Raw genomic sequence first — 228,055 nt, 5'->3', positions numbered from 1 at the left:
GCCACAAGGTGCAATTATGAATCAGACATTTAAGGGAAAGTTCGCCGTTATCACTGGTGGCGGAAGCGGTATTGGTCTGGCTATAGCGAAAGATCTGAGCGACGAAGGCGCAGATGTCATTATCACTGGCCGGAATGCACAAACCCTTCAGGAGGCGGTAAAGGCGCTGGGGAAAAATGTAAAAGGTATTGTGGCTGACGTCAGCAGCAAGGTTAGTATTGATGCGCTTTATGAACAGGTTAAAACGGAATTCGGCCACATTGATATTCTTGTCGCTAATGCCGGCGGTGGGGTCCATGCTCCGCTTGGTGAAATCACTGAAAAACAGATCCACGATCAGTTTGCCACAAATGTTAAAGGTGTTGTGTTGACTGTTCAGCAGGCTATGCCCCTGCTTGGAAAGGGTTCGAGCGTGATTATCATTGGTTCGACGGCGTCAGCAGACCCGGGACCCACCATGAGTATTTATGGTGCGACCAAAGCCGCAGTCAGAAACATGGTGAGAAGCTGGATTACAGAGCTGCACGGGACGGGTATACGCATAAACATTGTCAGCCCGGGTCCTGTGAATACAGCGTCTCTCAGAGCCGCATTTGGCGATAATGCCGAAGAGGGGATCGCCTTCCTCACCGCTAAAAGTCCGTTGGGACGTATCGGAGAGCCGGAAGAAATAGCCTCTGTAGTTTCATTCCTGGCCAGTGATGCCTCAAGTTATGTGAATGGTATAGAGCTGTTCGCAGACGGGGGTGCCTCTCAGACCTGACAGATGACAGGTACGTTCATTTAATACAAAATTACTCTCGCTCTCCCGTTTGTGTTGGCCCAGAACGCAGATGTCCGCTTATGGCACACAGCAGACAAACACGTGACGCTGAAGGTCTGCTGAGAGCGAACAGCGGACGTTGACGTTCTTTATAAAAATTCGGTTTGTGTTGTTTTGCATTAGTTTAGAGACGAAAAATATTGCGTCGGTGATTTACCCAGCGCTTTTCTGAACATCGTAATAAACGCGCTGACCGAATCATATCCCAGCGTTCCGGCTACACGCTGCACGGACTGACCTTCAGCCAGATGGCTCAGGGCAATCATCAAATGCAGTTGTTGACGCCAGCGACCAAAGCTCATTCCTGTCGCCTCTTTTATCAGCCTGGCCAGCGATCGTTCGCTGGTGACCAGATGTGCAGCCCACTGCTTTAACGTTCGCCGATCATCAGGCTCATTAAAAAGTGCCTCCGCCATATTCCGGATTTTAGGATGATCGGATACGGGAAGATGGAGCGCTTCAACCGGCACATCCGGAATATGCTCCAGCAGCACCGCTGCGAGCCTGGCAGTTTTACTGTCAGGAGAATAAGCCTGTCCCTGCTCTGCCAGATACAGAACAAGCTCGCGGACCAGAGAAGTCATCGCCAGGGTACAGCAGATTTCCGGCATCGCTGCCGCGCCGGGTTCGATGAACAAAAAGCAGGTATCTGCATTCTTCGTGACCCGGCAACTGTGGGGAATTTTACCCGGAACCCAGACAGCATGTCCCGGTGGAACAAGCCACAGCGCATCCTCAACCTCACAGCTCACTGCACCGCGCAAAGAGATAATAAGTTGTCCCTTACGGTGAGAGTGCGGACTCTGACCTGCATACTCGCCTGACGATGATACATGCAGCGCGATAGCAGCCTGACTGAAAGCATCGGCATTAAACTCATCCGGTGAGGTCACCGGTTTTTTATTAACTGGCATGATTTAGTTATATGTTGTCAGATTATCTATATTCTGTAACTCATGCGTCCTTTAAAGTCTTTCTTTTTACCAGAGAAAGCAAAATTTATGTCCCACACTACGAACAAGTGGTCTTCAATCATACTTGTGACCGGCATCCTTTTTATAGCTATCAACCTGCGTGTTCCTTTTACCGCTATCGCACCCGTTTTAGAGTCTATTCGCCATGATTTTGGGCTAAGTATTACTGCCGTTGGGTTGCTTAACTCGCTGCCTTTGCTGGCCTTTGCCGCCTTTTCACCGCTGAGCGCATCCATCTCACACAAGTACGGTCTTGAACGCACCCTTTTTGGTGCCTTGGCCGTGATTTCAGCGGGCATCCTGCTTCGCTCCGCAGGCAGTGTCTGGGCGCTTTATGGCGGAACCATATTGATAGGTATCGGGATTGCCCTCGGCAATGTCCTGCTGCCTGGCCTTATCAAACGTGACTTTTCTGGCAACGTGGCTTCCGTGACGGGGGCATATTCCATCACCATGGGCGCGGCTGGTGCTATTGGTTCAGCCATTGTCATTCCTCTGACGCAGGGCTGGGGCTGGAACATCGCGTTAGCCATGCTGGTTATTGCACCGCTGCTTGCGTTGCTTTTATGGTTGCCCCAGTTAAAGATGAAGCATCAGTTGCCAGGAGAGGGTGAGAAAAAAGCGGCGACCGTCGCGGTCTGGCGCTCGCCTCTGGCATGGCAGGTCACCTTGTTTATGGGCCTGAATGCGATGCCGTTTTATGTTGCTGTCGGCTGGCTACCCGCCATTCTAACGGACAGTGGACTCTCCTCAGCCCAGGCCGGTGAAGTACACGGCATTCTTCAGCTGACCACAGCTATTCCCGGCCTGATTCTGGCGGCCACGCTGCATCGCCTCAACGATCAGAAAGCAGCCGCTGCCGGCGTCAGCCTGTTAACCGCTGCGTCCTTTATCGGCATCCTATACCTGCCAAATCTGGCGATGTTGTGGGCTGCTCTTCTCGGCTTCGGCTCGGGTGCCAGTATGATGCTGGGCCTGACCTTCATCGGGCTACGTACCAAAAATGCCGGTGACGCCGCCGCGCTGTCAGGCATGGCGCAGAGCGTCGGTTATCTGATGGCGGCGATGGGTCCGCTGTTGCTGGGCAAAGTACAGGAGTTGTCCGGAGGCTGGACATTGCCATTACTGATGACCGCAGCAATCGCGGTCGCTGGTGCCTGCACAGGAATGGCTGCCGGACGAAATGCACACCTGGAACCGGCACAGCAGCCGGGCTGAATTTGCTGACACTGCAGGAGAGCGCTCTGTTCTCCTGCTGTGGATACTCTCCATTATCGTTCCGATAAATATTCCTGCTACTTAAGGCGACCTTTTACAGAGAAGACCGTTTTTGACCTGCGCCATCGTTAAAAAGCCCGGCGACCCAGTCAGCAAAAGCACGCACTGCGGGAGAGAGAAAACGCTGATGCGGATAGAGCATCGTCACCGGCACTGAAGGTGGCTGCCAGTCCGCCAGAACCTCGACCAGCTTGCCTTGCTGCAGATTCTCCGAAATCACATTCTCAGCAAGCTGCGCCAGCCCAAAACCCTCAAGACACAGTCTGATATAGAGTCCCGTTTCGTTAACGGCTGCGTCTCCTTCTACCGGAACGGAAAGCATCTCAGTGCCACGCGTAAAACGCAGTTCATTGGTCCGTCTTCCCGAACCGGAGAAATAATGGATCGCACGATGCTGCGACAACGCTTCCGGCATCTCAGGGATACCGTACTCCCTGAGATAGTCCGGCGAGGCACAGGTCACCCAGCGAAACCGGCCAAGGGGACGGGCAACCAGCGTGGAGTCGGTTAATTCCCCGGTTCTGATGACGCAATCCACACCCTCCTGAACAAGATCAACCTGCCGGTCGCTGACGCCAATCATCAGATAAATATCCGGATAGAGCCGGTAAAAATCTTTCAGATTCGGCATGACGATAAAATGGGCGATCCCACCGGGCATATCTATCCGCAGTCGCCCCTGGGGCCGCCTGACGGAATCGGTCAGGCTGGATTCCGTGTGTTCAATCAGTGAAAGGATTTCCCGGCACTGCCCAAGATACTGCAGGCCTTCAGGAGTGAGTCTGACCCGCCTCGTCGTCCGGTTAAGCAGACGCACCTGCAGGTATCTCTCCAGATTTTTAATCGTGCTGGTGACGGTGGAAGCTGGCAGTGACAGTGTCTCTGCCGCGCGCACAAAGCTTCCGGCTTCAGCAACTCTTATAAAGACCTGCATAGCCTGAATCCGATCCATCGTCCTGCTCCTGGGTAAAAGTGAGTCTGATTATTCGCGAATTATGAATTATGAAAACGTTTTAAGCATCTTTTTTAGGCTAATGACGTGGCGTATCGTTTCCCCATTAATCAGGAAAGAGGCAGGTTTAATGACCGACTACATCCGAAATATTGTTAACAATCAGAATGTCACTTCACGGGCTACGTTGATTCGTGGCGCGACGATACTGAGCATGGACGGGAACGTCGGTAACATTGAGCGCGGCGATATTCTCATCAACGGCTCAACGATTACCGCCGTGGGCCAGAACCTTGATGTGCAGGGTGCGCATGTCATTGATGCCACCAACATGATCGCCATGCCGGGAATGGTCGATTCTCATCGTCACGCATGGGAAGGACAGCTGCGCCGCATTAACCCAAACGCCACCTGCCTGGACGACTACAGCAACGCCACGCACTTCTCCTTCGCTAAATATTACCGTCCTGCCGATATCTATGTTGGCAACCTGCTGACGGCGCTGGGCGCTATTGACGCGGGCATCACCATGATGATCGATAACTCGCACAACAGCCGAACCGCAGCGCATTCCGATGCCGCCGTGGAGGCCCTGCTTGATACCGGCATTCGTGCCATTCATGCTTCCGGCGCACCGGTAGCTGGCGAATGGGATAAAGCCCACTGGCCGGGAAACTGGCAGCGTCTGCAGGATAAGTATTTCACCGACAACCCTGAAAGCCTGGTCTCTCTCGCCGTCATGGCCCAGCTGGAGCCGGAGTTGTGGGCCGAGGCCCGCAGGCTGGGACTGTCGATTGTCACTGAGTTCTTTGGCGCTGAGATGGGGTCTGAACTTGAGTCGCTGCATCAGCAAGGGCTGCTGGGTCCGGACAATATTTTCAATCACTGCACGGCGCTGCCCGACCGGGGATGGAAAATTCTACGGGAGGCCGGTGTCCGGGTGAATGTCTGCCCGCGCTCAGATTCGCACTATGGCATCGAAAGCGGGATGTTCGCCATTGAGGCCGCGCAGCGTCATGGCATCAACCCTGGCCTGAGCGTAGACAATGAAACGTCGTACAGCACCGATATGTTTATGGAGATGCGCGTCGCCTTTTACCTGCAGCGCGTGATGGGCATGCATCAGCAGCAGTGCTGCGATTCTGAACATGCGCTGAAAACGCTTCCGGCGGCGCAACTCCTTAAAGCCGCGACTCTTGATGGCGCTGCCTGTGCAGGGCTGCAGGACAAAGTGGGCAGCCTGACGCCAGGCAAACAAGCCGACCTGGTGCTGATTAGCGTCAGTGATCTCAATCTTTACCCGTCCGGCAATGCCTTTGGCACGGTGGTTCATGCCGCCGAGCGCAGCAACATCGACACCGTCATGATCGGCGGACGCATCGTTAAACAGAACGGTAAGGTGCTGGGCGTAGACAGCGCGCGACTACGTGCGGCGATTGATGAGTCGCGTGAGCACCTTTTTGCAGCCTCTGGCTACCAGCCTGACATTTTTGCTGACACCTTCCTGCCGCTGGTGCAGGCCGACTGACCAGGGTGAAAAGCATGGGCATGATCTATTACGTAATCGCTTTTGCCGCAGGTCTGGGGATCACCCTGCAGACGACCCTGAACAGCCAGCTGGCAAAGGGACTGGGCGGCGACCCGGTCACTGCGGCGCTGTTTTCATTTACGGCGGGCGCGTTCAGTCTGGGGATTTACGCGCTGCTGCGGGGTGGGTTGATGACATCGCTAGCGGCGATCCCGTCGCAACCCCTCTGGAGTCTGGCGGGCGGAATGATAGGCGCATGTGCCCTGTTCAGCTATGTCGTGCTTGCGCCGAAAATCGGGTTTTCAGCTCTGCTCGGGCTGGCGATTGTCGGACAGTTACTTTCCTCGCAGATGATTGACCATTTTGGCTTGCTGGGCGCTGTGCGGCGTCCGGTTTCGTTACTCAGGCTGGGGGGAATGGTTGTCATGCTGATCGGACTTGCCGTCATGCTTTTCGGCGATCGGCTCTCTGCACGTTTTCTGCAGTAACTGCGTTATCCACTTTTGCCCTCGTGCAGTACGACCTTTTATATCGGGGTTCTACGCCGGAACCGCCGAAATTTCCGCTACCCCAGTTTCAGCCCGGCAACCAGCGCATCTAGGTCAATAATTTCATTGCTGTTCTGGAAGGTATAATGCCCGTTCAACAAAATGTGCTGCCAGGCCACCGGCGATATCCGGGTCAGAGCCTCAACGCCTTTGTCGTTACCTTCGGCTTCTATTCGCTCCAGTAATCGCGACAGGATCGCGGAGTTGTAATAAACGATCGCGTTGGAGATCAACCGCCCGCACTGATTGCTGATTTCCGTTTCAATATCATTTTTCCCGGTTAACTCCTTCTTCCCGCCGACTTTGGCGACGGCGGCACGTAGCTGGTGATAAGATTCAACCCGGTTCTGGGAACGACGGATATTGCGTTCCAGTTGCGGATCGCGCAGATACTTCAGCGTGTAAATGCTACGAACCAGCCGATCATATTCAAATACCGCCTGTCTTGTCGGGTTGGTTGTTGTGTACGTACATAATTTGCGGATCAGCGTTCCCTGCGTCATTTCTTTCAGCCCCAGCGTAGCGACGATGCGATCGAGATTGCTTTTTTCACGAGCGATAAGGTTCAGGTCAATCTGTCCGGCAGGCTGAATCAGGCATTTTTTATATGCTGATGGATCTCTGGTGCAGTACAACTCCTGCAGTTGCTTGTTCAGGTCAGTAAAATGAGGTTCAAAGCGAAGGCCAAACCAGTGCAGGAGCGCAAAATTGGCTTTGTTGATACTGTGCATGTCACCGGTGATGGCCGTGGGTTTCACACCTGAGGTGTTGCGGTACCAGATATCAAAGACATGGTGACCCTCGTAGTCGTTTGTACCAATCAGGTATCCGTTGATAGGAATATGGTTGCACAACAGCGTGTAGGCCACCATGCCTTTACCGCGACCAAAGTATTTACGTGAATACCTGGCTTTAACTGTCGGCCTTTCAACGCCAAATTTCTGCCCGTCAACGGCACCATAAAGAGTATCCGGATCAAATGAATAGTGCGGGAAAATCGGCAGTGCCTCTATGGCATCAGTAATACAGTCATTGGCCGTGAGCAGCGACGCCAGCCGAAGGTACTGTTCGTATGTGGTTTCCAGCACATGAAACGGAATATCGCTGGTTCGCGCCATTACATGATTGCCATGGTTCATCGCCTGGGCAACGATGACCGCCATCAGGCTATCTGTATCGGCTTCTTTTTTGGCGTAACGGGGTTGCAGTGGCTTCATAGCGGGAAAAAACCGGCACTGTTCGTTAACAAAGCGGAAGACGTCGGTCACATCGCAGAATGGCAATTGCTCATAAAAACGCGTTTCCAGTGCCTTATGACGGCTGGGCACGGATTTATGCCAAGTCAGTTTCTGTGTTTCTTTATCGTATTCCAGGTGTTTCAGCTTCCCTTGCTTCAGCTCGCGGTTGAACACTTTCCATTGCCGGTGCAGTTCAGACGCCAACGCCTTTAGCTGCACCTTAATGGTTTTTTGCAGAAAGGGGATGTTCATTTCAGCCAGCACAGCGGCCTGTTCCCCTTCTGGTACCAGTTCATCAGAAAGATGACGGTGCCGGAGACTGTCATTGAGGTGGAATTCACCCGACTGAAAACGCTTTCTTATCTGACGATAGAGCCAGAACTCATAGCGCCCGGCATTCAGACCTGCGGGCTCGCCATCCTCGCCGAATTCAAGCAAAAATGGGCGTAGCCGTTTGGGTAACGTTTCCAGTGGGCATTCCGCCAGTGGTCTCTGCGAGAGCGTCTGCTTTTTGCTGAACACCATTCTGAGCCAGCTTAGCGCCTCATCCCACGGGCTGTTCTGAACCACGCTGGTGAGGTCGAGTGACAGATATAATGGCCGCAGGTGACGTCGGATTAATGCCGTCATACCGTCCACGGCCTGCCACTGCAAAGCCAGTTCACTGATGGGTTTTACACTCATGCGTTGTGCGGTAGTTTTCAGCGTCTCACGCGGCATGATTTTCCAGGCACGACGGCGGACTTCGCCAAAGGTGGTGGGGTCCGGAACGCTGTCGTCAACATAAAGCGACAGCAGACGTCCGATTTTAGACGTTTCCCGTCGGTGTTTTTCCTGCACATCAGCCATAAGTTGTTTAGCCACACTGCGGCTTTCATTCTCAAGCTGTTTCATATGGAAAAACATCGCATCCACCAGGTTATCGCTGAACTGGCGATAACGAACCCAGGCATAGCACAGCAGGTAAAGACGGGCCTGCTCCGGCTTCAGGTTGCGGAGATCGTAAACGGTATAAAAATTTGCCAGGCTGGCGTAATACAACAGGTTTTGTTGAGAAATATTCAGTACCGGTAAGATGTCGCAGGATTTACGGTGCAGAGGTTCGAGAATAGCTCGTTTCTCGCGTTCGTGGACCATCTGACGCCAGCCAAAATCACGGGCATCCTGTCTGAGTACCGCGAGCTGGGAAAGGGTATCATCACGTTCAATAAGCTTGTCCAGGCCGGCAATGGTGGCATCATCAATCTTTTCCGTCAGAATACGCCCCAGCCGCTGCCTTTCGTCAGAAAGAACCCGGCTCACCAGCTCCTGCAGCGTGGTGTAACCAGGACGGATGATTTTATGCTCGTTGAGCCAGATAATCAGTTCGGTAGCGACAAAACCAGGTGTCACATCACGATGTACAATGTGAGCTGCCTGCTGTTCAAGTGGTAAATAAAGCGTCGAGGACCACGGCTGCCAGCCATACAGTGCGCAGATCTTTCCTCGCTGAGCATAGCGCTCGTGTTTAGAGATAGGTTTATCCGGAAGCGACTCTCCGTGGAAATAACGACTCAGAACAAAACTGCAGTCGTCCTTAACATCATTCCACCCGAAGCGGAAAAACAGATGTTTGGCCTTAAAATAAGCGATCTGCAGAATGCAGTAGATTTGAGCATGAAGTTCCTGACGACTACAGGCCAGTGCAAGTTCAGATGCATCCAGAGCCAGAAACTCCAGCCTCTGAGCGTCATCGAAATCAGGGAGGCCATAAAGTGCCTCCTGTTCGGCATCGTTTAAAACCGATAGTCGTTCACTTTGGCCTGCCGCTTTACCACGAGTTGTCATCCTGACCCCGAAAAATCATGTCCGTAAGAGGATCGTTCAACGGACAGTAAAAATTAATTTTTGTACCCCAGGAAAAATCACTGCTGACGTTGTCTCATATAACTGGTACGGTATCAATCTCTTTCATGGCCCCTTAAACGTACACATTTATGACTGAAATACGGATCGGCTATGCCCGATGCTCTACTGATAAGCAAGATTTAACCGCCCAGCAGGAGGCGCTGGTAAAACTCGGCGTCTCCCCAGACAGAATTTACATGGATAAAGGGCTGACCGGTTCAAATCGGCAGAGGCCCGGACTGGATCAGGCCCTGGCTGCTGTCCGCAACGGAGATACCTTAGTGGTACCGAAGCTTGATCGGCTGGCCCGTTCGGTTCCTGATGCGCGTCAGATCGCCGATGCCCTACTGGCCAGAGGAGTGAAGTTGGCGCTGGGAACCAGCCTCTATGATCCGGCAGACCCGATGGGGAAAATGTTCTTCAACGTGCTGGCTACCTTTGCCGAGTTTGAAGGGGACCTGATACGTCTTCGTACCCGGGAAGGAATGGCCATTGCCCGGGCGAAAGGAAAACTGCGGGGGAAACAACCCAAGCTGTCTGATAAACAACAAAAAGAGCTGTGCCGAATGCATGAAACCGGGCAATATTCGATCAGCGACCTGGCTGAATTATTTTCGGTGTCACGACCGACAGTTTACCGAACACTGGCCCGCCATAAGGACAGCTAAAGGCTCCCATTTATCTGTAAAGTCAAAATGTTCGGAGATTCAAACATGGAGCCACAAACTGGAAAATAGGAAAAAATTATCTATACTCGGTGGAGTATAGCCATCTCAACAACCAGATCCAGATAAGGAACGAGACGATGTAATTGACATCACATGGAGGGGAATCAATTCAATTAATCGTTTAATGGTCTTGAGGTGACTATGTTTTTGATATTGTTACGCTCAATGCGTAAGTATCTTTGGTTAAGGATACTCGTGTTGGCGCTAATTTGCAGTTCCGTAGGTTCTGGATTGACGTTCATTATGGTTTTTGGCGAGCTAGCCAGATTGAACGCGGCGCCGTCTTCCTTTGCCTTGGCGTTTATTTTGTCAACATCTCCGGGTTTTTTCGGGAGTATTGCAGGAAAATATCTGCTTGCACGTATTGAAGCAAAATATTGCTTCATGATCGCTGAATGCATTGGCGCACTGGGTTTGATTATTCCCTGGTACGGATTGGTTCATGGTTCTGTGACCATCCTGCAGCTTGCTGGCGTTGCCTCGTCGGTATCTGCGGGGATCACCATTCCTGCCATTAATCATTATACCAAAGCTAAGCTTGCTCCAGAAGATATTGGTGCCGGTGCGGTTATCGACACGCTGGTGTTTGCTTGCCAGGTTTTATTTGGCATAGGTGTTGGCGTATTCCTTTATGGTACCGTTCAGAGCAATACCTATTTGTTAGCAAATCTGCTCAGCTACATCATAGCCATTACATTTATATTTTCACTGCCAAAGCTGGCGAATTATGCAGAACAGAATGTTTACGCACAAGGGTTGCCTAAAAGGTTGTCATCAAAACAACGTGCTAGCCTCTATTTATTGCCGGCACTGGCAATGACTGGAGCTCCGGCCATGTCGCTCCTGCCCACATTGGTCCACAGCAATAATGACCAAAAAGAAACACTACTGTTTTTATTGTTCGCCCGCAGTCTGGGACAACTTCTTGGGCCATTTTTGGTCAAGGAAGAGCGTTACAAGAATCAGTCATCACTGTTTATTATTGCGTGCATGACGGCGTTTATTGTGTGCTATTTGTTCGTTCCGCTGACACCCTTCTTGAGTGTGTCATTACTACTGGTTTTTTCTGCCCATGTATTTTCCAATATTATCTATAGCCTTGGCTGGTACAGTTTGCTGACGAACTTTGACAACGATCAGGTAGCAGCCGCCTCTGCCAGCAGCTACAGAAAACAAATTATTATCGGTGCAGTGATCAGTATCTCGGCGGGCATACTGGCTGATAAAGTAGGCAGTCCGCTGGCACTTGTCATTTGTTCTATGACAGGGTTATTGCTGTCTTCTCTGCTGATTTTGCATGTAAAACGTCAGTCTTGATGACATTAAAACGGCCGGTATTGATTACCGGCCGTAGCTTCAGCTTTTATGAAAAAAACCAGCAACGGAACAACGCATATTGTCCCCGGCACTGGCATCAACCTTCTTGATGCAGTGTGAATAATTTGGTTTTATGATCACAAGTCGATTGGGTTTTGGATAAATAAATGTCCCGACCCCAGAGTCATTGATACTGCGTTCACGGATGGTCCATCCAAATTCCGGTCCGACTGCCCCCCCGGTTATCCCTGACATGCGTAAAACCTCTTCAGAAGCATTGTAGGTTTGTTCGGACAGTCCTGCACTGGAGTTAACAGGTGTGTTGATGACGCAAAGCTCCCCACCCCAATTAGGTTTCCATTCGGGGTGCGCATAAAATATGTATGCCCCTTTATATTGGGCATCGTCTTCATGCCAGCCCAGCCCGCTACCTGCTGGATACAGGAACGTTGTGAGTGAAAATGCATTCCAGTCTTCCCCAAGAAAATTACGCAGGCGTGATGTTATTATGCTGATTTTTTTACTTAAAATATGAATGCCAGCCGTAATGACATTATCATCCAGGGTGGTTTTTTCTGTCAGCAATGAGTAAAAATAACTGACACTAACCAAAGGCTCGCCATCGGTCATCCTCCATGATTTTGACCACCCCTGAGAATGAACGAGATAGTAACTCTCAAATTGCATATATAACTGAAGGGCGAAGAGTTCATCGTTACTCAAAAAATCGTCAAAAATCAGATAGCCTTCCCCTTCGACTATATTACTCATAATGATTTCTCCGAATTGAAATATTTATCCGTCTCATTTTCAAACTTCCATTCTTCGATGAGTGATTTCCATGGAGGTAAGAAGGTGTCCCTGACGTGATATAACCGTGCGGCCAGATTAAATCGCATCATTTTTGCAGTACTTACTGCTTCATTTATCCATATCAATTCTTCTGGTCGATATGTCTCAGAAAGGTGCTGAGCCACTTTACGTCGATATTTAACAATTTCACCATAGACGTAACAGGCATTGAACGCTTGAGTATAACTGAAAGTCCGGTCTTGTCGCTGCGGGAAATTAATCAGCGCCGCTCCATGGCTTCCATGGCAATATTGCTGGTCATGAAATGCGTTGAACGCGTGTACCTGATGATGGAGTGCTTCGTGATAAAGATTTTCGACAAATCCAAGTATCCCGAACTCTCTTGGAAGCTGATGGTACGGTGGAACAAAGAAGAGGGTGGCATCGGAAATAAAGGTAATATGTGGAAGCTCGTAAAATGATGCATTTCCATTATTGGCGGTTGTATTTTTAGGAGTTAACCATACCAAAGTGGAAATGAAATCAGTGATGAATTCCATTTCACTCTCATATAACGATAGAAATCTATTTATGCCGTCATTGAGGAATGCCAATCTATTTTCACATACCGGAATACTGCCGACATCTGAGATCCCCATCAGCAATGCCATTGCCTCTCCAGCCTCAGCATGCACCCAGTTAAATGACCCGTTACCTATATCAACCTTTGAGACCTGCTTTCGGAGTAGAGTAAAATGATATTTCTCGTGAGTGGCGTGATCGCGAACTTGTGCGCAAATTGAAGGCCACTTTTCGCTGATGTCTCTGTGGAATGCAGATCCCTCGCTGCATGAGTAGTAATCATTCAGCATATCATTTCCGCTATAGGAAAGTATTGACATTTAGCCCTCCTGCTAAGAAATATTAATTTCTTTCAAAAACTCGAAGTTTACCCTCTCCTTGGTGGGTAAAGAGCCTGGGATGTAAAGCGTGTGGCGGTAAGTGACTTTTGAAAGTAATGCCTCTATATCAGAAATATCACCTTGTAACTTATCCGAAGATTGTCCTTTTTCGGTTGATGCACTCAACAAGAATATAGTGGTATTAGCGGGGTAATGTTTTAATAATTTCGACTTCAAATAGGTGACTTTATTTGATGTCTGCGGTGATGAGTAATCCGTATTGGAATTACCAATAGAGCAGACATGATAGATAAAGTAATTGATACAGGGTTCCATTGCGTAATCATAGATGATCAGCCGATTTACATCGAGTACACTGACACCTTCTTCCAATGGGTCAATGCCAATATCATTAATCATCGCGTCGAAGCTCGAAATACCAGGATAACAATGAAAAGAAAAACTCCCATCCTGAGATGATTTTTGCAGTAATTGAACGATCGTCACGCCGACTCTCGGGTGACCAGGAACAATAAGGCCGACATGTTCACACTCAGAAAGCGCATTTGTCATGTATTGGATAATACTGGCATAATTGTCAACATCGACTCCGCCATCTTCATACAAATGCGATAGGTCCTCATGATATATTTCATGATGGTAAAGATATTCGTTCAGACCAGCAATGTCTCCGATCCAGAAAACTCTATCGGCATTCTGAATGACGGAAAAACCTTCTGTGGTGATTTGATTGACACCCAGCATGCCACTGCCAATGACAGAGATTGTGCTCATGAAAAATCCTTTTAAAAAATGCCTCAATACAAGATTGAGGCATGGAATATTTAACTAGAAGCCACCGATAACCTTAGCCAGGTTCATAGGGGCTGCCGCCTGCAAACGCGGGTGCAAGGCTTTGGTGGAATCAAACCCTCCGATGACCTTGGCCAGATTCATTGGCGCAGCTGCCTGTAAACGCGGATGCAACGCCTTGGTAGAATCAAAACCACCGATCACTTTAGCCAGGTTCATAGGAGCGGCCGCTTGCAAACGTGGGTGCAGTGACTTGGCCGAGTCAAATCCGCCAATGACCTTGGCCAAATTCATCGGTGCTGCTGCCTGTAAACGCGGGTGCATTTTGATGTTAACTTTTTCCATGAATATATCCTTATTTTCTATTTAGTTAATGAGATTATTGATCCACATCTAACTTCTCAGAACTACTGGTATTTCAACTAGTAAAAGTGAACTCTTTGCTGATCCATCACGCCTATGCGTTAGCAATCGTACAAACGGCATAGCATAGACAATTTACATTTATAGTATGTTTTTCCATCATTGCAACAACAATTCATAAACAAGATTTACATATTTAGACGAAGCTGATGATTAGAATCTAGAGCGGGGTTACTCAAAAAAGTCTAATTAATTATGCTGATAGCCTTAAATACCCATGGCTATAGAGTGATGAGATTTTACATTTTCCATTTAGTTAAAAACCAATTTCTTTCCTGCTTTCTTGAGCAATTATCTCCTTCGTGACAAAATTTTGGCGGGTTCCCGCTTAGAACCCCAGATCTGATACGTCTGCGCACTCGCGAAGGTATGGCCATTGCCCGGACGAAAGGAAAACTGCGGGGAAAACAACCCAAGCTATCTGATAAACAACAAAAAGAACTGTGCAGGATGCGTGAAACCGGGCAGTACTCGATCAACGATCTGGCTGAGTTATTCGCAGTATCTAGGCCAACAGTTTACCGGACCCTTTCTCGTCATAAGCAGGATTAGTGATGCGTATACCCGAAAATACAATTTTATCGACCCTGCGAAACGGTGGGTGCATTAAAAGCTTTTACCGGCGAGCGGCGCGGAGTCCCCGACAGGAGAAATCAGTGCTGGCCGACGGCTATATACTTGAATCACCCGATGAACAGGGTGAGATCATACTGAGTCATGCCGATTTCTTGTCAGTGAAAGAGAAACTGGCAGAAACAGAAACTTGGGAGCAGGTCGTGGGTAACATACTTTTCGGTGGAAGCAGCTGGATGCTTTGCTCCGATGTGGACGATTAATTGCTGAATTAGCATGCGGGAATTTTTGGCGGATTTCCTCTTAGAACCTCTGAAGATCACGGGCCGGAAATTTCGGCGGTTCCGGCGTAGAACCCCAATCAAATTATTTCTACTTTCTCCCCACCACTGAAAAGCGCCGCCGCCCCCCGGCCGCCGGCCGGGGAACAGTGTCGCTATTAATGATGGATGTTGTAACTAGCTACTTAATCGCTATCGGAAGTATTGCTGAATGTTCCGAATACACGCCCGTAAGCGGCCCTAACGGCCCGCTAACGCGGAGATACGCCACAGCTGCGGCTTCGCCTTGCTGTGACCACTCCGACGGCGCACACAGATATATACGTCGCGTTTAGCGGAACTGGTCTTACAGGGCGAGGGATGGGATAGGTGATACCTATCAGACCTGGGCGGCTGCGCCGCGTCACCGGCGACCCTCACCTGATGGCGTTCTCTTGCCCCGCAGCTGTCGCCTTCATGCGCTGACGCGCATAAATCCCCAGCGATAAATGTTATTTGACGGGCATAATCACTTAGCTTACAGTTGTGTTGATATACAACACAGGAGAGCCTTATTATGGCGAGAACAACCAGTGTTACCCTCGGGGAGCAACTTGAGGTTTTTATTAACCGACTGGTCAACAGCGGTCGTTATGGCTCAACAAGCGAAGTTATGCGTTCAGCATTACGGCTGTTGGAGCAACAAGAAACCCATGATGAGGTTGTAAGGCAAGCTGTTACTGCTGGGTTGGATAGTGGGGTAAGCCCTTTATCATTAAAGGATATTGCAGCCCAGAGGAAGCAAAAACTTCGTGTATAAACTCACAAAACTAGCGGTTGAGGATTTTTCCACCATTTATGATTATACCTTCCAGCGTTTTGGAGAAAGGCAAGCTGATGCTTACACCGAAACACTGGAGGCGTTTTTGAATTCAGTCGCAGATATGCCAAGTTTGGGGAGATATTACCCTACTATCCCTGATGTCAGGCGGATCGAATTTCAAAAACACTCTATTTTCTATAAAATAGAGCACACGGATATTCTGGTAATACGGATCCTTCATCAACAAATGAATCATATACAGCATTTAATTTGAGGCACCGTGTTGGTGTGAGGCTGGGGCTTAAAGACGGTTGAGGCAGCAACGCTGCCGTGCTCGCACCGCAGGGGCGCTACGTTCATGGTTAGGAAACTCAATCGACCCTTTTTGAGTTTCCTAACCATGAACGGTGGCAATGAGGATCAACATGTGGTGCGACCTATCGCGAGGTAATGCGTAAAAATGCCAACTTTGCTGAGTTTTTAAACCAAAACCCATTTTTCAGGCGCACTAATCCAGAGCTGGGCTCTGAAGCCATCGTTTTTTCGCCATCCGCTGCAGCCGGTCAGAGAGCATTTTTGTAGCGTGTTCACCCGCCATAGCGCCGGCAAAACGCAATCGGCCTTTGCACAAGATACACTGGTACGGATCGGTGCCCAGGAAGCCCTTCATAAGTACTGCGAACCCGGGCCGTTTCGGTTTTTCCCGTACCGTCATCGCCAGCGCGTCGTAGACCTTCGGCAGCAGCGAGCCGCGCTTGCGGTTGGCCAGAAAGCCGTAGTAGCGCACCATTTTAAAGTGTCGGGCCGGGATATGGCTGACGTAACGCTGCAGCATCTCCTCCTGGCTGATTTTCTGGCGTTTGTGTTGCTGCGTGCGGTGATCGTAATACTGATGGACCACGGCACCGCCGCGGTAGTGGCGCAGCTGAGAAGCGGCCACCGGCGGGCGCTTCAGGTACCGGCCGAGGTATTTCACGCTGCGCCAGGCACCGCGCGTCTTTTTGGCAAAATGCACTTTCCAGGCGCGGCGATATTGCGCATGCAGATAACGGTGCCACCGATCTTCATTACGGATATGACCGAGGCCCGGCAGGCCTCCAGGGTTGATTTGGGCGTAGTTGTCGCGCAGCAGGTAAACCACGGCGTTGCGCCAGATTTGCTCTACCTCTTTCTTTTTGAAGAACAGCTGCCGCCAGGTGCCGTGTTTGATGTCGAGGCCGCCGCGGGTGACGGAGACGTGGATATGCGGGTGCTGATTGAGCTGCCGGCCGTAGGTATGGAGCGCACAGAAGATACCGACTTCGATCCCCTGTTGGCGCGCCCAGCGGAGCATGGCGCGGGTGGCGCAGCGAAACAGATCATTGAGCAGGAGCCAGTTGTTATTGAAGAACGGCCACAGCAGGTGCGGCATGGTGAAGGTGATGTGTTGCCAGTCGCAGTCGGGCAGAATGTGCTGCTGTTCGGCGATCCACTGCTCGGTGGCCTTGAGGCCACAACTGCTGCAGGCCTTGGACTTGCAGCTCTGGCAGAAAAAGCGGGCATGGGTGCAATCCGGTGAGGCACAGCAGTAGCGGCGAACACCCATGGCACAAGTGCCGCAGGCGAGCATGCGCTCGACGGCGAGTTTGGTCCAGTCGCTAAGGGTGTCACCGTGTTTGTCGAGATAGCGGCTCCAGCCGTCGTCATGCTGGAACAGCAGCTTTGCGGGTCGCGGAATATACATGGTGCAGAGTCTACAGGGCGTTATCGGGCAGGAAAAGTGCGTCGGCACCAGCCGGCTCACGCCACAGGCGTGCTCATTTTATGCGGGTGTCAACGCGGCGGTGGGGTATGCGCCACCGTGCGAGCTGCCGGGCCGTCAGGTGGCATCGGCGTTGATGTGAAGCTGGGGCTTAAAGACGGTTGAGGCTGCAAAGCAGCCGTGCTCGCCCCGCAGGGGCGCTACGTTCGCCATGGTGACGGATAGCCTTGCGAAAGAAGCGTAGGGCCGCTGCCGTATCCCGTTTGGCGGTCAGCAGAAAATCGATGGTCTGTCCCGCGCTGTCAACGGCGCGGTATAGGTATTTCCACTGCCCTTTGACGTTGATGTAGGTTTCGTCCATGCGCCAGCGGCGCCCCACGGCACATTTATGTCGGCGAAATGCCTTATCCAGTAACGGCACCAGGCGGATGACCCAGCGATGCAGCGTGGAATGGTCAACGATGATACCACGCTCCGCCATCATTTCTTCCAGATTACGCAGACTCAGGGCATAAGCGAGGTACCAGCGAACACACTGGTCGATAATATCAACGGGATAATGCAGCCGCTGGAAGGCTTTTCGGATCAAAGGCATGGGCAAGTATCATCATAAAAAACAGCATGTTATCCGACACAACCTTAATGCTACAGAGCCGTTTTGAGCAGCGATCCGGCGTAGCGCGAACCGAACACCTTCACGGCCAGCGTGTGGGTGTGCAGCGCCAGCGCCATGGTCGGGTTCTCGACCAACTGTCACCAACGCCCCCATAACGAAATGAACGCCTGATGGTCAATGGACCTACGGCGCAACAGCACCACGTTAGTTGCTGAATAAATCATTCCACTGCTGTTCAACAAAGGTAATGAAGTCCCTGAACAGCAGGGAATAATTACTTCGGTAGCGCCAGACCAGATAGGAGGGCAGCGCAGGAAGAGACCAGTCCGGCAGCACAGTCTGGAGGCGTCCGTCTTCAAGGTGCTGCCTGACAGTCCACGCAGGTACAGCCAGGCAGATCCCTCTACCTTGCGTGGCCATCTGAACGAGGCTGCTAACATTATTGGACGTAAAAACCGGGCGGGTTTCAGCGACATGAACATTGTCGCCGTCCTTTCCCGTGAACGTTAACGGCCCGGCCAGCGACGGATGCTGCAGTTTGAGTATACTGCAGTTTACCAGTTCGTCCGGATGAACGATCTGACGGCAGGACAGATAGTCCGGGGACGCATAAATCCCGAGAGGGACCGGGTTGATTTTTTTATGCACTAGGTCGGAACTGTCTATGTAGCCGCTTTTTATTACCAGGTCGTCAAACTCCTGCGAGTTGCTGGAAAAGCTGCTTCCCTCCCGTGACTGAAGATTGATGACCGCCATCGGATGACTGTCCGTGTAGGCCATTATCCAGCCGGGAATGATGCAGTCACTCAGCACGGTCGGAGCGGAAAGCCTCAACGTTCCCTGTATCTGACCGGAAGATGCCTGCAGTTTCGCGACCAAATCCCGATAAGCCCGGTACATCTCCAGGGCTTTCTCGTAGGTTGCCTCCCCGGCCGGGGTCATCTCAAAATTCCTAGCATTCCGGCTGATCAGCTGGGTGTTTAAGGTGTTTTCCAGTTTTGACACCGACTTGCTGACAGCCGACACGCTACGGTTCAGATACTGTGCGGCGGCTGAAAAGCTCTGGCACTCCACTACCCGGATATAAATCAGCCAGTCGCTAATCAGATGGTTCGTTCTGTCAATCACACTTCGGTCCTCTTGGCATGCTCCCGTAAGGAGCCGGACCGGCGACCGCTGGGTGCTGTTTTTTTGAACGTACAAATATACTCGCCATGAAAGAGAAACACATAAATGGAAATAAAACGAAACAGTAATTTGTTAAAAGTTATCTTAAGCGCAGTCCGGTTCGGCTTTGCTGTTACGGCGCGGGGAGAGATCACACATACTAACGTAGTTTTCTTAATATTTATGTTACTTGTGTAATTATATGTAATACTTTATCAGTGTTTAGGTCTAACACAATCGGAGAATAGATGAAAAAATACCACATCGCAGTATTGCTAACCATGATGGTGAGTGGTTGCGCACAGCAGGCGTTCACCCTGAAAAATGAACCTGCCGGAATGCCGGACAGAACTGTAACCCATCACTTCTTCGTTTCCGGTATCGGCCAGAAGAAAACCATCGATGCTGCCGCTGTATGCGGGGGAGCCGACAAGGTGGTTCGTACTGAATCTCAGGTTACTTTTGTTAATGGACTGCTCGATGTTATTACCTTTGGTATTTATACGCCGCGTGAAGCCCGCGTCTACTGTTCCCGTTAACGTGTATGAAAAAATTAACCGCAATAGAAACTGTACCGCAACTCGCTATTCCCGTGTTGTTTGGTTGCTCAACCTACCTGAGTCAGCTTGAAAAAATAGGTCCGGGATAGTGATTTCCTTATTTGTTTTTAGCGCCTAAGAGGCACCGTCCCGGCAACGGATTAATAACCTTATTGCAACGTAGGGCATTTATGAAACGCAAATCTTTACTTACAGGTCTTATTCTCGCAACCCCTCTGATACTGAACGGATGTCACTCCTATCAAAATGTGAGCTTAAAGCAGCATCCCCTTGGCGAAAGTTATTATTATCTCACCGAACCACCGCTATATGTCGGGGATAAAATAAAATATCAACTGAAAACGGGCGAGAAAGGAGAACTGACGGTGGCCAGCGTCAGTCCGCAGAGTATAAACGGCACCAATAACATCACCCTTCCCCTGAACCAGTTGAGTTCACTGGAGAAATCGGAAATATCTAAAACAAAGACAGGGGCTGCGGTTGCCGGTGGTACTACTGTAGTGGTTGTTGCTGTTGCCGTGATTATTTCATTTGCTATCGCAGGTGGACTGGTAGCGGCTGCGGCTGGATGAGCGATCCTACCCACGTAATGTGGACACAGCCCTATGAAGTGGTCAACAAAAACTGGCCACCGTGTTAGAGTTTTTCCAGTATCGGTTTTCCGATTCGTTTGGTGGCAACCCACTGTTATATTCGTGCGGTCTTAGTGCGCTGTAATATCCAACGATATAGTCCGTTATTGCGTGGGCTGCATCGCTGAAGCTTACATAACCCGTCACTGGCACCCACTCGTTCTTCAGACTCCTGAAGAAGCGCTCCATTGGGATGTTGACATAGGAGCGTCAATGCGGTGGCCGAATCGTTCTTCAGTTCGCTGAAAAAAGAACGCATCAGAAAGAGAATATACAAAACCCGGGATCTGGCCTGGGCCGATATCTTCGATTACATTGAAGTCTTCTATAACCGGTCCCGGCGCCACAGTCACCTCGGCGGCGTCAGTCCGGAGGTCTTCGAACAGGCCTCGTCGTGAGGACAGAATTTGTCTACTGTCGTGGGGTCAGTCCAATAAACACCGGCGTTAGGGAAATGTTCTCATCTGAATTGGAGTATTTAAGTTGGCTAAAGTTAATCTACTGCTTGCCGGTGCATTACTGGCGTTATTGCTTCCCGCTGTCGCTGTGGCGGCGGATTACCGCGCGGGCGAACAATATACTCGCCTAGATAAACCGGTGGCCTCTGCTCCTGCGGTGGTGGAGTTTTTCTCTTTCTATTGCGGTCCCTGCTATCAGTTTGCCGATACCTACCATGTGGGCAGCACCATCAGCCAAGCATTGCCTGCGGGCACTAAACTGACCAAATACCACGTTGGCCTGATGGGAAAACTGGGTAATGAGCTGACCGAAGCCTGGTCGGTGGCGATGGTGATGGGCATTGAGGACAAAATAGAAAGCATGCTGTTCGACGAGCTGCAGAAGAAGCGCGCCATCAACAGTGACGAAGATATCCAGCGGGTGTTTGCAGCTGCCGGTGTGGATGCTGTTACCTATGAAAATGCGCGTCACAGCCTGCTGGTGAAGGGCATGATTGCCGAACAGAATGAGGCAGTCAAGGCGCTGGACGTGCGTGCAACGCCTTCATTTTATGTATCCGGCAAGTACAAAATCGACAATGCCGGTATGGCGAGCCAAAGCGTTGACGGTTATGCCAAAGAGTATGCCGCCGTGGTCCACTATCTGTTGACCACCCAACCTTAAGATTGGACTGGACTGACCGCGGGCGGCGATTACTGGTATGTGTACATGTCAAAAAAGACCGCGGGCGGCAAAAATACTGTGAAATACCTAGGTCGTTATCTGAAAAAGCCGCCGATAGCGGGCTCCCGGCTGGCGCACTATGCCGGCGGTGCCACGTTGAACTTCCGCTACCACGACCAAAATACCGGTGAACACTACGCGTCAAACCGGTAGAATGGACTATCTCACTCATATACGGGAATGACAGTGCTAACACTTTTTATCACCGTTGGAGGCATTCATCTGCTGGCCTCTATGATGCCCGGTCCCGATTTTCTCTATGTTTCATCAACATCGGCAGCCCGCAACCGGCAAGCCGCACTTGCGGCCGTGTTTGGGATAACAGCGGGTGTTGCCATCTGGGCGTTTATTGCGCTAACCGGCCTTACAGTACTACTGCACAGGATGGCTTGGCTGCAGCAGATCATCCAGATTTCTGGCGGGGCTTTTCTGTGCTGGACAGGGTTGCAGATGATGAGGCAAGCAGCCAGACAGGAGGCTACATCTGGAGCAGGGCCGAGCGATAGTTACTTCCGAGGGAGGCACGTTTTCTTCCGGGGGCTGCTGACTAATTTGTCGAACCCAAAAGTCTTTGTGTATTTTGGTTCCGTATTTTCTTTATTTACTGGTGATGATATTCCTTATCAAGCTCGCTGGATCCTGCTGGTAATGATGGTACTCATCTCCTTCTTCTGGTTTTTCCTGGTAGCAACCGTGTTTTCGCTCCCGCGCGTGAAGTTGGGCTACCGGAAATGGACCAGTAAGATAAATAAAATGGCTGGCGTTATGTTTACCGCTTTTGGGCTGCACCTCATTTTCTCTCACTAGGGGTAGATGAAGTGGCACTGTTTAACTATATTGAGTGCGATTACAATCGCTGGCGTTACCACAGTGACTGTGGTGGTCTCAGCCCAAAACAATTTGAAAACCAGAACCTCGCTTAGTGTAGTGGTTTACTGAATTTGGCCACCTGAACAGAGGTGATATGCTCACCTCAGAACAACACAGGTGCTCCAATGAAAAGAAGAAATTTCAGTCCTGAATTCAAACGCGAATCCGCTCAGCTGGTTGTCGACCAAAATTACACCGTCTCTGACGCAGCTAAGGCTATGGATGTTGGTCTTTCCACGATGACAAAATGGGTCAAACAACTGCGTGATGAGCGTCAGGGGGCTCCGTCGCATTAACGACAGTATGTCAGCAAAAATCGCGCTGCCGTTTTTTTAGGCAGCCAACAGATAAAATTGTTCTGCTGGTGACAATCCATCACTTTGCGGATGTTGATATTGCCCTTTACGTATCATGTTGAGCAGCTCTATGCCAATCAGCAGCGTCTGTGCTCGGCGAAACGATTTGAATCCCAGCATCTGTCGTATCCGACGTTTGATATGACGGTGATCTTGCTCAATCAGGTTGTTCAGATACTTGCTTTGCCTGACGGTGATGCTTTCCTCCTCGGGGTTGTCGGCATTGAACGTGGTCAGGGCGGCGGTATTGGCGCCGCTTTTATCGATCGTCACCACTTCAGGTTCGCCATGGTGACGGATAGCCTTGCGAAAGAAGCGTAGGGCCGCTGCCGTATCCCGTTTGGCGGTCAGCAGAAAATCGATGGTCTGTCCCGCGCTGTCAACGGCGCGGTATAGGTATTTCCACTGCCCTTTGACGTTGATGTAGGTTTCGTCCATGCGCCAGCGGCGCCCCACGGCACATTTATGTCGGCGAAATGCCTTATCCAGTAACGGCACCAGGCGGATGACCCAGCGATGCAGCGTGGAATGGTCAACGATGATACCACGCTCCGCCATCATTTCTTCCAGATTACGCAGACTCAGGGCATAAGCGAGGTACCAGCGAACACACTGGTCGATAATATCAACGGGATAATGCAGTTGCTGGAAGGCTTTTCGGATCAAAGGTATGGGCAGGTACCATCATAAAAAACAGCATGTTATCCGGCACAACCTTAGTGCGACAGAGCCCCTCCGTTCAGGGGAGTCATTATCATGCCGGAATTCTGTTTCTGAATGGAGCAGGATTTTTGGTCAGGGTCATACCGAGGTGGGGAAGTCCAGAAAAATACTTTTTTCTTTCCTTTTTGGAAAGGCAAGTTTTCCAAAATAACGGATGTTTTATTTTTATGTTTATGTACACTTGCTAAGCTCTATTTTGAGATTGTTTCTTAATATAGTGATGACTATAAGTGGGTTTTTAGTATAGCATTTAAATTAACGGGTGATATTTTAAAAGTTAAAATTACCTTTCAGTTGATTGTATTAATTAATAAAAACATTTTTTACTGGGAAAAGATTAATTATGATTTCAAGTTCTAACTCAATGCAGAAAAAACTAATCACCATTTCAATAATGGCCGTGCTGGGCCTGGGGTCCGGTTTCGTCAATGCAGCATCAACCGGTACGATTACTTTTAATGGTAAAGTAACGGATACAACCTGTAATGTAAATGTCGACGGTCAGGGATCGAATGCCACAATAGTATTGCCGACGGTATCAACCTCTGAGCTGGGAAGTGCAGGGAAGACTTCGGGACGTACCAATTTCAATATGAACCTGACCGATTGTACTGTGAGTGAACATGGGGCAAACACCGTTTCGGCTTTCTTTCAGACAGGCGCAACTGTCGATAATAATACCGGGCGTCTGAAGCAAACTAAAAGCGATGGTGCCTCTAACGTTTCTCTGCAATTACGCGATGGTACTAATGGTAATGCCATTTTTGCTGGTAACCAGAATCAGGCGACAAGAAATGCCTTTTCTGAAATTAAGACTGGCGAAAATGTAGTGTTACCTTACTCTGTTGAATATTATGCAGAAAATCAAGCGACTGCTGGCGCTGTAAGTTCCAGTGTTGTATACAACCTGCAGTACAAATAAATTACAATGGTCTGGCATGATTGTGTCAGACCATATTGAATGGCGAAAAATTAAACTGGCTATTTGTTTTATGCGAAAAATATTTTTGTGTATGTTATTGCTGTGCACATCTCAGGTTATGGCCAATGTTGTTATTACCGGAACACGTGTAATTTATCCGGCTGACGAGAAAGAAATCACTGTAAAACTGAACAATAAAGGTAATGGACCTGTCCTCATTCAGACATGGATTGATAGCGGGAATGTTAATGCCACTCCTGATGATATTCGCGTTCCTTTTTTGATAACGCCTCCAATGAACCGTGTGGATCCACATAAAGGCCAGACGTTGCGCATTTCTTATACAGGGATGCCTCGTCTTCCGGATGACCGGGAAAGTGTATTCTGGCTGAATGTTCTGGAAATCCCTCCCACTAAAATGAATGGCGCTGGTGATAATAAATTACAAGTAGCATTCCGGTCACGAATTAAGTTATTTTACCGGCCAGCGTCTCTGAAAGATGATATGACCTCTGCAGCAGAAGGTATACAATGGCAGGTAAGTGGAGGAAAACTGGTCGCGGTTAATTCATCCCCTTATTTTATTACGTTGCTCGGCGTACAATCTGCACACGGTAAAACAGAGTCACCAGAAGAAATGCTCATCCCATTTGGTCGACTCACGTTTAAAAACAAGAAGGGACACTTCACTGCCGGAGAGAAAATGATTTATCAGTATATCAATGACTGGGGAGCCGTTAAAAAAATCGAAAGATAAACCAAAAAAATAATTTGTGAAATGAATAATGAAAACTCCCTCCTCTTTTAGATGTAACATACTTACTGTATTGCTTTTTCCAGCTTTAACAGTTGTTCCAGGTTATGTATTTGCGACAGATGGCGATTTTCATGTATCTGATGCCAAAGAGTCTTCACCAGAAGCAGTGACATTTGACCCCATATTTTTAAGTCCGGGTGCAGCGAAAAAAACAGACCTAAAACGCTTTGAAAAAAAGGCTTCTGCTCTGCCTGGAAATTACAAAGTGCAGATTTTCATCAACGACCTGAGCATGGGATATACCAATGTTACGTTCAAAGAAGATGAACACGATAACATCACTCTGTACATGACGCCGGCATCCTTGCGTAAAATCAATCTGAATGAAAAACAGTTACCGGCCAGTTCAGTCGCTGATATGAGACAGACTGGTGACAGTTGTCTGGATGTGAAAAAACTGCTTCCCGAAGTTGATATTAATTATGATTCGGGCACTCAAAACCTGTACCTGACCATACCACAGGCTTATCTGCGTAACAGCAACGACGGTTATGTCAGCCAGGAATACTGGGATGAGGGCGTATCCGCTTTCATGCTGGGATATCAGAGTAATTATTACACCATGTCTTCGCACGGTAAACGTTATGATTCGGCTCATGTGGGGCTGAATGCCGGACTTAATCTGGGAGCATGGAAACTGCGGCATAACGGTAATTACAACTGGATGCAGGAGAGCGGCAGTTCATACCAACGGACCAATGCTTATGTACAGCGCGATCTGCCGCTTATCCGGGGACGTTTTCTTGCTGGTGAAAATAACACCAGTGGTAGCGTCTTCGACACTCTGGCATTTCGTGGTGTGGAACTGCGTGATGAAGAGCGTATGCTGCCGCAGTCAGAACGCGGTTATGCGCCGGAAGTCCGGGGTATAGCCCATACGAATGCTAAAGTGACCATCCGTCAAAACGGACAGATTATCCGGGAAACCACTGTACCACCCGGTCCATTTATAATCGATGACCTTTACCCTAACGGCTATGGTGGTGAGCTGGAGGTGACGGTAACGGAAGCTGACGGTTCAGTTCAACGCTTCAGCGTGCCTTATGCCTCTGTGGCTCAGTTGCTGCGTCCGGGAACCCATCATTACGATGTGGTGGTCGGTGAATCCAGTGACAGCCGCGCCGCAAGGCGGCGTGGGCTTTACCAGCTGACTTATCAGCGGGGGCTGACCAATACATTTACCGGCTATGGCGGATTCCAGAGCAGCAACGCTGACTATTATTCCATCCTGCTGGGAACCGGGATTAATACCCCCTTTGGAGCACTGGCTGTTGATGCCAGCCACTCCCGTACGCATTTTAATGGCCCGGTATCAGGGGACAACAATCTGTCCGGACAGAGCTACCGGGTGAGTTACAGTAAGTTTGTGCCGCAAACCAGAAGTAATGTTTCCATTGCGGCCTACCGTTATTCGACCTCAGGTTATCTGGATTACCGTACTGCAATACTGATGCAGGACGAAGTTGAAAATGGAAGAAGTGTACAAAATATCTACCGGCCCAAAAACCGGTTCACCACCACGCTGAATCAGGGACTTACTGATGGGTATGGTCAGTTATACATGACGGGGTATACGCAGGATTACTGGAATAAAAGCTCACATTCAGACCTGCAATACCAGCTCGGTTACAGCAACAATTTCCATTCGGTCGCTTTCGGATTTAATGCCGGACGCACCCGTAACGGAAGCAGTAAGAAAGAGACTACGTTCATGTTCAACCTGAGCATGCCTCTGGGCGGTGTGGGGATGGCCAATACGCCTAACCTGACGGCAGGATTAAGCCGTGACGGTCAGGGGAATTATGGTCAGCAACTGGGCCTTTCCGGTACAGGGGGTAAAGAACATCAGTTCAGCTATGGCGCTACCGCCACCCGATATGGAAACGGTACAGGTAACAGCGGTACCCTGAATGGTCAGTACAGAACACCATACAGTAATCTCAGTGCGTCAGTCAGTAAGGGGAAAAATTACAACAGTGCTTCAGCTGGTGCCAGCGGAACCCTGTTAGCCTGGTCAGATGGTCTGGTCTTGACACCATATACCAGCGACACATTTGCGCTGGTCGAAGCGGAGGGTGCCAGCGGTGCTACGGTCGGGAATTACACAGGGGTGAAAATTGACAACTTTGGTCATGCCGCAGTGCCATATCTGAACCCCTATGAAATGAATGAAGTGGCACTGGATCCAAAAGGAATTTCACCGAATGTTGAACTGGAAAATACCAGCCAGCGTGTGGCGCCTCATGCAGGCTCCGTAGTGAAACTGACTTTTGCGACACGGAAAGGCTATCCATTGCTCCTGAGTCTTGACAACCGGGACCTGGTGATTCCGTTTGGGGCGGAAGTGCTGGATACCAGCGGCAGTAATGTTGGTATTGTCGGCCAGGGAGGGGAGATCTATGCACGAGTGGATAAAGAACAAGACATTCTGCATGTTCATTGGGGGCAGAGCAGCAATGAACAATGTACCATTCCTTATTCACTCAGTCAGTTACAAACTGAAAGTAATAAACTGATTTCGGTGAGAGCAACCTGTACCTTTAATAAATAAGTGTAAATATGACTAACTGGATAAAAAAATCTGTAATTCAGGGAATGGTCCTGATTACGACACTGATGGGATATTCAACGCTGCTCAGGGCTGACGTTGCTTGCTTTGTTAATAATCCTTTTAGTATTTCTGTTCCATTGCACGCCAGTATTTATGCCGGTAGTGACTTACCCGTTGGTACGGTGCTTTACCGTACACATTTAGAAACGAATTATGGCCCTGATTTCGGTTGTGATTCAGGATCAGAACCATGGGAGATTAAAGCCACCAGTATTGCCGCAACGGAACCATCGGGTCCACCCTTCAGTGTGACCGGTATGCCGTTTAATGGAGATATCTACCCGACAAATGTTGATGGAGTGGGTATCGCATTACTTGTAGGGAATAATACATTTACTGCATCCAGGCCGTTTAACATTACTCAGGGTGCGAAAAATGGCTCAATACATATGAACAGCGGACTACGCTATGACATTGCATTGATAAAAACGGGTAATGTCACATCTGGTTCGCAGATACAGGGAAGCGCATTACCCATAATAAAATTCAGAGGAGTAGAAACCCCCGGTTATACCGGGTTGCCGATGGATTTACAAACACTGTCGTTTACCGGAAGCGTTACTGTCACAACGTCGACCTGTGAAACACAGGATACGACTGTACCATTAGGCGAATATGAGTTGCGCGGTACGTTTAAAGGTAAAGGGTCTGTAACACCGTGGAAAGACGCATCCATTATGTTGACTAATTGCCCTCGTTTTATTGGCTACTATGGGCTGCATGGTGGTCAATCATCTCTGAACGAAGCCCCCCCTTCAGGGGGAGGAACACCTAATAAGCTGCTGGTCACGCTGACCGCAAATACCGGTGTCATTAATGCGGAACAGGGATTGATCAAAATAAACGAATCGTCTCCATCCTCCGCATCCGGTATCGGCATTCAGCTGGGGTTTGGCGACACCAGTTCCGCTGTACCATGGAATTTAGCCGGGGCGCAGGAAATCACGCCACCGGCAGACGGTTCACAGACAATCAGAATCCCTCTGGCTGCACGATACTATCAGGTTGAAAATGTTGTTATACCGGGAAAAGCGGATGGACAGGTAATGTTTACCATTAACTATAACTGACCGGTAGCTCCGGGGAGACACCAAAACAGTCCAGAGTTCTGTCCACATTCACGGATAAATGTTACCAACGGTGCAAAACTGATCCACCCCAACGGTTGAAAACTGGTCTAGGGGTTAATCTGCTCCTATGTCGTGTCGTGGTTATGGCTGCTTGTCTCCCTGACCGCTGGCCTGTGGCTATTTCCCGGCACCCCTGTGGTTCACGCGCCTGAGAGACACGGTGCGTGGCGGCGATTTTTATGTGGCAGATATGCCATGGAGGATGTCATCACGACTGGGTTATTCGTGGGGGGCGGGGCGATATGGAGCAGAATTGCGGGATTGCCGGTCATGAGCCTGCCGTTGGGTGGGGTTGTCGTCATGATGGGACGTGCCGTCTTGTTCGCCGCATTCAATACCGGGTGACACAATGCGTGCTGGTTCCGGTATTGCCTCTGGCTGGGCATGATACTGGCCAGTGGGGGCTTGGCCTGTTCCATCTCGGCATTCACATGTTACATGAACCATAAGGGAATGCATTGTTGAGCCTATTATCGAAGAACATCCTGGCACGCGCGGCCGTGCCCCCACAGGGCAACGGCACACCGGCATCATTGACCTCAACCTTGCCATGGTGTTGGGATGTGACACTCGTTTCCCCTTGCGCATATACCCGCAAGGGATGGGAAATGCTGCTCTCTGAGCCCGCCATGGCAGGCACCCTGTCCGGCGTCACTGTTGCCGGCTCAGTCGAGGCCCTGCCCCCCCACGCGTCACGCGCCGGGTGCTCCTTGCCCCGCTCTCTCGCTCGCAGTCTGATTGTGCACTTGCCGCCCTTTCCCCCGGCTGCCCTGTTGTTATTGCTTCAACTGGGGGGAGGGAAGGCGTGCCTAGCGCATTATCACCAACTGATTGTGTGCAGTCCATTTTCCAGCGACGTGACTCGCACCGCCCTGATGGGAACGGGGATACCGGGGATTGTCCGTATCACACCGGGACGGCAGCCGTTGACCGCCCTGTACCGTGCGGCCGTGATGCCCTCGCCCGAGACCTTTTTTTCGCGCTCATGGCAAGCGGAACGACTCCCCCTGTTACCCGACGGCCGGCTGACGCCAACAGAGCTGCGGGTTCTGCAACAATCACTGCGCGAAGTGTCCGTTCATTGGCAGGCAAAGCTGAACTACGTCAGCACAAAGACCATTTACACCCACAGGCGCAAAGCGCTCGCGAAGTTTGGGTGTCGGGGAGTGACGGATTTGCTGAACATGTTTTCAGGGTAACCGTGGCGGCAGCGAGCATTTGATGCCGCCCGGGAGGGTTCTGTCGCATTAACGGCAGCGGGTTGTCAAAAAGTGCATTGCCTGTTTTTCAGGCACCCAACAGGTAAAACTGATCTGCCGGAGATAATCCCTCCCCGTCCGGATGCTGATATTGCCCTTTGCGTATCATGTGGACCAGCTCGATGCCAGCCAGGAGCGCCTGTGCCCGACGAAACGATTTGAATCCCAGCATCAGTTTTATCCGGCGTTTGATGTTACGGTGATCCTGCTCTACAACGTTATTCAGGTATTTACCCTGCCTGATGGCGATGGTTTCTTCATCCGGTTTACCGGCATTGAGTATGGCCAGTGCCGCGGTGTTGGCGCCACTTTTATCGATGGTGACGACTTCCGGTGTACCGTGATGGCAAATGGCCTTGCGGAAGAAGCGCAGGGCTGCTGTGGCATCCCGCTTCGCCGTCAGCAGAAAGTCGATTGACCTGCCTTCGGTATCGACCGCACGGTACAGATATTTCCACTGCCCCCTGACTTTTATGTAGGTTTCATCCATTCGCCATCGACATCCCACCGAACTTTTATGCCGGCGGAAGGTCTTATCCAGCAGCGGCACCAGACGAATTACCCAGCGGTGAAGCGTGGAATGGTCAATGGTGATACCGTGCTCAGCCATCATCTCCTCCAGATTACGCAGGCTCAGGGAGTAAGCCAGATACCAGCGGACGCACTGAGCAATAATATCGGTGGGATAATGAAGGCGTTTAAAGGATTTTTGGATCAGGGACATGGTCAGGCAACATTGCAAAAAAAACAGTATGTTACCTGACCGCGCCTTAATGCGACAGAACCAAAATTGCGACAACCTATTGGTCTCTGCGGCCTTGAAGCCTGATTGTCGCTGATGCTCGGGAGAATTCAGCAATACATTCAGTTCTGCTTCACTGAAGACTTTGATGGTGGCATTGGCCGTCTTAATACGCGGTATGTCGCCGGCGCAATCGAGCGGGCAGAGATAGGTGATCTGGACGTACTCCTTCATCAACGCAGCATGACAGAGCGTTGTCGCCTTCATCCTGTCGGTAGCCGCAAGTGGGTCACCGGCAGGAAAAAACAGGGCACACCCAGTTTTTTTAATCCCCGGATCAGATGCCATTCCATAAAGAGCGTGACGTGGGCATAGGAACATCTATTAACCGTTTGCCTAAATTCCCGGAACGCATGGGAGTCCGAGATCTCTTTATCTGTCATGCCCGCCGGTAGCTGCCACAAGTGGTCGAAGGCATCAATAAATTCATCCGGTACTGCCTCAGTCATTGCTGTTATCTCCCTTCATCGTGGTGTTCTGGATTATAGCTAGCAAAACTCTATAAATATCAAGGGTTTTCCCTGCCGGCAGTGCCAGGTTGCGCTATCATTATGCCGCCGCCGGGGTATCCGATCAATCCAAATGGCCGATGTACCTGGCCGACTCGCCCCATACGGCGTGTAGTGAATTTTTCTAGGATGAAGAGTTCATCGATCGTTCGGACTTTGAGACCAACTGCATGGCTGAAATCACCACAGAACGGCCATTGAAGGTGTTTGATCTGACCCGGTTAGGGCCTCATCTGAGGCAGCCTGTCGGCGATTTGATGGCGCCCAAGGCGACCTATCCGTTGACGCAGGAACTGGCAACGGAGATGGCACAGCATGCAGATGGCGTTGAGTATTTGTCCAGACACACCGGTAAGCCGTGCCTGGCTCTTTGGTCAGACAAGGTAGACGGGGATGGCATCCTGCCGACAGCATCAGTGACACCGCTGAGTCAGTATGAGCACCGGGGGAGAACCGCAAGGCAGATCCTGAGAGCTGATTGCAATATCCGGATCGCCGGATAAATAAGGAAAAGCAGTGCCAGGGGTGACTGGCACCGCTTTTGTTACACCGCGTTCTGCGTGCCGAAGTTTGCGGCCAGAATACGCAGGTGCGCCATTTCTTCATCGGTGGCGCCACGGCGCAAAATATCGAGCGCGCTGATTTTCTCACCGCTGCCTGGCATTTCAACCTGACGGGTAAAGAAGTTGCATTTACGCAGGTTGCTCACGTTATGGGTGATGCATGCCAATAATTCCGGAACGCCTTTAAGCATGCCGTTTTCACTGTTCTTTTCATCAACCGAGAACTGAAATACCGGATAGAGCTTTTCAACACCCCAGTCTAGAACAATCAGCTTGTTCTGCTTGCTATATTTGTGGACGGTCGGCACCGACACACCCAGTATATTTTTCACGGCCGTTGATTTATGAACGCCGCCGTATTTCTCCAGACTTTTTAAGAATGCCAGCCGGGCTTCGGCATAATATTCCTGCTCCTCTTTTTCCTCGCTGACGTTATTAATCAGCGACTGAGTGAGGGCCATGATTTTAACTTCCGACCAGAACTCATCGTCGGACAGGGTTAATAAGGACAGTAATTTGTTTTCATCCACGGCATCGAGTGCAGCAACAAATTTTTTGCCGACGTTATCTATGCGCGATTGGATCAACGCTTTTTCAACGTGCTCAGGGTTGAGCCGGGGAGCACGGGCCGGTTTGGTCATGTTCAGTGTAGTCATGATAGCCTCGTCTCTGTGTGTTTAAGATTTCATAACATCCATTTTAATGAAAATCTGAAACGCGCGCAACTTTTATACATCCGTCTGGATGTGACACAACGCCCTTCCGTTTTCTGCTATTTCCGGCAACGCCCCCGCCCTGCCCATCAGGCACAAGATGAAGTGGTTTTTGGCAGTAATAGGTACTGCATGTTGTGTTTTAGACCCGAACCCCCTGCCCCGCGGTGCGGGGCGGTGTCGATTATTTGCTTCCGAGTTTGGGGATAATTCCAGAAGTCGGAAGAAAAACGGATGGGCTGACCGATCACCGGCACGAATTATTTCCCTTTTGGATTTCTCATATTGGGCCTCTTCTATCTTTTGTATCTGATTCGGCTTAACGCGAGGAAAGCCGATCCCCCACAAACTTATCCCCAGTTTCTGTGGATAACGCATATATGGTATATTGGGTGCGGTTTTTAAGGGGGCCGCTTGGAAAACGGAAAATATCCTACGTTAAGCCTGTTTTTTAAGCAGGAATGACAGGCAGCAATGAGCGAGGAGCGGACGTTCGCAGTTGTTCTCATTACTGATGAAGGCATTACTTAAATCGCGGTGTGTAAATCAACGGGGGATTAAGTCATATGGCCTGAGATGCTTCACGGTATTGACGAGAGTGTCGTTCTAGCAAGCTCTATCGCCGTCAGCCCAGCGCTTGATATCACTTATATTTGGCGACCTGATTCCCACACTCAAGATGTTCTTGGTTGTGTATAGGCTGACCTGGGCTTTGTCCCCATCATTTCTTTCTATTTCAATTAGCGTGTTGTTAATCAACAGTCCCTGCGCAAGGAGCTTTTGATTGATCTCACCTTCATTGCGCTCACCGTCAAACTCGCTTAATACGATGACCGGATTTCCTGAATATGCCTCATATTCCAGGCACTGCCTTGCCATGTGCCTTAAGGTTCGATAGGTGTCGGAGGGCTTCGTCTTGCTCGTGAAGCTGCCGTCATAAGATGATTGACCGCTTTTTAATTCGCTGATGGTTATGGCGCACCCGCTGATTGAGATAGAAAATAATAGTGTAGACAGCGTCAAATATTTCAATTTCAACTCCATTGTTCTTACAGAGAGAGGCCCTCCGCTGCGCTGGTATCAAAATCATGTTTTCTTTCAGGCGGACTTGTAGTTTGGAAAGTCAACAGTAACCATGAGCCCACCTTCTGCAGACGTACTTAGGCATACGCTGCTGTTGTGTTGCTGCGCAACCGCTTTGACTATTGCAAGTCCCAATCCACTCCCGCTTTGTATCTGATTGGGATCGCGAAAAAACCTATCGAACACGCGCTCCCTCAATTCAAATAGAATGCCGGGCCCTGCATCTGAAACACGTAGCTGAGTAGATTTATCAATAGATCGTACATCTACCTCAACCCGTCCGCCCTCAGGGCTGTACTTCACGGCATTTTCAATTAAATTATCAATCAGCGACATCAGGCGTTCCCTGACGCCTGTGATCCAGACTTCATCATCAGAGTAGAATTCGAGCTCAACCCTGCGCTCAGCCGCTAGCGGTGCCAGTGCAGCCATTCGCTCTTGTATGAGCGTTGTCAGCGGCACAGGCTCCATAACAGTGTCAATGCGCACTTCGCTGTGCATCATCAGCAGCAACTGATTGACAAGACGCGCTGCACGGCTATTGCTGCGAATAATCCCTGCAAGCAACTCCTGTTGATTATTGCTGCTTACATAGGACTGCAAAGCCTCCACATTGATTCGCATCGCAGCCAGTGGGGTACGCAGTTCGTGAGCGGCATCTGCAATGAAAACCCGTTCCCTATCAGAACTCTCTTGCACCCTGGCAAGAAATAGATTAGTAGCGTCCACCATTTGGCGAAGCTCCATGTGCTTTGGCACTTCTTTTAAGGGAGAGAGATCTTCTGAAGTTCGTAAGGAAATTTCATTTATCACCTTGTTCCAGGGTCGCATTGCAATACGGATTGACAGCCACGCGGGAAACAAAAGAAAAGGAATGCACACCAGCAGCGGCAATATGTAGTATCCACGCGAGTTCAGGTATATAAAAAAGTTCCAGCCTCCGGCAGGCGTGACAAGTGTTACCTCCGCATCGGACCTCCCGGACTTGAGAGTACGGCTAGTCCAGGTGCGACCTTCACTCTGAATGCTCTGAATTTTCCCATACAGGGTGTTTGTCACCCCTGCCGGAGCGCCATCAGATGAATAAATTATCTCTTTATTCTTCCGAACGATTAGGCTGATTGACAGTTTCGGATCTTCACCTCCGCCATAACCTTCCCGCAACGCTGTGCTGAACTTTTCCAGCACAGCGTTGCGATCCTGCGGGCGATCATCCATACGATCAACCAATGTAAGAATGGTTTCGTAGGTATTGCTGCCCGTTAGCATCGGGGGGCTACGCAAGTTCTCCCACAAAATGTAGGTCAGAAAAAGACACCAAAGCAGTGTAAGCAGTAACATCTGGGCGATCATAATTCGCCGTACGAGCGTTGGAGTTCTCAGGTGGCGCCAAAAATTTCGCATCAACCGGCCCCTTTCTGAATCGGTACGGTATCAATGACATACCCTATGCCCCTCACCGTTCGTACATAACCGTCGCCGATTTTGCGACGTAAATTACCCATATGCACATCGAGTGCATTGCTCATATTTTCTTTTGCGCCGAATATCCTTTCCTCCAGAAACCTTCGTGTAAGCACGCGATCAGTGCGCATCATTAAAGTTTCAAGCAGCGCATATTCACTTGCCGTCAACTCAACATTCCGCGCGCTCACTGTCACGCGACGAGTCGGCACGTGGAGAGATAACCCACGAATTTCTATCACCTCATTCTTAAAACCGTAACTGCGTCGCGCAAGTGCTCTTACCCTGGCCAACAACTCGGCGAGAACAAAAGGTTTGACGAGATAGTCGTCAGCACCGGCATCCAGCCCGCACAGGCGATCCTGCAGAGTGCCTCGCGCGGTCAGAATGATGACGGGGATCCCCTTGAGCTGCTGGCGCAAGTACGCCATCAGGCTCATGCCATCGCCGTCGGGCAGTCCGAGGTCGAGCAACACAAGTTCCGGCACGCAGGCATCGAGTTGATGCAGCGCATCCACTTTGCGGCGAACCCATATTACATCTAATCCTTGATCTGCAAGGGCAATACGTACGCCGTTGCCGAGATCCAGGTCGTCTTCGATGAGGAGAATTTTCACAATAGTTACGTTATCAACAGTGAATGAAGAACGTCTGAAGAAAAAAACGGTATCAGGAAATTTATCAGGTTTGTGTCACCGGTACGTGCTTAAGTATTTCTTCATTTTTAGCTCATGAGAACTTTAGGGTGCGTATTCAAACTGAGCGTTCTGGCGTTTAAAACCCGCTTGCATCGTAATCGTTTGAATCCATAAGGACTTCTTTAATGAGCAACTTCGAACTGCGTCATAAGTTCCCCTATTCACTCTCAGGACGCACCCTGAAAAAAATGCTGCCGGGCGCGCTGCTGGCGTTACTGGCCACCCCAACACTTGCGGCAGAACCACAACAGGGTAACGCCTTAACGTTGGGAGGAGGCGTGGATGTTACGCCACTTTATTCTGGTTCGGATGAAAACCGCGTCACGACAGCCCTGTTACTTGATTACTCGATGCATAATGGGTTCTTCGTGAGTACCACGCGGGGTATCGGTTACGGCAACAGCACCGGCAAGCTGGATTACAGTACTGCGCTGAGCTATCGCGCAGGCCGTAAGGATCATGACGTGGACAGCGACTCACTGAGCGATGGCAGTGACGACTTGCGGGGTATGGGCGATGTCAAAGGCTCGGCTATCGGGGCATTGGGTCTGGGGTATAAGGTCACCGACTGGCTTCATTTGCAATTGCAGGCTGAGGTGCCGTTTTCTCAACGGGACAATGGCGCGGCCGTGCATTTCGGTATTATCAGCCCGCTTTATAACTCATCGGAAAATACCGTGACGATGGCGCTGACCAGCAGTTGGGGAACAGGCAACTATATGCAAACTTACTACGGGGTAAGTTCATCACAGTCAGCCGCATCGGGGTTTAGTCAATATGATGCCGGTTCCGGGATTTATGCCTATTCAATGAATATGGACTGGACGCACAAGTTCAACCAAGACTGGAGTGTAGTGGCCGCTACAGGCTTTACGCAGTTGGCTGGTGATGCACGTAACAGCCCGATTGTGCAACGAAAAGCATCGCCCAATGGAAGCTTGAAAGTGACATATAGCTTCTGAACGTTGTTCGATTGCACTGTCAATAAATACACACTCGATCTGCCCCGATACAGATGATGGGGTGGTACTCACAAAGGACGTAAGGATAAGGCGTTGATCCCACCCCTACTGGATGCAAGCGAGATTCTTATCAAAGAGGAATCGGGGTAAACCTTATCCTAACTCAGGGAAATGATATCCGGACGCCGCCTATCCTGCAGGTAATCAAGGAAGAAGGCGTCAGGGCTGTAGTTTATATCGGTTACGGCGAAGGTGCCGTCATTCCGGGCCTCAGGGGATGCTGTTTAAACCGATGAGGTTCTGCCTCGATGTTCTTAGTTATGAACTATAAGGTGGCTTTCAATCGCGGGCGGGCAGAGCTGAGGGGGCTAAAGCGGTTAACCATTACTTCCTGCTGCCTTTCTGTCGGTTATTTCTACAACACGAAGCTTCATTTCACTCAAAGAAAGCTCACACATTGTTGTTTCCCCTAATTACAGTAACTGGCAAAAATAACGTGCTTATTTCTCATGGAGAAAACCCATTGAGAAGCTGAAATGGCATAGTTAATGTTTTTTATGCCAAATTTTTCCAAGTCTTCCGGAGGGTATGAAAACCATTTCTCCGGAAATCTTTCTTCATAGTCATCTTTTAATTGCGGACAAAATGACACCCTGATGTTCACACCAATTCTTCTATAGAATGCAATGTCATCATTTTTTAATTTTTTAAGTTCCTGAAGCATAAAAAAATCATCTTTAGAAATATTTCCTGATACTGTAACTTCTCTCTCAGGTCCGTTGACACCACCATGCCACAGAAGATATGAATTATTACCTAGATATTTATTCTTCCCGGCCGGGAAAATATAGTTAGCACAGGCAGAAGCGCAAACACTGCGTACATCAACACCGAGGCCATTTTTGTAGATGTAGTCACCTATTTCCATAGCATTTTTAGCATCACCACCAATGCTATTTATAGATATTTTTTTGATGTCATGATTTATGGTTAGATTCAAAACAGCAACGTAAGAAGTGTCTGTAATTTTTCCATTATAATAAAGGACATCCCCCCTGCTATATATTTCAGGAGGATCTAAAAGAACCTTCACGTCCGGGAGATCGATCTCCTCATATGCTCCACATGGTGCCGGGGTTAATCAATGTCTGCTTCTGGCACACAGCAGACAAACACTTGACGCTGAAGATCTGCTGACAACGACTAGCGGATAACAAATAGAGCGGAAAAGGAGGAGGAAATCTCGCTGTTTTTTTCAGGCCAGCCACCTGGTTCAGCTGGCCTTCATTGAAACTTTCTTACAGGGGAAGTGGTCAGGTCAGAGCGACCCTCACCTTTAGTCCAATAACGAGCGTGGCAAAAAACATTATGCAACCAGCGGTGATGAAAACACCTGTTACGCCGCTGATACCAAAGAGTAATCCTCCCAACGCAGCACCCGCCGCAATTGAGGACTGAACTGCTGCGACTACCATGCCGCCAGCGGTTTCAGCCTGATCGGGAACGGAACGCGCTACCCAATTTGACCACGCAACGGGTACGCCACCAAATGCCATCCCCCACAACGCGACGAACAACACCAATCCTTTTTCCTCTAGTGGCAGCAAAATCATGCTTAATGCCGCGAAACCGACAAGCGCTGGCATGAGTATCAGTGTGAGACGCAGGCTTCTCTCCATCAGCCACCCGGTTAGCAGCGTACCGATAAAATTAGCGATGCCAAATCCAAGCAGTATCAAAGACAAACGATCCACATCAAGTTGGGCAATATTTTCGAGAGCCGGACGAATATAGGTAAACAGCGCATACTGACCGGTATGGGCAATCACACACCCCGTCATACCCATCGCAATGCCTGGGCGACGGAGTAAATCCATGACAGAGGCTGTTATCATCATTCTACGCGGAGCCATTCCAGGAAGGGTAAACAGCTGAAAAATCAGTGTCAGCACGCCTACTGCGGTTGCAGCGATAAAAGCACTACGCCAGCCATAAAGCCCACCCAAATAGCTCCCCAGCGGGATCGAAACCACGGTACCGACAGCAATACCGCTAAAAATAATGGAGAGAGCGCGCGGGACGCTTTTAGCAGGGACCAGCCGCATAGCGACGGCAGCAGCCATACTCCAGAAGCCTCCCAGCGCGATGCCCAGCAAAATGCGCATGACTAACAGAACAGCCAGACTGGATGAAAGTGCGACCAGCAGGTTGGAGGCAATCATCAGCACGGTAAAACCAAGCAAAACATTTCGGCGATCATAATTACGCGTCAGGCGGGGAACCATCAGACCAGCAAACAGGGCCACCACAGCCGTTACCGTCACAGCCTGACCAGCTAGAGCTTCGGTCACACCGAGATCGGCAGCCATGGGGGTCAACAGGCTGGCAGGAAGATATTCTGCAGTCAGCAAGCCAAACACACCCATAGTCAGTGAAATAACGGCCATCCATGCGGATTCTTTGGGTTCCGAACTATTCAAACTCGCGGATACAGCTTCAGTTGCTTCATTTCTCATAACACACTCTACCTGGAGAAAAATTATAACGCCTAGTCTAGAGTTGAGTCGCTGGACGATCTATGATGCTACATCCTGATTTTTTACCCGAAACTCCGATTATGCATGTGAACAGACATTTTGCCCTTACATCCGAGCTCATCAGTGAATTGCTGCTGGAAATGCGCCTGCGTGGCGTGCAGTATCGCCGTTTACAGACTGGCTCTGAGTTTGGCGTGGGTTTTAGCAACAGACCGGGACATGCCTATTTTCATTACATCGCTGTAGGTACTGCTCTGCTTCGCACACACGATGGTACATTGCACGAACTGAAAGCTGGCAGCATGGTATTCATGCCGCAGGGTGAGGATCACCAGCTTGTATCGGATGTCAGCTGTTCATTTCAACATATCGACACGTTAGGCTCTGCTCCTTTAGGCGAGGCCGTCAGCGGAATCAATACTTGCCCGAGTTCGCATCCGACACCCAGCACGGTTCTGTTTTATGGCTGTATGGAGTTCGATCTCGGTGGAATGCAGGGTCTTGGTAAACTGATGCCGCAAGCCATAGTGGTTGAGGCAAATGAACAGATCTATCCGGGGCTGGTTCCCATTCTGGGCGCGATGAAATTTGAAATCTGTTCCGGACGCGCTGGCTTCGCGGGCATTCTGGCCCGCCTCGCAGAAGTGGCGGCTGCCATGATTGTGCGTGGATGGATCGAAAACGGCAGCGAGAACGCAGCTGGCCTGATCGCTGCGTTACGTGATCCACGACTCGCCCGTGCAATTCTGGCCATTCATCGCGATACGGGTCGGGAGTGGTCTGTTGCTGAACTTGCTGCACAGTCACATGTGTCACGTTCTGTTTTTGCTGAACGCTTCAAATCAATCATCGGCATACCTCCCCTGCGCTATGCAAGGGAGGTGCGAATGCGCATCGCAGGTCACTGGATTATTCACGATAAGATCTCAATTGACACCGTTGCTCTTCGCCTCGGCTATGCCTCACAGGCAGCGTTTAGCAGAGCTTTTAAGCGCATCAATGGATATCCGCCGGGCGCTATGCGTCAGCGACCAGCAAGAGGCGTTAATACAGTAAATGAGTGAATGTTCCTTTAGCATTTGCTGGATTCACTGTAGGAGGCCGCTCTCAACATTAAAAACTGAGCGGAAACGGCTTTTCACCACTCAAGGTATCGCAATTTCTTTTATGTCCGCTATTGGCACGGAGCGGACAGAAAGCAAAGCCATAAGGTCCGCTGTGAGCGAGGAGCGGACGTTGCTGTAGCCCTCCTCACCAAACTTTTAGGTTGCTTGTACAGTTTTTGATTTGGTTGACTTCAGAAAATTTCTCGCAAGAAACAAATATAAGTGATCTAGAGGAACATCTATTGATTAACTGTAATTATAAATCTTAGAGTGACAAGTCATTCCAGAGACATCTAAACTAAGGAAAGAAAGATGTAATCTTCCTAATCATTAAGGGGGCTCTTTAATAAAGGTGTAAACCGCGAGGTTCATAGCAAGCCTATAGCTTTTGGTTCTAAGCCTAACGATGATACCCAGCAAGAGAAAATCATATCGGCACAGATTATTGGAAGAGCAGTGATTGTTACAACCAGATTATCAAAGCGATACCACTACCTATAGATGAATAAATGCTATTTACATACTATCATGATGCAGACATCCGCAGTACTGATATGTCCGAGGTAAGGGTGCTCGGAAATCAAGATAATTTCTTCTTATGTTAATAATTATGTTTATGGATAATATTTAGATTGCCAACCATTTATGACTGGCAATCTAATGTTAATTAGGAATAATCCGTTATTCATCAAGTCGTTTTTAATTACTTGCGGTTATTTTTAAAGAAAGCTGGTATCGTTTTTATTATATTCCTAGTCAATTCTGACTCTGATTTTGCTCTTTCAAGTTCAACAGTAGTTTGCCCTTTATCGAGAATAAAGTTACGCTCTGTTTTGGATAATGACTCAATTGAAGTTCTTAAGCCATCTGGGTTATTAGTAATAAATGAAAACTCCACTGCAGCAAGTTTCGACTCGACATTAGTCAGTTCATTTTGGAAGTATTTTATTTCAGCCAAGCCATTTTTATAAAGCCTCAGGAAGAAATATGCAAACACCTCTACGAAAACGACTAACATTACTCTTGGGATAATCGGGAGAATTATGTTTTTTATGAATTTATAATTTGATTCATTTCCTTCTGAAGCAAGTTGCTTGAGCAATTCAGAAGAATCAACAATCGAAACCGTCGTCCATAGCAAATATAGTCCGCCAGCGGTAATACTCATCCCAATTAATAGATTAATATTGGAGCGAAGACGCAAATCTGCTATTTCTCTCCTGAGTCTACGGGTAATGTCATATGACCGTTCAGTTAGTCTTTCAAATCCCAGGCTATCTTTAATGCTGTTCCGTAAATTTTCCGCTTCAGTTGCGAAAATCGTTTTGATGGCATCTTGACTTGTTTGCTCTACGGCACCATCTATTATTAATCTTTTTTCCTCTTCAGTAAGGGTGTTTTTTGACTCATATGATTCAACTTTTTCCCTTAACTCTTTCAGTTGCTCTGTAGTTAACTTTCTTTGGGACTCTAATTCTTTTAACAATAACTCCAGAGGATGATTTTCATATTTTTCTTCACCTCCTCCAGATTGCAAATAAATAAGTGATAATGAAAAGGCTGAAGCAAGAAGCAAGGCAATAGATAGAGATGTTCTTGACAACCCTATATTAAGAGTCTCGATTAAAAAATCAGAAAATGGGTTAAAAATAAATGACAACAATGAAAATAACCCAAAGAAAAGCCCCATCAAAAGCAACGTTTTTTTCTTTGTTAATGTTCTAAGTACTATTTCCATCATAAAAAATCTTCCGAAAGGTTGAGTAATGTAATTGTATTTAGTTTTGGGTTGAAAGTGTAAACATTAAATTCTTAATATGAATATTTAAAATTTCATCTTATAGCAATCATACTGTTGTTTCTTCTGAGTAATCTGCATTAGGGTTTAATAGCCCTACGAACCACCTCTACGAAAGGTAATATTATATCGTAGTATAATATTATATGCCATGATGTTTTTTTATTATTGCTATCATTGTGTAAAATTGAAGAATGCTCTGGTTTGAATTGATAAAATCAACGTCCGCTCCTGGCACGCAGCGGACACTGCTGCCTGAACTGAAGGTTCGCTGTGAGCGAGAAACGGACATTGCTAACAGCGTTCTATGTGAACCAGCGAGGCACAGGTCACGAAATGTTTAAAAATCCACCAGATCTGGCATAATGAAAATACAATGTAATTCATGCAAGGATGACATACATGTTGAATCTTATCGTGGTTGGTAATCCCGATTATCACAGTTTTTTCTCTGACAATAACGGTGAAGCGTCTTTTCCTGTTTCCCGGCTTTTTGAATCCACCCCTGACTCACTCAGAAATAAACTGCTCCCCCTGACCAGCAAAACCTATCAGTTTCTTCAGGAACTGCCGGTCATCTTTATGACAGAGCCGGAGCTTGAAGTTGATGAGGAAGACAATACAGGCGGTTATTACAGCAATATCCGCATTGGAAGAATAAGTAACATCAGAGCAACAACTATAAACCGGGAAAAAGTTCTGGCTTTTAACTATGAGTTAACCGATATCATCGGCAAAGAGTTCTTAACCAGTGAAAAAGAATACATCAGGAAGCTGGAGCTGGGCAGCTTCGGGCTGAACAGAAATTTCTGGGCAGTCAAGGATATAGACGTTAAAGAGTTTTTCGATATATTAGGTATCAGTGTATTAGCCCCTAAAGCTTCCGCTGCGGTTAAAACCGAAGCACCTGACAATAATGAAGACCTTGAGGTAATTTCGGATATCAATCAATATCTGGAAATCATACTGAATCATCCTCAGGATAATAATGAAGAGGTGTTTTACCGGGGTCACTCCGACATCAGCTATCAGTTAGAACCTTCGCTATTCCGTAAAAATACGCAAGGTAACTATCGCTACCGACATCACGAATCGGATATGATTACCGAGCTGCTGACAGTTCAACCCGCTGAGTTTAGAGATGACCGCTATATGCTGGATAAGCTTGTACGCATGCAACATTATGGCTTACCCACGCGCCTGCTTGACGTCTCAACTAACCCGCTTATCGCACTCTATTTCGCGTGTTCCAAAATCAAACGAGATGAAGATGGAAATGAAATTGATGGCAACGTCATTATATTAACGGCACCCAAAAGTGAAATTAAGTTTTTCGACTCCGATACCGTAAGTTGTATAGCCAATCTTTCCCGGCTTCCATCACGTATCAAAAGCAACCTGAATACCAGCTTGGCGACTCAGGAATTTAATGCCACCGAAGAGTGCGGGCATTTGCTTCATCTGATCCGTGATGAGAAGTCCTATTTCAAAAACATTATCGATCCGGCACATCTGAGTAAAATCGTTCTGGTTAAAGGGAGGCTCAGCAACGCCCGCATTTCGTCTCAGTCTGGAGCGTTCCTCTTATTTGGCGAAAACGTGGACCTGCCAGAAACGGGGCTAAGTACGCTGAACGTCAGAAAACTGGTGATTAGAAACAAGGAACGCCTGATGCAGCAGCTCAGCCGCTTCGGCATCAACGAAAGTACGGTTTATCCGGGTATAGAGAAAGCTGCAACGGAAATCGCCAAACTCTACGATGGTCGGAGCTGATAACAAATAGGCATACGGTGCTACTGTATGCCTTCCCAGTGCTACCTGTCGCGTATTTCTTTCGGGAAAAGACGTACTCCCGTTTAGAACGGAATATCATTGTTCTTAACGGCATCATCAGAGAGGAGTGCACCTCCGGGCAGAGGTATATTACTTACAATATACAAATTAAGAATATCTTCCCGGTCCATAAACATTATCTGGCTTCTTTTGCTGGCATCAAGTTTCCCGCCCAGCCAGTTCCTCGCCTGTTTAGTAATTTCTCCGCCGGCAACAATAAAGGCATGATCTACCAGCACCTTTCTGTTTGTTTCCGGGTCAAATATTTCATGTCCAAGCATCATCAGTACCTGGTTGTGGATTTCTGCCACGTTTGAATTCGTAGCTTTGCTGACGCCGGACGCATCAAGCTTGCCTTTTTTTGCCTGAATACCGAAATAAAGAATATGCTGAGTTGGCAGTGTGAATTTCATCCAGATGTCTTTCCCGTATTCCAGCGCTTTATCTTTATGTCCCGCTGCTGTTATCCGGTGAAAACCGAGTTGCCGGAATAAAGGGAGGAGTACCTCTTCTATCAGCTCATCTTCAGAGCAAGTATCGAGAAACACGGTCAGTAATGTTCTTCGTTTTATTTCGTGAGGCGTTAATGGCCGGTGAGGGTTATTACTTACTGAAACTGTTTTGGTGCCAATATGGCGTATATACAAAAGGTTATCGTCACCATAGAATGCCTCATAGCCTTCTCGCATCAATGGCTTGTTCAGTTCTTCAAGCGCTTTTGATCTTCCGGGATCGTCATCCATGGCATCTTCTTTTAACATTAAATTCCTGAGTACATGAACAAACCTTTCCGGTAAAGTATGGGCCTTTGACTTTGGCTCATTAAGAAGTTCTTCAAGCCTCTGGGCCGTCCATGCCCACCGCGTTGAGCCGTCATGAATAACCTCCATGTCGCAGTCCTGGAAAAATTCAGTGATGCGACTGCTTGAGCGATACAGGAATGCCGTATTATCTCCGATGAGACATTCCGCGAGAGCCCTAAGATTTCTGTCCTTAAATTTCATGTGTAATAATTCCCCCTGTTCAGTATATAGAATTAATTGCACCGTTTGTTCGGGTAACTGTTAACGCTTCACTACTCATTACCACTAATTCATTAAAGAAACGCCCGAGGCAGTTATTGGGCGGGTATCACTGGCGGAACCTTCATATAGCAAGTGTATCCGTCATCATAATGGTGTTAAAACGTCTCGGCTACGGGATTAACGCACTCGCGTGAAGCAGACTTGATCCGGCGCGCTTTTTTCATTTCCTGAGGGCAGAAAAATCAAGTGACCCTTTCCCCGTTGAACAACACTGATGGTTGTTAACTACTTCCGCTTTTGGCACAAAGCCCCTTCCCCCAAGCGGAACCATATCCGCTCTGCCACATTCAACGGGTCGCCGTCTAATCCCCCGACGCTTCAGCCCGGCCCCTCGCTTCCTGCTGCCAGCAACGGCACCAGCACGTCGCTGATCGGCGTGGGGATCCCCTGCTCGCGGCCATAACGCTGTATCACGCCGTTGCGGATATCCCACTCCAGCGGGCGGTTGGCCTGTCGGTCAGCCAGTATTGAGGTGCCCAAATCCGCAGGGGCGCGATGAAAACGCTCCACGATCTCCTGCGGAACGTTATCGCTCAGTGATGCGCCGTGCGCACGCGCAACGGCCAGACACTCGCGCAGATAGGCCAGCGCCAGTTCGGTGATATCCTCCCGGGCGAACATCCCGGCACGGCGATTAGCCAGCACCATCAGGCCCGCGACCGCGTTCTGCAACAGCTTGCGCCATGCGACGGAGACAAAATCGGCGGACAGTTCAACCGCACAGCCTGTGCCGCCGAGCACATCCGCAAATCGTTGCGCCTGCGGCACATCGGGCAGCGTAAGACGCGGTTTTTCACGCAGCCATACGGAGGCATCCGGCTCGCGCTGCGCCGGGAACCACACGACCGAAGGCAGCACCCGGGCGCCGTTGACGTAGGGCGTCAACTGGCTGGCCTGCTCGACGCCGTTTTGCAACGCGCAGACGACGGTATGTTCGTCGCACAGCGCGGCCAGCCAGCCTGCACAGTCAGCAACCTGGGTGGTTTTCACCGCGACAAACACCAGATCGAACGGATGGCGGATCGCCGCCGGATCGCTCAATACCGGCCCGGGCACCACGACTTCCCCCTCATCGTGACGCAAAATTAACTGCGGATGCGCGCTACGCCCGCAAAGGACCGGCGTTCGGCCAGCCTTATGCAGTAACGCGGCGATGGTGGTGCCGATAGCACCCGGCCCGAGAAGGGCAAGCGTGGGATGGTCAGACATATGGCGTTCTCCTGATTTGATTAACCTATCATCAGCGTGCCGGCGACAATGAGAGCGTATATCAGCAGCCAGCAACGAAACTTGATGATATGAGACCTCACGGGCAGAGGAAGTAATAGGCGACCAGGGAAGGAATGTTGCCCTCGGTAAAACCATTCGTTCGATGCCGACGTCTGTACCGTAACACCATTGGACAGCCAGACGATACGCGGACCTTAACGCATGGCGCTCACGAACTCGATTACTCCATTTCAATAGTGTATAAGATAATGAATAACCTATTGTTCCTGTAATAGTTTATCCGATATAAACACCTGATTAAGGACATGTTATGCCTGGAATTACCCTGACGCTGTCTGGCTCAAAGAATCAAACATTAACCAAAGAATGTGTACTTTTAGCGACTCGGATCACATGCGATGTTTTAAACAAAAACAGCTTCGAAACCATGGTCATTGTGAGACATGTCGATGATGAGGACTGGTTCATTGATGGCAAAAGTCTGGCTGAGTGGGGTAAAAATTCGTTCAGGCTTGAAGTGACCGTAGTGGATGAAACCTGCAGTAAAGACCAGAAAGCGGCATACCAAAAAGCAATTTACAACGCGATGGAGCAGGCAATCGGTAACTTACACCCCCAGTCGAACGTTCATATCATCGACTGTAAAGCGGCTTCATATGGGTACACGGGGATCACGCAAGAGTATCGATACCAGCATAAAGACGAATTTTACAAAAAATAACGCTATTTATCGTGGCCTCTCCCGCAGTAACACGCAATTGAGGGAAAACCTATCCGGGCTGAAAAGATTTAAGCCGGAGGTAATCTGACAGATACCAGCAGAACCGGTGACTGTCAGATTAGATCGACGTTGATACAGATAAATACTATTTTTTGCCGTGCATCGACTCACCCAGCCAAGGTTTAGCCTGCAGGTCTAAGCGGGCTTTCTCAATTTGCCGGGCAGAAACCGGTGCCGCCGCATTGCCCCAGCTGTTGCGAATATAGGTCATGACGTCAGCAATATTACTGTCTGAAAGCTTCTGCGAAAATGCAGGCATACCGGCAGCCGTCGGATTAGCATGCGTTAATGGCCCGTCAGTACCGTTGAGCACCACATTCACCAGGCTTGATGGATCAGGTGAATTGACCTGAGGATTACCAGACAGTGAGGGAATCATATTACGCACGCCAGAGCCGTTCGAGACATGGCACGCGCTGCATTGAGATTCATACACTTTTTTACCCGTCATCATGGCTGTATTGTCGCTGGATAACGGCGTTGGCGCCGGGGCCTCTGATGCGGGCAGCGCTTTTAAATATTGCGCAATGGCTTTCAAATCATCATCTGTCATGTACTGCGTTGAATTCTCAATCGCTTCGGTCATTGGGCCTGATGACGCCGTAATCTTGTTAGTGCCTGAACGCAGATAAGACACGATATCTTCTTCACTCCATTTCCCAAGGCCGGAATGAGGATTGGCGGTCAGATCCGGCGCATACCAACCTTGTAACGCTCCCCCCTGCAAGTAGGCTGAAGTATCTCCACCCAACAGGTTTTTGGCTGTGTGGCATGATGCACAATGCCCCGGACCATCAACAAGATAAGCACCGCGATTAAACTGCTCACTGGCTGTTGCCTTGGGCTCAAACACACGATCTTTAAAGAACAGCAAATTCCAGCCAGCCAGTGTCCAACGCTGGTTGAACGGGAAAGGTAACTGGTTTTCCACCACTTTATTTTTAACCGGCGGAATGGTTTTAATATACGCCCACAGGTCCGCTAAATCCTGGTCCGTCAGCTTGGCATAGGCATTGTATGGCATTGCGGCATACAAATACCCGTGTGAGCCAATACCGTGACGAACTGCACGGTCAAACTGTTCCTGAGTCCAGCCACCAATACCGGTTTCAGGATCAGAAGTGATGTTCGATGACAAAATTGCGCCAAACGGCGTATTAAGCCGATAACCACCAGCAAAAGGTTTCCCCCCTTCAGCCGTATGGCAGGCGGTACAATCCGACAGTCGCGAAACATACTCACCGCGTTTGATTTGTTCCTGCAGGGCAGGACCTGAAGAAATCTGTACCGTTTGAGGATAGCTTTTGTGCAGCCCGTACTGCACCCATGCGGTATAGCCAACCGCCCCCAGTACCGCCACTGACACGATCCCATAGGAGACACGTCGCATTTTCTTACCCATGATATTCTCCTTATCGCACCAGTGAACCCGGATTTTTCAGATAGTCATTAACGATGGCGTGAGCGGTCCATAGCGTGAGTGCACTGAGCGTAATCGTTGGGTTATACCCGCCGTTATTTGGGTAAGAAGACGCTCCCAGAACAAACAGGTTGTGCGCATCCCAATGCTGCTGGTAGCGGTTAAGTACGGACGTGGCCGGATCAAGCCCCATGACTGCACCACCAATGGTGTGCGAGCTGTCATAGGCACGGAAAGGAGAATTATGCTTATCGGGGAAGGCTTCCGTCTCCCACGATGTGGCGCCAGATACTTTGCAGATATCCTCTATGCGATCGCGAATGAAACGCGCCATCAGTCTATCGTTCTGGTTGTAGTCAAAGGTCAGACGCAGTAACGGCTGGCCATTCTCATCTTTATAGTTGGGATCAAGCGACAGATAGGAATCCCGGTGCGAGTAAGACGTGCCTTGCCCTTGAATTTTGGCATAGTTTTGGTAGCTCTTCTGGAACGTTTTTTTCCATGCGGAGCCCCACATTTTACTGCCTGGCGGCAGGCGATCCGTCATGCTCAAAGGTGTTCCCTGATCTGACAGCGCCTGAATCCCCGCCCCGCCAAGGAAACCTAAGCCGGAGTGATCAAAATTATCGCCGTTGAAGTCATCAATCTGCGTTGACAAGGCCCCGGTGGAAATGAACGGGTTCATATGTTCATTTTCATAATACAGGTAACCCATCGACATGGTCTGATAGTTGTAAGCGCGGCCTAGCGTCCCCTCCCCTGTTACAGGGTCGTAGGCTTTACCAATTTTGGACAATAACAACAAACGGACGTTGTCTAACTGATATGCCGACAGGCAGACAATATCGGCAGGCTGGAAACCGGTATTACCGTCAGAATCACGGAAAGTCACCCCGGTGACTGTTTTGCCATCTTCCGCTTTATCGATATAAAGCGCGGTACATTCAGTCAGCAGTGTGAAGTTAGTCCGGTCCATAAGCGCAGGAATAACACACACATTAGGTGAAGATTTAGACCAGTTACCACATCCGTAGAAGCCGCAGTAGCCGCAATACGTACATGGGGCGAGATTCACACCCAACGGGTTAGTGTAAGGTGCGCCAATGGTTCCGGCCGGGATAGGGAATGGATGGAACCCCATCTTTTCAGTGATCTGATGAAACTTGTCGTTCCAGTGAGAGCGGATCAGAGGGGGTGTGGGATATTCACTGCTGCGGCTGCCTTCAAATGGGTTACCGCCGCTCTGCGTGACCCCATTAATGACGCCGGCTTTACCCGAGATGCCCGCGATTTTTTCGACACGGTCATAGAATGGCTCCAGCTCGGCGTAGCTCACGCCCCAGTCCTGAACGATGAGACCATCGGCAAGTTTCATATTATGGTAGCGATCGCGCAGGCGAGTAGCCATTTCAAAGTCAGAAGGGTTAAAACGCCAGGCATTGGCGGCCCAGTGCTTACCCGCTCCCCCAACGCTATACCCCATCTGGAAGGCATTCCAGTCACGCGCCGGCAGTGCTTTCTGGCTGCTGTCATTACGGAAGGTTAATGTTTCAACGCGAGGTGGCTTCAATATTTCACGTCGTACTCCGTAGCGCAGTTCATCAGCTGCAATAGCAGGAGAGAAATTGGTTTGCGTCTGCTCCCACGGGCCGCGTTCAATTGCGACAACATTTAATCCTGCCCGGGTCAGCTCTTCAGCCATAAGCGAGCCGGCCCATCCGAGGCCAATAATGACCGCATCGGCCTTAGGTCTGGTGTAATTCATAATCTGCCTTGTCTATTTACGCTTTCAGGAGTTGAATGATGCTGATAGGTTCGATATTTAGCTTCTGTCCTTTTAAAGGCGCATAATCACGATAGTCGTAACGTGCCCCCGGGAACCCAATCATTCTCCACCCGACCATATTGCGATTGCCGCCATAAATAGGATCGGCTAGGAACCCTTCCTGAACATTGGCCAGGAACTGTCCGAATAATACTTCCGAATTGAATGTCGGGTATGTAAACTCACCGGACTCCATCTTCTCTAAATAAGCATCCTGCATATCATGAGAGAGTTCGGTGAAAGATTTATTAAATAAGCGCGTACAGTGTGTATCCAGTTCCTGAAGACCTTTACGGTAGATTTCCGCCGGAGAATAAGGGCTTTGGTTGCCCTGAGACTCGGTACCGTTTTCAAATGGGCCCTGATTATATTTCCATTTGGCTTTGCCATAATCTCCCGCAAGCTGATTGTCGATAAAGACAACACACCCTGCCTGAGATGCGCTTACGCTTAACTCATCCGCGGGGATTAGTCGGTCAAAGATAGCGGTAACCAATGCATACTCACGCGCATTAAAAAATAAACGCTGCGTAGGATCTGCGGGGGTCGGCAATGGGGTCTCTTTCGCACGCCAAATTTTACCGCCATTCAGAACATTTTTTCTTTCCGCGGCACCTGCGGGGGTAAATATGGAGGCGGCCGTTCCTGTTCCAGCCAGAATTAACCCTGCCTTAATAAAACTTCTACGCTTCATACCATGCTCCAGACGAGAAGAATCACTGACCACATAAATAAACTCCCTGATAAAAACTCAGAAGAGCATATCTGATAGACAGTAGTAATTATTTTTTAGAAGTGAACTTTATAAATGTTATTTTTGCAGCCGGCGCTCCTCGTTTATGCGCCATGTTTTACATGGCGCATCGTTGATTTATTATTTCTGCTTTTTAATATGTGAACGCCGTAAACGCAGCTCACCAAATTGCCATTCACCATCGGGATCTGACTGCTGATCGATCAGGCGATTAATTGCTTCGGCAACCTGAAGGTCTGCCCGCTGATTCCAACTGGTCAGCTCCCACGTGCTGGAATGGGCTTCATCGATATCATCAAACCCTACAACGCCAATCTGAAGGTCTGCATCAAAGTCTCTTATTGCCTGTATCGCGCCAAATGCAAGCACATCGTTCTCGCAAAACAATGCATCAAGGCGGTCATGCTCCGTTGATTCTTTGAGATAGTTCATCATGCAGCGATAGGCGAAGTCTCTATCGTAACGTCCAGCGACTAAAACAACGTCTACTTTTTTACCTTCTAACGCTAGTGATGCCTCGTAGCCTTCCAGTCTCAGCAAATGATTGGATGACGTATCGGGCCCCTTCATATAACCAAAGCGTTGATAGCCTTCTTTGAGCAAGACCTGTCCTAATGTCTGGCCCGCTTTAAAACCATCAATGTTGACAACTTCGACTTCCGCACTGTCCGTATTTCTAAAGACGTGAATTGCGCGAATATGGTGCAACGATTCAGCGACCACCAGCAATTCATCACTCACGATGGTGGCAAGATAGATCAGACCATCAACATGAAGCTGCCCTGCCATTTGCAATACAGACTGATAATTTTCTGGCGACTCTATGTTTAAGAGCAGAGTCATATAACCACGCTCGTTCAGGCGCTGCGTGACCTCTTTGAGCATCCGCAGCGTATGAGGATTGCTGAACTCATCAGCCACTACCCCAATGATCTTTGTGCGTCGCTGTTTCAAACTGCGTGCCAGTAAATTGGGCCGGAACCCTAGCTGCGAGGCAGCGGCAAGAACGGCCTCTCGCGATTCAGCTGAAATCGATGCGTTATCTTTAAAAGCGCGCAACACTGTCCATTTTGAAACGCCTGCCAACTTTGCAACGTCATCTGCTGTCGATTGCTGAAACTTTCTGTCTGGATTGCCTTTTTTTTCTTTCATGCTGATTCACATTGATTACGGACGCATCATACGGCACAGCATAAATTAATCAGGCTTACACGCCAAATCCCTGGCGGACGCTGAGAACTCTTTGTCAATCAACACCGCCCTTATTGGTGTTGATGTGAGGATTATATTTTTCGTTGCTACCGTTGGCAACGGTGCATTGCCAACGGTAGCAAGAGGTGCAAACACGCCGCCTGCCGCACCTCTCGTAAAAATATTTTTAAATCAATTAGTTAATTAATTACTCATGAATGTTAATACTTAGCGGTGCAATTGTTAACAATTGTAATCCAAGCGTTGATTAGGGGTTGTCCGGCGTTGGTAGCCCGTGACCCACTTTCTATTGATTAACGCAAGCAAGTGGTTGCAACGGGCACTTGCCGACCAGGCTGCCTTCGGGCCGGGATTCCGTATCTATGACTCCAGCCAGCCCCCGTTACCGACGGGCCTGCACCTGTTGATCGAGCGAGTTAAAGAGTTTCTCCCTCGCTCTTTAACGGCTTGCGGCCATTGATGAAAAAAATTCACAACTCCATTCGATAACGGCTACTGGTTCCGCCGCGGCCGCTGCCCTAACCTTACTGCCAATAACGTATTGGGCTGGCAGCCAATTGCCGGGATACCTGCGCCAGACGTCTATCAATTGAACGCCAAGGAGATGTTGCGATGAAAAAAGTGATAGCGGCTGCCGCGATATCGCTGGTTCTCGCAGATTTTGCGCATGCCGATGAAAAAAGAGGTGAAACCATGTTGAAGATTACCCCATCAAGCCTTTCCGTCGCCGATATACACGCCGTTTCCCCGGCCTTGGCCCACTTCGGCAATGAAGTTATGGCCGATGACCTCTGGCAGCGTACCGAGCTTTCGCCACGCGATCGCAGCATCGTCACCGTCGCCATGCTGATTGCCAGAAACCAGCCCGCCGAGCTCAGGCACTATGTCGGGGTCGCGCTCGACAGCGGCGTGACGGCGGCGGAAGTCTCGGAAATTATCACCCATCTTGCTTTCTATTCCGGCTGGCCGAATGCGATGTCGGCAATTGCGGTGACAAAAGAGATCTTCCAGGCGCGCGGGGTCAGCGCGGCGACGCTGCCCGAAGCCTCTCCAGCGCTTTTGCCGCTCAATCAGGAGGCTGAACAGCAGCGTTCAGCAACCGTGGAAAAAAATGTCGGCCCCGTCTCCCCCGGGCTGGTCAAATTTACCGCCGTTCCGCTCTTTCTGGACCTGTGGCAGCGCCCTGCACTCAAACCCCGGGACCGAAGCCTGGTGACGGTCAGTGCGTTAATCGCATCGGGCCAGAGCGCGCAAATTGGTTACCACCTTAACCGGGCAATGGACAATGGCCTGACGGCTGAAGAAGCCGGTGAAATCGTCACTCAGGCCGCCTTCTATGCCGGATGGCCGAATGCATTTTCTGCCGCGCCGGTTGTGGGTGACGTGCTGCGCGGCCGCGTATCGAACTAAGCAATCGGTAATTTAAGGAGAAGCGATGAGGACGGCTATACGTACCCTTTTTCTCCTGATGCTGGTTTTTGTAGCAAATGTGAACGCCGGGGAGAAGACGGTGAAGATTCAATTTAATTATCACGGCAAGACGGTGATTGGCTCGCTTGAGGATAACCCGGCGTCCCGGGAGTTTTTGGCGATGCTGCCGCTCACGGTCAAGATGGAAGACTATGGCGCAGTTGAAAAAGTCGCATGGCTGCCGGACAAGCTCAATAAGGCAAATACGCTGCCGGCAATCAAACCGGCTACCGGTGATATTGCGTACTACATCCCCTGGGGAAATTTAGCGATATTTCGCCAGGACTTTCGTCATTCACCAGGTTTGATAAAACTCGGGCGCATCGACGAAGGGCTGGCAGCATTACAGCAATCAGGCTCGGCAGAAGTCCGCATAACGCGGGTTGAAAACCAGTAGCGACGGTACGACATCATGCAGGCGGCCGGCATCCCCCTGCATACGTCAACGGGGCGCAGTCAAGCATCAGGCCGCGCCCTTTCATCGCGTTGCGCAGCCAGCCGCTCCCCGCCTCCCCCAGAACATGAAGATGGCTCATGTTGTTATGAAATTAAGTCGCTTTCACTCCTCCCATGGCTCTGGCATAAATTATGCAATGTTAACGAATTGACAACATGAAGACGGATAAACGAGAAACCGGCATTCCCCGGAACCTCCGAGAATCCATCCAGTTTTCACGTCAGAACCCAGGATGCAAGATCACGATGACTCAAGATTTTACATTTACGATTAAGCGCAGCCAGTTTGATGAAAACTATAACCCTGCCGAAAGCACGCGTATCACCACCAACTTTGCCAACCTGGCCAGAGGGCAAAACCGCCAGGAAAACCTGCGCAATACGCTCACGATGATGAACAATCGCTTCAATAACCTGGCCTATTGGGATAACCCGAAAAGCGATCGTTATGCTGTCGAGCTGGACATTATTTCCGTTGAGATGCGCATAGAGGGGAGCGGTGCGGCTTTCCCCGTGATTGAAATATTGCAAACCCATATCGTCGACAAGAAAACCGACGAACGTATTGAAGGTATCGTCGGCAATAATTTCTCTTCCTACGTGCGTGATTATGACTTCAGCGTGTTGCTGTTGGATCACAACAAAAACAAAGCAGACTTCAACATTCCGGAGAATTTTGGCGTATTGCACGGCAACATCTTCAAATACTTCGTTAACTCACGCGAATATCAGGAAAGCTTTAAAAAACAACCGGTGATCTGTTTAAGCATCTCAAACAAAGACACCTATCACCGGACGGGCAACCAGCACCCGGTATTGGGCATCGAGTACCGGCAGGATCGCTCTTCGCTGACCGACCAATATTTCAAAAAAATGGGCCTGCAGGTGCGCTATTTCATGCCGCCAAACAGCGTTGCGCCGTTGGCATTTTATTTCTCCGGCGACTTACTGCGTGATTACTCTGACCTGGAGTTAATCGGCACCATCAGCACGATGGAGACGTTCCAAAAGATTTACCGCCCGGAGATTTACAATGCGAACTCTGCCGCCGGTCTGTGCTACCAGCCCAGCCTGAATAATCAGGACCATTCGCTGACGAAAATTGTTTATGACCGGGAAGAACGCAGCCGGCTGGCTATCGAGCAGGGAAAATTTACCGAAGAGCACTTTATCAAACCATACCAGAATATTCTTGAGCAATGGTCTGCTAACTACGCGCTTTGATTAACCAAAAAATAGAAGGCTATCTGATTATGAAAACATTGCTCCCGACTTCCACCGCCGGCAGCCTGCCTAAACCTTCCTGGCTGGCGCAGCCTGAGACGCTGTGGTCTCCCTGGAAGTTGCAAAATGAAGAGTTAATCACGGGCAAACAGGATGCGCTGCGCCTGTCTCTGGACGATCAGCTGCGGGCAGGGATTGATATTGTCAGTGACGGTGAGCAAACGCGTCAGCACTTTGTCACCACGTTTATTGAACACCTGAGCGGCGTTGATTTTGAACAGCGTCAGGTGGTTAAAATCCGTAATCGTTATGATGCGAGCGTGCCGACCGTGGTTAGCGCCGTGGAACGCCAGAAACCCGTGTTTGTTGAAGACGCCAAATTCTTACGTCAGCTCACCAAACAGCCGATTAAATGGGCCCTGCCCGGCCCGATGACGATGATCGATACGCTGTATGACAACCACTATAAAAGCCGTGAAAAGCTGGCCTGGGAATTTGCCAAAATCCTCAATCAGGAAGCCAAGGAGTTAGAAGCCGCCGGCGTCGATATCATCCAGTTTGACGAGCCTGCGTTTAACGTTTTCTTTGATGAGGTGAACGACTGGGGCATCGCCGCGCTGGAAAGAGCCATTGAAGGCCTGAAATGTGAAACGGCGGTGCATATCTGCTACGGATACGGCATCAAAGCCAATACCGATTGGAAGAAGACGCTGGGTTCCGAGTGGCGACAGTATGAAGAAGCGTTTCCTAAGCTGCAAAAATCCAATATCGACATCATCTCGCTGGAGTGCCACAACTCGCGCGTTCCGATGGATCTGCTGGAACTGATTCGCGGCAAAAAAGTGATGGTCGGCGCCATTGACGTGGCGACCAACGTTATCGAAACGCCCGAGGAAGTGGCCGATACCCTGCGTAAAGCGCTGCAGTTCGTCGATGCCGACAAACTCTATCCGTCAACCAACTGCGGCATGGCACCGCTGGCCCGTCAGGTCGCCAGCGGCAAGCTGCGCGCGTTAAGCGCCGGCGCGGAAATCATCCGCCGCGAGCTGTAAGCCGGCGCGCGTTGCCAGGCGTTTGCAGGCGCACCCCATATCAGGCGATCGGCAGCGATCGCCTGATTTTTTCTGCCCGCCATGTCGTTTAGGGTACCGGCTGCCGGCACATCCTTATCATCATGCCCCCCAGGGAACAACAGAGAAGTACTGATAACAATTGCAACGACAATCATAAGAAGCACTTGACCATTTAACGTCCATCCCCCGCCAATCCCCCGGTTCGTAACCTGATGCATAGAGCATCCGACGCCGCTCATTATGCAGCGAGTCGCCGATCGCCATGCCCCGGCCAAAGTGCAGTACGGCGATGGCTTATACACCATGCCAGCCGCCAGCGTATGGCATCAGTCAGGTCAAAACTAGCCATACCGGCTAGGCTTTACTATAGTTAAAATAATCTTAACATTTGTGTGATTTTCCTTCCCTTATTGAAGGCCTTTGAGATGCGGATTGGAGTAAACAAAAGCGGGATAAGCAGAAATACCAATAATCAAGTTGATGACACCATTAGCACCATTAAGAAGATTGCGTTCAATTTACGTACTATTTAAATATTAATATGGGGGTTTCATGCTACACGTGAAGATTTTCGAAAAAAATGAAGTTTATGGAAATAATGTTGTCAACTTACTCAGCGATCTGCACGAAAAAATATTCTCCCCTCCCGGTAACATCACGTCAGATGACATCATCTCGGCGTATATCCACCCTGCCGCGACCATCAGCAAAATTGCCATTTATTATGATGATAGGATCCCCGTTGGCTTTATGTGCATGCAGCGATACGAAATAGAAATAGATAAAAAAAAGTTAAACGTTTTTCGCAGTCAGGTCGGGTTATTGAAAGATTACAGAAACAAAAACATCGTTAAATTAACCTACTTAAGATTTGTGATTTCAGAGATGTTACGCACCCCAAGAAAATCACTCTTCTTTGAACTATGCATCCACCCCTCCAGCTATTGTTCAATACTCAAGAAAGGTTGCAACAGAAATAAAGCATGGCCAACAAAGGAAAATGCGCACCAAAATAGACCGATGAAGGATCTGTGTGAGACATTACTCAATAAGTTTGATCTGGAGATAAAAAAAGAAAATGGCGTCTTGATTCATAACGATGGACTAGGGCCAACCCGTGTCGAAAAAAAACCGAAAGGGGATATAAGTAGTGACGCTAAATTTTTTATAGAGACAAACCCCGGCTATGTCAACGGCGATGGACTAGCCATCATTTTAAGCCTTTCAGTGAAAGATATTCTGGTTAACATCTTCCACCAGACGTTGAGTAAAATAAATCGTAAATTGATTATCAGACCGGCTCATGGTCAAGAGGAATCCCCTCAAGAGAAACCTAATGAAATATAATGTTCACTGCCGCTTTTGCGATAGGCAGAAATGCATAACAGGAAAGCACGCCACCGGACTCCATGGCGTTTGATAGCCAGGACGCTGCAATCTGGCGAGCTGGTCAGCGTATTGCCAGACTACCGGTTACCTAACCGCTTCCTTTATGCCGTCTATCCCGATGCGCGCTTTATCCCACGGAGGGTCAGAAACATCAGCCGCGCGATCGAGCAATTGCTGCCAGGAATTCTGCCATCGCCGCCGTCACCGCCCGTGCCGCTTCAGTCGGCGGATGATGACCCGTGTCGGCCAGGATGAGCAGACGGGCTTCAGGGATCAGGCCTGCCATCTCCTGGCTCAGCCCAACAGGGGTGGCCATGTCCTGTTCGCCACAGATGACCAGCGTCGGGGCCGTGATGCCTGGCAGTAGTGCTGTGATATCACCGCGCTCAAAAACCGCGGCGTCCAATGCAAGCGCTAATCCTGCGCGGCTGTGAGACTGCATAATACGGCGCTCTCGGACGGCCTCTGCCTGATTATTCTGCAGCCAGCGTTCGCTGTTGATATAACCCTGAAGGCGTTTAAATAAATCTTCACGCTCAGCGTCTGAACCGGTGAGCAGAATTGCACGCTGTTCGCGCCAGTTTTGCAGACGTTCAGGGTATTCCGCTCTGGCGCTGGTGCCAATCAGCACCAAACCGGACACCCGCTGCGGATAGTGTGCGGCGAGTCTGATGGCGGCCATTCCCCCCTGACTCTGTCCAATAACGGTCACTTTGCCCAGTGACAGTTCCTGGATCATTAACGCCAAATCCCTGCTCAGGTCATCAAGTGTCCAGCCGGCGGGATTGTACTCGCTCTGACCGTGTCCCGGCATGTCCAAAACAATACAGCGGTGCGACTTACTCAAGGCCTCAAACTGCGCAGAGAAAATTTCATGATTGGCGAACAGCCCGTGGGCAAAAAGCAGCGTCGGCCCTTCCCCGATATCGCGGTAACGATACAGCGTGCCATTAATTCTCACCTGCTGAAGTTGCCATTCATCGTCGGCGTCAAAGGCCCTGCCAAGCAGCGCGGAATCTTCAAACATTTGATAACGGGTTATTTTCGACGCTGATACCTTAAAATGAATGATCATATCGCTGCCTACCGCATTGCCCGTACTCAGCACGATATGACGAAAGCGGCCCAGTACCAGAACGCTGTCATGATGGGCAATCATTTCGCTGATGGAGAAATCCAGCGGCCTGAAGTGCTGCGGGAAAGATTGCAGCCAGCGTCTGACCTGTTCCACGCCCTGTAACAATCCGACGGTGGATACTTCCGGCACGCCGTCAATATGCCACACGACATTGTCATCAAGCAGGCTGACAATGTCCTCCACCTTTCCTGCGGCAAATGCCGCCAGATAAGCCTCGACGGTCTTTCTTGCGCTCAGCCCCTGCATATCATGGGTATGGGTTGCTTCCATCTGTTTATTCCTCGTAAAAAAGAATGAATACCTTGCTGAAAGTTTATTTTTTCCATATTTTGAAAACTACAGATAAAATCAGCCAATTATTTTCCAAAAATAGAAAATGGTATGCGTGGAATAAATATGGACTGGAACGATTTACGCTTCTTTTTAGCTGTCGCGCGCACAAACAGCCTCACCAAAACGGCTATTAAGCTGAACGTCAGTCAGTCGACGGTGTCACGCAGGATTAGCACACTTGAAAGCAGTCTACAGACCTGCCTGTTCCTCCATCATCAGACCGGATACTTTCTTACCGATGCCGGCCAGGAGGTGCTCAGATATGCTGAAGAGGTGGAAGGCAAGGTGATAACGCTGGAGAAAAAAATCTCCGGGCGGGACCTGACACCGACAGGAACCGTACGGCTGGCAACGGCAGTAACGCTGGCAAACCACCTGATTATTCCGGCGTTGCCACGCTTCCGGGCCCGCTATCCCGGCATCACTCTGGAGCTTATCACCGGTGTAAATACCGTATCGGTGGTGCGCAATGATGCCGATATTGCCCTGCGGCTGGTCCGTCCCGAACAGAACACCTTAAAGATACGCAAGGCGGGTACGGTGGCCTCTGCGGTGTACGGTGCCGAGGCCTATGTTCGTGAGCATCCTGCGCCCGTCGATAACCCAACGGCAGACCGCAGTTTTATCACCTGGGACAGGTCATTCAGCCATCTCCTCGCCGCCAGATGGCTCAATGAACACTTCCCTGACCGGGCGTCGTCATTAGCCTTGACCAGTCTGGTCACCCAGATTGCCGCAGTAAAAGCGGGGCTGGGGCTGGCGGTGTTGCCCTGTTTCATTGCCTCGCAAAACAACGACCTGGTGGAAGTCATCCCCACACAACAGGTGTTTTCTGAGGAGCTGTGGCTGGTCAGTCATACCGACCTGGTCGCATCTTCACGGATCAGAGTAGTGGCCGACTTTTTAATGGAGATTATTAACGAAGCTCATCTGGCATAAGCTGGCCGGGTTAGTGCAAGCCGCTGCCGGCGCATCGCGGCCATAACCCCGCCTTCATCCGCGCTGAGCAAACAGCCGACGTTCTGTGTTAAGTAAAGATTCACTGTGCCATCCGGACTCTCTGTGTGAACTGCCCGCTGACGCCCACGGCCGGTAGACGTAATATTCTCCTGCCGTCCCGTTTTGGGATATATTGTGACTATTATTTCTTGCTAACAGGTAACATCGGCAATGGCTTTTATCCCCAAAAACTACGCGCGGCTGGAAAGCGGCTACCGTGAAAAAGCACTCAAAATATATCCGTGGGTATGCGGGCGCTGCTCACGGGAGTTTGTTTATTCAAACCTGCGTGAATTAACGGTTCACCATATCGATCACGACCACACCAATAACCCGGAAGACGGCAGCAACTGGGAGCTGCTGTGCCTGTACTGCCACGATCACGAACACTCGAAGTACACGGAAGCCGACCAGTACGGCACCACCGTTGTGGCGGGGGAAGACGCGCAGAAAGATGTCGGCGCGGCCACCTACAACCCGTTTGCCGAGCTACAGGCAATGATAAACAAGAAGAAATAAGAGCGGGTCTGTCAGTTGCTGACTCGGGCTGCCCCATCAGGCGGTTATGGGCGAGGAGCGGACGCTGCGATTTAAAGACATCAGGCGAAGCGCGGATTCGCCAACCGGCGGGAAATCCGCTATTATCCGCTGCCACTCTCCCCCCGGGCAGCCTGATGTCTACGATTATCGATACCTTTATTGCCCCGCCGTGCCATGAGCAGATAGACATCCTCTATCAGGACGATCACCTGGCGATAATTAATAAACCCGCCGGGCTGCTCAGCCTCTCCGGCAAAAATCCGCAAAATCTCGATTCGGTGCATCATCGGCTGGTACAGCTATTCCCCGGCTGTACGCTGGTTCACCGCCTGGATTTCGGCACCTCCGGGCTGATGGTGATTGCCCGCAATAAGGCAATCAATGCCGCCCTCTGCCGGCAGTTCAGCCAGCGCACGGTAACCAAGGTGTACGGCGCTCTGCTCTGCGGGCATCTGGACAACAACGAAGGGGTGATAGACGCAGCGATAGCCAAAGACCCGGCGCTGTTCCCGCTGATGTCGATTTGCTCAACCCACGGCAAACCCGCCAGATCCCGCTATCGGGTCATCGAACGTTTTGAACATACGGTGGAGGATGGGCGGTTACTGCCGGTGACGCGGGTACAGCTGATCCCGGAGAGCGGGCGTACTCATCAGTTACGCATTCACTGCCAGCTGCTGGGCCACCCGATTCTCGGCTGTGACCTGTACGGCGGCCTGCTGCCGCCGGGCGCCGAACAAACCCAGCGACTGATGCTGCACGCCAGCGAGCTGCGCTTTGTTCATCCCGTCAGCGAAGAAGCGTTCAACATCCGGCATGATTGTCCGTTCTGACGATGACGACGGCGTATGAAAAGCCCGTCAGGACTCTTCATACGCCGCAGCGGCAAACCTTGTTTACCACATCAGTTCGTCAGGTACTTTAAAGTCGGCATACGGATCGTCTTCGTCCTGCTCTTCCTCACTCAGCGCGCTGTTTAACACAATGCTGTTTGCGTCACGCTGGGCAATTTTATCGGCGACGCTGGCGGGGATAATGGCGTATTCGCTCTCGCCGCTGCTATCAACAGCCAGACGGGCGATGGCAAGACGACCGCTGATCAACTGGGTTTGCGTGGTCTTATCCACATACACTTTCTTAATCAGATTGCCATCGGTGAAGTTAAAACCGATATCGCCCTTTGCCGGCACGATGCGGTTCATCTCAATCAGCTGCTTCACCTGCGCCTTGTACTCTTTGGCTAACGCCGCCTGCTTTTGCTGCTCGCTGAGCTGCTTATCGCGCTCCAGCTGCGCTTTTTTATTCTCTTCCACCGCCTCTCTGGCCTCACGCGCCTGAACCCGTGATTTTTTCGCCGTACGCTGGACTTTGGCCGCCTTTTTGCTGGTCACCAGCCCTGCCTTCAGCAGCTGCTCTTGTAAGGTGAGTTTTGCCATCTTCGTTTCTGAACCCGTTGAGAAATTTGTGGGGATTATAGCGGCATTGGTGGAGGGGGGGCTAGGGTTGTGTGGGGAAGATGAAGGGAGTGAGATGGGGCGGGTGTGAGCTGAGTGCAATGTCCGCGCCCGACATAAAGCTAAGTGGTGGCTATAGTGAGGAGCGGACGTACTAGATTAAGAACGTTCATCGCCATTGTTTTTGTCGATCCAATATTGCCGATGATTTATCAGATGAGTGATTAACGGCCAGTCTTTTTTATCTTTTGGTAACCTTAGATATCGTCCATCTAACCCTGAATATTCTGTCCCAGCTAACTGTTCTGATATCCTTATTTTCAATTCGGTATCAATCCAGAGCAAACCACGGTCAAATAAAGTATGAATATCTGCTTTCAGTAACAAACCATGCTGGGCGCGGGTATGCCAAGCACCGGCATAAGGGGTGATATGAGCAGCCTCAAGTAAGACCTGGATCGAACAACCTGTTACCGCACACCTGCCCTCATAAGCTTCAATAAGTTTTCGTCTAAATACGGGTTGTCCTTCTCGAACAATCACTTCACGCAGAGCCTTTAGACGGATGTCACCCTCATCCTCAGGGAGTTCCGTGAATAATTCATCTCTCGCTTCAAGAACTAACCGATCACATGTTCTTGGGACAGTAATCTGAACTGGCGTTCTGCCATCGTCACCAATATCCCATATACCGTGCAGTTCCTGGAAATACAGTTCATACCGTGTATTTCGTAGGTTTCCAGTACGAAACAACACGTCGTATGGATTACCTAGGTCAGTACGAGAGCTTTTACGGCTACCAAGATACCGATATCGGGAATTACTATTAACAGTTAATGCATCTAGTTGAATTCGAATCTCTGTCTCTTTCAGAGGGGCATTGCTGTTACGGATCCACTTAACAATATTTGCCGCAGAGGCGGAACCTAGTTGTGTCACTGCATACCATACACGGAGATATTGTGGATAGTGCATTTCTTCAGGGATGATACCTGGCACACTAGCAACATATGTTGAGAAATTATGATGGCGCATCCATTCTCCCCATTGGCGAGAATGTGTACTAATACCCATACGATGTGGCTCGCGTTTGCCAATTTCGTCATTAAACTCCAGTCGGGAGGGGGCTCGGCCCAGTTTCTCATAGAGTTCATCACAACACTCCCATACTGCTCGTACCAACGGACCTTGTGGATATCCATCTTTGCTCAGACTCATAAGTATTCTCCGTCAACGAACATATCTTGAGATGAGTGATATCCAACTCTGACACATAATCAGCCACAATTCATCAGGCTTCTATGAGTGAGGAGCGGACGATTTGGCTACAATTGATATGCCTGAAAACACTAGTACTAAAGTGTCATTAAGATCCTTATTAGGTAGTCACCATTACTCAAACCGCTGTTCACCTTTACGATCTTCCTGTTGTTCCCGATTCCTTTGACGCTCAATCATAAGCATCAATCTCTCGTGTATTTTTTTTGCAGCGTTTGAAATGTCATCCCGCTCGTGTTCAATGAGTTCACCGAAAGCGTCAGTCCGGGACTGTAATATGTTTGCAAGGCTACCACTCCAGCTTGTGGGGCTCATTAATTTTGCAAAAGACTCAAGAACCAAGGAAGGTTCAGGTGCCGCCTCCAGGAATTTGACAGCATTTTCATGTAAGACCGTCCCGCTTGTGTCAGGAATTCTTACCCAGAGTTCTAACCCCTGCGGCACAAATACCCACATCCTCGGATCGTTACTGCTGGAGCACCAGCCAATCAAGGTTTCGATGTCAACGCCTGAAAGTAGCGGAGTATCCCCAATGCTTCCATGCATAAAGAACAACCGCATACACCTTTGGTCTTCAGAATCTTCAAAAAGACGGGAGAGAAACGCTTCAGGTATAAGTGCCACTGTTGTTTCTATGGTTTTACGATAATCATTCATATAGCCGTGGTGTTTATCAATCGCTGAGAAGATTGCGTCCAGCCAGTTTTCTACCAGCCCATCATGACTGTCAAACTGCAATGCCGCCGCGACTACAGATGCCATAGAAGCATCAACGAAACCGCCCCGATCATCAGTCTCTTTCTGTAAAACCTGAATGGCTGCCCTGAGACCGATTTGACGGAGTTCTGGGCCAGGCATGTCCTCTGTCGCTTTGTTGCCATGTAACCTCATCCCTAGCCCATCCAGAATCGCCTCAGCGCCGTTTTCTATGGCTAACAGTCGTTCTGCCAGTTCAAGCACTCGAGTTACTGGCAAATGCAAGCATTTCTTTTGCCAAAAAATGGCGTCAAACATAACTATACGAGTATCCGGTTTATTCAGAACCGACATGCATCTATTGAGATCGGTTTCTGTAAAATCTCGCTGGGGATGCAAATTAACCAGAACTCGAGAGAGTGAAGGATGCACGGCGCAGTGATCCAGAAATTCATGGGCTAGTGCTTCATTAGTACGATCCACGCCTTCGATAAAGCCTAGAAACAAAGAAAAATCTTTATTTTCAGTAGAGTCCTGCTCCAGTTCTTTTATAAGTAATTGCCAGATTTCACGAGGACTCGCGGTTCCCTCAGCGAGCCCCTTCCCAAATGCGCTCCGGTAAGGTATCCATTCAGAAGAGAACAGATTGGGTCTCAGATCAGAAAGACAAAGTGTTGAAGTGGCAAACTCACGCCCCAGTTGCTCTGCTCTGGCCATCACCCGCTCTTTTGCTTCAGTGTATCGCGCCTGGTCACTTCGGTTAAATTCGTCATCAAGTACCCAGTTATAGTGGCCTTTACTCAGGGCATAAAGCAGGATAGCGGAAAGCAAATCATTCGGTCTGAGCTCCCTTTCCAGAGCATCAAGAGTTTCAAGCAACACGGACGATATCTGAGGCTCCTTTCGCATAAAGTACAGTTTTGCTCGAATCGCCTTCCAGCCCTCCCCCCAGGGAAGACGGGCATGCAGTGTACGTGCGGCATCAACCAGGACGGAACCTATCCTCTTATCACTCCACAGGCCACTGAGTGCATTTGCCAGAATTGTCCGTGCACCGTTGGCAAGATGTATATCATCGGCGTTCCCAACGCGAACGGCAATCTCAATGAACGAGCATCTCCACTCCATCAACGCGTCATAGTCTGGTTCTGCACCGTAATCCCTCGGGCGGGCACCAAACTCACATATACTCGAACTTGTCCACATCGAACCGCTAAGTCCGGCAGAAAGCATTTTCAGCCCTAGTGTGCGACGCTGTGACAAACTTGAAGTAAGACACTCCTCCAGAAGCGCAATTCGCTGCTCCAGAGAGGCATGTGTACCTGACAGGTAGGGCTGACAGAACAATGTGAGTCTGTCCCGTGCATCCTTCTGACCAGGTTTATCCGTTTCATGATCCGCGATTTGCAGCAGAAGGCTGGCGCACTTGTCAAAGTATGAAGACTCCCAAGCCAGTGCCTGCAAAAGATCGAGGATAGTGCTCCAAGGCGGATCGTAATGTCTATTCTGGCCTTTAAAATCTGTAGCCCTGAGCTCCTCGTCAATCCGGTTAAGCAGAACGTCAGGCACCACCGGCGCAATGTACTCCAACATCCGAGCCGGCAAGTCATCTAATTCCAGCAGGTTACCCAGCATAGCTTCCGGCTGGAGCCATGCGGCCGCAATCTCCTTTGCCACCGGATGATCGTGTAAAAGGCCCAGCCGGTGAGCAAACGACATAAGGATGCGATCCCGTCCCGGCACTTCAAAGGTAGACCTGAGAAACGCAACCGGAAAGCTACCCAGCGCGGAGGCGGCCAGTTTGTTCGCTATAGCATGGGGTAAGATGGCTCGCCAGTGCGACCTCGCCTGAAGAATGTGGCGATCGGTCAGCTTCTTGAGCGTACGGTACAGCTGGTTATGCGAATAGCCCGCGAGCGTGCCAAGGATCTCCAGTTCACTGTCGCCTGTTTCAGAACAGTCACTCGAAAACGAATAGACCAGCGAAAGTATCTCGGCCTGCTCCCGTAATCCCTCGTCTCGCTTATGACGTTGTTCAAAAAGTCTGTCGAAAAGCTGTGCATCAGACAGAACAGCTAGCGACTCTCCCTCATCCACTCTCTCAGCGATAGCCAGCGAGACTCTGGCATTTCCGTCAGCGAATTCAGCGATCCGGCGGGCGTTCAACGGTCCAATACCGGGGAAACGGCACAACAGAAGTTTTTCCGCGACTTCCGGTCCTACCGCCTCGATGTGGATCACCTCCGTGGTCTGAGGTTTGTCCTCCCGAATATCATACTCAACGGTAATTAGCTTGATCCTGCTTCCCACCGAAGTAACTCTCGCCGCGAGGGATGCATGCAGTTCAGACGGGCAGTTATCAAGAACCATAATTGCGCTGCGCTGATCAGCGATGAGGCGCTCCAGCATGGCTGTAGCCGAAGGGTTCGGGTCATCACCGGTATCAGCATAGACCGCTAGAGTACGGTCCAGGGCATCGGCTCCTACTGATTCATCAAACAAGGCTTGAACAATCCTCGTTTTACCGACGCCCGATAAACCAGTAATACGCACAGCTTTCCGAGTGGTCTGGATAAGCTGGCGTATCGGCCCGATAGCATCCTTAATACTCAGGGGGTGACCTTTTTCTGACGGAAGTGAGATCGTAATACCGGACGCGGTAATCAGGGTATCTTCCGCCCCCTCTGGAGGGCGGCTCCATGCACCATATGGCTGCCAGCCGGAATATCCCCGCCCCAGTATTCTGTTTACCCACAGCATTACTGACGGATGCTGTCGTATCCACTGAGCCAACTTTGCGCGATCATAGAAAGCCAGATGAAGAGTTGGGTGAGAGGGATCATTCCTGACGACCTCATGCATCGCCTTGACGCGTTCGGCAAGCATAGAAGGGGAACAATCCTCATCCAGACTGACAATGATATAGCTTCCCCCCTTTGCGGCCTGGCCGGATATCATGGGAGAAAGGACGCCTGAAGGAGCCATCTCTCGCAAAATATCTGCCCTGCGCATCTTGTGTTTCTTGGCCTGGAAAACGGTATCTGGTCGCTCAATATACCCGCTGTTCAGTTGTTCGAACGGTACCTGCACGTGGATATCAATTCCACCATCTGGTGCATTGATCGATCCCGACCAGCGCACCCAGGCTGAACTGTAACCGCTGGCCGCCACTTCGGCTTCAGCAAGGCGAGCAATTAACTCTTCCAAAAGAGTATCTGAGAGTCTGAGTAATTCATCTTTATCGATATCGAAGATCGCCACGGCATAGTCCTGACAGAAAACTGAAATTTTTCATAACCGATGACCAGAATATTAAGCAATTTAAAGCAAATTTTCCTGTAACCAGTTCCTATTGCTCCATACACTAGCAGATTAGCAATGTCCGCTTATGGCATAGAGCCGCTGTTGCACCTCTGACAACCTTAAACTTCAATAGACTCAGAGATCTAACGCATCAGCAACTTCCATGCCCAGATAACGGACTGTGCTTTCCTGTTTCTTATTGTCCAACAGAAGTTGGATTACCCGGAGATTCTTGGTTTTGTCAACAACACAGACAATGACCTCTTTACGATCTTATATCAGTGTCGCTGACAGTATTCGCGCCTCCGGTAACTAATTGTATTACTTTAGACAATGCGTTTCCCATTCTTTTATAGCAAACGTGTCCATCATGCCTGATATATAGTCAACCACCGCTCGCTTTTTCTTGGCCTCAAATTCATCAGTTTCCTCCTTGGGTAAGGAAAACTTAAGTTCGGGGGAGAGGAATTTATAATTATTATCTTTGTTGTAGAATACATATAAATCTTTGATTATCACATTTCCTCTGAACTCATAGGTGAGTATATTGCGTTTTCGCATAATGACTCTAAAAAGAAGTTTTTTTAGACCTTCAGATAACTCTTTCAGTTTTCCGAATCCAAGCTCATAAAAGCCATTCTTGTTCTTTACTACAGAAATGTCTGTAACTAGGTGATTAACAATGTTGGAGGTCAACTCCTTGCGGAAAATCATTGCAAACTCTTCTGAGGTCTTGAGTGAAATTGCCTGAAAAGCTGTTTCTTTCGACTTACTGACAATTTTCCTGAACTGGTCCAACGCGCCCTGGAATTTTTCAGAAATCAGAAACTCATACTCAATGTCTTCTATCGTGACCATGTTTCTGCTCAGAGCATCTTCTAGGTCATGTGCTGCATAAGCAATTTCATCCGCAAGATCCATTATTTGTGCATCAATAGTTTTCTCTCCAGGTTTCAGATCAAGCTGGCTTTTAGCAAGCAGATGAGTGTAAAAATTAAAGTCGTCATCATAAATGAATTTGTCAGCAATGGAACGGGTATTTGGATACTTAATAACCGAAAGCAAGCTCCGGTGAGTCAGATTCAACCCGCTGCAGTCTGCATATTTTTTTTCAAGCCTCCTCAGGATGCGTAGCGCCTGTGCGTTTCCTTCGTAACCGCCAATATCCTTAGAAAGCTCGTTAAGCAGTTTTTCACCTGAATGACCGAATGGGGGATTGCCGATATCATGCGCTAGGGCTGCCAGCTCAACCACCACGGGATGAACCAATTCGAGGTCTGATGCGATACTCCTGGCGATTTGCGCTACCTCAAGACTGTGCGTTAATCTATTTCTGTTGAATTTTTCAGGATCGACTTCAAAGAGCTGCATCTTTCCCTGTAATCTGCGAAATGATGATGAATACAGAATGCGCGCGTAATCCCGCTGATAGTCATCTCGATTTCTTGCTTCAAAATTGGTGCCTAAGTGTTCCCTGGTATTTTTCAGGGCGTTGATCAACTTTTTCTCTTGCTCTCGTGCAAATTCTTTTAATTCATTGTCGTACATATTTCATCCTTGGTAAGGAAGTTATAAAGCTAGAATACCGAAATAATAAGCCAAGTGGCTATGCTCTATAAAGTGATTATTAATTAATGAGTACTGCCCATTACCGCAACTTCAAATTGCGCAACTTGGCCCACTTTCTATTGATCAACATATGATCACTCTATACAACTTCCGCTGTGGCACCAAACCGACTTTCGAATCAGATTTCATACCAACAGAGGCGCCTATCAGATACACCCAATCACCCATACAACCACCGCCCCGCCCTAGCAGACTCCATCATCATGGCAATAGTCAGCGCTTCAGGCTCTTGGTATTTTCTTTTCTTACTTCGGGGGCAGAGCCAGCCAAGCACGGCGGAGGTTACGCCGATCTCCTGCGGCCAATAGCGCATAAAGTTAAACCCTGAACTGTCAACATTGAACAACTCAAAATACTCTTCCATGATTTCCAGGCCATCCTCCCAGATCCAGGGATACTTGCCCGTCGACAGGCTGGTGTCTGACGTCAGCGGTTTCTTCTTACTGAAAGGCGTGCGCAGGTTCCACTTCGCATCGTACCAATCAAAAACTTGCTGGCCGATATCGGCGTTGTCCGGTTTTTTGTCCATCATCTGTCATCCTTAACCTGCCACCGCCCTGTTCCACCGGCAGCAATTACGGCCCCCGTAAACGGAGGCCTTCCCTCACGACTGCCGGCTGGACAGCAGCAGCTTGCACGCCAGCGCGGCGAACACTCCGCTCAGCAGATAGTTCGGCCAGCGCGCGTTGATACAGCGGCCTGCGAAACGGTTCTTCATGCCGCTGACCAGCATAATCACGCCGCCGTTGACCGCCAGCCCCACCAGATTCAGCACCGTCGCCAGCACCAGCATCTGCACCACCACCGAGCCGGCCTGCGGGTTGATAAACTGCGGGAACAGCGCCAGCACAAACAGCGCCATCTTGGGGTTAAGAATATTGGTCCACAGCCCCTGACGGAAGATGCGTCCGACCGCCACCGGCGCCAGACCGGCGGAAGCCTGCAGACTGCCGCCCGAACGCAGCGTTTTCCACGCCAGATACAGCAGATAGGCGGCCCCCATCACGCGCACCGCGTCATAGGCCAGCGGCATGACGACAAACAGCTGCGACAGCCCCAGCGCCGCCGCCAGAGCGTGGCAATAGGTGCCAAGCTGAATCCCCGCCAGTGAGGCGAAGCCGGCGCGTCGCCCCTGGCTGATGCTGCGCGAGGCGATAAGCAGCATATCCGGCCCGGGGGTGACGGTCAGCGCCAGACTGGCGGCGGAAAACAGCGCTAAGGTAGAGATGTCGATCATGATGTTCCCAATAAGGTTAGCCAAATGAGCAAGTTATTAATCTACCTCAGCGACGGCGTTTTTCCAGTTTCGGCGTGCGCAATACCGCATTTTTCAGCCGCAGGCTGCGGCCGACGGCGTTCGCCCAGCAGGTTCATCCCGGCGGCGGCCAGCAGAATCAGCGCCGCGCCGGCCAGCTGCGCCAGCGACAGCTGGTGCGCAAAGGCCCAGCGGTCCACCAGCATGGCGGCGACCGGGTAGATAAACGACAGCGAACCGGTCAGGTGGGTCGGCAGCTTCTGGATGGCGCCGTACAACAGCACAAACATCAGCCCGGTGTGCACCACGCCCAGCGCCAGCAGCATGCTCCACTGCCCGGCGCTGGCGTCGGCGTGGAAGTCCACCAGCGGCAGCAGCATCAGCGCGCCGACGCTGACCTGAATCAACACGATCAACTGCGGCGGCGTACCGGTCAGGCGCTTGGCTGCCAGCGCCGTCAGCGCATAGAAAAACGCCGCCCCCAGCGCCAGCAAAATCCCCCACAGATACTGGCCGCCCGCGCCCGCCTGCTGCGGCTGCGCCAGCACCACCAGCATCATGCCGGCAAAGGCCAGCGCCAGCCACAGCAGCTTGCGCGCCGTCAGCCTTTCCCCCAGAAACAGCGCCCCCAGCCCCACCAACATAAACGGCTGGGTGTTATACACCGCCGTCGCGATGGAGATCGACGCATAGCGGTAGGCGCTGAACAGCAGCAGCCAGTTCACCACCAGCGCCATGCCGCCGGCAACGGCAATCAGCAGCGTCGCCCGCCGCAGCCCCGGCGCACGCAGCTGTCCGAGCAGGCCGCACACCAGCAACAGCGCCAGCGCGCCGATGGCGCAGCGCCAGAACACCACGTTAATCACCGGCTGGCCGGACATCAGCACAAACCAGCCAATCGAACCGGAAATCAGCATCGCTGCCACCATCTCCAGCGAACCGCGTTTTATCTCTGCCTTCATCGTCTGTATCCCCTGCGTCAGTGATTGCATTAGCTTGCAACCTTTTGCCGCTGCGCTCCATAGCCAAAATCAGGCAGATATGCTTAACTTCCTTTTTATTAAAGGCTGAATACATTACTTACCTAACAAGGTTGCTATGGATATTATCGATCACCAAATTCTGGCGCTGCTGGCGGAGGATGCGCGCATGTCGCTGAAAACGCTGAGCGCCAAAGTGGGGCTGTCTTCGCCGAGCACCTCAGAACGGTTGCGGCGGTTGGAGGAGAGCGGCGTGATTCAGGGCTACACCCTGAACGTGAATCTGCAGGCGCTGGGCTACAGTTTTCAGTCGCTGGTGCGCCTCAAGCCGCTGCCGGGCATGCTGAAGAAGGTGGAACAGATGATTGCCGCCATCCCGGAGGTGGTGGAGTGCGACAAGGTAACCGGTGAGGACTGCTTTATCGTGCGGCTGGCGACGCGCTCGCTGGAGCAGCTCGACCAGATCCTGGATCGGCTGGCCGAGCAGGCGCAGAGCAATACCTCGATTGTAAAAACCACGCCGGTGAAGCGCCGCCTGCCGCCGCTGGCCGTTTAACGGCGGCGACGGCGGGTGAACGGATTGCCCTTCTTTTTCTCTTTTTTGGCCGCGTCGGCGGCCGATTTCAGCGCCGCCAGATGCGCCTTGTCGGCCTCCGGCACCGCCCGCTGTTCAATGGGGAACACCAGCAGCGCCGCCAGCAGGCGTGAGCCGTAGTTTTTCGTCAGCAGGCGGCGGTCGTAAATCATGATTTCTCCATGGCACTGATTGCTGCGGATCAGCCGGCCGACCTGCTGGATCAGGTTAAACGAGGCGCTGGGCAGGCTCTGCACTTCAAACGGATAGCGCTTCAGGGTTTTCAGCCACTCGCCTTCGGTGAGGATCACCGGGCTGTCGATCGGCGGGAAGGCGATTTTGTGAATATGCACCTGCGTCAGCAGTTCGCCCTTCAGATCCAGCCCTTCGGCGAAAGACTGCAACCCCACCAGCACGCTGGCCACGCCCTTCTCCACCCGCTTGCGGTGCTCTTCCACCAGCCGGTAGCGCGGCTGATCGCCCTGCACCAGCAGCATCAGCCGTAAATCGGTGACGTAGCTAAGGAAGGTCTGCATCGCCCGGTTGCTGCTGAACAGAATCAGCATCCCTTTGTGCTGCCCGCCGGCCACTTCGGCGCGGAAGCAGCGCGCCATCTCTTCCAGATGCTGCGCTTCATTAGCCATCGACGGTTCAAACTGCATGGCGGGAATCACGATTTTGCCCTGCTCGACGTGGTTGAACGGCGAGGAGAGCACCTCAAAGCGGTCGCCGGCCTTTTCGTTCAGGCCGCTCATCTCCTGCAGACGGGCGAAGCTGTTGAGCGAGCGCAGCGTCGCCGAGGTCACCACCACGTGCGGCACGTTGCGCCACAGCAGCTTCTCCAACTGGTCGCTGACGCGGATGCCGACGCAGTGCAGATACAGATGGGTAACGTTATCGCGCACCTCGCGCGTGACCCATTTGGAGATCGGCGCGTTGGAGGATTTATCCATCGCCGCCAGCTTCCACAGCTTGCTCATCGCTTCCAGATAACCCAATGTGCGGCTCATCTGCAGAATCGTGCGGTGCAGGCGCACAATATCGTGCTTGCCGGTCTGTTCGCTCAGGTCATTGAGGATAAACTCCGCCAGCCCGCGCAGCCCGTCGGTCAGTTTGAACAGCCGCGCGCAGCTCTCCACCATCTCCGGCGGCAGCGCGCCCATCTCAAAGCGGTGCTCCGCCGCCGCGCCGTCTCCCGGTAGGTAAGCGCTTACCTGATGCTCAAAGCCCTGCATCAGCTCGCGCAGCTCCTCGCAGTGGTTTTTCAGCCGTTCGATGTTCGCCAGCCCCGGCGGGTTCTTCGGCCGGTACTGGGTCATGCACAGCTCCACCTGCCGCACGATCATATCCAGCTGCAGGTTGGCGGACAGCGCGGTGATTTCCCCTTCCATCTCCAGCGCGTCGCGCGCCACCTCCGGCAGGTGGTGGCCCTCGTCCAGCACCAGCAGCAGCTCTTTGGGATTAGGCAGTACCGATTCGCTCTCCAGCGCCGCCATCACCAGCGCGTGGTTGGCGACCACCACGTCGGCGCTCTCAATCTCTTTGCGCGCCAGGTAAAACGGGCACTCGCGAATATAGTGGCAGTTACGCCCCAGACAGTTGGCCTTGTCGGTGCTCAGCTTGCTCCACAGCGTGTCGTCAATCGACAGCGAATAGTGGTCGCGCAGGCCGTCCCACTCGTGGCGGGCCAGGGATTTGGACAGTTTCTGGCACAACGCCTGCTCTTCGCCGTTGGAGGGCGCCAGCTCATCCTCGTCGAGATACAGCATCAGATCGCCCTGCTCGGCGACGTCGGTGCCCATCGCCGCCAGGTTGCGCGGGCAGACGTAGCGCCGGCGGCCGAACGCGCCGGTAAACTTTAAGTCCGGGATGATTTTCTTCAGCAGCGGCAGGTCTTTACTGTAAATCTGGTCCTGCAGCGCCACGTTGGCGGTGCTGACCACCAGCGGTTTGCCTTCGTCGCGCCCGACGGCGATGCCGGGAATCAGGTACGACAGCGTCTTGCCGACGCCGGTCGGCGCTTCAATCGCCAGATGGCGCGAATAATCGCCCGCCAGCGTCTTGGCGACTTCGGCAATCATCTGCCGTTGCGGTGCGCGGGAAATAAAGTCCGGTATTTGCTGCTGCAGGGCTTTGTACCACTTGCCGATCTGATCTTTTACTGCGGAGGTGAGCGCCATTCAACTCTTATCTAAACGAAATGATGGCGCTATTGTCCCACAGACGACGCGCGCCGTCAGCACGGCGAAGCAACGCATCGTCCGCTTTGCGCTGCGCCGCGCATTATTCCAGCGGCGCAACATGGTCGAAATGCGCCTGGAACAGCGCATTCAGCAGCGGCAACTGCTCCACCCGACCGGCGATGGCGGTCAGCTGCGGGCAGTGCTGCAGGAACCAGCGGCGGCCGGGCCGCCAGTTGCACATCACGGCGATGTACAAATCCAGCGCGCTGAAGGTGCGGCCGAGAAACCACGGCCCGGCGTCGCTGGCGGCTGCGGCGCACTGCAGCCACAGCTGTTCGCGGCGCGGGGCGATCGCCTCCTCCAGCCGCTCCGGGTGGCGGGTCTTCGGCAGCCAGGTCTCCGGGTGGTCGCCATAGGTGAAGGTCGGGTAAATCGCGCTGTTGATAAACATCAGCCAGCGTAAAAAACGCGGCAGCGTCGCCGCGCCCGCCTCCGGCGCCAGTTCCGCATGGGGCGCGCGCGCATGCAGCAGCAGCACGATCGCCGCACTCTCGGTCATCACTTCATTATTGGGCAGAATCAGGGTGGGCACTTCCCCCAGCGGATTGAGCCGCAGCAGACGCTCGCGCTCCGGGCTGTCCGCCGCGTAGTCCACCTCTTCATAGCCCCAGGGAAAGCCGGTCAGCTCCAGCGCGGCGGCGACGATGGTCGAACCGCAGCCGCGGCCGCCGAGCAAGGTGTATGTATCACGCATAACTCCTCCGTAACGGCAGGGATCAGGGCGCATCCGCTGCGCTTACGCAGGCCGATTAGGCTGTTTCGCGCGCGCCGTCACTGCAGAGAGAACATGCGGCCGCGCTAGGTTTAACTGTAGACCAGCCGCCCCCGCCTTTCCCGTTCGGTTTTTCATCACTCAGCACAAATATAAATATTTTGTCATAAATGCATCACACAACCTTGGTAAAAAATCTGCGCTGCAATCATTCCGGCAGCCGACTAAATAACAGTCATAAATACTGGTGATAGCCTTTTCATTCAAAAAAAGCAGGGACAATTATGAAACGTCATCTTCTCGCCGTTATTATTCCGGCGCTTTTCATTGCACCTTCGACTTACGCAGCAGAAATTTATAATAAAGACGGCAATAAACTGGATCTGTACGGCAAAGTAAAAGGATTGCACTATTTTTCCGACGACGCCGACAGCGACGGGGATAAATCTTACGTCCGTTTTGGCTTTAAAGGCTCGACGCAAATTAATGACCAACTGACAGGTTACGGCCAGTGGGAATACCACGTCGCCGTCAACCACGCCGAATCTGAAGGCAGCAAGGATACCAAAACCCGCCTCGGCTTCGCCGGCCTGAAGTTCGGCGATTACGGCTCCGTCGACTACGGCCGTAACTACGGCATTATCTACGACGTCGGCGCCTGGACCGATATGCTGCCGGAGTTCGGCGACGATGCCTATATCAAGACCGACAACTTTATGAACGGCCGCACCAACGGCGTCGCCACCTACCGTAACAACGACTTCTTCGGTTTGGTGGACGGGCTGAAATTCGCCGTCCAGTACCAGGGCAAAAATGAGAACGACGACCGTGCGGCCAGCAAGGCCAACGGCGACGGCTGGGGCCTGTCATCCAGCTACGAAGTAACTGACGGCCTGAGCGTCGGCGCCGCCTACGCCTCTTCCAACCGCACCAGCGCGCAAAAGCTGGGTGATTACGGTAAAGGCGATAAAGCGGATATTTGGGCGGCCGGCGTCAAATATGACAACAATAATCTTTACCTGGCGGCCACCTATTCAGAAAGCCGTAATATCGTGCCAATTTCCGGCACCGCGACCATTAACCAGAACAGCACGTCGATAAAAGGCTTCGCCAATAAGGCGCAGGGCTTTGAAGTGGTGGCGCAATATCAATTCGACTTCGGCCTGCGCCCGTCCATTGGCTATGTCCAGTCGAAAGGCAAAGATATTGAAAATATCGGCGATGCCGATCTGGTGAAATATATCGACGTCGGCGCCTATTATTATTTCAATAAAAACATGTCCACCTATGTGGATTATAAAATCAACCAGCTCGACAGCGACAATAAACTGGGCCTGTCAGACGACGACGTGGTCGCCGTCGGCCTGGTGTATCAGTTCTAAACGCACGTAACCACCACTGCGTCTCTTGTGGCTGCGGCCAGTTGATTTCCAGCGTTACTTTGCCGGGCCGGCTGCGCCCGGCTTTTTTATTTTCCGGCCGCCGGCTCTCTTTCATCCGTACACTCATCCGCCTCCGGATTGGCAACGGCCTCGTCCGCTGTCACACCGGGATAGGCACAGCGCCAGGCGTAATAGATCGCCGTCAGCGGCGCAATGGCAAACAGCAGGAACAGCCAGCGAGCGGCGGCGCTGACGCCTTCAACGCCGCCCGACGCGTTCAGACCGGCCAGATTGGCGATCATGCCGGCCAATGCCGCGCCAAACGCCGTGGCAAACAGCTGCACCGTGGTGATCGCCGCGCCGGCAATATCTTTGTCCGACGCCGGCGCGGTTTGCAGGATACGCGTTAGCAGATGCGGCCAGCCGATGCCGATGCCAAACCCCAGCAGCGTTAACAACGCGATCAGCGGTGCCAGCGCCGCCCAGCCACCGCCGGAAGGCGTCGGCATAAACAGCATCAGCCCCAGCAACCCCAACAGCACCAACAGCGGCCCGCTGACGATCGCCCGGCGGATGCCTGCGCCTCGCCAGCCGGAACTGACGATCTCCGACAGCGTCCAGCCGGCCGCGATCGTCGCCGTAATATAACCGGAACTCAGCGGCGACTGCCCGTGCAGGATCTGCAGAAAATACGGGACAAAAATATCGCTGGTCATGCCGATCACCAATAACGACACGGTAAGGTACAGCGACGCCTGCGTTGAACCGCGCCGCAGCGCGCCATGCGGCAACAGCCGGGCTCGGGCGTGTTTTTCACGCCGTAGCAGCCATACCATCAGCAACAGCGCCAACCCCATACCGCCGCCGTTGAGCCACAGGCTGTCCGCCAGGCTGCCGGCGGAAACGATCAGCACCGACGCCGCCAGCAGTCCCAGCTGCGCCAGCGGCAGCGGCGTCGCCGCCAGTTGCGCTTTGCCTTTGGGCAGAATCATGAAGGTGAACGCCGTATACGCCCCCATGATCGGCAACAACATGCCAAACGCCCAGCGCCAGGCGTGCAGCTCGGCAAAAATCCCGCCGATCGCCGGGCCGATCAGCGTGGCAATTCCCCACATGGCGGAAATCAGCGCCATAGCGCGCGGCCACAATGACGGCGGAAACACCAGATTGATCATCGCGTAGGACAGCGCAAACAGCATCCCGCCGCCAAACCCCTGCACCGTCCGGCCGATCAACATCACCGGCATCGACGGCGCCAGCGCGCACAGCAGCGCGCCAAACATGAAAAACAGCGATGCCGTCAGGTAGGCGTGACGTGCGCCATACCCGCTGAGCAGGCGCGCCGACAGGGTGGAACCGATAATCGACGCCACAACAAACAGCGTGGTGTTCCAGGCATACAGATTCAGCCCGCCGATATCCTGCACCACCGACGGTAAAATGGTGGTCGCTACCAGAATGTTAATCGCATGGAGCGCCACCCCCAATGACAACGCAGTCGCACTCGCTGCATTTTTGCCGGAGAACAAGTCTCGCCAGCCACTTTTAGCACCAGTTATCACGTTCAGCGTCCTGTTTTCAGAGTATAGGCATTGAGTTGAGGGTGAGATTGCGTTAAATTTAACAAGCGTTATCTTGGAATAATTAAGGGCAAGGCGGAGAAATATGTCAAGAATAAGCTTGGAAAATGGCGAGTGCACCGCACAATCTGTCAGCGACCGTTTACTGAAGCTATTGAAAACCCGCGGCCCGCAACAGGCCACCGAGGCCGGCAAAGTGCTGGGCACCACCGGTGAAGCGGCGCGTCAACAGTTTGTTAAGCTGGCTAAAGAAGGCCTGGTGGAGGCACGTGCCGAAACCCGCGGCGTCGGCCGCCCGGTGCAGCTGTGGCACCTGACCCCCGCCGGCAACGCCCAGTTCCCGGACTCGCACCCTGAACTGACGGTGCAACTGCTGCGCACCGTGCGCGACAAGCTCGGGGAGCAGGCGCTTGACGTACTGATAGAAAGCCGCGAGCAAGAGACGCGCATCAACTATAAACAGGCGATGATCGGCGCCGTCACCCTGCAGGAGCGCGTCGCGCGTCTGGCGAAGGTGCGCTGCCACGAAGGCTATATGGCCGAATGGTGCACGCTGGAAGACGGCAGCTATCAGCTGGTGGAAAACCACTGCCCGATTTGCGCCGCCGCCAGCGTATGTCAAGGTTTTTGCCGCGCCGAACTCAGTATTTTCCGTGAGGTGCTGCAGGCGCAGGTGGAGCGTATCGAGCACGTCCTGGCTGGCTCTCGCCGCTGCGCCTACCGTATTTCTGATTTATAACGCACCCTGTGCGGGAAAATTAGGAGACCGAGCAATTGTTCCATCACGTCTACTTATACTACGTTGAGCGCTGCCCCGCCGCCGCGCGCATCAACCAGGAGACGTAATGACCACTCAGCACCTGCCCCCGCTTAGCTCCCGCTCCCCCTCTTTGCACCAACGGTTTTCCGCACCATGAAGCTGCATGCCGGGTTCTGGCTGATCACGCTGTGCTTTGGCGCCTATTGGGGGCTGGCGCTGTTCGCGCGCGACCGGGCGGCGCTGGTGCTGGCGATTGGCGCCGTGGCCGCGCTGGCGCTGACCCCGCAGGTGCGGCGCAAATGGGCAGTGCTGGCGGCGCTGGCGGGCATTGCGATGGATGCATTCTGGTGTTACAGCGGCGTGTTGCAGTTTAGCGGCAGCACCGGCGTGCCCGTCTGGATGATGGCGCTGTGGCTCGCCTTCGGCTGCTGGTGGTGCTGGCTGACGCAGCTTATCCGCGCCTCCGCCTGGCCGACCGCCCTATTCGGTGCGGTCGCCGGGCCGCTCAGCTATCTGCTCAGTTGGAAGTTAAAGGCGTTCACGCCGCTGATCGCCCCGGACCTGCTGCTGCTGGCGCTCTCCGTCGGCTGGGCCGTCTACCTGCCCGCCGTCAGTTGGGCGCTCACGCGGCGCCGCAACGCCGCATAAACGCCCGGCACGCCCGATCCCGCCTGTCCGCGCTAACGTTGCGGACTTTTAACATTTCACTAAAGCCGCCGCAGGGACTATAATCTCCCGCTGTTTTAAGTAACCTGCGAAAACCGCCCCATGCTGAAAAAAGCGTTCGTCATCATTATCGCCCTGTGTGCCCTGGGTTCCCTCGGCGGCGTATTCCTCGCCGGCCTGAATATCTACACTCGCTCCACCACGCCGCAGCCGGAAGCCAGCAGCGAAAGCGCCGCTCCGTCCGTTACGCCGGCGCCGGTCGCGCAAGATCGTTAAACGTCAGGCCGCCTACAGCGTCGTGACGCCGGCAGCGGCGGCCTGCCGTTCCAGTTCGGCAATCACCTGATAGTCCGCCCGCGGCACCAGGCTGAAATCACCAATCAGCAGGCTATCGCTGGCCGGATCGCTGACCATCTCATTGGCCGCCGCACGCAGGATTTCCACCTGCCCCTGCGATGTGCCTGCGGCGGTGATCAGCGGCAGTCCCGGCACCGAGGCGGTGCGGCCGATGATTTTCACCCCGTGCAGCGCCTCCGGCTGCGCCCGGCGCAGCAGTTCCAGGCTGACGCTGTCGATGGCGGCAATATCCGCCTCGCCGCGCTGGATCATCTTCAGCGACTGATAGTGCGCACCGGAAGCCAGCGCCTTGCCGAAGAAACGCCCGTCCTGCGCCAGCGGCGCGATCAGCGCCCGCAGGCTGTTATAGCCGGACTGTGAGTCGGTGCTGTTATACGCCGCCGTGCGGCCGCGAAAGTCGGCCAACCGTTCGCCGGGATCGTCCTCCCGCACCACCAGCCAACTGCTGTAATTAGGGCCGTTGCAGCCCTCGACCCGATAGTGATAGGTGCCGATCACCTGCACCTGCGGCAGATACGCCACCAGCGGGTAGCCGCAGGTCTGGCTGAGCAGCAAGTCCGGCTGCCGCCAGTGCCGCGCCAAATCCTGCGGCCACGTCAGCGTCTCCGGCGCTTCCAGCCCGTAGGCCTGCAGCCTGGCGCGCAGCGCACGCCAGAACGGTTCCACCTGTTGATGCGTCACGCCGTACATCGGTAAAGATACTTGCATCGCCACTCCCCCATCCCGTCTATCCTGATGGTCTGCACGGCGGCAGAACAGCCAACGCCGCGTCAGCCATGACGGATATGCCTTACCCAACGTTCAAACACCCTATCAACAATGATAGCCAGTAACGCCACAACCAGCGCGCCCTGAATCACATAGGCGGTATTAAACCCGCTCAGGCCGATAATAATCGGCGATCCGAGGGTTTTGGTGCCGACCGTCGAGGCGATGGCGGCGGTGCCGATATTAATGATCACCGAGGTGCGGATGCCGGCGAGGATCACCGGCGCGGCCAGCGGCAGCTCGACGCGCCACAGCACCTGCCAGGGACTCATGCCGACGCCGGTCGCTACTTCCCGCGCGGCGGGCGGCACCGCGCCGATGCCGGCCAGCGTGCCCTGCAGAATCGGCAACAGTCCGTACAGCACCAGCGCAATAATCGCCGGCTGCTCGCTGAAGCCCATCACCGGCACCGCCACCGCCAGCACCGCCACCGGCGGGAAAGTCTGCCCCACCGCTACCGCCGTTTCCACCAGCGAACGAAATTCCTGCCCGGCCGGTCGGGTGACCGCCACCCCGGCCGATACGCCGATCAGCACCGCAATCAGGCTGGAAATCCCCACCAGCGTCAGGTGAGCCAGCAACAGCGCAATAAAGCTGTCCTGCTGATAGACCGGCCGCTGCAGGTCGGGAAACCAGTAGGCGAACAGGCCGTGCAGCTGGTTCATGCCGAACACCAGCGCCAGCAGCAGCGCCGTCGCCCACGGCAGCGGGTCGCGCAGCCAGCGCCGCAGACGCCCGCTCATGACAGGGCCTGCTGCGGGGCAAGAAGATCGTGAAAATGCAGCACGCCGCGCGCCGCCCCCTGCTCGTCCACCACCGGCAGGCAGTCGCTGCCGCGGGCGACAAACACCGACAGCGCCTCGCGCAGGCTCATCGCCGTGCTGATCGGTTCGCCGTCGGCCTGCCCGGGACGCACCCGCTCGCCGACGTAGCCCAGCGCCAGCAGTTTGATGCCGCGATCGCTGCGGCCGAAAAAGTCGCGCACAAAATCATTGGCCGGACGGGTCAGCATCTCCAGCGGCGTGCCCTGCTGCACCACCCGGCCGGCGTCCATCAGCACCACCCGGTCCGCCAGCGCCAGCGCCTCGTCGATATCGTGCGTCACCAGCACAATGGTGCGGCCGGAAAGCTGATGAATGCGCGCCACCTCCGCCTGCAGCGCGGCGCGGGTCACCGGGTCGAGCGCGCCGAACGGCTCATCCATCAGCAGCACTTCGGGGTCGGCCGCCAGCGCCCGGGCGACGCCGACCCGCTGCTGCTGCCCGCCGGACAGCTGGTGCGGATAGCGGCGGCGGAACAGCGCCGGATCAAGATGCAGCAGCTCCATCAGCTCCGTGACCCGATCGCGGATGCGCGCCCGCGGCCACTTCAGCAGCTGCGGCACGGTGGCGATGTTCTCCTCCACCGTCCAGTGGGGGAACAGCCCGATGGACTGAATGGCATAGCCCATACGGCGTCGCAGATCCTGCGGTTTGAATTTGTGGATCTCTTCACCGGCGAAGTAGATCTTGCCTTTATCGTGCTCAATCAGGCGGTTGATCATTTTCAGGGTGGTGGATTTACCGGAGCCGGAGGTGCCGATCAGCACGGTAAATTCCCCGACGGCGATATTCAGCGACAAATCATCCACCGCGGCTTTGCCCTGAAACAGTTTGCTTACCTGGTCAAAGTTAATCATCGGCGGGTTGCTTCCAACATTGAAATTATCAGTTTAAACAGCGAGTCGACCACGACCGCCATCACGATCACCGGGATCACCCCGAGCAGCACCAGATCCAGCGCGCTGCTCAGCAACCCCTGAAACACGATGGCGCCGAAGCCGCCGGCACCAATCAGCGCGGCCACCACCGCCATGCCCACCGTCTGCACCGCCAGAATACGCACCCCGGTCAGCAGCAGCGGCAACGCCAGCGGCAGCTGCACGCGCGCAAAGATCTGGCCGCGCGTCATGCCCATGCCGCGGGCGGACTCAATCACGCTGGCCGGCACGCTCTGCAGCCCGGCGGTCACGCTGCGCACCAGCGGCAGCAGCGCATACATCACCAGCGCGACGATCGCCGGCGCCAGCCCGATACCGCTGACGCCGTGGCGCGCCAGCCACGGGAACGCCGCCGCCAGCCCGGCCAGCGGCGCGATCAGCAGGCCGAACAGCGCGATCGACGGCACCGTCTGGATAATGTTGAGCGTGGAGAACACCGGCGTCTGCCAGCGCGACGAGCGGAAACAGAGCACGCCGAGCGGCACGCCAATCGCCAGCGTCGGCAGCACGGTCAGCAGCAGAATGCTCAGGTGCTGCCACAGCGCGGCGTCGAACACTTCGCGCCGGTTGTGGTACTCCTTCAGCAGCGAAAGCGCATCCAACTGCTGGCTGAACAGCAGCCACAGCGCCGGCGCCAGCGTCAGGGTATTGCCGACAATGCGCCACAGCAGTGAGGCGGTGATGCGCTCCATAGCATTCGCCGCCATCAGCAGGCACAGCGCCAGCGTCAGCCAGCAGCCGCCGCTCCAGGAGGTGCGCGCCAGCGCCGAGCCGTTCTGCGCCAGCTGACGTGCGGCATCGCCGCTCAGCCAAAGGCTTAGCGTCAGCAGCGCCGAGGCGGCCAGCACCGTCAGCAACGCATAAACGCGCCGCGGCGGCAGCAGACTGAGCGCCGCCAGCGCCAGCAGCGGCGCCAGCAGCCACAGCGCGCGACCGTGCAGCAGGGAGAGCAGTGAAATAGTTTGCCCGGACAGCAGGCGGTTAGGCGCATAGCTGAGGAAAGGCAGGCCAAACGCCGCGAGAAGTAACAGCAGAAACAGCGTCAACAGCACGCGGTTTTTTAGAACGGTAGTCAAAGAAACGCTCCGGCATCCTGGTGTATCCGCGTCGCCGGGGAGAAAGGAGCGCCTCCCCGGCGCGTTCGTTCATCGCGCGTTGTCAGCCTTTGACAAAGCCTTTCGCCTTCAGGTAGTTCGCCGCCACCTGTTTGGCGTCCTGCCCTTCCACCGCAATCTGCGCGTTCAGCTGCTGCAGCGTCGGGCCGTCCAGCGAGGCGAACACCGGTTTTAGCAGCGTGGCGATAGCGGCATGCTGTACCAGCGCGCTTTCGCGGATCACCGGCGCCGGCGCATAGATCGGCTGCACACCCTGCGGATCCGCCAGCGTCTGCAGGCCCAGCGCCGCCACCGGGCCGTCGGTGCCGTAGGCCATGGCGGCATTCACGCCGGAGGTTTGCTCCGCCGCCGCCTTAATGGTGACCGCGGTATCGCCGCCGGCCAGCGACAGCAACTGGTCCTGCTTCAGCGTAAAGCCGTAGGCTTTCTGGAACGCCGGCAGCGCGTCCGGCCGCTCGATAAACTCTGCCGAGGCCGCCAGCTTGAACGTGCCGCCGCCGTTAATCCACTTGCCCAGATCCGCCAGCGTTTTCAGCTGGTTGGCCGCCGCCACGTCCTGACGCACCGCAATGGTCCAGGTGTTGTTGGCCGGCGCCGGGTCCAGCCACACCAGTTTGTTTTTGTCGTAATCAAGCTGTTTCACTTTGGCGAAGCCGGCCTGCGCATTTTTCCACGCCGGATCTTTTTCATCCGCGAAGAAGAAGGCGCCGTTGCCGGTATATTCCGGGTAAATATCAATTTCGCCGGCGGTAATTGCGCCGCGCAGCACCTTGGTGGTGCCCAGCTGCAGTTTGTTGGTGGTTTTGATGCCGTTGGCTTCCAGCACCTGCACGATAATATTGCCCAGCAGCGAACCTTCGGTGTCGATTTTAGAGCCGACGCGTACCGAATCCGCCGCCTGTGCGCCGCCGGCCAGTGTGAACAGGCTCAGCGCCAACGCCAGAAAGCGTCCGCGCGGGGAGAGAAATGCCATGGTGTCGTCCTCTTGTCTGTTTTATAAAAACCGCTCTACCCGTCATACTTCAAGCCGCTGGTGCGTTGGCTGTGCTCAGTCACCCGAATCACTGACCAAAGTCAGCTCATCGGGATTCCTTCCCTTGCCGCCTTCCTGCAACTCGAATTATTTTGGGTATAAAACGCGCTTCCAGCGCGCGCTCAAGATTGCCGCCGTAGCGCCGGCGGCGTTCTGGTTCCCCTTACCGCCGGCGCCCGCCAGAAACGGATGCACGCCGACGTCGAGCGGCGTAACGGCATGCTGTTTGAACCAGCTGCCGTACCCCGGCACCACAAATCCCTGACTGCGCCGCCGGTAGGCGTCGCGCTCAGCCAGATAGACCTTGCGCAGGCCGTACCACGGCAGCCCGGGTAAATCGTGATGTACTAAATGATAGTTCAGATTGAGAAAAAGCAGCCGCCAGGGCCAGGCGGCCTCATTCAGCACCGAGCGCGCCGCCGCATCGCGTTCGGCTCGGTGTTCGTAAAATGAGCGGATTTTACCGATCGCCAGCGCCGGGTAGCTGACCAGCAGCAGATAAAACCACGGCGCAATGCCCTGCCGCTGCAGCCAGTACAGCAGCCACGCCAGCAGCGCGCCATGCAGCAGCCACATCGCCAGCGTGCGGCCGTCCCCCGCCGCCATGCGCCGCAGCGCGCCGGCCGTCAGCAGGCCGATATCCCACAGCGGCGACAGCAGCATCCGCCCCGGCAGGCAGTTGCGCAGCGCCGCCAGCCGCGGCAACAGCCGGGGAAAACGCCGCCACTGCGCCCGGGTGAAATAGTAGCTTTCCGGGTCGCGCCGCGGATCGGTGAGGTGCGGGTTGCGGTGATGGCGCAGATGCGTGTCGCGGTACAGCCCATAGGGATACCACACCGCAAGCGGCAGCAGGCCGAACAGCTGATTCAGCCATGGCCGGCGCGTGGGGTGGCCGTGAATCAGCTCATGCTGCAGCGACAGATAGCCGGTGGTGAACAGGATCAGCAGCGGCGTCGCCAGCCACGGCCCCAGCACGCGCCAGTACGCCGCCGTCAGAAACCAGCCGCCGTACACCGCCACGATGACGCCCCAGGTGGGCAGCTCCAGCCGCCACCACCACTGCCGGCGCAGCCGCTGAATCCAGCGGCGCTGACGGGCGTGCAGATAGTGACGGTGACCGGCGGATTTAGGCATGCTGACGACTCGCAGTGAAAAATTTCACCCAGTATCAGCGAGGCGGATCGGCGCGCCAAATAACGAAACCGGCAAAGCTAAGTGAAAAAACGGCGCTGCGGCAAGGGCTATACTTAACGCTGCGCGTCAATACGAGCGGAGGTTCCATGACCGGAAAACGCCGCGCCGCCGTGACCACTTCGCCGGGCGGCGCCTTACGCTTTGCTCCCCTGCGCCTGCGGCCGCCGCGGGCTGACGAGGTCGTGGTGCGTCTGGCCGGTTGCGGCATCTGCCATACCGATCTCAGTTGCCGCAGCGGCGTCGCCGCCGGTTCAATTCTCGGCCACGAGGGCGCCGGCATCGTCGAACGCGTCGGTAACGCGGTGCGTGCGGTGCAACCCGGCGATGCGGTGGTGCTCTCCTACCACTCCTGCGGCCGCTGCGCCGCCTGCCTCCGCCGCCATCCGGCCGGCTGCGAACACTTCTGGCGGCTTAACTTCGACTTCCAGCGGCTGGACGGCAGCAGCGGTTATCTGCCGCCGCTGCACGGCCACTTCTTCGGCCAGTCCGCCTTCGCCACCCACGCGCTGGCAAACGAGCGCAACCTGGTGCGGGTCGCAGGCGATCTGCCGCTGGCCACCCTGGCGCCGCTCGGCTGCGGGCTGCAGACCGGCGCCGGGACGGTGATCAATTCGCTGAACCTGCAGGCCGGCGAGCGGCTGCTGATCCTCGGCGTCGGCCCCGTCGGTCTGGCGGCGGTGATGGCGGCAAAACTACGCGGCGCCGCCGCCATCGTCGCGCTGGACCATCAGCGCCAGCGTCTGGCCTGCGCCGGCGAACTGGGGGCTACGCAAACGCTGAGCGACGTGCGGCAGATTGCGCAGCTGCCTGCGCTGGATGCGGTGATCGACACCACCGGCGAACACGGCGTCATACAGGCGGCATGGCAGCGGCTGCGCCGTGGCGGCACGCTGGCGCTGCTGACCGGCGGCGGCGTGGTGAAATTTTCTCACGATCGGCGGATTATCAGCGTGATTCAGGGTGATGCCGTGCCGCAACAGTTTATCCCTTATCTGATCGCGCAGTGGCGCAGCGGCCATTTTCCCTTTGACCGGCTGCTGCGCTTCTACCCGTTCGGGGCCATCAATCAGGCTCTGGACGCCGCCCAAACGGGCGAGGCGATCAAAGCGGTGATTCGCTTTGACTAATCCCTGCGGAGTCAACGGTTAAATATTATTTAACATGATGATTTTTCAACATCTTCCGGTTGTATGCTTATAACCAGAAAGCATTGGTTTTCCCCGCGTGCGCGCCGCTAAGCTCGATGCTTTGCCTATCAGAAAATTATTATTATGACGACAGATATAGCGGCCCCCTCTGCCGCACCTTCTTCTGCAGGGAACGCCGACAGCGCCGGCGCAGCAAGCGTCACCATCCGCAATGCCGCCGACGTCTCGCGGCTGGTCAACAGCGGCGCGGCCAAACGCAGCGATGCGCGCATCGTGGTCGCCATCGCGCTGGGCGGCGTGTTTCTCGACGCGTACGATCTGGGCGCGCTGGCGTTCGGCATCAAGGACGTGGCGCGCGAGTTCAGCCTGTCCCCCACCGGCACCGGGCTGGTGGCCTCGGCCATTACCTTCGGCGCAATTATCGGCGCCTTTATCGGCGGCTACCTGACCGATAAAATCGGCCGCTACCGGGTATTTATGGCCGATATGTTTTTCTTTGTGGTGGCGGCGCTGGCCTGCGCCTTTGCGCCGAATGAGTGGGTGCTCGGCGGCGCGCGTTTCGTGATGGGGCTGGGAGTCGGCATCGATCTGCCGGTCGCCATGGCGTTTCTGGCCGAATTCTCCCGCCTGTCCGGCCGCGGCAACAAGGCGGCGCGCATCGCCATGTGGTGCCCGACCTGGTATGCGGCGATCAGTATTTCCTACCTGTTGGTGCTGCTGCTATATGCGGTGCTGCCGGACGGCCACACCGACTGGTTGTGGCGGCTGATCCTCGGCTTCGGCGCGGTGCCCGCCCTGCTGATTATCGCCATCCGCAGCCGCTATATGAGCGAGTCGCCGGTGTGGGCCGCCAATCAGGGCGATCTGCAGGGCGCCGCCGCCATCCTGCGCCGCTCCTACAATATCCATGCCCAGGTGGCCGAAGAGGCCGAGCGCACGCCGGCGGCGCCGGCCAGACGCGCGGCCTGGCGCAACTACGGCGAACTGCTGAAAGGGGTGTACCTGCGGCGCACCGTGCTGGCGACCACCATCGCCATCGCCTCTTCCTTTGCCTATAACGCCGTCGCCTTCGGCCTGCCGGTGATCCTCTCCACCTTTTTGGCGCAGTCGATGCTCAGCACCATTCTGGTGTCGCTGGCGCTGAACCTGCTGTTCGCCTTCGCCGGCGGCCTGCTGGCGGTGCGTCTGGTGCCGACCTTCGGCGCCTGGAAAATGACGGTGCTGGGCTACGCCTGCCAGCTGGCGGCGCTGCTTGGGCTGGCGCTGGTCGGCCTGCCGGACGACGGCGGCGAAGCGGCCTTCTCCATCGGCATGCTGGCGCTGTTCCTGCTCGGCCAGGGCTTCGGTCCCGGTTCGCACAGCATGACCTTCGCCTCGCTGAGCTACCCCACCTCGCTGCGCGGCGTCGGCGTCGGTTTTAACCAGACGCTGATGCGCGCCAGCTCCACGCTGTCGCTGTTCCTGTTTCCGGTGCTGTCCGCCGCGCTGGGCACCGGCGTGTTCTGGGTGATTGCCCTGGCGCCGCTGGTCGGGCTGGTTGCCCTGCTGGCCATCCGCTGGGAGCCGGCCGGCTATGACGTCGACGCCGAGGATTTCCGCCCGGTTTAAGCCCTCCACACAGCGTGCATTACCCGTTTGTCTGACGGGGCAGGCTGCCGGCCTGATAACGCGGCAGCCTGCCAAGCTGATAACAAAATAAGTTAACAAGTTATTAAGCTATCAAGTTGTTCAGTTAGCAATTTAACCGATCCTGCACCTCCACCCAGCTGCGCTGCCCGGCGGATTCGGCGATGGCGTCCAGCACGCAGGAGACCTTCCAGCCCTCCTCAAAATCCGGCCACATGCGATCGCCGGCGGCGATGCCGTTGACCAAATCGCGCACCTCGACGGTTTTCTGATCGTTAAAGCCGATACCGTGACCGGCGCTGATGCAGAAGGCCGCGTAGTCCGGGTGTTTCGGCCCCACCAGCAGGGTTTTAAACCCCTGCCGCTCCGCCGGTTCGTCGTGGCGGTACAGCTTCAGCTCCGCCATCCGCTCCTGGGTATAGCTGAGCGTGCCTTTGGTGCCGGTCACCACATAGGTCAGCCCCATTTTGCGGCCGCAGGCGATACGTGAAGTTTCAATGGTGCCCATCGCCCCATTGGCGAAGCGCACCAGCGCGCTGGCCTGATCCTCGTTCTCCACCGTGCACAGCCTTGATGGGTCGTTCGGATCCGGACGCTGTTTGATCACCGTCTGCATATCACCGGACACCGCGCTGATATCGCCCACCAGATAGTGCGCCATATTGACGATATGCGCCGCCAGATCCCCCAGCGCCCCCAATCCGGCGCTGGCCTTGCGGCAGTGCCAGTCAATCGGCGTGCGCGGATCCGCCAGATAATCCTCATTATGGGTGCCGTAAAAATGCACCACTTCGCCAATCTCGCCGTTGGCGATGATTTCACGCGCCAGCTGGCTGGTGGGGTTCTTCATATAGTTAAAGCCCACCAGGGTTTTCACCCCGCGCTGGCGCGCCGCCAGCACCATTTCCGCCGCGTCGCGGGCGTCCAGCGCCAGCGGTTTCTCTGAATAGACGTGTTTGCCGTGGCGAATCGCCTCCAGCGCCATCTCCTTGTGCAGAAAGTTCGGCGCGCAGATATCCACCACGTCAATTGCCGGGTCGGCCACCAGCTGCCGCCAGTCGTCGGTGGCGCGTGCAAAGCCGAACTCCGCGGCGCGCTGACGCGCCAGCTCCGGCGTCACTTCCGCCAGCATCTCCAGCACCAGCTCCCCTTTCAGCGGGAATACCGTGCCCGCCTGCGCATAGGCAATGGCATGGCAGCGGCCGATATAGCCGGTGCCGATCAATCCGATACGAACCTGTTTCATCCTCTCTTCCTCCCGCCTGACCTGCCGAACGACTCGGCGATCCCTTCTTGTGAAATAAAAAATCTAAAGAAGATTTATATGGAATTAATATTCCAACAACAAGCGGCCGGGGTAATAAAACTGATATTCGTGACGCCGTTCATGGTTCCCGTATGAACGGCTGAAACGGCGATCGCGCCGATGCGGAAGCGCATCAAATTAACGGCAAAAACGGTACATCTGTTTCACGTTATCCGCAGCGCCAGGGCATGCGCCGTCACGCCGCTTCTGTTAGGATAAAACCGCGCGTGCGGACGCGCGTCGTCCGCACAACCGTCACGATCCACAGAGATAAGATGAATGTCGCCGAAGATTTTAATCAGCGCCTGCCTGGCCGGTTTCAAAGTACGCTATAACGGTTCCGATAAGCCGCTGCTGGACGCCACGCTGGCGCGCTGGCAGCGCGAGGGACGCCTGGTGGTGTGTTGTCCGGAGCTGGCGGCGGGCTTCTCCACCCCGCGTCCGGCGGCGGAAATCAGCCCCGATGCCGACGGCGCCGCGGTGCTCGCCCAGCGGGCGCAGGTGCGTGAAACCACCGGTGCCGACGTTACCGCCCCCTACCTGCTGGGCGCGCAGCTGGCGCTGGAGACCGCACGCCGCCACGATTGCCGCTTTGCGCTGCTGACCGACGGCAGCCCCTCCTGCGGCAGCCAGCTGATCTACGACGGCAGCTTCAGCGGCCAAAGCAAACCCGGCAGCGGGGTTACCGCCGCCCTGCTGCGGCAACAGGGCATTGAGGTGTTTTCCGACCGGCAGATCGCAGCGCTGGTCGCCCGCGTCAGCGAGTACGAGCGGCAAGCAGCGCCGCCAGCCGCTGACGCAGATGGGCAATCCCCTGCGGGTGGTGAATAAATTCCTCTATCGGCATCATGCGCCAATACTGGCCTTCATCGCCAAAGCGCACGGCGGCGATCTGCCGCGCGCTGAGATCGCCCAGCATAAACCAGGTGGCCGCGTCCCCCGGTTGCCGTCCGGAATAACGACGCTGCTCGCGCACCTGGGCGGCGGCGATCGTCAGGCCGAACTCCTCGTAGGTTTCCCGCTGCACGCACTGCAGCGGCGTCTCCGCCCCTTCGCGCCCGCCGCCGGGCAGATCCCACTGGCCGGGCCACGGTATATCGTCACGGCAGTCGCGCCGGTAGACCAGCACCTGTCCCTGATGCAGCAGCGCGATCTTTGCACCGCCAAAATCCTGCTCCGCCATCATCTTTCCTCCGCCTCAATAGCCGCCCAGCTTTACGTCATCGTGTTCTTCATACGACGGTTGTCCTGACCTTATCACCCGCAGGCCGGACTATTTCGTCAGCAATCTTCCCCGCGCGACGGTTTTTTGAAATTCAGCGCACTGGCTATGATCCTGCTGCGTGCAGTTTGCGACATGTTTCAGGCCGCGGCTGATGCAAAGGATTCAGAATGGTGCATCAGGGCGATCTGGGCGTCCTTCCCTTTGCCTACCTGAACCTACCCCTGACCCAATTGACCACACTCACCAGAATAGCCGCTACAACCAGCATAAGCGCCGCCAGCACCCAGAGGAATGAGGGATCGGCCTCACCGTCAGCAAAGCCTAACCCTGTAATATTCAATACATGATTGGTGGCTTGTGACAGGTAATCCAGTAGGCCACCCAGCGGAAACAATACAATGAAGAATGCCGCGACAAGACAGGCAAGCCAAATGCATAGATTAATCAATGTCGCATGACGCATAATCAGCCCTTCCCATCACTTCAACCCTGCCATAAGACATGAGTCCGCGCCCACCGGGAACCTGGATCTTCTTTCGCTGAAGTAGTGATTTCCTAACAAGTTGAAAGTCTGGGATGTTATAGAAAGTTATGCAACCGTGTGACTCTCCGCTGCCATCAGGTCGTAAGGGATGAAGCCTAAACGCTCCACGTTCTGAACCGTAAACAAACACAGAATCACTCATGGTACTGGCGCTATAGAGGCCAAACCATTCATCATGATTGGTGCCGTTCTTGAAATCCTTAATAAAGTCTGTAGCCGATTACGGAGGCTTCCCGATGGGCGATCGACTATCCAATAAGTGCCAACCGGCAGCGCTGCATTCTTCTTATAGGCGCATTGCGCTATGTTGGTGACTGGCTCTACACCACTGAATACCGGGAACACGCCTACTCCGTAAACGTGGAGTTTTAAACGCCGTCTGTCGGCGGACACATCGTTATAATCCATTCTGCAAATTTGCATTAATTTAACTCTCCATGTCGTTAAAACCCCTCATATTAATGGTTAAAGATCACTCAAGACAATCAGACCGATCCTGTTTGTGAATGTCCATTAATTGGGGTGACAAGGGTAGCCTGGACGAGCGCGCCATAATGCAAGCGGGGCAATTTAGGGTATAGTAAAAATCGGTTTTCATGACGGACGAACAATCACAATGAACTCTCCTTTTCTGGTTACCCCACAATGGCTTGAACAACATCTCCACGATGCCGATCTGGTGCTGGTCGACGTGCGCATGTCGCCGCCGGGCCTGACGCCGAAAAAAGATATGCGCGCCGAATTTGAGCGCGGGCATCTGCCGGGCGCGGTCTATTTCGATATCGACGACGTCGCCGACAAAAGCAGCACGCTGCCGCATATGCTGCCGGACGCCGAGGCCTTCAGCCGCGCGGCAGGCGAGCTGGGCATCAGCGAAAACAGCACGCTGGTGTTCTATGATGAAGGCAACCAGTTTTCCGCCCCGCGCGGCTGGTGGACCTTCCGCAACTTCGGCGCCAAACGGGTTTACGTGCTGGACGAGGGGATGAGCGGCTGGACGGCGCGTGGCAATGCGCTGGAAAGCGGCCCCGTTGCCCGGCAGACCACGGTGTTTAACGCCAGCTTCAACCCGGCGGCGGTGGTCGCCATGGCGCAGGTGGAGCAGGCGCTCGGCAGCGACAGCCAGATCCTCGACGCGCGCGCCGCCGCGCGTTTTTACGGCGACGCGCCGGAACCGCGCCCGGGCCTGCACCGCGGCCATATTCCCGGCAGCATCAATATTCCCTACGGCGACCTGCTGGACAACGGCCGCTTTAAATCGCTGGCGGCGCTGCGGGAAACCTTCAGCGCCAAAGGCGTCGATATTAACGGCCCGATCATCGTCAGCTGCGGCTCCGGCGTTACCGCGGCGGTACTGGCGTTCGGCCTGCTGTCGCTGGACGCGCCGCAGGTCAGGCTGTATGACGGCGCCTGGAGCGAATGGGGCCTGCTGGACGGCAAGCAGCCGATAGCCACCAGGTAACCCCGCCGCGCCCGCCGCCGGACGTTTCCATCGCGGCGGCGGGTCGTTTAAATCGCCACCAGCGCCCTGGCGCCCTCCTGCTCCATATCGGCGCCCGCGCCGCGCTGCACAATGCTGCCGCGCGCCATCACCAGATAGCTGTCTGCCAGTTCGGCGGCAAAATCATAAAACTGCTCCACCAGCAGGATCGCCATCTCCCCCTGCGCCGCCAGCTGTTTGATGACCGCGCCGATCTCTTTAATCACCGACGGCTGAATGCCTTCGGTGGGCTCATCCAGGATCAGCAGGCTCGGCCGGCAGGCCAGCGCCCGGCCGATCGCCAGCTGTTGCTGCTGGCCGCCGGACAGATCGCCGCCGCGCCGGTGCTTCATCTGCGCCAGTACCGGAAACAGCTGATAAATGCTGTCCGGCACGCGTTTCGCCTCTGCGGCGGCAAAGCGCGACAGCCCCATCAGCAGGTTCTCCTCCACCGTCAGCCGTGGGAAAATCTCGCGCCCCTGCGGCACATAGGCGATGCCGGCCTGCACCCGCTGATGGGTTTTGCGCCCATTGATGCGCTGTCCCTGCCAGCAGATGTCGCCGCTTTTCGCCGGCAGCAGTCCCATCAGGCATTTCAGCAGGGTGGTTTTACCCACGCCGTTTCGCCCCAGCAGGCAGGTCACTTCGCCAATCCGCGCCTCAAAAGAGACGCCGCGCAGAATATGGCTGCCGCCGTAATATTGGTTCAGCTCGTTCACTTGCAGCATCACGCTTTCCTCTTTATTCGCTTCAGCGGCCCAGATAGACCTCAATCACCCGTTCGTCAGCCTGCACCTGCGCCAGCGAACCCTCCGCCAGCACCTGCCCCTGATGCAGCACCGTCACGCGATCGGCGATGGCTTCGACAAATCCCATATCGTGCTCCACCACCATCAGCGAATGGCTGCCCGCCAGGGATTTGAACAGTTCGGCGGTGTATTCGGTTTCCGCATCAGTCATGCCGGCCGCCGGCTCATCCAGCAGCAGCAGATGCGGCTCCTGCACCAGCAGCATGCCGATTTCCAAAAACTGCTTCTGGCCGTGCGACAGCAGTCCGGCCGGCCGGTGACGCTGGCTGGTCAGCCGCAGCGTCTGCAGCATCTGCTCGATGCGGTCGCGCTGCTCGCCGCTCAGTCTGGCGCGCAGGCAGGCCCACACCGACTTAGGGTTCTTCTGCGCGATCTCCAGGTTCTCAAACACCGTCAGCGCTTCAAACACCGTCGGTTTTTGAAACTTACGGCCAATGCCGGCCTGCGCGATCCGGATCGGATCCATCGCCGTCAGATCGCGCGTCTGATCGTAAAACACCCGCCCGTTGTCCGGCCGCGTTTTGCCGGTGATCACATCCATCAGCGTGGTTTTGCCCGCGCCGTTCGGCCCGATCACGCAGCGCAGTTCGCCGACGCCGATCTGCAGCGACAGATCGCGCAGCGCATGGAAGCCGTCGAAGCTGACGTTGATGCTCTCCAGCTGCAGCACCGGGTCGGTCTGCCCGCGGCGCTTATCGGCCGGCAGCGGATGGGTAAACAGCTCATCGGTCATTTGCATGGCGTTCATGATGATTTCCTCCGGCGCAGCAGGCCAATCACGCCCTGCGGCAGAAACAGCGTCACCACGATAAACATCAGCCCGAGGAACAGCTGCCAGTATTCCGGCATCGCCACGGTGAACCAGCTCTTGGCGCCGTTGACGATGCCCGCGCCGAGCAGCGGCCCGACCAACGTGCCGCGTCCGCCCAGCGCCACCCAGATGGCGGCCTCGATCGAGTTGGTGGGCGACATCTCGCCGGGATTGATAATGCCCACCTGCGGCACATACAGCGCACCGGCCAGCCCGCACAGCACCGCCGACAGCGTCCAGACAAACAGCTTGAAGCCGCGCGGCTGATAGCCGCAGAACGTCAGGCGGTTCTCCGCGTCGCGCACCGCCGTCAGCACGCGGCCGAATTTACTGCGCGCCAGCGCAAACCCCAATCCCAGGCTGACAATCAGCAGCAGCACCGTCGCCAGAAACAGTGCCACGCGGGTGCCGGTCGCCGTAATCGGCGCCCCCAGCAGCGTGGTGAAGCCGGTAAAGCCGTTATTACCGCCAAAGCCGGTTTCGTTACGGAAAAACAGCAGCATGCCGGCGTAGGTCAGCGCCTGCGTCATGATGGAGAAGTACACCCCTTTGATTTTTGAGCGGAAGGCGAAGTAGCCGAACACCAGCGCCAGCACGCCCGGCGCCAGCACGATCAGGCACAATGCCCAGGCAAAATATTGCGTGCCGCTCCAGAACCACGGCAGTTCGCTCCACGACAGAAACGACATAAACGCCGGCAGGCCGTCGCCGGCCGCTTGACGCATCAGGTACATGCCCATCGCATAGCCGCCGAGGGCAAAGAACAGGCCGTGGCCGAGCGACAGCAGCCCGGCGTAGCCCCACACCAGATCCAGCGCCACTGCCACCACGGCGTAACACAGAATTTTTCCCGTCAGCGTCAGGGTGTAGGTGGAGATCGCCAGCGGATGCGTGGCCGGCAACAGCGCCAGAAACGGCATGATTAACAGCGCCAGCACCAGCAGCGTGCCGAGGGTCAGCGCCGTACGCGGCGCTTTCTGCACGCCGCTGAGGGTTAATGGTTGGCTCATCAGTCAATCACCCTGCCCTTCAGGGCGAACAGCCCTTGAGGACGTTTCTGAATAAACAGGATAATCAGCGCCAGAATCAGGATTTTACCCAGCACGGCGCCAATCTGCGGTTCAAGAATTTTATTGACGATGCCGAGGCCGAACGCCGCCGCCACCGTACCGGCCAGCTGTCCGACGCCGCCCAGCACCACCACCAGAAACGAGTCGATGATATAGCCCTGCCCCAGTTCCGGCCCGACGTTGCCCAGCTGCGACAGCGCCACGCCGCCCAGCCCGGCGATGCCGGATCCTAAACCAAACGCCAGCATATCCACCCGCCCGGTCGGCACGCCGCAGCTGGCGGCCATCGCACGGTTTTGCGTCACCGCACGCACGTTCATCCCCAGACGGGTTTTGTTCAGCAGCAGCCAGGTGAGCAGCAGCACCAGCGCCACAAAGACGATCACCGCGATGCGGTTCCACGGCAGCACCAGATTCGGCAGCAGTTGGATACCGCCCGACAGCCAGGCCGGGTTGGCGACCTCGACGTTCTGCGCGCCGAACAGCAGCCGCACCAGCTGGATCAGCACCAGGCTGATGCCCCAGGTCGCCAGCAGCGTTTCCAACGGCCGGCCGTAGAGGTGGCGGATCACCGTGCGCTCAAGCAGCATGCCGATACCGGCGGTCACGGCGAACGCCGCCGGCAGCGCCGCCAGCGGATAGAACGCCAGCCACTGCGGCGCCAGCTGCTGGAACGCCCCCTGCACCAGATAGGCCGCGTAGGCGCCGAGCATCAGCATCTCGCCGTGGGCCATATTGATTACCCCGAGCAGGCCGTAGGTGATCGCCAGCCCGAGCGCCGCCAGCAGCAGGATCGACCCCAGCGACAGGCCGGTAAACGCCTGGCCGAGCAGATCGCCGATCATCAGCCGCTGTTTGACGCTGGCCAGGCTCTGCTGTGCGGCGGCGCGCACCGCGGCGTCCGGCTCACCGTCCGCTTCGCTCAGCGCCTGCAGCCGCGCCTGGGTCTGCGGATCGCCCGATTCGCCCAGCAGCTGCACCGCCTGCAGACGCACCTGCGGATCGGCATCGCTCAGCTGCAGATTGGCCAGCGCGATGCGCAGCGCCTCGCGCACCGCCTCATCCTGCTCCTGCGTCAACCGTTGCCGCAGCAGCGGCCGCTGGGCGCGCTGTGCGTCACGCTGCAGCGTCTGCGCCGCCTGCAGCCGCGCCGCCTTATCGCCGCTCACCAGCTGCTGCGCCGCCAGCGCGTTGGCGGTCAGAATGCGCAGCCGGTTATTCAGCCGCACTTTTTTCGGCGTTCCCTGCGGCGCGGCGTCCCCTTCCAGCGGCGTCCAGGCGCCGTTCTGGCGGGTAAATACGCGCCCGGCGGCGTCCACCGCCAGGTTCTCCTGTTTCAGCGCCCGCAACAGCGGCAGGCGTGCGGCATCGGGCGCGCTCGCCCAGCCCTGCAGTAATTTGGCCTGCTGGCTGCGGCCGGCGGCGGCGAAATCGCCGGCCGATCCTGCCTGCGCCCACAGCGGCAGGCAGCACAGCAGCCAGAGTAGTGGCCGCAGTCGGGATAAAAATAAAGATTGCATCGGGCTGCCCCTCTGTCGGGGCCGGAACGTCCGGCCCCTGTCGTTTGTTGGTGCGTCAGCGGGCGCGACAAGCCGCACGCCGGCGACGCGGCACGCTTAATTGCCCCTTTTCACCGGCCGGTCAGACTTTTTATCATTACCGGCGATATACGGGCTCCACGGCTGCGCGCGCAGCGGCTGCTCGCTCTGCCACACCACGTTGAACTGACCGTTGTCTTCAATTTCGCCAATCATCACCGGCTTGTGCAGGTGGTGGTTGACGGCGTCCATCGTCAGCGTCACGCCCGACGGCGCGGCAAAGCTCTGGCCGGCCATCGCGGCGCGCACCTTATCGACGTCGGTGGTGCCGGCTTTTTCCACCGCCTGCGCCCACATATGGATGCCGACATAGGTCGCTTCCATCGGATCGTTGGTGACCGCATTGGCGCTGTTCGGCAGGTTGTGCGCCTTGGCATAGGCGCGCCACTCGGCGACAAACTTCTGGTTGGTCGGATTATCCAGCGACTGGAAGTAGTTCCACGCCGCCAGATTGCCGACCAGCGGCTTGGTATCGATGCCGCGCAGCTCCTCCTCCCCGACCGAGAAGGCGATCACCGGCACGTCGGTGGCCTTGATGCCCTGATTGGCCAGCTCTTTATAGAAAGGCACGTTGGAGTCGCCGTTGATGGTGGAGATCACCGCCGTATTGCCGCCGGCGGCGAATTTCTTGATGTTGGCGACGATGGTCTGATAATCGCTGTAGCCGAACGGCGTATAGACCTCGGCGATATCCTTATCCTGTACGCCTTTCGTATGTAAAAAGGCGCGCAGGATCTTGTTGGTGGTGCGCGGGTAAACGTAGTCGGTGCCCAGCAGGAAGAAGCGCTTGGCGCCGCCGCCGTCTTCACTCATCAGGTATTCCACCGCCGGAATGGCCTGCTGATTCGGCGCCGCGCCGGTATAGAACACGTTCGGCGACATCTCCTCCCCTTCATACTGCACCGGATAGAACAGCAGGCCGTTCAGTTCCTCGAACACCGGCAGCACCGATTTGCGCGATACCGAGGTCCAACAGCCAAACACCACCGCCGCCTTATCCTGAGTCAGCAGCTGGCGCGCCTTCTCGGCGAACAGCGGCCAGTTGGAGGCCGGGTCGACCACCACCGGCTCCAGCTTTTTCCCCAGCACCCCGCCCTTGGCGTTGATGTCGTCAATGGTCATCAGCGCCACGTCCTTCAGCGGCGTTTCCGAAATGGCCATGGTGCCGGACAGCGAGTGCAGAATGCCGACCTTGATGGTGTCGGCGGCCTGTGCGCTCCACGCCAGCCCGATGCCGAGCAGGCTGACGGACAGGGCGCAGGCTTTGATAAAATGACGATGTGGCATAATTCGACTCCTGGTGAAAGTGATCAAGACGCTGGCCCCTGCTGTAAACGCGCCTGATGCAGGCGGTGCAGGGTTATTTTTCGGACTTCGGCCTTACTGACGGCAATGTGATCGCTAAGCAGCGTTTGCGCCTCCTCGGTGTGACGTTGCGAAATGGCCCGCAGAATCGCGGCGTGTTCCTGATAGGTCGCATCGACCCGTTGATCCTGGGTAAAGTCCAGCCGGCGGATGATGCGGATTTTTTCGGTGACGTCGCGGTGAATACGCGCCATCTCGCCGTTGCCGGCGGCGGCCACCAGCGCCATATGAAACTGTTCGTCGTGCCGCGAGACGCTTTTGCCGTCCTCCAGGCGCGGCGCGTCGATCCAAAAACGCGTCAGCTCCGCCAGCGCCGGCGGCGTCTCACCCGTCGGGCGGGCGCACAGACGCTTCAGCGCCTCCCGCTCCAGTACGATGCGCAGGTCGTACAGCTGTTCGAAATAGTCAAAATCAAACGGCCGCACCTGCCAGCCGCTGCGGAAATGCACGTCGACGTAGCCTTCCCGCTCCAGCCGGAACAGCGCCTGACGCACCGGCGTGCGGCTGGCCGCCATCCGCCCGGCAATCTCGCTCTCGCTGAAGCGGTCGCCCGGCAGCAGGCGAAAATCGAAAATGTCATCCTTCAACTGCTGGTAGATGCGCTCCGCCAGCCCCTCCGGCCGCGCCTTATGGCGGTTATTGGTCAGTTGCATCATGGTCTCCTCATCCGGCACGTTCCAGCCACAGCAGGGCGTCGCCCGGCCCGACCGGCCGCCCCGGCTGACAGCCGATGCGCTTGATCACCCCGGCGCGCGGCGCGGTGACCGCCAGCTCCATTTTCATCGCCTCCACCACGATCAGCGGCTGGCCGGCGGCCACCGTCTGGCCCGGCTCGACCAACACCTTCCAGACGTTGCCGTTCAGGTCGGCGCTGACCAGATCGCCGTCCACCTCTTCTTCATCCGCCGCCGGCAGAAGCTGCGCTTCCGGCTCGCTTTCCTGTGTCTGCCAGCGCGCCACCTCGCCGGTGAACGCCTGTTGCTGCCGCTGGCGGAACGCGTCGATCTCGCCGGCGTTATCCGCCAGGAAGCGGCGGTACTCGGCAAAGTCGAACTCGCTGTGCTCTATGCGGATCGTCATGCGGCCGGCGCGGAACGCTTCGCGCTGCGCCTCCAGCTCCGGCTCGCTGACCGGGTAGAAACGCACCTGATCGAAAAAGCGCAGCAGCCACGGTTCGCCGGCGCTGAACTGCGGATTGGTCAGGAACTTGTTCCAGATCGGCAGCGTACGTCCGACCAGCTGATAGCCCCCCGGCGAATCCATGCCGTAGATGCACATATACATGCCGCCGATGCCGACGGTGCCTTCGGCGGTGTGGGTGCGCGCCGGGTTGTATTTCGAACTCAGCAGGCGATGGCGCGGGTCCAGCGGCACCGCGCAGGGCGCGCCGAGATACACATCGCCCAGGCCGAGAATCAGGTAGCTGGCGTCAAACAGGATGTCGCGCACCTGTTCACGGCGGCTCAGCCCGTTGATGCGCTGAATAAAATCGACGTTATTCGGCAGCCATGGCGCCTCGGCGCGCACGGTTTGCCGGTAGCGCTCCACCGCGTCCAGCGTCGCGCTGTCCTCAAAGGCCATCGGCAGATGGACGATGCGCGTCGGCACCTTCAGATTGCTGACGTCTTCCAGCGAGCGCTCGCGCGTCAGCAGCCGCGACAGTAGCTCCTGCTGAGCGATGATGCGGCTGTCATAACGAATCTGCAGCGAACGCACGCCGGGCGCCAGCTCCTCAACGCCGGCTATCGGCTGCGCCTGCAGCGACTGCATCAGCAGATGGATACGCAGACGCGACGCCAGATCCAGCACGTTGTCGCCGTACTCCATCAGCAGGTAGCCGTCCCCCGCCTGGCGATAGGTCACCGCCGGCAGGCCGTTATCCGCCTCAAGGCGTGCCAGCACAGCGGCCGACACCGTCCCCGTCGGCGCCAGCGACGGCGGCGGCAACGAGATGGCTTTTACCGCCGCCAGCGCCTCAATGCTGCCGAGCTGCGCCTGTTCCAGCGACTGCGCCTGCTTGAAGCTGATGGGGTGAAAGCGGATGCGGTCGCCCGGCTTCACCTGCCCCACTTTCCACAACTCCGCGCGGGCGATGGTCACCGGACAGACAAAGCCGCCGAGGCTCGGCCCGTCGCGGGTCAGGATCACCGGAAAATCGCCGGTAAAGTTGATCGCGCCGATGGCGTATTCACAGTCGTGCACGTTGGACGGGTGCAGGCCGGCCTCGCCGCCGTCCTGCCGCGCCCACGCCGGCTTCGGCCCGGACAGGCGCACGCCCAGCCGGTTGGAGTTGTAATGCACCTGCCATTCGCTGGCGAAGAAGGCGTCGATGGATTCCTCGGTGAAGAAGTCCGGCGCGCCGTGCGGGCCGTACAGCACGCCGATATGCCAGACCTCGCCGTACTGCGGGATCAGGCTGGCGTCCAGCGCCTGCGGCGCGGCGATCGGCGCCGGCGTGGTGCTGGCGGGCAGCTGAGGCCGGGCAACGGACAGCATATCGGCCACCCGCAGCGTACGGCCGGCGTGGCCGCCGAACTGGCCAAGCGCGAAGGTGGAGCGGCTGCCCAGATAGAGCGGCACGTCAATGCCGTTGCGCACCGCCAGGTAAGTGCGGCAGCCGCGGCTGGCGCGGCCGAGCGTCAGTACCTGCCCGGCGCGCACCGCCACCGGCCGCCAGTACTCCAGCGCTACGTCGTCCAGCGTCGCCGGGCAGTCGGCGCCGGTCAGCGCAATGGTGGCGTCGCAATGGAAGCGCAGCGTCGGCCCCTGCAGGGTAAACTCCAGCCCGGCGGCGCTCGGATGGTTGCCGACGATGCGGTTCGCCAGACGGAAAGCGAAATCATCCATCGGCCCGGATGGCGGCACGCCGATATCCCAGTAGCCAAGGCGGCCGGGGTAGTCCTGCACGCTGCTGTAAGTGCCGGGCTGCAGCACCTCGATGCAGTGAGGCTGATAGACGAATTCGTCCAGCAGGCCGGTCCAAACCTCGCCGGCGCGGAAAGCGTCGGTCGCCACCACCTGGCGCAGATAGTCCAGGTTGGTGGCGATGCCGTGCAGCCGCGTGGCATCCAGCGCCTGCTGCATCTTCGCCAGCGCCGCGGCCCGATCCTCGCCGTAGACGATCAGTTTGGCGATCAGCGGGTCATAAAACGCGGAAACTTCACTGCCGCTGCTGACCCAGCCGTCGACGCGCGTCTCCGGCGGAAACGCCACCTCGGTCAGTACGCCGGGGCTGGGCTGGAAGTTCTTCAGCGGATCTTCCGCATAAATGCGCGCCTCGATCGCCGCCCCGCGCGGTGCGCGCAGCAGCGCCGTCCAGTCCGGCTCATCGCCCGCCGCCACCTGCAGCATGCACTCAATCAGATCCAGGCCGGTCACCATCTCCGTCACCGGATGCTCCACCTGCAGGCGGGTGTTCACCTCCAGGAAATAGAACTCATCGCGCCCGGCGTCATAGATAAACTCCACCGTCCCGGCGCTGCGATAGCTGACCGATTCCCCCAGCGCCACCGCCGCCTGATGCAGCGCCTGACGGGTCGCCGCCGGCAGATGCGGCGCGGGCGTCTCCTCCACCACCTTCTGGTTGCGGCGCTGCAGCGAGCAGTCGCGCTCGCCCAGCGCCGCCACCCGTCCCTGGCCGTCGCCGAAAATCTGTACCTCGACGTGGCGCGCCCGGTCGACAAAGCGCTCAAGAAACGCGCCGGCATCGCGGAAAAACTGTTCGCCCATGCGTTTGACGCCGTCATAGGCCTCGCGCAGCGCCGCTTCGTTATCGCAGCGCGTCAGGCCGATGCCGCCGCCGCCGGCGGTGCTTTTCAGCATTACCGGATAGCCGATGCGCGCCGCCGCGCTGACCGCCTCTTCCACATTCGCCAGCAGGCCGGTGCCCGGCGTCATCGGCACCCCGGCCGCCGCCGCCAGTTCACGCGCCCGGTGCTTAAGGCCGAACTCGCGGATTTGCTGCGCCGTCGGGCCGATAAACGCCACGCCGGCCGCGGCGCAGGCATCGGCAAATTCGGCGCTTTCCGACAGGAAGCCGTAGCCGGGGTAGATCGCCTGCGCGCCGGTCTGCGCCGCCGCCGCCAGAATTTTGTCAATGCGCAGATAGCTGTCGGCGGCCTTGTCGCCCCCCAGCGCCACGGCGTGATCCGCTGCGCTCACGTGCGGCGCATTGCGGTCGGCATCGGAGTAAACCGCCACGCTGGTCACGCCCAGACGTTTCAAGGTGCGGATCGCACGGCAGGCGATTTCGCCGCGGTTGGCAATCAATACGGTGGTAAACATGCTCAAGCCTCCTTCTCTGCGCCGGCGCGATATGCGCGCCAGCCGCCAAATGCGGTAATATCCGTCGCCCCTGCCAGCGCCCATGGCTCGCAGATAAAGCCTTTCACCCGTCGCCCGTCCGCCAGCAGCAGCGTGCCGATGCCCAGCGGCGGCGGCACTTCGGCAACAAACTCGCCAAAGCGCGCCAGCGGGATGTCCCACAGCTCCACCTCAATTGCCGCGCCGTCCTCCGTTTTCACCAGACCCGGCTTCGGCGGCTGCGTATCGGCCAGCGCATACAGCCGGTAACACGGCGCGGTGGTGGTCTGCTCCGCCAGCACCGCCTGCCGCTGCGTCAGCTGCGCGTTGAGCGGCATACCGCGAAGGTGCGCGCCCACCACGGCGACGCGCACATGCTGCGCCGCAGGCGCCAGCGGCGGCTGTGCCGGCAGCGCACGCCCGGTAGCGCCGAGCGACAGCCCCAGTTGCTGCTGCCAGCGCTGGCCGAATGCCGCCAGCGCGCGATCGTGCCAGGCCGGCGCGATCAGCGTGATGCCGGCGGGCAGGCCATCGGCGCGCAGCGCCCCCGGCAGCGCCAGCGCGCTGAGATCGGCCAGATTGGTGAAGTTGGTGTAGGTGCCGAACTGCGAATTGAACAACACCGGCTCCTGCGCCATTTCCGCCAGCGTGCGGATCGTCGGTGAGGTCGGCACCACCAGCGCGTCGAACTGCGCCAGCAGCCGGTTGATCTCACGCGCCAGCTCGGCGCGCAGGTATTCGGCACGATAGGCATCGCAGGCGCTGTAATCCAGGCCGTTGCCGACAATATCGCGCACCACCGGGTCCATCGCCTCGGGGTCATCGCTGAGCATGCCCGCCACCGCCACGGTGCGCTCGGCCACCCACGGCCCTTCGTACAGCTGCTGCGCCAATTGACGGAACGGGGTGAAATCGATCGTTTCCAACTGCGCGCCGCCCTCCCGCAGCTGCGTCAGCGCCGCCTGAAACGCCTGCTCTGCCTGCGGGTCGCCGCAGAACGACGGCGCATCCGGCACGGCAAAGCGCGGCGCGGCCGGCAGATCCGCCGGCGCCGTCTGTGGATTCACGCGGGAATAGGCGTCGTCGGCATCATAGCCGCCGGCCAGTTCAGCGACGCAGGCAGCGTCGGCCACCGTCAGCGCAAAGATGGAGACGCAGTCATTAAGGCGACAGGCCGGCACCACGCCGCGGTTCGACAGCCAGCCTTTGGTTGGTTTTAAACCGACGATATGATTAAACCCGGCCGGTACGCGGCCGGAGCCGGCGGTGTCAGTGCCGAGCGCAAACGGCGTCAGCCCGCGCGCCACCACCGACGCCGAGCCGGAACTGGAGCCGCCGCTGACATACTGCGGATTGAAGCTGTTCACCACCGCGCCATACGGCGAACGGGTGCCGACCAGACCGGTGGCGAACTGATCGAGGTTGGTTTTGCCGATAACGACAGCGCCGGCGGCGCGCAGCCTGGCGACGACGGCGGCATCCTCATCGGCCTGATAGGTAAATGCCGGGCAGGCCGCCGACGTTGGCCAGCCGCCGACATCAATGTTGTCTTTAACCGCAAACGGCACGCCGAACAGCGGCAGGCGGCTGAGGTCCCCGGCTACCGCCGCCAGGCGCTGCGCCAGTTGCTGATACTGCGCCTCACACTGCCGCGCGTCGGGCAGGTAAATCCAGGCGTTGTCGTTACGGTCAAGGCTGGCGACAAGTTGAGAAAGCGTGGCGGCGACGCAGGCGATACGCTCCGCCGCTGGCTGAGTCTGGTAGTAGCGCTGCCACTCGCTGAGGGTAAATCCGTGTTGCTTAACAGGCTGGGTCATCGGCTGAATTCCATCTAGTACACAAGATTGAATCCAGCAGAGCAACGCCCGTGCCAGTTTTTTATTTATTTGATTTTAAATGATTAATTAAAAACAATGCGCGGCGAGTGCAAAAAACGCGCACCAACGGCGCGCAGGTGCTGAACAAAAAAGGTGCAGAAAAACGCTGATAAGGAGAGAGGAATCGCTGACGGATATAGGGCAGTTAACCGCGCCATCGTGCCTGGAGGAAACAAGATCAAAAAAGCCCGCATTGCTGCGGGCCTGCTTCTACTAATCTGGTTTATCGTCAGGCAACTTTACGTTGCCGACGGGGGCCTTGAACTTCACGGACCGGTGCCTTTGCGCGCTCCAACAAGACCGGGGCAGCTTTAGTGAGAAGCTCGATAGATGCACCAATGCGCGCATAAGTTTCGACCGTATCGAACTTTGCATCTTTAGCATATGACATGTGACATCTCCTTAGGGAATTACCCCTTTTATATAACCAAGCGGCCAACGATATCTTGTCAATCAACCGTGGCACGATAGTAATTATTTACACACAAAAAATCTACTGTTTTATAGGACGCCCCGTTGTGCAAAACCGCACTAAACTCGCATATCTACCGGCTACCGCCCCCAAATTTCCGGGGTAGTTATCACATCCCTTAATGCTTCAATCGTGCATACCATACGGTAAGAACATTCAGGGTCATCAGTAAATCCAAACTTCGAATAGAAACCACGTAAATCAGCGTCTGGCTCTACAATAACGATATGCGTTCCCTTAACCGCGTCAGTGAAGATGAAGGCCCCCATAAAGGTAAATAAGGCCATCCGCTTATAAAGAGGATGAGTTTCATCATCTCTGACAAAATTTTCAATCATATAGATTTCGAAAAATCCCGTGTCTATGTGGAATGCACATAGGGCAATACCTGCGGGGTAACCCTCTTGCTCCGCTAATATTTTGAAACAAAGCTCGATGCTGTTTGAGCTCCCTGTATACTGGCTTATCCCCCACTCCCAATTTAACTCACCAAACATTCCTGATGAGAGCAGGCGGTAATCCGTTTCCCTGAGCGGGCCAACGGCTAATCCCAACCCCATTCTATCGATTAACAACTGTAGCGCATTGCGGGTTTGCTCGCCAACTTCCTGTAATGACAGCATTAAAAAAACTCCTTAAAGCGTACAACTTTTTATTCTACCCCCGTAAATAGCCAAGTATCCTCCGAAAATAAAACACAATAATATATCGACACTTATTGCATGCCATGGATTCACTCCCAGAGGATTGCGAGAAAAATCCGAAAAAAAACACATAAAACAATAAAATATATTAAAATCATAAATAGCCAAACCATACACCCTAAAAATCCACGCGGACATTAATACACCGTAGTGAATCAAAAATTAAATTTCATTATTTGTTCTTAGGTAAGAAAAATTAACAATCACACCATCAATACTTAACAGAATAATACGAAAATCACCACCGAACACCAGTTAGTTTTTTCATTCAGTTGTTAGCCTGTTATAGTAACACCCCCTCTAGAAAAGCATCAGGAAATCATCACCCCACAGGACAAGGTATATAAATAAGGATATTAATTATGGCAAAGCATACAATTATCATTACCCGCACCTGGCAAACAGATAACTCAACGATAAGCAACTATGAGATCACCGGCAGCTCTATTAAAGGATACTTCTTAGAAAGACCCGGGCCTGATACTCAAGAATCATACCAAAGGAAAAGAATTCCCGAGGGGAATTATTCGATAAAATGGCATTACAGCAGTATTCCTACGGTCAGCCCCTATAATCCTGTCCCGCTGCTGTTTAATGCGACCGCCCCTGAATCCCGCAATATCTTAATTCACAACGGCAACTTCCCCCGCGATACCGACGGATGCCTGCTGATTGGCTCATCCAGGGGAGTTGATTTTGTCGGCAACAGCGTCAAAAAGTTAAAAGAGCTGCAAAACTTTATCACCAGCAAAGGAATCAGTAATTTCAGCCTGACGATCAAATCTTGCTATTCTGGCTGCACCACTTCGGAGGGATTATGATTAAAAAACTGATGCTCGCCCTGCTGCTGTCCCTCGGCGTGCAGCCGGCGCTGGCCGAAGCGCAGACGTTCAACGGCGTGCTGCAGGCCTACTGGCTGCCTATCTGGCATGAAGACGTCAATCAGCCGCAGCTGACATACCGTTTCTTCCCGGATGAGTCGTCGGCCGCCAAGGGAAAAGTCATCAACCTGCGCCAGCCCGCTCTCGATCTCAAACGGCTGCAGCAGGATCACCCGGAGTTTATCGCCCGGCGGCAGGGGCACGTGGAGTATTACGGTACGCTGAAGGTTAGCGAGTCAACCGCATATAACGAGTGCGGCCTGGACTTTTATGAGGCGCAAAAGGCCGCGTTTACGCCCAAAGCGCCGCAGCCTTTCGATATTGAACAACTGGAAAAGCAAAGCGGCTGTCAATCCTACCCCTGGCTGCTCAGCTATCAGCTAAAAGCGGACGACGGCGGCGCCGTGCTCAGAGCCGCGCCCGATAGCAGCGCCGAGGCCGTCGCCCAACTCTCCGGCGACCGGCCACTGGTGCAAATCAGGCAGGTCAACGCCGACTGGGTGCAGGTCGCACTCTATGATGCCGCCAACCAGCCGCCGATGGGCAAGACGCGCGGCTATATTGAACTGCGCCATCTGCAGCCGCTCAACTAGCGCGCCGCAAAAAAAAAAGCGCCTCCCTCAGGAGGCGCCGAGATACCGTATTCCGCGCGCGTTACTCGCCGCGCACCCGCTGCGCCAGCCCTTTCAGGAAGTAACGCAGCATCTGATCGCCGCACGGACGATAGTTCTTGGTGCCCGGCTTGCGGAACAGCGCGCTCAGCTCCGGCTTGGAGATGCGGAAATCCACCGCGGTGAAAATCTGGAACAGGTCGACGTCCTTCAGTTCAAACGCCACGCGCAGCTTCTTCAACACCAGGTTATTGGTGATCGGCAGCTCCAGCGGCGGTGCCGGAAATTTATCGTCTTTGCCGCGCTTGAAGAACACCAGGCCGTTGAGGAAATGCCCCATCACCTCATCCGGACACTTCTGGAAGCCCGGTTCGCCTTCCTTGATGATGTAAGCGCCCATCGCTGCGGCGTCAACGTCGAAACCGTCCAGTTTGGCGATGTCCGCCATTTTTACGTCGTTGATTTTCAGCATGTAACGCACGCTGCGCAGGACGTCATTGTTAATCATGGCATTGCCTTTAACGGGTAATCGGATGACGTGCGGCGGGTAAAACGACTGCCGCACGTCAGAATAAGTGCGGCAGTATAGGGACAGGCGCGTGGTTTCTCAATCGATTTGGCGTTTCGCCTGGTACAGCGGGATATCTTCGCCGATGATATATTTGTTGCGCAGCAGCGAGGAGATTTTATCCATCGTCATCACCACCACCACCAGCACCAGGGTGATAAACATCACCACATCCCAGTTCCACAGCCGCATATTTTCCGCATACACCAGGCCGATGCCGCCGGCGCCGACGAAGCCGAGCACCGCCGCCGAACGGGTGTTGGACTCAATCTGATACAGGCTCAGCGCCAGAAAAGTCGGGAAGGATTGGGTAAAAATGCCGAAACGGTGCTTCTGAAGGCCGTTGGCCCCCACCGCCGTCAGGCCGCGCCCCGGCGATTTCTCCACCGCCTCGTGCCCTTCGGCATACAGTTTGCCCAGCAGCCCGACGTCCTGCATCACGATAGCCAACACCCCGGCCAGCGGCCCCATGCCCACCGCGCGCACGAAGATCAGCCCCCAGATCGCCATATCAATGCCGCGTAATACGTCCAGCAAACGGCGCACCACGGCGGCGACCGGCCGCAGCAGCGGCGTGGCCATCACGTTGCGCGCGGCAAAGAACGACAGCGGCAGCGCAATCAGCGATGCGGTGAGCGTGCCGGCGAACACAATGCCGAGGGTGATAAAGATCTGCTGGAAGTAGTAGCCGAACGGCCAGTTAAGAAAATCGTGCCAGACGAACATGCGCATAAAGTAGCGGCCGAGCTGCTGGCAGCCGGTGAGAAACTGCGGCCAGGAGATGCCGAAGAAGTGGAAAAACAGCAGGTAGTACAGCACAAACCCCGCGCCGACCAGCGCCAGAGTGCGCAGATAGCGCCGCTGCTGGCTGAAGATCTCCCGGTGCTGCTGACGCAGCGTGTGCAGCCGTTCCGTGCTTACGGTTTGCTCGAACATTATTTTCCGCCCTCCACCACGCGTTGACGCAGTTTGCCGGAGCTGTAATCCAGCAGCGACACCACCACGATAATCAGCAGCAGCGTCATGCTGACCTGATCGTAACGGTCCAGTTTAATATTGGTCATCAGCTCCTGGCCGATGCCGCCCGCCCCCACCAGCCCGAGGATAGTCGACTGACGGAAGTTGATCTCCAGCCGCATAAAGCTGTAGGACATAAACACCGGCTTCACCTGCGGCCATAGGCCGAAGCGCATGCGCTGCAGCGGAGTGGCGCCGCAGGCGGCCAGGCCGCGCACCGGCTTCGACGACGCGGTTTCCAGCGCCTCATAGAACAGCTTGGTCAGGCTGCCGATGGTGTGCAACGCCAGCGCCAGAAAGCCGGGAATCGCCCCGATGCCGAACGCCATCACAAACATCACCGCCCAGGCCAGCTCCGGCATGGTGCGCAGGAAGGCCACCAACGTGCGGATGGCGAAGCGCAGCCACCCCGGGCTGTGGGTGTTATTCGCCGCCAGAAAGGCCAGCGCCCCCGCCACCAGCACCGAGCACAGGGTCGCCGCCAGCGCCAACTGCAGGGTTTCCCACAGCAGCGGCAGCTGGATATGCAGCCGGTAACCCCAGTACGCCAGCGATCCTTCGGTATGCCCATCGGCAAACAGCAGCCGCCAGTGCAGCACCGGCACGGTTTCCGCCAGATAATCGAAGAAGTTGGGCAATGACACCCAGACGGTATGCAGATTGAACTCGGCCAGCGTACCGGCACCGAGGTACAGCCCCACCAGCAGCAGCGACCAAAGCAGCGTTTCACGCTTCTGCTTGCTGCGGATCCGCTGATAGTAATGCGCAAAATCGGTATTCAACGTGGATGTCCATCCGTCGTAAAAAAATGGCTGTCCGTACTCCGGCGCGTGCAAGACGCCGGAGTACGGAAGAGAATCAGCGCTCGCCCTTCGCCAGCGCGCGTTTGAGGTCGATCACCGGCTGGTACTCCGCCAGCGTGGTGTCTTCGATATGCTGCTTGCCGCCCATCGCCTTCACAAAGCAGGCGTGATCTTCTTTATCCAGCTTCTTGATGGCGGCGACCAGTTTGGTTTTGAACTCCGCCGGCAGCGCGCTGCGCACCAGGATCGGGCCGTTCGGGATCAGCGGCGACTGCCAGATAATGCGGATCTTTTTCATCAGATCCGGCTGGTCCATGCGGATCAGGCGGGTAAAGGCGCCGCTGGTGTAGCCGCTGTTGTAGTCGCCGATCATCGAGGTCCAGGTCACCGCGCCGTCAAACTGACCGTTCACCACGCCGAGAATGTCCTGTTCATGGCCGCCGGAGAAGGTCACGCTGGAGAAGTAACCGTTGTATTGGTTATCCGCGTTGCCGCCGAACTGCTTTTTAAAGTCGTGATCCGGCATCAAAAAGCCGGAGGTGGAATCCGGATCGGCAAAGCCGAAGGATTTCCCTTTCAGATCCGCCAGCTTTTGATACGGACTGTCGGCCTTGACGATCACTACCGAGTGATAGCCGCGCGAGTTGTCGACGTCATCAACCGCGATCCCCACCAGATCCACCGCCTGCGGATCCTTGAGGTATACCGAGGCGAACGACGCCGGCGACATGCTCAGCACCATATCGATCTTGCCGCCGAGCAGCCCCTGGATCACGCCGGAATAGTCGGAGGAGTTGCGCAGTTTGGTGTCTACGCCCAATTCCTTATCAAAAAACTGCTTCACGCACTGGTTGTCGCCAATCTGCTGGGTGGCATTCTGCCCGCCGAGAATGCCCATATTCAGCTCTTTGGGCGCATCCGCCGCCGCCGCGCCGAAGGCCATCAGCACGCCGCTTGCCAGCGCGCTCAGCATCGCTATTTTTTTCATCATCTCATAACCCTGTGTGTGTAAAAGTAACGGTAAAAATGCACAAGCCGCTCTCCGGCGATCAATGGATCTGGCTGACTTCCTCGCCATACAGTTGCTGCAGAATCTGTTCGTCGAGCTGCGACGGGTGGCCGTCAAAAATGATTTTGCCCTGCGCAATGCCGATCACCCGCCCGCAGTACTCTTTCACCAGTTCAACCGAGTGCAGGTTGACCATCACCGCGATGCCGTCTTCGCTTACTTTGCGCAGCGCATCCATAATGCGCCGGGTGTTTTTCGGATCCAGCGACGCCACCGGCTCATCGGCCAGCAGAATCTGCGGGTTCTGCATCAGCGCGCGGCAGATCGCCACGCGCTGCATCTGGCCGCCGGACAGGTTTTCCGCCCGCTGCAGGGCGTGCGGCAGCATATTGAGCCACTGCAGCAGTTCAATGGCGCGCGCCCGGTCGGCGTCGTCGAAAACTTTGAAGAAGGATTTCAGCGTCGAGGTGTGGCTGAGCCGCCCCAGCAAGACGTTAGTGATCACATCCAGCCGCGGCACCAGGCAAAAATCCTGGAAAATCATGCCGCAGCGGGCGCGCCAGCTGCGCATCTGACGCGCCGACAGCTGGGCGATGTCCTGCGCCACGCCCTGCGGATCGATATGCAGCATCTCGCCGCAGCTGGAAGGAATGGTGCCGTTCAGGGTGTGCAGCAGGGTCGATTTCCCTGCGCCGGAGCGGCCGATCACCGCCACAAACTCGCCGGCGTGCAGAGAAAAATTGATATCGTCCAGCACCCGCTGCTGCGCCTTATAGGCTTTGCCCAATCCTTTCACTTCCAGAACTTTGCGCCGCGTACGGGTCTGCACGGGCGGGAATTCGCTCGGTGCCAGTTTTAACAGTGCCTGAGCCATATGCCGTATCTCATTAGGTTGGCGATTCGTGATGGGCACCTATTTAGGGATAAATTTATGACATTGGGATGATGGTTTTATGGCGGGGAGGTGACGACGGCGTGATGTATCGCCCGGATAGCCGGGCGAAAAGCAGCATTACTTGTGGAAGTGAATCACTCCTTTGATCAGCGTGCGGTTGTTGATCACGTCACGCTCATAGCATTCGGCCAGGGTGTCGAAGGCAAAATGGTGCGACAGCATCATCTCGGCGCGAATTTTACCCGCCGCCATCAGCCGCCCCACTTTGGCGAAATCTTCATGCGTCGCGTTGCGGCTACCCATCAGGGTGGTCTCTTTTTTATGGAACTCCGGGTCGTCGATACTGAACTCCCCTTTGAACAGCCCGACGAACACAATGCTGCCGCCGTGGCGGATCAGGTTGACGCAGTTGTTCATCGCCAGCCGGTTGCCGGTGGCGTCAATCACTTTGGCCGCCAGCATGCCGGAAAACTGCGCGCGCAGCGCAGCGTCAAAGCCGGCGTCCGCCGGATCGAGCGTCGCAACCCCCAGCACCTGCGCCACATGGGCGCGGCGTTCCGCGCTGGTATCGGCCACCACCACCTGCGCGCCGTCGGCGTGGGCAATCGCCGCCACCCCCAGCCCGATCGGCCCGGCGCCCACCACCAGCAGCTGCTCGCCCGGCGCCACCGCCGCGCGCCGCACCGCATGGGCGCTGATGGCGAACGGTTCAATCAGCGCGGCGCTTTCGGGCGCCAGATCGTCGACCGCCAGCAGGTTGCTGACCGGCACGCTGAGGTATTCGCAAAAACCGCCGTCCTGGTGCACGCCGATCACCGAAATATTTTCACAGCAGTTGCCGCGGCCGCTCTGACAGGCGCCGCAGCTGCCGCAGGACAGATAAGGCATCACCGCCACCCACTGCCCGACCCGCCAGTTTGCAACGTCCGCGCCCAGGCCGACGATATGGCCGCAAATTTCATGGCCCAGCACGCGCGGATAGGCGAAAAACGGCTGATTCCCCGCCCACGCGTGAATGTCGGTGCCGCAGATGCCGACGGTGTGTATCTGTAAAAGCGCTTCGCCCGCCGCCGGTTCCGGCACCGGGCGCTGTTGATAAACCAGTTGCTTCGGCTGCTGACAAATCAATGTATTCATTGTGGCCATGATGACTCCTCCCGTGATCTGGCGTTTGTTATTCAATAAAAAACGCCCACGCCAGGACTTCAGCATAAGGAAGTGTGACTCAGCCCAAAATAAACCGCTTTAAATTGGTTTTAAATGCCGGAAAAAACCGCCGAGAGACGTGATGAGCAGAACACAAAACCTGCGGCAGATGGTGATCAATCAGATGATTGACGGCATGACACGGGGCCATCTGACCTCGCCGCTGCCCTCTCAGGCCGCGCTGGCCGAGATGTACAACATCAGCCGCACCACGGTGCGCCACGCGCTGGCCCACTTTCAACAAACCGGCGTACTAGCGCCGCAGGCCGACGGCTATGTCATCGCCCGTCTGCCGCAGCAGGAGGAGTGTTTCGACTGCCGCGAGCAGTCGCCGGAGGCGCAGAACGAACGCTTTGAACGGGCGTTTTTCCAGCTGATTAACCAGCAACAGCTGCGCGCCGGCGACAGTTTCAGCGAGCTGCAGCTGGCGCGCCAGATGAACGTCAGCCCGGCGGTGGTGCGGGAATTTCTGTTGCGCCTGAGCCGCTACCAACTAGTCGACAACGTCAAACGCGGGCAGTGGTGCCTGAAAACCTTCGACCAGCATTACGCCGAACAGCTGTTCGAACTGCGCCAGATACTGGAAACCCATGCGCTGTCGCGCTTTCTCAACCTGCCGGCTGACGATGCGCGCTGGCTGCAGGCCAGAGAGCTGCTGCGCCGCCACCGTGAGCTGCGTGACGATATCAGCCTGCACTACCGGCAGTTCTCCGCGCTGGACAGCGACTTCCACCGCCTGATCCTCTCCGCCGCCAATAACCCGTTCTTCAACCAGTCGCTGGAGGTGATCTCGGTCATCTTCCATTTCCACTATCAGTGGGACGCCAGCGACCTCAAGCAGCGTAATATCATCGCCATTGAGGAGCATATGGCGATTCTCAGCGCGCTGATTTGCCGCAACGACCAGCAGGCCACCCATGCGCTGCACCGCCACCTCGACAGCGCCAAACAATCGATGATCCGCTCCCTCGCCCACACCGTCTCCTGACGCCCGCTCGGTAATAAAAAACCGATAAAAAACCGTAAAAGCCTATCTGCCGCACGGAACCCGATCTCCCCGGATTCGGACGCGAAATGCGCCATTTAGGCTGATTAGCGGTCAGACCAAGCATTCCCTGCATCCCGGGCCCCCCAACGATAAATATTATTAACGTGGAATTCTGGAGACAATGATGGAAAAAACTCATACCGCTACCCGCCCGACGGCCACAGAGCCGGATGCGGCCGATTCGATCGTTCCCATGCCTCCCGACGGCGCGCTGGTGCGTTCCGCGCGCATCAAGAAAATTCAGACCACCGCAATGCTGCTGCTGTTTTTAGCCGCGATCATTAACTTTCTCGACCGCAGTTCGCTGTCGGTCGCCAACTCCACCATCCGCGAAGAGATGGGGCTGAGCGGTACGGAAATCGGCCTGCTGCTGTCGGCCTTTTCGCTGGCCTACGGCCTCGCCCAACTGCCCTGCGGCCCGCTGCTGGACCGCAAGGGGCCGCGCATTATGCTGGGCCTCGGCATGTTCATCTGGTCGCTGTTCCAGACGCTGTCCGGCATGATCCAGAACTTTACCCAGTTTATCTGGGTGCGCATCGGGCTGGGCATCGGCGAAGCGCCGATGAACCCCTGCGGCGTCAAGGTGATCAATGACTGGTTCAACATCAAACAGCGCGGTATGCCGATGGGCATTTTCAACGCCGCCTCCACCGTCGGCCTGGCGATCAGCCCGCCGATCCTCACCGCCATGATGCTGGTGTTCGGCTGGCGCGGCATGTTTATCACCATCGGCCTGCTGGGCATCGCCCTGTCCATCGGCTGGTACATGCTGTACCGCAACCGCCAGGACATCGACCTCAGCGCGCAGGAGCAGAGCTACCTCAACGCCGGCAGCGTCAGCGCACGCCGGGAGCCGATGAGCTTTAAAGAGTGGCGCTCGCTGTTCAGAAACCGCACCATGTGGGGCATGATGATCGGCTTCAGCGGCATCAACTACACCGCCTGGCTGTATCTCGCCTGGCTGCCCGGCTACCTGCAGACCACCTACCACCTGGATTTGAAAAGCACCGGGCTGCTGGCCGCCATTCCGTTTCTGTTCGGCGCCGCCGGCATGCTGTCCAACGGTTTTGTGACCGACTTTTTAGTCAGACGCGGCATGGAGCCGGTCAAAAGCCGCAAGCTGTGCATCGTCTCCGGGATGCTGCTGTCCGCCGCCTTTACCTCGGTGGTGGCGCAGGCCACCACCACCACCAGCGCGGTGACGCTGATCGGCATGGCGCTGTTTTGCATCCACTTTGCCGGCACCTCCTGCTGGGGGCTGATCCACGTATCGGTCACCTCGCGCATGACCGCCTCGGTAGGCAGTATCCAGAACTTCGCCAGCTTTATCTTCGCCTCGTTCGCACCGGTGGTGACCGGCTGGATCCTCGATACCACCCACTCGTTCAGCCTGGCGCTGACCCTGTGCTCCTGCTTTACCCTGATCGGCGCGCTCTCCTACCTGCTGGTGGTGAAACAGCCGATCACCGACGCGCAGTAATACTCCCCGCCGGCGGCGCGCCTCTGCGCCGCCCTTTTCCCCGGTAGGAAAACGTTACATTGCCGGCGTTGCGTTCCCGCCGCGCTGCGCTAGGGTTAAGCGGTCAACTCACAACAGGAGCGCATGATGAAAATCGGATTTGCCGGGCTGGGCGGTATGGGCCGCGCCATGGCCCATAATCTGCTGCAGGCCGGTTACCCGCTGACGGTGTGGAACCGTTCACCGCAGGCGGCGCAGCCGCTGGTCGACGCCGGCGCACGGCTGGCGGCGCAGCCCGCCGATCTGGCCGAGGTTGATATCTTGATCACCATGCTGGCCAACGACACGGCGCTGGAACAGGTGGTGGTGGAAAGCGGCCTGCTGGCGCAGATGCGCCCCGGCGCGGCGCACGTCAATATGGCGACCATCTCCGTGGCGCTGGCGCAGCGGCTGGCAGAACTGCATCAGCAGCACAATATCGGCTATCTGGCAGCGCCGGTGCTCGGCCGTCCCGACGTTGCCGCCGCCGGCCGGCTGAATATTCTGGCCGCCGGTGACCCGGCCCTGCTGGCGCGGGTGCAGCCGCTGTTCGACGTGCTGGGGCAGCGCACCTGGCCTTTCGGCGAGCGGCCGGAACAGGCCAATATCGTCAAAATCGCCGCCAACTTCACGCTGGCAAGCGCCATTGAGGCGATGGCGGAAGGCAGCGCGCTGGTGCGCAATCACGGCGTATCCGGCGCGGACTATCTGCAGATGCTGACCGGCACCCTGTTTTCCGCCCCGGCCTATCAGGGCTACGGCGCGCTGATCGCCGAGGAGAACTATCAGCCAGCGGGATTTAAACTGACGCTGGGGATGAAAGACGTGGGGCTGGCGCTGGAGGCCGGCGGCAACAGCCATACGCCGATGCCGTTCGCCAGCGTGCTGAAAGATAATTTTCTGGATGCCATCGCCCACGGTGAGGGGGAACTGGACTGGTCGGCGCTGGCCAATGTGGCGGCGCGACGCGGCGGCCTGTGAGGTAAAACGGAGCGCCGTCGGCGCTCCGCTTCATTTCAGAACTGAATCTCCGCCGCGGGCAGCGCGCGGATCGGCACGCCGAAGCTTTTCATACCCGACAGCGCTGCATTGTGGTGATTGCGGATCCAGGCGCCGCTGGCGTGCGCTTTATCATGGCTGGTGTGTGCATCCGCCGCCAGCACCACCGGATAGCCGTGGCCGGCCGCGCGGCGCGTGGTGCTGTCCACGCAGTACTCCGTGGAGTAGCCGCAAATCACCAGCTGCGTTACGCCGTGCTGCTCCAGCAACGCCTGCAGATTGGTGCGCAGGAAAGAATCCGGGGTGGTTTTCTCCACCCGCAGATCGGTGTCTGCCACCTGCAGACGCGGCTCAATCTGCCAGCCGTCGCTGCCATGCGCCAGTTCCCGATCGGCAGTCTGATGCTGGACAAAGATCACCGGCACGCCGGACTGACGCGCCCGCGCGCTCAGTTGGTTAATCCGCTCAATCACCGCATCGGCATCCGCCGGCGGCGGCACAAACAGTCCCTTCTGCACATCAATAATCAATAATGCTGGCTTCATTAGCGCTCTCTTAATCCGTGGGTTAACCTGCTCACGCCAGCGGCTGGCGCGGCCGGAAGATGTGATCGACGCCCTGCTCGCGCAGCCGGCTGACCAGCTCATGGCCGCCGTTCGGCGTTGCCTGCGCCAGCTCGCGCTCGCCGGCAAACACCGGGCTGGCCCACAGCAGATTGACCGGGTCGCCCTGCTGCTGCGGCAGCGTCAGATACTGCTGGTGCGGATAAAACGACGACGACAGCAGGTAGCCTTCATAGCCCTGCGGCGCCACTTCCGACGCCAGCGTATGCCCTTCGCCGAACCAGGTAATCTGCGCCCAAGGCACGTGCGCCACGCCGGCCAGCGCGCTGGCCATCTGCACCGCGTTCTCTTCGGTCATATACTGGCCGTCGATGGCGATCCCCAGCTCGATACGCCGGTACAGGGAAGCGTCGTCATTAAACAGGATCTCCATCCACGGCATCGGCCGGATGCTGACGCCCATGGTGAGGAAATAGTAGATGCCGTCGCGCTCGTGCTGGGAGATCGCCATCGGTGGCCACTTGCCCTGATCGATGGCGTAATACTTCACCGACGGGCCGAAATGCTGCTCATAGCGCGCCATATACTCGCTTTGCATGGTCGGCCACGGGTTGCCCTCTTCACGTTGCCAGCGCCGCCAGAACTGGCGGGTGGCCTCGGCCTGCGCATATTGCGTGTTGGTGGAGGCGGAACCCAGCGGGTAGGCCAGCGGGCTTTCTTTAATGCAGCTGGCCGAATAGCAGACCGAATGGTCGATATACAGGCTCCAGCCGGGGATCACCGCCAGCAGCTGGCCGTAATACCACAGCGCCGCGCCGTCGTCGCTCTCGTTCCAGATAACCTGCAGGCCGTCCGGCTGCAGCGGCGCTTCACCTTCCAGGTTGCGGCAAAACTCAGCGGCCAGCATCGGCGGCTGCCCCATCTCCAGCGCGGCGCGGTCTTCCTGCTGCGGCGCGGCCTCCAGATTGCGCAGCCAGCAGGCGCGCACCTGAAAACGCTCGCTGAAGGCGTCAGCGGGATAAATATAAAAATAGGCAGCCCGGTGATCTTGCTGAACCACCGCCATCAGCGTCTGGTTATCATTACTGACTTCAGCAAGTACATATGACTCGTTCATATCACCTCAATAGGGGTCACGGCGCGGCAATCGCCTGCCGCGCACTGTCCAAAATCGTCAAAGCTGATGCTTCAACCATCAAGGATACAAAAGGATTTTTGCTTTTCGCCAGTGTAAAACGCATTTCATCGCACAATCACGCGTAAAAGTCTCAAAAATTCAGCGATTACGCGAATTTTTCCGTAAATTTTTTCTGCGGCGTCGCCGGGAGATTTTCGTTGCGGGCTATTTCAGCGTACATTTAGGCCAGTTTACCCCAGGAGGCAGGGATGATAACGATCAGAGAACGTATTCCGGCGGACAATCCGCAATTGGTGGCGATCTGGCAGCGTTCGGTACGCGCCACCCATCACTTTATCGGTGAAAAACAGATGGCGGAGTTCAAGCCGCTGGTCGAGCACTATCTGCCGCTGCTCGGCGTCTGGGTGGCGGAGAGCGCCGGGCGGCCCAACGGCTTTATCGCGCTGGATGATAATAAGGTGGAGATGCTGTTTATCGATGCCGGACAGCGCGGCCAGGGCGTCGGCAGCGCACTGCTGAACCATGCGCAGGCGCGCCACGACGGATTGGTGCTGGATGTGAACGAGCAAAACCCGCAGGCGGTAGGCTTCTACCAGCGCTACGGCTTTGTGGTGACAGGACGCTCACCGCTGGACGGCCAGGGCAACCCCTACCCGCTGCTGCATATGGCGCTTTCCCCGCGCTGACTGCGCGGGGCAGGCTCAGACCGGGTTGCCCACCTGGCTCAGGCGCGGCCAGAGCATCATCAGCGTATCTACCAGGCGCAGCAGCTCGGCGCGGCTCGCCCCTTCACGCGCCTGCACCGACATGCCTTCAATGGTGCACATCACATATTTCGCCAGCAGCGCGGTGTCGGTTTTCGCCAGCAGTTCCCCCTGCTGCACCTTGCGGTCGAAACAGGCCTTCAGGCTGGCTTCCTGCGCATGATGCTTACGCAGCAGCATCTGGGCGACATCGTCCGACGACGAGGAGAGCGCAGCGGAGGCGCACACCATAAAGCAGCCGGACGGCGTTTCCGGATCGGTAAACACTTCCGCGGAGGAGCGCACATAGGCATCGATGATTTCGGCGATCGGCTGCGGCTGTTCAAGCAGTTGGTTGGTGCAGGTGGTGTATTTGCTCAGGTAGCGTTCCACCGCCGCGCGGAACATCCCCTCTTTATTGCCGAACTCTGCATACAGCGTCGGCGCTTTGGCGCCGGTGACCTCGACCAGATCGGCCAATGACGTGGCGTCATAACCGTGACGCCAGAACAGCTCCAGTGCGCGGTCAAGTGCCAGGTCGCGATCAAACTGTTTCGGTCTGCCGCGGGTTTTCTTTGCAGCAACCTCTTCTTTGATAGTCATAATCCCTCTCATCTTGCGCGCCGCGTCTGCGCCGCCAAATTAAATTAACGCTCATTATAAAAAAATATTGCGACGGCGTCGAGAAGCGACTAACATTTAGTTATCGAACGTTATCTAATACCGCAGCCAATGCCAACGTTGTTATTGGTACACCTTCATAAAAACATAATCAATTGAAATAAATAAAATAACTCACCGTGATAGCAGCTCCCGCCCTTTTAACACCGGCGGGATGGTCGTGCTGTCGCAGCCTGCCGTTGTGATAAAACACCGCGCTGGCGGTAACGGCTGATGGCCCTGAACGGCAATTTCACTGCCGCATGCCGTGGAATGTCAGTTCTCCAACGCCAACAGACGCCATCAACACCAGGGAAAAATAATTTTATAACAATACATTACCAGCCATTCACGCTGAATGGCGCCGGCCGCCGCAAGCTCGGCCGACACCATTTAATTAATGAACATTAAAAAAATGCTTGCAAAGTGACCTGGGTCACACTAACATTAAATTATCGATCGTTAATTAATTTAACGCTCCGCGAAACAACAACCATATTCAACTTGTGATAGGAAAGAAGATTATGAAAAGCCTGAAAATGACCATCGCCGCCGTAGCCCTTGCCACCGTATCATTCGGCAGCTTTGCCGCAGAACTGGTAGACAGCCAGCCGGCCAATATGCAGAAAGTCGGCGTGGTTAACGCCAGCGGCGCAACCAACCTGACCAGCCTGGAAAACAAACTGGCGGCAGAAGCCGATAAAGCCGGGGCAAAATCCTTCCAGATCACCTCGACAACCGGTAACAACAAAATGCACGGCACCGCGATTATCTATAACTAATCGTTTGAGTCTGAGATGCAAAGAGGCGGCGTAAGCCGCCTTTTGCGTTGCTGCGCCAGGCTGGCGCAGGGAAAGAGCCCCTTACAGCGGCTTCAACATATAGATGGAACAGCCGTGATGACCGGTCGCGCCGCGCCGTTCGCTGAGCAGCGTAAAGCCCAGCGACTGATAAAGCCCCAGCGCTTCTTTAAGCTGTTCGGTAGTTTCCAGATAGCAGTAACGGTAACCGGCGGCCCGCGCCGCGCGCATCGCCTGCACCACCATGTAACGCGCCATCCCCAAGCCACGGATTTCGGGTTTGAAAAACAGCTTTTGCAGTTCACAGTAATCCGCTTCGCCGCCAAGCAGAGGCGCAATGCCGGCGCCGCCCACGATTTCCCCCTGCCGTTCCACCACCCAGTAATGACCGCCGCTGCGTTGATACACCTCAGTCAGCCGCTCCAGATCCGGATCGTGCAGACTGACGCCCTCCATGGTGTCCATACCGTATTCACGGAAACAGTCGCGGATCAGCTGCGCCATCGCCGCATCGTCTGCGGCGCAAATCGGCCGCACCCGCAGTTCGGCCTGCCGCTGCTTGCGCGCGCCGGCCAGCGCGCCGCTGAACTTACGCATCATCGCCACCGTCGCCGCCCGTTCATCATCGTCCAACTGCGCCAGCGCCGCCTGCATAAAGTTATCGGCATCGCTGTCGATCAGCGCCAACGTGCGTTTCCCCTGCCGGGTCAGACGGTGCAGACTGTGGCGTTTATCATTCGGGTGTTCAACCGTCTCGATCATCTGCGCGCTGACCAACGAACGCAGTGCCCGGCTGGCGCTGGCCTTATCGATGCACAGTTTGGCCGCCAGCTCCATCACCCCCAGCGGCTGTTCCTTGATTTCAATCATCAGGTGAATCTGCAACGGTGAAAAGCGCGAACCGTTGCTCTGCTTGTTCAACATCCCCAGTTCACGCACCAGACGGCGCGACAACGCCCTGAATTCCCGGATCTCCATGCTTGATTCCTTTGTTATTATCGTCAATTTAGTTGATAGTGTTACCTATTTATTTGTAACCAGCGGCGGGAGAAAAATCAAGCGGAGAAAACGGGGAAAAAACGATACGCCGCGAACGCCGGCGGCTGACGGTTAAAAGTGCAAAGGCGAGAGGAGCTGCGGCGCGCTGAACGCCGCAGAATATCGATCAGACCGGCATCAGGCCGATAAAGGTGGTTTTCTTGCGCGGGCCGGTCATCAGCGCCTCCAGCCGTTCCACGCACTGCAGATAGTGCGGAGTTTGCTTGTGCGCATCCACCGCCTGCTGATCGCGGTAGGCTTCGTAAATATAGAAACGCGTCGGGATGGTTTCATCCTGCAACACGTCAAAGCGCAGATTGCCCGGTTCGGCGATCGCCCCCAGATGGTTGGCGCGAAACACCTCGATAAACTCTTCCACCTTATCCGGCTTAACGTTGATTTCCACCAGCGTGACGTGCATAACGGCTCCTTAAAATGCGCGGGTTGACTCCCCAATCCTAGGCGCCCGCGCCGCGATTGCCGCCCCGCCCCGCCGATTTTGCAGCGCGCCTCACAGTTCTGTCACCGCGCCCCCGTCTCCGCCCCCTCGCCGCCCGGTAACGCCATCTATAGTTAAGATCTGGCTGGCGAAGAGTGTGAATTATGCGCAACTTGTTGATGGCATTAGACGCAGGGACCGGCAGCATTCGGGCGGTGATTTTCGATCTGGAAGGCCGACAAATCGCTTACGGACAGGCGGAGTGGCAACATCTGGCGCTGCCGGACGTGCCCGGCTCCATGGAGTTCGACCTGGCCGATAACTGGCGGCTCACCTGCCGCTGCATTCAACAGGCGCTTGAACGCGCCGACGCCGGGCCGGGCGACATCCGCGCCGTCGCCTGCTGCTCAATGCGCGAAGGCATTGTGCTGTACGACCGCAACGGCGACGCCGTCTGGGCCTGCGCCAACGTCGACGCCCGCGCCAGCCGTGAGGTCAGCGATCTGAAGGCGCTGCATAACCATCAGTTTGAGCAGGAAGTTTACCGCTACTCCGGCCAGACGCTGGCGCTGAGCGCCATGCCGCGTCTGCTGTGGCTGGCGCACCATCGCCCGGACATCTACCGCCGGGCGGCAACGATGACCATGATCAGCGACTGGCTGGCCAACCGTCTCAGCGGCGAGCTGGCGGTGGATCCCTCTAACGCCGGCACCACCGGCATGCTGGATTTAGCCCGTCGCGACTGGCGGCCGGCGCTGCTGGATATGGCCGGCCTGCGCGCCGATCTGCTGTCGCCGGTCCGGGAAACCGGCAGCCTGCTGGGGCGGGTCACCAACGAGGCCGCGCGGCAAAGCGGCCTGGCGGCCGGCACCCCGGTAGTGATGGGCGGCGGCGACGTGCAGCTTGGCTGTCTGGGGCTGGGGGTTGTGCAGGCCGGGCAAACCGCGGTGCTGGGCGGCACGTTCTGGCAGCAAATCGTCAATCTGCCGCAGCCGCAGACCGATCCGGCGATGAATATCCGTATTAACCCGCATGTGATCCCCGGTATGGCGCAGGCCGAAGCGATCAGTTTTTTCACCGGCCTGACCATGCGCTGGTTCCGCGATGCCTTCTGCGCCGAGGAGAAACTGCTGGCCGAACGGCTGGGGGTCGATGCCTATACGCTACTGGAGGAGATGGCGGCACGGGTGCCGCCCGGCGCCTACGGCGTGACGCCGATATTTTCCGACGCCATGCATTTTAAAAGCTGGTACCACGCGGCGCCCTCCTTTATCAATATGTCGCTGGATCCGCAGCGCTGTAACAAGCAGACGCTGTTCCGCGCGCTGGAGGAGAACGCGGCGATCGTCGCCGCCTGCAACCTGGCGCAGATCGCGCAGTTTTCCGGCGTACAGCCGCCGGCGCTGGTGTTTGCCGGTGGCGGTGCGAAAGGCAAGCTGTGGAGCCAAATTCTCAGCGACGTCACCGGGCTGCCGGTGCGGGTACCGGTGGTGAAAGAGGCCACCGCGCTGGGCTGCGCCATCGCCGCCGGCGTCGGCGCCGGGCTGTTCGACGATCTGGCAGCCACCGGCGAACGTCTGGTGCGCTGGGAGTGCCAGTATCAGCCCAACGCGGAGCACCATGCGCTGTATCAGCGGCAGAAAGAGAACTGGCTGGAGGTGTACGCCGACCAGCTGACGCTGGTGGACCACGGACTGACCACCTCGCTGTGGAAAGCGCCGGGCCTGTAACGCCCGGCTCCGGTAAACGCTTACTCGCGCGGCGCGGCCGCCAGGCGGAGATCGCTGCGCCAGCAGCACAGCGGATACAGCAGGCCGGTGACCACCAGGCTGATCACCCAGGAGATATCCGCCCCGGGAACCAGCTGCGAATAAGGCCCGCTGAAAAAGGCGTTCTCCATAAAGGGCAGCTGCACCACGATGCCGACGAAATACACCGCCAGCACCCGCCCGTTCAGCAGGCCGTAACGGCCGCCGTCGGCGCGGAAAATCGCCTCGATATCGTAGCGCTGCTTGCGGATCAGGTAAAAGTCGATCAGGTTGATCATGCACCACGGGATCAGCACCGCGATCAGCGCCAGAATCAGATTGATAAAGAAGCTGACGAAATTGGCCGACGCCGCCAGCGCCACCAGCACCGATCCGAGCAGCACCAGTGCGGAAAACAGCACCCGCACCTGCGCGTTGGGCTGCCAGCGCGGCATAAAGGTCTGCACCGCGGTAATCAGCGACAGCACCGCGCCGTAGAGATTCATGCCGTTATGGCAGATGATATTGATCAGGAACAGCCCCATCAGCACCGGCCCCAGCCAGCCGGTGGCCTGCCGCACCGCCGCCATCGCCTCAACGTTGCCGCCCACCAGATTGACCGCCACCATGCCGAACAGAAACGCCAGGATTGTGCCGCAGCAGGCGCCCAGCCAGGTATAGAGAAACGGCCGCCGGATCCCCACCTCGGCGGGCAGGTAGCGCGAATAGTCTGAGGTATACGGCGAAAAGCTGATCTGCCAGACCGCGCCGATGCAAAACGTCGCAAACCAGCCGCTCAGCGAAAAACGTCCGCGCAGCCAGAAATCACCGGGCAGCGGCTGCGTCAGCATCACCGCCATGCCGAGCAGCAGCGCCGCGCCCATAACCCAGGCGCCCAGCTTGTTGATTTTATGGATAAAGCTATAGCCGACCACGCCGATGGCGGTCGCCAGCAGCGCCCCCAGCACCGTGGCGTACGGGACAGGCAGCGCCGGCAGGACGTTATTGATCACCTTGCCGGACAGGGTGATGTTCGAAATAAAGAAGCCGAGATAAATCACCGTGGTAAAGGCGATCACCAGCAGCGAGCCGTAGCGGCCGAACTGGGCGCGGCTCTGCACCATCTGCGGAATGCCCACCTGCGGCCCCTGCGCCGAGGTGAGCGCCAGAAAGACGCCGCCGAACATATGCCCGGCGATAATCGCCGTCATCACCGACAGAATATTCAGCCCAAACGTATGGGTGGCGATGGCGCCGGTCACCACCGCCAGCGGCGCGATATTGGTGCAGAACCACAGGGTGAACAGGCTTTTGACCTCGCCGTGGCGCTCCGAGGCCGGCACATAATCGATGGATTTATCCTCGATCAGGCCGCTTGGTTGTGTTTGAGAACGCATAACATCCTCCGGTTTACACCGTTATATTTTTTATCGGGTAGAGGGTAAGGCAGCCCCTCCCCGCAGCGGGGAGGGGAAGCGGGACGGCTAGCGCATCACGAAGGGATCGTCGATGGGCGCATCGCTGGTGCGTAACCAGACGGTTTTGCTGGTGGTGTACTCCAGCGCCGCCTCCATGCCGCCTTCGCGGCCGAAGCCGGACTGGCCGTAGCCGCCGAACGGCGCCAGCGGTGAAACGGCGCGGTAAGTGTTGAGCCACACCACGCCGGCGCGCAGCTGGCGGGTCACCCGGTGGGCGCGGGTCAGGTTTTGCGTAAACACCCCGGCCGCCAGCCCGTACTCCGTGGCGTTCGCCAGGGCGATCGCCTCGGCTTCGTCGCGGAAGCTCAGCACCGACAGCACCGGGCCGAACAGCTCGCGCGTCACACTCTCCGCCTGCGGGCAGTCGCTGCAGTCCAGGATGGTCGGCGGGTAGTAAAAACCGGGGCCGTCGATGGGCTGCGAGGCGGTCAGCCGCCGGGCGCCCTGCGCCAGCGAACGTTCGACCACCTGTTCGATCAGCGCCTTTTGCCGCGCGGTGCACAGCGGGCCGAACTGGGTTTCCGGCTGTTGCGGACAGCCGATGACGATAGTGCGCACCTTCGCCAGCAGCCGCTCCAGCAGCGCGTCCTTGACGCTTTCCGCCACCAGCAGGCGCGAGCCGGCAACGCAGCTCTGGCCGGAGGCCGAGAAAATCGCCGCCACCTGCGCGTTGGCGGCGCTGTCCAGATCGGCGTCCTCAAAGACGATAAACGGCGATTTACCGCCCAGCTCCAGCGAGGTGCTGGCCAGGTTCTCGGCGCTGTTGCGCACGATATGGCGCGCCGTTTCCGCGCCGCCGGTAAAGGCGATGCGGTCTACTTTGGGATGGCGCGTCAGCGGCGCCGCGCAGCGTTCGGCAAAACCGGTGATCACATTGCACACGCCGGGCGGGAAACCGGCCCGATCGATCAGGCGGGCGAAGGCCAGCAGCGGCGCCGGGGCGGCCTCGGAGGCTTTCACCACCAGCGTGCAGCCTGCGGCGATCGCCGGACCAATCTTCACCGCCGACAAAAACAGCTGGCTGTTCCACGGGATCACCGCGGCCACCACCCCGACCGGCTCGCGGCGCACCCAGGTTTCCATATCCGGTTTATCGATCGCCAGCACGTGCCCTTCCATCTTGTCGGCCAGCCCGGCGTAATAACGGTAATACTCCGCCACATAGGCGATCTGCGCACGGGTTTCGCGGATGATTTTACCGCTGTCCAGCGTCTCCAGCCGCGCCAGCTCCGCCGCGTTGGCCTCCACCAGATCCGCCAATTTCAGCAGCAGTTTGCCGCGCGCGCCGGCGGTCATATTGCGCCATTCGGGGCGGTGAAACGCCTGCCAGGCAGCCTCCACCGCGCGATCCACCTCCGCCTCGTGCGCCTCGGCCACGCTGGCCCAGGGTTCGCTGGTCGCCGGGTTCAGTGAGTCAAAGCGCGCCGCACCCGGATCGAACTGCCCGTTAATATAGAGATCAAACGACTCCATCATTTCCTCCCGCCTCAGTGAAACTCAGGCATTACATGGCGGATAAAGCGCTCCAGCGAGGCTTTTTTCCGCGCGAAGGACATTCCGCTGTCGATCCACAGGGCAAATTCCGCATAGCCCATCTGCTCATATTTCTTCAGTCGCGCCACCACCTCATCGGCGGTGCCGATCGCCAGGTTATTGCGCATCATCTCTGCGTTGTAATAGCTATTGGCCGCCATCTCCTCGTCGCTCAGCGGCTTGATCAACCCCTGGCTGACCGGGCGCTCATTCTTGAACCAGGCGCCGAAATAATGGTAGAAGCGGTTAAGTTCCTGCGCCGCCTGCTGGGCGTCCGCCTCGTCCTCGGCCACATAGCCGTGCTGCAGCAACATGATTTTCAGCGGCTGCTGCGGCGCATATTCGCGGCAGGCGTCCTTAAAGCAGGTCACCAGCCGGACGATCTCCTCTTCCCCCTGATGCAGCGGCGTCACCTGCACGTTACAGCCGTTTTTCACCGCAAATTCGTGGCTGTTCGGGTCACGCGCCGCCACCCAGATCGGCGGATGCGGCTGCTGTTTCGGCTGCGGCGCCGAAGTGGTCGACGGGAAAGACCAGTACTCGCCCTGATGGGCGTAATCCCCCTGCCACAGTTTCTTCACCGCCGGGATCAGCTCGCGCATCCGCTGCCCGGCCTCCCAGGCGGTCAGCCCCGGCATCAGGCGCTCGTATTCATAGCTGTAGGCGCCGCGGGCAATCCCCAGCTCCAGCCGCCCGTCGGTGATCAGATCGGTCATCGCCGCTTCGCCGGCCAGCCGCACCGGGTGATGGAACGGCGCAATCACCGTGCCGGTGCCCAGACGCGCCTGCCGGGTGCGGTGGGCAATATCCACCAGATTGATAAACGGATTGGGGGCAATGGTAAAATTCATGCCGTGGTGCTCCCCGGTCCAGATGGTGTGTACGCCGCCGCGATCGGCGATTTCGCACAGCTCCATCATCTGTTCGTAGAGCTGCTCCTGCGGCTCATCGGGGGTGGTTCGTTCCATATGGATAAATAAAGACAGTTTCATCGTTCGCTCCCGCCCAGCCTCAGCTGGCAAATCGTTTGATCGCACCGCTGTGCTCATCGCCGTAGTAAATGCTGTAATTGCCCACCGAGTTTTCACGCACGAAGCGGTTAAGCATCGACTTCAGCGCCGCATCATCAATCGGCAGCGTCGCCGTCTGAGCGAGCGGCAGCCAGCAGGCCTGTTCGCCCTGCGGCACGCTGTCGCCGGCGTCGCTGGGCAGCACGCACAGGAAGACAATATGCTGGCGGTTCGACTGGCGGTCGTCATAAATGGAGTAAACAAAGCCCGGGCTGGCGGGCAGCGCCAGCTCCTGCAGCAGCGCCGTCAGGCTGTCGCCGACGCTGCGCCCGGCCACCGACCGTGACGGCAGGCGGAAGCGCCCGTCCTGCTGTTTGACCATCACCACGCTGCCGTCAAATTCAATCAGCGCGCTGACCACCACTTCCGGCCCGCTGACCAGCGATTCGGCGTTCTGCGCCGGCGTGAAGTAGGCGCCGCGGTAGTAGCCCAACCCGGCGGTGCCGCTGGAGTCAAAGGCGCTGATTTTGCCGATCAGAATCACGTGGTCACCGGCGTCCACCACCTGAAAACGTTCGCATTCGAACCAGGCCGAGCTGCCGTCCAGCAGCGGCACGCCGGCGGCGCTGCGTCGCCATGCCACCTGTGCAAAACGGTCGTCCACCTTCTGGGCGAAAATATTCGACGTCTCTTTCTGCTGTTCGGCCAGAATATTGACGGCAAAGTGCGCACCGTCGGTAAAGTTCGCCAGATTGGCCGAGCGCTTGTCGATATTGACCAGCAGCAGCGCCGGATCCAGCGATACCGAGGTAAAGGAGTTGGCGGTAAAACCAATCGGCTGCCCGTCGGCATCCAGCCCGGTGACCACCGTCACTCCGGTCATAAAGGCGCCGAAGGCGTCACGTAGTTGTCTGCGTTGTTCAATGTCCATCGTTCACTCCTGCCGTAGCGTGCCGGTGCGTCGGGGTTAAAAAGGCCAGCAGCTCCTCGTTGACCCGCGCCGCGTCCGTCAGATTCACCATATGTTTCGCGTTGTTGACGATCACCGCCTGCCCCTGCGGGGCCGCGAGCGCCATCTGCCGCGCCATCGCCGGGCTGGAGTTGGCGTCCAGCTCGCCGGTCAGCACCAGCACCGGGCAACGTATTTCGCCCCAGCGGCCGGCATAGACCGCATCGCCGGCGGCAAACGCCTGATACGCCTTGGCGTAGCCGTCGCGACTGACCTGATTAAGCCAGCCGCTGACCCGCCGCCGCAGCGCCGCCTGTTCCTGCGTATCGCTGAACCAGCGGGCCAGCGGCGAGTCCAGCTGCGCATCGCCGCGCGCCAGTTCGCCGGCACGCTGCAGCACCGCAGCGCGCGCCTGTTCGCTGCGCTGATAGACGCCGCTCATCACCACCGCGTGGCTGACCAGCTCCGGATGGTCAATCGCCAGCCCGGCGGCAATCAGCGCCCCCATCGAGTGACCGGCCACCGCAAAGCGCTGCTGCGGACGAGTGCGCAGAAACGCCGCCATCCACGCCACGTAATCCTGCAGCGTCGGCGCATGGGTAAAGCCGTCGCTTCCGCCATGCCCCGGCATATCCACGGCGATGACGTGAAACTGCGCCTGCAGGGCGCTGAACTGCGGTTCCCAGGCGTCGGCGTTCATGCCCACGCCGTGAATCAGCAGCAGCGGCTCGCCCTGGCCTGCTTCCAGGTAGCTCGCCTGCAGGTTGAATTCAGACAGCCGCTGGGTTTTGCGCATCATGGCCAAGCTCTTTCAGATCCTGATAACGGTTACCGATACGGTGATGCGGTCTCCCCCCTAACGCCGCGCCCAGCGCCACGACGATTTCATCGCCGGCCGGCGCATCGGCGATGGCGAACTGATAGGTCAGGTAGTGTTCGCGGCTGCCTTCGTCATTCTTCTGCATCATCGGAATCAGGATCGGCGCGTTGGCCGGCCCGCGGGTGTTATTGAACGCCAGGTAGCTTTTGGCCTGCACCGCATGGCGATAGTGGTTGCCGAAATGCAGCGTGTGGATCAGCGCCGAGGCGTGCTCCAGCTCGCCGTCCATCCCGACCACCGCACATTTGCCGAAGGCCTCCACCCGCTCGCCGCCGCCGGCCTCTTTCACAATCAGCCCGGTCAGCAGCTCGCCGAGCACCGGCGCCAGTTCACGGATTTTCGGGCCGAGGTCTTCCACATAGCCCTGACCGGCCCAGGGGTTCTTAATCACCGCGGCGGCGGCAATCATCACCAGGGGTTTGGCCGCCGCTTTACCGCCGTCGATATACAGCGTTTCGGTAGACACCAGCGTTTTACGAATCATCGGATGCATAGGGTTCCTCAAAAAGTAAATCAAATGTTAATGAGTGAGCGATTTGGGGTATAGCATCGGAAAATACGCCATGTCAAAGCTTGGTATACCATAATATCAACCGACAAAAATAAGCGAAGATGTGCAAAAAAACAGTGCGTATTCAACGGTATAAATCCGGAGAAAAATGACGGCGTCTCTGCCCGGCCCGATCGGCTGCGCACCGTAAACTGCGGGCGACATGGCGGACAAAAACCGCGCTGCGCCGCCTTTTTCGCCGGATAGGCTATAGTGGTGAGGAGATTTTTTTACCGATGTGATGAATTTGTGATCTACGCCTGATTTCCTTTTTCGCCGGCATGGCGTTTGGTATACCATCAGAACAACATTGCATTGTTCAGGGAAAAGGTGCTAAGAGTAATGGCCAAGGAAGTGATACCAATGAGAGAGACCGACAGGATGACGCACACCCCACTGAAGATTGAAAACGCGCCGCTGACGCTGCGTGAACTGGCGCTGAATAACGTCCGCCGCGCGATTATTTCCGGCTACTTCGCCGCCGGCGACCGGCTGGTGGAACGGACGCTCAGCGAGGAGCTGGGCGTCAGCCGCAGCGTGGTGCGCGAGGTGATCCGTTATCTGGAAGCGGAAGGACTGATTGAGATTCTGCCCAAAAAAGGGCCGATTGTGGCGATCCTCACCTGGGAGATTGCCGAACAGATTTACAATATCCGCCTGTTGCTGGAGCAGGAAGCCGCGCACGACTGCGCGCTGCACGCCAAAAGCAAGGATAAGAAACTGCTGCACGAGAAGCTGCTGCACATCGACCGCGCCTCCCGCGAGCAGGATGACATCAAGCGCGTCGACGCCTCGCAGGAGTTTTATAAAACCATCTTCGACGTCGCCGGGCACGCCATCGCCTGGGAGATCGTGCAGCGCCTCAACAGCCGCATCAGCCGGCTGCGGGCGCTGACGCTGAAAACCCATGAGCGGCAGGTGGCGGGTTATGAACGCATGACGCGCATCTTCAATGCGATTGAGAAAAACGACCCGGCGCAGGCGAAGCAGGAAGTATTTGAGCACCTGACCGAAGCCTCCGCGCTGGCCAGGCTGATACTGCAACCACAGGAGTAACCGATGCCCGCTTACTGGATTGCCCACGTCACGGTGACAGATCCGCAACGTTATCAGGCATATATGGCCGCCGCCCCCGAGGCGTTCCGTCAGTACAACGCGCGTTTTCTGGCGCGCGGCGAACAGGCCGAATCGCTGGAGGGCGCGCCTTTCACCAAGCACGTGCTGATTGAGTTTGACGACTACCAGAGCGCGCTGGCCTGTTACCGCTCCGAGGCCTATCAGCGGGCAAAGCAGGCGCGTACGGGCTGCGCCGAGGTGATGATTACGATTGTGGATGGGCTGAACATCACGCAGCAGGCCTAGCGTCGCTCCACATAACCGGCGGGAGGATACGCTCCGTCCGCGACCTTCCCCAGCGCGTCAAAGGTCAGTTGCCGGATCGGCCCTTGGCGCGAGCGTTATCAATCAAGGAAATATCAATATCCAAAAATCACAAATAAGAAAATAAATATCGGCATTTCATCGGGTTAAATTGTCCACCACGATAAACAGTGTAACCACGACGAAGATATTTATCCGCCGCGGCGCACTGCGTAAATTGTGATCTCAGTCACTTCAAGATGCCATCACCCGTTGGCATGCACCCGCTGAGATAAACGCTACTATGCTGAATAATAAAGATAAGCCTGCAAACTCGCCCTGGGCCGCCGTTTTCTCCCTGACGGTGGCCTGTTTTGTGATGGTCACCACCGAGTTTTTACCCATCGGCCTGCTGACCAATATCGCCCCGTCGCTGGACGTCAGCACCGGCACCGCCGGGCTGATGGTCACCATGCCCGGCATCGTGGCCGCCGTCGCCGCACCGCTGCTGAGCCTGGCCTCCGGACGCCTCGATCGTCGCCTGCTGATGCTCGGGCTGTCATTGTTGCTGATTGTGTCCAATCTGGTTTCCGCGCTGGCGGTCAACTTCCCGATGATGCTGCTCGGCCGGGTGCTGCTCGGCGTCTGCGTCGGCGGTTTCTGGTCGTTCGCCGCCAACTACGGCCGCCATCTGGTGCCGGAGAGCAGCCAGGGGCGCGCCACCGCGCTGATCCTCAGCGGTATTTCGGTCGGCGCGGTATGCGGCGTGCCCGCCGGCGCGCTGATCGGCGATACCTTCGGCTGGCGCAGCGCCTTCTTCGGCAGCGCGGCGCTGGCGCTGCTGGTTTTGGCGGCGCAGCTGCGTCTGCTGACCCCGGTACCGCCGTCGCGCGCGGTCACCGTGCGCGATCTGCTGCTGCCGCTGCGCCTGCCGCTGGCGCGGATCGGGCTGCTCGCCATCGTGCTGCTGTTTATCGGCCACTTTGCCGCTTACACCTACCTGCGTCCGCTGCTGCAACAGGTATTTGTCCTCAGTCCGTCGACCATTTCCCTGCAGCTGCTGGCCTATGGCGCCATCGGCCTGCTGGGCACCTTCGCCGGCGAACGCCTGGCGGAGCACAGCCTGCGCGCTACCTGTATTTTGATCGCCGTGATGTTGGCGGGGATTTTGATCGTCTCGCCGCTGTTAAGCGGCGTGGCCGGCGCCACGCTGATGGTGCTGATCTGGGGGCTGGCCTTCGGCGCCGTGCCGGTGTGCACAGCCAACTGGATGTTCGCCGCGGTGCCGCAGGCGCCGGAAGCCGGGCAGGCGCTGCTGGTGTGCGTGATCCAGATTGCGCTGGCCTCCGGCGCGCTGCTCGGCGGCGAAGTGGTGGACTGGCAAGGGGTCAGCAGCGCCATGCTGTTCGGCGGCGCATTGATCCTGTCGGCAGCGCTGGTGTTCGGTTTATCCTTGCGTTCCGACCGGGTTGGCGCTAAACAGTGTTAACCCGCATTACGGGCGCGCCGCGTCGCGCCCTGACATAACTCAGGAGCAGCATGGATCATCACTTACTGGCGATTCGCGTCTTTATCCGCGTCGTTGAAACCGGCGGCTTTACCCGCGCCGCCGATGCGCTGCGGATGCCGAAAGCCACCGTCAGCAAGCTGATCCGCAGCCTGGAAAATCACCTGCAGACCAAGCTGCTGCAGCGCACTACCCGCAGCGTGGCGGTCACGCCGGAAGGCGAATGCTATTACCGCCGCACGGTAAAATGGCTGGCGGAGCTGGAGCAGATGGAAGGTTGCATGACCGAATCGCAAAGCTCGCCGCAGGGGGTGCTGCGCATCGACGTCGGCGGCAGTACCGCGCGTCAGCTGCTGCTGCCGGCGCTGCCGGACTTCTTCGCCCGCTATCCGCAGATTCAGATCGACCTTGGCGTCAGCGACCGGCAAATCAGTCTGATTAATGACAACGCCGACTGCGTGATCCGCAGCGGGCCGCTGGCGGACTCCAGTCTGATCGCCCGCCGGCTGTTCAACCTGAGCTGGGTGACCTGCGCCACGCCGGGCTATCTGGCGTGCTACGGTACGCCACGCCATCCCGCCGAGCTGGAGCAGGGCTTTCCGCTGGCGCACTACCGGCACGCGGCAAACGATCGCATCCAGCCGCTGCGTTTTGTCGAAGAGGGCCGACAGTTTGAGATCCAGCACCGTTATCAAATCAGCGTCAACGAAGGCGGCACGCTGCTGGCCGCGGCATTGTCCGGGCTGGGCATTGTGCAGACGCTGAGCTTTATGGCGCAGCCGCATCTGGCGCGCGGCGAGCTGGTCAGCATTCTCGACGACTGGCAGCCGCCGGCGGAACCCACCTACGTGGTCTACCCGTCCAATCGTCACCTGAGCAGCAAGCTGCGGGTATTTATCGAATGGGCGATAGAACACTTTGCCTGAGCGGCGCCGTGCGTCCCACCAAGCCAATAACCCAATAACCCAATAACCCATTAACTTAATAAGTTATTAAATAATTAAGTTAATTGGGCATACAGTGATTCCCCGCACGAACCAGAACTTTCCCAATTGCTCAGCTAATAAGTTAGCAGCAGAATAACCTCTTAAGTTAACCGGATAGCGGCTTGGCAACCTGTGCAAGTTAAGGCATATTGGTGGCTATTCGTTCTGACTAACCCGTTAGATTATCAACCTGTCAAGCTAATAACTTAATAAGTTAACAGCTTAATAACTTGAGAGATGGCAGCATGATTGTTTTGATTGGTTCGCAAAAAGGCGGCGTAGGAAAATCCACCAAGGCGGTAAACATCGCCGGATATTTGATACTCAAGGAAGGCAAGACGGCAATTATCGTCGACGCCGATGACCAAAAATCGATCATGACCTGGTACAACGATCGCCAGAACGTTGAGGGCCTGCCGCATATTCCGGTGGTCGCCGCCTCCGGCAAAATCAAAGAGACCCTGCTGGAGCTGGACCGCCACTATGACTATGTGATTGTCGACACCGCCGGCCGCGACAGCGCCGAGCTGCGCTCTGGCCTGCTGGCCGCCGATCTGTTCCTCTCGCCGCTGCGCCCTTCGCAGATGGATCTCGACACCATCGGCTACCTGTCGGAAATGTTCTCCACCGCGCAGGAGTATAATGAGAAGGTCAAAGGCTATATTGTGCTCAATATGTGTCCGACCAATATCTTCATTAACGAGGCCAACGAAGCGGCGGAAGTGCTGAGCGAATACCCGGAATTCAAGCTGGTGGGCAACCGCCTGTGCGACCGCAAGATTTACCGCGATGCCTGGGGCGAAGCAAAAACCATTCATGAAGCGCACAACGAAAAAGCGCAGCACGAAATCGCCAGCCTGGTGAAAGAGGTGATTTTATGAAAAAACGTACGCCGAGCCAGCGCATGACGGAAGATGAGTTTATCAACAGCGCCACCTCGCATACGCTGCAGGTGCCGGCGCCGGCCGCCGAGGCCAAACCGCAGGGGCGCAAGCGCACCTATAAGGCGCTGTCCGTCAGCCTGACCGACAGCCACGTCGAAGCCATTGACGCGATGATCGTGCTGGCGGCGCGCAACGGCATCGTGCGCGTCACCCGTTCCGATATCATCAAGCTGGCCATCGACGGCCTGACGGAAAAAAGCGAGAACCACCTGCTGGAATTGCTGAAGAAATCCTGACGCCGTCTGTCACGCCGACAGATACGCGTCTTAGCCTGATAAACCGCCAGCTTAATAAGTTATTAAAACATTAGGCTGGCAGTTAAGCAGCTTTACAGCTTGAACGACATGCGCCGCCAGTCTGCGGCGCGATAACCCAAGGGGTCGAAGGCCAATGGAGCGAAAACGTACGGCAAGAGCATAATCTATTGATTAGATTCGACAAAAAACAAAATAACTCATCAAATATCCTTTTCACTTATTGTTATCTTTCTTAAACTGGCATCCTTGTAGGGTTAGTGGTTTAAACCATATTCAGCAAGAATGTTTTCGAATGTCCGATATGCTTGTTTTGCCTCAACAACATTAGTCTGAGCGGCATTTGTCATCACAATTAATGCCTTCCATAGAGCCCAGGAGCGGGCACGTGCCCATGTGCCCGAATCAGGCAAAAGAGCATCATGGAATACCTGCCTGCTTTCAGCATCGAATAATGTCCAGGCAATAACCAGATCGCATGCAGGATCACCGATGCATAACTGTCCAAAATCAATAACTGCATCCAGCCGATTGTTAGTAATTAACAAATTTCCTGCGCTTATATCACCATGAACCCAAACCGGCTCTTTTGACCAGGTTTGAGAGCTGCCGGCTTCCCATATTTCTGTCACCAGACCTGAATGTACTTTATTGCTTAATACCCTGATGGCCTGTCTGGTTTCTGAATCGTATACAGCAACAGAACCACCGCGATAAAAATTTTGAGGCCCTGCAACAGGTCCATCTTTTGAGTCAACCGCCTGGAGTGAGACAAGAAAATTTGCTAAATCTTTAGCGAGCACACAGAGGTCAACTTCAGGGGATGAAGCAACCGTTTTCCCCTCAATCCATCGGTAAACGGACCATTTCCAGGGATAATTCTCGCCTGGTGAGCCCATTCCTAAAGGGACAGGGATTTTATTAGGCAAAAACGGGGCCAGTTTCGGTAACCACTCCTGTTCTTTCTCCACTTGCCCGGCATAATGAGCTGCGCTTGGTAAGCGGACGAGCATATCATTCCCTAAATGGAAAGTCCGGTTATCCCATCCACTCGTTTCCACAGGCCATATGGCAAGATTAGCCCACTGAGGAAACTGGGCCGATATAAGCTCAGAAACAAGTAACCGGTTGATATCCATTGATTTATTATAAACCCTGAAATTTAGTGAACATCTTTATAAAAAGATCACTGATATTTTAAACATCAGTTTTTAAGCTATGTAACAAAGCTATTTAGTTATATTAGCGTCTTCCAAAATTTTATAAACGGTGGAGCGGGCGATATTCATTACACCAGTTCTATTTTTGCGAAGAACCAGCACGCTATTTCTGTCAATAACGCGCCTGCCCCCAAACCGGATGCCTTTCAATATAAGCGGAATCACGCCGGGCCGTTACGGCCCGGCGCGGCGTTTACTTCAGCGTAAAGCTCTGCTGCAGCGTCTGAGCGGAATCCAGGCCGACAAACACATTAAATTTGCCCGGCTCCGCGCCCCACTTCAGGCTGGCGTTGTAGAACTTCAGATCGTTTTCATCGATCGGCATCTCTACCGTAGTCGACTGGCCGGCCTTCAGCGTCACTTTCTTAAAGTTGCGCAGCTCTTTCACCGGCCGGCTGACCGAGGCGGTTTGGTCCTGAAGATACAGCTGCACCACGGTGGCGCCGTCGTAGTTGCCGCTGTTCTTCAGCGTCACGCTGGCGGTGATTTTGCCGTTGCGCGCCATGGTCGGGCTGGACAAGGTGAAGTCCGACAGCGTGAAGCGGCTGTAGCTCAGGCCGTAGCCAAACGGATACAGCGGGCCGTTGGGCGAGTCAAAGTAGCGCGAGGTGTACTTGCCCGGATTCTCCTTGTTAAACGGCCGCCCGGTGTTCAGATGGTTGTAGTACATCGGGATCTGGCCCACGGAGCGCGGGAAAGTCATCGGCAACTTGCCGGACGGGTTGTAATCGCCGAACAGCACGTCCGCCACCGCGTTGCCGCCTTCGGTGCCGCTGAACCAGGTTTCCAGCATCGCATCCGCCTGCCGGCTCTCCCACTCCAGCGCCAGCGGCCGGCCGTTCATCAGCACCAGCACCAGCGGCTTGCCGGTGGCCTTCAGCGCTTTGATCAGGTCGCGCTGGCTCTGCGGAATGGTGATATCGGCGCGGCTCGACGCCTCGTGCGCCATGCCCTGCGACTCGCCGACCACCGCCACCACTACGTCAGCCTGCTTGGCGGCGTTCACCGCTTCGTCAATCATCTGCTGCGGCGGCCGCGGGTCGAACACCACCGCCGGCTCGTACAGGTTCAGATAATCAATGATGCTTTTATCCTGCGTGATGTTGGCCCCTTTGGCGTAAATGATTTTCGCCTGGTCGCCGACCGCGTTTTTCATCCCCTGCAGCAGCGTCACCGACTGTTTGCTGACGCCGGCGGCCGACCAGCTGCCCATCATATCGCGCTGGCTGTCGGCCATTGGCCCCACCAGCGCAATGGTGCCCTGCTTGCGCAGCGGCAGGGTCTGGTGGTCATTCTTCAGCAGCACCTGAGTACGGCGCGCCACGTCGCGCGCCTCGGCGCGGTGCAGACGGCTTTCGGCATTGGTGTCCTGCGGGTCGGAGCCGGCCGGGCCAAGGTGTACGTACGGATCCTTGAACAGCCCCATCTCATATTTGGTGTTCAGCACGTCACGGCAGGCGCGGTCGATGTCGCTCTCCGGCACCCGCCCCTCTTTCACCAGCCCCGGCAAGTACTTGTCGTAATACTCGTCGCTCATGCTCATATCAACGCCGGAGGTGATCGCCAGCCGCACCGCATCACGCGGGTCCTGCGCCACGCCGTGCTTGATCAGCTCTTTAATCGCCCCGTGGTCGCTGATGGTGATGCCGTCAAAGCCCCACTGATTGCGCAGCAGATCCTTCAGCAGCCAGGGGTTGGCGGTGGCGGGAATGCCGTTAATCGAATTCAGCGACACCATCACCCCGCCGCTGCCGGCGTCTACCGCCGCCTTGTACGGCGGCAGGTAATCCTGCTGCATGCGCAGCGGGCTCATATCCACGGTGTTGTAGTCGCGTCCGCCTTCGGTCGCGCCATACAGCGCAAAATGCTTCACGCTGGCCATCACCGAGCCGGGCTTGGCCGGATCGCCGTTCTGGTAGGCGTCCACCATCACTTTGGCGATTTTCGACACCAGCCAGGTGTCCTCACCGAAGCCTTCCGACACCCGGCCCCAGCGCGGGTCGCGGGTAATGTCGACCATCGGCGAGAAAGTCATATTCAGGCCGTCGTCGCTGGCCTCCTGGGCGGAGACCCGCCCGCTGAGCGCGATAGCGTCCAGATCGAAACTGGCGGCCAGCCCCAGGCTGATGGGGAACACCGTGCGCTGGCCGTGCACCACGTCATAGGCGAAAAACAGCGGGATTTTCAGACGGCTGAGCTGCATCGCCTGATCCTGCATCACGCGGATATCCGGCCGGGTGACGGTGTTGAAAATCGCGCCGATCTGCCCCTTGCGGATGCCCTCGCGGATCGCCTCTTTCGGATTATCCGGCCCGACGCTGATTAAACGCAGCTGGCCGATTTTCTCTTCCAGCGTCATCTGCTTCATCAGCTTGCTGACGAACGCATCGCGCTGCTGAACATTGATTCCTTGCGTTGCGCCGCTCTCCTGCGCAAAGACCGGACTGACCGCCAGACCGGATACCAAACCCACTGTACAAAGCCATTTCATATTGTTATCTCAGGCAGGTTCCCGCCGCGGGCGGGAAAGTAAACAGGTAATCAGGGAGTGTGCCACACTCTTTTTCCGCGTTGAAACCGTTATGGTTACAAGCTGTTAGCCGTCGTCGCCAGATAGCGCGTCAGCCGGGCGCGGCTGTGCGCCGCCTCCTGCGTCAGAAAATCCGTCAGCAGGGCCAGTCCGTCCGGCGACGGCGTACGTTCAGGATAGACCAAATAGTAGCCGGCGCCGCTGGCGACGCTCAGCGCAAACGGCGTCACGATGCGCCGCGCCTGAATATCCTCCTCCAGCAGGCACAGATCGCCAATTGCGATGCCCAGCCCCTGCAGCGCTGCGCTCATTGCCAGATCCAGCGTGTCGAAATGCTGCGACTTGCGCGAGGGCAGCGCCGCGCCGCCGGCCGCCTTCAGCCAGCGCAGCCAGTCGCGTCGGTCGCGCGTCGGGTGCAGCAGGGTTTTCTCCGCCAACTCCGCCAGCTGCGGCGCGGCGGACAGGTAGCCCGGCGTGCAAACCGGCGTTAACACCTCGTCAAACAGCGGGTGCGCCGTCAGCCGCTTGCCCGGCGGCGCGCCAAAGGTCACCGCCGCGTCAAACTGCTCGCCGGCAAAATCCAGCCGGTGCGACACCGAAGCGGTCAGTTCGATATGCAGCTCCGGCCGTTCATTCTGCAAACGAATAATTCTGGGCAACAGCCAGCGCATGGCGCAGGTCGGGCACTTGATGCGCAGGGTGCCGGGCTGGGTGCCGACGCGGGCGACGGCGTCTGCCAACTGCCCCAGCGCCTGGCGCACCGGCCCCAGCAACTGCGCTCCCTGCGGCGTCAGCGCCAGCCCGCGCGCATGGCGGCTGAACAGCGGATAGCCAAGCTGCTGCTCCAGGCCGAGGATCTGCCGGCTCACCGCCCCCTGCGTCAGATGCAGCGCCTGCGCGGCATGGGTAAAATTCAGCCGTTGCGCCACCGCAACAAAGGTTTTCAACACGTCGAGCGAAGGTAACATCGTGGGCATCGGGGCCTCTCCAGCCATGATCGGAACGCATGGCTAGCATGACAAAGTTTCTCTTGTCGCGCCATAACGGCTGATGCTTAATCACTCAACCCACTTGCTTGATCCGGAGCCGCCATGCAGAGCGCCTGTTCACCCCGTTCCAAACTGCCGGACGTCGGCACCACCATTTTTACCGTGATCGGCCAGCTGAGCGCCGAACATCAGGCGCTGAATCTGGCGCAGGGCGCGCCGAATTTCGGCTGCGCGCCGCAGCTGATTAACGACGCCGAGCAAGCCATGCGCGCCGGTCATAACCAGTATGCGCCGATGAGCGGCGTGGCCGCCCTGCGCCACGCGCTGGCGGAAAAAACGCAGCGTCTGTACGGCGCGCGCTACGACGCCGACGCGGAAATCACGGTGCTGGCCAGCGCCAGCGAAGGCCTGTACGCCGCCATCAGCGCGCTGGTGCAGCGCGGCGACGAGGTGATTTATTTCGAACCGGCGTTCGACAGCTATGCCCCCATTGTGCGGCTGCAGGGCGCGCGGCCGGTGCCCGTCCGGCTGTCGCTGCAGGATCTGCGTATTGACTGGGATGAAGTCGCCGCCGCCATCAACGGCAACACGCGGATGATCATTATCAACAGCCCGCATAACCCGACCGGCGCGCTGCTCGACGAGCAGGACATCGCGCGCCTGAGCGCGCTGACGCGCGATACCGATATCGTGATTCTGTCGGACGAGGTGTATGAGCACGTGGTGTTCGACGGCGCGCAGCATCACAGTATGGCGCGCCATCCGCAGCTGGCGGAACGCAGCGTGATCGTCTCGTCGTTCGGCAAGACCTATCACGTTACCGGCTGGCGCATCGGCTACTGCCTGGCGCCGGCGGCGCTGACGGCGGAGATCCGCAAGGTGCATCAGTTCCTGGTGTTCTCCGCCGACACGCCGATGCAGTACGCCTTTGCCGCAGCGCTGGCCGACGCGCAGAGCTATCTCGGGCTGGCCGCCTTCTATCAGCAAAAGCGCGATCTGCTGGCCGCGGCGCTGCAAGGCTCACGCTTTGAGCTGCTGCCGAGCGCCGGCAGCTTCTTTATGCTGGCGCGCTTTAGCGCCTTCAGCCAGGAGAGCGACAACGACTTCGCCGTACGGCTGATCCGCGAGGCGAAAGTCGCCGCCATCCCGCTGTCGGCCTTTTACAGCGACGGCGCCGACACCGGCATTATTCGCCTGAGCTTCGCCAAAGATGACCAGACGCTGCGCGAAGGCGCGCGCCGTCTGCACACCGTATAACCGACCGCACGCCACTGAGGAAACCGCGATGAACACCACACTGAAAACACTGCTGGCCGCCGGTTGTCTGCTTGCCGCCAGCGCAACGCAGGCCGCCGACCTGCGCTTCGGCGTTGAGGCGCTGTACCCGCCGTTTGAGTCCAAATCCGCCAGCGGCGAGCTGGAGGGGTTTGATATCGATCTGGGCAACGCGGTCTGCGCCGCCGCCAAGCTGAGCTGCAGCTGGGTGGAAACCTCGTTCGACAGCCTGATTCCGGCGCTGCAGGCGCGCAAGTTTGATGCGATTAACTCGGCGATGAACGTCACTGAACAGCGTGAGCGGGCCATCGCCTTCACCCGGGCGATTTATCAGGTGCCCAACCGGCTGATCGCCAAAGCCGACAGCGGGCTGACGCCCGACGCCAAAGCGCTGGCCGGCAAGCGCGTCGGCGTGCTGCAGGGGTCAATTCAGGAAAACTACGCCAAGGCGCACTGGGCGCCGCAGGGCGTCGAGGTGGTCTCCTATCAGGATCAGAATCAGGTATACCTCGACCTGAGCGCCGGACGGCTCGACGCCACGCTGATTATGGCGCCCGCCGGCCAGAGCGGTTTTCTCTCCCGCCCGGACGGCAAAGGCTTTGCCTTCGTCGGCGACACGGTGCAGGACGCGAAGATTTTCGGCTCCGGCATCGCCTTCGGGCTGCGCAAGCAGGATAGCGCGCTGAAACAGCGGCTGGACGCGGCCATTGAGCAGGTGCAGCAGCAGGGCACGGTCGATAAACTGGCGAAAAAGTATTTCGGCGATATTGACGTGTCTGTGCAGCCGCAGACGGCGAAATAATGCTGGCGTAGCTACGCGCCAGCGGCGATGGCCCGCCCGGTGTTATTTCCCCACCGAATGCACCAGCGCGGCCATCGTTTCCGCCTGCTCGTCCAGCACCTGGCTGGCGGCGGCCACCTCAGACACCAGCGCGGCGTTTTGCTGAGTCACCTGTTCGAGCTGATTCAGCGCCTGTTGGATTTGCGACACGCCGAGCGTCTGCTCCTGCGCGGCGTGGGCGATATCGCTGACGTATTGCCGCATCTGCCCGGTGTTGCCCACCGCCGCCTGCAGCGCACTGTTTGAGTCGGCCACCCGCGCCACCCCTTCGCCGATTTGCTCCATATTCTGGCCGACCAGCGCGCGGATGCGGTTGGCTTCCTGCGTGCAGCGCTGCGATAAATTGCGCACCTCGGCGGCAACCACGGCGAAGCCCCGTCCCGACTCGCCGGCGCGGGCGGCCTCTACCGCCGCATTCAGCGCCAGCAGGTTGGTCTGAAACGAAATATCGTCAATCGAACTGACGATATGCGCGATCTGTTCGCTGGAAGCGCGGATCGCCACCATGCTCTGGCTGGCGTCATCGGCGATGCGGCTGGCCTCCTGCACCTCCTGCGTCATGGCGCCAATCAACCGCTCCGCTTCGCCGGCGTTGCTGGCGGTGTGGGCAATGGCGGTGGCGATCTGCTCCATGCTCGCCGCCGTCTCCACGATCGACGCCGCCTGCTCGTCGGTGCGCTGCGCCAGATTTTGGTTGCCGACGGCGATATCGCCGCTGGTGGTGCGTAACTCCCCGGCGCCGACGTTGATCTGCTGAATCATCCGCTGAATATTGCCGATCGCCTGATTATAGGCCGCGTTAAGCCGCGACAGCTCATCGCGGCCCGGCACCGCCAGACGCAGGGTAAAGTCGCTTTCCATCCGCTGGATGGTGCCCAGCGTCCCCTCCAGATGACGGTGGAGGCGTCTGGCGACCACGACGGCGATCGACAAGGCGGCGGCCAGCGCCAGCGTCCCGATCAGCAAAAAGCGCTGCCAGTCGCCGCGCGCCTGCGCCGACAGCTGGGATACCGTGTTCTGCAGCGCGCTGACGGCGCCGTTTTCCAACTGGTGCAGCGCATCAATCCGCGCGGTCTGCGCGCTGAACCACTGCGTCGGGTCGATGCCGAATCCGCCGCGCTCGGCACGGGCAAACGCGGTATCACGCAATGTCAAGGCGGCCTGGGCCGCAGAAGCCTGTTGTGATTTTTCCAGCGCCGCCGCCAGCGCCGGGTTGCTGAGGCGCTGGGCGGCCGTCAGCCAGGCCGCCTGCTGCGCCACCACCGCGCTCAGCGCGCGATACTGGCCGTTGCCGAAGCGATCGGCGGCAAAGACGCCGGCCAGCAGCGCCCGCTCCAACCCGGCCTGTTCTTTCAGGTTCAGCAGGCTGTAGTAGGCCGCCAGCTCGCTGACCAGCTCGCCGGACGATGACAGCTGGCTCAACCCGCCGACAAAGCGCAGCTGATCGCGGATGGCGGCGGTATACACCGCAACGGCGTCGGCGGCGTTGATATCCAGCCCGCTGACCCGGGAGCGAACGGCATCGAGCGCTTGCAGGCGATCGTTGAACGCCGCCAACATCCGGGCGTTATCGCCCGCGCTCTGCCGATCGCCGGCCAGCGCACGACGGAAAACCGCCACCGCGCTGTCGGTCTGTTTGCGCTGGGCCGCCAGCTCGGCGGTGAAGTTTTTCCCAGCTGACGCCAGCACTCCAGCGCTCATGCCCCGCTCTTTCTGCAGTTCATCAATCACGCCGCCGACGCTGCCGGCCAGTGCGATCAGTTGCCCCAGGCTGTCCATCTGCCGCTGGGTCTCAATGCGCGTGACCATGCCCGAGCCGACAAACCAGCACAGCGCCAGCAGCATCGGTAGCAACGCCACAAAGAGCTTCATCTTCATTGAAATGTGATTCATCCACGACATGGATGCTGACTCCTTTACCCGTTTAACGTCATATGGAAGGGTTATCGGTGGGTAAACGGAGTTATTGACTGCAGAGTGAGGGAATCTTGTTCAAGATCAAAAATAGCGGCGAGAAATGACCGGACGCCGCAGGCGACGCCCGGATAGCAAGCTGTTTAGTCGCGCTCGAACACCGAGCTGTGCAGCGCGCGATCCTGCTGATGGCGCTCCAGCGCCAGTTCTATCAAGGTGGTGATCAGTTGGCTGTAGCTCATGCCGCTGGCCGCCCACAGCTTCGGATACATGCTGATATTGGTGAAGCCGGGCAGCGTGTTGATCTCATTGACCACCACCCGCTCATCGGCGGTCAGGAACACGTCGACCCGCGCCATGCCCAGACAGTCCAGCGCGCGGAACGCCCGCAGCGCCACCTCGCGGATTTTGTCGCTGGCCGGCTCGGAGATTGCCGCCGGCACCACCACCTGCGCGCCCTGTTCGTTGATGTATTTGGTATCGTAAGAGTAGAACTCGTCGCTCAGCACGATTTCACCGCACAGGCTGGCCTGCGGCTGGTCGTTGCCCAGCACCGCGCACTCAATCTCGCGGCCGACGATCGCCGACTCCACCAGCACCTTATGGTCGAAGCTGAACGCCAGCGCCACCGCCTGCTCATAGCCTGCGCGGTCGCTGACCCGGCTGACGCCGACGGAGGAGCCCTGGTTGGCCGGCTTGATAAACAGCGGCGACCCCAGCTGTTCGCTCAGCTGTTCAAAGCTGTGCTGCGCACGGTTGCTGCGCGTCAGGGTAACGAACGGCGCCACCTCCAGCCCGGCGTCGCGCAACAGGCGTTTGGTGACGTCCTTATCCATGCTGACCGCCGAGCCCAGCACGCCGGCGCCGACAAACGGGATATTCGCCATCCGCAGCAGCCCCTGCAGCGAACCGTCCTCCCCCAGCGTGCCGTGCACGATCGGGAACACCACGTCGAGCTGGCCGATAACGTTGGCGCTGTCAGCCTCAATCAGTTGACTGCTCTCCTGCCCCGGCACCAGCGCTACGTTTTTGTTGGAGTGGTTCAGGGCGATCAGCGCCGGGTTTTCCGCATGCAGCAGGTAGTTGGAGGCATCATTAATATGCCACTGCCCCTGCTTGTCGATGCCCAGCAGCGTGACGTCAAACTTCTCTTTGTCGATGGCATCGACAATGTTTTTTGCCGACTGCAGCGAAACCTCATGCTCCGCCGATTTACCACCAAAAATTACGCCAACACGTCGTTTAGTCACGCCTGAAATCCTTCTGAAAAAGTGATGCAAACAAGTCAATTATTACAATAAACGCATTGTTCAGCCGCGGCAATCGCCCTTTAACAGAAAATTCCGAGCATTAACGCCCGCCGGCCTCTGCCACAGATCGCCAAACGCAATGTATATAAAGCATATACACTTCATATCGTCTTTAACCTAAGGAGCAGCACGATGGGCATTGTGAAAATCTCCGACGTCTTGCACGACGATCTGCGGCTCGCCAGCCTGACCATGACGCGTTCCATTAACGCGCAGGCCGAGTACTGGATCAAAATCGGCATGCTGGCGGAGTTCCACCCGGAACTGACCTACCCGCAGCTGGTAAAGAAAATGATGAAAGAGAATGCGTTAACGCTGAAGGAGATGGTTGAGTGAAACAGATTGTGATCAAAACGCCGGATGAAATCGCCAAAATGCGCCACGCCGGTTCGCTGCTGGCAAAAGTGTTCGCGATGCTCGACGGCGTGATCCGCGAGGGCATCTCCACCATGGAGATCAATGACCGCGCCGAGGCCTTTATCGTCGACGAACTGCAATCACGCCCGGCCAGCAAAGGACAGTACGACTTTCCCTACGTGCTGAACACCTCGATTGACGACGTGATCTGCCACGGCGTGCCCTCCGCCAGCAAAATCCTGCGCAGCGGCATGATCGTCAACGTCGATATTACGCTGGAAAACGGCGGCTATATCGCCGACTCCAGCAAAATGTACTGCATCGGCCAGACCACACCGGTGGCCAAACGGCTGGTGAATAACGTCTATGAATCCATGTGGGCCGGCATCCGCACGGTGAAGCCGGGCGCGACGCTGGGGGATATCGGCCACGCCATCCAGCAGCACGCCGAAAAAGCCGGCTACAGCGTGGTGCGCGAATACTGCGGCCACGGCATCGGCCGCGATATGCATGAAGAGCCGGCGGTGCTGCACTTCGGCCAGCCGGGCAGCGGCATGACGCTGCAGGAAGGCATGGTGTTTACCATCGAGCCGATGATCAACCAAGGCGACCGGCGCATCAAGCAGAAAAAAGACGGCTGGACGGTGGTCACCCGCGATAAAAAGCTGTCCGCCCAGTGGGAGCATACCGTGGCGGTGACCGGCGACGGGGTGGAAATTCTGACGCTGCGCGACGAAGAGCGCGAAAACGGTTATCTCGAGTGCTATAAAGGAAGGTGATTTTTCACCGTTTGCCGTCCCGGCGGCGGCAACCTTAATCTGACAGGGAGATCGGCATGACGCACAGCGCCCGCAGTGACCAGCAGGCATTTATCAGTCAGTTGAAACAAATCGTCGGCGGCCCGCAGCTGCTGACCGATGCGCGCAGCACCGAGCGCTACCGCAAGGGTTTCCGCTCCGGCGAGGGCCAGGCGCTGGCGGTGGTGTTCCCGACCCGTCTGCTGCAATTGTGGCAGGTGCTGCAGGCGTGCGTCGATGCCGATAAGGTGGTGATTATGCAGGCCGCCAACACCGGCCTGACCGAAGGCTCCACCCCCAGCGGCAACGACTACGGGCGCGATGTGGTGATTATCAGCACGCTGCGCCTTGACCATATTCAGGTGCTTGCTCAGGGCAAGCAGGTGGTGGCCTTCCCCGGCAGCACTCTGAACCATCTGGAAAAGTGCCTGAAGCCTTACGACCGCGAACCGCATTCGGTGATTGGCTCCTCCTGTATCGGCGCGTCGGTGATCGGCGGCGTGTGCAACAACTCCGGCGGCTCGCTGGTCAAGCGTGGCCCGGCCTATACCGAACTGGCGCTGTACGCCCAACTGGACGCCGACGGTCAGCTGCGGCTGGTCAACCATCTCGGCATTCAGCTGGGCGACACGCCGGAAGAGATCCTCACCCGGCTGGAGCAAGGCGACTACCGGCCGGAAGACGTCGAGTACGGCGAGCTGCGCGCCTCCGACAATGAGTACGCCGTGCGGGTGCGCGACGTCGATGCCGACACTCCTTCCCGCTTCAACGCCGACAAGCGCCGGCTGTATGAGGCTTCCGGCTGTGCTGGCAAGCTGGCGGTGTTCGCCGTGCGCCTCGATACCTTTGAAAAAGAGAGCCGCGAGCAGGTGTTTTATATCGGCACCAACAACACCGCGGTGCTGACCGAGCTGCGCCGCCATATGCTGAGCCAGTTTGAGAATCTGCCGGTGGCCGGCGAGTATATGCACCGCGATATCTTCGACATTGCCGAGGTGTACGGCAAAGACACCTTCCTGATGATCGACAAACTCGGCACCGATCAGATGCCGCGTTTCTTCACGCTGAAGGGCAAGATGGACGCCACCTTCAACAAGCTGCCGCTGCTGCCGCACAACCTGACCGACCGGGTGATGCAGGGGCTGAGCCATCTGGCCCCCAGCCATCTGCCCAAGCGCATCAAGGAATACCGCGAACGTTTTGAACACCACCTGCTGCTGAAGATGGCCGGCGACGGCACCGATGAGGCCTACGCCTACCTGAAGCAATACTTTAGCGAGGCGGAAGGCGACTTCTTTGTCTGCAGCGCGGAGGAAGGGAAAAAAGCCTTCCTGCACCGCTTTGCCGCCGCCGGCGCCGCCGTGCGCTACCACGCGGTACACGCCGACAAGGTGGAGGATATTCTGGCGCTGGACATCGCCCTGCGCCGTAACGACACCGACTGGTTTGAAACCCTGCCGCCGGAGATCGACAGCCAGCTGGTGCATAAACTCTACTACGGCCACTTTATGTGCCACGTGTTCCATCAGGACTACGTGGTGAAAAAAGGCGTCGACTGCCACCGGCTGAAACAACAGATGCTGGCGCTGCTGGACCAGCGCGGCGCGGAATATCCCGCCGAACACAACGTCGGCCACCTGTATCAGGCGAAGCCCGATCTGCAGGCGTTTTACCGCCAGGCCGACCCGACCAACAGCTTTAACCCCGGCCTCGGCAAGACCAGCAAGCTGAAAAACTGGGGCGAGCAGCAGCCGTAACCGCATGCCGCCAAGAAACGGCCACCGCCATCATGGCATGGCCGTTTTTTCTCCGCCCTTCCCGGCAACCACAGCGTTCTTACTCTGCTCCCGCATTTCTCCCCGTTTGTCCCAGCCACCACACAACAAATGATCATCATTACCGTTTGCTAATCACTCAATACAACAGCAACATACTGTACATGCATACAGATATGCATATGCCGGCACTGGCGGCACCTTGCTCAATCCGGTGGTTTTAGCCAGAAACGTCAGAGGCCATTTATCCGTTACGAAAGGAAGTTATAAAGAGGGAATTATCATGACTGAAGCCAAGAAAAATGCACAAGTGCTGAACGGTGTGAATGATGACATTAGCGAACTGAAAGCGTTATCCACGCTGCGCAAACGCGTCATCAGCGACGGCGAGATCGTCGCCAAATCACCAAACGGTTTCCGTCTGGCAAACGGCAACACCGGCGTGATATTGCGTAACGACGGTAAGGATTTTTACGCGCTGACCACGCCGAGCGGCCAGGCTCAAAATGGCTCGTGGAACACCTTGCGTCCTTTCTCATTCAATCTTGCCTCCGGCAGAGTATCGCTGCGCAACGGTGTTGATATCTCCGGCGGCGCAATGATCTCGCATAACGCCGGTATTTCCACCAAGACCACCGGACCGGCTCCGCTAATCAACGGACAAATTTATTATGCCGCAGATGTCAGCGCCAATTTCACCAGCGGTAATGTCACCACCACCATGTTGATGGGATCGCGGGTCGTCGCCGGCAAAGAGGATTATGGGTTACTTTCTTACCGCGATTGGCAAGGGAACTGGAACGAAATCCAGGTGAGAGCCAATGCCGAGTTATCGGTGGGACAATTAGTAAAGCGTAATCCTTATGGCTGGATTGTCGCTGCCGGTAACTTCGACACCAATAACAATGCCGACCGAATTACCAATGCCATGCGCCTGCAGGGGAAAGACGATCTCTTTGCCGACCTATACCATTATGAACGCATTGGCCAACACCATTTTATGGGGTTGCATGTAGCCAACGGCGGCGCACAAGGCTGGTATGAATTCCGCAACGACGGCCATGCTTACACCAACGGTGCCTGGAACAGCAGCTCCGACGCCCGCATGAAAACGGATATCACGAAAATCTCAGGCGCGCTGGAGAAGCTGACCACAATCAGCGGTTACACCTACCTCAAGCAGGGCATGCCGGAAGCCGGTGTGATTGCCCAGGAAGTGGAAAATGTCTTGCCACAGTCCGTCACCCAAACCGAATTGACCATGAATGACGGCAGCGTTCTGAAAGACGCCCGCAGCATCAATATCAACGGCGTCGTGGCGCTGCTGGTTGAGGCGCTTAAGGAAGAACGGGAAGCTCGCATCACATTGGAGACGCGCATCGCGGCTCTGGAAAAAACACTTGCCGGCTAACAGAGCGGAAACATCGGCAAGCATACAGCCAAATTCAATAAAAATATTTCACTGCATATACATCTGACTATGTATAAGGAAATCAAGGAGATGTTGTTATGGCAACACCCGCATATTACCTCAATGGCATACCGCATGATGCCGGAGGCCGCCCTATTATCACCATCACCGGTGGCCCAAACAGCCCCGTAGGAAACGGCGGAATCTATCCCGGAATATCTTTCCCTGTTTATGTTCCCTGGCCAGGTATCGGCAGCAGACCGAATAGCGGCGGCAGCATAGCTTATGACCCGAACAAATTAACATTTACCGGCTTATATTATCTGCGAGAGAGCCAGAAACAAATAAATCAAATCCTGGAACAGGCCAGCAATGCGTACCCACTGCATGCAGATCAAACCAGAGATGAGGCCAGTGCGTTACTTGCTGACTTAAAAAATAGCGGATTGATTAATCATCCTGAAATTAACCCGCTGGCTAATGCTCTACAGGATTCTGTTAATGCATTACAGATTAATATCGATTTAAAAAATCGAGACGGAAATATTGCCAATCGGAAAACACAGGAGGCTGAAGACACGTTTAAGGACTTCATGCATCGCTATAAACTCGCGAACTTTATCGACAAATCTGCCGCCATGATTGATGTGGCGATATCAACAACGGGTCCATGGTTCATCAAGTTATGGAATGAAACTGTCCCCCCTAAAATCAGCGAAGAGATTGAGGTAAAAAATAAGCTCATTTCATATCTCGATCGGGTAAAAACAATTACAGAAGATGCAAATAATAAGAAAAACACCCTGACTGAGATAAAAAACAGGATAGAGATTGAACAAGCCCGTAAGGCGGAAGAAGCCAGAAAAGCGGAGGAGGCCCGCCAAGCGCTGTTTGCCACAGCGGGGGTACGGGATACTCCCACCTACACGCTGGAAAAAGCCAACGCCGCCACTGCCGCCTTGATGACGGCCGGTACCATGGTGCTGAACCGCGCGCCCGGTATGGTGCAGTTGTCAACGGTGGCAAACGGCGTAATGACAACGGCCAGCGAGATGGCTGGCTGGGTATCCAGCGCGATGTGGCGAGGCGCGGTCGCCGTAGCCGAGGTGGCAACGGTCAGTAGCGTCGGTGCGACGGTCGGCGCCTTTGTGGTCGGTTTTTGGCCGGGCAAGGCCGGGGAAGGCAGCGACCACGTTCCCGGCCGCGATATTAAGATGTTTGCCACGCAGGCAGGTTTGTTCGCTGCCGGTAAAACCGCCGTTCAGCCGGAAATGGATGTGGTCGATTTGCCGGTCCGTGGCTTTATCGCAACGGATGATCATGGGCAGCAGAATGTGTATCTTGTCAAAACCGGGGCCGGCGGCGTATCTGCCAGCGTGCCGGTGTACCGACCGGTGCATGATGAACAGACCGGCCTGGACAGGATAACGCTGCCGGCAATGGCCGGGGCGCCGTCGCGAACCATTTTGGTCAACCCGGTGCCGGTCGGCCCTACCGCACCATCCCATACCGGTAACGATGCACCGGTGCCGGTGACGCCGGTGCATACCGGCACTGAGGTGCGGCAGGCGGACAGTATCGTCACCACCACCTTTCCGGCCGGTGATATCCCGCCGCTGCAGGATTTCATCTATTGGCAGCCGGATGCCACCGGCAGCGGCGTTGAGCCGGTTTATGTGATACTGAGCGGAATTTATGGAGAAACTAATGCCAAAGGAAAATACAGCGGACGTGACTACAATACCGACCAAGCCGGTGGCCCTATCCAGAACCTGGACTGGAGAACGGCCAACATCGACCGGGCAGGCGTGGATAAGGTGAGGTTGCATACCGGACGGTTTATGGAATCTCCCGAAAACAAGGTGATGATTGACCGACTGGAGAAAATTTTGCAGGGTAAGCTACAGGCAACGGATACCGATAAGCGTTTTTACACCCATGAAATTAGGGAGTTGGAACGTTACCGGGCGTTGGGTATTCCTGATGGTACGGTTCCAGAAAATGAAGGCGAAGTCTGGAACAACACTCATACAACAACATTAGAAGATTACCAGCTTAGTTCTGATGAAAGCCTGTTATACACACCAGAGGCTCTCAACGCACATAACTAAATGTAAAGGTATTAAAATGATAGACTACAATGCAATGGTTAAAAATGAAAATATGGCAGACGTTATTCTTTATCTAGTTGGACGAAAAGAAGAGGGCATGGCATATCCATCCATTGACCTGTTTTTTGGCAGATATAAAGCAGCTGAAAAATATGAGTCATATAACATAAAACTAATACATACAATGAAGGAACTTGAAGAGGCTGGCCAGGTATTTTCAGCAAGAACCTATGGTTCTGGATATAAAAAAGGCCCTAACTGGAAGGAACCAAAGTTCGTCACCGAGAAAAAATACGGTATCGAATAATCGCCATTAATGATTTATTATCATGTTTTTCACAAAGCCCAAAAATTCAATTTTTGGGCTTTTTTATCTGTATCTTTCGTTTATTTGAAGCAATCATCCTCAGCGTAGCTGACATCTTAACATTCATACGATTAATGAAAAACCCACTGAGAAATCAAATCAGGTGATAAATTGGCAATAGTTGTGTCCCTCCCGTCGCTGCAGAATTTCACTTATCAGCAGCCGGATGCAGAGCTGAACCGATTTATGTGATACTGAGCGGAATTTATGGAGAAACCAATGCCAAAGGAAAATACAGCGGACGTGACTACAATACCGACCAAGCCGGTGGCCCTATCCAGAATCTGGACTGGAAAACGGCCAACATCGACCAGGCAGGCGCGGATAAAGTGAGGTTGCATACCGGGCGGTTTGAAGACTCCCCCGAAAACAAGGTGATGATTGACCGACTGGAGAAAATTTTGCAGGGTAAGCTACAGGCAACGGATACCGACAAGCGTTTTTATACCCATGAAATTAGGGAATTGGAGCGCTACCGGGCGTTGGGTATTCCTGATGGCACCACCCCAAAAAATAGCTACGAAGTCTGGAATAATACTCACACAGCAACATTAGAAGATTACCAGCTTAGTTCTGATGAAAACCTGTTATATACGCCAGAGGCTCTGAAATAAAACAAATAAATGCAGAGGTATTGAAATGATAGATTATAATTCAATGGTTAAAAATGAGACTATGGGAGATGTTATTATCTTTCTGGTTGGACAAGAAGAAAATGGCATGGCATACCCATCTATCGACCGATTTTTTGGCAGATATAAAGCAGGTGAAAAATATGAGTCATATAACATAAAACTAATTCATGAAATGAAGCATCTTGAGGAAGTTGGACAGGTAGTTTTAGAAAGAGTCTATGGAGCAAAATGTAAAAAAGGTCCCAACTGGAAAGAACCCAAATTCGTCACCGAGAAAAAATACGGCATCGGATAATCGCCATTGACAATCTTTCATCCTCATGTTTTTTTCGCAAAGCCCAAAAAATCACGTTTTTTGGGCTTTTTATCTGTGTCGTTCGTCTATTTTAAGCAACCATCATCAGCGTAGCTGACATCTTAACATTCGTACGATTAATGAAAAATCCATGAGAAATCAAATCAGTTGATAAATTGGCAATAGTTGCGCTCCTCCTGCGGCTGTAGGATTTCATTTACCGGCAGCCGGAAGCGGCATTGAGCCGGTTTATGTGATACTGAGCGGAATTTATGGAGAAACCAATGCCAAAGGTCAACACAGCGGACGCCCCTATAATCCAGATAAAGCTGGCGGACCAATTCAAAATTTGGACTGGAAAACTGCCACCATTGACCGCGACGGCGTAGACAAAGTGAAACTGCATACAGGACGCTTTGGTGACTCACCCGATAACAAGGTGATAATCGACCGATTGGAGAAAATCCTTAAGGGGGAACTAAAGCCTACAGATATCGACAAACGTTATTATACTCATGAGATACGTGAACTAGAGCGCTACCGTGCGTTAGGAGTTCCTGATGGGGTAGAAGATGAATCAGTTTGGAATGATGCACATACAGCTACACTTGAAGACTATAAAGTAAATGAGAAAACCGACCCTCTTTATACACCAGAGGCCAAGGAAGCTTATGAAAAAGCTGAGTTAAAAAAACTCAACGGAGGTTAGTAATGTCACCAATTGAAAATATTATTAAAAGTGAAAGTGTTGAAGATGTGCTTTTACACTTTGCACCCATAACGTCATACCCAGGAATTGATCGGATGTATGTTAATTATAAATTCCAGGTGATAGAGCATGGCGAATTACTGTCAACGTATCAGCGGCTGGTGAAGGAAGGTAAACTAACTAAAGACGATAAAGGCCATACGATTAAAGGACCGAACTGGAAAGAACCTAAATTTGTGACCGAGAAAAAATACGGCATCGAGTAATCGCCATTAATGATTTATCATCATATTTTTCTCAAAGCCCAAAAAGTCAATTTTTGGGTTTTTTCATCTGTGTCGTTCATCTATGTTAAGCAATAATCATCAGCGTAGCTGATATCTTAACATTCTTACGATTAATGAAAAAATCTGAGAAATCAAATCAGGTGATAAATTGGCAATGGTTGTGTCCCTCCCGTCGCTGCAGAATTTCACTTATCAGCAGCCGGAAGCGGCATTGAGCCGGTTTATGTGATACTGAGCGGAATTTATGGAGAAACCAATGCCAAAGAAAAATGCAGCGGACGTGACTATGATACAGACAAAGCCGGCGGCCCTATCCAAAACCTGGACTGGAGAACGGCCAACATCGACCAGGCAGGCGTGGATACGCATACTGCCACCCTAGAAGACTATAAAATAAATGAACGAAATGAACCTTTGTATACTCCTGAAGCAATCAAAGCGGCAGAGGAGCAAGCTAAGAGGGAAGAACTATGATTGATTTTAAGTCTATGATTGAAAAGGAAAGTGTATACGATGTGGTGTCTTTCTTCGCTGGTTCGACAAGAGGGATCGGTTATCCGCAGTTGGATAATTTCTTTGTTCGTTACCGATTTGATGTTATTGGAAATGGAGAACTATTGAAAGTTTTTGAAGATATGCGCAGTAATGGGATTGTCGAATGGGGAGAAAAAATGCTTGTTAAAAAAGGCCCAAACTGGAAAGCGCCCGCATTCGTCACCGAGAAAAAATACGGTATTGAATAATCGCCATTGACGATTTTTCATCATCATTTTTTCGCAAAGCCCAAAAAGTCAATTTTTGGGCTTTTTTATCTGTGTCGTTCATCTATTTTAAGCAATAATCATCAGCGTAGCTGACATCTTAACATTCGTACGATTAATGAAAAATCCCTGATAAATCAAATCAGGTGATAAATTGGCAATGGTTGTGTCCCTCCCGTCGCTGCAGAATTTCACTTATCAGCAGCCGGAAGCGGCGTTGAGCCGGTTTATGTGATACTGAGCGGAATTTATGGAGAAACCAATGCCAAAGAAAAATGCAGCGGACGTGACCACGATACCGACAAAGCCGGTGGCCCTATCCAGAATCTGGACTGGAGAACGGCCAACATCGACCGGGCTGGCGTGGATAAGGTGAAGTTGCATACTGGACGGTTTATGGAATCTCCCGAAAGTAAGGTGATGAGCGACGACTGGTGAATATTTTTCAGGAGCAGCTGGTGAGGAATAAACTTATAGGAAGAGTTATGATTAACTTCAAAAAAATGTTTGAAAATGAAGAAACTCAGGAGATCATTTCGTTCCTTTCTGGACGAAAAGATAACGGTATATCCCATCCTCAATTAGATGGTTACTGCACCACGTATGGAAACAATTACATATCAAACATTGAACTAATCTCTTTAGTACGAAATATGCAAGAAAAAGGATGCATTTCACCTAACGGAAAAGGTGGTTATAAAAAAGGCCCTAACTGGAAGGAACCAAAGTTCATCACCGAGAAAAAATATGGCATCAAATAATCGCTAATAATGATTTATCATCATGTTTTTCGCAAAGCCCAAAAGCTCACGTTTTCTGGGCTTTTTATCTGTGCCGTTCATCTATTTGAAGAAATAATCATCAGCGCGGCTGACACCTTAATATTCTCACGATTAATGACACAACCACATAAAATTGACCCAGGTGATAAATTGGCAATAGTTGTGTCCCTCCCGTCGCTGCAGAATTTCACTTATCAGCAGCCGGATGCAGAGCTGAACCAATTTATGTGATACTGAGCGGAATTTATGGAGAGACCAATGCCAAAGGAAAATACAGCGGACGTGACTACAATACTGACAAAGCCGGTGGCCCTATCCAGAATCTGGACTGGAGAACGGCCAACATCGACCGGGCTGGCGTGGATAAGGTGAAGTTGCATACTGGACGGTTTATGGAATCTCCCGAAAGTAAGGTGATGATTGACCGACTGGAGAAAGTTTTGCAGGGTAAGCTACAGGCGATGGAGACCGACAAGCGTTTTTATACCCATGAAATTAGGGAATTGGAGCGTTATCAGAATCTAGGGATTAAAGATGGGGAGATCCCAGAAAACTATGATGAAGTTTGGAATAATACCCATGCAGCCCCCCTAGAAGACTATAAAATAGATGAACGAACTCAATCTTTATATACACCTGAAGCAGAAGAAGCATATCGCAAAGCAGAGGAGGGAACATAATGCTAGATCTTGAAGGGATTTACAAAAATGAAAGCGTAGAAGATGTTCTTTTGCATTTTTCCCCACGAACACCTTACCCCAGTATCGACCGTATGTACGTACGCTACAAATTTGAAGTCATTGCAAATGGTGAATTACTACGGACTCATCAACGATTATTCAAAGAAGGCAAATTAATGAAGACGGAAAAGAAACTACCGGAGAAAGGTCCCAACTGGAAAGAACCAAAGTTCGTCACCGAGAAAAAGTACGGTATCGAATAATCGCCGCTGACGCTGTTTCATCATGATAGATTGCACAAAGCCCGACTAACTCACGTTTGCCGGGCTTTTTCATTTGCGGAGATATTACCCGTAGTTTAAATCCGTTCGCCCCGTCCGCTTAGCGCAGTTCCAACTGCGTCATTACCGCGGCGATATCGCGGCAGGCTTCGGCCGGCAAGGGCTGCAGCGGACGCGGCAGGCAGTCGAGGTCGCTCAGCCCGAGAATACCGGCGGCGACGGCCATCACGCGGATGCTGCCATGTCGGCGGAACAGTTGCCACAGCGGTTCCAGCCGCGCAACCAGCTCGCTAACGCGCCCGCTGTCCCCTGCCCGTGCGGCGTCGACAATCTGTCTGGCGCTGTGCGGGAACAGGCCGCCGCACACCGAATACCACACCTCGCAGCCGGCATTCAGCCCCTGCCCTGCAAACTCATCGCCGCTGACGCCGATGGTAACCTCCGCCGACAGTATCTTCCGCAGGCTTTGCATTCGCACCGGCTCCGCCTGCACGCCGGGGATTTTCACCGACTGCACGCCCGGCAGGGCGGCGACGCGCGCCAGTAACGCATCGGAAAACTCAAAGCGAGTGGTGCGCGGGTTGTTATACACGCACAGCGGCACGGAACTATGGCGCGCTACGGTTTCATACAGCGCATAAACTTCATCATCCGTCAGCGACTGATAGCACAGCACCGGCAGCAGCAGCGCATCGGCGCCCGCCGTCTGCGCATCATCGGCCAGCTGCAGAACCTGCTCCGTGCCGTAAGCGCCGATGCAAACCATCAGCGGAATGCCGCCGGCGTGCTGCGCCGCCAGCGCGGTGACGCGTTTTTTCTGCTCATGCGTCAGATAGGCATAGCTGCCGGTGGAACCTAAGACGCCCAGCGAATCAACCCCGGCCTCGGTCAGCCGGGCCAGGATATTCACAAAACCTTTTTCGTCGATCCCCGAAGGGGTCACCGGGGTCAGCGGAAAAGCGCTCAGACCTGTAAACATGACTTGCTCCTGTGATAAGTGCGGAAAACGCGCCAGCGGTCATTATAATAAACACAGCGGTCAGTATAATAAATGGCGATATTTACCACATCCCGGATAATTTATGATTGCAAAAGCCACCTGAACACATTAGTTTCATCAGACTGCTTGTTCAATTATCAGGGCATTTAATGCGCGATTTCACACACGTCACCGACCCAGCTTCAGCGACCGCTCCGGCCGCCGTTGCGCCGTGTGCCGCCATCGCCCCTCCCGCCCTGTCATCTGTCGTGGTAGCCGTCGTCGCTACCGTGGTTTCGCCGCCGCACGCCGTGGTTGTGCGTTAAAACCACCCTCAATCTTATTCTCCGGACAATATTCATGCGCGTTGGCGCAGGCCGTTGCGTATGCCGGAGTTGGTAATGTTCACGACAGGTGACATCACATGCGAGTTATTTCCCAATCAGCCAATGCCGCGATGGCGACGCTGTTTGTGCTGCTGTGGAGCAGCGGCGCTATTTTTTCCCGCTGGGGGTTGGAGCACGCCTCCGCCTTGGTGTTTTTATTCTTCCGCTGCGCCATCGCCCTGGCGCTGTTGACGGCGATCGGGCTGTGGCAGCGACGTCTGTTGCCCGACGCCGGCAGTCGCCGGCGCGTGGCGCTGATCGGTCTGCTGATGATCGGCTGCTACCAAACCGCCTATCTGCTGGCGCTGGAATGGGGCGTCACCCCCGGCGTCCTGGCGACGCTGCTCGGCGTACAGCCGATCATCACCCAGTTCGTTACCGAACGGCGCTGCGGCGGGCTGCGCGGCCTGGGGCTGCTGCTGGCGCTGGGCGGCCTGACGCTGGTGGTGTATCAGAGCATCAAGGTGGCGCACTTTTCACCGCTTGGCATCGCCTGCGCCTTTGTCGCGCTCGGCTGCATGACCCTCGGCACCCTGCTGCAAAAAGGCATGCAGCAGTCGCCGCTGGCGGTGCTGCCGCTGCAGTACGCCGTCGGGCTGCTGGTATGCGCGCTGGCAATGCCGTTCGCGCCGCTGCATGTCGAATGGCGGCCGGGCTTTATACTGCCGTTGCTGTGGATGGCGGTGGTGATCTCGGTGCTGGCCACCCTCCTGCTCTACCGGCTGATCCAGCGCGGTAATCTGGTGCAGGTCACCAGCCTGTTTTACCTGATCCCGGCGGTTACCGCCCTGCTGGATTATCTGCTGCTCGGCCACCGGCTGGCGGCGCTGAGCCTGCTCGGCATGGCCGGCATCGTGCTCGGCGTGATGCTGGTGTTCCGCAAGGCGTAATACGTAAAAAACCCCCTTGGCCAGACGGCGCGAGGGGGTTTATCACTCGGTTGCGGCGTCAGAACAGCCAGGAGCCATAGCCCCACAGCAGCACCGTCAACCCCAGCAGCAGCTCAAGCAGCAGGATGCCGATGGCAAAGGTGGAGCTGGAGAACAGGAACCCTTCCTGACTGTCGATATTCAGGAAGTGCGGAATGCCGAGATACAGCAGATAGCCGGAATAACACAGGCCAACCACCCCGACGAACAGGCACAGCCACACCACCGGATACAGCGCCACAATGCCGCTGAGGAACATCGGCGTGGCGACATAGCCGGCAAACACCATACAGCGGTGCAGACTCGGCCGCGCTTCATAACGCCGCGCCATCCAGTGGATCACTTTGCCCATCACCGCAACGCCCGCCAGCATCAGCAGGTAGAAGGCCACGGCGGTATACAGCGCGGTCGCCATATCCAGCCGAATCGCGTGCCCCTCGCCGGACAGCCAGCCCAACTGCGTGGTGCCGATAAATGCGCACACCACCGGGATCAGCGCCATCAGCAAAACGTGGTGAGTATAGAGATGCGAGACGCTTTCGTTCTCGCGCTTGATTTCTTTGAACTCGGTGCTGGGATGCGCCAACAGCCCCCAAACATGATTGATCATGAGACACCTCCTCATCTCGCCGTCGGCCGCGCCCGGCGGGAATCACACTCCTCTGACGAACCGCGCGTCCGTATGAGGGTTGCGGCCACGGGGCTCTCCCCCTGCCATTTATTATAGTCTTTGGGTGAAAAAACGTTCGCCATCGGAGCGCGGAGAGGGTTTACTCTATAATCAAGCTGTTATCGTGCCGCCCCGCTGTGACCGGCCGATAATCAATCCGAAAGGAAGGAGCACGCCCATGACCGCAAAACTTCGCACCCGCCAGAGCGGCCTGGCGGATATCACCTACGGTGAAAACGTCCTGGTGGTCGAACCCTGTAATCTGTACGGCTGCACCCTGGGGGACGAGGTGTTCGTCGGCCCCTTTGTCGAAATACAAAAAAACGTCACCGTCGGCGCCCGCAGCAAGATCCAGTCGCACAGTTTTCTCTGTGAATATGTGACGCTGGGCGAGGAGTGCTTTGTCGGCCACGGCGTGATGTTCGCCAATGACCGCTTCCAGAGCGGCGCCCCTGACGCCGACCCGGCGAACTGGGGCCATACGCACATCGGCAACCGGGTCTCAATCGGTTCCGGCGCCACCATTTTACCGGTGCGCATCTGCGACGGTGCGGTCATCGGCGCCGGCGCCGTGGTGACCCGCGATATCACCCGCAAAGGCATTTACGCCGGTAACCCCGCCCGGCTACTGAGGGAGCTGCCCTGATGAATGCAGTCCGGATTGAACGCATCACCGACCTGCCCGCCGGCTATCTGGAAAATAACGATTTCACCTTTTACGTCGAATGCTATGCACAGCCGGCTTTTGGCACGCCGGTCGAACGCTGGCCTACCCAGCCGGTGGCGCCGTATCGCAAACACTACCCGCTGGCGCCCTTTATCAACGACGAAGGTGACACCTTTCTGGCGTTGCGCGACGGCGTGGCGGTCGGCCATATCACGCTGAGTAAAAACTGGAACGACTACACCCTGATTGAAGAGGTGGCGGTCAGCCGCAGCGCACGGCGCAACGGCATCGGCAGCGCGCTACTGGACGCCGCGCAGCAGTGGGCGCGCGAACGCGATACCGCCGGGCTGATGCTGGAAACCCAGAACAACAATCTGGCCGCCTGCCGCTGCTATCAGCGCTACGGCTTTACCCTCGGCGGCATCGACCATCTGTTGTACCGCGGCCAGCCGGATATTGCCGACCATGAAATCGCGCTATTCTGGTATCTGCCGTTCAATAACGAGGTCGGTTATTAAGCGGGCACAACAGGTGTACGGTTTCACTGCGGTTTAGTTTATGTCCGCTAACGTGAAAACGATGCTTCTCTCAATCAACCACGCCGCCAACGGAGGGGGAAATGAGCAAGGTCGCTCCATGGTTGTTAATGGTCGTATTGGCCGGCTGTGCCGGCACGCCGGACGGCGGCGCGTCTTCGCCGCATCCTGCACAACCCGCGGAAACCCAAGTGAACATTGACGATATCACCTCAGCCCGGCTGCAGCGCCTGCTGGCGCTGCGTAAATCAATGCCGGCGCTGGACGACGGCGCCGTCATTGAACGGCTGTCCCGCCAGTTTCTCGACGTGCCTTACGTCGCCGATAGGCTGATCGGCGACGCCGCTACGCCGGAACGGCTGGTGATTGATTTTCGCGGACTGGACTGCTTTACCTACCTGGACTATGTCGAAGCGTTGCGCCATGCCGATGACCAGGCGCAGTTTGTCCGGCAGCTGATCGCCACCCGCTACCGTAACGGCGAGGTCGGTTTCCTGACCCGTAAACACTTTTTCAGCGACTGGGCCTATCAGCCAGCCGTCCGCGCCGATGACATCACCACCGACCTCAGCCCGCACGCCATCACGCTGAGCAAAGTGCTGAACCGCAATGCCGACGGCGGCCAGTATCTGCCGGGGCTGCCGAACGCCACGCGCCGCATCAGCTATATTCCCAGCGAATATGTCGATGCTCGGCTGCTCAGCCGGCTGCGCACCGGTGATTACATCGGCATCTACACCAATCTGGAGGGGCTGGACGTCACCCACGTCGGCATCTATATCATGACGCCGGCCGGGCCGGTTTTACGCAACGCCTCGTCGCGCAAGGAAAACCGTAAAGTGGTGGATTCACCGTTTATCGACTACATCAGCAGCGCGCCGGGCATTGTGGTTCTGCGTCCGCGCTAAACGGTTATATTTTATCATTCCTTGTGCTAAAGCCGGGTTTGACTTCCTGCGGCGTCTGCGTTTATCTGGTTGCTAAAACTGACTGATTTTATTGTTGTTTCAGGGAGTGTTCGATGGCAATTTACCGGCGTTGCGCCATACTGGCGGCGGCCATGACGGCCTCGCTGCTGTTAGCAGGCTGCGATCGGCAAGACGATCGCCACCATATCAAGGTCGGCGTGATTAACGGCGCCGAGCAGGACGTGGCGGAGGTGGCGAAGCAGGTCGCCAAGGAAAAATATGGCCTGGAGGTCGAGCTGTTCGGCTTCAGCGGTGCCCTGCTGCCCAACGACGCCACCGATAAGGGCGAGCTGGACGCCAACGTCTTCCAGCACCGTCCGTTCCTGGCGCAGCAGAACAAAGACCGCGGCTATCATCTGACGGCGGTCGGCAACACCTTTGTCTTCCCGATTGCCGGCTACTCGAAAAAGGTTAAATCGGTCAATCAGCTGCGGGACGGCGCGGTGATCGCCATTCCCAACGACCCGACCAACCTCGGGCGAGCGCTGCTGCTGCTGCAGAAAACCGGGCTGATCGCGTTAAAACCCGGTAAAGGCCTGCTGCCCACCGCGCTGGATATCAGCGCCAACCCGCACAACTACCGCATTATCGAGCTGGAAGGCGCGCAGCTGCCGCAGGTGCTGGACGACCCGAGCGTCGACGTGGCGATTATCAGCACCACCTACATCAACCAGACCGGGCTGACCCCCACCAAAGACAGCATCTTTATTGAAGGCAAGGATTCGCCGTACGTGAATATCGTTGTGGCGCGCGAAGACAACAAGGATGCGCCGAAGGTGCAGGAGTTCCTCAAGGCGTATCAGTCTGATGAAGTCGCAGCGGCGGCGGAAAAGATCTTTAACGGCGGCGCCGTCAAAGGCTGGTAACGCTCCTGCAGGCCAGGCCGCGCCAGCGCGGCCTCCCCATAATCTTTCCCGTAAAAAAAACACCGCTTCCCGCTTGACCCTCACGCCGCGTCAGGCTTTAGTCTCTCTGCACGCACAAGGGAGGAGCACTCTATGTTATTGAAAGTCGGCGAACTGGCGCGCCGTTCTGGTATTACCGTTCGCACACTGCATTACTACGACAGCATTGGTTTGCTGGTCCCTTCTGCGCGCTCCGACGCCGGCTACCGGTTGTATAACCGGGCCGATATCGCCCGCCTGCATCATATCCAGGCATTACGCCGTATGGGAATGACGCTGGCCGAGGTCGGGGCGATTCTGGAACGTTCGGATCTGGCGCTACCCACGGTGCTGAGCCGCCAGATTGACATGCTGAACCAACAGCTGACGCAAATCACCGCGCTGCGCGATCGCCTGCAAGCGATGCATACGCAACTGACGGCGGGTGATGAGCCGGATCTGAACGACTGGCTGACAACGTTGGAGTTAATGACCATGTACGATAAATATTTCACCGCCGATGAACTGGCGCAGCTGCCGTTTTATCAGGCCGATACGCAACGCCAGCAAGAGTGGGCGACCATGGTGCAGCAGGTATGTGAACTGATGGCAAATGGCACGCCGGCGCAAGATCCGCAGGCGCAGCGCATTGCACGCCGCTGGATGCTGGCCCTGGAGCGCGACACCGCCGGCAACCCGGCGTTTCTCACACGTCTCAACACCATGCATGCCGATGAACCCTCAATGCGCGAGCAGACCGGTATCACGCCGGCCATGACCGATTACATCACCCAGGCATTTGCCGAAACCAAACTGGCGATTTACCAGAAATACCTGGATGAAGATGAGTATGCCTATGTCCGCAAACACTATTTCGACCGCATACAGGAGTGGCCGGCGCTGATAGCCCGCCTCCGTTCTGCTCTCAACGACGGTATCGCACCGGACAGCGGGCAGGCCCGGCAATTGGCCGCTGAATGGCTGGCGCTGTTCCGCTCCTACGCCGGCGACAACCCAGCGACGCAGATGAAAATCCGCCAGGCCATGGAGCAGGAGCCGACGCTGAGCGAAGGCACCTGGCTGACGCCGCCGCTGCTGGACTATCTGCGCGAGGCGGTCGCCAATCTGATGCGCGGCGAGTAGCCATTACTTTTGATTATCACAAGAGAGTAAAACAATATTTATCTTGCCGGTCAGCGCGGCGCATCATTCAATTATCCGCTGATTTATATCGAAAACATGGAGCTATCATGCAGCAGGCCGCGCTGACCATTACTGATGCGACTCATGAAACATTGATCGCTGTGACACAAATCTATGCTTACCATGTTCTGCACGGCGCCGGCTCTTTTGAAGAAGTGCCGCCCACTTTAGAAGAGATGCGCCAGCGTCACGATCGCGTACAAACAGCCGGATTACCCTGGCTGGTGGCGAAACTGGACGAGCAGATCGTCGGCTACTGTTATGCCGCGACTTATCGACCACGTCCTGCTTACCGCTTTACCATTGAAGATTCAGTGTATATAGCGCCAGATATGCAAGGCAAAGGCATAGGCCATGCGCTGCTCAGTGCGCTGATTGCCCGCTGTGAACGCGGGCCATGGCATCAAATGCTGTCAGTCATCGGTGATTCAGCCAATAATCACGCGTCGCTGGAGCTCCATCGGAAATTGGGATTTTGCAGCATTGGCACCCTGAACCAGGTCGGATTCAAATTCGGCAGTTGGCGGGATACACACATTATGCAGCGAGCATTAGGGCAAGGCGATCGTTGACCGAAAGATTAAGCGGCAGGGCACACCCCCGCCGCTCCGGTTAAGCTTTAAAACGCGCGCGTACCGCGCCGATCATCGATACCAGCAGCAACACCACGCCGCCGGCGACAAAGCCGAACGCCACGTTCAGCAGCGAAGGCACGATGCCCTGCAGGATATGGTCAAACGTCGGTGCGACCGCAATATGCGCCGCCCAGTCTTCAAACAGGTGATGCACCGCCGGCAGGCCGTGGGTCAGAATACCGCCCCCCACCATAAACATGGCGATGGTGCCGACGATCGACAGCGTTTTCATCAGGAACGGCGCGGCGCTGACAATGCCGCTGCCGATGCTGCGCGCCAGCGCGCTGCTTTTACGGCTTAAATACAGCCCCAGGTCGTCCAGTTTGACAATGCCGGCAACGATGCCGTACACGCCGATGGTCATCACAATGGCGATACCGCACAGCACGATCAGCTGCTGGGTAAAGCTGGCGCCGGCCACGGTGCCCAGAGTAATGGCGATAATCTCGGCGGACAGCACAAAGTCGGTGCGCACCGCGCCCTTTACCTTACGCTTTTCATAGGCCGCTACGTCCTCGTTCGGATTCAGCGCTTCACGCTGTTCCCCCTGTTCCGGCTTATGCGTCAGGCTGTGAAATACCTTCTCAAAGCCTTCATAGCACAGGTAGGCGCCGCCAATCATCAGCAGCGGAGTGATCGCCCAGGGCGCAAAAGTGCCAATCAGCAGCGCCAGCGGTACCAGGATCGCCTTGTTGATAAACGAGCCTTTCGCCACGTTCCACACCACCGGCAGTTCCCGGTCGGCCTTAACGCCGGTGACCTGCTGCGCGTTCAGCGCCAGGTCGTCCCCCAATACCCCGGCGGTCTTTTTCGCCGCCATTTTGCTCATCAGCGAGACATCGTCCAATAACGAGGCGATGTCATCAATCAGGGTCAGTAAGCTACTTCCAGCCAATGTGAGTTATCCTTCTGCTACGAAAAAATACGCGCCCGCTCCCCGTCAGCAATACCGCTGAATCATTAATGGGAGTGATGACTTACAGATAATAGCCGATAAGTCGATGCCGTGTACGGAAAGGTAAAGCATTGCGCCCGCCGCCGCAGCGACGGGCGGGCGGGTTATTCGGCGTCGTTATTCGCCAGGCGGGCGTCTTTCTGCCGGCGGTAGTCGCGGGCCGCGGCGGGCACCGGCACCACTTTGCCGGTCTCAATCCAGGTGCGCAGCCGGCTGGCGTCGGCGAAGTGGGTATATTTACCGAAGGCGTCCAGCACCACCAGCGACACCGAACGGTTGCCGATCATGGTGCGCATCGCCAGGCAGTGCCCGGCCTGATTGGTAAAGCCGGTCTTGGTCAGCTGAATATTCCACTTTTTGTTGTAAACCAGATGGTTGGTATTGCGGAACGGCAGGCTGTAACTCGGATCCTTGAAGGTCGCCGTGCTCTCGGCGGTGGTGCTCAACTGACCGATCAGCGGGTAGCGCTTGGTGGCCAGCAGCAGCTTGGTCAGGTCGCGGGCGGTGGAGACGTTATGAATCGACAGCCCGGTAGGTTCCACATAGCGGGTATGCGTCATGCCCAGCGCTTTGGCCTTGGCGTTCATCGCCTTGATAAAGGCGTTGTAGCCGCCCGGATAGTGGTGCGCCAAGCTGGCGGCGGCGCGGTTTTCCGACGACATCAGCGCCAGCAGCAGCATCTCTTTACGGCTGATCTCGCTGTTCAGCCGCACCCGCGAATAGACACCCTTCATTTCCGGCGTCTGATGAATATCCACCTTCAGCATTTCGTCGAGCGGCAGGTGCGCATCCAGCGTCACCATCGCCGTCATCAGTTTGGTGATCGAGGCGATCGGCACCACTTCATCCGGGTTACGGGCGTAAAGCACTTTATGATTTTGCATATCCACCACCATGGCGCTGCCGGAAGCCAGTTCAGGCTGCGTCGCATGCAGCGAGGCGGTGTTTTCGCTGGCCAGCGCCTGCGGCGCCAGTCCCGCGCCGGCCTGCAGGGCCAGCAAAGTCAGAACCAAAACTCGGATTTTCACATGTATTACTCTGTTGCTGAATTTAGGGATGATGAGAAAAAACTGCAGGAAAGTATAAGGGAGGCGTATGGAGTTGGCACCGTGATTCTTAACGCCCATTTGTGACAAATTCTGTCGGGATCACACGGCTTAAACCACGGGCGCGGCGGCGCTCACGCCCGCGGTCTGGCCGCTTTACAGCGCCGGCTGCCAGGCCGACTGCGGCAGCAGATACAGCCCCGCCGGCTGTGCCGCGCCGTCGCCGACAATATGGCCGATGCCGGCCGCCATCACCGCCAGCGTGACGTCAAAGGCGTTGAGGCTGTCGCCGTAGCCGGCCGTCAGATTAAACATCGAGCCGTTCGCCAGCAGATAGAGCGTTTTGTCCCCCAGCCGATAGGCGTCGACAAACGGCATCGGTTCCTGATGCGGCAGGCGCTGCAGGAAGGCGACGTCAATCTCTTCCGCCACATGGCCGACGTTGAGAATAAACGCGCCGTCCCTGAGCTGCGCCAACTGGCGGGCGGACAACACGTTTTTCGCCCCGGTGGCGGTGGCGATCACCTCCGCCTGCGGCGCCGCCTGATCTAAATCCATCACCGTCCAGCCGTCATAGCGCGCCTGTAACGCACGCGCCGGGTCCACTTCCGCCACCGTCACCTGCCCGCCATAGGCCCTGGCCGCCGCGGCCACGCCCTGCCCGACCAGCCCGTAGCCAATCACCAGCACCTGTTTTTCATGCAGCGTCAGGTGGGTAGTCTGGAAAAAGGTGTGCCAGGCGGTCAGGCCGACCATATGCCGGTTATGCAGCCCCTCTTTCACCGGCAGATCGTCCCAGTTGAAAATCGGATAGCGCGGCGACACACCGTTCAGACGGCTGATGCCCGAACCGGTTGCCTCCAGCCCGGCTTTAATCTGCGGCCCGCCGGACGACTGATGCAGCCGTGTGGTCAGATCCGCGCCCATCTCACACAGGTGCGTCGGCTCCCAGGCCAGCGCGCGGTCGAAAGAGTCGGACCAGTCGGCGTCGGACATACCGCGCCAGGCGTGCGCCTGCGCGCCCCGCTGCGTCAGCCAGGCCACCACGTCATCCTGCACCGTGGTCGGGTTGCAGGTGGTCAGGTAAATCTCCGCCCCTTTCTCCAGCAGGCCGGCCACCAGCGGCGCCATTTTCAGATCCAGATGCATGTTGCACGCCAGCCGCACGCCCTGCAGATCCGGCAGCGCCGCCACCGCCGCACGGGTACGCGGCATATGGCGCATCGCCCATGCCAGTTCGCGGTCAAAATCCTGATACATTGTTTACTCCTTGAGTGAACGCCCCTGCCGCACAGCCTCGGCCAGGGCGAGTATACTTAGCCTGTGATAGTCATAAGATAAGGAATCACCATGACCGATTTGGCCCACTATATTACGGATTATGGTTACTGGGCGCTGTTTATCGGCTGTCTGGCTGAAGGGGAAACCATCACCCTTCTCGGCGGCATCGCGGCGCACGAGGGGCTGCTGCATCTGCCCTGGGTGATGGCGGTGGTGGCGCTCGGCGGCACGCTGGGGGATCAGCTGCTGTACTTTGCCGGCCGACGCTTCGGCGGCCGGGCGATCGCCCGGCTGAAAAGCCAGCGTCAGCGCATCAACCGCGCCAAGCGGCTGATTGCCCGTCATCCGATGCTGTTTGTGATTGGCGTACGCTTTATGTACGGCTTCCGGATTATCGGCCCGGTGCTGATCGGCGCCAGCCGGCTGCCGCCTTCGCGCTTTGTGCCGCTGAATATTCTCGGCGCGCTGCTGTGGTCAGCGATCTTCGTGCTGCTGGGGTATTTCGGCGGTCAGGCGCTGGAGCGCGTGATTAACGGCTTCCATAATAAGCTGTTCGTCGTGCTGCTGCTGGCCGCCGTTGCCGCCGCGCTGTGGCTGGCGCGCCGCTGGTGGCATCGGCGCACAGAGCAGTGATTACGGCGTCTATGGCGCCTGCATCAGCGCCACCAGTTCGCGTGCGGCTTTTTGCAGCGGCTGATTCTTCAGCCAGATCAGGTGCATCGGCAGGCGCAGCTCATTTTTGGTGTTTTTAAACGTCAGCCGCGTCAGCCGCCCCTGTGCCAGCAGCGGCGCAATCAGCGACTGCGGGAAGTTGCCCCACCCCAGCCCGGCCTCCACCATGTTCAGCGCCGTTTGCAGGCTGTCGGTGCGCCAATAGGTTTCCGCCACCCGCGGCCGCAGATCGGCCATCGGCAGATCCCGGCTGGCAACTACGATCTGGCGCACGTTGACCAGATCCTCCAGGAACAGACGCTCCCCGCCCTGCGCCAACGCCGCATGCCGCGACGACAGCGTGGCGATCAGCGACTCGCTGCCGACAAAATGGAACTGCTCCTTGATATTGACGTTCAGCCCGCCAAACGCCAGGCAAACGCTCACCCGCCCCTGATGCAGCAGATGCAGCGCCTCGTCCTGCGGCGCGCTCAGCAACTCGATATTCAACAGCGGATAACGTTCGGACAAGGTTTTCACCGCCGCCAGCAGCTTTTCCGTATTGATGTCCGACGCCACGCCGATCGACAGCGTGCTCTCCAGCCCCTGAGACAGTTCAATGGCGTGGATCTGCAGCTGTTTCAGCTGATCGGCAATCAGGCGTGCGTGCGGCGCCAGTGCCAACGCCATGGCGGTCGGCGTCGGCTCGCGGTGTGAGCGATCGAACAGTTGAAAGCCCAGTTCAGCCTCCATATTGGCGATCCCCATGCTGACCGCCGAAGGCACGCGCCGCAGTGCGCGCGCGGCGGCGGAAAACGAACCGCGCTCCAGTACCGCCAAGAACAGCTCAATATTGTCGCTGGTGAAATTCATACCCGCTACCTGTCAGAGAAACTGACAGCTCCTGACTTTTTCTATCAATAAGGTTGACGTTATCTTAGCCGCCGATACGCCGGGCGTCACCCCGGTCAGAACAATCAATGAGAGAGGCAACATGCAAGGCGTCAAACGCAAACTGGTTTATATCACCGCCTATGAAATTATCGGCATGACGATTTCCGCGCTAGGATTAGCGCTACTGTCCGGCAGCGCCCCCAGCAGCACCGGGCCGCTGGCAGTGATCATCACCACCATCGCGGTCAGCTGGAATTTTATCTATAACTGTCTGTTTGAATGGTGGGAGAGCCGCCAGGCGTCGCGCACCCGAACGGTGAAACGGCGCATTCTGCACGCCGTCGGTTTTCAACTGACGCTGGTGGTGTACCTGATTCCGCTGATTGCCTGGTGGATGGGGATTTCGCTGACGCAGGCGCTGCTGCTGGATATGGCGCTGATCGTCATTATTCCGTGCTACACCTTCGTCTATAACTGGGCGTTCGATAAGCTGTTCGGCCTGCCGGCTTCGGCGCTGCCGGCGGAAGAGTCCGCCTGACCGGTCAGCCGTTACGCGCTGGCGTAACGGCCCGGATAGCTCAGCGCGCCGTCAACGCGCTGCGCACCGCTTCCAGCTCCTGCTTCAGTCCGCGCAGCCGTGTTTCATCCAGCCCGGCCGAACACAGCAACTGTGGATAGAGGCTGTCGATGCCCTCACGCAGCTGCCGCGCCTGCGGCGTTACCCGCACGTGCACCTGCCGCTGATCCTCACTGCTGCGCACCCGTACCACATAGCCGTGGCTTTCCAGCCGTTTCAGCAACGGCGTGGTGGTGCTGGCGTCAATAAACAGCCGTTCGCTAATCTCGCCGACGGTCAGCCCGTCCTGTTCCAGTAGTAAAATCAATACCAGATATTGCGGATAGGTCAGGCCCATCTCATCCAGCAGTGGCTGATACACGCGGTTCAACGCCAGATTGGTCGAATACACGGCAAAGCACATCAACTTATCAAGCGTGATAGGTGATTGGTCGCCCATAATATGTCCTCTACGATCGATTTTATCGTTATAAATATCTTTTTGCTGTGTGGTGCTACCCGACCATTGTATGAGAGATCCGACCTGTTGACCAGCTCAGTAATACCCTTTAAATTCAATATATTAAATATAATTTTCACACAAAATAATGGCGGACTATAAAGTAGTGGAATGCTTTTGCTGACCAGAAACGGCGAACGCTGAACACAGTGACACCGCACGGTAGAGGCGTTGGTTTCACTGGACGCAATATAGCCTGTGGTTTCAGCGCAGGGTAAGCCGTACATGACGGTGCGCTAGCATTATCACGATACGTCGGGAAAAGTCCGATAAATATATTTTCCCCGGCCTCCTGAACGCTGAAGAATATATTACCTTGCTAAGATTGAGGGTTAATAGTGAGAAGTTAATCACAATTCAATTTTTTCTGTTAATATCCTGCCGCTCTATCTATCGATATGATAAACAACATCTTTTTAAAAAGATTAAAAAACAAACACACTTAATAACGATTTAACTCTCTTATTTTTTGCCTCGTTTAAGCAGAAAAGGTAGCATGCCTCGCCGTTATTTAATGATTTGTGTACAAACAATAAACAACAAGAGTGATGCCATGACTTCATTCTTATAGCGGTTGCGACCGCAATCGTTTGCTTAGCTGTTGAGCGGGCTCAACAATAGACAGGAAACAGGACGGATAATGAAATCACACACAAAATCCGCGCATGATAAACACGCGGCCAGAAGACGTTGGTTGGACTCCCATGAATCCGGTTATCACAAAAGCATGGGCAACCGGCAAATCCAGATGATCGCCATCGGCGGCTCCATCGGCACCGGTTTATTCCTCGGCACCGGCGGACGCCTGGAACTGGCCGGTCCGGCACTGGCGCTGGTGTATCTAACCTGCGGCATCTTCTCGTTCTTTATTCTGCGCGCGCTGGGCGAGCTGGTGCTGCACCGCCCCTCCAGCGGCAGTTTTGTCTCCTATGCGCGTGAGTTCCTCGGCGAAAAGGCCTCTTACGTCGCCGGCTGGATGTATTTCCTCAATTGGGCGATGACCGGCATCGTCGATATCACCGCCGTCGCGCTGTATATGCATTACTGGGGCACCTTCGCCGACGTACCTCAGTGGTTGTTCGCCCTCGGCGCGCTGGGCATCGTCGCCACCATGAATATGATCGGCGTAAAATGGTTCGCCGAAATGGAGTTCTGGTTTGCGCTGATCAAGGTGGCGGCCATTGCGCTGTTCCTGATCGTCGGCGTGGTGTTCCTCGGCCTGGATAAGCCGGTTGACGGCAACACCACCGGCCTGCACCTGATTTCCGATAACGGCGGCCTGTTCCCGCACGGCCTGCTGCCGGCGCTGGTGCTGGTGCAGGGGGTCATCTTCGCCTTTGCCGGCATTGAGCTGATCGGCACCGCCGCCGGCGAATGCAAAGACCCGGAAAAAATGCTGCCGAAGGCGATAAACAGCGTGATCTGGCGTATCGCCCTGTTCTATGTCGGCTCCGTGGTGCTGCTGGTGCTGCTGCTGCCGTGGAACGCCTATCAGGCCGGCCAGAGCCCGTTCGTCACCTTCTTCAGCAAGCTCGGCGTGCCTTACGTCGGCACCATCATGAATATCGTGGTGCTGACCGCCGCGCTGTCCAGCCTGAACTCCGGCCTATACTCAACCGGCCGTATTTTGCGCTCGCTGTCGATGGGCGGTTCCGCGCCGAAGTTTATGGCCAAAATGAGCAGCCAGCAGGTGCCGTACGCCGGCATTCTGGTGACCTGCGGCATTTACGTGATCGGCGTGATCCTCAACTATCTGGTGCCGTCGCAGGTGTTTGAAATCGTGCTGAACATCGCCTCGCTGGGCATTATCACCTCCTGGGTGTTTATCATCGTCTGCCAGCTGCGCCTGCGTAAAGCCATCAAAGAGGGCAAGGCCAAACCGGTCAGCTTCAAAATGCCGGGCGCTCCGTACACCTCCTGGCTGACGCTGCTGTTTTTGGCGGTGGTGGTGGTAATGATGGCATTCGATTACCCGAACGGCACTTGGACCGTCGCCACCATTCCGCTGCTGGCCATCCTGCTGCTGCTCGGCTGGTTCGGCCTGCGTAAACGCGCCGCAGAGGTGCGGCTGGAGCAGCAAGCCCATGAACAGCAATCCCTGAAATAACAAGACTCTTTCCGGGGGCGGCGCCCGCCCCCGTTTTCCCGCACTCCCCCTTCCCAGCGCGCTGAGCCGCCACACAACCGCCATCGCTTATTCCCCGCCCTCCGTTGGCGTAACTTGACGTATCCCAATCATCCATGAACGGGTTAACGAAAGTTAATCAATCCACTACGCCCAGTGCGGCGAACACACGAGGAAATAGCTATGATCTCTCTTCCGGACTACGCAGATTTGCAGGCCTATAGCGGTGATGAAACGGCGCTCATGATTGAAAACCGCTACCATCATGGCCTGTTTACCCGCGACGATAACGATCTCACCAGCCCGGATAACGGCGCCACCGTATTACACGACGGCAAAAAGCGTCGCTGGAAGCGCAATATCAACAACGGCGATTACCATATCGACTGGTGGTATGAGCCAGGTGATGCGGACGACTATGCGTTAACCATCACCCGCGCCAATAATTTCCTGCAGGTGAATGAAAAGGAATGGGGCTCGGTGCAAATTCCCAGCACCCCGGCCGGCATTACCCTGATCGGGCCGGGCGGCGTGCGCGTCTGTAAAACCACCGCCTATTTAAAGCTGTGGAAAAACTCTATCGACTTTAAAGGCACCATCCTCGACTTTCGCAATCCGGACTCAAAAACCACCGAGTGCGTACGCGTGCTTTACTGCATGGGTGCGCCGGCGATTTATAACCTGCGCATCGTCGGCAATCGCAGTGAAAACGGCGGTCTGAGCGGCCTGTGCGTCTATACCGACGCCATGAACGTCTTTGGTAAACCCGCCGCACAGCTGCTGGTGCAAAACGTCTGGCTCAGCAACCTGCATAAGGGCATCCTCTTTGGCAACAACGCCTATATCCAAAGCTGGCACAGCATCATGGTCAGCAGCTGTAACTGGCCGATCTGGTCGCAAAGCGCCAGCAACGCCGGCGAAAAAATCGTGTTTTACAAAAGCCTGTTCGGCAGCAACAGAAACCATTATCAGGGCGTGCATACCCTGTTCTTCCGCGATTGTTCCTTTGATTACAGCGGCTTTAACAACGAAACCGATCAGTTGGCCGAGACCAATAAAGACCATGGCCTGTTCGATCTGCGGGGCGGCACGCTGAACTTTAAAGACTGCCACTTTGAATGGGGCAATGAGCATTCGCGCAACTACCGCCCGGTATTTACCAGCAGCAACGGCGCCAAAGTGAAGATTAAAGACAGCATCTGGCACAGCGTGAAAACCAGCCTGGCGGACACCTCGACGGACAAGAATGGTAAGGTCGTTGTCGGCCAGCCCTATCAATACGTCGACTATTTCTTCTTTGATAAATCGGAGGAAAAAAACGGCAAGTGCTATATCGACGGCTTCGATCTGATCAATGCCGATATCAAGAAAGGCTGGTCGAACGGCCATATTGAGATGAAAAACATCGGCGCGCCGGGGCACGTCAATATGTGGCGCATGCTGTATCTCGGAGATGGGGTGAACCATCTGCCGGAACCGGCGTGGAAAGAAGCTAATGCGTTACAGCTCAACAATGTATACGCCGCCAGCGGCACGCGCATCTCGCAGACCGAAAGTTCGGATCTGGCGCTGACGCTGCAAAATGGCGTGATTACCGCCACCACCAAAACGGCGGGCGATAAGGCGAAGCAGATTGCGCTGTACCTGCCGATAGCCAAAGACGATCTGGTGCTGTGGCGCTGTACGCTGACCAACCCGCAGGGAACAGGCAACCCGGACATCGCCATCAACACCTTTTGGGGGCGCTACGATCTGCAGGGCGATGCCGGCGCCGTCACCATCCGTGAGAAAACCTGTCAGTGGGGCCGCGCCGGTACGCTTACGGCCGGCACGCCGCTCACCCTGACGTCGGATCGCATTACCGCGTTAAATGCCGATGAGTATCTGCCGCTGCCTGAGGGCTATGCCAACTACGCGCGTATCGTGATCACCCTGAAAGGCTTTGCCGGCAGCGCCGCCAGCCCGGCCTCGCTGGATATCAGCCAGTTGCTGTGCCAGCGGATCAACATCGTTTCCCGCAATCCCAACAAGTCCTGGTAACCGTTACTTGCGCCGCCCCGCCCGGGGCGGCATTTTCCCACTCGCCGCACGTATTGATTCCCGACGGGGAATAAAGCCCGCTATGTTGTGGCTATCGGCCCCTTTTCTGCGAGCGCAACCGTGGATATTCAACGCTACCTGCAACACATCGCCTTTGACGCCACGCCGCGTGTGGATCTGGACACGCTGCAACGCCTGCACCACGGCCATATGCTGGCGGTGCCGTTTGAAAATCTGAGTATTATTTACCATCAGGGCATCGACCTGCGCGAACAGGCGCTGTTCGACAAGGTGATCAACCGCCGGCGCGGCGGCTTCTGCTATGAACTGAACCGGCTGTTCGCCGCGTTGCTGCGGCAGCTCGGTTTTACGGTGACGGCGGTTGCCGGTGAGGTGCGCGCCCGCGACGGCCACTTCGGCCCGCCGTTTGACCATCTGGCGCTGATCGTCACGCTGGACCGACCCTATCTGGTGGACGTCGGCTTCGGCGACGCCTTTCTGACGCCGCTGACCCTGGATGATACGCCGCAGCCGCAGGCCAGCGGCACCTTTCATCTGGAGCAGGAGGGCGACTATTTTTATCTGGAGCGGCGTAACGGCGATCGCAACTCACATGCCAAAACGCTGTATCGCTTTACGCTGCAGCCGCGCGAGTTCGACGAGTTTGACGCCATGTGCCACTACCACAGCCATTCTCCGCAGTCGGGGTTTACCCAGCGGCTTATCTGCTCCCGCCCTACCGCCAACGGTCGCATTACGCTGAGCGATAACAAACTGATTATTACCGCCGACCATCAGCGTACGGAAAGCACGCTGCATGACGAGCAGCAGCGGCGCGCGGCGCTGCTGCGTCACTTCGCCATCAGGCTATAGCGGCCGCGCAGGCGGCAATCGCCTGCGCAATCTCCCCGGAACTCTTCAGCGCACGCACCTGGGCGAACAGGTCGCCGGCTTCGGCGTACTCTTTCCGCAGGTAGCCCAGCCACTGTTTGATGCGCGCCACGTGGTACAGACCGGTATCGCCCTGCTTTTCCAACTGCACATATTTTTGCAGCAGCTGCACCACCTGCGGCCAGGGCATCGGCGGCTCGTTATATTTCACCACCCGGCTCAGGTTGGGGATGTTCAGCGCGCCGCGCCCCAGCATCACCGCATCGCAGCCGGTGGTTGTCATACAGCGGCGGGCGCTGGCGTAATCCCAGATTTCACCGTTGGCAATCACCGGGATATTCAGGCGGCGGCGGATTTCGCCGATGGCCGCCCAATTGATGCGCTCGGCTTTATAGCCGTCCTCTTTGGTGCGACCGTGCACCACCAGTTCACTGGCGCCGGCCTGCTGCACCGCATCGGCGATCTCCAGACTGTGCTGCGGCGTGTCCCAGCCCAGGCGCACCTTTACCGTTACCGGCAGCTCGGCCGGCACGGCGGCGCGCATCGCTTTGGCGCCCCGGTAGATCAGTTCCGGGTCTTTCAGCAGCGTCGCGCCGCCGCCGCTGCCGTTGACGGTTTTTGACGGGCAGCCGCAGTTGAGATCGACGCCGTAGGAGCCCAGCGCCACCGCGCGGGCGGCGTTTTCCGCCAGCCACTGCGGGTGCTGCCCCAACAGCTGGATGCGCACCAGCGTGCCGGAGGGGGTGCGGCTGGCGTGGCGCAGCTCCGGGCAGAGACGGTAAAACGACTTGACCGGCAGCAGTTGGTCGACCACGCGCAAAAACTCGGTGATGCACAGATCGTAATCGTTCACTTCGGTCAGCAGTTCACGCACCAACGAGTCGAGAACCCCCTCCATCGGCGCCAGTAAAACGCGCATTATTCAACCACCCTGCAAAAAAAGACCAGACATAATACGAGTGCCGCCCGGCGCAGACAAGCCTCTGCCGACACAAAAAAGCCGCCGATAAACGGCGGCCTGATGCATGCTGCGGGCGTTTACTCCGCCGGTCGGCTACGGCGCGGACGACGGGCCGGCGCGCCGCTGCGCGGTTTGCCTTCGCCCTGCGGACGGGCGCGCTGGGCGCCGTTGCCGCGGTTGTCTCGCTGACCGCCGCCGTTGGCCGCGCGCTGTCCGCCGCCGTTACCGTTGCCGCGTCCCGGGTTACCGTTACCGCGGCCGCCGCGCTGCTGACGGCCGTTGATGATCGGTTCCGCCTTGATGGTCGGATCCGGCTCATAACCCGGCAGGGCGATGCGCGGAATTTCGCGCTTCAGCAGGCGTTCGATATCGCGCAGCAGTTTGTGTTCGTCGACGCACACCAGCGATATCGCCTCACCGGTGCGTTCCGCACGGCCGGTACGGCCGATGCGGTGCACGTAGTCTTCCGGCACGTTCGGCAGCTCATAGTTCACCACGTGCGGCAGTTGGTCGATATCCAGACCACGCGCCGCGATATCGGTCGCCACCAGCACGCGAATACGGCCGTCTTTAAAATCAGCCAGCGCCCGGGTACGTGCGCCCTGGCTTTTATTGCCGTGGATCGCGGCAGCGGTGATGCCGTCTTTATTCAGCTGCTCGGCCAGATGGTTGGCGCCGTGTTTGGTGCGGGTAAACACCAGCACCTGACGCCAGTCGCCTTCGCCGATCATCTGCGACAGCAGTTCCCGCTTGCGCTTCTTGTCGACAAAGTGAACGTGCTGCGTCACCTGCTCAGAGGCGGTGTTGCGGCGCGCCACTTCCACCGATGCCGGGTTGTGCAGCAGTTTGCCGGCCAGCGCCTTGATATCGTCGGAGAAGGTGGCGGAAAACAGCAGGTTCTGACGTTTCGCCGGCAGCTTGGCCAGCACGCGGCGAATATCGTGAATAAAGCCCATATCCAGCATGCGGTCGGCTTCGTCCAGCACCAGGATTTCCACGTTGGACAGGTCAACAGCGTTCTGATGTTCCAGATCCAGCAGGCGGCCCGGCGTGGCGATCAGAATATCCACCCCGCCGCGCAGTTTCATCATCTGCGGGTTGATGCTGACGCCGCCGAACACCACCAGCGAGCGCAGGCGCAGGTGCTGGCTGTAGGCACGGACGTTCTCGCCGATTTGCGCCGCCAGTTCACGGGTCGGCGTCAGGATCAGCGCGCGCACCGGGCGGCGGCCTTTCACCGCGCTCGGTTTGCTGCTCAGCAGCTGCAGCAGCGGCAGGGTAAAGCCGGCGGTTTTGCCGGTGCCGGTCTGGGCGCTGGCCATCAGGTCGCGTCCTTCCAGCACTACCGGGATCGCCTGACGTTGAATCGGCGTAGGTTCGCGATAGCCCTGTTCTTCAACGGCACGCAGGATTTCGGCACTCAAGCCGAGGGTTTCAAATGACATAGTAGAGAAAAGCTCCAGCTCCCCCCTAACCTAAACAAATGTTCGGTGCAGTTTCCCGGGAGGATGATCAGACGGGGCATAGGGACAGCGGCATTATCGCTCGCATATCCCCGGCATACCACGAGGGATTGGCACAAACTGCAAGTGCACCAGGCGGGCGATTGTAACAGATGTCGAACAAGAAAAGGTAAATTTCGCCGGGCAGCGCACATTATGCCGCTAATCGGCTGATTCACCCGAAAATATCCGCCGCGCTTTTCGCTTGCATTTTGTCCGCTCAGGTCTAAAGTTAATCAAATGATTGATTAACTTTTGCGGGTAGCGTGCCTATGTCTTCTGCAGGAAATCATCACCCACGCGGCGAACAGGCGCGGCAGCAGCTGATTGCCGCCGCGATAGAAGTCTTCGGCGAATACGGTCTGCAGGGCGCCACCACCCGCGCCATCGCCCAGCGCGCCGGGCAGAATATCGCCGCCATCACCTACTATTTCAACTCCAAAGAAGGCCTGTATCTGGCGGTCGCCCAGTGGATCGCCGACTTTATTCAGCAGACCTTTCAACCGCTGGCGGACGAAATTGACCGCCTGTGGCTGCTGCCGGCCGAACAGCGCCGCCCCGAACTGTACCTGCAGCATCTGAAACGCGGCCTGTTGGCCTTCAGTGAGCTGATGACCCAGACCCACACGCTCAACCTCAGCAAAATCATGTCGCGCGAGCAGCTCTCCCCCACCGACGCCTATCCGCTGATTCACCAGCAGGTGGTGGCGCCGCTGCACGGTAAGCTGAGCCAACTGCTGGCGGCCTACACCGGCCTGGAGGCCGGCTCCACCAAAGTGATTTTGCACACCCATGCGCTGCTCGGCGAAGTGCTGTCGTTTCGCGTGGCGCGGGAAACCATCCGCCGGCAAGCCGGCTGGCGGCAGATCGGCGTGCAAGAGGCAAAGCAGGTCGCCGCCGTGCTGGCGGAACATATTGATTTACTGGTTAACGGCCTGCGCCAGCGTTACGGCAACGGCCCCGACGTTTTACCGTTATAGGCAGGGAGAGATATGAACAAGCAACGCGTTACCCTGGTGGTGGTCGTAGCAATAGTGATCGCCGCCGTGGCGGCCGGCATCTGGTATTACGAACAGCGGCAGGCGAAGCCGCTGACCCTCTACGGCAATGTCGATATCCGCACCGTGAATCTGGGGTTCCGCGTCAGCGGCCGGCTGGCGTCGCTGACGGTTGACGAAGGGGATACCGTCAAGCCGGGCCAGTTGCTCGGCAAACTCGACGACGGCCCGTATCAGAACGCCCTGCTGCAGGCGCAGGCCAACGTCGGCAGCGCGCAGGCCAAGCTGGCGCTGCTGCAGGCCGGCTATCGTGATGAGGAGATCGCCCAGGTGCGCTCCGAAGTGGCGCAGAAACTGTCAGCGTTCAACTACGCCAACAGTTTTTTACAGCGTCAGCAAGGGCTGTGGGCGAAAAAGGCCACCTCCGCCGATGCGCTGGAAGATGCGCGCACCGCCCGCAATCAGGCGCAGGCCAATCTGCAGGCGGCAAAAGATAAACTGTCGCAATACCTGAGCGGCAACCGACCGCAGGAGATTGAACAGGCCAAAGCAGAACTGGCGCAGGCCAGCGCGGCGCTGGCCCAGTCCAGACTGGACCTGCAGGACACCCAACTCACCACGCCGTCGGCGGGCACCATCCTGACCCGCGCGGTGGAGCCCGGCACCATGCTGAGCGCCAGCAGTACGGTATTGACCCTGTCGCTGACCCAGCCGGTCTGGGTGCGCGCCTACGTCAGCGAAGCCGACCTCGGCAAGGCGGTGCCGGGCAGCGAAATGACGCTGTATACCGACAGCCGGCCGGGCAAGCCGTACCACGGCAAGGTCGGTTTTGTGTCGCCGACCGCCGAATTTACGCCGAAAAGCGTGGAAACCACCGATTTACGCACCGATCTGGTGTATCGCCTGCGGGTGATCGTCAGCGACCCGGATGACGCGCTGCGTCAGGGCATGCCGGTCACCCTGCATTTTTCTCAACCTTAGGGAAAAATGATGGAACAGGGCCACACCATTGATCTTGAGGGATTGGAAAAACGCTTTCCCGATCTGGAAAAACCGGCGGTCGCCAGCCTGACGACCCAACTGCGCAGCGGCGCGGTTACCGGGCTGGTCGGCCCGGACGGCGCGGGGAAAACCACCCTGCTGCGCATGCTGGCCGGGCTGCTGAAGCCAAGCGCCGGCACGCTGCGGGTCGCCGGTCTGGACCCGATCGCTGACGATCGCCGGCTGCACGCCATTCTGGGCTATATGCCGCAGAAGTTTGGCCTGTATGAAGATCTGACCGTGATGGAAAACCTGACGCTGTATGCCGATCTGCGCGGCGTCACCGGCGAAGCGCGTCGCACCACTTTTCAGCGCCTGCTTGAATTTACCGATCTCACCCGCTTCACCGGCCGGCTGGCCGGCAAACTGTCCGGCGGGATGAAGCAGAAGCTGGGGCTGGCCTGTACGCTGATCGGCGAACCGCAGGTGCTGCTGCTGGACGAGCCGGGCGTCGGGGTCGATCCCATTTCACGCCGTGAGCTGTGGCGCATGGTGCACGAACTGGCCAACGACGGCATGCTGATCCTGTGGAGCACCTCCTACCTCGACGAAGCCGAACAGTGCCGTGAAGTGCTGCTGCTGAACGAAGGCCAGCTGCTGTTCAGCGGCGCGCCGCAGACGCTGACCCGGCGCATGGCAGGGCGCAGCATTTTGCTGGCGGCGCCGGCCGGCAGTCACCGCGCGCTGCTGCAACAGGCGATCTGTCTGCCGACGGTAACCGACGGCGTGATCCAGGGCAAATACCTGCGGCTGATCCTGAAACCGGACGCCGATCATCAGCAGGTGCTGCAGGATCTTAATATTCCCGACGTCGCGCTGAGCGAAGCGGAACCGCGCTTTGAGGATGCGTTTATCGATCTGCTCGGCGGCGGGCCGAACAGCAAATCCGCGCTGGCGGCGATTATGCCGTCCGTCAGCGGCGACAGCACGGAAACCGTGATTGAAGCGCAGAACCTGACGAAAAAGTTCGGCGACTTCGCCGCCACCGATCATGTGGACTTTCAGGTGAAGCGCGGCGAGATTTTCGGCCTGCTCGGCCCCAACGGCGCCGGCAAATCCACCACCTTCAAAATGATGTGCGGCCTGCTGGTGCCGAGCGACGGCAAGGCGCTGGTGCTGGGGATGGACCTGAAAACCAGCTCCGGTAAGGCGCGTCAGCATCTGGGCTACATGGCGCAGAAGTTTTCGCTGTACGGCAACCTGACGGTGGCGCAGAACCTTAAGTTTTTCTCCGGCGTGTATGGCCTGAGCGGTAAAAAACAGCGGCAGAAAATGGCGGAAATGTCCGCCGCCTTTAACTTCGCCCCGATCATCAATCAGGCGCCGGATGCGCTGCCGCTCGGCTTCAAACAGCGGCTGGCGCTGGCCTGCGCGCTGATGCATGAGCCGGACATTCTGTTTCTTGATGAACCCACCTCCGGCGTCGACCCGCTGACCCGCCGCGAATTCTGGCTGCATATCAACGGCATGGTGGACAAGGGCGTGACGGTGATGGTGACCACCCACTTTATGGACGAGGCGGAATACTGCGATCGCATCGGGCTGGTGTATCGCGGCAAAATCATCGCTGCCGGCACGCCGGATGATTTGAAGCAGCAGGTTGCCAACGAGCAAAACCCCAACCCGTCAATGGAACAGGCGTTTATCGAACTGGTGCAGAGTTACGACCGGGAGGAGCAGTGATGAACGATAATCCGGCTATCGGCAGCGACAGTGCCTTCTCCTGGCGCCGGGTGCGCGCCCTGTGTCTGAAAGAGACGCGGCAGATCCTGCGCGATCCCAGCAGTTGGCTGATCGCGTTTCTGATCCCGCTGCTGCTGCTGTTTATCTTCGGCTACGGCATCAACCTGGATTCCAGCAAGCTGCGCCTCGGCATTCTGGTGGAGCAACAGAGCGAAGAAGCACGCGATCTGGTCAACGCCTTTGCCGGATCGCCCTATATCGATCCGACCATCAGCGATAACCGCCAGGCGCTGATCGGCAAGATGCAGGCCGGCGAGATCCGCGGCCTGGTGGTGATCCCGGTCGATTTCGCCCGGCGTATGGCGCGGCCGTTCGACAGCGCGCCGATCCAGGTGATCACCGACGGCAGCGAACCGAACACCGCCAACTTCGTACAGGGTTATACCCAGGGCGTATGGCAGATCTGGCAGCAGCAGCGCGCCGAAGATCGCGGGCGCGACGACAAACCGCTGATTGAGGTGCAGATGCGCTACTGGTTCAACCCGGCGGCCATCAGCCAGCACTTTATTATCCCCGGTGCCATTACCATCATTATGACGGTGATCGGCGCCATCCTCACCTCGCTGGTGGTGGCGCGCGAGTGGGAGCGCGGCACCATGGAGGCCCTGCTGTCGACGCAGGTGACGCGCAGCGAGCTGCTGCTCTCCAAACTGGTGCCCTACTATGTCCTCGGCATGCTCGCCATGCTGCTGTGCATGGTGGTGGCGGTGTGGGTGTTCGGCGTGCCCTACCGCGGCTCGCTGCTGCTGCTGTTTGTTATCAGCAGCCTGTTTCTCATCAGCACGTTGGGCATGGGGCTGCTGATCTCCACCATCGCGCGTAATCAGTTCAACGCCGCGATGGTGGCACTGAACGCCGCCTTTCTGCCGTCCATCATGCTGTCCGGCTTTATCTTTCAGATCGACAGCATGCCGGCGGTGGTGCGCGCCGTCACCTATATCATTCCCGCACGCTATTTCGTCAGCACGCTGAAAACGCTGTTTCTGGCGGGCAATATCGGCAGCATGCTGCTGATCAATCTGCTGTTTTTAATCGCCTCCGCCGTGCTGTTTATCGGGCTGACCGCCTGGAAAACCCAGCGACGTCTGGACTAGGAGCCTGAGATGTTTCATCGCCTTTGGACACTGATTGTCAAAGAGATGCAGTCGCTGCTGCGCGACCCGCAAACCCGCGCCATTCTGGTGCTGCCGGTTATCTTGCAGGTGCTGTTGTTTCCGTTTGCCGCCACGCTGGAGGTGACCAACGCCACCATCGCGGTGTACAGCGAAGATAACGGCCAGGCCTCGGTTGAACTGACCCAGCGCTTCGCCAAGGCCAAGGCTTTTACCCACGTGCTGATGCTGCGCAGCCCGCAGGAGATCCGCCACGCCATCGACAATCAGCACGCGCTGCTGCTGATCCGCTTTCCGGCGCAGTTTTCACGCGATATCGCCAACGGCAACAGCGCGCCGCTGCAGCTGATTCTCGACGGGCGCAACTCCAACAGCGCGCAGATCGCTGCCAACTATGTGCAGCAGATCGTGCAGGACTATCAGCAGGAGCTGCTGAACGGACGGCAAAAACCCAACAACAGCGAGCTGGTGGTGCGCAACTGGTATAACACCAACCTGGATTACAAATGGTTTGTCGTGCCGTCGCTGATTGCGATGATCACCACCGTCGGCGTAATGATCGTCACCTCGCTGTCGGTGGCGCGGGAACGCGAGCAGGGCACGCTGGAGCAGCTGCTGGTTTCGCCGCTCACCACCTGGCAAATCTTTATCGGCAAGGCGGTGCCGGCGCTGATCGTCGCCACCTTTCAGGCCTCGATCGTGCTGCTGATCGGCATCTTTATGTACCAGATCCCGTTTGCCGGTTCGCTGCTGCTGTTCTATTTCACCATGCTGGTGTACGGCCTGTCGCTGGTGGGATTCGGGCTGCTGATTTCAGCGCTGTGCGCCACCCAGCAGCAGGCGTTTATCGGCGTGTTTGTGTTTATGATGCCGGCCATTTTGCTGTCGGGTTACGTGTCGCCGGTGGAAAATATGCCGGTCTGGCTGCAGAACCTGACCTGGGCCAATCCGATCCGCCACTTTACCGACATCACCAAGCAGATTTACCTGAAGGATGCCAGCTTTGACATCATCTGGGGCAGCCTGTGGCCGCTGCTGGTGATTACCGCCACCACCGGCAGCGCCGCCTACGCCATGTTCCGGCGGAAAATCGCCTGACGGCTGGCGGGACGGCCCGTCACCGTCTAGGCTACGTGGGAGTTTTTATCTTTATCGCCAAAGGAGAGCGCGATTTGTCTCAGGAAAATGCCGTCAAGGTTAAGAATAACGAATTCGATAATATGGTCCGCTTTGCCTTTCGGCTGACCGGGGTCAATATACTGATTCTGGCTGCGGTCGGTCTGATCGGCCTACTGCAACCGGAAGAGATGACTGCATGGCTGGCCCTGGTGGTCCTGGGTCTGATAGGCATCAACCTGTTCGCCAACCTGATAGTGTTTTACCTGTCGCTGGTCGGGCTGTTCAAATCGACGCTGAAGTGGCGTGCGGCGCTGGCGTTGTTGTTCTCGCTGGTGCTGTTTGCGCTGTATCTGTTAATTATCGCGGTGACGATGGCAGGATAAACCCAAGAGGCCGCGAACACGGCCTCTTTTGTCTGCTTTAGCCTTCGCGACGGGCGGCAATTTTCGCCGCTGAACGCTTGCTGAAGCCTTCAAACGGGTTCCAGCCCTGTATCCCCCGCACTTCCTTCAGGTAATAGGCATAGTTGGCCACCGTAGCGCAAAGACCGGCATAGCAAATATTCAACGCACGGTAGACCGAATCATAATGGCCGCCGTTCGCATACTCCACCATGGCGACAATCACGTTCAGCACGCCAGCGCCGACAAACAGTACCAGCCCCTTTTTCCACAGGCCCAGAATGCACATATAGATAATGCCGAAGAAAAAGGCGAAGAAATTAAATATGTACTTCATGCGCCCAAAGAAGCTAATTTCTTTAATTTTCTTGCGGTATTCCGGGGAGGTAATATCGCCGCCGACGCTATCAAAAAAATCAAAACGCGCCTGCCACTTAGGGCTAAGCTCTTTATCCTGACTCATAAAATCCTCTTTCTATCATCACAAAATTTAATGATTACCATCCTGTAGCGCGATTATTCAACGCAATGACATAAGTAATGTCAATGTATTATTGATTATTCGTTTATATTATGTAACGCGGATGGGCGTAAAAAAGCCCTGTTGCCAGGGCTTTATGCAGAAAGACAGATAGCTCGCGATGGCCGCCGGCCATCCGGTGCGTTAGCGGCGGTTGCCGAAGATACGCAGCAGCATCAGGAACAGGTTGATGAAGTCCAGATACAGCGTCAGCGCCCCGACGATGGCGTACTTGCGGAAGCTGTCTTTATCATCGGCGTTCAGCTGTTCGCCCATCGCCTTCAGCTTCTGGGTGTCATACGCCGTCAGCCCGACAAACACCACCACGCCGATATAGGTGATCGCCCACATTAGCGCGCTGCTCTTCAGCCAGATATTCACCAGTGACGCCAGCACGATGCCGATCAGCGCCATAAACAGCATGCTGCCGAAACCGCTGAGGTCGCGTTTGGTGGTGTAACCGTACAGGCTCATCGCGCCGAACATCCCGGCGGTCACCACAAAGGTGCTGGCGATCGAGGTGTAGGTATAGGCGATAAAGATGCTGGACAGCGTCAGCCCGGTCAGCGCCGAATAGAGCATAAACAGCGAGGTCGCCACCGCGCCGCTCAGCCGGTTCACCATGCCGGAAATGACAAAGACCAGCGCCAGCTGGGCGATAATCAGGCCAAAGAAGGTAATCTGGCTGGAGAAGATGAAGTTGAGAATCGCCGGCGTGTTGGCCGCATACCAGGAGACGAAGGCGGTCAGCAGCAGGCCGCAGGTCATCCAGCCGTACACCTGCGCCATATAGGCCTGAATGCCGCTGCCGGCGCGTTCGACGATAGAACCATTGGAGCGTGGATATCGGTCCATGACGGTTACCTTTTACTTGTGAAACAACTGTACGGGGGCCATTCCCCCACCTGTAATAAGCGTATCACAGAATATCGGCGGCGGCCGTGAGCAAAAGTGTGGATTTATTGCCGCCGTTTACCGTTAATTTACCAACGTTTTGCCGCCTGCTGGTCGCTGTCGCGCGCTTCAACCCAACGTTCGCCCTGCTCGGTGGCTTCACGCTTCCAGAACGGCGCGCGGGTCTTCAGGTAGTCCATGATAAATTCGGCGGCCTCAAAGGCCATGCTGCGGTGGGCGCTGGTGACGCCGACAAACACGATCTCATCACCGGGGAACATTTCGCCGATGCGGTGGATCACGCTGACCCGCTGCAGCGGCCAGCGTTCGCGCGCCGCGACGACGATCTCCGCCAGCGCTTTTTCGGTCATGCCGGGATAGTGCTCCAGCGTCAGGGCGCTGACGTTGTCGCCCAGATTGTGATTGCGCACCTTGCCGGTAAAGGTCACCACCGCGCCGTCATCATCACACTGCGCCAGCCAGGCATACTCCTCGCCGACGTTAAATAACGCGCGCTGGACGCGAATACGACTGTTGTCCACCCTCAGCCTCCGGTTACCGGCGGGAAGAACGCCACTTCATCGCCGGCGCTCAGCGGGTGTTCCGCCGCCACCAGCGACTGGTTCACCGCCATCAGCAAATTGTCGGCCGCCAGCGCCAGCGCCCAGCGATCGCCGCGCAGACACAGCGCCTGACGCAGCGACTCGACGGTGGCGAATTCCGCCGGCAAACGCAGCTTATCAGTGCCGATCAGCTCCCGCACCTGAGCAAAAAACAGAATATCAATCATGATGCCGCCTCAAAGTCGCCGGATTTTCCGCCGCTTTTCGCCAGCAGCCGCACCGGGCCAATAACCATATCTTTCTGCACCGCCTTGCACATGTCGTAGATGGTCAGCGCCGCAACCGACGCCGCGGTCAGCGCTTCCATCTCGACGCCGGTTTTGCCGGTCAGGCGGCAGCAGGTTTCAATCCGCACCCGGTTATGCTGCGGCTGCGCCTCCAGCGTGACCTCCACCTTGCTGAGCATCAGCGGGTGGCACAGCGGGATCAGCTCCCAAGTGCGTTTGGCAGCCTGAATGCCGGCGATGCGCGCGGTGGCGAACACGTCCCCTTTGTGATGACGACCTTCGACGATCATCGCCAGCGTCGCCGCCTGCATCTCGACAAAGGCTTCGGCGCGCGCTTCACGCACCGTTTCCGCCTTGGCGGAGACGTCCACCATATGGGCTTCGCCGGCGGCGTTAATGTGGGTTAACTGACTCATGGCGTTATTTCTTTAAATGGGGTTGGAAGTTGCAGGGACGGTTACGCGCGTCCAGCTGCGATTCAATAATGCGCTCCCAGGCGGTGCGGCAGGCTCGGGTCGAGCCCGGCATAGCGAAAATCACCGTTTGGTTGGCGATGCCGGCCACGGCGCGCGACTGAATGGTGGCGGTGCCAATCTCTTCGTAGGACACCATGCGGAACAGTTCGCCGAAGCCTTCCACCTGGCGGTCAAACAGCGGAGTCAGCGCCTCCGGCGTGTTGTCGCGCGCGGTAAAACCGGTGCCGCCGGTGATCAGCACCGCCTGCACCTCGTCGCTGGCGATCCAGGCCGAAACCTGCGCACGGATCTGGTAGATATTGTCTTTGACCAGCGCGCGCGCGACCACCTGATGCCCGGCCTCCTGCGCCGCCTGCTGCAGATAGTCGCCGGAGGTATCCTCCGCGGCGCTGCGGCTGTCGGAAACGGTCAGAACGGCGATACGCGCCGCAAGAAATTCACTGCTGGCATGACTCATAGAGGATGCTCCCTGAAGATACGGCGGACTCAGCCGCCGATAAACGACAGATTCTGCGTAATGCCGCTGTCGCCCTGGTGCAGAAAATGCGTCTGCTTCTTACTGAGCAGGCCGCTCTGGATGCGCTGTTTCAGCACCTCCAGCTGGCGATCTTCCGCCAGCAGGTCGCGCAGCGGGATGCCCTGCTCGCCGAACAGGCACAGGTGCAGATTGCCGATGGCGGAAACCCGCAGCCGGTTGCAGCTGGCGCAGAAATCCTTCTCATACGGCATAATCAGGCCGATTTCCCCCTGATAGTCCGCATGGCGGAACACCTGCGCCGGGCCGTCGCTGCGGCCGCGCGGCTGGCGCTGCCAGCCCTGCTGTTCAAGCTGCCGGCGGATCACCTCGCCGGAAACGTGGCGCTGGCGAAACAGCTCGCCGCCCTCGCCGGTTTCCATCAGCTCAATAAAACGCAGTTGGATCGGCCGCGGTTTAATCCAGGCCAGGAAAGTATTCAGCTGCTGGTGATTGACGTCGCGCATCAGCACCGCGTTCACCTTCACCTTGTCATAGCCGGCCTCGAAGGCGGCGTCGATGCCCGCCATCACCTGGCGGAACTTGTCCTGACCGGTAATGGCGTGAAACTGGCGCGCATCCAGGCTGTCGACGCTGACGTTGATCGCCGTCAGACCGGCGTCACGCCAGCGCGCCACGTCGCGCGCCATCCGGTAGCCGTTGGTGGTGACCGCCAGTTGACGGATCGCCGGGTTTTCCCGCACGGCGGCAATGATCTCGGTAAAGTCGCGGCGCAGCGAGGGTTCGCCGCCGGTCAGGCGCACCTTTTCGGTGCCCAGTTCGGCAAACGCGCGGCTGACGCGGCGGATTTCATCCAGCGACAGGAAGGTTTTGGGGCTGACGCTCGGCTGGTAGCCGTCCGGCAGGCAGTACGTGCAACGGAAGTTGCACACGTCGGTAATCGACAGGCGCAGGTAATAGAACTTGCGCTCAAAAGCATCGGTAAGTTGGGGCACCATAACACCTTTCCAAATACGGGAGATGCGGACATTTCTATCTCGCACCCTGGTGGCTGACTTCGCCACGGCCCGGGCGCCATATCGCAAAACGACGTAGGCGCAGGGGCTAGGAGTTGTGATCTCAACGCGAATTGCCGCAGCAACCGCAATGAAACCGTGGTTTTCAGCAAAATTCTAGCGCTAAACGCGGCGAATAGCCAACGCGCCGTTTCGCTATGTAATTGTGTATATAGCGCTTTTAGGCTATTGAACGCCGTGCGCCTATCATAACCGCCGCTCAGCCAGCGGAATTGACTAAAATCACCCGAATCACACTCTTTTTCGCCTTTTTCACTCAAATCCGCTACTTTATGCCGATTATCTGTCCGTTATATATATCCTGAATAATTCGAGTTACAGGCAGGTGGCATCCCGATGCGCTTACTCAGGTCAGTGATGCGGGTGACTGCGCGCAGCCAACACGCCGGTAGCTTAAAATATGATGGGTATAAAAAATTAATATTACCTGCGGCGTCCACATAACGTCGGGTATAAGGAATGTTATGCGTAATCGTACCCTGGCCGATCTGGACCGCGTCGTCGCATTAGGCGGCGGCCACGGCCTTGGCCGCGTGATGTCATCGCTTTCTTCTCTGGGTTCGCGTCTGACCGGCATCGTCACCACCACCGATAACGGCGGCTCCACCGGCCGCATCCGTCGCTCGGAAGGCGGCATCGCCTGGGGCGATACCCGCAACTGCCTCAACCAGCTGATTACCGAGCCCAGCGTCGCTTCCGCGATGTTTGAATACCGCTTCAGCGGCAACGGCGAACTGGCCGGCCATAACCTGGGCAATCTGATGCTGAAGGCGCTGGATCACCTCAGCGTACGCCCGCTGGAGGCTATCAATCTGATCCGCAATCTGCTGAAGGTGGATGCGGCGCTGATCCCGATGTCGGAGCAGCCGGTGGATCTGATGGCGCACGATCACGAAGGCAACCACGTTTACGGTGAAGTGAACGTCGATCAGCTTACCGATATGCCGCAGGAGCTGATGCTGTCACCGCACGTCAACGCCACCCGCGAAGCCATGGAGGCCATCGCGCAGGCGGACCTGATCCTGATTGGGCCAGGCAGTTTTCTGACCAGCCTGATGCCGCTGCTGCTGCTTGAGGATCTGGCCCGCGCCCTACGCCGCAGCAGCGCCAGCATGATCTATATCGACAATCTGGGTAAAGAGCTGAGCGTCGCCGCCGCCTCGCTGTCGCTGCGCGACAAGCTGGCGCTGATGGAGGCGAAAATCGGCCGTGTCATGGTCGACGCGCTGATCGTCGGCCCGCAGACCAATACGCAATCGGTACAGGATCGTCTGGTGATTCAGCAGAATCTGGAAGCCAGCGATATTCCTTACCGCCACGATCGTCAACTGTTGCGTCAGGCGATCGACCAGGCGCTGAACCAGCTGGCGACACGGCGTTAGCGGTCAGTCTTTCCTTTGGCATACCCTAAATAATTCAAGTTGCAGGAAGACGGCAAGGGAAGGAATCCCGATGAGCTGACTCAGGTCAGTGATTCGGGTGACTGAGCGCAGCCAACGCACCTGCAGCTTTAAGTATCGCGGGTATATACCCTAAATAATTAGAGTTGCAGGCAGGCGGCAAGGGAAGAAATCCCGATGAGCTGACTCAGGTCAGTGATTCGGGTGACTGAGCGCAGCCAACGCACCTGCAGCTTTAAGTATCGCGGGTATATACCCTAAATAATTAGAGTTGCAGGCAGGCGGCAAGGGAAGAAATCCCGATGAGCTGACTCAGGTCAGTGATTCGGGTGACTGAGCGCAGCCAACGCACCTGCAGCTTTAAGTATGACGGGTATACCAGGGGTTGCTGCTAACCATATGGATATACAGCTCCTCTACCTGCGTGCGCGCCCACGGCGTGCGGCGTAAAAACTTCAGGCTGGATTTGATGCTGGGATCGTTGCTGAAGCAGTTGATGCGGATACGGTCGGCCAGCTCTTCCCAGCCGTAGTATTCCACCAGTTTGTTCAGCAGTTGCTCCAGCGTAATGCCGTGCAGCGGATCTTTGGAATTGTGTGCGCTCATAGCGGTTGCTCGATATCTGTCGCCGGGTCAATGGGCCGCACACCATAATCAGCTTTGCCGGGCGCGACAAGGATTTTCATCGCCGGCCGCTACGGGCCGGCAATGTCTGCGTCAGGAGATGGCGATAAACTGCTCGCGCAGCTGATGGATTTCATCACGCAGCGCCGCCGCCTGTTCAAACTCCAGGTTTTGCGCGTGGGTGTACATTTGCGCTTCCAGATCGCGAATTTTCTGCTCCAGCGCTTTCGGCGTAAGCTGTTGATACTGCGCCGCGCTCTCCGCCGCCTTGCCCTTCCCTTTGCCTTTGCCGCGCGACGACGGCTGGCCCAGCTGCAGAATATCGCCAATCTTCTTGTTCAGCCCCTGCGGTACGATGCCGTTGGCTTCGTTATACGCCTGCTGCTTGGCGCGGCGGCGTTCGGTTTCGCCGATCGCCTTCGCCATCGAGTCGGTGATCCTGTCGCCGTACAAAATGGCCTTGCCGTTCAGGTTACGCGCGGCGCGGCCGATGGTCTGAATCAGCGAGCGCTCGGAACGCAGGAAGCCCTCTTTATCGGCGTCCAGAATCGCCACCAGCGAGACCTCCGGCATATCCAGCCCTTCCCGCAGCAGGTTGATGCCGACCAGCACGTCAAACTCGCCCAGACGTAAATCGCGGATGATTTCGACACGCTCGACGGTGTCGATATCCGAGTGCAGATAGCGCACCCGCTCGCCGTGCTCTTCCAGGTATTCGGTCAGATCCTCCGCCATGCGTTTGGTCAGCGTGGTGACCAGCACCCGCTCATTGATCGCCACGCGCTTGCGGATCTCGGATAAGAGATCGTCAACCTGCGTGGACACCGGCCGCACTTCGACGATCGGATCCAGCAGGCCGGTCGGACGCACCACCTGATCGATCACGTCGCCGCCGGATTTTTCCAACTCATATTTGCCCGGCGTGGCCGATACGTAGATCGACTGCGGCGCCTGCGCCTCAAACTCCTCAAAGCGCATCGGCCGGTTGTCCAGCGCCGACGGCAACCGGAAGCCGTACTCCACCAGCGTCTCCTTGCGCGAGCGGTCGCCTTTGAACATCGCGCCAATCTGCGGCACGGTGACGTGCGATTCGTCCACCACCAGCAGGCCGTCGGCCGGCAGGTAGTCAAACAGCGTCGGCGGCGGTTCGCCCGGCTGGCGGCCGGAGAGATAGCGCGAGTAGTTTTCAATGCCCGAGCAGTAGCCCAGCTCGTTCATCATCTCCAGATCGAACTGGGTGCGCTGCGACAACCGCTGCTCTTCCAGCAGTTTGTTGTTGGCCAGCAGCACCTTGCGCCGCTCCGCCAGGTCGACACGGATCTCCTCCATCGCCTGCAGGATGCGCTCGCGCGGCGTCACGTAGTGCGACTTCGGGTAGATGGTAAAACGCGGCACCACCCGCTCCACCTGGCCGGTGAGCGGGTCGAACAGCGACAGGCGCTCCACCTCATCGTCAAACAGCTCGACGCGCAGCGCCAGCTCGTCGGACTCTGCCGGGAAGATATCAATCACCTCGCCGCGCACCCGGAAGGTGGCGCGCTGGAACGCCTGATCGTTGCGCGTGTACTGCAGCTCAGCCAGCCGGCGCAGGATCGAGCGCTGGTCGATCAACATGCCCTGGGTCAGGTGCAGCATCATCTTGAGATACAGATCCGGATCGCCCAGGCCGTAGATCGCCGACACCGAGGCCACCACCACCACATCGCGCCGCTCAAGCAGCGCCTTGGTGGCGGAAAGACGCATCTGCTCGATATGTTCGTTAACCGAGGCGTCTTTTTCAATAAAGGTGTCGGAGCTGGGCACGTAGGCTTCCGGCTGGTAATAGTCGTAGTAGGAGACAAAATACTCCACCGCATTCTCTGGGAAGAACTCTTTCATCTCACCGTACAGCTGCGCCGCCAGCGTTTTGTTCGGCGCCAGCACCATCGTCGGCCGGTTAAGGTCGGCAATCACGTTGGCGATAGTGAAAGTTTTCCCCGAGCCGGTCACCCCCAGCAGCGTCTGGTGCGCCAGCCCGTCCTCCAGCCCCTCTTCCAGCTTGCGGATCGCTTCCGGTTGATCGCCGGCCGGTTTGAAGTCTGAATGCAGTTTGAATAGTTTACTCATAGATACCCAAAGTCATTGGCGTTGCGGCAAGGAGACATATGCGAGCGGCGCCGGCAAATCTGGTTGCGCTGTGGCTAACGTTGCAGAGCGCCGCGTCGGCACACCGGGCAGCCAATAAGTATGGAAAGCCGCGGCGTTTTTCGCCAGCCCCTATGATACTGGATATAAAACCAGCTTCAAGCGGATTCGTGGTCTTACCGCAGGGGAACGATCGCCGCTGCACCGTCAAGGTTACGCTTCGGTGACATTTTTATTGTCAATAACAGATTTATCCCCAGATCGCGCGACAAATTAACTTCTTGGTAGCAGGGTGGCTAAAAATCACACATACGACATTAACCGCTTACACTACGTCTTGATTTTAGTTAATTTATTGATATTAAATGATTTTATCAAAAAGACGAGAATCCGGACAATGGGAACAGAAGCCGCGTCCGCTCTCGCTTCCCGCCGCTTTTCTAAATCTAATACACAAGGTTATCCACAGGAATAGTGGATAACTCACACCACCCCGCCAGCCACGGGAGTTACAGAAAAAACACTTTTTGCCCTTGAAACGATCCCAAATCGCTTTTTTAGTTATTTTTTGACACTTTTATGGCTTTGTTTATACCTATAAAGACTAAAAGCCCCCATTGCCAACGGCGCATTCGGCCAGATCGCCGGGTGACGCCGCCGATAACCCCAACGCTATTGCACCATTAGGTTTCGCCGCAGCACCGCCGTAGTGCAAAAAACGTCCGTTTTAACTTTTGCCGTCATTTTATCCAGGCGGGACAAGCCCGCCGCAGCGCGGGGAAAGCTTAACATGACGATAACAATTATGCCTTTTCACGCCGGTGGAAAAAATTGGCCCGGGAGTTGCTATCTGAAATAACGGTCGACCGATAAGGCCAGTCACCGGCCGGGAACATCGGGCCAACCGGCCTGCCGGCTTCACGCTGTCCGGCCAGCAGTAACGACAAACGGGGATAACAGCACAATAGAACGCTGAAAAACGCCCTTTTTGCCTGACTCCGCCGCCGTTTTGCCGCGTTTCGGGCGGCATTTTGTTCTGAACGTTAAAACACTCGGGAAAGCAAGCGTCAGTCGCGCAGGGCAATGCCACAACTATTGCCCTGATGGCATGAGTGAACAACCGACCGGTAAGGAGAATGCCGTATGTTGAGCCTGCGTTCAGTCAATCAGTTTTATGGACAGAGCCACACCCTGTGGGATATCAATCTGGAGCTGCCGCGCGGCCAGTGCACCGCACTGCTGGGGCGTAAGGGCGTCGGTAAAACCACGCTGCTTAACTGTATTGTCGGCCATCTGCCGGTGGTCAGCGGCAGCATGACCTGGCAACGCGCCGACGAAGCGCCGAAAAACCTGCTGCCGCAGGCGGTGGAGCAGCGTGCGGCGCTGGGCATCGCCTACGTGCCGCAGGGACAGCAGATCTTCTCGCAGCTCAGCGTCGAGGAGAACTTACAGGTGGCCCTGCTGGCTGGCAAACCGTCGCCGCAGCATATCCCGCCGCTGATTTACCAGCTGTTTCCCACGCTGGCGGCGATGCGCCTGCGGCGCGCCGGCGATTTATCCGTAGGGGAACAGCAGCAGCTGGCGATCTCGCGCGCGCTGGTGCGGGAACCGGAGCTGCTGATTCTGGATGAGCCGACCGCCGGCATGCGTCCGTCGATCGCCAGCGAGATTGGCGCTGCCGTACAGCGTCTGAATCGGGAATGGGGCATGACCATTTTACTGGTGGAACATCGCCTGACGCTGATCCGCCGTCTGGCCGATCGCTTTTTTCTGCTGGATCAGGGGCGCAACGTGGCGAACGGCACGCTGGCGCAGTTGGATGACGCTCTGATTGACGCCTATCTGACGGTATGATGCGATGGCGCGGGCGCATGGCCCGCCGCCGTTTACAATAATGACAGATCCAGATAGTGGCCCAGCGGCTGCTGCGCAATGCCTGCCAGATGGGGAATTTCCCCCAGCATCGGCGCCGGCAACAGGCGGCGCAGCGTCGCCAGATACTCCTGATGACGCCTGCCCGGCGGCGCGATATCGTTGGCGATCCAGCCGGCCAGCGGCAGCCCCGCCTGACGGACCGCCTGCGCGGTCAGCAGCGCATGGTTGATGCAGCCCAGTTTCATCCCCACCACCAGAATCACCGGCAGCTGCTCGCCCACCACCCAGTCGGCGAAGCTCTGCGTCGGCGACAGCGGCGTAAACCAGCCGCCCGCGCCTTCCACCAGCAGCCAGTCGGCGCGCTGCTCCAGCCGCCGCAGCCCGGATGACATCACCGTAAATTCAATCGGCTGGCGCAGATCGGCGCTGACGATATGCGGCGACGTCGGTTCAGCAAAGGTGTAAGGATTCACGTCCTCGTAGGAGAGCGCCACGCCGCTGTGGCGCTGCAACGCCAGCGCATCCTCGTTACGCAGCCCCTGCGGCGTCATCTCGCTGCCGGACGCCACCGGTTTATAACCGGCGCTGCGGTAGCCCGCCAGGTTTGCCGCCTGCAGCAGCGCGCTGCTGGCGATGGTTTTACCCACTTCGGTATCGGTGCCGGTCACAAACCAACGTTTAATCACAATAAATCACTCCATAAACCACATGATAACTGAGCGGCAATTCGCCGCGTTGACGCGGGTAAGCCGCCTGCAGCGCCGTCAGACGGCGGCGCGACAGCAGCCCCGCATCACGTCCCTGATGCAGATGAGTGGCGCCGATGCCTTTTAATGAGCGCATCAGCGTCATCACATCCGGGTAATGCAGCGTCTGCCAGCACGCTTCCATACGGTGACGATACGGCGCGCAGGCGGCCTCAATCTGCGCGAGCGGCAGGAAATCATTCACATGGCGCTCGCCGTCGACCTGCTGCCAGGCATCCCCCAGCTGATGCAGCGCCCCCTGCGCCAGGGTGGAAAACAGCACCAGCCCGCCGGGCCGCGTCACGCGGCGCAGTTCCGCCAGACCGCGCGCCAAATCGCTGCACCACTGCACCGCCAGGCTGCTGAAGCTGAGATCGACCGCCGCATCCGGCAGCGGGATATGCTCGATATCTCCCAGCAGATAGTGCTGCGCCGCCTGCTGGCTGCGGGCAAACGCCAGCATGCCCGGCGCCAGATCCAGCGCCGTCACCTGTCTGCCCAGTTCCCGCCAGCGGCGGCTGAAATAGCCGGTGCCGCAGCCGGCGTCCAGCACCTGCCGCGCCGGATGCGTAGCGCCGATACCCAGTAAGCGCTCGCCAACCTCACGCTGCAGCACCGCCGCGGCGTCATAGCTGTCCGCCGCGCGGCTGAAGGCGGAGGCGACCGCCTGTTTGTTAACCGCGTCATTCACTGACGGCATGCAGCACCTCCAATAACCGATCGATATCCTGCGCCTGATGCGCCGCGGTCAGCGTAATCCGCAAACGCGCCCCGCCCGGCGGCACCGTCGGCGGACGAATGGCGCTGACCCACAGCCCCTGCTCGCGCAAGCGCTGCGCCAGCGTCAATGCCCGCTGATTGTCCCCCACCAGCAGCGGCTGAATCGCGGTCTGCGAATCGCTCAGCGTCAGCGGCAGGTCGGCCACGCTGCGGCGGAAACGCGCAATATGCTGTTGCAGCCGACTGCGCAGCGCATCGCCCTGCTGCACGCAGCGCAGCGCCGCCTGCAGCGCGCAAGCCTGCGCCGGCGGCATCGCCGTGCTGTAAATCAGATGACGGGCGAACTGCAGCAGATACTCGGCCAGCGGCTCATCGCACAGGATGGCCGCGCCGCTGACGCCGAACGCCTTGCCAAACGTCACCACCAGCGCTTCCGGCCGCACCCCCTGCTGCCAGCAACTGCCGCGCCCCTGTTCGCCGTGGACGCCGATGCCGTGCGCATCGTCCACCATCAGCCAGGCGCCGGCCTGTCGGCTCAGTTGCTGCAGCTGCGCCAGCGGCGCGCTGTCGCCGTCCATGCTGAATACGCCTTCCGTCACCACCAACTGCTGGCCGCCGCAGGGTTTGGCCAGTAAATCAGCCAGCGCCGCCGGCTGATTATGGCGAAAACGCCGCAGCTGCGCCGGTGAGTGAGCGGCCGCTTCCAACAGCGAGACATGGCTGAGTTTGTCAGCCAGAATGCGGTCATCCGCCTGCATCAACGCCGCCAGCAGCGCCTGATTGGCGGCGTAGCCGGAGATAAACAGCAGCGCGCGCGGATAACCGAGCCACTGCGCCAGCTGCTGCTCCAGCTGCTTATGCGCCTCGCAAAAGCCGGTAACGTGGCCGGAACCGCCGCTGCCGACGCCGTACTGCCGCGCCCCCTGCTGCCAGGCGTCGATCACCGCCGGGTGCCGGCTCAGCCCCAGATAGTCATTGCCGGAAAAATTGAGGTAGCGCTGCTGATGCAGCTGGATATGGCGGCCGTTACCGCCCTGGTTAACCTGACGCGATCGATAAGCGGCGCTCGCGCGCCGCTCGGTTAACGCCTGCTCAATGCGTTGCTGCCAGCTCATTCAGGGCGCCGCGTTGTAAAACTCGGCGTTATCCGCCGTCAGCAGCTGCTGCGCCAGCACCTGCTGCTGCTGGTTGTCGCCGTGTTCGGTCGCGGTCTGCTCCGGGTTCAGCCCCAGCTTGCGGAACAGCAGCAGATCCTTGTCTTCTTCCGGGTTCGGCGTGGTCAGCAGCTTGCAGCCGTAGAAAATAGAGTTGGCGCCGGCCATAAAGCACATCGCCTGCGTCTGCTCATTCATCTGCTCACGCCCGGCGGACAGGCGTACGTATGAGCGCGGCATCATAATGCGCGCCACCGCGATGGTGCGGATAAAGTCGAACGGATCGACGTCTTCGTTATCCGCCAGCGGCGTCCCCTTGACCTTGACCAGCATGTTGATCGGCACGCTCTCCGGCGGCTTCGGCAGGTTGGCCAGCTGTACCAGCAGGCCGGCGCGGTCGCGCACCGTCTCCCCCAGGCCGACGATGCCGCCGGAGCACACTTTAATCCCGGCGTCGCGCACGTTGTCCAGCGTATCCAGACGCTCCTGATAGCTGCGGGTGGTGATGATATTGCCGTAGAATTCCGGCGAGGTATCCAGGTTGTGGTTGTAGTAATCCAGCCCCGCTTCCGCCAGACGCCCGGCCTGAGATTCGTCCAATGTGCCCAGCGTCATGCAGGTTTCCAGCCCCATCGCCTTCACGCCCTGCACCATCTGTTGCAGATACGGCATATCGCGCTCATGCGGGTTTTTCCACGCCGCGCCCATGCAAAAACGCGTTGAGCCGGCGGCTTTCGCCTTGCGCGCCGAATCCAGCACCTGCTCGACCTGCATCAGGCGCTCCGCTTCCAGCCCGGTTTTATAACGCGAGCTTTGCGGGCAGTATTTACAGTCTTCCGGGCAGGCGCCGGTTTTAATCGACAACAGCGTACTGACCTGCACCTGACGCGGGTCAAAGTGCCGGCGGTGTACGGTTTGCGCTTCAAACAGCAGCTCAAGCAGCGGCTTCTCAAACAGGGCTTGGGCTTGCCCCACTGTCCAGTGAATACGGTCGGCCATCACGGCGTCTCCAAAGCAAAAAAAGTGTCGTCAGTTTAGATATTGTGGATATACTGTCAACCATTCTGTAATTGATTTGGTTTACAACTTATGTCTCTGTCTCCCGCCGATCTCAACTTCGATCAGCGCCATATCTGGCACCCTTACACTTCGATGAGCCACCCGCTGCCCTGCTATCCGGTAGAGGCGGCGTCCGGCGTGGAACTTCAGCTGGCCGACGGCCGTAAACTGGTGGACGGCATGTCTTCCTGGTGGGCGGCGATCCATGGTTATAACCACCCGCAGCTGAATCAGGCCGCCGTCCGGCAGCTTGAAAACATGTCGCATGTGATGTTCGGCGGCATCACCCATCCGCCGGCCGTCGCGCTGTGCCGCAAACTGGTGGAGATGACGCCGTCCGCGCTGGAATGCGTGTTTTTAGCCGATTCCGGCTCGGTAGCGGTGGAAGTGTCGCTGAAAATGGCGCTGCAGTACTGGCAGGCGCGCGGTGAAAAACGCCAGCGCATTCTGACGCTGCGCCACGGCTATCACGGCGATACCTTTGGCGCGATGTCGGTGTGCGATCCGGATAACTCGATGCACAGCCTGTATCAGGGCTACCTGACACCGCATCTGTTCGCCACGGCGCCGCAGTGCCGTTTTGACGATGAGTGGGATGAACAGGATATCGCCCCCTTCGCCGCGCTGCTTGAACAGCACGCCGGCGAGGTGGCCGCGGTGATCCTGGAGCCGGTGGTGCAAGGCGCCGGCGGCATGCGTATTTATCATCCGCACTATTTGCGCCGGGTACGGGAACTGTGCGACCGCTACGATGTGCTGCTGATCGCCGATGAGATCGCTACCGGCTTTGGCCGCACCGGCAAACTGTTCGCCTGCGAACACGCCGGCATTACGCCGGATATTCTGTGCCTGGGCAAGGCGCTGACCGGCGGCTATATGACGCTGTCCGCCACGCTGACCACCCGCCACGTGGCGGAAACCATCAGCAACGGCGCCGCCGGCTGCTTTATGCACGGCCCGACATTTATGGGCAACCCACTGGCCTGCGCGGTGGCCCACGCTAGCCTGACGCTGCTGACGGAAAACCACTGGCAGCAGCAGGTCGCGGCGATCGAGCAGCAGTTGCAGCAGCAGCTGCTGCCGCTGAAGGCCGCGGCCAACGTGGCGGACGTGCGCGTGCTGGGAGCGATTGGCGTGGTGGAGATGAAGCAGGCGGTGGATGTGGCGCAGGTGCAGCGGGAATTTGTAGAACGCGGCGTGTGGATCCGGCCGTTCGGCAAGCTGGTTTATCTGATGCCGCCGTACATTATCCGGCCCGAACAGCTCAGCCGTCTGACCGATGCCATCATGGCCATCGCGGACTGAGTATTACCAGTGCTGGTCCAGATAACGGGCCAGCCAAACCAGCGCACCGATCCACAACAGGATAATCATTAACATCGCGAAACGACCGCGTGGATTATCGATACGCTGCTGTGCCTTGCGCCGCAGCTCCTCCATCAGCGGTTTCGGGATCAGGCGCACCGCCAGCATAATGCCCAGCGGCACCAGAATCACGTCGTCCAGATAGCCCAGCACCGGGATAAAGTCGGGGATCAGATCGATCGGCGATACCGCATAGCCCGCCACCAGCAGCGCGATCAGCTTGGCGTACCACGGCGTGCGACGGTCGCGTGCCGCCAGCCACAGCGCCACAATATCGCGCTTGATGCCTTTGGCCCAACGGCGCAGCCAGCCAAACCACGGCGTACGTTTTTTCAGTGAAATCATGATGACGTCATTACAGGATGGGCAGCCTTACGGTCTGTTAACGGTTTCGCCCGCACGGCCGGCGTGATCTCTTCGCGGCGGGCGTCAGACGGTAAATTCAGCGTTTAACTCTATGCACAATCCGCCAGGCGCGCAACCGCCAATGTTGCCAAACTGTAAATCGTTGTTATCGGCGCCGGCTATCAGCGCCACGCCGGGGTTGTGCCGGGACGGTAAAACGGGCTAGTTTGAAGGTTCGCTTTATTCGTCAACAGGAAACCAGCATGACTTTTCGTTTATACAGCAATGACCTGCAGGACGGCGCCACCATGCCGGAGGCGCAGGTATTTAACGGTATGGGCTATCAGGGGGGAAACCTGTCGCCGCATCTGGCGTGGAGCGGCGCGCCGGCGGGCAGCAAGAGTTTCGTCGTTACCCTGTTCGACCCCGATGCGCCGACCGGCTCCGGCTGGTGGCACTGGGTGGTCGCCAATATTCCGGCCGACGTGAATGAACTGCCGACCGGCGCCGGCTCCGGCCAGCCGGGACTGCCCGCCGACGCGATTCAGACCCGCACCGATTTCGGCCAGGCCGGTTACGGCGGCGCGGCACCGCCGCAGGGAGAACGCCACCGCTACCAGTTCACCGTACACGCGCTGGATGTCGAGAGCATTGAGGTCGATGCAAACGCCAGCGGCGCGATGGTCGGCTTCAACGTGCACTTCCACAGCCTGGGCAGCACCAGCCTGACGGTGCACTACAGCTAATAGATCGCGGAGCGCGGCAGACGTGCTCCGCGCATACTCATCCAGAAAATAACTAATGCAGATATTTTTCAATTAATAAAGAACACAATGCATCAACATAAACAATAATAAAACCCCTTACATAAACCATTTAATTAAAACAATAACCATCAACCTAGATTATAAATAAACAAAAAAAGATAAGCATTGAAAAAACATCCAACTAATTATATTAATCATTAAATTTTCAGACGGTAACAAGGATAGCTACCATGATTTATTGTTCGTTAAATCTCGATAAAACTAGGGATGCAGGCAAAACAGGAGACCTGATCTGTTATGGCATTGGCACTTTCTCAGTATTCTCCGGTATAGACCCCTATACGAATAAAGCAGGTTGTTCTGGAATAGATAAAGGTTCTATTCCCACTGGTAAATATTGGATTGTCGCGCGCCCTACGGGCGGCTTACGCTCTAAAATGCGGACAGCAATTCAAGACTGGTGGACAGGAAACGATCACTCAACTTGGTTTGCATTATATCGCCAAGATGGTGTCATGGATGATTGGACGTTTATTAATGGTATAAAACGCGGCAATTTCCGACTCCATCCAAACCGTCCAGATGGTCAAGGCGAGTCATGGGGATGCATCACCTTCTATAATCCGACTGAATTTAGTATTCTCAGGAACCGACTTCTGCGCACACAGCAAGTCCACATTCGCGGAAGTTCAGGTCTTATGGCTTATGGGCAAGTCACGGTAACCGGAAACAGCGAGGCCAACTGCGATGTTTAAACGCTTTCTACTCTGGTTTTTATTCACCGTTATTTTCATTCTATTACTGCGTCTGCTGCCCTTCACATTTAACCTGCTGTCGTCGCTGGCCCGTACCATCGCTTCTCAGGAACGCTGGTATCAACTGTTGCATTGGCCATTAACAGCGGAAACCTACGGCGATATGGAGGCGTTAGCCCTGCTCACACTCTGCGCGATACCAGCGGCAATCATTGCCATGCTGTGCATCACATTCGGCAGAAAAGCCAAAAATTAATCCCGGCCGGAGCCGGGATAATATATCAGCCTATAGAGGGCATCTTTAGCCATACTAAAAGCCCTCCCCCCCTGCGGCAGGCTTACTTCGCCAGCACGCTGACCCACATCGGGCCTTTGCCTACCGGGTAACGCGCCAGATCCTTCAGGCTGCCGTCCGCCTGAATGGCATGCACCGCCAGGTGGTCGGATTTTTGCCCGACGGAAAGCACAAAGCGGCCGCTGTGATCGATATTGAAGCCGCGCGGCTGCTGCTCGGTCGGGTAGTGGCCGATAACGCTCAGCGTGCTGCCGTCCGCCGATACCGCGAAGGCGCTCAGAATGCTGGCGGTACGGTCGCTGATATACAGGAAACGGCCGTCCGGCGTGAGGTGAATATCCGCCGCCCAGCAGGTACCTTCAAAGTCCGCCGGCATCGCGTTGATGGTCTGCACCGTGGTGTAGCGCTTGCCATCGTCCTCAATCGCCAGCACGTCCACCGTGCTGTCCAGCTCATTCACCAGGTAGGCGTAGCGTTGGTTGCCGTGGAACGCCATATGACGCGGACCGGCGCCGGCGGCGGTCGCCACACTCTGCTGGCTGTGCGGCGTCAGCTTCCCGTCCAGGCTCAGATCAAACAGGCGCACGCGGTCTTCTTTCAGGCACGGCACCAGCAGCAGCTGGTTGGTCGGATCGATATTGGCGGAGTGCGGCGCGGTCAGGCCGTCCAGCTGCTGCAGCGGCGCGGTCACCACGCCATCGTGGCCGATTGGGCTGATAGTGGCGTTGTTGCCGCTGTAGGACACGGCGAACAGATAACGGCCCTGCAAATCGGTGGAGAGGTGCGTCGGGCTGCCCGGCAGCGGCGCCATGCCCGCTTCCTGCAGCGTGCCGTCGTGCTCAATGCGATAGCTCACCACGCCAAACGCCGGGCGTACGCCTACGTACAGATGGGTGCGGTCCGGGTGAATCGCCATCGGCTGTACCTGTCCCGGCACCTCGACGGTTTGCAGCAGCGCCAGCGCGCCGGCGTCATCCAACTGCCAGACGTGGATTTGCTGGCTTTCCGGGCTGGCGACATAAACGATTTGCTTCATGTTGGCTCCTTACGAGAAAAAGAGAAACCGGTTTCATCTCAATCGGTTTTCTCTAGCTTACCTGACAAATGAGACATAACAAGCCTGGCGAATCAGCAAATTCCCTGTGGTTTTATCCGTCGGTGATCGGGTGTACTATCGGATTAATTTCCATACTAATTATTCGAGACATCTATGACCTACCGCGTTATCGCCCTCGATCTGGACGGCACCCTGCTGGACACCCAAAAACGTATCTTGCCGCAGTCGCTGGAAGCTCTGGCGGCGGCGCGCGCCGCCGGCGTCAAAGTGGTAGTGGTGACCGGCCGCCATCACGTCGCCATTCATCCGTTTTATCAGGCGCTGGAACTGGACACGCCGGCCATCTGCTGCAACGGCACCTATCTGTATGACTTCCAGCAGCAAAAGGTGCTGGCGGCCGATCCGCTGCCGAAAGAGCAGGCCAAGCAGGTGCTGCAGATGCTCAGACAAAGCGGGATCCACGGCCTGATGTATGTGGACGATGCGATGCTGTATCAGGAGCCCAGCGGCCATGTGACCCGTTCGCTGGCCTGGGCTGAGAAGCTGCCGCCCGCACAGCGCCCGACGCTGCTGCAGGTCGACAGCCTGACTCAGGCCGCCGACGATGCGCGCTCAATCTGGAAATTCGCCACCTCGCATGCCGATACCGCAGCGCTGCGCGAGTTTGCCGAAACGGTGGAAAAAGAGCTGGGGCTGGCCTGCGAATGGTCGTGGCACGATCAGGTGGATATCGCCAAGAACGGCAACAGCAAGGGCAAACGCCTGCGTCAGTGGGTGGAATCTCAGGGGCTGACGATGGATCAGGTGGTGGCCTTCGGCGATAACTACAACGATCTGAGCATGCTGGAAGCCGCCGGCCTCGGCGTGGCGATGGGCAATGCCGACGAGGCAATCAAACAGCGCGCCGATCTGACCATCGCCGATCACCTGCAGCCCGGCATCGCCGAGGTTATCCGCAGCCGCGTCCTGGCCTGACACCGTGCGCCCTCTCCGCCCGGAGAGGGCTTAACGCGCTTCGCGGCTGATTGAGACGCTTTTTACCTGCGCATACAGCCACTGGCCCGGCTTAATCGCCAGCTCATCACGCGCCCACGGGGTAATACGTGCCCACAGCACGCTGTCGCCGACCAACAGTTTCACCTCTGTCTGCCCGCCGACTTCCAGGCACTCTATCACCTTGGCCGGCAGAATATTGCGGATGCTGCTGTTATGCGGCGCCTGCAGCACCAGCGAAACGTCTGCGGCATTGATACGGATCCGCAGTTGCGTGCCGATCGGCGCATCCACCGCGCTGACCCACAGGCGTTGGTCCCCCAGCCGCAGCGCGCTCATCGCATAGCGCTCATGATGTTCAATCACGCTGACGTTCAGCACGCTGCTTTGATCTTCCCGCTGCAGCCACGGGCGCAGCGCATTGCTGGCCCACACCGCCTCCAGATCGCCGCAGGCCAGCACCTGACCGCGGTCCAGCACCATCACCTGGCCGGCCAGCCGCAGAATTTCATCCATACTGTGGCTGACGTACAGAATCGGGATATTGACGTCCTGCGCCAGCCGCTCCAGATACGGCAGCAGCTCGCGCTTACGCGGCAGATCGAGCGACGCCAGCGGCTCATCCATCAGCAGCAGCTCTGGCGCGGTCAGCAGCGCGCGGCCGATCGCCACCCGCTGTTTCTCGCCGCCGGAAAGCGTCAGCGGCAGGCGACCCAGCAGCGCGCCGATGCCCAGCAGGTCGACGATATTATCGAACTGGGCGCGCATCGACGCCGCCATGCCGTACTGCAGATTACCGCGCACCCGGTAGTGCGGGAACAGGCGCGCATCCTGAAACACATAGCCGATATGGCGTTTTTCCGGCGGCAGACACAGGCCGCGTTCACAATCCACCAGCGTGCGTCCGTTCAGGACAATGCGCCCGCTGTCCGGCCGGGTCAGGCCGCCGATCGCGTTGATCAGTGAGGTTTTCCCCGCGCCGGACAGGCCGAAAATTGCCGTGATGCCCTGCGCCGGCAGGCTCTCTTTGACCTGCAGTTGCAGATCGCCGAGGCGCTGGCTGAAATCCAATTCTAACATTCAGCCTCCCATCCGCTTGCGGCCCCAGCGGGCCAGCCACTCGGACGCCATCAGCGAACACAGCGACAGCACGATGGCAATCACGCACAGGCGCGCGGCGGCGCCCTCCGCCCCCGGCGTCTCAATCAGGGTGTACATCGCCAGCGGAATGGTGCGGGTTTCACCGGGAATATTGGAGACAAAGGTAATGGTGGCGCCAAACTCCCCCAGCGAGCGGGCGAAGGCCAACACCACGCCGACAATCACCCCCGGCAGCGACAGCGGCAGGGTTATGGTGAAAAACACCCGCCACGGGCTGGCGCCCAGCGTGCGCGCCGCCTGTTCCAGGCGCCGGTCCACCGCCTCCAGCGCCAGGCGGATCGCCCGCACCATCAGCGGAAACGCCACCACCGCCGACGCCAGCGCCGCGCCGCGCCAGCTGAAACTAAAGCTGAAGCCGAACCAGTCATACAGCCACTCACCGATGACCCCGCGCCGTCCCATGGCAATCAACAACAGGTAGCCGACCACCACCGGCGGCAGCACCAGCGGCAGATGGATAATGCTGTCCAGCAGCGATTTGCCGGGGAAATTACGGCGCACCAGAATCCAGGCGGTCAAGATGCCCAGCGGCAGGCTGCAAACCACCGCCAGGCTGGAGACCTTCAGGCTCAGCGCCAGCGCCTGCCACTCATACTCGCTCAGAATCATTGCCGTGGAGAGAATCCGTAACGTTTAAACACCGCCGCCGCCTGCGGGCTTTTCAGGTAGGTATAGAACGCGCTGACCGTCGGGCTATCGTGGCCTTTGACCATCGCCATCGGGTATTCCACCGGTTTGTGGCTGTCCGCCGGGAACACGCCGACCACCTTCACTTTATTACTGGCCAGCGCATCAGAGCCGTAAACAATACCCAGCGGCGCTTCCTGCCGCTCCACCAGCGCCATTGCGCTGCGCACATTGTTGGCGCGCGCCAGTTTCGGCGCCAGCTGCGGCCAGGCTTTCAGGCTCTGCAGCGCTTCTTTAGCGTAAATACCGGCCGGCACGTGATCTGGATCGCCCACCGCCAGACGCTCGCCATTGAGCAATTTCTGCCAGTCGGTGTGCGGCGTGATCGCCACCTTATCCAGTTTTCTGTCTTTGGCGGCAATCAGCACCAGATCGTTGTCCAGCAGCGTGTAGCGGCTGTCTTTGACCATCTGTTGCTTGTCGATGGCATAGTCCATCCACTGCTGGTCGGCGGAAATAAACAGATCGGCCGGCGCGCCCTGCTCAATCTGCCGTGCCAGCGTCGAAGAGGAAGCAAATGAGGAAACCACCTGCACGTCTTTGCCCTGCTGATACTGCGTAGCAATCTCCTGCAGCGCGTTAGTCAGCGATGCCGCGGCGAATACGGTCACCTTGTCCGCGGCAGACGCCTGCATCACCAGACCGGACGCCAATACCGCACCGCCCAGCCACCGAGTCCATTGCTGTTTCATTGTTAATTATCTCCCCCGTCGCAGGACGGATTGCATTCGTTATATAAAAAATAATATAACGATAGACTGCGGCTTGTCATGCGCTTTGTCGGCCCAGTTCCGCGGTGGTCGTCAAGAGATATCGGCAATAAGGAAAAAAACTTGAACTCCCCGCCACGCATCGCGCGGCAGGGAGTGGAGAAGGGAAAATCAGCTGCGTTTTTCTTTCGCCGGACCGGCTTTGGAGAAGATGTTGAACACTTCCGCCAGACCATAAATTAAACCGAGGATCACCGCCATGACTACGGGAACCATAACTACAGCAAATACTAAACTTTTCAATAATTCCAACATACTCGCCTCACTTATACTGCCTTGCTGAACGACGGCCTGAATCCGGTGGCTGACACGTTTGCGGCTGTCGCTTTACGGTATCGGAAATTCACGTTAAAAACAGGGTTATTGTAGCGGCTGTGGCCCCGAAGTCCTCAGCCAAACGTGCTGAAATATTCGGCTATGCTACCTCAACGCGGGAAAAAATAATGCGATATTTGGCGCATTGTCGTCAGATCGGTGACAATAGCGCATCATATATCGCGCCAGCGCCGCCTCTCCGCCCTATAACCGGAAGCCCGCACCGCGGCGGATAGCCACTTTTTTGCAGCCTACGGAACGTACCATGCAGGCCGAAATACTTCTGACATTAAAACTGCAGCAAAAACTGTTTGCCGACCCGCGCCGCATCGCCCTGCTCAAGCAGGTGGCCCATACCGGCTCCATCAGCCAGGGCGCCAAGCTGGCAGGCATCAGCTATAAAAGCGCCTGGGACGCCATCAATGAGATGAATCAACTGGCGGAACAGACCGTGGTGGAGCGCGCCACCGGCGGTAAAGGCGGCGGTGGCGCACAGCTGACCCACTATGGGCAACGGCTGATCCAGCTGTACGATCTGCTGGGGCAAATTCAGCAGAAAGCCTTCGACGTGCTGCAGCAGGATCGGCTGCCGCTGGACAGCCTGTTGGCGGCCATCTCACGCTTCTCCCTGCAAACCAGCGCCCGCAACCAGTTTTTCGCCACCGTGACGGCGCGCGAGCAGCAACAGGTGCAGCAACACATTCAGCTGTTGCTGGCCGACGGCCACACCCGGCTGACCGCCGCCGTCACCGAACAGAGCGCCGACCGCCTGCAACTGGCGCCGGGCAAAGAAGTGCTGGCGCTGATCAAGGCCCCCTGGGTGACGCTCAGCACCGATGACGCCGGCGACGACGCGGCGGATAACGTACTGCCCGGCCGGGTCGCCCATATTCAGCCCGGCGACGCGTACAGCGAAGTGCTGGTTACCCTCGCCGGCGGTGAAACGCTGTGTGCGACGCTGGACAATCAGCAGCTGCAGCAGTTGCAACTGCAGCCGGAGATGCCGGTTAACGCCCTGTTCAATGCCGATCGGGTGATTATCGCGACGCTGTGCTGAATGCAATGTGTCGTTGCATTTTTGTCAATTGACATCCGCCGGCGATGCGCTTATTTCTAAACCAAAGAGTTGCAAAAAAAGGAATAAGTGATGTCGTCATTGCGCATTTCGCAAGGTTCATTTCGTTTAAGCGATACCCGCACCCTGTCGCTGGAGACGCTGGAGATCCGCGCCGGCGACAGTTGGGCGTTCGTCGGCGCCAACGGCAGCGGCAAATCGGCGCTGGCCCGTGCGCTGGCTGATGAGCTGCCGCTGCTACGCGGCGAACGCCACGGCGACTTTCAGCAGCCGGTGCGCCTCTCTTTCGAACAGCTGCAGAAAATGCTCAGCGATGAGTGGCAACGCAACAATACCGACCTGCTCAGCCCTGACGAAGAAGATACCGGCCGCACCGCCGCCGAGATTATTCAGGAAGAACATCCGTATCCGGCGCGCTGCGCACAGCTGGCGGCGCAGTTCGGCATAAGCGCGCTGCTTGAGCGCCGTTTTAAATATCTCTCCACCGGCGAAACCCGCAAAACGCTGCTGTGCCGCGCCCTGATGGGGCAACCGGACCTGCTGATTCTGGATGAGCCGTTTGACGGGCTGGACGTCGCTTCGCGCGCCCAGCTGGCCGAACTGTTGGCGCAGCTGGCGCAACAGGGCTATACCCTGGTGCTGGTGTTAAACCGCTTTGACGAAATCCCCGACTTTGTTCAGCAGGTCGGCGTACTGGCCGACTGCACGCTGGCCAGCCAGGGCCCGCGCCAACAGGTGATGGCCGACGCGCTGGTGGCGCAGCTGGCGCACAGTGAAAACCTCGCCGGTCTGGCGCTGCCGGAAAGCGAGGATCCGCAACAGCAGCCCGCCCTGCCGGTGGATCATCCGCGGATCGTACTGCGCGACGGCGTGGTCAGCTATAACGATCGTGCCATCATCGATCGTCTCAGCTGGCAGGTGGATCCCGGCCAGCACTGGCAGATCGTCGGCCCGAACGGCGCCGGTAAATCTACGCTGCTCAGCCTGATCACCGGCGATCATCCACAGGGCTACAGCAACGATCTGACCCTGTTCGGCCGTCGCCGCGGCAGCGGTGAAACCATCTGGGAGATCAAACGTCATATCGGCTACGTCAGCAGCAGCCTGCACCTGGAGTACCGCGTCAGCAGCAGCGTGCGCAACGTGATCATTTCCGGTTTCTTTGACTCGATCGGCATCTATCAGGCGGTATCCGATCGTCAGCACCAACTGAGCGAACAGTGGCTGCAGCTGCTGGGGCTGGGCGGCGCCCAGGGCGAAACACCGTTCCACAGCCTGTCCTGGGGGCAGCAACGCCTGGCGCTGATCGCTCGTGCGCTGGTGAAGCACCCGGCTCTGCTGATCCTGGATGAACCGTTGCAGGGGCTGGATCCGCTTAACCGCCAACTGGTGCGCCGTTTTATTGATGTGCTGATCGGCGAAGGCACCACCCAGCTGCTGTTTGTCTCGCACCACGCGGAAGACGCCCCGCAGTGCATTACCCACCGCTTAAGCTTTATCCCCTCCGGCGACGGTTACCGTTATCAGCAAGAGCCGCTGCAGTAATTTTTTTCATCAGGCGGGGGCCGCCCCGCCTGGCTGCGCGGCAAACACCGTAGCCAGGCGCTCACTTTTCCTCACTGCACCGACCTTCAGCGCGATTCGCTTGTGTTACTATCCGCCTAATCTCCATTTGACCGGCCGGCGGCAGTATTCCGGCGGAGTCATGGCGGTCTTTGAAAGCGGGTGTCGCATATTTATGTTAAAGGGATAATCGTTATGTGGGGCGTACTGTCGACTGCACTATTTTTTCTGCCGTTTAACCGTCTGATCGCCTGGGTGATTTTGGCGGCATCGGCCGGTATGGGCATCTATCATCAGATTCTGACGCCGCAGGGAGCCGCGTACCTGGCCGTTATCGCTCTGGCCGCCGGGCTGCGTCATCACTACCGCGCCAACGCCGGGCTGTCCGTCGCACTGGAAGTCCTGCTGGTCGCCAGCAGTCTGGCGCTGTTTCTGCACCTGGTGCCCGGCATCAACAATCAGCTGATGGTGGACGGCAGTAAGGCCGGGCCGCTCAGCGCGCCTTATACGCTGCGCTATAACTTTGATAAGGCGCTGCTGCCGTTCCTGCTGTTCGCCTGTTTGCCGACGCTGTTCAACAGCGGCAAAGCGGCGAAAAACGTCGGCAGCCTGGCCTGGCTGCTGCTGATTTTGTGCGTGCCGCTGCTGTTGCTGCTGGCGGTGGCGCTGGGCGGCCTGAAGCTGGAAAGCCACTTCCCAAGCTGGATATTGCCTTTCATGATGGCCAACCTGTTCTTTGTATCGATGGCGGAAGAAGCGCTGTTTCGCGGCTACCTGCAGCAGCGGCTGACCCAGTGTCTGGGCGCCTGGCCGGCGCTGGTGATCGCCGCCCTGCTGTTTGGCGCGGCGCACTTCCCGTCCGGCATGCTGATGGCGATCTTCGCCACGCTGGCCGGGCTGTTGTATGGCCTGGCCTGGATGTGGAGCGGACGCCTGTGGGTGCCGATCGCACTGCACTTTGGCCTGAATATGACGCATCTGCTGTTCTTTACCTATCCGTTCTATCAGCATCCTTAATCCCCGCCGCCGGTAGCGCTCGTCTGTCGGCGGATACTATGGATGAAAACGCTACCACACACCTAATTTCTCCATACGAAAAGGCCAGGGCTGTTGCACCGGCTCCTTCTGTGGTAAAGATCCTTACCTTAATGTAAACGATTCCATTTTTCGCTCTGGATCACCTTTTCATGCTCGCAAATATGCTATCTTTTAGCCATTATTTAGCTGACGCTATCCAATGAATGGCCGAATAATACGCAGTGTAATCGTTACCACTACGTATAAAAGATGCCGAAGGAATGACTATGACGGATTTTAATCCTATCGATCACCCTCATCGCCGCTTCAATCCGCTGACCGGCCAATGGGTGCTGGTTTCCCCCCATCGCGCCAAGCGTCCCTGGCAGGGGCAGCAGGAAGCGCCCGCGCAGGAAAGCCTGCCGCAGCACGATCCCGACTGTTTCCTGTGCCCTGGCAATACGCGCGTTACCGGCGACCAAAACCCGGACTATCCCGGCACCTACGTGTTTACCAATGACTTCGCCGCGCTAATGAGCGATACGCCGCAGGCGCCGGAAAGCGACGATCCGCTGATGCGTTGCCAAAGCGCGCGCGGCACCAGCCGGGTGATCTGCTTTTCGCCGGACCACAGCAAAACGCTGCCGCAGCTTAGTCTGCCGGCGCTGGAGCTGGTGGTAGCAACCTGGCAGGAACAAACCGCCGAGCTGGGCCGCAACTACCCCTGGGTGCAGGTGTTTGAAAATAAAGGCGCGGCCATGGGCTGTTCCAATCCGCACCCCCACGGACAAGTATGGGCCAACAGCTTCCTGCCAAATGAAGTCGAGCGTGAAGACCGGCTGCAGCGCGACTATTATCAGCAACACAACAGCGCGATGCTGCTGGACTATGCCCGACGCGAACAGCAGGACGGCAGCCGCACGGTGGTGGAAACCGATCACTGGCTGGCGGTGGTGCCCTATTGGGCGGCATGGCCGTTTGAGACTTTGCTGCTGCCGAAAAGCGCACGGCAACGTCTGACCGACCTTGATGCGGCGCAAAGCGCCGATCTGGCCGTGGCGCTGAAAAAGCTGACCAGCCGCTATGACAATCTGTTCCAGTGCTCTTTCCCTTATTCGATGGGCTGGCACGGCGCACCGTTTAACGGCGCCGATAACCGCCACTGGCAGCTGCACGCCCACTTCTATCCGCCGCTGCTGCGCTCCGCCTCGGTGCGTAAATTTATGGTGGGCTATGAAATGCTGGCGGAAACCCAGCGCGATCTGACCGCCGAACAGGCCGCCGAACGTCTGCGGGCGGTCAGCGATATCCATTACCGTGAAGCCGGAGCCCAATAATGCGTTTGCAAGAATTGACCCAGAGCGTTTTTACCCAGCATTTCGGTTACGCACCGACCCTCACCGTACAGGCGCCGGGGCGCGTCAATCTGATCGGCGAACACACCGACTATAACGACGGCTTTGTACTGCCCTGCGCCATCGACTATCAGACCGTGATCAGCATCGCCAAGCGCGACGATCGTCAGATCCGCGTACTGGCGGCCGATTATGATCATCAGGTAGATCAATTCGCCCTCGACCAGCCGATCGTGCCGCATGAGCAGCTGCAGTGGGCCAACTACGTGCGCGGCGTGGTGAAGCATCTGCAGCAGCGCAACGGCAAGTTTGGCGGCGCCGACCTGGTGATCAGCGGCAACGTGCCGCAGGGCGCCGGTCTCAGCTCTTCCGCCTCGCTGGAGGTGGCCGTCGGCCAGGCCTTACAGACGCTTTATCAGCTGCCGCTCGACGGCGTGGCGCTGGCCCTGAACGGCCAGGAGGCCGAAAACCAGTTCGTCGGCTGCAACTGCGGCATTATGGATCAGCTGATTTCCGCGCTCGGCCAGCCGGATCACGCGCTGCTGATCGACTGCCGTTCACTGGCGACCCGCGCGGTGCCGCTGCCGGACGACGTGGCGGTGGTGATCATCAACTCCAATGTCAAACGCGGGCTGGTCGACAGTGAATACAATACCCGTCGCCAGCAGTGTGAACAGGCCGCCGGATTCTTTGGCGTCAAGGCGCTGCGCGACGTCAGCCAGCAACAGTTCAACGCCCGCGAGCATGAGATGGACCCGCTGGTCGCCAAACGTGCGCGCCATATTATCAGCGAGAACGCCCGCACGCTGGCCGCTGCCGAGGCGCTGGCCAGCGGTGATTTAGCCCGGATGGGGCAATTGATGGCCGAGTCGCACGCCTCCATGCGCGATGACTTTGAAATCACCGTGCCGCCGATCGACGCGCTGGTGGAGATTGTCAAAGCGGCGATCGGCGAACACGGCGGCGTGCGTATGACCGGCGGCGGCTTCGGCGGCTGCATCGTCGCGCTGATGCCGCAGCGGCTGGTTGAACCGGTGCGTGCGGCGGTACAACGGGAGTACCCGTTGCGGGCCAACGGCCTGCAGGAAACCTTCTATGTCTGCACCGCATCCGCAGGAGCCGGCTCATGCTGAACATCGCTGAAGAACAACGTGCGCCGGATGGCCGGCCGTTTACCTTAACCACCCTGCGCAACGCCGGCGGGATGACGGTAACGCTGATGGATTGGGGCGCGACCTGGCTCTCAGCGCGGCTGCCGCTCAGCGGCGGCGAAACGCGTGAGGTGCTGCTCGGCTGCGCCACGCCTGCCGACTATCTGCGGCAAAGCGCCTATCTCGGCGCTACGGTAGGCCGCTACGCCAACCGCATCGCCAACGCCAGCCTGCCGCAGGACGGCGGCGCGCTGGCGCTGCTGGCCAATCAGGGGCCGCACCAGCTGCACGGCGGGCCGGAGGGCTTCCACGCCCGCCGCTGGCACATTGCCCAGCAGGATCGGCAGCAGGTAACGTATCAGCTGCATTCGCCCGACGGCGATCAGGGCTTCCCCGGCAATCTGCAGGTCAGCGCCCGCTTCCGCCTGACGGACGACCACCAGCTGGAGATCGACTACCAGGCGCAGACCGATCGTCCCTGCCCGGTCAACCTGACCAACCATGCCTATTTCAATCTGGACGGCGCCGGACAAGACGCGCGTCAGCAGACGCTGCAGCTCAACGCGGATCATTACCTGCCGGTCGATGAGCAGGGGATCCCCAGCGCGGCGCTGACGGCGGTCGACGGCAGCGGCATGGATTTCCGCCAGCCTAAAACACTGGCGCAGGATCTGCTGCGTGATGCCGCCCAGCAGCGGGTGAAGGGTTACGATCACGCTTATCTGCTGCAGCGCGACTGTCTGGCGCTGGATAAACCGGCGGCGCGGCTGTGCTCGGCGGACGGCCGGCTGGAAATGCACGTTTTCACCACTGCGCCGGCGCTGCAACTGTACAGTGGTAACTATCTCGCCGGCACGCCGGCGCGCGACGGCGGCAGCTACGGCGATTACGCCGGCGTGGCGCTGGAAAGCGAATTTCTGCCGGACAGCCCGCACCACCCGGAATGGCCGCAGCCCAGCTGCTGGCTACAACCGGGGCAAAACTATCACAGCATCACCCGCTATCAATTTTCCCCGCGTTAACCGACGCCCCGCGCCGCAGCGCGGGGCGTGTTGTTATAAATGCTTACCCTTTTCCTGCCGCCCCGTTCCTTCCTTTATACCCGTACGCGCACTAAAATCAGCCTACCGTGATAAGCACAACATCCTGTGCTGCGTCACAATTTTCGGCCATTCCGGCCGGTTAATAGCTGAAGGAACACCTATGCGACTGATTACTGCACTTCCGTTACTGGCAGGTTTGCTGCTGAGCGCCAACCTGATGGCTGCAGAAGCCCCGGCAAAAAAAGCTCCGTCTCCGGCGCAGGCCGCCCAACAAAAACGTATGACCGACTGTAATCAACAGGCTTCTTCCAAATCTCTGAAGGGCGCCGATCGTACCACCTTCATGAGCACCTGCCTGAAAGCCGAAGGCCATCAGGCCGCCGGTAAAGCGCTGACGCCGCAACAGCAAAAAATGAAAGGCTGTAATGCCGACGCCGCCAAGCAAAGCCTGAAGGGCGACGCGCGTAAAACCTTTATGAGCAGCTGTCTGAAAAAAGCCGCCTGATTGCCGGCTTTTCCCACGGCGCGCCGCATTTTCCCCCGCGCGCGCCGCACTCTCCCCACGCTTGAACGATTCAGCTTTTTCATCCTTTCAGATCTTACTTAACGGCAATAAATTGGCTATGGTTAAGCACTATCGATTGCCGAGCCACCGGCCGCGGCAATATAATGATTTTCGTTATCATTGAAATGTCAGATTATTAAGGAGTTAAGCTATGGCTGTAACTAAGCTGGTTCTGGTGCGTCACGGCGAAAGCCAGTGGAACAACGAAAACCGCTTCACCGGTTGGTACGATGTTGACCTGTCCGATAAAGGCCGCACCGAAGCGAAAGCAGCAGGCAAACTGTTGAAAGATGAAGGTTTCAATTTCGACTTCGCTTACACCTCCGTACTGAAGCGCGCGATCCACACCCTGTGGAACATCCTGGATGAGCTGGATCAGGCCTGGCTGCCGACCGAGAAATCCTGGAAACTGAACGAACGTCACTACGGTGCGCTGCAGGGCCTGAACAAAGCGGAAACCGCAGAGAAATACGGCGACGAGCAGGTAAAACAGTGGCGTCGCGGCTTCGCCGTTACCCCGCCGGAGCTGACCAAAGATGACGAGCGCTACCCTGGCCACGACCCGCGTTACGCGTCCCTGAGCGAGCAAGAGCTGCCGCTGACCGAAAGCCTGGCGCTGACCATCGACCGCGTTATCCCTTACTGGAACGAAGAGATCCTGCCGCGCGTCAAGAGCGGTGAGCGCGTGATCATCGCCGCCCACGGCAACTCCCTGCGCGCGCTGGTGAAATATCTGGATAACATGAGCGAAGATGAGATCCTCGAACTGAACATCCCGACCGGCGTGCCGTTGGTGTATGAGTTCGACGAGAACATGAAGCCAATCAAACACTACTACCTGGGCAACGCGGACGAAATCGCCGCTAAAGCCGCTGCGGTAGCCAACCAGGGCAAAGCGAAGTAATTGCCGCCCTGACGTAAAAAAGCCCCCGGTTTGCGCCGGGGGCTTTTTTTATCCAGCCTGCGGGCTTAGCGGGCGCGGCGCGCCTTCACCGCCGCCGCCAGATCGCGCAGCACGGTTTCGGTATCTTCCCAGCCGATGCAGCCATCGGTGACGCTCTTGCCGTACACCAGCGGTTCACCGCTTTCCAGGCTCTGGTTACCTTCCACCAGATGACTCTCGATCATCACGCCGATAATCGCCTTTTCACCGCCGCTAATCTGTTGGCAGACGTCGGCGCTGACGTCCAGCTGCTTCTTGAACTGCTTGCTGCTGTTGGCATGGCTGAAGTCGATCATCACATTGGCCGGCAGACCGGCCTTGCTCAGCCCCTCTTTCACCGCTTTAACGTGTTCCGCGCTGTAGTTCGGCTCTTTGCCGCCGCGCAGAATAATATGGCAGTCGCCGTTGCCGCCGGTGTTGACGATCGCCGAATGACCCCACTTGGTGACCGACAGGAAGCAGTGCGCGGCGCCGGCGGCGTTAATGGCGTCGATCGCCACCTTAATGGTGCCGTCGGTGCCGTTTTTGAAGCCCACCGGGCAGGAGAGACCGGAAGCCAGTTCACGGTGCACCTGCGATTCGGTGGTGCGCGCGCCGATCGCGCCCCAGCTCATCAGATCCGCCAGATACTGCGGCGTAATCATGTCCAGATACTCGCCCGCCGCCGGCAGGCCGCTGTCGTTAATATCCAGCAGCAGCTTACGTGCCAGACGCAGGCCTTCGTTGATCTGGAAGCTGTTGTCCATCAGCGGATCGTTGATCAGCCCTTTCCAGCCCACGGTGGTGCGCGGTTTCTCAAAATAAACCCGCATCACCACTTCCAGTTCGCCGTTCAGCTCCTGGCGCAGCTGCAGCAGACGCTGCGCGTACTCTTTGGCGGCGCGCGTGTCGTGAATAGAGCAAGGGCCGATCACCACCAGCAGGCGGTCGTCGCTGCCTTTAAGAATGTTGTGAATCGCATTGCGCGCCAGCGACACCGTCTCTGCCGCCTGTTCCGTGGCCGGAAACTTCTCCAGCAACGCGACAGGGGGTAAAAGTTCCTTAATATCTTTGATGCGTAAATCGTCGTTTTGGTAATTCATAACTTTTCCATTCGGTATCAAGAAGGGGTATATCGCAATGCGCGGATCCAACCAATCTAGCCTGTGCGGCAGGCGCTGTAAATCACTTTGCCCTGCTGACTTTTAACCACCGATTTGGCAGCAGATTGTGCTGTCAGATAACGGCGGCGCAGGACCTCCTTTTTCGCTATGCTACTCTCAGGCCCCTGCTGGACAATAGACGAACATGACGATGCTTTCCCTGTTACTGGTTGACGATCACCCGTTGGTTCATGTCGCACTGGAAGCGGCGCTGATAAAATCCGGCCATCCCTACGTCCTGACGGCGCAGCCGGACGATAGCCAAGCGCTCGCCTGGCTCAGCCGGCAGCGCTGCGACGTGCTGATTCTGGATATCGGCCTGCCGCAGGTTGACGGCCTGCAGCTGTTGAAGAAGATCCGCCGCCACTACCCGCAACAGCGTATCATCATCTATACCGCGCAGGAGGAAGCGCTGTATGCGCGTCTGGCCTACCAGTCCGGCGCCAGCGGTTTTGTCCATAAGGGCGCATCGCTGGAACAGCTGGTGCGCTGTATTGAACAGGTGATGCAGGGGGAACGCGTTTTCCCGCCGTCGCTCGGCGACGAGCAGGAAGAGAACGGTCCCGGCCCGTCGTTAACCGCCAAAGAATTGCAGGTGCTCGCCCTGCTGAGCAAGGGACTATCAAACCTGCAGATTGCCGAGATGCTGAATATCAGCAATAAAACCGTCAGCACCCACAAGAAAAATATTCTGCGCAAAACCGGTGCGGCAAATCTGCTGGAGCTGGCGGCAGTGTTTAAAGAGCTGGCGCCGTGAAACGCCTGATTCTGCTGTTCAGCCTGTTGGCGCTGTGCGCCTCGGCGCTGGCCGCGCAGCCGCCCCGCTATCATCTGGTCAGCAATCTGTCGCTGCCGAATGACATGCTGCTGGCGCGGGAGAAAAACCCCTGGCGCGGTAAGATGCTGCGCGTAGGCATTATCAGCGAAAACACCAGCCCTTATAACATCATCGTGGATGATGATCTGTATGGGCTGAACGCCGACTACCTCGACTACATTCAGCAGGTGACCGGCATCCGCTTCGAGGTTCTCGGCTTCGCCAACCTCGCCCGGCTACAGCAGGCGCTGCAGCGCGGGGAGATCGACCTGCTGTACGGCATACCCCGGCAGGCCGTATCCGGCCCGCTGCAGCTGTCGCACCCCTATTACGCCAGCAACCTGCGGGTACTGCGCGATCGCAACAATAACCGGCCGGTGATGCTCAACTCGGCAACCGCGCGCGTCGCCATCGGTGCCCTGACCGATATGCAGGCCGGCACGGCGCTGCAGGGCGTCACCTCTCAGGTACAGCGCTATGACAATAATTTTCAGGCGGTCTACGCCCTGCTTAACGGCAGCGATGATTACTTTATTGCCGATGACGCCAGCGCCAGTTTTATTATCGATCAGCTGCAATTAGGGCAGCTTTACCAGGTGGAAAGCGCCATCAACCTGGGCAGCCTGTCATTTGTCTTCGCCGCGAACGACGCCAAGCTCATTGATTCATTGAATAACGCCATCGCCGATACGCCGATGGAGTTGATGAACAGCCTGCAGAGCCGCTGGAGTAAAAAAATCCCCAGCTATCTGGATACCGGCAACGCCGATCTGACGCCGATGGAGAAAAACTGGGTCGCCGCGCAGCGCAGCGTGCCCTATGCTGCCGTTGAGAATAACTTCCCCTTTGTCTATCGCGACGCCGATAACCAGCCGCGCGGCTATCTGGTCGATATTCTTAATACCATCGGTCAAAACAGCGGCCTGCAGTTTACCCCGGTCTGGGCACGCAACGCCGAGCAGGCCGACGCGTTGGTCAGCAGCGGCCAGGCGCTGATGCGCGCCGCGCTGCCGCTCACCGCCGACGCCAAAGCCCATTACAGCGCCAGTATGCCGGTCCATCGCGCGTTATGGGGCGTCTACGTCGGTCGCTACGCCGAAAATATCGCCGGCTGGGCCGCGCTGCAGGGCAAGCGCATCGGCTTTGTGCAGGGCGACCTCGGGCGCAGTCTGATCCCTGCCGGCAATCAGGCAATCGCGTTCAGCGACGCCAAAAGCCTGTATGACGCGCTGGCGAACGGCCGGGTGGACGCGCTGGTGGACAATGTCATTTCCGCCAACTTCCTGGCTCTGTCGCGCTATTCCGGCGCCATCCGGCTGGCCTTTCCCGCCAATAATATCGCCTATCCTATCGCCTTCGGCGTACGTCCCGATCGGCCCCTGCTGCTCGGCATTCTGGATAAGAACCTGATGCAGATCCCGGCGGAGACGCTGCGGTCGCTGCGTGAGACTTGGATTGTCGACCGCAGCAGCCTGATCGACGCGGTGAACGATAACCGCATGCCGCCGCAGACCACCTGGCTGCTGACGCTGCTGGCGGTGATTATTCTGCTGCTGTTGCTGTGGATCGTGCGCCGCTACCGGCAGCAGCGCCGTGAGCAGCGCGAGCACCACCGGCTAGAACAGGCGCGCCGTCAGGCCGAAGCGGAAAACCGCAGGAAGAGTAAATTTCTGGCGACGGTCAGCCATGAACTGCGCACGCCGATGCACGCCATCCTCGGCCTGCTGGAACTGGAGCTGAAAAAAACGCCGACGCCGGCAGGGCTGCCGGTGATTTACAGCTCCGCCGCCTCGCTGCTGAATCTGCTGAACGATCTGCAGGACTACGCCAAGCTGGAAAGCGGCTCGCTCACCCTGGCGCCCAAGCCGCTGGCGCTGCGCCCGTGGGGAGAACATCTGCAGGCGCTGTACCGGCCGCTGCTCGGCAACAAGGCGCTGACCTTCCGCGTCCGTCTTGATGAGAGCTTGCCCGACGCCGTCACTATCGATGGTGAGCGTTTACTTCAGATCGCCAACAACCTGATAAATAACGCCATTAAGTTCACCACGCGCGGCTACGTTGAGGTTGGTCTGGCCTGGCAAGACGGCACGCTGCACCTGAGCGTCGCCGACAGCGGCTGCGGCATCGCCGCCGATGAGCTGGACAAGCTGTTCCAACCCTTTTACCGGGCACGCGGCGCACAGCGTATTTCTGTGCAGGGCACCGGGCTGGGACTGTCGATCTGTAAAGAGATTGTCGAGCAGATGGGCGGCGCGATTGTCCTGCGCTCGCAGCCAGGCGTGGGTACACAGGTTGATGTGACGCTGCCGGCCGCCACGGCGCAGGCCATCACACCGCCGCCGCAGGACGCCGCGCCGGCGCGACGTTTTTCACCGGCGCTGCGGGTCGCGCTGATTGACGACCATCCGACCAATCTGTTGCTGATGGAACGTCAGCTGCGCCATTTCGCTCTGCAGCCGGCGCTGTTTGAACACGGTTACCCGCTGTTGCAGGCCCACCGCCAACGGCCCTTCGAACTGTTGTTTATCGACTACAATATGCCACGCCCGGACGGCCTGACGCTGGCGCGCCTGATCCGCCGCGATGAACGGCGTCGTGGGTTGCCTGCCTGCCACATCGTGCTGTGTTCCGCCGACGTGCAGGAGTTTACCCGCATTCCCGCCGGGCAGGTGCATATTGACCATTTTCTCACCAAGCCGATTTCCCTGGCGGCGATTGAACAGGTTTTAGCCGAAAACAGCCGGTTTACCCAGCCCCAGTTAGCCCTTACTGACCTAAAAAACCAGCTAACGGTGCTCGGCGGCGATAATGTAGCCATGCAACAGCGGCTGGCATCCACGCTGCGCACTACCCTGCTGGCCGATCGCCAACGACTGCAGGTGGCGGCGCAACGGCAGGATTGGCAGGAGCTGGGCCAGGCGGCGCACCGTATTAAGGGCAGCCTGCTGATGCTGCAGCTCGGCATACCGGCGCAGCGCTGCCAGCAGGCGATCGACGCCGCCAGGCGCGGAGAATTCGCCGCAGAGGCCTATACTGAGATCGACGCCGCCGTGGCGCAGCTGTTAACGCAGCTGGACGCCGCCGCGCCGACGATGAATGATTGAGTATCACGTTAAATAAGGACATAAGATGTCAGAAACCCCACACGTTCATCTGCCGAAAAACAGCAATAGTAAACGCCTGCTAACCGCTTTTTTAGTCACCGCCGGGTTTATGGTGGCCGAGGCCATCGGCGGCCTGCTTTCCGGCTCGCTGGCGCTGCTGGCCGATGCGGGACACATGCTGACCGACGCCGCCGCACTGCTGGTGGCGCTGATGGCGGTGCACTTTTCACAGCGTAAACCCAACGCCCGCCACACCTTCGGCTACCTGCGGCTGACCACGCTGGCGGCGTTTCTTAACGCGGCGGCGCTGCTGGCGATCGTTATCTTTATTCTGTGGGAGGCCATCCGGCGTTTCTTCGAACCGCAGCCGGTTATGGGCACGCCGATGCTGATTATCGCCGTCGCCGGCCTGCTGGCGAATCTGTTCGCTTTCTGGCTGCTGCACCGCGGCAATGAAGAGAAAAATATCAACGTGCGCGCTGCGGCGCTGCATGTACTGGGGGATCTGCTCGGCTCGGTCGGCGCCATCGCCGCGGCCATTGTGATCCTCACCACCGGCTGGACGCCGATTGACCCCATTTTATCGGTGCTGGTGTCCTGTCTGGTGGTGCGCAGCGCCTGGCGCCTGCTGAAGGAGAGCTTCCACGAGCTGCTTGAAGGTACGCCGCAGGAGGTCGATATCGTCAAACTGCAGAAGGATTTGTGCCTGAATATCGCCGAGGTGCGTAATATTCATCATGTTCACGTCTGGCAAATCGGCGAACAAAAACTAATGACGCTGCATGCTCAGGTGATTCCGCCGCACGACCACGATGGCCTGCTGCGCCGCATTGAAGCTTATCTGCTTAAGCATTATCAGATTGGTCATGTGACCATCCAAATGGAATACCAACACTGCGATACGCCGGACTGCGGCATCAACCGGGCGCCGGAAGCGAGTGAGCACACACATTCACACTCGCACCTGGGCCATCACCACTGACGAGGGCGCTCCCGCACCGGCCGGCGCGGGAGCGATAAGATCAAGAGTGGGAGGAGAGCGGCCGTGACCCTCGGTCGGCCGCGCTACGGATCCACAGCCAGGAACCGTTCAGTGCGATCAGAGTCAGGATGACATACTCCAGCGCCATGGCGTACACGCCCTGGTAGGCAAAAATCGCCACGCTGATCACGTCAATCACCACCCAAAGCAGCCAGTTTTCCACGTATTTGCGCGTCATCAGAATCATCGCCACGATCGACAACACCATCATCGTCGAATCCCAGAACGGGAAAGCGTCCGGCTGCAGCGTCGGCGGCTCAACCGGCAGCCCCAGCGCCTGCATCACCGTCACCGCCGCCTGCGTCAGCCAGGCGAAAACGCGGTCAATGTTAAAGGTCATCAGCAGGATGCCCGCCACACACGCCGCTCCCCAGCCCAGCGCCTTCGGCAGCGGCATCCAGCGAATTTGCAGCTCGGCCTGATGCTCCGCCGTCTGCCGGCTCCAGGCATACCAGCCATAGATATTGGCGCCAAAGAAAAACAGCTGCAGCAGCAGGCTGGCGTACAGCTGAATCTGGAAGAAGATCACCGCAAACAGCGTCACGTTGATCAGACCAAACAGATAGTTGATGATTTTTTCCTGGCTGGCGTACCAGATGCACAACAGACCGAACAGCGTGCCTATCGCCTCAATCCAGGACAGGTCATAGCCACCCGCCCCCAGCGGGATATGCACCATGATGTTGCTGGTACTAAAAAAATTCATCGGGCCTTCCTTTTCATCGGGTTAACTTAGGCGTTTCCTTTTACCTGCATCTTCAGCGTTGCGGCAAAATCCAGCATGCGGTTCAGCGGCAGCAGCGCTTTTTGCCGCAGCGCGCCATCGACAAAAATTTCATGCTGCGCACCGCCCTGCTCCAACCCGTCGGCAATCGCCTTCAGGCCATTCATCGCCATCCACGGACAGTGCGCGCAGCTGCGGCAGGTCGCCCCTTCACCGGCGGTCGGCGCCTCAAACAGCTCTTTGTCCGGGCATGCCTGCTGCATCTTATAAAAGATGCCGCGGTCGGTGGCGACGATCAGCTGCCGCTGCGGTAAATTCTGCGCCGCCTGAATCAGCTGGCTGGTAGAGCCGACCGCGTCGGCCAAATCAACCACCGCCTGCGGCGATTCCGGATGCACCAGAATCGCCGCCTCGGGATAGAGCGCCTTCATGCGCATCAGCGCCTGGGTTTTAAACTCATCATGGACGATGCAGGCGCCCTGCCAGCACAGGACATCGGCCCCGGTCTGTTTTTGCACATAGTTGCCCAAATGGCGATCCGGCGCCCAGATAATTTTCTCCCCGAGGCTGTCGAGATGTTCAATCAGCTCAACGGCAATGCTGGAGGTGACAACCCAGTCGGCACGCGCTTTTACCGCCGCTGATGTATTAGCGTAGACCACCACGGTGCGATCCGGATGACTATCGCAAAAGGCGTTGAACTCCGCCTCAGGGCAGCCGAGGTCGAGTGAACATTCAGCATGCAGCGTCGGCATCAGCACCCGCTTTTCCGGGCTGAGAATTTTCGCCGTTTCCCCCATAAAGCGCACCCCCGCCACCAGTAAAGTTGAGGCCGGGTGGTTGCTGCCGAAACGCGCCATCTCCAGAGAATCGGCAACGCAGCCGCCGGTTTCTTCCGCCAGCGCCTGAATTTCCGGGTCGGTGTAATAGTGGGCCACCATCACCGCATCGCGCTGCTTCAACAGCGTTTTGATTTTCTCACGGTAGAAGGCCTTTTCCGCCTGGTCGAGCGGTATCGGTTTGGCTGGGAACGGGTAGATTGCCGCATTGGCGTCAAACATTTCACTCATCACTGTCATCTCTGTGCTAGTCTGGAGAACCTGTCGCAACCGCCGCCTGCGGTTGCCCTGCCCCAATGTTTTATATACTAAACAAAATACCCAAACAAAAGACAAAAGTCGCTCTAATTTTCGTCTATAGACGATTTTTGTTTAACCGTTGAAACTTTGAGGGTCAATGAATATGAGTGGGGGAACGGAAAACGCCAGCCTGTCACCGGCGCTTGCCGCTTTTCTTGCTGCCGTTACTTTCTGCGGCGCGACATCACCAACTTGTCCTTCGGCCGTGCCTGCCAGTCCTCAACCTGATTATTGAAGTTGTCCGCCAGCAGGTAAGCCGGAGTTTTCGCCAGCCAGTCGGACAGAGAGATGTCCTGATAGATGCCGTTATCCAGCACTATCAGCACCTTCAGATCGTCGTCGCCGAGATTTTCAATGTAATGACCGAACCCTTGCGGCACATAGCCGACGTCGGAAGGCGCGTACTCCTCGGTTTGGACATGACCGTGCGAACTGAATACCGTCATACGCCCCTTGCCGGAAATATAATACTGCCATTCATTGGCGTTCGGGTGCCAATGCAGTTCGCGTACTGCACCGGGTTTGACGATCTCGATAATGCCGGTCATGGTGGTGGAAATAGGAAATTCTTTTGACGACACCAAATGCACGCTGCCGGCGTCATTTTCAAAGAACGGTTTCTGTTTCATTAATTGATAACGGTGTGTTAACGGCGAATTATTCAGGCCTCCGTCATTTTTAGCTAACGGCAACGCCGGCGGTACCGCACCGCCGACAATATAAGCCTCGCCCTGTTTGGCCTTGGAGAATATTGATGCCGGCATATTAACGATTTTTTCTAATATTTCTTTCGGCATATGCGCCACCCAGTCGGTAATACTGAACGTGCCGAATTCGGAGAAGTGACCATTATCGAAAGCCAGAATAAAATGCGCGCCCTCAGCCAGCGCCTGAATGGAATGGCCGTAGCCCTTCGGAAAATACCACACATCACCGGGGCCAAAATCCGCCACCTCACATTTTCCTTCTGGATCGATAATGGTAATGCGCGCCCGTCCCTCCAGCATAAAGGCCCATTCAGCGGCGATAGCGTGCCAGTGCAGCTCGCGTACGCCGCCAGGCTCCAGCGTCATATCAACCCCGGCTACGCCTTCAGAAATCGGGAACTGTTCAACGGTAGCTTCCCGCGCCCAGCCGCTGGGTAGGCTGCGCTTTTTACTGTCGGTGAATTTGTATTTATACACGCCCCGCGCATCGGCGGGCGGCTGGTAGCTGCTGGGCGGCACAATATTGCGGTGATCATCGGCAACGGCGGACTTCACCATGCCGCCGATCATACCGGCGGCGGCCGCGCTAACGGCGGAGGCTTTCAAGATATCACGACGCGATAACATATCATCTTTCTCCAAAGCAATGGCGAACGCCTGCAGAATACCAGGCGCTGCAGCAATAAGATCGGAAGTAAAATAAGGCGTGTCACGCAATAGAATTTTCGGCGACCATTAAAGCGTAGTAATGAATGAAGCACTTCCCGCCTTTTGCTTTGTTTCTTTTTGTTAATAAGTGAGTGCGATTTTTATTATTTTATGCGCTTTTAAATAATCACCAAATGGAAATTACTTATCTGAAGCGGAAATATAAATAAACCATCAACGAGATTAAATTATATTTGTTAGCTAGGTTGTTTTTATTGCCATATGGGAAATTACGTGAATGAAGCGACAGGTAATAAGAAAGAGATGCACGACATAAATTTTAGAAATAGTGGGGTGTGTTGAATTGATGGCCTGCGGGCAACACTGCGCGTTGTCGTCTCGCTTCGCTTATTACTCGTCTCATCCATGAGACTCACCCTACGGGCCAGCGCAAGCGCTGTTCAAAATCACTCCCGGCGATTTTGTCGAACCTGAACGCAGGTGACTCGTCTCTTCGAGACTCGCCCTTCGGGCCAGCGCAAGCGCTGTTCAAAAGCGTAAACGCTTTTGTCTCACCTACACGACTCGTGCACTATGCGATGACATTGCTGAGATATTTAAGATTGGGAATACTTTCTAGAAATAGTGGGTCGTGCAGGATTGACTCGGCCTCCGGCCTCGCCCTACGGGCAACGCTACGCGTTGTCGTCTCGCTTCGCTTATTACTCGTCTCATCCATGAGACTCACCCTACGGGCCAGCGCAAGCGCTGTTCAAAATCGCTCCCGGCGATTTTGTCGAACCTGAACGCAGGTGACTCGTCTCTTCGAGACTCGCCCTTCGGGCCAGCGCAAGCGCTGTTCAAAAGCGTAAACGCTTTTGTCTCACCTACACGACTCGTGCACTATGCGATGACATTGCTGAGATATTTAAGATTGGGAATACTTTCTAGAAATGGTGGGTCGTGCAGGATTCGAACCTGCGACCAATTGATTAAAAGTCAACTGCTCTACCAACTGAGCTAACGACCCACTGACGTGGTGTACTGCTGAACGGCCTGAGATGTGATGCCGGTTTACTGCTTGCCCATTCTTTAAGAATGGTGGGTCGTGCAGGATTCGAACCTGCGACCAATTGATTAAAAGTCAACTGCTCTACCAACTGAGCTAACGACCCACTGACGTGGTGTACTGCTGAACGCTATAAAGCGTGATTCCCATTTTACTGCTCACCCATTCGTTAAGAATGGTGGGTCGTGCAGGATTCGAACCTGCGACCAATTGATTAAAAGTCAACTGCTCTACCAACTGAGCTAACGACCCACTGCAGTGGTGGGTGATGACGGGCTCGAACCGCCGACCCCCTCCGTGTAAAGGAGATGCTCTACCAACTGAGCTAATCACCCACTAAAGTGGTTACTGCACTACTTCTGGAAATTGGTGGGTCGTGCAGGATTCGAACCTGCGACCAATTGATTAAAAGTCAACTGCTCTACCAACTGAGCTAACGACCCAATTTCCCTGCTGCTTTAACATCTTGCGAGATGTCTGGGCAACGGCGGCATATATTACTGTTTTATCTCAGCAGCGCAACCTAAATTTTTACGCATCAGGTTCAACTGCTGGTTCTTCATGCGATCAAGCCCAAAAATCGGTCGTATCGACCAACTTCTGGGCTTATTTTCTGCCAAATTAGCCAGCAATACGCTTTTGCGCCTGTTTGGCTGCGCTGCTGTTCGGGTACTGTTTAACCACCTGCTGGAACACGGCTTTGGCTTTATCAGCCTGCCCTTTTTCCTGCATGATGATACCGACCTTGTACATCGCGTCAGAGGCCTTTGGCGATTTCGGGTAATTTTTCACCACCACCGCAAAATAGTAGGCCGCATCGTCTTTCTTACCCTTGTTGTAAAACAACTGCCCCAGCCAGTAGTTGGCGTTCGGCTGGTAAGTCGACTTGGGATACTGCTTTACGAAGCTCTGAAAGGCTGGGATCGCCTGATCGTACTGCTTTTTCTCCAGCGCCAGCGAAACAGCGGCGTTGTAATCGCTGTTTTCATCGCCCTTACTGGCAGGCGCTGCAGAAGAAGCCGCAGCACTACCCGCGCCTGCCGCAGCAGACGCTGCCGGCGCAGAGGCGCTCTGACCACCGCCCTGCTCGAGGCTGTCGATCTGATCATAGATTTGCTTTTGGCGCTCTACGACCTGATTGAGCTGATATTGACTCTCCTGGATTTGACCACGGAGCGAATCGATATCACGCTGGTTGTCGGAGGCTTGCTGCTGGAGTTGGTTCAAGAGCTGGCTCTGAGCATTGGCAATACGCTCAAGCGTGGTGACACGGTCTTCGACCGAGCCGGAGCCGACATTACTGATTGGCGCTTGGGCAGTAGCGGCCCAAGGGGCCGCTACGCCAACCAGCAACGACAGACCCAACAGATGACGTCTGAAGTTACTGTTCATGCGATTCTCTTAGTAAACCAGAACGGCACGACGGTTTTTAGCGTAAGCCGCTTGGTCGTGACCCAGTACGGCTGGTTTCTCTTTACCGTAAGAAACGATAGAGATCTGGTCAGCGGAAACGCCTTTACCTTGCAGGTACATTTTCACGGCGTTAGCACGACGCTCGCCCAGGGCGATGTTGTATTCCGGCGTACCGCGCTCATCCGCGTGACCTTCTACGGTCACTTTGTAAGATGGGTTGTTACGCAGGAAAGTCGCGTGCGCATCCAGCATCTGAGCGAACTCAGAAGAGATGTCATACTTGTCCAGACCGAAGTAAACGATGTTGTTTTTCTGCAGTTCTTGCATCTGCAGACGCGCTTGCTCTTCGGAAGACAGGTTGCTGCTGCCGCTTTCCATACCGGT

Annotated in this window: 216 protein-coding genes, 5 tRNA genes, 13 pseudogenes and 1 riboswitch (1 of these 235 running past the window's edge); of the genes and pseudogenes, 114 read left to right on the top strand and 120 right to left on the bottom strand. The window is 56.6% G+C overall.

The genetic code is table 11. The features are described 5' to 3' along the window. Positions 1 to 16: 16 nt before the first annotated feature. The gene (locus TAN611_RS07350; protein WP_004958633.1) at positions 17 to 763 is read left to right on the top strand and encodes an SDR family NAD(P)-dependent oxidoreductase; all 747 of its coding nucleotides are present in this window, start codon (positions 17 to 19) and stop codon (positions 761 to 763) included. A 179-nt stretch (positions 764 to 942) separates the two neighbouring features. Here the strand turns inward: TAN611_RS07350 and TAN611_RS07345 are convergent, their stop codons facing one another. Next, the gene (locus TAN611_RS07345) at positions 943 to 1,737 is read right to left on the bottom strand and encodes a helix-turn-helix domain-containing protein (protein ID WP_004958543.1); all 795 of its coding nucleotides are present in this window, start codon (positions 1,735 to 1,737) and stop codon (positions 943 to 945) included. 87 nt (positions 1,738 to 1,824) lie between these two features. Here TAN611_RS07345 and TAN611_RS07340 point away from each other — a divergent pair, with 87 nt between their 5' ends. Then, complete coding sequence (locus TAN611_RS07340) at positions 1,825 to 3,015, top strand: MFS transporter (RefSeq protein WP_039991721.1); 1,191 nt, start codon at positions 1,825 to 1,827, stop codon at positions 3,013 to 3,015. A 94-nt stretch (positions 3,016 to 3,109) separates the two neighbouring features. Here the strand turns inward: TAN611_RS07340 and TAN611_RS07335 are convergent, their stop codons facing one another. Then, positions 3,110 to 4,027, bottom strand: a complete 918-nt coding sequence (locus TAN611_RS07335) for a LysR family transcriptional regulator (RefSeq protein ID WP_105230963.1) — start codon at positions 4,025 to 4,027, stop codon at positions 3,110 to 3,112. 130 nt (positions 4,028 to 4,157) lie between these two features. On the opposite strand from TAN611_RS07335, the gene TAN611_RS07330 reads away from it, so the two are divergent. Both TAN611_RS07330 and TAN611_RS07325 read left to right on the top strand, forming a co-directional pair. Further along, entirely contained in the window at positions 4,158 to 5,555 is a 1,398-nt protein-coding gene (locus TAN611_RS07330; protein ID WP_039991723.1) for an amidohydrolase family protein, read from the top strand. A 14-nt stretch (positions 5,556 to 5,569) separates the two neighbouring features. Beyond that, complete coding sequence (locus TAN611_RS07325; protein ID WP_004958554.1) at positions 5,570 to 6,043, top strand: DMT family transporter; 474 nt, start codon at positions 5,570 to 5,572, stop codon at positions 6,041 to 6,043. Positions 6,044 to 6,120: 77 nt separating this feature from the next. Here TAN611_RS07325 and TAN611_RS07320 read toward each other — a convergent pair whose 3' ends face one another. Beyond that, on the bottom strand, positions 6,121 to 9,168 hold the full coding sequence (locus TAN611_RS07320) for a Tn3 family transposase (protein WP_105230962.1): 3,048 nt from the start codon (positions 9,166 to 9,168) through the stop codon (positions 6,121 to 6,123). A 149-nt stretch (positions 9,169 to 9,317) separates the two neighbouring features. Between TAN611_RS07320 and TAN611_RS07315 the strand changes: the two genes are divergently transcribed. Continuing rightward, entirely contained in the window at positions 9,318 to 9,896 is a 579-nt protein-coding gene (locus TAN611_RS07315; RefSeq protein ID WP_105230961.1) for a recombinase family protein, read from the top strand. Positions 9,897 to 10,151: 255 nt separating this feature from the next. Beyond that, positions 10,152 to 11,273, top strand: a complete 1,122-nt coding sequence (locus tag TAN611_RS07310; protein ID WP_158684805.1) for a hypothetical protein — start codon at positions 10,152 to 10,154, stop codon at positions 11,271 to 11,273. 39 nt (positions 11,274 to 11,312) lie between these two features. Here the strand turns inward: TAN611_RS07310 and TAN611_RS07305 are convergent, their stop codons facing one another. Genes TAN611_RS07305 through TAN611_RS07290 form a run of 4 tightly spaced genes read right to left on the bottom strand, consistent with a single transcriptional unit; the run spans position 11,313 to position 14,125 of the window. Continuing rightward, positions 11,313 to 12,044: a 2OG-Fe(II) oxygenase gene (locus TAN611_RS07305; protein WP_105230959.1), complete on the bottom strand. Its 732-nt coding sequence runs from the start codon at positions 12,042 to 12,044 to the stop codon at positions 11,313 to 11,315. Further along, a complete protein-coding gene (locus TAN611_RS07300) occupies positions 12,041 to 12,967 on the bottom strand; it encodes a hypothetical protein (protein WP_105230958.1) in 927 nt (308 codons plus the stop codon). The genes TAN611_RS07305 and TAN611_RS07300 overlap by 4 nt, the downstream gene beginning before the upstream one ends. A 12-nt stretch (positions 12,968 to 12,979) precedes the next feature. Further along, the gene (locus TAN611_RS07295) at positions 12,980 to 13,762 is read right to left on the bottom strand and encodes an SAM-dependent methyltransferase (protein ID WP_105230957.1); all 783 of its coding nucleotides are present in this window, start codon (positions 13,760 to 13,762) and stop codon (positions 12,980 to 12,982) included. 54 nt (positions 13,763 to 13,816) lie between these two features. Continuing rightward, positions 13,817 to 14,125 carry a hypothetical protein gene (locus TAN611_RS07290; protein ID WP_105230956.1) on the bottom strand — a complete coding sequence of 103 codons (309 nt, stop codon included), beginning with the start codon at positions 14,123 to 14,125 and terminating at the stop codon, positions 13,817 to 13,819. 417 nt (positions 14,126 to 14,542) lie between these two features. Between TAN611_RS07290 and TAN611_RS07285 the strand changes: the two are divergent. The 4 genes and pseudogenes from TAN611_RS07285 to TAN611_RS07270 form a co-directional block, all read left to right on the top strand. Further along, a pseudogene (locus tag TAN611_RS07285) lies at positions 14,543 to 14,755 on the top strand (helix-turn-helix domain-containing protein); the annotation flags it as partial. A gap of 2 nt (positions 14,756 to 14,757) precedes the next feature. Beyond that, positions 14,758 to 15,039: a cytoplasmic protein gene (locus TAN611_RS07280; protein ID WP_105230954.1), complete on the top strand. Its 282-nt coding sequence runs from the start codon at positions 14,758 to 14,760 to the stop codon at positions 15,037 to 15,039. 574 nt (positions 15,040 to 15,613) lie between these two features. Then, a complete protein-coding gene (locus TAN611_RS07275; RefSeq protein WP_105230953.1) occupies positions 15,614 to 15,856 on the top strand; it encodes a type II toxin-antitoxin system ParD family antitoxin in 243 nt (80 codons plus the stop codon). Beyond that, a complete protein-coding gene (locus TAN611_RS07270; protein WP_105230952.1) occupies positions 15,849 to 16,133 on the top strand; it encodes a type II toxin-antitoxin system RelE/ParE family toxin in 285 nt (94 codons plus the stop codon). Before TAN611_RS07275 ends, TAN611_RS07270 begins: the two co-directional genes overlap by 8 nt. A gap of 234 nt (positions 16,134 to 16,367) precedes the next feature. Here TAN611_RS07270 and TAN611_RS07265 read toward each other — a convergent pair whose 3' ends face one another. Next, positions 16,368 to 17,582 carry an IS91 family transposase gene (locus tag TAN611_RS07265; protein ID WP_105230951.1) on the bottom strand — a complete coding sequence of 405 codons (1,215 nt, stop codon included), beginning with the start codon at positions 17,580 to 17,582 and terminating at the stop codon, positions 16,368 to 16,370. Here TAN611_RS07265 and TAN611_RS07260 point away from each other — a divergent pair. Beyond that, on the top strand, positions 17,581 to 17,742 hold the full coding sequence (locus TAN611_RS07260; protein WP_158684804.1) for a hypothetical protein: 162 nt from the start codon (positions 17,581 to 17,583) through the stop codon (positions 17,740 to 17,742). The two genes, TAN611_RS07265 and TAN611_RS07260, sit on opposite strands and share 2 nt — an antisense overlap. 63 nt (positions 17,743 to 17,805) lie before the next feature. Here TAN611_RS07260 and TAN611_RS07255 read toward each other — a convergent pair. Together TAN611_RS07255 and TAN611_RS07250 are read right to left on the bottom strand one after the other, a co-directional pair. After that, positions 17,806 to 18,195: pseudogene (locus TAN611_RS07255) on the bottom strand (IS6 family transposase); the annotation flags it as partial. Between the two features lie 225 nt (positions 18,196 to 18,420). Then, a complete protein-coding gene (locus tag TAN611_RS07250; protein ID WP_158684803.1) occupies positions 18,421 to 19,344 on the bottom strand; it encodes a substrate binding domain-containing protein in 924 nt (307 codons plus the stop codon). 287 nt (positions 19,345 to 19,631) lie between these two features. Between TAN611_RS07250 and TAN611_RS07245 the strand changes: the two genes are divergently transcribed. Beyond that, complete coding sequence (locus tag TAN611_RS07245) at positions 19,632 to 19,922, top strand: Bor family protein (RefSeq protein ID WP_105230949.1); 291 nt, start codon at positions 19,632 to 19,634, stop codon at positions 19,920 to 19,922. 191 nt (positions 19,923 to 20,113) lie between these two features. Further along, positions 20,114 to 20,515, top strand: coding sequence for a hypothetical protein (locus TAN611_RS07240; protein WP_105230948.1), 402 nt, complete (start codon positions 20,114 to 20,116; stop codon positions 20,513 to 20,515). Between the two features lie 42 nt (positions 20,516 to 20,557). Here the strand turns inward: TAN611_RS07240 and TAN611_RS07235 are convergent. Further along, positions 20,558 to 20,773 (bottom strand): annotated as a pseudogene (locus TAN611_RS07235) (integrase core domain-containing protein); the annotation flags it as partial. A gap of 14 nt (positions 20,774 to 20,787) precedes the next feature. Between TAN611_RS07235 and TAN611_RS07230 the strand changes: the two are divergent. The 6 genes and pseudogenes from TAN611_RS07230 to TAN611_RS07205 all read left to right on the top strand — a co-directional run. Then, positions 20,788 to 20,973, top strand: a pseudogene (locus tag TAN611_RS07230) (IS3 family transposase); the annotation flags it as partial. Between the two features lie 85 nt (positions 20,974 to 21,058). Further along, the gene (locus TAN611_RS07225) at positions 21,059 to 21,697 is read left to right on the top strand and encodes a DsbA family protein (protein WP_203067452.1); all 639 of its coding nucleotides are present in this window, start codon (positions 21,059 to 21,061) and stop codon (positions 21,695 to 21,697) included. Between the two features lie 12 nt (positions 21,698 to 21,709). Then, positions 21,710 to 21,889 (top strand): annotated as a pseudogene (locus TAN611_RS07220) (transposase); the annotation flags it as partial. A gap of 54 nt (positions 21,890 to 21,943) precedes the next feature. Beyond that, positions 21,944 to 22,564, top strand: a complete 621-nt coding sequence (locus TAN611_RS07215; protein WP_203067451.1) for a LysE family transporter — start codon at positions 21,944 to 21,946, stop codon at positions 22,562 to 22,564. Positions 22,565 to 22,581: 17 nt separating this feature from the next. Next, positions 22,582 to 22,680 (top strand): annotated as a pseudogene (locus tag TAN611_RS07210) (IS3 family transposase); the annotation flags it as partial. 72 nt (positions 22,681 to 22,752) lie between these two features. Then, positions 22,753 to 22,908: pseudogene (locus TAN611_RS07205) on the top strand (transposase); the annotation flags it as partial. A gap of 51 nt (positions 22,909 to 22,959) precedes the next feature. Here the strand turns inward: TAN611_RS07205 and TAN611_RS07200 are convergent. After that, positions 22,960 to 23,655 (bottom strand): IS6 family transposase, encoded by a 696-nt coding sequence (locus tag TAN611_RS07200; protein ID WP_105230947.1) that lies wholly within the window; start codon positions 23,653 to 23,655, stop codon positions 22,960 to 22,962. A 415-nt stretch (positions 23,656 to 24,070) separates the two neighbouring features. On the opposite strand from TAN611_RS07200, the gene TAN611_RS07195 reads away from it, so the two are divergent. The 4 genes from TAN611_RS07195 to TAN611_RS07180 are packed head-to-tail and all read left to right on the top strand — an operon-like array spanning position 24,071 to position 29,126. Further along, on the top strand, positions 24,071 to 24,628 hold the full coding sequence (locus TAN611_RS07195; protein WP_105230946.1) for a fimbrial protein: 558 nt from the start codon (positions 24,071 to 24,073) through the stop codon (positions 24,626 to 24,628). A gap of 22 nt (positions 24,629 to 24,650) precedes the next feature. Continuing rightward, positions 24,651 to 25,385: a molecular chaperone gene (locus TAN611_RS07190; RefSeq protein ID WP_234008642.1), complete on the top strand. Its 735-nt coding sequence runs from the start codon at positions 24,651 to 24,653 to the stop codon at positions 25,383 to 25,385. 28 nt (positions 25,386 to 25,413) lie between these two features. Then, a complete protein-coding gene (locus TAN611_RS07185) occupies positions 25,414 to 27,996 on the top strand; it encodes a fimbria/pilus outer membrane usher protein (RefSeq protein WP_105230945.1) in 2,583 nt (860 codons plus the stop codon). 8 nt (positions 27,997 to 28,004) lie between these two features. Continuing rightward, positions 28,005 to 29,126, top strand: a complete 1,122-nt coding sequence (locus TAN611_RS07180; protein ID WP_158684802.1) for a fimbrial protein — start codon at positions 28,005 to 28,007, stop codon at positions 29,124 to 29,126. Positions 29,127 to 30,473: 1,347 nt separating this feature from the next. Here TAN611_RS07180 and TAN611_RS07175 read toward each other — a convergent pair. Both TAN611_RS07175 and TAN611_RS07170 read right to left on the bottom strand, forming a co-directional pair. Further along, complete coding sequence (locus tag TAN611_RS07175; protein WP_105230943.1) at positions 30,474 to 31,169, bottom strand: IS6 family transposase; 696 nt, start codon at positions 31,167 to 31,169, stop codon at positions 30,474 to 30,476. Between the two features lie 281 nt (positions 31,170 to 31,450). Continuing rightward, positions 31,451 to 31,696, bottom strand: coding sequence for a hypothetical protein (locus tag TAN611_RS07170; protein WP_105230941.1), 246 nt, complete (start codon positions 31,694 to 31,696; stop codon positions 31,451 to 31,453). A gap of 230 nt (positions 31,697 to 31,926) precedes the next feature. On the opposite strand from TAN611_RS07170, the gene TAN611_RS07165 reads away from it, so the two are divergent. Continuing rightward, positions 31,927 to 32,259 carry an RES domain-containing protein gene (locus TAN611_RS07165; RefSeq protein ID WP_105230940.1) on the top strand — a complete coding sequence of 111 codons (333 nt, stop codon included), beginning with the start codon at positions 31,927 to 31,929 and terminating at the stop codon, positions 32,257 to 32,259. A gap of 41 nt (positions 32,260 to 32,300) precedes the next feature. Here the strand turns inward: TAN611_RS07165 and TAN611_RS07160 are convergent, their stop codons facing one another. From TAN611_RS07160 to TAN611_RS07145, 4 genes are all read right to left on the bottom strand, one after another. Then, on the bottom strand, positions 32,301 to 32,975 hold the full coding sequence (locus TAN611_RS07160; protein ID WP_105230939.1) for a hypothetical protein: 675 nt from the start codon (positions 32,973 to 32,975) through the stop codon (positions 32,301 to 32,303). A gap of 663 nt (positions 32,976 to 33,638) precedes the next feature. Beyond that, on the bottom strand, positions 33,639 to 34,076 hold the full coding sequence (locus TAN611_RS07155) for a hypothetical protein (RefSeq protein ID WP_004958564.1): 438 nt from the start codon (positions 34,074 to 34,076) through the stop codon (positions 33,639 to 33,641). A 54-nt stretch (positions 34,077 to 34,130) separates the two neighbouring features. Further along, positions 34,131 to 35,519, bottom strand: a complete 1,389-nt coding sequence (locus tag TAN611_RS07150) for a HAMP domain-containing sensor histidine kinase (protein ID WP_020439779.1) — start codon at positions 35,517 to 35,519, stop codon at positions 34,131 to 34,133. Further along, positions 35,519 to 36,196: a response regulator transcription factor gene (locus TAN611_RS07145; RefSeq protein ID WP_105230938.1), complete on the bottom strand. Its 678-nt coding sequence runs from the start codon at positions 36,194 to 36,196 to the stop codon at positions 35,519 to 35,521. The genes TAN611_RS07150 and TAN611_RS07145 overlap by 1 nt, the downstream gene beginning before the upstream one ends. 206 nt (positions 36,197 to 36,402) lie before the next feature. Between TAN611_RS07145 and TAN611_RS07140 the strand changes: the two genes are divergently transcribed. Beyond that, entirely contained in the window at positions 36,403 to 37,239 is an 837-nt protein-coding gene (locus tag TAN611_RS07140) for a MipA/OmpV family protein (RefSeq protein ID WP_020439781.1), read from the top strand. A gap of 131 nt (positions 37,240 to 37,370) precedes the next feature. Beyond that, a pseudogene (locus TAN611_RS23475) lies at positions 37,371 to 37,511 on the top strand (nitronate monooxygenase); the annotation flags it as partial. A gap of 197 nt (positions 37,512 to 37,708) precedes the next feature. On the opposite strand, the gene TAN611_RS07135 reads toward TAN611_RS23475, so the two are convergent. After that, a complete protein-coding gene (locus tag TAN611_RS07135; protein WP_020439782.1) occupies positions 37,709 to 38,332 on the bottom strand; it encodes a hypothetical protein in 624 nt (207 codons plus the stop codon). 220 nt (positions 38,333 to 38,552) lie between these two features. Beyond that, positions 38,553 to 39,755, bottom strand: coding sequence for an MFS transporter (locus tag TAN611_RS07130; protein ID WP_041417645.1), 1,203 nt, complete (start codon positions 39,753 to 39,755; stop codon positions 38,553 to 38,555). A 62-nt stretch (positions 39,756 to 39,817) separates the two neighbouring features. Here TAN611_RS07130 and TAN611_RS07125 point away from each other — a divergent pair, with 62 nt between their 5' ends. Continuing rightward, positions 39,818 to 40,840 carry an AraC family transcriptional regulator gene (locus TAN611_RS07125; RefSeq protein WP_004958612.1) on the top strand — a complete coding sequence of 341 codons (1,023 nt, stop codon included), beginning with the start codon at positions 39,818 to 39,820 and terminating at the stop codon, positions 40,838 to 40,840. A 745-nt stretch (positions 40,841 to 41,585) separates the two neighbouring features. On the opposite strand, the gene TAN611_RS07120 is transcribed toward TAN611_RS07125, so the two are convergent. Beyond that, the gene (locus TAN611_RS07120; RefSeq protein ID WP_203067450.1) at positions 41,586 to 42,623 is read right to left on the bottom strand and encodes a hypothetical protein; all 1,038 of its coding nucleotides are present in this window, start codon (positions 42,621 to 42,623) and stop codon (positions 41,586 to 41,588) included. A 459-nt stretch (positions 42,624 to 43,082) separates the two neighbouring features. Here TAN611_RS07120 and TAN611_RS07115 point away from each other — a divergent pair, with 459 nt between their 5' ends. Next, positions 43,083 to 44,453 (top strand): FRG domain-containing protein, encoded by a 1,371-nt coding sequence (locus TAN611_RS07115; protein ID WP_203067449.1) that lies wholly within the window; start codon positions 43,083 to 43,085, stop codon positions 44,451 to 44,453. Positions 44,454 to 44,536: 83 nt separating this feature from the next. Here the strand turns inward: TAN611_RS07115 and TAN611_RS07110 are convergent, their stop codons facing one another. Next, positions 44,537 to 45,517 (bottom strand): hypothetical protein, encoded by a 981-nt coding sequence (locus TAN611_RS07110; RefSeq protein WP_203067448.1) that lies wholly within the window; start codon positions 45,515 to 45,517, stop codon positions 44,537 to 44,539. A 399-nt stretch (positions 45,518 to 45,916) separates the two neighbouring features. Next, on the bottom strand, positions 45,917 to 46,807 hold the full coding sequence (locus TAN611_RS07105) for an oxidoreductase (protein ID WP_160027724.1): 891 nt from the start codon (positions 46,805 to 46,807) through the stop codon (positions 45,917 to 45,919). 331 nt (positions 46,808 to 47,138) lie between these two features. Between TAN611_RS07105 and TAN611_RS07100 the strand changes: the two genes are divergently transcribed. Beyond that, positions 47,139 to 47,549, top strand: coding sequence for a tautomerase family protein (locus tag TAN611_RS07100; RefSeq protein WP_111737490.1), 411 nt, complete (start codon positions 47,139 to 47,141; stop codon positions 47,547 to 47,549). Positions 47,550 to 47,694: 145 nt separating this feature from the next. On the opposite strand, the gene TAN611_RS07095 is transcribed toward TAN611_RS07100, so the two are convergent. From TAN611_RS07095 to TAN611_RS07080, 4 genes are all read right to left on the bottom strand, one after another. After that, entirely contained in the window at positions 47,695 to 49,011 is a 1,317-nt protein-coding gene (locus TAN611_RS07095) for a cytochrome c (RefSeq protein ID WP_203067447.1), read from the bottom strand. 10 nt (positions 49,012 to 49,021) lie between these two features. Next, positions 49,022 to 50,794 (bottom strand): GMC family oxidoreductase, encoded by a 1,773-nt coding sequence (locus tag TAN611_RS07090; protein ID WP_105230320.1) that lies wholly within the window; start codon positions 50,792 to 50,794, stop codon positions 49,022 to 49,024. 16 nt (positions 50,795 to 50,810) lie between these two features. Further along, complete coding sequence (locus TAN611_RS07085; protein ID WP_105230319.1) at positions 50,811 to 51,548, bottom strand: gluconate 2-dehydrogenase subunit 3 family protein; 738 nt, start codon at positions 51,546 to 51,548, stop codon at positions 50,811 to 50,813. A 180-nt stretch (positions 51,549 to 51,728) separates the two neighbouring features. Further along, positions 51,729 to 52,760, bottom strand: coding sequence for a LacI family DNA-binding transcriptional regulator (locus TAN611_RS07080; protein ID WP_105230318.1), 1,032 nt, complete (start codon positions 52,758 to 52,760; stop codon positions 51,729 to 51,731). Positions 52,761 to 53,432: 672 nt separating this feature from the next. On the opposite strand from TAN611_RS07080, the gene TAN611_RS07075 reads away from it, so the two are divergent. The 6 genes and pseudogenes from TAN611_RS07075 to TAN611_RS23470 form a co-directional block, all read left to right on the top strand. Continuing rightward, positions 53,433 to 54,230 (top strand): carboxymuconolactone decarboxylase family protein, encoded by a 798-nt coding sequence (locus tag TAN611_RS07075; protein WP_203067446.1) that lies wholly within the window; start codon positions 53,433 to 53,435, stop codon positions 54,228 to 54,230. Positions 54,231 to 54,255: 25 nt separating this feature from the next. Then, positions 54,256 to 54,687, top strand: a complete 432-nt coding sequence (locus TAN611_RS07070) for a cyclophilin-like fold protein (RefSeq protein WP_197951559.1) — start codon at positions 54,256 to 54,258, stop codon at positions 54,685 to 54,687. Positions 54,688 to 54,992: 305 nt separating this feature from the next. Beyond that, positions 54,993 to 55,970 (top strand): DUF1852 domain-containing protein, encoded by a 978-nt coding sequence (locus TAN611_RS07065; RefSeq protein ID WP_105230316.1) that lies wholly within the window; start codon positions 54,993 to 54,995, stop codon positions 55,968 to 55,970. 29 nt (positions 55,971 to 55,999) lie between these two features. After that, positions 56,000 to 57,022, top strand: coding sequence for a methionine synthase (locus TAN611_RS07060; protein ID WP_203067445.1), 1,023 nt, complete (start codon positions 56,000 to 56,002; stop codon positions 57,020 to 57,022). A 573-nt stretch (positions 57,023 to 57,595) separates the two neighbouring features. Next, a complete protein-coding gene (locus TAN611_RS07055; RefSeq protein WP_160027739.1) occupies positions 57,596 to 58,390 on the top strand; it encodes a hypothetical protein in 795 nt (264 codons plus the stop codon). Between the two features lie 69 nt (positions 58,391 to 58,459). Next, a pseudogene (locus TAN611_RS23470) lies at positions 58,460 to 58,687 on the top strand (hypothetical protein); the annotation flags it as partial. On the opposite strand, the gene TAN611_RS07050 reads toward TAN611_RS23470, so the two are convergent. Then, on the bottom strand, positions 58,584 to 59,840 hold the full coding sequence (locus TAN611_RS07050) for an alpha/beta fold hydrolase (protein WP_203067444.1): 1,257 nt from the start codon (positions 59,838 to 59,840) through the stop codon (positions 58,584 to 58,586). The pseudogene TAN611_RS23470 and the gene TAN611_RS07050 sit on opposite strands and share 104 nt — an antisense overlap. Positions 59,841 to 59,966: 126 nt before the next feature. Between TAN611_RS07050 and TAN611_RS07045 the strand changes: the two genes are divergently transcribed. The 3 genes from TAN611_RS07045 (at position 59,967) to TAN611_RS07035 (ending at position 62,275) form a co-directional block, all read left to right on the top strand. Continuing rightward, entirely contained in the window at positions 59,967 to 60,842 is an 876-nt protein-coding gene (locus TAN611_RS07045) for a LysR family transcriptional regulator (RefSeq protein ID WP_238404519.1), read from the top strand. 231 nt (positions 60,843 to 61,073) lie between these two features. Then, a complete protein-coding gene (yajD, locus tag TAN611_RS07040) occupies positions 61,074 to 61,421 on the top strand; it encodes an HNH nuclease YajD (RefSeq protein WP_105230313.1) in 348 nt (115 codons plus the stop codon). A gap of 155 nt (positions 61,422 to 61,576) precedes the next feature. After that, positions 61,577 to 62,275 carry an RluA family pseudouridine synthase gene (locus TAN611_RS07035; protein ID WP_203067442.1) on the top strand — a complete coding sequence of 233 codons (699 nt, stop codon included), beginning with the start codon at positions 61,577 to 61,579 and terminating at the stop codon, positions 62,273 to 62,275. 63 nt (positions 62,276 to 62,338) lie between these two features. Here TAN611_RS07035 and TAN611_RS07030 read toward each other — a convergent pair whose 3' ends face one another. The 7 genes from TAN611_RS07030 to TAN611_RS07000 all read right to left on the bottom strand — a co-directional run bounded on the left by TAN611_RS07030 (position 62,339) and on the right by TAN611_RS07000 (position 72,019). Beyond that, positions 62,339 to 62,878: a DUF2058 domain-containing protein gene (locus TAN611_RS07030; protein ID WP_203067441.1), complete on the bottom strand. Its 540-nt coding sequence runs from the start codon at positions 62,876 to 62,878 to the stop codon at positions 62,339 to 62,341. Positions 62,879 to 63,055: 177 nt separating this feature from the next. Beyond that, the gene (locus tag TAN611_RS07025; protein ID WP_203067440.1) at positions 63,056 to 64,114 is read right to left on the bottom strand and encodes an HNH endonuclease; all 1,059 of its coding nucleotides are present in this window, start codon (positions 64,112 to 64,114) and stop codon (positions 63,056 to 63,058) included. 174 nt (positions 64,115 to 64,288) lie between these two features. Beyond that, positions 64,289 to 68,131 carry a hypothetical protein gene (locus TAN611_RS07020; RefSeq protein WP_203067439.1) on the bottom strand — a complete coding sequence of 1,281 codons (3,843 nt, stop codon included), beginning with the start codon at positions 68,129 to 68,131 and terminating at the stop codon, positions 64,289 to 64,291. A gap of 363 nt (positions 68,132 to 68,494) precedes the next feature. Beyond that, a complete protein-coding gene (locus TAN611_RS07015) occupies positions 68,495 to 69,721 on the bottom strand; it encodes a deoxyguanosinetriphosphate triphosphohydrolase family protein (protein WP_203067438.1) in 1,227 nt (408 codons plus the stop codon). A 241-nt stretch (positions 69,722 to 69,962) separates the two neighbouring features. Beyond that, entirely contained in the window at positions 69,963 to 70,334 is a 372-nt protein-coding gene (locus TAN611_RS07010; RefSeq protein WP_370576245.1) for a DUF1493 family protein, read from the bottom strand. Between the two features lie 72 nt (positions 70,335 to 70,406). Further along, positions 70,407 to 71,039, bottom strand: a complete 633-nt coding sequence (locus TAN611_RS07005) for a LysE family translocator (RefSeq protein WP_105230309.1) — start codon at positions 71,037 to 71,039, stop codon at positions 70,407 to 70,409. Positions 71,040 to 71,080: 41 nt separating this feature from the next. Continuing rightward, positions 71,081 to 72,019, bottom strand: a complete 939-nt coding sequence (locus tag TAN611_RS07000) for a DMT family transporter (RefSeq protein WP_111737499.1) — start codon at positions 72,017 to 72,019, stop codon at positions 71,081 to 71,083. Positions 72,020 to 72,155: 136 nt separating this feature from the next. Between TAN611_RS07000 and TAN611_RS06995 the strand changes: the two genes are divergently transcribed. Then, the gene (locus TAN611_RS06995; protein ID WP_105230307.1) at positions 72,156 to 72,593 is read left to right on the top strand and encodes an Lrp/AsnC family transcriptional regulator; all 438 of its coding nucleotides are present in this window, start codon (positions 72,156 to 72,158) and stop codon (positions 72,591 to 72,593) included. Here TAN611_RS06995 and dinG read toward each other — a convergent pair. Both dinG and TAN611_RS06985 read right to left on the bottom strand, forming a co-directional pair. After that, positions 72,590 to 74,791 carry an ATP-dependent DNA helicase DinG gene (dinG, locus tag TAN611_RS06990; RefSeq protein ID WP_203067437.1) on the bottom strand — a complete coding sequence of 734 codons (2,202 nt, stop codon included), beginning with the start codon at positions 74,789 to 74,791 and terminating at the stop codon, positions 72,590 to 72,592. The genes TAN611_RS06995 and dinG overlap by 4 nt on opposite strands. Before the next feature lie 103 nt (positions 74,792 to 74,894). After that, positions 74,895 to 75,548 carry a glutathione S-transferase family protein gene (locus TAN611_RS06985; protein WP_203067436.1) on the bottom strand — a complete coding sequence of 218 codons (654 nt, stop codon included), beginning with the start codon at positions 75,546 to 75,548 and terminating at the stop codon, positions 74,895 to 74,897. Between the two features lie 302 nt (positions 75,549 to 75,850). Here TAN611_RS06985 and ompC point away from each other — a divergent pair, with 302 nt between their 5' ends. Continuing rightward, on the top strand, positions 75,851 to 76,948 hold the full coding sequence (gene ompC, locus TAN611_RS06980) for a porin OmpC (protein WP_203067435.1): 1,098 nt from the start codon (positions 75,851 to 75,853) through the stop codon (positions 76,946 to 76,948). A gap of 86 nt (positions 76,949 to 77,034) precedes the next feature. On the opposite strand, the gene TAN611_RS06975 is transcribed toward ompC, so the two are convergent. Continuing rightward, positions 77,035 to 78,510: an MFS transporter gene (locus tag TAN611_RS06975; protein WP_203067434.1), complete on the bottom strand. Its 1,476-nt coding sequence runs from the start codon at positions 78,508 to 78,510 to the stop codon at positions 77,035 to 77,037. A gap of 103 nt (positions 78,511 to 78,613) precedes the next feature. On the opposite strand from TAN611_RS06975, the gene TAN611_RS06970 reads away from it, so the two are divergent. The 3 genes from TAN611_RS06970 (at position 78,614) to TAN611_RS06960 (ending at position 80,230) form a co-directional block, all read left to right on the top strand. Further along, a complete protein-coding gene (locus tag TAN611_RS06970) occupies positions 78,614 to 79,267 on the top strand; it encodes a metalloregulator ArsR/SmtB family transcription factor (RefSeq protein WP_105230302.1) in 654 nt (217 codons plus the stop codon). A gap of 174 nt (positions 79,268 to 79,441) precedes the next feature. Beyond that, entirely contained in the window at positions 79,442 to 79,936 is a 495-nt protein-coding gene (locus TAN611_RS06965; RefSeq protein ID WP_203067433.1) for a DUF2878 domain-containing protein, read from the top strand. Positions 79,937 to 80,056: 120 nt separating this feature from the next. Then, positions 80,057 to 80,230: a hypothetical protein gene (locus TAN611_RS06960; protein WP_172606301.1), complete on the top strand. Its 174-nt coding sequence runs from the start codon at positions 80,057 to 80,059 to the stop codon at positions 80,228 to 80,230. A gap of 12 nt (positions 80,231 to 80,242) precedes the next feature. Here TAN611_RS06960 and TAN611_RS06955 read toward each other — a convergent pair whose 3' ends face one another. From TAN611_RS06955 to TAN611_RS06930, 6 genes are all read right to left on the bottom strand, one after another. Next, positions 80,243 to 81,019, bottom strand: coding sequence for a phosphate/phosphite/phosphonate ABC transporter substrate-binding protein (locus tag TAN611_RS06955; protein WP_105230300.1), 777 nt, complete (start codon positions 81,017 to 81,019; stop codon positions 80,243 to 80,245). 62 nt (positions 81,020 to 81,081) lie between these two features. Then, positions 81,082 to 81,822, bottom strand: coding sequence for an ABC transporter permease (locus tag TAN611_RS06950; protein ID WP_105230299.1), 741 nt, complete (start codon positions 81,820 to 81,822; stop codon positions 81,082 to 81,084). Beyond that, positions 81,819 to 82,757 (bottom strand): ABC transporter ATP-binding protein, encoded by a 939-nt coding sequence (locus TAN611_RS06945; RefSeq protein ID WP_203067432.1) that lies wholly within the window; start codon positions 82,755 to 82,757, stop codon positions 81,819 to 81,821. The genes TAN611_RS06950 and TAN611_RS06945 overlap by 4 nt, the downstream gene beginning before the upstream one ends. Continuing rightward, complete coding sequence (locus TAN611_RS06940) at positions 82,754 to 83,914, bottom strand: ABC transporter permease (protein WP_203067431.1); 1,161 nt, start codon at positions 83,912 to 83,914, stop codon at positions 82,754 to 82,756. Before TAN611_RS06940 ends, TAN611_RS06945 begins: the two co-directional genes overlap by 4 nt. 82 nt (positions 83,915 to 83,996) lie before the next feature. Further along, entirely contained in the window at positions 83,997 to 84,926 is a 930-nt protein-coding gene (locus TAN611_RS06935) for an ABC transporter substrate-binding protein (protein ID WP_111737505.1), read from the bottom strand. A gap of 147 nt (positions 84,927 to 85,073) precedes the next feature. Further along, positions 85,074 to 86,120 carry a fatty acid desaturase gene (locus tag TAN611_RS06930; protein WP_111737506.1) on the bottom strand — a complete coding sequence of 349 codons (1,047 nt, stop codon included), beginning with the start codon at positions 86,118 to 86,120 and terminating at the stop codon, positions 85,074 to 85,076. A gap of 146 nt (positions 86,121 to 86,266) precedes the next feature. Between TAN611_RS06930 and TAN611_RS06925 the strand changes: the two genes are divergently transcribed. Together TAN611_RS06925 and TAN611_RS06920 are read left to right on the top strand one after the other, a co-directional pair. Next, entirely contained in the window at positions 86,267 to 87,307 is a 1,041-nt protein-coding gene (locus tag TAN611_RS06925) for an NAD(P)-dependent alcohol dehydrogenase (RefSeq protein ID WP_203067430.1), read from the top strand. Between the two features lie 144 nt (positions 87,308 to 87,451). Further along, a complete protein-coding gene (locus tag TAN611_RS06920; RefSeq protein ID WP_105230293.1) occupies positions 87,452 to 88,936 on the top strand; it encodes an MFS transporter in 1,485 nt (494 codons plus the stop codon). A 124-nt stretch (positions 88,937 to 89,060) separates the two neighbouring features. Here the strand turns inward: TAN611_RS06920 and TAN611_RS06915 are convergent, their stop codons facing one another. Continuing rightward, a complete protein-coding gene (locus TAN611_RS06915) occupies positions 89,061 to 90,200 on the bottom strand; it encodes a Gfo/Idh/MocA family protein (protein ID WP_111737508.1) in 1,140 nt (379 codons plus the stop codon). A gap of 339 nt (positions 90,201 to 90,539) precedes the next feature. Between TAN611_RS06915 and TAN611_RS06910 the strand changes: the two genes are divergently transcribed. Next, a complete protein-coding gene (locus TAN611_RS06910; RefSeq protein WP_160027772.1) occupies positions 90,540 to 91,091 on the top strand; it encodes a DUF523 domain-containing protein in 552 nt (183 codons plus the stop codon). Here TAN611_RS06910 and TAN611_RS06905 read toward each other — a convergent pair. The 3 genes from TAN611_RS06905 to TAN611_RS23675 all read right to left on the bottom strand — a co-directional run bounded on the left by TAN611_RS06905 (position 91,018) and on the right by TAN611_RS23675 (position 92,171). Further along, complete coding sequence (locus tag TAN611_RS06905) at positions 91,018 to 91,443, bottom strand: NUDIX hydrolase (RefSeq protein WP_105233238.1); 426 nt, start codon at positions 91,441 to 91,443, stop codon at positions 91,018 to 91,020. The genes TAN611_RS06910 and TAN611_RS06905 overlap by 74 nt on opposite strands. A 247-nt stretch (positions 91,444 to 91,690) precedes the next feature. Continuing rightward, on the bottom strand, positions 91,691 to 91,948 hold the full coding sequence (locus TAN611_RS06900) for a hypothetical protein (RefSeq protein WP_105230290.1): 258 nt from the start codon (positions 91,946 to 91,948) through the stop codon (positions 91,691 to 91,693). Further along, positions 91,926 to 92,171, bottom strand: a complete 246-nt coding sequence (locus TAN611_RS23675) for a tlde1 domain-containing protein (protein ID WP_105230289.1) — start codon at positions 92,169 to 92,171, stop codon at positions 91,926 to 91,928. The genes TAN611_RS06900 and TAN611_RS23675 overlap by 23 nt, the downstream gene beginning before the upstream one ends. Before the next feature lie 474 nt (positions 92,172 to 92,645). Between TAN611_RS23675 and sseA the strand changes: the two genes are divergently transcribed. Then, positions 92,646 to 93,491 carry a 3-mercaptopyruvate sulfurtransferase gene (sseA, locus tag TAN611_RS06890; RefSeq protein WP_203067429.1) on the top strand — a complete coding sequence of 282 codons (846 nt, stop codon included), beginning with the start codon at positions 92,646 to 92,648 and terminating at the stop codon, positions 93,489 to 93,491. A gap of 47 nt (positions 93,492 to 93,538) precedes the next feature. Here the strand turns inward: sseA and urtE are convergent, their stop codons facing one another. The 10 genes from urtE to TAN611_RS06840 form a co-directional block, all read right to left on the bottom strand. After that, the gene (gene urtE / locus TAN611_RS06885) at positions 93,539 to 94,237 is read right to left on the bottom strand and encodes an urea ABC transporter ATP-binding subunit UrtE (RefSeq protein WP_105230286.1); all 699 of its coding nucleotides are present in this window, start codon (positions 94,235 to 94,237) and stop codon (positions 93,539 to 93,541) included. Positions 94,238 to 94,259: 22 nt separating this feature from the next. Next, positions 94,260 to 95,066 carry an urea ABC transporter ATP-binding protein UrtD gene (gene urtD, locus TAN611_RS06880; RefSeq protein WP_105230285.1) on the bottom strand — a complete coding sequence of 269 codons (807 nt, stop codon included), beginning with the start codon at positions 95,064 to 95,066 and terminating at the stop codon, positions 94,260 to 94,262. After that, on the bottom strand, positions 95,063 to 96,139 hold the full coding sequence (gene urtC, locus TAN611_RS06875) for an urea ABC transporter permease subunit UrtC (RefSeq protein WP_105230284.1): 1,077 nt from the start codon (positions 96,137 to 96,139) through the stop codon (positions 95,063 to 95,065). Before urtC ends, urtD begins: the two co-directional genes overlap by 4 nt. Next, positions 96,139 to 97,719, bottom strand: a complete 1,581-nt coding sequence (gene urtB / locus TAN611_RS06870) for an urea ABC transporter permease subunit UrtB (protein WP_111737513.1) — start codon at positions 97,717 to 97,719, stop codon at positions 96,139 to 96,141. Before urtB ends, urtC begins: the two co-directional genes overlap by 1 nt. A gap of 96 nt (positions 97,720 to 97,815) precedes the next feature. Beyond that, the gene (gene urtA / locus TAN611_RS06865; RefSeq protein WP_203067428.1) at positions 97,816 to 99,084 is read right to left on the bottom strand and encodes an urea ABC transporter substrate-binding protein; all 1,269 of its coding nucleotides are present in this window, start codon (positions 99,082 to 99,084) and stop codon (positions 97,816 to 97,818) included. 23 nt (positions 99,085 to 99,107) lie between these two features. Beyond that, the gene (locus tag TAN611_RS06860; RefSeq protein WP_197952207.1) at positions 99,108 to 99,815 is read right to left on the bottom strand and encodes a GntR family transcriptional regulator; all 708 of its coding nucleotides are present in this window, start codon (positions 99,813 to 99,815) and stop codon (positions 99,108 to 99,110) included. Positions 99,816 to 99,825: 10 nt separating this feature from the next. Beyond that, the gene (gene uca, locus TAN611_RS06855; protein ID WP_203067427.1) at positions 99,826 to 103,446 is read right to left on the bottom strand and encodes an urea carboxylase; all 3,621 of its coding nucleotides are present in this window, start codon (positions 103,444 to 103,446) and stop codon (positions 99,826 to 99,828) included. Positions 103,447 to 103,448: 2 nt separating this feature from the next. Further along, positions 103,449 to 105,281: an allophanate hydrolase gene (gene atzF, locus TAN611_RS06850; RefSeq protein ID WP_203067426.1), complete on the bottom strand. Its 1,833-nt coding sequence runs from the start codon at positions 105,279 to 105,281 to the stop codon at positions 103,449 to 103,451. 289 nt (positions 105,282 to 105,570) lie between these two features. Next, the gene (locus tag TAN611_RS06845; RefSeq protein WP_172606302.1) at positions 105,571 to 105,732 is read right to left on the bottom strand and encodes a hypothetical protein; all 162 of its coding nucleotides are present in this window, start codon (positions 105,730 to 105,732) and stop codon (positions 105,571 to 105,573) included. A gap of 161 nt (positions 105,733 to 105,893) precedes the next feature. After that, on the bottom strand, positions 105,894 to 106,436 hold the full coding sequence (locus tag TAN611_RS06840) for a hypothetical protein (RefSeq protein WP_111737515.1): 543 nt from the start codon (positions 106,434 to 106,436) through the stop codon (positions 105,894 to 105,896). Between the two features lie 443 nt (positions 106,437 to 106,879). Between TAN611_RS06840 and TAN611_RS06835 the strand changes: the two genes are divergently transcribed. Continuing rightward, on the top strand, positions 106,880 to 107,338 hold the full coding sequence (locus tag TAN611_RS06835; protein WP_203067425.1) for a DUF5675 family protein: 459 nt from the start codon (positions 106,880 to 106,882) through the stop codon (positions 107,336 to 107,338). Beyond that, entirely contained in the window at positions 107,335 to 107,991 is a 657-nt protein-coding gene (locus TAN611_RS06830) for an SH3 domain-containing protein (RefSeq protein WP_105230277.1), read from the top strand. The genes TAN611_RS06835 and TAN611_RS06830 overlap by 4 nt, the downstream gene beginning before the upstream one ends. Positions 107,992 to 108,052: 61 nt before the next feature. Here TAN611_RS06830 and TAN611_RS06825 read toward each other — a convergent pair whose 3' ends face one another. The 6 genes from TAN611_RS06825 to TAN611_RS06800 form a co-directional block, all read right to left on the bottom strand. Next, on the bottom strand, positions 108,053 to 108,517 hold the full coding sequence (locus TAN611_RS06825; RefSeq protein ID WP_105230276.1) for a DUF1456 family protein: 465 nt from the start codon (positions 108,515 to 108,517) through the stop codon (positions 108,053 to 108,055). 99 nt (positions 108,518 to 108,616) lie between these two features. Continuing rightward, positions 108,617 to 109,513, bottom strand: coding sequence for a phosphonate ABC transporter, permease protein PhnE (gene phnE / locus TAN611_RS06820; protein ID WP_111737516.1), 897 nt, complete (start codon positions 109,511 to 109,513; stop codon positions 108,617 to 108,619). Next, positions 109,513 to 110,376 (bottom strand): phosphonate ABC transporter, permease protein PhnE, encoded by an 864-nt coding sequence (gene phnE / locus TAN611_RS06815; protein WP_105230274.1) that lies wholly within the window; start codon positions 110,374 to 110,376, stop codon positions 109,513 to 109,515. Before phnE (TAN611_RS06815) ends, phnE (TAN611_RS06820) begins: the two co-directional genes overlap by 1 nt. Before the next feature lie 76 nt (positions 110,377 to 110,452). Then, entirely contained in the window at positions 110,453 to 111,385 is a 933-nt protein-coding gene (gene phnD / locus TAN611_RS06810; RefSeq protein WP_105233237.1) for a phosphonate ABC transporter substrate-binding protein, read from the bottom strand. Between the two features lie 61 nt (positions 111,386 to 111,446). After that, the gene (phnC, locus tag TAN611_RS06805) at positions 111,447 to 112,280 is read right to left on the bottom strand and encodes a phosphonate ABC transporter ATP-binding protein (protein ID WP_105230273.1); all 834 of its coding nucleotides are present in this window, start codon (positions 112,278 to 112,280) and stop codon (positions 111,447 to 111,449) included. 138 nt (positions 112,281 to 112,418) lie between these two features. Next, on the bottom strand, positions 112,419 to 113,447 hold the full coding sequence (locus TAN611_RS06800) for a zinc-binding alcohol dehydrogenase family protein (protein ID WP_203067424.1): 1,029 nt from the start codon (positions 113,445 to 113,447) through the stop codon (positions 112,419 to 112,421). A 142-nt stretch (positions 113,448 to 113,589) separates the two neighbouring features. Between TAN611_RS06800 and TAN611_RS06795 the strand changes: the two genes are divergently transcribed. The 3 genes from TAN611_RS06795 (at position 113,590) to TAN611_RS06785 (ending at position 117,034) form a co-directional block, all read left to right on the top strand. Next, positions 113,590 to 114,495 carry a GntR family transcriptional regulator gene (locus tag TAN611_RS06795; protein ID WP_111737518.1) on the top strand — a complete coding sequence of 302 codons (906 nt, stop codon included), beginning with the start codon at positions 113,590 to 113,592 and terminating at the stop codon, positions 114,493 to 114,495. 184 nt (positions 114,496 to 114,679) lie between these two features. After that, a complete protein-coding gene (locus tag TAN611_RS06790; protein ID WP_105230270.1) occupies positions 114,680 to 116,035 on the top strand; it encodes an MFS transporter in 1,356 nt (451 codons plus the stop codon). Between the two features lie 126 nt (positions 116,036 to 116,161). Next, the gene (locus TAN611_RS06785) at positions 116,162 to 117,034 is read left to right on the top strand and encodes an NAD(P)-dependent oxidoreductase (RefSeq protein WP_203067761.1); all 873 of its coding nucleotides are present in this window, start codon (positions 116,162 to 116,164) and stop codon (positions 117,032 to 117,034) included. 35 nt (positions 117,035 to 117,069) lie between these two features. Here the strand turns inward: TAN611_RS06785 and TAN611_RS06780 are convergent, their stop codons facing one another. Beyond that, positions 117,070 to 117,597 carry a cysteine hydrolase family protein gene (locus TAN611_RS06780; RefSeq protein ID WP_160027795.1) on the bottom strand — a complete coding sequence of 176 codons (528 nt, stop codon included), beginning with the start codon at positions 117,595 to 117,597 and terminating at the stop codon, positions 117,070 to 117,072. A 31-nt stretch (positions 117,598 to 117,628) separates the two neighbouring features. Further along, a complete protein-coding gene (locus TAN611_RS06775) occupies positions 117,629 to 118,732 on the bottom strand; it encodes a suppressor of fused domain protein (RefSeq protein WP_105230267.1) in 1,104 nt (367 codons plus the stop codon). A 269-nt stretch (positions 118,733 to 119,001) separates the two neighbouring features. Between TAN611_RS06775 and TAN611_RS06770 the strand changes: the two genes are divergently transcribed. Next, positions 119,002 to 119,439 (top strand): acetyltransferase, encoded by a 438-nt coding sequence (locus TAN611_RS06770; protein ID WP_105230266.1) that lies wholly within the window; start codon positions 119,002 to 119,004, stop codon positions 119,437 to 119,439. Positions 119,440 to 119,454: 15 nt separating this feature from the next. On the opposite strand, the gene TAN611_RS06765 is transcribed toward TAN611_RS06770, so the two are convergent. Beyond that, positions 119,455 to 120,099: a TetR/AcrR family transcriptional regulator gene (locus TAN611_RS06765; RefSeq protein WP_105230265.1), complete on the bottom strand. Its 645-nt coding sequence runs from the start codon at positions 120,097 to 120,099 to the stop codon at positions 119,455 to 119,457. Positions 120,100 to 120,680: 581 nt separating this feature from the next. Here TAN611_RS06765 and TAN611_RS06760 point away from each other — a divergent pair. Beyond that, on the top strand, positions 120,681 to 120,938 hold the full coding sequence (locus TAN611_RS06760; RefSeq protein ID WP_111737521.1) for a YdgH/BhsA/McbA-like domain containing protein: 258 nt from the start codon (positions 120,681 to 120,683) through the stop codon (positions 120,936 to 120,938). A gap of 81 nt (positions 120,939 to 121,019) precedes the next feature. Here the strand turns inward: TAN611_RS06760 and TAN611_RS06755 are convergent, their stop codons facing one another. Continuing rightward, positions 121,020 to 121,934 carry a helix-turn-helix domain-containing GNAT family N-acetyltransferase gene (locus TAN611_RS06755; RefSeq protein WP_203067423.1) on the bottom strand — a complete coding sequence of 305 codons (915 nt, stop codon included), beginning with the start codon at positions 121,932 to 121,934 and terminating at the stop codon, positions 121,020 to 121,022. A gap of 187 nt (positions 121,935 to 122,121) precedes the next feature. Beyond that, entirely contained in the window at positions 122,122 to 122,415 is a 294-nt protein-coding gene (gene lsrG, locus TAN611_RS06750; RefSeq protein WP_111737523.1) for a (4S)-4-hydroxy-5-phosphonooxypentane-2,3-dione isomerase, read from the bottom strand. Positions 122,416 to 122,597: 182 nt separating this feature from the next. On the opposite strand from lsrG, the gene lsrK reads away from it, so the two are divergent. Further along, positions 122,598 to 124,163 (top strand): autoinducer-2 kinase, encoded by a 1,566-nt coding sequence (gene lsrK / locus TAN611_RS06745; protein WP_111737524.1) that lies wholly within the window; start codon positions 122,598 to 122,600, stop codon positions 124,161 to 124,163. Between the two features lie 20 nt (positions 124,164 to 124,183). On the opposite strand, the gene TAN611_RS06740 is transcribed toward lsrK, so the two are convergent. The 6 genes from TAN611_RS06740 to TAN611_RS06715 all read right to left on the bottom strand — a co-directional run bounded on the left by TAN611_RS06740 (position 124,184) and on the right by TAN611_RS06715 (position 130,524). After that, entirely contained in the window at positions 124,184 to 125,578 is a 1,395-nt protein-coding gene (locus tag TAN611_RS06740) for a cytosine permease (RefSeq protein ID WP_203067422.1), read from the bottom strand. Between the two features lie 87 nt (positions 125,579 to 125,665). Continuing rightward, on the bottom strand, positions 125,666 to 127,135 hold the full coding sequence (locus TAN611_RS06735) for an aldehyde dehydrogenase (protein ID WP_238404518.1): 1,470 nt from the start codon (positions 127,133 to 127,135) through the stop codon (positions 125,666 to 125,668). A gap of 11 nt (positions 127,136 to 127,146) precedes the next feature. Beyond that, complete coding sequence (locus tag TAN611_RS06730) at positions 127,147 to 128,184, bottom strand: LLM class flavin-dependent oxidoreductase (RefSeq protein ID WP_187043473.1); 1,038 nt, start codon at positions 128,182 to 128,184, stop codon at positions 127,147 to 127,149. 19 nt (positions 128,185 to 128,203) lie between these two features. Then, positions 128,204 to 129,133, bottom strand: a complete 930-nt coding sequence (locus TAN611_RS06725) for a flavin reductase family protein (protein ID WP_203067421.1) — start codon at positions 129,131 to 129,133, stop codon at positions 128,204 to 128,206. Further along, positions 129,123 to 129,950 carry an alpha/beta fold hydrolase gene (locus TAN611_RS06720; protein ID WP_160027810.1) on the bottom strand — a complete coding sequence of 276 codons (828 nt, stop codon included), beginning with the start codon at positions 129,948 to 129,950 and terminating at the stop codon, positions 129,123 to 129,125. Before TAN611_RS06720 ends, TAN611_RS06725 begins: the two co-directional genes overlap by 11 nt. Then, positions 129,922 to 130,524, bottom strand: coding sequence for an amino acid synthesis family protein (locus TAN611_RS06715; protein ID WP_105230253.1), 603 nt, complete (start codon positions 130,522 to 130,524; stop codon positions 129,922 to 129,924). The genes TAN611_RS06720 and TAN611_RS06715 overlap by 29 nt, the downstream gene beginning before the upstream one ends. 420 nt (positions 130,525 to 130,944) lie before the next feature. On the opposite strand from TAN611_RS06715, the gene TAN611_RS06710 reads away from it, so the two are divergent. The 6 genes from TAN611_RS06710 to TAN611_RS06685 all read left to right on the top strand — a co-directional run bounded on the left by TAN611_RS06710 (position 130,945) and on the right by TAN611_RS06685 (position 135,613). Then, complete coding sequence (locus TAN611_RS06710) at positions 130,945 to 131,637, top strand: GntR family transcriptional regulator (protein ID WP_105230252.1); 693 nt, start codon at positions 130,945 to 130,947, stop codon at positions 131,635 to 131,637. Between the two features lie 3 nt (positions 131,638 to 131,640). After that, positions 131,641 to 131,943 carry a DUF1330 domain-containing protein gene (locus TAN611_RS06705; protein WP_105230251.1) on the top strand — a complete coding sequence of 101 codons (303 nt, stop codon included), beginning with the start codon at positions 131,641 to 131,643 and terminating at the stop codon, positions 131,941 to 131,943. Between the two features lie 301 nt (positions 131,944 to 132,244). Continuing rightward, positions 132,245 to 133,429, top strand: a complete 1,185-nt coding sequence (locus tag TAN611_RS06700; RefSeq protein WP_105230250.1) for an MFS transporter — start codon at positions 132,245 to 132,247, stop codon at positions 133,427 to 133,429. A gap of 50 nt (positions 133,430 to 133,479) precedes the next feature. After that, positions 133,480 to 134,373, top strand: coding sequence for a LysR family transcriptional regulator (locus tag TAN611_RS06695; protein WP_203067420.1), 894 nt, complete (start codon positions 133,480 to 133,482; stop codon positions 134,371 to 134,373). Positions 134,374 to 134,678: 305 nt separating this feature from the next. Further along, positions 134,679 to 135,314: an AAA family ATPase gene (locus tag TAN611_RS06690; RefSeq protein WP_105230248.1), complete on the top strand. Its 636-nt coding sequence runs from the start codon at positions 134,679 to 134,681 to the stop codon at positions 135,312 to 135,314. Continuing rightward, positions 135,311 to 135,613 (top strand): hypothetical protein, encoded by a 303-nt coding sequence (locus TAN611_RS06685; RefSeq protein ID WP_111737529.1) that lies wholly within the window; start codon positions 135,311 to 135,313, stop codon positions 135,611 to 135,613. The genes TAN611_RS06690 and TAN611_RS06685 overlap by 4 nt, the downstream gene beginning before the upstream one ends. Positions 135,614 to 135,888: 275 nt before the next feature. Here TAN611_RS06685 and TAN611_RS06680 read toward each other — a convergent pair whose 3' ends face one another. The 4 genes and pseudogenes from TAN611_RS06680 to TAN611_RS06670 all read right to left on the bottom strand — a co-directional run bounded on the left by TAN611_RS06680 (position 135,889) and on the right by TAN611_RS06670 (position 140,358). Beyond that, entirely contained in the window at positions 135,889 to 136,770 is an 882-nt protein-coding gene (locus TAN611_RS06680; protein WP_105230246.1) for an aminoglycoside phosphotransferase family protein, read from the bottom strand. Positions 136,771 to 136,860: 90 nt separating this feature from the next. Then, positions 136,861 to 137,001, bottom strand: a pseudogene (locus tag TAN611_RS23465) (recombinase family protein); the annotation flags it as partial. 43 nt (positions 137,002 to 137,044) lie between these two features. Further along, on the bottom strand, positions 137,045 to 139,342 hold the full coding sequence (gene bglX, locus TAN611_RS06675) for a beta-glucosidase BglX (protein ID WP_203067419.1): 2,298 nt from the start codon (positions 139,340 to 139,342) through the stop codon (positions 137,045 to 137,047). A 95-nt stretch (positions 139,343 to 139,437) separates the two neighbouring features. Next, the gene (locus TAN611_RS06670) at positions 139,438 to 140,358 is read right to left on the bottom strand and encodes a LysR substrate-binding domain-containing protein (RefSeq protein ID WP_203067418.1); all 921 of its coding nucleotides are present in this window, start codon (positions 140,356 to 140,358) and stop codon (positions 139,438 to 139,440) included. A gap of 114 nt (positions 140,359 to 140,472) precedes the next feature. Between TAN611_RS06670 and TAN611_RS06665 the strand changes: the two genes are divergently transcribed. Continuing rightward, the gene (locus tag TAN611_RS06665; protein ID WP_105230243.1) at positions 140,473 to 141,627 is read left to right on the top strand and encodes a methionine aminotransferase; all 1,155 of its coding nucleotides are present in this window, start codon (positions 140,473 to 140,475) and stop codon (positions 141,625 to 141,627) included. A 28-nt stretch (positions 141,628 to 141,655) separates the two neighbouring features. Further along, positions 141,656 to 142,447 carry an ABC transporter substrate-binding protein gene (locus tag TAN611_RS06660; protein WP_203067417.1) on the top strand — a complete coding sequence of 264 codons (792 nt, stop codon included), beginning with the start codon at positions 141,656 to 141,658 and terminating at the stop codon, positions 142,445 to 142,447. A 42-nt stretch (positions 142,448 to 142,489) separates the two neighbouring features. Here the strand turns inward: TAN611_RS06660 and TAN611_RS06655 are convergent, their stop codons facing one another. Further along, a complete protein-coding gene (locus TAN611_RS06655; RefSeq protein WP_203067416.1) occupies positions 142,490 to 144,388 on the bottom strand; it encodes a methyl-accepting chemotaxis protein in 1,899 nt (632 codons plus the stop codon). 155 nt (positions 144,389 to 144,543) lie between these two features. Further along, positions 144,544 to 145,650: a D-alanine--D-alanine ligase gene (ddlA, locus tag TAN611_RS06650; RefSeq protein ID WP_203067415.1), complete on the bottom strand. Its 1,107-nt coding sequence runs from the start codon at positions 145,648 to 145,650 to the stop codon at positions 144,544 to 144,546. Positions 145,651 to 145,842: 192 nt separating this feature from the next. On the opposite strand from ddlA, the gene TAN611_RS06645 reads away from it, so the two are divergent. The 15 genes and pseudogenes from TAN611_RS06645 to TAN611_RS06575 all read left to right on the top strand — a co-directional run bounded on the left by TAN611_RS06645 (position 145,843) and on the right by TAN611_RS06575 (position 156,940). After that, positions 145,843 to 146,046, top strand: a complete 204-nt coding sequence (locus TAN611_RS06645; RefSeq protein ID WP_105230239.1) for a ParD-like family protein — start codon at positions 145,843 to 145,845, stop codon at positions 146,044 to 146,046. Further along, complete coding sequence (gene map, locus TAN611_RS06640; protein WP_105230238.1) at positions 146,043 to 146,846, top strand: type I methionyl aminopeptidase; 804 nt, start codon at positions 146,043 to 146,045, stop codon at positions 146,844 to 146,846. The genes TAN611_RS06645 and map overlap by 4 nt, the downstream gene beginning before the upstream one ends. A gap of 56 nt (positions 146,847 to 146,902) precedes the next feature. Further along, positions 146,903 to 148,621 carry a D-lactate dehydrogenase gene (gene dld, locus TAN611_RS06635; protein ID WP_105230237.1) on the top strand — a complete coding sequence of 573 codons (1,719 nt, stop codon included), beginning with the start codon at positions 146,903 to 146,905 and terminating at the stop codon, positions 148,619 to 148,621. 301 nt (positions 148,622 to 148,922) lie between these two features. Beyond that, positions 148,923 to 150,050: a tail fiber domain-containing protein gene (locus tag TAN611_RS06630; RefSeq protein WP_203067414.1), complete on the top strand. Its 1,128-nt coding sequence runs from the start codon at positions 148,923 to 148,925 to the stop codon at positions 150,048 to 150,050. A gap of 98 nt (positions 150,051 to 150,148) precedes the next feature. Then, positions 150,149 to 152,161 (top strand): S-type pyocin domain-containing protein, encoded by a 2,013-nt coding sequence (locus TAN611_RS06625; protein WP_238404517.1) that lies wholly within the window; start codon positions 150,149 to 150,151, stop codon positions 152,159 to 152,161. Between the two features lie 16 nt (positions 152,162 to 152,177). After that, positions 152,178 to 152,468: a hypothetical protein gene (locus tag TAN611_RS06620; protein ID WP_111737538.1), complete on the top strand. Its 291-nt coding sequence runs from the start codon at positions 152,178 to 152,180 to the stop codon at positions 152,466 to 152,468. A gap of 236 nt (positions 152,469 to 152,704) precedes the next feature. Then, positions 152,705 to 153,142, top strand: a pseudogene (locus TAN611_RS06615) (pyocin); the annotation flags it as partial. Positions 153,143 to 153,167: 25 nt separating this feature from the next. After that, positions 153,168 to 153,458, top strand: a complete 291-nt coding sequence (locus TAN611_RS06610) for a hypothetical protein (protein ID WP_105230234.1) — start codon at positions 153,168 to 153,170, stop codon at positions 153,456 to 153,458. 226 nt (positions 153,459 to 153,684) lie between these two features. Next, positions 153,685 to 154,167 (top strand): annotated as a pseudogene (locus TAN611_RS06605) (klebicin D activity protein); the annotation flags it as partial. Positions 154,168 to 154,169: 2 nt separating this feature from the next. Then, complete coding sequence (locus TAN611_RS06600; RefSeq protein WP_105230233.1) at positions 154,170 to 154,433, top strand: immunity protein; 264 nt, start codon at positions 154,170 to 154,172, stop codon at positions 154,431 to 154,433. 246 nt (positions 154,434 to 154,679) lie between these two features. Continuing rightward, a complete protein-coding gene (locus TAN611_RS06595) occupies positions 154,680 to 154,928 on the top strand; it encodes a hypothetical protein (protein ID WP_238404514.1) in 249 nt (82 codons plus the stop codon). Beyond that, positions 154,925 to 155,197 (top strand): hypothetical protein, encoded by a 273-nt coding sequence (locus tag TAN611_RS06590; protein ID WP_203067413.1) that lies wholly within the window; start codon positions 154,925 to 154,927, stop codon positions 155,195 to 155,197. Before TAN611_RS06595 ends, TAN611_RS06590 begins: the two co-directional genes overlap by 4 nt. Before the next feature lie 503 nt (positions 155,198 to 155,700). Beyond that, positions 155,701 to 155,976: a hypothetical protein gene (locus TAN611_RS06585; protein ID WP_203067412.1), complete on the top strand. Its 276-nt coding sequence runs from the start codon at positions 155,701 to 155,703 to the stop codon at positions 155,974 to 155,976. Positions 155,977 to 156,212: 236 nt separating this feature from the next. Continuing rightward, positions 156,213 to 156,677 (top strand): annotated as a pseudogene (locus tag TAN611_RS06580) (klebicin D activity protein); the annotation flags it as partial. Next, positions 156,677 to 156,940, top strand: a complete 264-nt coding sequence (locus TAN611_RS06575; RefSeq protein WP_105230231.1) for an immunity protein — start codon at positions 156,677 to 156,679, stop codon at positions 156,938 to 156,940. The pseudogene TAN611_RS06580 and the gene TAN611_RS06575, both read left to right, overlap by 1 nt. Positions 156,941 to 157,058: 118 nt before the next feature. On the opposite strand, the gene TAN611_RS06570 is transcribed toward TAN611_RS06575, so the two are convergent. Further along, positions 157,059 to 157,937 carry a dihydrodipicolinate synthase family protein gene (locus tag TAN611_RS06570; RefSeq protein ID WP_203067411.1) on the bottom strand — a complete coding sequence of 293 codons (879 nt, stop codon included), beginning with the start codon at positions 157,935 to 157,937 and terminating at the stop codon, positions 157,059 to 157,061. Between the two features lie 424 nt (positions 157,938 to 158,361). Between TAN611_RS06570 and TAN611_RS06565 the strand changes: the two genes are divergently transcribed. Then, complete coding sequence (locus tag TAN611_RS06565) at positions 158,362 to 159,213, top strand: DMT family transporter (protein WP_203067410.1); 852 nt, start codon at positions 158,362 to 158,364, stop codon at positions 159,211 to 159,213. Positions 159,214 to 159,271: 58 nt separating this feature from the next. On the opposite strand, the gene TAN611_RS06560 is transcribed toward TAN611_RS06565, so the two are convergent. Next, positions 159,272 to 159,862 carry a Yip1 family protein gene (locus TAN611_RS06560; protein ID WP_105230228.1) on the bottom strand — a complete coding sequence of 197 codons (591 nt, stop codon included), beginning with the start codon at positions 159,860 to 159,862 and terminating at the stop codon, positions 159,272 to 159,274. Positions 159,863 to 160,100: 238 nt separating this feature from the next. Here TAN611_RS06560 and TAN611_RS06555 point away from each other — a divergent pair, with 238 nt between their 5' ends. The 6 genes from TAN611_RS06555 to TAN611_RS06530 all read left to right on the top strand — a co-directional run bounded on the left by TAN611_RS06555 (position 160,101) and on the right by TAN611_RS06530 (position 164,752). Beyond that, positions 160,101 to 160,568, top strand: a complete 468-nt coding sequence (locus TAN611_RS06555) for an acyltransferase (RefSeq protein ID WP_105230227.1) — start codon at positions 160,101 to 160,103, stop codon at positions 160,566 to 160,568. After that, complete coding sequence (locus tag TAN611_RS06550; protein ID WP_105230226.1) at positions 160,568 to 161,107, top strand: GNAT family N-acetyltransferase; 540 nt, start codon at positions 160,568 to 160,570, stop codon at positions 161,105 to 161,107. Before TAN611_RS06555 ends, TAN611_RS06550 begins: the two co-directional genes overlap by 1 nt. Before the next feature lie 101 nt (positions 161,108 to 161,208). Then, on the top strand, positions 161,209 to 162,033 hold the full coding sequence (locus tag TAN611_RS06545; RefSeq protein WP_187043484.1) for a DUF1460 domain-containing protein: 825 nt from the start codon (positions 161,209 to 161,211) through the stop codon (positions 162,031 to 162,033). 113 nt (positions 162,034 to 162,146) lie between these two features. After that, the gene (locus TAN611_RS06540) at positions 162,147 to 162,959 is read left to right on the top strand and encodes a MetQ/NlpA family lipoprotein (RefSeq protein WP_197951500.1); all 813 of its coding nucleotides are present in this window, start codon (positions 162,147 to 162,149) and stop codon (positions 162,957 to 162,959) included. Between the two features lie 132 nt (positions 162,960 to 163,091). Continuing rightward, positions 163,092 to 164,120, top strand: a complete 1,029-nt coding sequence (locus TAN611_RS06535; RefSeq protein ID WP_105230223.1) for a MerR family transcriptional regulator — start codon at positions 163,092 to 163,094, stop codon at positions 164,118 to 164,120. A gap of 107 nt (positions 164,121 to 164,227) precedes the next feature. Further along, a complete protein-coding gene (locus TAN611_RS06530; protein WP_172606304.1) occupies positions 164,228 to 164,752 on the top strand; it encodes a GNAT family N-acetyltransferase in 525 nt (174 codons plus the stop codon). Positions 164,753 to 164,792: 40 nt separating this feature from the next. Here TAN611_RS06530 and TAN611_RS06525 read toward each other — a convergent pair whose 3' ends face one another. The 3 genes from TAN611_RS06525 to TAN611_RS06515 all read right to left on the bottom strand — a co-directional run bounded on the left by TAN611_RS06525 (position 164,793) and on the right by TAN611_RS06515 (position 168,076). After that, complete coding sequence (locus TAN611_RS06525) at positions 164,793 to 165,710, bottom strand: DUF808 domain-containing protein (protein WP_105230222.1); 918 nt, start codon at positions 165,708 to 165,710, stop codon at positions 164,793 to 164,795. Positions 165,711 to 165,874: 164 nt separating this feature from the next. Further along, positions 165,875 to 166,744, bottom strand: coding sequence for a D-alanyl-D-alanine endopeptidase (gene pbpG / locus TAN611_RS06520; protein ID WP_370576260.1), 870 nt, complete (start codon positions 166,742 to 166,744; stop codon positions 165,875 to 165,877). Positions 166,745 to 166,972: 228 nt separating this feature from the next. Continuing rightward, entirely contained in the window at positions 166,973 to 168,076 is a 1,104-nt protein-coding gene (locus TAN611_RS06515; protein ID WP_203067409.1) for an adenosylhomocysteinase, read from the bottom strand. A 90-nt stretch (positions 168,077 to 168,166) separates the two neighbouring features. Between TAN611_RS06515 and TAN611_RS06510 the strand changes: the two genes are divergently transcribed. After that, positions 168,167 to 168,730, top strand: a complete 564-nt coding sequence (locus TAN611_RS06510) for a DedA family protein (RefSeq protein ID WP_160027843.1) — start codon at positions 168,167 to 168,169, stop codon at positions 168,728 to 168,730. A 9-nt stretch (positions 168,731 to 168,739) separates the two neighbouring features. On the opposite strand, the gene TAN611_RS06505 is transcribed toward TAN611_RS06510, so the two are convergent. Further along, positions 168,740 to 169,621 carry a LysR family transcriptional regulator gene (locus TAN611_RS06505; protein ID WP_203067408.1) on the bottom strand — a complete coding sequence of 294 codons (882 nt, stop codon included), beginning with the start codon at positions 169,619 to 169,621 and terminating at the stop codon, positions 168,740 to 168,742. A 121-nt stretch (positions 169,622 to 169,742) separates the two neighbouring features. On the opposite strand from TAN611_RS06505, the gene TAN611_RS06500 reads away from it, so the two are divergent. Further along, positions 169,743 to 170,180 carry a PACE efflux transporter gene (locus TAN611_RS06500; RefSeq protein ID WP_111737547.1) on the top strand — a complete coding sequence of 146 codons (438 nt, stop codon included), beginning with the start codon at positions 169,743 to 169,745 and terminating at the stop codon, positions 170,178 to 170,180. A gap of 40 nt (positions 170,181 to 170,220) precedes the next feature. On the opposite strand, the gene TAN611_RS06495 is transcribed toward TAN611_RS06500, so the two are convergent. Beyond that, positions 170,221 to 170,658, bottom strand: a complete 438-nt coding sequence (locus TAN611_RS06495; protein WP_105230214.1) for a MarR family winged helix-turn-helix transcriptional regulator — start codon at positions 170,656 to 170,658, stop codon at positions 170,221 to 170,223. A gap of 700 nt (positions 170,659 to 171,358) precedes the next feature. On the opposite strand from TAN611_RS06495, the gene ansP reads away from it, so the two are divergent. From ansP to TAN611_RS06480, 3 genes are all read left to right on the top strand, one after another. Next, on the top strand, positions 171,359 to 172,825 hold the full coding sequence (gene ansP / locus TAN611_RS06490) for an L-asparagine permease (protein ID WP_203067407.1): 1,467 nt from the start codon (positions 171,359 to 171,361) through the stop codon (positions 172,823 to 172,825). A gap of 201 nt (positions 172,826 to 173,026) precedes the next feature. Continuing rightward, positions 173,027 to 174,883 carry a hypothetical protein gene (locus TAN611_RS06485; protein WP_203067406.1) on the top strand — a complete coding sequence of 619 codons (1,857 nt, stop codon included), beginning with the start codon at positions 173,027 to 173,029 and terminating at the stop codon, positions 174,881 to 174,883. A 120-nt stretch (positions 174,884 to 175,003) separates the two neighbouring features. Next, entirely contained in the window at positions 175,004 to 175,756 is a 753-nt protein-coding gene (locus TAN611_RS06480; RefSeq protein WP_105230211.1) for an arylamine N-acetyltransferase, read from the top strand. Here the strand turns inward: TAN611_RS06480 and dusC are convergent. Continuing rightward, positions 175,746 to 176,693 carry a tRNA dihydrouridine(16) synthase DusC gene (gene dusC, locus TAN611_RS06475; RefSeq protein WP_105230210.1) on the bottom strand — a complete coding sequence of 316 codons (948 nt, stop codon included), beginning with the start codon at positions 176,691 to 176,693 and terminating at the stop codon, positions 175,746 to 175,748. The genes TAN611_RS06480 and dusC overlap by 11 nt on opposite strands. Positions 176,694 to 176,812: 119 nt before the next feature. Then, positions 176,813 to 178,180: an ATP-dependent RNA helicase RhlE gene (gene rhlE / locus TAN611_RS06470; RefSeq protein ID WP_105230209.1), complete on the bottom strand. Its 1,368-nt coding sequence runs from the start codon at positions 178,178 to 178,180 to the stop codon at positions 176,813 to 176,815. 329 nt (positions 178,181 to 178,509) lie between these two features. Between rhlE and cecR the strand changes: the two genes are divergently transcribed. The 6 genes from cecR (at position 178,510) to TAN611_RS06440 (ending at position 184,633) form a co-directional block, all read left to right on the top strand. After that, on the top strand, positions 178,510 to 179,217 hold the full coding sequence (cecR, locus tag TAN611_RS06465) for a transcriptional regulator CecR (protein ID WP_160027857.1): 708 nt from the start codon (positions 178,510 to 178,512) through the stop codon (positions 179,215 to 179,217). A gap of 12 nt (positions 179,218 to 179,229) precedes the next feature. Beyond that, positions 179,230 to 180,216: a secretion protein HlyD gene (gene hlyD, locus TAN611_RS06460; protein ID WP_203067405.1), complete on the top strand. Its 987-nt coding sequence runs from the start codon at positions 179,230 to 179,232 to the stop codon at positions 180,214 to 180,216. A gap of 9 nt (positions 180,217 to 180,225) precedes the next feature. Continuing rightward, positions 180,226 to 181,959: an ATP-binding cassette domain-containing protein gene (locus TAN611_RS06455; RefSeq protein ID WP_203067758.1), complete on the top strand. Its 1,734-nt coding sequence runs from the start codon at positions 180,226 to 180,228 to the stop codon at positions 181,957 to 181,959. Then, a complete protein-coding gene (locus TAN611_RS06450) occupies positions 181,959 to 183,113 on the top strand; it encodes an ABC transporter permease (RefSeq protein ID WP_160027861.1) in 1,155 nt (384 codons plus the stop codon). Before TAN611_RS06455 ends, TAN611_RS06450 begins: the two co-directional genes overlap by 1 nt. A gap of 9 nt (positions 183,114 to 183,122) precedes the next feature. Then, on the top strand, positions 183,123 to 184,229 hold the full coding sequence (locus tag TAN611_RS06445) for an ABC transporter permease (RefSeq protein ID WP_160027863.1): 1,107 nt from the start codon (positions 183,123 to 183,125) through the stop codon (positions 184,227 to 184,229). Positions 184,230 to 184,303: 74 nt separating this feature from the next. Further along, positions 184,304 to 184,633 carry a hypothetical protein gene (locus TAN611_RS06440; RefSeq protein WP_187043489.1) on the top strand — a complete coding sequence of 110 codons (330 nt, stop codon included), beginning with the start codon at positions 184,304 to 184,306 and terminating at the stop codon, positions 184,631 to 184,633. A 37-nt stretch (positions 184,634 to 184,670) separates the two neighbouring features. Here TAN611_RS06440 and TAN611_RS06435 read toward each other — a convergent pair whose 3' ends face one another. From TAN611_RS06435 to moaA, 7 genes are all read right to left on the bottom strand, one after another. Then, positions 184,671 to 185,114: a DUF2628 domain-containing protein gene (locus TAN611_RS06435; protein ID WP_187043490.1), complete on the bottom strand. Its 444-nt coding sequence runs from the start codon at positions 185,112 to 185,114 to the stop codon at positions 184,671 to 184,673. A 201-nt stretch (positions 185,115 to 185,315) separates the two neighbouring features. Then, on the bottom strand, positions 185,316 to 186,026 hold the full coding sequence (locus TAN611_RS06430; protein WP_015671410.1) for a Bax inhibitor-1/YccA family protein: 711 nt from the start codon (positions 186,024 to 186,026) through the stop codon (positions 185,316 to 185,318). 128 nt (positions 186,027 to 186,154) lie between these two features. Further along, positions 186,155 to 186,607, bottom strand: coding sequence for a molybdopterin synthase catalytic subunit MoaE (gene moaE / locus TAN611_RS06425; protein WP_105230201.1), 453 nt, complete (start codon positions 186,605 to 186,607; stop codon positions 186,155 to 186,157). 2 nt (positions 186,608 to 186,609) lie between these two features. Further along, positions 186,610 to 186,855: a molybdopterin synthase sulfur carrier subunit gene (moaD, locus tag TAN611_RS06420; protein ID WP_187043492.1), complete on the bottom strand. Its 246-nt coding sequence runs from the start codon at positions 186,853 to 186,855 to the stop codon at positions 186,610 to 186,612. Continuing rightward, a complete protein-coding gene (gene moaC / locus TAN611_RS06415) occupies positions 186,852 to 187,331 on the bottom strand; it encodes a cyclic pyranopterin monophosphate synthase MoaC (RefSeq protein ID WP_105230199.1) in 480 nt (159 codons plus the stop codon). Before moaC ends, moaD begins: the two co-directional genes overlap by 4 nt. A gap of 4 nt (positions 187,332 to 187,335) precedes the next feature. Beyond that, the gene (gene moaB, locus TAN611_RS06410; protein ID WP_105230198.1) at positions 187,336 to 187,848 is read right to left on the bottom strand and encodes a molybdenum cofactor biosynthesis protein B; all 513 of its coding nucleotides are present in this window, start codon (positions 187,846 to 187,848) and stop codon (positions 187,336 to 187,338) included. Between the two features lie 29 nt (positions 187,849 to 187,877). After that, positions 187,878 to 188,864, bottom strand: coding sequence for a GTP 3',8-cyclase MoaA (moaA, locus tag TAN611_RS06405; protein WP_105230197.1), 987 nt, complete (start codon positions 188,862 to 188,864; stop codon positions 187,878 to 187,880). Next, a riboswitch (molybdenum cofactor riboswitch) is annotated at positions 188,851 to 188,989 on the bottom strand. (Overlaps the previous gene by 14 nt.) Before the next feature lie 417 nt (positions 188,990 to 189,406). Between moaA and yvcK the strand changes: the two genes are divergently transcribed. Further along, the gene (yvcK, locus tag TAN611_RS06400; protein ID WP_105230196.1) at positions 189,407 to 190,324 is read left to right on the top strand and encodes a uridine diphosphate-N-acetylglucosamine-binding protein YvcK; all 918 of its coding nucleotides are present in this window, start codon (positions 189,407 to 189,409) and stop codon (positions 190,322 to 190,324) included. 378 nt (positions 190,325 to 190,702) lie between these two features. Here yvcK and TAN611_RS06395 read toward each other — a convergent pair whose 3' ends face one another. Both TAN611_RS06395 and uvrB read right to left on the bottom strand, forming a co-directional pair. Then, complete coding sequence (locus TAN611_RS06395; protein ID WP_105230195.1) at positions 190,703 to 190,948, bottom strand: VF530 family DNA-binding protein; 246 nt, start codon at positions 190,946 to 190,948, stop codon at positions 190,703 to 190,705. 111 nt (positions 190,949 to 191,059) lie between these two features. Continuing rightward, positions 191,060 to 193,072: an excinuclease ABC subunit UvrB gene (gene uvrB, locus TAN611_RS06390; RefSeq protein WP_203067404.1), complete on the bottom strand. Its 2,013-nt coding sequence runs from the start codon at positions 193,070 to 193,072 to the stop codon at positions 191,060 to 191,062. A gap of 1,161 nt (positions 193,073 to 194,233) precedes the next feature. Here uvrB and TAN611_RS06385 point away from each other — a divergent pair. Further along, positions 194,234 to 194,944 (top strand): ATP-binding cassette domain-containing protein, encoded by a 711-nt coding sequence (locus TAN611_RS06385; protein ID WP_105230192.1) that lies wholly within the window; start codon positions 194,234 to 194,236, stop codon positions 194,942 to 194,944. A 32-nt stretch (positions 194,945 to 194,976) separates the two neighbouring features. Here TAN611_RS06385 and bioD read toward each other — a convergent pair whose 3' ends face one another. The 4 genes from bioD to bioB are packed head-to-tail and all read right to left on the bottom strand — an operon-like array spanning position 194,977 to position 198,584. After that, positions 194,977 to 195,651 (bottom strand): dethiobiotin synthase, encoded by a 675-nt coding sequence (gene bioD / locus TAN611_RS06380; RefSeq protein WP_111737556.1) that lies wholly within the window; start codon positions 195,649 to 195,651, stop codon positions 194,977 to 194,979. Next, the gene (gene bioC / locus TAN611_RS06375) at positions 195,644 to 196,411 is read right to left on the bottom strand and encodes a malonyl-ACP O-methyltransferase BioC (RefSeq protein WP_203067403.1); all 768 of its coding nucleotides are present in this window, start codon (positions 196,409 to 196,411) and stop codon (positions 195,644 to 195,646) included. Before bioC ends, bioD begins: the two co-directional genes overlap by 8 nt. Then, the gene (gene bioF / locus TAN611_RS06370; RefSeq protein WP_197951482.1) at positions 196,395 to 197,546 is read right to left on the bottom strand and encodes an 8-amino-7-oxononanoate synthase; all 1,152 of its coding nucleotides are present in this window, start codon (positions 197,544 to 197,546) and stop codon (positions 196,395 to 196,397) included. The genes bioC and bioF overlap by 17 nt, the downstream gene beginning before the upstream one ends. After that, complete coding sequence (bioB, locus tag TAN611_RS06365) at positions 197,547 to 198,584, bottom strand: biotin synthase BioB (protein ID WP_111737557.1); 1,038 nt, start codon at positions 198,582 to 198,584, stop codon at positions 197,547 to 197,549. Between the two features lie 90 nt (positions 198,585 to 198,674). Between bioB and bioA the strand changes: the two genes are divergently transcribed. Next, positions 198,675 to 199,949, top strand: coding sequence for an adenosylmethionine--8-amino-7-oxononanoate transaminase (bioA, locus tag TAN611_RS06360; protein WP_203067402.1), 1,275 nt, complete (start codon positions 198,675 to 198,677; stop codon positions 199,947 to 199,949). Between the two features lie 3 nt (positions 199,950 to 199,952). On the opposite strand, the gene TAN611_RS23670 is transcribed toward bioA, so the two are convergent. After that, entirely contained in the window at positions 199,953 to 200,354 is a 402-nt protein-coding gene (locus TAN611_RS23670) for a YkvA family protein (RefSeq protein ID WP_105230187.1), read from the bottom strand. A gap of 263 nt (positions 200,355 to 200,617) precedes the next feature. Between TAN611_RS23670 and TAN611_RS06350 the strand changes: the two genes are divergently transcribed. From TAN611_RS06350 to TAN611_RS06340, 3 genes are all read left to right on the top strand, one after another. Continuing rightward, positions 200,618 to 201,100, top strand: coding sequence for a kinase inhibitor (locus tag TAN611_RS06350; RefSeq protein ID WP_111737559.1), 483 nt, complete (start codon positions 200,618 to 200,620; stop codon positions 201,098 to 201,100). A 251-nt stretch (positions 201,101 to 201,351) separates the two neighbouring features. Further along, positions 201,352 to 201,876: a DUF2778 domain-containing protein gene (locus TAN611_RS06345; protein ID WP_197951478.1), complete on the top strand. Its 525-nt coding sequence runs from the start codon at positions 201,352 to 201,354 to the stop codon at positions 201,874 to 201,876. Next, entirely contained in the window at positions 201,869 to 202,132 is a 264-nt protein-coding gene (locus TAN611_RS06340) for a hypothetical protein (RefSeq protein ID WP_160027879.1), read from the top strand. The genes TAN611_RS06345 and TAN611_RS06340 overlap by 8 nt, the downstream gene beginning before the upstream one ends. Before the next feature lie 82 nt (positions 202,133 to 202,214). On the opposite strand, the gene pgl is transcribed toward TAN611_RS06340, so the two are convergent. Further along, on the bottom strand, positions 202,215 to 203,207 hold the full coding sequence (pgl, locus tag TAN611_RS06335) for a 6-phosphogluconolactonase (RefSeq protein WP_187043496.1): 993 nt from the start codon (positions 203,205 to 203,207) through the stop codon (positions 202,215 to 202,217). A 174-nt stretch (positions 203,208 to 203,381) separates the two neighbouring features. Here pgl and TAN611_RS06330 point away from each other — a divergent pair, with 174 nt between their 5' ends. Continuing rightward, positions 203,382 to 204,203 carry a pyridoxal phosphatase gene (locus TAN611_RS06330; protein ID WP_105230182.1) on the top strand — a complete coding sequence of 274 codons (822 nt, stop codon included), beginning with the start codon at positions 203,382 to 203,384 and terminating at the stop codon, positions 204,201 to 204,203. A gap of 30 nt (positions 204,204 to 204,233) precedes the next feature. Here TAN611_RS06330 and modC read toward each other — a convergent pair whose 3' ends face one another. The 4 genes from modC to TAN611_RS06310 all read right to left on the bottom strand — a co-directional run bounded on the left by modC (position 204,234) and on the right by TAN611_RS06310 (position 207,094). Next, on the bottom strand, positions 204,234 to 205,301 hold the full coding sequence (modC, locus tag TAN611_RS06325) for a molybdenum ABC transporter ATP-binding protein ModC (protein WP_187043498.1): 1,068 nt from the start codon (positions 205,299 to 205,301) through the stop codon (positions 204,234 to 204,236). Then, complete coding sequence (gene modB, locus TAN611_RS06320) at positions 205,302 to 205,991, bottom strand: molybdate ABC transporter permease subunit (protein ID WP_105230180.1); 690 nt, start codon at positions 205,989 to 205,991, stop codon at positions 205,302 to 205,304. Continuing rightward, positions 205,988 to 206,761 carry a molybdate ABC transporter substrate-binding protein gene (modA, locus tag TAN611_RS06315; RefSeq protein ID WP_203067401.1) on the bottom strand — a complete coding sequence of 258 codons (774 nt, stop codon included), beginning with the start codon at positions 206,759 to 206,761 and terminating at the stop codon, positions 205,988 to 205,990. Before modA ends, modB begins: the two co-directional genes overlap by 4 nt. A 189-nt stretch (positions 206,762 to 206,950) precedes the next feature. After that, positions 206,951 to 207,094 (bottom strand): AcrZ family multidrug efflux pump-associated protein, encoded by a 144-nt coding sequence (locus TAN611_RS06310; RefSeq protein ID WP_071889351.1) that lies wholly within the window; start codon positions 207,092 to 207,094, stop codon positions 206,951 to 206,953. 325 nt (positions 207,095 to 207,419) lie between these two features. Here TAN611_RS06310 and modE point away from each other — a divergent pair, with 325 nt between their 5' ends. The 8 genes from modE (at position 207,420) to gpmA (ending at position 215,827) form a co-directional block, all read left to right on the top strand. Then, positions 207,420 to 208,211, top strand: a complete 792-nt coding sequence (modE, locus tag TAN611_RS06305) for a molybdenum-dependent transcriptional regulator (protein WP_105230178.1) — start codon at positions 207,420 to 207,422, stop codon at positions 208,209 to 208,211. 90 nt (positions 208,212 to 208,301) lie between these two features. Beyond that, entirely contained in the window at positions 208,302 to 209,774 is a 1,473-nt protein-coding gene (gene modF / locus TAN611_RS06300; protein ID WP_203067400.1) for a molybdate ABC transporter ATP-binding protein ModF, read from the top strand. Between the two features lie 213 nt (positions 209,775 to 209,987). Beyond that, complete coding sequence (locus TAN611_RS06295; protein WP_203067399.1) at positions 209,988 to 210,809, top strand: CPBP family intramembrane glutamic endopeptidase; 822 nt, start codon at positions 209,988 to 209,990, stop codon at positions 210,807 to 210,809. Between the two features lie 287 nt (positions 210,810 to 211,096). After that, a complete protein-coding gene (gene galT / locus TAN611_RS06290) occupies positions 211,097 to 212,146 on the top strand; it encodes a galactose-1-phosphate uridylyltransferase (RefSeq protein ID WP_111737565.1) in 1,050 nt (349 codons plus the stop codon). Beyond that, positions 212,146 to 213,297 (top strand): galactokinase, encoded by a 1,152-nt coding sequence (gene galK / locus TAN611_RS06285; protein ID WP_111737566.1) that lies wholly within the window; start codon positions 212,146 to 212,148, stop codon positions 213,295 to 213,297. The genes galT and galK overlap by 1 nt, the downstream gene beginning before the upstream one ends. After that, complete coding sequence (gene galM, locus TAN611_RS06280) at positions 213,291 to 214,337, top strand: galactose-1-epimerase (RefSeq protein WP_203067398.1); 1,047 nt, start codon at positions 213,291 to 213,293, stop codon at positions 214,335 to 214,337. Before galK ends, galM begins: the two co-directional genes overlap by 7 nt. A gap of 181 nt (positions 214,338 to 214,518) precedes the next feature. Then, entirely contained in the window at positions 214,519 to 214,863 is a 345-nt protein-coding gene (locus TAN611_RS06275; protein ID WP_105230172.1) for a PsiF family protein, read from the top strand. A gap of 211 nt (positions 214,864 to 215,074) precedes the next feature. Next, positions 215,075 to 215,827, top strand: a complete 753-nt coding sequence (gene gpmA / locus TAN611_RS06270; RefSeq protein ID WP_015671378.1) for a 2,3-diphosphoglycerate-dependent phosphoglycerate mutase — start codon at positions 215,075 to 215,077, stop codon at positions 215,825 to 215,827. 65 nt (positions 215,828 to 215,892) lie between these two features. Here gpmA and aroG read toward each other — a convergent pair whose 3' ends face one another. Then, a complete protein-coding gene (aroG, locus tag TAN611_RS06265; protein WP_105230171.1) occupies positions 215,893 to 216,948 on the bottom strand; it encodes a 3-deoxy-7-phosphoheptulonate synthase AroG in 1,056 nt (351 codons plus the stop codon). A 211-nt stretch (positions 216,949 to 217,159) separates the two neighbouring features. On the opposite strand from aroG, the gene TAN611_RS06260 reads away from it, so the two are divergent. Genes TAN611_RS06260 through zitB form a run of 3 tightly spaced genes read left to right on the top strand, consistent with a single transcriptional unit; the run spans position 217,160 to position 221,911 of the window. Beyond that, positions 217,160 to 217,765: a response regulator transcription factor gene (locus TAN611_RS06260; protein ID WP_197952199.1), complete on the top strand. Its 606-nt coding sequence runs from the start codon at positions 217,160 to 217,162 to the stop codon at positions 217,763 to 217,765. After that, complete coding sequence (locus TAN611_RS06255) at positions 217,762 to 220,929, top strand: transporter substrate-binding domain-containing protein (RefSeq protein WP_203067397.1); 3,168 nt, start codon at positions 217,762 to 217,764, stop codon at positions 220,927 to 220,929. The genes TAN611_RS06260 and TAN611_RS06255 overlap by 4 nt, the downstream gene beginning before the upstream one ends. Positions 220,930 to 220,954: 25 nt before the next feature. Beyond that, positions 220,955 to 221,911, top strand: a complete 957-nt coding sequence (zitB, locus tag TAN611_RS06250) for a CDF family zinc transporter ZitB (RefSeq protein ID WP_105230169.1) — start codon at positions 220,955 to 220,957, stop codon at positions 221,909 to 221,911. 40 nt (positions 221,912 to 221,951) lie between these two features. On the opposite strand, the gene pnuC is transcribed toward zitB, so the two are convergent. The 10 genes from pnuC to pal all read right to left on the bottom strand — a co-directional run. Continuing rightward, positions 221,952 to 222,677 carry a nicotinamide riboside transporter PnuC gene (pnuC, locus tag TAN611_RS06245; RefSeq protein ID WP_105230168.1) on the bottom strand — a complete coding sequence of 242 codons (726 nt, stop codon included), beginning with the start codon at positions 222,675 to 222,677 and terminating at the stop codon, positions 221,952 to 221,954. 26 nt (positions 222,678 to 222,703) lie between these two features. Continuing rightward, on the bottom strand, positions 222,704 to 223,765 hold the full coding sequence (nadA, locus tag TAN611_RS06240) for a quinolinate synthase NadA (protein ID WP_160027901.1): 1,062 nt from the start codon (positions 223,763 to 223,765) through the stop codon (positions 222,704 to 222,706). A gap of 233 nt (positions 223,766 to 223,998) precedes the next feature. After that, positions 223,999 to 225,168, bottom strand: coding sequence for a cupin domain-containing protein (locus TAN611_RS06235; RefSeq protein WP_203067396.1), 1,170 nt, complete (start codon positions 225,166 to 225,168; stop codon positions 223,999 to 224,001). 975 nt (positions 225,169 to 226,143) lie between these two features. Next, a tRNA-Lys gene (locus TAN611_RS06230) sits at positions 226,144 to 226,219 on the bottom strand. 69 nt (positions 226,220 to 226,288) lie between these two features. Further along, positions 226,289 to 226,364: transfer RNA gene (locus TAN611_RS06225), tRNA-Lys, on the bottom strand. 70 nt (positions 226,365 to 226,434) lie between these two features. After that, positions 226,435 to 226,510: transfer RNA gene (locus tag TAN611_RS06220), tRNA-Lys, on the bottom strand. 7 nt (positions 226,511 to 226,517) lie between these two features. Beyond that, positions 226,518 to 226,593: transfer RNA gene (locus tag TAN611_RS06215), tRNA-Val, on the bottom strand. A gap of 32 nt (positions 226,594 to 226,625) precedes the next feature. Continuing rightward, positions 226,626 to 226,701, bottom strand: a tRNA-Lys gene (locus TAN611_RS06210). 178 nt (positions 226,702 to 226,879) lie between these two features. Continuing rightward, positions 226,880 to 227,650, bottom strand: a complete 771-nt coding sequence (gene cpoB, locus TAN611_RS06205) for a cell division protein CpoB (RefSeq protein WP_105230166.1) — start codon at positions 227,648 to 227,650, stop codon at positions 226,880 to 226,882. A 9-nt stretch (positions 227,651 to 227,659) separates the two neighbouring features. Continuing rightward, positions 227,660 to 228,055 carry the 3' portion of a peptidoglycan-associated lipoprotein Pal gene (gene pal / locus TAN611_RS06200; protein ID WP_105230165.1) on the bottom strand. 120 nt of this gene lie beyond the right edge of the window, so only the last 396 of its 516 coding nucleotides appear in the window; its start codon lies beyond the right edge, outside the window — the gene reads right to left on this strand; it ends in the stop codon at positions 227,660 to 227,662.

The sequence above is a fragment of the Serratia sp. Tan611 genome (assembly GCF_905188235.1).
Taxonomy (GTDB): domain Bacteria; phylum Pseudomonadota; class Gammaproteobacteria; order Enterobacterales; family Enterobacteriaceae; genus Serratia_B; species Serratia_B rhizosphaerae.
This window is presented reverse-complemented; position numbering and strand designations above follow the sequence as displayed.

Coding starts and splice junctions, on each gene's coding strand:
- TAN611_RS06295 (WP_203067399.1), top strand. CDS start 209,988: ATGTGGGGCGTACTGTCGACTGCACTATTTTTTCTGCCGTTTAACCGT.
- TAN611_RS06550 (WP_105230226.1), top strand. CDS start 160,568: ATGAATGCAGTCCGGATTGAACGCATCACCGACCTGCCCGCCGGCTAT.
- TAN611_RS07300 (WP_105230958.1), bottom strand. CDS start 12,967: ATGTCAATACTTTCCTATAGCGGAAATGATATGCTGAATGATTACTAC.
- TAN611_RS06570 (WP_203067411.1), bottom strand. CDS start 157,937: ATGTTTACAGGTCTGAGCGCTTTTCCGCTGACCCCGGTGACCCCTTCG.
- phnE (WP_111737516.1), bottom strand. CDS start 109,513: ATGTTCGAGCAAACCGTAAGCACGGAACGGCTGCACACGCTGCGTCAG.
- TAN611_RS07100 (WP_111737490.1), top strand. CDS start 47,139: ATGCCTGGAATTACCCTGACGCTGTCTGGCTCAAAGAATCAAACATTA.
- TAN611_RS06985 (WP_203067436.1), bottom strand. CDS start 75,548: ATGCGTGATACATACACCTTGCTCGGCGGCCGCGGCTGCGGTTCGACC.
- TAN611_RS07070 (WP_197951559.1), top strand. CDS start 54,256: ATGAGGACGGCTATACGTACCCTTTTTCTCCTGATGCTGGTTTTTGTA.
- TAN611_RS06500 (WP_111737547.1), top strand. CDS start 169,743: ATGCAAGGCGTCAAACGCAAACTGGTTTATATCACCGCCTATGAAATT.
- pgl (WP_187043496.1), bottom strand. CDS start 203,207: ATGAAGCAAATCGTTTATGTCGCCAGCCCGGAAAGCCAGCAAATCCAC.
- phnC (WP_105230273.1), bottom strand. CDS start 112,280: ATGGCTCAGGCACTGTTAAAACTGGCACCGAGCGAATTCCCGCCCGTG.
- bglX (WP_203067419.1), bottom strand. CDS start 139,342: ATGAAATGGCTTTGTACAGTGGGTTTGGTATCCGGTCTGGCGGTCAGT.
- ompC (WP_203067435.1), top strand. CDS start 75,851: ATGAAACGTCATCTTCTCGCCGTTATTATTCCGGCGCTTTTCATTGCA.
- zitB (WP_105230169.1), top strand. CDS start 220,955: ATGTCAGAAACCCCACACGTTCATCTGCCGAAAAACAGCAATAGTAAA.
- TAN611_RS06740 (WP_203067422.1), bottom strand. CDS start 125,578: ATGCGTTCTCAAACACAACCAAGCGGCCTGATCGAGGATAAATCCATC.
- TAN611_RS07045 (WP_238404519.1), top strand. CDS start 59,967: ATGGACTGGAACGATTTACGCTTCTTTTTAGCTGTCGCGCGCACAAAC.
- yvcK (WP_105230196.1), top strand. CDS start 189,407: ATGCGTAATCGTACCCTGGCCGATCTGGACCGCGTCGTCGCATTAGGC.
- TAN611_RS06825 (WP_105230276.1), bottom strand. CDS start 108,517: ATGATTAACAATGACGTCCTGCGCAGCGTGCGTTACATGCTGAAAATC.
- TAN611_RS06765 (WP_105230265.1), bottom strand. CDS start 120,099: ATGACTATCAAAGAAGAGGTTGCTGCAAAGAAAACCCGCGGCAGACCG.
- TAN611_RS06770 (WP_105230266.1), top strand. CDS start 119,002: ATGATAACGATCAGAGAACGTATTCCGGCGGACAATCCGCAATTGGTG.
- TAN611_RS07330 (WP_039991723.1), top strand. CDS start 4,158: ATGACCGACTACATCCGAAATATTGTTAACAATCAGAATGTCACTTCA.
- TAN611_RS06955 (WP_105230300.1), bottom strand. CDS start 81,019: ATGCAAGTATCTTTACCGATGTACGGCGTGACGCATCAACAGGTGGAA.
- TAN611_RS06665 (WP_105230243.1), top strand. CDS start 140,473: ATGCAGAGCGCCTGTTCACCCCGTTCCAAACTGCCGGACGTCGGCACC.
- TAN611_RS06800 (WP_203067424.1), bottom strand. CDS start 113,447: ATGGCCACAATGAATACATTGATTTGTCAGCAGCCGAAGCAACTGGTT.
- TAN611_RS07010 (WP_370576245.1), bottom strand. CDS start 70,334: ATGATGGACAAAAAACCGGACAACGCCGATATCGGCCAGCAAGTTTTT.
- TAN611_RS07160 (WP_105230939.1), bottom strand. CDS start 32,975: ATGACTACACTGAACATGACCAAACCGGCCCGTGCTCCCCGGCTCAAC.
- TAN611_RS06860 (WP_197952207.1), bottom strand. CDS start 99,815: ATGCAACTGACCAATAACCGCCATAAGGCGCGGCCGGAGGGGCTGGCG.
- TAN611_RS06795 (WP_111737518.1), top strand. CDS start 113,590: ATGAGCAGAACACAAAACCTGCGGCAGATGGTGATCAATCAGATGATT.
- TAN611_RS07055 (WP_160027739.1), top strand. CDS start 57,596: ATGCTACACGTGAAGATTTTCGAAAAAAATGAAGTTTATGGAAATAAT.
- TAN611_RS07195 (WP_105230946.1), top strand. CDS start 24,071: ATGCAGAAAAAACTAATCACCATTTCAATAATGGCCGTGCTGGGCCTG.
- TAN611_RS06575 (WP_105230231.1), top strand. CDS start 156,677: ATGCTAGATCTTGAAGGGATTTACAAAAATGAAAGCGTAGAAGATGTT.
- TAN611_RS07305 (WP_105230959.1), bottom strand. CDS start 12,044: ATGAGTAATATAGTCGAAGGGGAAGGCTATCTGATTTTTGACGATTTT.
- TAN611_RS06970 (WP_105230302.1), top strand. CDS start 78,614: ATGTCAAGAATAAGCTTGGAAAATGGCGAGTGCACCGCACAATCTGTC.
- urtE (WP_105230286.1), bottom strand. CDS start 94,237: ATGCTGCAAGTGAACGAGCTGAACCAATATTACGGCGGCAGCCATATT.
- TAN611_RS06535 (WP_105230223.1), top strand. CDS start 163,092: ATGTTATTGAAAGTCGGCGAACTGGCGCGCCGTTCTGGTATTACCGTT.
- TAN611_RS07015 (WP_203067438.1), bottom strand. CDS start 69,721: ATGTACGACAATGAATTAAAAGAATTTGCACGAGAGCAAGAGAAAAAG.
- hlyD (WP_203067405.1), top strand. CDS start 179,230: ATGAACAAGCAACGCGTTACCCTGGTGGTGGTCGTAGCAATAGTGATC.
- TAN611_RS06840 (WP_111737515.1), bottom strand. CDS start 106,436: ATGCTGTCATTACAGGAAGTTGGCGAGCAAACCCGCAATGCGCTACAG.
- TAN611_RS07130 (WP_041417645.1), bottom strand. CDS start 39,755: ATGAGAAATGAAGCAACTGAAGCTGTATCCGCGAGTTTGAATAGTTCG.
- dinG (WP_203067437.1), bottom strand. CDS start 74,791: ATGGCGCTCACCTCCGCAGTAAAAGATCAGATCGGCAAGTGGTACAAA.
- TAN611_RS07080 (WP_105230318.1), bottom strand. CDS start 52,760: ATGAAAGAAAAAAAAGGCAATCCAGACAGAAAGTTTCAGCAATCGACA.
- TAN611_RS07140 (WP_020439781.1), top strand. CDS start 36,403: ATGAGCAACTTCGAACTGCGTCATAAGTTCCCCTATTCACTCTCAGGA.
- modC (WP_187043498.1), bottom strand. CDS start 205,301: ATGTTAGAATTGGATTTCAGCCAGCGCCTCGGCGATCTGCAACTGCAG.
- TAN611_RS06515 (WP_203067409.1), bottom strand. CDS start 168,076: ATGTATCAGGATTTTGACCGCGAACTGGCATGGGCGATGCGCCATATG.
- TAN611_RS07125 (WP_004958612.1), top strand. CDS start 39,818: ATGATGCTACATCCTGATTTTTTACCCGAAACTCCGATTATGCATGTG.
- TAN611_RS07345 (WP_004958543.1), bottom strand. CDS start 1,737: ATGCCAGTTAATAAAAAACCGGTGACCTCACCGGATGAGTTTAATGCC.
- TAN611_RS07175 (WP_105230943.1), bottom strand. CDS start 31,169: ATGTCCCTGATCCAAAAATCCTTTAAACGCCTTCATTATCCCACCGAT.
- TAN611_RS07265 (WP_105230951.1), bottom strand. CDS start 17,582: ATGTATATTCCGCGACCCGCAAAGCTGCTGTTCCAGCATGACGACGGC.
- TAN611_RS06785 (WP_203067761.1), top strand. CDS start 116,162: ATGAAAATCGGATTTGCCGGGCTGGGCGGTATGGGCCGCGCCATGGCC.
- uvrB (WP_203067404.1), bottom strand. CDS start 193,072: ATGAGTAAACTATTCAAACTGCATTCAGACTTCAAACCGGCCGGCGAT.
- rhlE (WP_105230209.1), bottom strand. CDS start 178,180: ATGTCATTTGAAACCCTCGGCTTGAGTGCCGAAATCCTGCGTGCCGTT.
- TAN611_RS06735 (WP_238404518.1), bottom strand. CDS start 127,135: ATGATGGAGTCGTTTGATCTCTATATTAACGGGCAGTTCGATCCGGGT.
- TAN611_RS06910 (WP_160027772.1), top strand. CDS start 90,540: ATGTCGCCGAAGATTTTAATCAGCGCCTGCCTGGCCGGTTTCAAAGTA.
- TAN611_RS06585 (WP_203067412.1), top strand. CDS start 155,701: ATGATTAACTTCAAAAAAATGTTTGAAAATGAAGAAACTCAGGAGATC.
- moaC (WP_105230199.1), bottom strand. CDS start 187,331: ATGAGTCAGTTAACCCACATTAACGCCGCCGGCGAAGCCCATATGGTG.
- gpmA (WP_015671378.1), top strand. CDS start 215,075: ATGGCTGTAACTAAGCTGGTTCTGGTGCGTCACGGCGAAAGCCAGTGG.
- TAN611_RS07050 (WP_203067444.1), bottom strand. CDS start 59,840: ATGGAAGCAACCCATACCCATGATATGCAGGGGCTGAGCGCAAGAAAG.
- TAN611_RS06260 (WP_197952199.1), top strand. CDS start 217,160: ATGCTTTCCCTGTTACTGGTTGACGATCACCCGTTGGTTCATGTCGCA.
- TAN611_RS07005 (WP_105230309.1), bottom strand. CDS start 71,039: ATGATCGACATCTCTACCTTAGCGCTGTTTTCCGCCGCCAGTCTGGCG.
- urtC (WP_105230284.1), bottom strand. CDS start 96,139: ATGAGCCAACCATTAACCCTCAGCGGCGTGCAGAAAGCGCCGCGTACG.
- TAN611_RS06925 (WP_203067430.1), top strand. CDS start 86,267: ATGACCGGAAAACGCCGCGCCGCCGTGACCACTTCGCCGGGCGGCGCC.
- TAN611_RS06310 (WP_071889351.1), bottom strand. CDS start 207,094: ATGTTGGAATTATTGAAAAGTTTAGTATTTGCTGTAGTTATGGTTCCC.
- TAN611_RS07295 (WP_105230957.1), bottom strand. CDS start 13,762: ATGAGCACAATCTCTGTCATTGGCAGTGGCATGCTGGGTGTCAATCAA.
- TAN611_RS06540 (WP_197951500.1), top strand. CDS start 162,147: ATGGCAATTTACCGGCGTTGCGCCATACTGGCGGCGGCCATGACGGCC.
- TAN611_RS07290 (WP_105230956.1), bottom strand. CDS start 14,125: ATGGAAAAAGTTAACATCAAAATGCACCCGCGTTTACAGGCAGCAGCA.
- TAN611_RS06960 (WP_172606301.1), top strand. CDS start 80,057: ATGCTGAAAAAAGCGTTCGTCATCATTATCGCCCTGTGTGCCCTGGGT.
- pnuC (WP_105230168.1), bottom strand. CDS start 222,677: ATGAATTTTTTTAGTACCAGCAACATCATGGTGCATATCCCGCTGGGG.
- lsrG (WP_111737523.1), bottom strand. CDS start 122,415: ATGCACGTCACGCTGGTGGAAATCAACGTTAAGCCGGATAAGGTGGAA.
- modF (WP_203067400.1), top strand. CDS start 208,302: ATGTCGTCATTGCGCATTTCGCAAGGTTCATTTCGTTTAAGCGATACC.
- atzF (WP_203067426.1), bottom strand. CDS start 105,281: ATGACCCAGCCTGTTAAGCAACACGGATTTACCCTCAGCGAGTGGCAG.
- TAN611_RS06395 (WP_105230195.1), bottom strand. CDS start 190,948: ATGAGCGCACACAATTCCAAAGATCCGCTGCACGGCATTACGCTGGAG.
- TAN611_RS06530 (WP_172606304.1), top strand. CDS start 164,228: ATGCAGCAGGCCGCGCTGACCATTACTGATGCGACTCATGAAACATTG.
- TAN611_RS06660 (WP_203067417.1), top strand. CDS start 141,656: ATGAACACCACACTGAAAACACTGCTGGCCGCCGGTTGTCTGCTTGCC.
- TAN611_RS07165 (WP_105230940.1), top strand. CDS start 31,927: ATGGCTGAAATCACCACAGAACGGCCATTGAAGGTGTTTGATCTGACC.
- TAN611_RS06505 (WP_203067408.1), bottom strand. CDS start 169,621: ATGAATTTCACCAGCGACAATATTGAGCTGTTCTTGGCGGTACTGGAG.
- moaD (WP_187043492.1), bottom strand. CDS start 186,855: ATGATTGATATTCTGTTTTTTGCTCAGGTGCGGGAGCTGATCGGCACT.
- TAN611_RS07320 (WP_105230962.1), bottom strand. CDS start 9,168: ATGACAACTCGTGGTAAAGCGGCAGGCCAAAGTGAACGACTATCGGTT.
- TAN611_RS06510 (WP_160027843.1), top strand. CDS start 168,167: ATGACCGATTTGGCCCACTATATTACGGATTATGGTTACTGGGCGCTG.
- TAN611_RS06950 (WP_105230299.1), bottom strand. CDS start 81,822: ATGAGCGGGCGTCTGCGGCGCTGGCTGCGCGACCCGCTGCCGTGGGCG.
- galK (WP_111737566.1), top strand. CDS start 212,146: ATGCGTTTGCAAGAATTGACCCAGAGCGTTTTTACCCAGCATTTCGGT.
- TAN611_RS06625 (WP_238404517.1), top strand. CDS start 150,149: ATGGCAACACCCGCATATTACCTCAATGGCATACCGCATGATGCCGGA.
- TAN611_RS06900 (WP_105230290.1), bottom strand. CDS start 91,948: ATGCGTCATGCGACATTGATTAATCTATGCATTTGGCTTGCCTGTCTT.
- lsrK (WP_111737524.1), top strand. CDS start 122,598: ATGCGCAACTTGTTGATGGCATTAGACGCAGGGACCGGCAGCATTCGG.
- cecR (WP_160027857.1), top strand. CDS start 178,510: ATGTCTTCTGCAGGAAATCATCACCCACGCGGCGAACAGGCGCGGCAG.
- TAN611_RS06755 (WP_203067423.1), bottom strand. CDS start 121,934: ATGGAGATCCGGGAATTCAGGGCGTTGTCGCGCCGTCTGGTGCGTGAA.
- TAN611_RS06680 (WP_105230246.1), bottom strand. CDS start 136,770: ATGGATATCAACCGGTTACTTGTTTCTGAGCTTATATCGGCCCAGTTT.
- TAN611_RS06385 (WP_105230192.1), top strand. CDS start 194,234: ATGTTGAGCCTGCGTTCAGTCAATCAGTTTTATGGACAGAGCCACACC.
- TAN611_RS06445 (WP_160027863.1), top strand. CDS start 183,123: ATGTTTCATCGCCTTTGGACACTGATTGTCAAAGAGATGCAGTCGCTG.
- urtA (WP_203067428.1), bottom strand. CDS start 99,084: ATGCCACATCGTCATTTTATCAAAGCCTGCGCCCTGTCCGTCAGCCTG.
- TAN611_RS07115 (WP_203067449.1), top strand. CDS start 43,083: ATGTTGAATCTTATCGTGGTTGGTAATCCCGATTATCACAGTTTTTTC.
- TAN611_RS06965 (WP_203067433.1), top strand. CDS start 79,442: ATGAAGCTGCATGCCGGGTTCTGGCTGATCACGCTGTGCTTTGGCGCC.
- TAN611_RS07325 (WP_004958554.1), top strand. CDS start 5,570: ATGGGCATGATCTATTACGTAATCGCTTTTGCCGCAGGTCTGGGGATC.
- TAN611_RS23675 (WP_105230289.1), bottom strand. CDS start 92,171: ATGAGTGATTCTGTGTTTGTTTACGGTTCAGAACGTGGAGCGTTTAGG.
- cpoB (WP_105230166.1), bottom strand. CDS start 227,650: ATGAACAGTAACTTCAGACGTCATCTGTTGGGTCTGTCGTTGCTGGTT.
- TAN611_RS07155 (WP_004958564.1), bottom strand. CDS start 34,076: ATGGAGTTGAAATTGAAATATTTGACGCTGTCTACACTATTATTTTCT.
- TAN611_RS07180 (WP_158684802.1), top strand. CDS start 28,005: ATGACTAACTGGATAAAAAAATCTGTAATTCAGGGAATGGTCCTGATT.
- TAN611_RS06430 (WP_015671410.1), bottom strand. CDS start 186,026: ATGGACCGATATCCACGCTCCAATGGTTCTATCGTCGAACGCGCCGGC.
- aroG (WP_105230171.1), bottom strand. CDS start 216,948: ATGAATTACCAAAACGACGATTTACGCATCAAAGATATTAAGGAACTT.
- TAN611_RS07350 (WP_004958633.1), top strand. CDS start 17: ATGAATCAGACATTTAAGGGAAAGTTCGCCGTTATCACTGGTGGCGGA.
- TAN611_RS06685 (WP_111737529.1), top strand. CDS start 135,311: ATGAAAAAACGTACGCCGAGCCAGCGCATGACGGAAGATGAGTTTATC.
- TAN611_RS06930 (WP_111737506.1), bottom strand. CDS start 86,120: ATGCCTAAATCCGCCGGTCACCGTCACTATCTGCACGCCCGTCAGCGC.
- TAN611_RS06690 (WP_105230248.1), top strand. CDS start 134,679: ATGATTGTTTTGATTGGTTCGCAAAAAGGCGGCGTAGGAAAATCCACC.
- bioF (WP_197951482.1), bottom strand. CDS start 197,546: ATGAGCTGGCAGCAACGCATTGAGCAGGCGTTAACCGAGCGGCGCGCG.
- urtB (WP_111737513.1), bottom strand. CDS start 97,719: ATGCAATCTTTATTTTTATCCCGACTGCGGCCACTACTCTGGCTGCTG.
- TAN611_RS23670 (WP_105230187.1), bottom strand. CDS start 200,354: ATGATTTCACTGAAAAAACGTACGCCGTGGTTTGGCTGGCTGCGCCGT.
- TAN611_RS06725 (WP_203067421.1), bottom strand. CDS start 129,133: ATGGACATTGAACAACGCAGACAACTACGTGACGCCTTCGGCGCCTTT.
- TAN611_RS07095 (WP_203067447.1), bottom strand. CDS start 49,011: ATGGGTAAGAAAATGCGACGTGTCTCCTATGGGATCGTGTCAGTGGCG.
- TAN611_RS07245 (WP_105230949.1), top strand. CDS start 19,632: ATGAAAAAATACCACATCGCAGTATTGCTAACCATGATGGTGAGTGGT.
- moaA (WP_105230197.1), bottom strand. CDS start 188,864: ATGGTGCCCCAACTTACCGATGCTTTTGAGCGCAAGTTCTATTACCTG.
- dusC (WP_105230210.1), bottom strand. CDS start 176,693: ATGCGCGTTTTACTGGCGCCGATGGAGGGGGTTCTCGACTCGTTGGTG.
- TAN611_RS07335 (WP_105230963.1), bottom strand. CDS start 4,027: ATGGATCGGATTCAGGCTATGCAGGTCTTTATAAGAGTTGCTGAAGCC.
- TAN611_RS06610 (WP_105230234.1), top strand. CDS start 153,168: ATGATAGATTATAATTCAATGGTTAAAAATGAGACTATGGGAGATGTT.
- TAN611_RS07035 (WP_203067442.1), top strand. CDS start 61,577: ATGTCTACGATTATCGATACCTTTATTGCCCCGCCGTGCCATGAGCAG.
- TAN611_RS07065 (WP_105230316.1), top strand. CDS start 54,993: ATGACTCAAGATTTTACATTTACGATTAAGCGCAGCCAGTTTGATGAA.
- modA (WP_203067401.1), bottom strand. CDS start 206,761: ATGAAACAGCAATGGACTCGGTGGCTGGGCGGTGCGGTATTGGCGTCC.
- phnD (WP_105233237.1), bottom strand. CDS start 111,385: ATGAAAAAAATAGCGATGCTGAGCGCGCTGGCAAGCGGCGTGCTGATG.
- TAN611_RS06590 (WP_203067413.1), top strand. CDS start 154,925: ATGATTGATTTTAAGTCTATGATTGAAAAGGAAAGTGTATACGATGTG.
- TAN611_RS06600 (WP_105230233.1), top strand. CDS start 154,170: ATGTCACCAATTGAAAATATTATTAAAAGTGAAAGTGTTGAAGATGTG.
- moaB (WP_105230198.1), bottom strand. CDS start 187,848: ATGAGTCATGCCAGCAGTGAATTTCTTGCGGCGCGTATCGCCGTTCTG.
- TAN611_RS06555 (WP_105230227.1), top strand. CDS start 160,101: ATGACCGCAAAACTTCGCACCCGCCAGAGCGGCCTGGCGGATATCACC.
- TAN611_RS07185 (WP_105230945.1), top strand. CDS start 25,414: ATGAAAACTCCCTCCTCTTTTAGATGTAACATACTTACTGTATTGCTT.
- TAN611_RS06620 (WP_111737538.1), top strand. CDS start 152,178: ATGATAGACTACAATGCAATGGTTAAAAATGAAAATATGGCAGACGTT.
- TAN611_RS06275 (WP_105230172.1), top strand. CDS start 214,519: ATGCGACTGATTACTGCACTTCCGTTACTGGCAGGTTTGCTGCTGAGC.
- TAN611_RS06915 (WP_111737508.1), bottom strand. CDS start 90,200: ATGAAACAGGTTCGTATCGGATTGATCGGCACCGGCTATATCGGCCGC.
- TAN611_RS06710 (WP_105230252.1), top strand. CDS start 130,945: ATGAGAGAGACCGACAGGATGACGCACACCCCACTGAAGATTGAAAAC.
- TAN611_RS07030 (WP_203067441.1), bottom strand. CDS start 62,878: ATGGCAAAACTCACCTTACAAGAGCAGCTGCTGAAGGCAGGGCTGGTG.
- TAN611_RS06835 (WP_203067425.1), top strand. CDS start 106,880: ATGGCAAAGCATACAATTATCATTACCCGCACCTGGCAAACAGATAAC.
- bioB (WP_111737557.1), bottom strand. CDS start 198,584: ATGGCCGACCGTATTCACTGGACAGTGGGGCAAGCCCAAGCCCTGTTT.
- TAN611_RS06845 (WP_172606302.1), bottom strand. CDS start 105,732: ATGTCATATGCTAAAGATGCAAAGTTCGATACGGTCGAAACTTATGCG.
- TAN611_RS07340 (WP_039991721.1), top strand. CDS start 1,825: ATGTCCCACACTACGAACAAGTGGTCTTCAATCATACTTGTGACCGGC.
- TAN611_RS06235 (WP_203067396.1), bottom strand. CDS start 225,168: ATGTTATCGCGTCGTGATATCTTGAAAGCCTCCGCCGTTAGCGCGGCC.
- TAN611_RS07275 (WP_105230953.1), top strand. CDS start 15,614: ATGGCGAGAACAACCAGTGTTACCCTCGGGGAGCAACTTGAGGTTTTT.
- TAN611_RS07315 (WP_105230961.1), top strand. CDS start 9,318: ATGACTGAAATACGGATCGGCTATGCCCGATGCTCTACTGATAAGCAA.
- nadA (WP_160027901.1), bottom strand. CDS start 223,765: ATGAGTGAAATGTTTGACGCCAATGCGGCAATCTACCCGTTCCCAGCC.
- bioC (WP_203067403.1), bottom strand. CDS start 196,411: ATGCCGTCAGTGAATGACGCGGTTAACAAACAGGCGGTCGCCTCCGCC.
- TAN611_RS06485 (WP_203067406.1), top strand. CDS start 173,027: ATGATCTCTCTTCCGGACTACGCAGATTTGCAGGCCTATAGCGGTGAT.
- TAN611_RS06775 (WP_105230267.1), bottom strand. CDS start 118,732: ATGAACGAGTCATATGTACTTGCTGAAGTCAGTAATGATAACCAGACG.
- TAN611_RS06545 (WP_187043484.1), top strand. CDS start 161,209: ATGAGCAAGGTCGCTCCATGGTTGTTAATGGTCGTATTGGCCGGCTGT.
- TAN611_RS07090 (WP_105230320.1), bottom strand. CDS start 50,794: ATGAATTACACCAGACCTAAGGCCGATGCGGTCATTATTGGCCTCGGA.
- TAN611_RS07075 (WP_203067446.1), top strand. CDS start 53,433: ATGAAAAAAGTGATAGCGGCTGCCGCGATATCGCTGGTTCTCGCAGAT.
- TAN611_RS06720 (WP_160027810.1), bottom strand. CDS start 129,950: ATGATGCGCAAAACCCAGCGGCTGTCTGAATTCAACCTGCAGGCGAGC.
- TAN611_RS06345 (WP_197951478.1), top strand. CDS start 201,352: ATGATTTATTGTTCGTTAAATCTCGATAAAACTAGGGATGCAGGCAAA.
- TAN611_RS06995 (WP_105230307.1), top strand. CDS start 72,156: ATGGATATTATCGATCACCAAATTCTGGCGCTGCTGGCGGAGGATGCG.
- TAN611_RS07025 (WP_203067440.1), bottom strand. CDS start 64,114: ATGAGTCTGAGCAAAGATGGATATCCACAAGGTCCGTTGGTACGAGCA.
- TAN611_RS06340 (WP_160027879.1), top strand. CDS start 201,869: ATGTTTAAACGCTTTCTACTCTGGTTTTTATTCACCGTTATTTTCATT.
- TAN611_RS06350 (WP_111737559.1), top strand. CDS start 200,618: ATGACTTTTCGTTTATACAGCAATGACCTGCAGGACGGCGCCACCATG.
- TAN611_RS06695 (WP_203067420.1), top strand. CDS start 133,480: ATGGATCATCACTTACTGGCGATTCGCGTCTTTATCCGCGTCGTTGAA.
- TAN611_RS07000 (WP_111737499.1), bottom strand. CDS start 72,019: ATGAAGGCAGAGATAAAACGCGGTTCGCTGGAGATGGTGGCAGCGATG.
- TAN611_RS06455 (WP_203067758.1), top strand. CDS start 180,226: ATGGAACAGGGCCACACCATTGATCTTGAGGGATTGGAAAAACGCTTT.
- TAN611_RS06730 (WP_187043473.1), bottom strand. CDS start 128,184: ATGAAACTGTCTTTATTTATCCATATGGAACGAACCACCCCCGATGAG.
- TAN611_RS06780 (WP_160027795.1), bottom strand. CDS start 117,597: ATGAAGCCAGCATTATTGATTATTGATGTGCAGAAGGGACTGTTTGTG.
- TAN611_RS07280 (WP_105230954.1), top strand. CDS start 14,758: ATGCGTATACCCGAAAATACAATTTTATCGACCCTGCGAAACGGTGGG.
- TAN611_RS06945 (WP_203067432.1), bottom strand. CDS start 82,757: ATGATTAACTTTGACCAGGTAAGCAAACTGTTTCAGGGCAAAGCCGCG.
- TAN611_RS06435 (WP_187043490.1), bottom strand. CDS start 185,114: ATGAGTCAGGATAAAGAGCTTAGCCCTAAGTGGCAGGCGCGTTTTGAT.
- TAN611_RS06565 (WP_203067410.1), top strand. CDS start 158,362: ATGCGAGTTATTTCCCAATCAGCCAATGCCGCGATGGCGACGCTGTTT.
- TAN611_RS06450 (WP_160027861.1), top strand. CDS start 181,959: ATGAACGATAATCCGGCTATCGGCAGCGACAGTGCCTTCTCCTGGCGC.
- TAN611_RS07170 (WP_105230941.1), bottom strand. CDS start 31,696: ATGACTGAGGCAGTACCGGATGAATTTATTGATGCCTTCGACCACTTG.
- uca (WP_203067427.1), bottom strand. CDS start 103,446: ATGTTTACCACCGTATTGATTGCCAACCGCGGCGAAATCGCCTGCCGT.
- TAN611_RS07260 (WP_158684804.1), top strand. CDS start 17,581: ATGGTGCAGAGTCTACAGGGCGTTATCGGGCAGGAAAAGTGCGTCGGC.
- dld (WP_105230237.1), top strand. CDS start 146,903: ATGACGCACAGCGCCCGCAGTGACCAGCAGGCATTTATCAGTCAGTTG.
- TAN611_RS06705 (WP_105230251.1), top strand. CDS start 131,641: ATGCCCGCTTACTGGATTGCCCACGTCACGGTGACAGATCCGCAACGT.
- urtD (WP_105230285.1), bottom strand. CDS start 95,066: ATGAACGCCATGCAAATGACCGATGAGCTGTTTACCCATCCGCTGCCG.
- TAN611_RS06560 (WP_105230228.1), bottom strand. CDS start 159,862: ATGATCAATCATGTTTGGGGGCTGTTGGCGCATCCCAGCACCGAGTTC.
- TAN611_RS07240 (WP_105230948.1), top strand. CDS start 20,114: ATGAAACGCAAATCTTTACTTACAGGTCTTATTCTCGCAACCCCTCTG.
- TAN611_RS07060 (WP_203067445.1), top strand. CDS start 56,000: ATGAAAACATTGCTCCCGACTTCCACCGCCGGCAGCCTGCCTAAACCT.
- modB (WP_105230180.1), bottom strand. CDS start 205,991: ATGATTCTGAGCGAGTATGAGTGGCAGGCGCTGGCGCTGAGCCTGAAG.
- TAN611_RS07085 (WP_105230319.1), bottom strand. CDS start 51,548: ATGAAGCGTAGAAGTTTTATTAAGGCAGGGTTAATTCTGGCTGGAACA.
- TAN611_RS06330 (WP_105230182.1), top strand. CDS start 203,382: ATGACCTACCGCGTTATCGCCCTCGATCTGGACGGCACCCTGCTGGAC.
- TAN611_RS06670 (WP_203067418.1), bottom strand. CDS start 140,358: ATGCCCACGATGTTACCTTCGCTCGACGTGTTGAAAACCTTTGTTGCG.
- yajD (WP_105230313.1), top strand. CDS start 61,074: ATGGCTTTTATCCCCAAAAACTACGCGCGGCTGGAAAGCGGCTACCGT.
- TAN611_RS06935 (WP_111737505.1), bottom strand. CDS start 84,926: ATGGCATTTCTCTCCCCGCGCGGACGCTTTCTGGCGTTGGCGCTGAGC.
- TAN611_RS06645 (WP_105230239.1), top strand. CDS start 145,843: ATGGGCATTGTGAAAATCTCCGACGTCTTGCACGACGATCTGCGGCTC.
- modE (WP_105230178.1), top strand. CDS start 207,420: ATGCAGGCCGAAATACTTCTGACATTAAAACTGCAGCAAAAACTGTTT.
- TAN611_RS06760 (WP_111737521.1), top strand. CDS start 120,681: ATGAAAAGCCTGAAAATGACCATCGCCGCCGTAGCCCTTGCCACCGTA.
- galT (WP_111737565.1), top strand. CDS start 211,097: ATGACGGATTTTAATCCTATCGATCACCCTCATCGCCGCTTCAATCCG.
- TAN611_RS06830 (WP_105230277.1), top strand. CDS start 107,335: ATGATTAAAAAACTGATGCTCGCCCTGCTGCTGTCCCTCGGCGTGCAG.
- TAN611_RS06920 (WP_105230293.1), top strand. CDS start 87,452: ATGACGACAGATATAGCGGCCCCCTCTGCCGCACCTTCTTCTGCAGGG.
- TAN611_RS06790 (WP_105230270.1), top strand. CDS start 114,680: ATGGAAAAAACTCATACCGCTACCCGCCCGACGGCCACAGAGCCGGAT.
- TAN611_RS06655 (WP_203067416.1), bottom strand. CDS start 144,388: ATGTCGTGGATGAATCACATTTCAATGAAGATGAAGCTCTTTGTGGCG.
- TAN611_RS07150 (WP_020439779.1), bottom strand. CDS start 35,519: ATGCGAAATTTTTGGCGCCACCTGAGAACTCCAACGCTCGTACGGCGA.
- TAN611_RS07105 (WP_160027724.1), bottom strand. CDS start 46,807: ATGTCTGACCATCCCACGCTTGCCCTTCTCGGGCCGGGTGCTATCGGC.
- ansP (WP_203067407.1), top strand. CDS start 171,359: ATGAAATCACACACAAAATCCGCGCATGATAAACACGCGGCCAGAAGA.
- galM (WP_203067398.1), top strand. CDS start 213,291: ATGCTGAACATCGCTGAAGAACAACGTGCGCCGGATGGCCGGCCGTTT.
- TAN611_RS06630 (WP_203067414.1), top strand. CDS start 148,923: ATGACTGAAGCCAAGAAAAATGCACAAGTGCTGAACGGTGTGAATGAT.
- TAN611_RS06495 (WP_105230214.1), bottom strand. CDS start 170,658: ATGGGCGACCAATCACCTATCACGCTTGATAAGTTGATGTGCTTTGCC.
- TAN611_RS07120 (WP_203067450.1), bottom strand. CDS start 42,623: ATGATGGAAATAGTACTTAGAACATTAACAAAGAAAAAAACGTTGCTT.
- TAN611_RS06905 (WP_105233238.1), bottom strand. CDS start 91,443: ATGGCGGAGCAGGATTTTGGCGGTGCAAAGATCGCGCTGCTGCATCAG.
- sseA (WP_203067429.1), top strand. CDS start 92,646: ATGAACTCTCCTTTTCTGGTTACCCCACAATGGCTTGAACAACATCTC.
- TAN611_RS07110 (WP_203067448.1), bottom strand. CDS start 45,517: ATGAAATTTAAGGACAGAAATCTTAGGGCTCTCGCGGAATGTCTCATC.
- bioA (WP_203067402.1), top strand. CDS start 198,675: ATGTCTCTGTCTCCCGCCGATCTCAACTTCGATCAGCGCCATATCTGG.
- TAN611_RS06700 (WP_105230250.1), top strand. CDS start 132,245: ATGCTGAATAATAAAGATAAGCCTGCAAACTCGCCCTGGGCCGCCGTT.
- TAN611_RS06715 (WP_105230253.1), bottom strand. CDS start 130,524: ATGCATCCGATGATTCGTAAAACGCTGGTGTCTACCGAAACGCTGTAT.